This is a genomic window from Pseudomonas sp. Bc-h (assembly GCF_002080045.1).
In the GTDB taxonomy this organism is placed as follows: Bacteria; Pseudomonadota; Gammaproteobacteria; order Pseudomonadales; family Pseudomonadaceae; genus Aquipseudomonas.
This window is the reverse complement of record NZ_MUIN01000006.1, coordinates 229,130-459,815: the sequence shown is the minus strand read 5'-3', so window position 1 is coordinate 459,815 and position 230,686 is coordinate 229,130. Positions and strand designations below refer to the sequence as shown.

Annotated in this window: 211 protein-coding genes and 6 tRNA genes (2 of these 217 cut by a window edge); 86 read left to right on the top strand and 131 right to left on the bottom strand. The window is 58.7% G+C overall.

What is annotated here, in order from left to right; all coding sequences use genetic code 11:
- Positions 1-496: the final stretch of an Ig-like domain repeat protein gene (locus tag BWR59_RS12695; protein ID WP_081565970.1), read on the top strand. Its footprint begins 569 nt before the window's first position; the window shows 496 of its 1,065 coding nt (coding positions 570-1,065); the start codon falls outside the window, past its left edge; its stop codon occupies positions 494-496.
- 126 nt (positions 497-622) lie between these two features.
- On the opposite strand, the gene BWR59_RS12690 is transcribed toward BWR59_RS12695, so the two are convergent.
- The gene (locus tag BWR59_RS12690; RefSeq protein ID WP_081566038.1) at positions 623-1,585 is read right to left on the bottom strand and encodes a zinc-binding dehydrogenase; all 963 of its coding nucleotides are present in this window, start codon (positions 1,583-1,585) and stop codon (positions 623-625) included.
- A 144-nt stretch (positions 1,586-1,729) separates the two neighbouring features.
- On the opposite strand from BWR59_RS12690, the gene BWR59_RS12685 reads away from it, so the two are divergent.
- Positions 1,730-3,811 carry a carboxy terminal-processing peptidase gene (locus BWR59_RS12685; RefSeq protein WP_178111225.1) on the top strand — a complete coding sequence of 694 codons (2,082 nt, stop codon included), beginning with the start codon at positions 1,730-1,732 and terminating at the stop codon, positions 3,809-3,811.
- Between the two features lie 147 nt (positions 3,812-3,958).
- Here BWR59_RS12685 and BWR59_RS12680 read toward each other — a convergent pair whose 3' ends face one another.
- The 6 genes from BWR59_RS12680 to BWR59_RS12655 form a co-directional block, all read right to left on the bottom strand.
- Positions 3,959-4,879: a biotin-dependent carboxyltransferase family protein gene (locus tag BWR59_RS12680; protein ID WP_081565968.1), complete on the bottom strand. Its 921-nt coding sequence runs from the start codon at positions 4,877-4,879 to the stop codon at positions 3,959-3,961.
- The gene (locus BWR59_RS12675; RefSeq protein WP_081565967.1) at positions 4,876-5,580 is read right to left on the bottom strand and encodes an allophanate hydrolase subunit 1; all 705 of its coding nucleotides are present in this window, start codon (positions 5,578-5,580) and stop codon (positions 4,876-4,878) included. Before BWR59_RS12675 ends, BWR59_RS12680 begins: the two co-directional genes overlap by 4 nt.
- On the bottom strand, positions 5,577-6,329 hold the full coding sequence (locus BWR59_RS12670) for a 5-oxoprolinase subunit PxpA (protein WP_081565966.1): 753 nt from the start codon (positions 6,327-6,329) through the stop codon (positions 5,577-5,579). Before BWR59_RS12670 ends, BWR59_RS12675 begins: the two co-directional genes overlap by 4 nt.
- Before the next feature lie 97 nt (positions 6,330-6,426).
- Positions 6,427-6,951, bottom strand: a complete 525-nt coding sequence (locus BWR59_RS12665; RefSeq protein WP_081565965.1) for a DUF2937 family protein — start codon at positions 6,949-6,951, stop codon at positions 6,427-6,429.
- Between the two features lie 13 nt (positions 6,952-6,964).
- Entirely contained in the window at positions 6,965-7,738 is a 774-nt protein-coding gene (locus tag BWR59_RS12660) for a class II glutamine amidotransferase (protein ID WP_081565964.1), read from the bottom strand.
- 35 nt (positions 7,739-7,773) lie between these two features.
- Positions 7,774-8,292: an MFS transporter gene (locus BWR59_RS12655; protein ID WP_081565963.1), complete on the bottom strand. Its 519-nt coding sequence runs from the start codon at positions 8,290-8,292 to the stop codon at positions 7,774-7,776.
- 142 nt (positions 8,293-8,434) lie between these two features.
- On the opposite strand from BWR59_RS12655, the gene BWR59_RS12650 reads away from it, so the two are divergent.
- Together BWR59_RS12650 and BWR59_RS12645 are read left to right on the top strand one after the other, a co-directional pair.
- Positions 8,435-10,492 carry a S9 family peptidase gene (locus BWR59_RS12650; RefSeq protein ID WP_081565962.1) on the top strand — a complete coding sequence of 686 codons (2,058 nt, stop codon included), beginning with the start codon at positions 8,435-8,437 and terminating at the stop codon, positions 10,490-10,492.
- A gap of 120 nt (positions 10,493-10,612) precedes the next feature.
- On the top strand, positions 10,613-11,086 hold the full coding sequence (locus BWR59_RS12645; RefSeq protein ID WP_081565961.1) for a cyclic nucleotide-binding domain-containing protein: 474 nt from the start codon (positions 10,613-10,615) through the stop codon (positions 11,084-11,086).
- A 9-nt stretch (positions 11,087-11,095) separates the two neighbouring features.
- Here BWR59_RS12645 and BWR59_RS12640 read toward each other — a convergent pair whose 3' ends face one another.
- Entirely contained in the window at positions 11,096-11,383 is a 288-nt protein-coding gene (locus BWR59_RS12640; protein WP_081566037.1) for a hypothetical protein, read from the bottom strand.
- Positions 11,384-11,492: 109 nt separating this feature from the next.
- Between BWR59_RS12640 and BWR59_RS12635 the strand changes: the two genes are divergently transcribed.
- The 4 genes from BWR59_RS12635 (at position 11,493) to BWR59_RS12620 (ending at position 13,695) form a co-directional block, all read left to right on the top strand.
- Positions 11,493-12,176, top strand: a complete 684-nt coding sequence (locus tag BWR59_RS12635; protein WP_081565960.1) for an MnmC family methyltransferase — start codon at positions 11,493-11,495, stop codon at positions 12,174-12,176.
- Between the two features lie 59 nt (positions 12,177-12,235).
- A complete protein-coding gene (locus tag BWR59_RS12630) occupies positions 12,236-12,607 on the top strand; it encodes a YajD family HNH nuclease (RefSeq protein ID WP_081565959.1) in 372 nt (123 codons plus the stop codon).
- A gap of 142 nt (positions 12,608-12,749) precedes the next feature.
- A complete protein-coding gene (locus BWR59_RS12625; RefSeq protein WP_081565958.1) occupies positions 12,750-13,238 on the top strand; it encodes an RNA methyltransferase in 489 nt (162 codons plus the stop codon).
- 85 nt (positions 13,239-13,323) lie between these two features.
- Positions 13,324-13,695, top strand: a complete 372-nt coding sequence (locus BWR59_RS12620) for a DUF2892 domain-containing protein (RefSeq protein ID WP_081565957.1) — start codon at positions 13,324-13,326, stop codon at positions 13,693-13,695.
- 102 nt (positions 13,696-13,797) lie between these two features.
- On the opposite strand, the gene BWR59_RS12615 is transcribed toward BWR59_RS12620, so the two are convergent.
- Positions 13,798-15,045: a hypothetical protein gene (locus BWR59_RS12615; RefSeq protein ID WP_081565956.1), complete on the bottom strand. Its 1,248-nt coding sequence runs from the start codon at positions 15,043-15,045 to the stop codon at positions 13,798-13,800.
- Positions 15,046-15,113: 68 nt separating this feature from the next.
- Positions 15,114-15,563 carry a YcgN family cysteine cluster protein gene (locus BWR59_RS12610; protein WP_081566036.1) on the bottom strand — a complete coding sequence of 150 codons (450 nt, stop codon included), beginning with the start codon at positions 15,561-15,563 and terminating at the stop codon, positions 15,114-15,116.
- Between the two features lie 278 nt (positions 15,564-15,841).
- Between BWR59_RS12610 and BWR59_RS12605 the strand changes: the two genes are divergently transcribed.
- The gene (locus tag BWR59_RS12605; RefSeq protein ID WP_081565955.1) at positions 15,842-16,435 is read left to right on the top strand and encodes a nitroreductase family protein; all 594 of its coding nucleotides are present in this window, start codon (positions 15,842-15,844) and stop codon (positions 16,433-16,435) included.
- A 202-nt stretch (positions 16,436-16,637) separates the two neighbouring features.
- Here the strand turns inward: BWR59_RS12605 and BWR59_RS12600 are convergent, their stop codons facing one another.
- The 7 genes from BWR59_RS12600 to BWR59_RS12570 all read right to left on the bottom strand — a co-directional run bounded on the left by BWR59_RS12600 (position 16,638) and on the right by BWR59_RS12570 (position 25,408).
- The gene (locus tag BWR59_RS12600) at positions 16,638-17,570 is read right to left on the bottom strand and encodes a D-2-hydroxyacid dehydrogenase (RefSeq protein WP_081565954.1); all 933 of its coding nucleotides are present in this window, start codon (positions 17,568-17,570) and stop codon (positions 16,638-16,640) included.
- Between the two features lie 139 nt (positions 17,571-17,709).
- Complete coding sequence (locus BWR59_RS12595) at positions 17,710-18,003, bottom strand: YcgL domain-containing protein (protein ID WP_081565953.1); 294 nt, start codon at positions 18,001-18,003, stop codon at positions 17,710-17,712.
- A complete protein-coding gene (gene rnd, locus BWR59_RS12590; protein WP_081565952.1) occupies positions 18,000-19,133 on the bottom strand; it encodes a ribonuclease D in 1,134 nt (377 codons plus the stop codon). The genes BWR59_RS12595 and rnd overlap by 4 nt, the downstream gene beginning before the upstream one ends.
- A 132-nt stretch (positions 19,134-19,265) precedes the next feature.
- On the bottom strand, positions 19,266-19,931 hold the full coding sequence (locus BWR59_RS12585) for a class I SAM-dependent methyltransferase (protein WP_081565951.1): 666 nt from the start codon (positions 19,929-19,931) through the stop codon (positions 19,266-19,268).
- On the bottom strand, positions 19,924-21,573 hold the full coding sequence (locus BWR59_RS12580; protein ID WP_081565950.1) for a phosphoethanolamine--lipid A transferase: 1,650 nt from the start codon (positions 21,571-21,573) through the stop codon (positions 19,924-19,926). Before BWR59_RS12580 ends, BWR59_RS12585 begins: the two co-directional genes overlap by 8 nt.
- Positions 21,574-21,840: 267 nt before the next feature.
- On the bottom strand, positions 21,841-23,511 hold the full coding sequence (locus BWR59_RS12575) for a GMC family oxidoreductase N-terminal domain-containing protein (protein ID WP_081565949.1): 1,671 nt from the start codon (positions 23,509-23,511) through the stop codon (positions 21,841-21,843).
- 208 nt (positions 23,512-23,719) lie between these two features.
- A complete protein-coding gene (locus BWR59_RS12570; protein ID WP_081565948.1) occupies positions 23,720-25,408 on the bottom strand; it encodes an NAD-dependent malic enzyme in 1,689 nt (562 codons plus the stop codon).
- Positions 25,409-25,793: 385 nt separating this feature from the next.
- Here BWR59_RS12570 and BWR59_RS12565 point away from each other — a divergent pair, with 385 nt between their 5' ends.
- Positions 25,794-26,756, top strand: coding sequence for a 3-hydroxyacyl-CoA dehydrogenase (locus BWR59_RS12565; RefSeq protein WP_081565947.1), 963 nt, complete (start codon positions 25,794-25,796; stop codon positions 26,754-26,756).
- A gap of 41 nt (positions 26,757-26,797) precedes the next feature.
- On the opposite strand, the gene BWR59_RS12560 is transcribed toward BWR59_RS12565, so the two are convergent.
- Positions 26,798-27,580 carry an SDR family oxidoreductase gene (locus tag BWR59_RS12560; RefSeq protein ID WP_218191190.1) on the bottom strand — a complete coding sequence of 261 codons (783 nt, stop codon included), beginning with the start codon at positions 27,578-27,580 and terminating at the stop codon, positions 26,798-26,800.
- Between the two features lie 338 nt (positions 27,581-27,918).
- Here BWR59_RS12560 and BWR59_RS12555 point away from each other — a divergent pair, with 338 nt between their 5' ends.
- Both BWR59_RS12555 and BWR59_RS12550 read left to right on the top strand, forming a co-directional pair.
- On the top strand, positions 27,919-29,016 hold the full coding sequence (locus BWR59_RS12555; protein ID WP_081565946.1) for a carboxynorspermidine decarboxylase: 1,098 nt from the start codon (positions 27,919-27,921) through the stop codon (positions 29,014-29,016).
- Between the two features lie 26 nt (positions 29,017-29,042).
- Positions 29,043-30,281 (top strand): saccharopine dehydrogenase family protein, encoded by a 1,239-nt coding sequence (locus BWR59_RS12550; protein WP_081565945.1) that lies wholly within the window; start codon positions 29,043-29,045, stop codon positions 30,279-30,281.
- A 60-nt stretch (positions 30,282-30,341) separates the two neighbouring features.
- Here the strand turns inward: BWR59_RS12550 and BWR59_RS12545 are convergent, their stop codons facing one another.
- Entirely contained in the window at positions 30,342-30,758 is a 417-nt protein-coding gene (locus tag BWR59_RS12545) for a DUF86 domain-containing protein (RefSeq protein ID WP_081565944.1), read from the bottom strand.
- 216 nt (positions 30,759-30,974) lie between these two features.
- Here BWR59_RS12545 and BWR59_RS12540 point away from each other — a divergent pair, with 216 nt between their 5' ends.
- From BWR59_RS12540 to BWR59_RS12505, 8 genes are all read left to right on the top strand, one after another.
- Entirely contained in the window at positions 30,975-32,510 is a 1,536-nt protein-coding gene (locus BWR59_RS12540) for a DUF6538 domain-containing protein (protein WP_081565943.1), read from the top strand.
- Positions 32,511-32,806: 296 nt separating this feature from the next.
- Positions 32,807-33,061, top strand: a complete 255-nt coding sequence (locus tag BWR59_RS31960) for a hypothetical protein (protein ID WP_143490818.1) — start codon at positions 32,807-32,809, stop codon at positions 33,059-33,061.
- 25 nt (positions 33,062-33,086) lie between these two features.
- Positions 33,087-33,365 (top strand): hypothetical protein, encoded by a 279-nt coding sequence (locus BWR59_RS32380; RefSeq protein WP_168184481.1) that lies wholly within the window; start codon positions 33,087-33,089, stop codon positions 33,363-33,365.
- Positions 33,328-34,740, top strand: coding sequence for a hypothetical protein (locus BWR59_RS31955; RefSeq protein ID WP_143490817.1), 1,413 nt, complete (start codon positions 33,328-33,330; stop codon positions 34,738-34,740). The genes BWR59_RS32380 and BWR59_RS31955 overlap by 38 nt, the downstream gene beginning before the upstream one ends.
- 145 nt (positions 34,741-34,885) lie before the next feature.
- Positions 34,886-35,107, top strand: a complete 222-nt coding sequence (locus tag BWR59_RS12520) for a hypothetical protein (RefSeq protein ID WP_081565939.1) — start codon at positions 34,886-34,888, stop codon at positions 35,105-35,107.
- A gap of 45 nt (positions 35,108-35,152) precedes the next feature.
- On the top strand, positions 35,153-35,626 hold the full coding sequence (locus tag BWR59_RS12515; RefSeq protein ID WP_081565938.1) for a hypothetical protein: 474 nt from the start codon (positions 35,153-35,155) through the stop codon (positions 35,624-35,626).
- 510 nt (positions 35,627-36,136) lie between these two features.
- Positions 36,137-36,334, top strand: coding sequence for a hypothetical protein (locus BWR59_RS12510; protein ID WP_081565937.1), 198 nt, complete (start codon positions 36,137-36,139; stop codon positions 36,332-36,334).
- A gap of 191 nt (positions 36,335-36,525) precedes the next feature.
- The gene (locus BWR59_RS12505) at positions 36,526-37,233 is read left to right on the top strand and encodes a recombinase family protein (protein WP_081565936.1); all 708 of its coding nucleotides are present in this window, start codon (positions 36,526-36,528) and stop codon (positions 37,231-37,233) included.
- Positions 37,234-37,583: 350 nt separating this feature from the next.
- Here the strand turns inward: BWR59_RS12505 and BWR59_RS12500 are convergent.
- The 5 genes from BWR59_RS12500 to dapA form a co-directional block, all read right to left on the bottom strand.
- Positions 37,584-37,673 (bottom strand) — tRNA-Ser (locus BWR59_RS12500).
- 91 nt (positions 37,674-37,764) lie between these two features.
- On the bottom strand, positions 37,765-38,478 hold the full coding sequence (purC, locus tag BWR59_RS12495) for a phosphoribosylaminoimidazolesuccinocarboxamide synthase (protein WP_081565935.1): 714 nt from the start codon (positions 38,476-38,478) through the stop codon (positions 37,765-37,767).
- A 74-nt stretch (positions 38,479-38,552) separates the two neighbouring features.
- Positions 38,553-39,311: an MBL fold metallo-hydrolase gene (locus tag BWR59_RS12490; protein ID WP_081565934.1), complete on the bottom strand. Its 759-nt coding sequence runs from the start codon at positions 39,309-39,311 to the stop codon at positions 38,553-38,555.
- Positions 39,312-40,427, bottom strand: a complete 1,116-nt coding sequence (gene bamC, locus BWR59_RS12485) for an outer membrane protein assembly factor BamC (RefSeq protein WP_081565933.1) — start codon at positions 40,425-40,427, stop codon at positions 39,312-39,314.
- A 17-nt stretch (positions 40,428-40,444) separates the two neighbouring features.
- Complete coding sequence (gene dapA / locus BWR59_RS12480) at positions 40,445-41,323, bottom strand: 4-hydroxy-tetrahydrodipicolinate synthase (RefSeq protein ID WP_081565932.1); 879 nt, start codon at positions 41,321-41,323, stop codon at positions 40,445-40,447.
- A 314-nt stretch (positions 41,324-41,637) separates the two neighbouring features.
- Between dapA and BWR59_RS12475 the strand changes: the two genes are divergently transcribed.
- Together BWR59_RS12475 and BWR59_RS12470 are read left to right on the top strand one after the other, a co-directional pair.
- Entirely contained in the window at positions 41,638-42,201 is a 564-nt protein-coding gene (locus tag BWR59_RS12475) for a glycine cleavage system protein R (RefSeq protein WP_081565931.1), read from the top strand.
- A 10-nt stretch (positions 42,202-42,211) separates the two neighbouring features.
- Positions 42,212-42,685, top strand: a complete 474-nt coding sequence (locus BWR59_RS12470; RefSeq protein ID WP_081565930.1) for a peroxiredoxin — start codon at positions 42,212-42,214, stop codon at positions 42,683-42,685.
- A 74-nt stretch (positions 42,686-42,759) separates the two neighbouring features.
- On the opposite strand, the gene BWR59_RS12465 is transcribed toward BWR59_RS12470, so the two are convergent.
- Together BWR59_RS12465 and BWR59_RS12460 are read right to left on the bottom strand one after the other, a co-directional pair.
- Positions 42,760-43,830 carry an AI-2E family transporter gene (locus tag BWR59_RS12465; protein WP_081565929.1) on the bottom strand — a complete coding sequence of 357 codons (1,071 nt, stop codon included), beginning with the start codon at positions 43,828-43,830 and terminating at the stop codon, positions 42,760-42,762.
- A gap of 47 nt (positions 43,831-43,877) precedes the next feature.
- Complete coding sequence (locus tag BWR59_RS12460; protein WP_081565928.1) at positions 43,878-44,129, bottom strand: sulfurtransferase TusA family protein; 252 nt, start codon at positions 44,127-44,129, stop codon at positions 43,878-43,880.
- Positions 44,130-44,269: 140 nt separating this feature from the next.
- On the opposite strand from BWR59_RS12460, the gene BWR59_RS12455 reads away from it, so the two are divergent.
- A complete protein-coding gene (locus tag BWR59_RS12455; RefSeq protein ID WP_081565927.1) occupies positions 44,270-45,703 on the top strand; it encodes a M48 family metalloprotease in 1,434 nt (477 codons plus the stop codon).
- Positions 45,704-45,788: 85 nt separating this feature from the next.
- On the opposite strand, the gene nadA is transcribed toward BWR59_RS12455, so the two are convergent.
- Together nadA and BWR59_RS12445 are read right to left on the bottom strand one after the other, a co-directional pair.
- Positions 45,789-46,847, bottom strand: a complete 1,059-nt coding sequence (nadA, locus tag BWR59_RS12450) for a quinolinate synthase NadA (protein ID WP_081565926.1) — start codon at positions 46,845-46,847, stop codon at positions 45,789-45,791.
- A 256-nt stretch (positions 46,848-47,103) separates the two neighbouring features.
- Positions 47,104-47,769, bottom strand: coding sequence for an O-methyltransferase (locus BWR59_RS12445; protein ID WP_081565925.1), 666 nt, complete (start codon positions 47,767-47,769; stop codon positions 47,104-47,106).
- A gap of 92 nt (positions 47,770-47,861) precedes the next feature.
- Here BWR59_RS12445 and BWR59_RS12440 point away from each other — a divergent pair, with 92 nt between their 5' ends.
- The gene (locus tag BWR59_RS12440) at positions 47,862-48,494 is read left to right on the top strand and encodes a TetR family transcriptional regulator (RefSeq protein WP_081565924.1); all 633 of its coding nucleotides are present in this window, start codon (positions 47,862-47,864) and stop codon (positions 48,492-48,494) included.
- 71 nt (positions 48,495-48,565) lie between these two features.
- Here the strand turns inward: BWR59_RS12440 and BWR59_RS12435 are convergent.
- The 17 genes from BWR59_RS12435 to BWR59_RS12355 all read right to left on the bottom strand — a co-directional run bounded on the left by BWR59_RS12435 (position 48,566) and on the right by BWR59_RS12355 (position 62,332).
- Positions 48,566-48,641, bottom strand: a tRNA-Lys gene (locus tag BWR59_RS12435).
- 64 nt (positions 48,642-48,705) lie between these two features.
- Entirely contained in the window at positions 48,706-49,380 is a 675-nt protein-coding gene (gene queC / locus BWR59_RS12430) for a 7-cyano-7-deazaguanine synthase QueC (protein ID WP_168184480.1), read from the bottom strand.
- A gap of 16 nt (positions 49,381-49,396) precedes the next feature.
- Positions 49,397-50,044 (bottom strand): 7-carboxy-7-deazaguanine synthase QueE, encoded by a 648-nt coding sequence (gene queE / locus BWR59_RS12425; protein ID WP_081565922.1) that lies wholly within the window; start codon positions 50,042-50,044, stop codon positions 49,397-49,399.
- Positions 50,045-50,223: 179 nt separating this feature from the next.
- On the bottom strand, positions 50,224-51,045 hold the full coding sequence (ybgF, locus tag BWR59_RS12420; RefSeq protein WP_081565921.1) for a tol-pal system protein YbgF: 822 nt from the start codon (positions 51,043-51,045) through the stop codon (positions 50,224-50,226).
- A 6-nt stretch (positions 51,046-51,051) separates the two neighbouring features.
- Positions 51,052-51,552, bottom strand: coding sequence for a peptidoglycan-associated lipoprotein Pal (gene pal, locus BWR59_RS12415; protein ID WP_081565920.1), 501 nt, complete (start codon positions 51,550-51,552; stop codon positions 51,052-51,054).
- A 52-nt stretch (positions 51,553-51,604) separates the two neighbouring features.
- Positions 51,605-52,885, bottom strand: a complete 1,281-nt coding sequence (gene tolB / locus BWR59_RS12410) for a Tol-Pal system beta propeller repeat protein TolB (protein WP_230982002.1) — start codon at positions 52,883-52,885, stop codon at positions 51,605-51,607.
- 17 nt (positions 52,886-52,902) lie between these two features.
- Positions 52,903-53,973 (bottom strand): cell envelope integrity protein TolA, encoded by a 1,071-nt coding sequence (gene tolA / locus BWR59_RS12405; RefSeq protein WP_081565918.1) that lies wholly within the window; start codon positions 53,971-53,973, stop codon positions 52,903-52,905.
- Positions 53,973-54,428: a protein TolR gene (gene tolR, locus BWR59_RS12400; RefSeq protein ID WP_175500219.1), complete on the bottom strand. Its 456-nt coding sequence runs from the start codon at positions 54,426-54,428 to the stop codon at positions 53,973-53,975. The genes tolA and tolR overlap by 1 nt, the downstream gene beginning before the upstream one ends.
- Before the next feature lie 23 nt (positions 54,429-54,451).
- Positions 54,452-55,147 (bottom strand): protein TolQ, encoded by a 696-nt coding sequence (gene tolQ, locus BWR59_RS12395; RefSeq protein ID WP_081565917.1) that lies wholly within the window; start codon positions 55,145-55,147, stop codon positions 54,452-54,454.
- Positions 55,137-55,607, bottom strand: coding sequence for a tol-pal system-associated acyl-CoA thioesterase (gene ybgC, locus BWR59_RS12390; RefSeq protein ID WP_081565916.1), 471 nt, complete (start codon positions 55,605-55,607; stop codon positions 55,137-55,139). The genes tolQ and ybgC overlap by 11 nt, the downstream gene beginning before the upstream one ends.
- Before the next feature lie 139 nt (positions 55,608-55,746).
- Positions 55,747-56,802, bottom strand: a complete 1,056-nt coding sequence (ruvB, locus tag BWR59_RS12385) for a Holliday junction branch migration DNA helicase RuvB (RefSeq protein WP_081565915.1) — start codon at positions 56,800-56,802, stop codon at positions 55,747-55,749.
- Positions 56,803-57,411 carry a Holliday junction branch migration protein RuvA gene (ruvA, locus tag BWR59_RS12380; protein WP_081565914.1) on the bottom strand — a complete coding sequence of 203 codons (609 nt, stop codon included), beginning with the start codon at positions 57,409-57,411 and terminating at the stop codon, positions 56,803-56,805.
- 115 nt (positions 57,412-57,526) lie between these two features.
- Entirely contained in the window at positions 57,527-58,051 is a 525-nt protein-coding gene (gene ruvC / locus BWR59_RS12375) for a crossover junction endodeoxyribonuclease RuvC (RefSeq protein ID WP_081565913.1), read from the bottom strand.
- A gap of 126 nt (positions 58,052-58,177) precedes the next feature.
- Positions 58,178-58,924, bottom strand: a complete 747-nt coding sequence (locus BWR59_RS12370) for a YebC/PmpR family DNA-binding transcriptional regulator (protein ID WP_081565912.1) — start codon at positions 58,922-58,924, stop codon at positions 58,178-58,180.
- A 126-nt stretch (positions 58,925-59,050) separates the two neighbouring features.
- Positions 59,051-60,826 (bottom strand): aspartate--tRNA ligase, encoded by a 1,776-nt coding sequence (aspS, locus tag BWR59_RS12365; RefSeq protein WP_081565911.1) that lies wholly within the window; start codon positions 60,824-60,826, stop codon positions 59,051-59,053.
- 280 nt (positions 60,827-61,106) lie between these two features.
- A complete protein-coding gene (locus BWR59_RS12360) occupies positions 61,107-61,448 on the bottom strand; it encodes a ribbon-helix-helix domain-containing protein (protein ID WP_081565910.1) in 342 nt (113 codons plus the stop codon).
- A gap of 410 nt (positions 61,449-61,858) precedes the next feature.
- Positions 61,859-62,332 (bottom strand): Dps family protein, encoded by a 474-nt coding sequence (locus BWR59_RS12355; RefSeq protein ID WP_081565909.1) that lies wholly within the window; start codon positions 62,330-62,332, stop codon positions 61,859-61,861.
- 470 nt (positions 62,333-62,802) lie between these two features.
- Here BWR59_RS12355 and BWR59_RS33090 point away from each other — a divergent pair, with 470 nt between their 5' ends.
- Positions 62,803-63,408, top strand: coding sequence for a cold-shock protein (locus tag BWR59_RS33090; RefSeq protein ID WP_081565908.1), 606 nt, complete (start codon positions 62,803-62,805; stop codon positions 63,406-63,408).
- A 60-nt stretch (positions 63,409-63,468) separates the two neighbouring features.
- On the opposite strand, the gene BWR59_RS12345 is transcribed toward BWR59_RS33090, so the two are convergent.
- Both BWR59_RS12345 and BWR59_RS12340 read right to left on the bottom strand, forming a co-directional pair.
- Complete coding sequence (locus BWR59_RS12345) at positions 63,469-63,675, bottom strand: SlyX family protein (protein ID WP_081565907.1); 207 nt, start codon at positions 63,673-63,675, stop codon at positions 63,469-63,471.
- A complete protein-coding gene (locus BWR59_RS12340) occupies positions 63,672-64,103 on the bottom strand; it encodes an HIT domain-containing protein (RefSeq protein ID WP_081565906.1) in 432 nt (143 codons plus the stop codon). The genes BWR59_RS12345 and BWR59_RS12340 overlap by 4 nt, the downstream gene beginning before the upstream one ends.
- Before the next feature lie 986 nt (positions 64,104-65,089).
- On the opposite strand from BWR59_RS12340, the gene BWR59_RS12330 reads away from it, so the two are divergent.
- The 3 genes from BWR59_RS12330 (at position 65,090) to BWR59_RS12320 (ending at position 69,343) form a co-directional block, all read left to right on the top strand.
- Positions 65,090-66,412 carry an OprD family porin gene (locus BWR59_RS12330; protein ID WP_081565904.1) on the top strand — a complete coding sequence of 441 codons (1,323 nt, stop codon included), beginning with the start codon at positions 65,090-65,092 and terminating at the stop codon, positions 66,410-66,412.
- Positions 66,413-66,586: 174 nt separating this feature from the next.
- Positions 66,587-68,302: a proline--tRNA ligase gene (locus BWR59_RS12325; protein WP_081565903.1), complete on the top strand. Its 1,716-nt coding sequence runs from the start codon at positions 66,587-66,589 to the stop codon at positions 68,300-68,302.
- Between the two features lie 84 nt (positions 68,303-68,386).
- Positions 68,387-69,343 carry a hypothetical protein gene (locus BWR59_RS12320; protein WP_081565902.1) on the top strand — a complete coding sequence of 319 codons (957 nt, stop codon included), beginning with the start codon at positions 68,387-68,389 and terminating at the stop codon, positions 69,341-69,343.
- An 8-nt stretch (positions 69,344-69,351) separates the two neighbouring features.
- Here BWR59_RS12320 and dinB read toward each other — a convergent pair whose 3' ends face one another.
- Positions 69,352-70,410, bottom strand: a complete 1,059-nt coding sequence (gene dinB, locus BWR59_RS12315; RefSeq protein WP_081565901.1) for a DNA polymerase IV — start codon at positions 70,408-70,410, stop codon at positions 69,352-69,354.
- Positions 70,411-70,645: 235 nt separating this feature from the next.
- On the opposite strand from dinB, the gene BWR59_RS12310 reads away from it, so the two are divergent.
- The 6 genes from BWR59_RS12310 (at position 70,646) to BWR59_RS12285 (ending at position 75,522) form a co-directional block, all read left to right on the top strand.
- Positions 70,646-70,722: transfer RNA gene (locus BWR59_RS12310), tRNA-Met, on the top strand.
- A gap of 22 nt (positions 70,723-70,744) precedes the next feature.
- A tRNA-Met gene (locus BWR59_RS12305) sits at positions 70,745-70,821 on the top strand.
- Between the two features lie 248 nt (positions 70,822-71,069).
- Positions 71,070-71,146 (top strand) — tRNA-Met (locus BWR59_RS12300).
- Positions 71,147-71,170: 24 nt separating this feature from the next.
- Positions 71,171-71,247 (top strand) — tRNA-Met (locus BWR59_RS12295).
- Between the two features lie 331 nt (positions 71,248-71,578).
- Complete coding sequence (gene mprF / locus BWR59_RS12290; RefSeq protein ID WP_081565900.1) at positions 71,579-74,221, top strand: bifunctional lysylphosphatidylglycerol flippase/synthetase MprF; 2,643 nt, start codon at positions 71,579-71,581, stop codon at positions 74,219-74,221.
- A complete protein-coding gene (locus tag BWR59_RS12285) occupies positions 74,221-75,522 on the top strand; it encodes an AcvB/VirJ family lysyl-phosphatidylglycerol hydrolase (RefSeq protein ID WP_081565899.1) in 1,302 nt (433 codons plus the stop codon). The genes mprF and BWR59_RS12285 overlap by 1 nt, the downstream gene beginning before the upstream one ends.
- Positions 75,523-75,760: 238 nt before the next feature.
- Here BWR59_RS12285 and BWR59_RS12280 read toward each other — a convergent pair whose 3' ends face one another.
- The gene (locus BWR59_RS12280; RefSeq protein WP_081565898.1) at positions 75,761-77,659 is read right to left on the bottom strand and encodes a potassium transporter Kup; all 1,899 of its coding nucleotides are present in this window, start codon (positions 77,657-77,659) and stop codon (positions 75,761-75,763) included.
- Between the two features lie 271 nt (positions 77,660-77,930).
- Here BWR59_RS12280 and rimO point away from each other — a divergent pair, with 271 nt between their 5' ends.
- The 5 genes from rimO to tsaA all read left to right on the top strand — a co-directional run bounded on the left by rimO (position 77,931) and on the right by tsaA (position 82,160).
- Positions 77,931-79,268, top strand: coding sequence for a 30S ribosomal protein S12 methylthiotransferase RimO (gene rimO, locus BWR59_RS12270; RefSeq protein WP_081565897.1), 1,338 nt, complete (start codon positions 77,931-77,933; stop codon positions 79,266-79,268).
- Between the two features lie 110 nt (positions 79,269-79,378).
- Positions 79,379-79,834 (top strand): GNAT family N-acetyltransferase, encoded by a 456-nt coding sequence (locus BWR59_RS12265; RefSeq protein ID WP_081565896.1) that lies wholly within the window; start codon positions 79,379-79,381, stop codon positions 79,832-79,834.
- Between the two features lie 362 nt (positions 79,835-80,196).
- Positions 80,197-80,907 carry an rRNA pseudouridine synthase gene (locus BWR59_RS12260; RefSeq protein WP_081565895.1) on the top strand — a complete coding sequence of 237 codons (711 nt, stop codon included), beginning with the start codon at positions 80,197-80,199 and terminating at the stop codon, positions 80,905-80,907.
- Between the two features lie 69 nt (positions 80,908-80,976).
- Complete coding sequence (locus BWR59_RS12255) at positions 80,977-81,438, top strand: DUF1456 family protein (RefSeq protein ID WP_081565894.1); 462 nt, start codon at positions 80,977-80,979, stop codon at positions 81,436-81,438.
- 17 nt (positions 81,439-81,455) lie between these two features.
- Entirely contained in the window at positions 81,456-82,160 is a 705-nt protein-coding gene (tsaA, locus tag BWR59_RS12250) for a tRNA (N6-threonylcarbamoyladenosine(37)-N6)-methyltransferase TrmO (RefSeq protein ID WP_081565893.1), read from the top strand.
- 199 nt (positions 82,161-82,359) lie between these two features.
- Here tsaA and fpr read toward each other — a convergent pair whose 3' ends face one another.
- A complete protein-coding gene (fpr, locus tag BWR59_RS12245) occupies positions 82,360-83,139 on the bottom strand; it encodes a ferredoxin-NADP reductase (RefSeq protein ID WP_005616041.1) in 780 nt (259 codons plus the stop codon).
- 121 nt (positions 83,140-83,260) lie between these two features.
- Here fpr and BWR59_RS12240 point away from each other — a divergent pair, with 121 nt between their 5' ends.
- The gene (locus tag BWR59_RS12240; RefSeq protein ID WP_081565892.1) at positions 83,261-84,187 is read left to right on the top strand and encodes a LysR family transcriptional regulator; all 927 of its coding nucleotides are present in this window, start codon (positions 83,261-83,263) and stop codon (positions 84,185-84,187) included.
- Between the two features lie 27 nt (positions 84,188-84,214).
- On the opposite strand, the gene BWR59_RS12235 is transcribed toward BWR59_RS12240, so the two are convergent.
- Entirely contained in the window at positions 84,215-84,583 is a 369-nt protein-coding gene (locus BWR59_RS12235) for a diacylglycerol kinase (protein ID WP_074752694.1), read from the bottom strand.
- A gap of 107 nt (positions 84,584-84,690) precedes the next feature.
- On the bottom strand, positions 84,691-85,338 hold the full coding sequence (erdR, locus tag BWR59_RS12230) for a response regulator transcription factor ErdR (RefSeq protein WP_081565891.1): 648 nt from the start codon (positions 85,336-85,338) through the stop codon (positions 84,691-84,693).
- Positions 85,339-85,565: 227 nt separating this feature from the next.
- On the opposite strand from erdR, the gene BWR59_RS12225 reads away from it, so the two are divergent.
- The gene (locus tag BWR59_RS12225) at positions 85,566-86,456 is read left to right on the top strand and encodes a DMT family transporter (protein WP_081565890.1); all 891 of its coding nucleotides are present in this window, start codon (positions 85,566-85,568) and stop codon (positions 86,454-86,456) included.
- Between the two features lie 88 nt (positions 86,457-86,544).
- Here BWR59_RS12225 and BWR59_RS12220 read toward each other — a convergent pair whose 3' ends face one another.
- Positions 86,545-87,255, bottom strand: a complete 711-nt coding sequence (locus tag BWR59_RS12220; protein ID WP_081565889.1) for a tRNA-uridine aminocarboxypropyltransferase — start codon at positions 87,253-87,255, stop codon at positions 86,545-86,547.
- 219 nt (positions 87,256-87,474) lie between these two features.
- Between BWR59_RS12220 and BWR59_RS12215 the strand changes: the two genes are divergently transcribed.
- Complete coding sequence (locus tag BWR59_RS12215) at positions 87,475-87,900, top strand: PA3611 family quorum-sensing-regulated virulence factor (protein WP_081565888.1); 426 nt, start codon at positions 87,475-87,477, stop codon at positions 87,898-87,900.
- 8 nt (positions 87,901-87,908) lie between these two features.
- On the opposite strand, the gene BWR59_RS12210 is transcribed toward BWR59_RS12215, so the two are convergent.
- The gene (locus tag BWR59_RS12210) at positions 87,909-88,100 is read right to left on the bottom strand and encodes a hypothetical protein (protein ID WP_081565887.1); all 192 of its coding nucleotides are present in this window, start codon (positions 88,098-88,100) and stop codon (positions 87,909-87,911) included.
- 493 nt (positions 88,101-88,593) lie between these two features.
- On the opposite strand from BWR59_RS12210, the gene BWR59_RS12205 reads away from it, so the two are divergent.
- Positions 88,594-89,709 carry an LOG family protein gene (locus BWR59_RS12205; RefSeq protein ID WP_081565886.1) on the top strand — a complete coding sequence of 372 codons (1,116 nt, stop codon included), beginning with the start codon at positions 88,594-88,596 and terminating at the stop codon, positions 89,707-89,709.
- Between the two features lie 79 nt (positions 89,710-89,788).
- On the opposite strand, the gene recX is transcribed toward BWR59_RS12205, so the two are convergent.
- The 3 genes from recX to BWR59_RS12190 all read right to left on the bottom strand — a co-directional run bounded on the left by recX (position 89,789) and on the right by BWR59_RS12190 (position 91,918).
- Positions 89,789-90,259: a recombination regulator RecX gene (gene recX / locus BWR59_RS12200; protein WP_081565885.1), complete on the bottom strand. Its 471-nt coding sequence runs from the start codon at positions 90,257-90,259 to the stop codon at positions 89,789-89,791.
- Between the two features lie 8 nt (positions 90,260-90,267).
- Positions 90,268-91,332: a recombinase RecA gene (recA, locus tag BWR59_RS12195; protein ID WP_081565884.1), complete on the bottom strand. Its 1,065-nt coding sequence runs from the start codon at positions 91,330-91,332 to the stop codon at positions 90,268-90,270.
- An 85-nt stretch (positions 91,333-91,417) separates the two neighbouring features.
- Entirely contained in the window at positions 91,418-91,918 is a 501-nt protein-coding gene (locus BWR59_RS12190; RefSeq protein ID WP_081565883.1) for a CinA family protein, read from the bottom strand.
- Positions 91,919-92,437: 519 nt separating this feature from the next.
- Between BWR59_RS12190 and mutS the strand changes: the two genes are divergently transcribed.
- Complete coding sequence (gene mutS / locus BWR59_RS12185) at positions 92,438-95,005, top strand: DNA mismatch repair protein MutS (protein ID WP_168184483.1); 2,568 nt, start codon at positions 92,438-92,440, stop codon at positions 95,003-95,005.
- Positions 95,006-95,236: 231 nt separating this feature from the next.
- Positions 95,237-95,560 carry a ferredoxin FdxA gene (gene fdxA / locus BWR59_RS12180; RefSeq protein ID WP_081565881.1) on the top strand — a complete coding sequence of 108 codons (324 nt, stop codon included), beginning with the start codon at positions 95,237-95,239 and terminating at the stop codon, positions 95,558-95,560.
- Positions 95,561-96,151: 591 nt separating this feature from the next.
- On the opposite strand, the gene rpoS is transcribed toward fdxA, so the two are convergent.
- The 8 genes from rpoS to BWR59_RS12140 all read right to left on the bottom strand — a co-directional run bounded on the left by rpoS (position 96,152) and on the right by BWR59_RS12140 (position 103,455).
- Positions 96,152-97,156 (bottom strand): RNA polymerase sigma factor RpoS, encoded by a 1,005-nt coding sequence (rpoS, locus tag BWR59_RS12175; RefSeq protein WP_081565880.1) that lies wholly within the window; start codon positions 97,154-97,156, stop codon positions 96,152-96,154.
- A gap of 104 nt (positions 97,157-97,260) precedes the next feature.
- Entirely contained in the window at positions 97,261-98,157 is an 897-nt protein-coding gene (locus tag BWR59_RS12170) for a peptidoglycan DD-metalloendopeptidase family protein (RefSeq protein ID WP_081565879.1), read from the bottom strand.
- Positions 98,158-98,348: 191 nt separating this feature from the next.
- Positions 98,349-99,026 carry a protein-L-isoaspartate(D-aspartate) O-methyltransferase gene (locus BWR59_RS12165; protein ID WP_081565878.1) on the bottom strand — a complete coding sequence of 226 codons (678 nt, stop codon included), beginning with the start codon at positions 99,024-99,026 and terminating at the stop codon, positions 98,349-98,351.
- Entirely contained in the window at positions 99,026-99,775 is a 750-nt protein-coding gene (surE, locus tag BWR59_RS12160; RefSeq protein WP_081565877.1) for a 5'/3'-nucleotidase SurE, read from the bottom strand. The genes BWR59_RS12165 and surE overlap by 1 nt, the downstream gene beginning before the upstream one ends.
- Positions 99,763-100,821 (bottom strand): tRNA pseudouridine(13) synthase TruD, encoded by a 1,059-nt coding sequence (truD, locus tag BWR59_RS12155; RefSeq protein ID WP_081565876.1) that lies wholly within the window; start codon positions 100,819-100,821, stop codon positions 99,763-99,765. Before truD ends, surE begins: the two co-directional genes overlap by 13 nt.
- Positions 100,818-101,291, bottom strand: a complete 474-nt coding sequence (gene ispF / locus BWR59_RS12150; RefSeq protein WP_081565875.1) for a 2-C-methyl-D-erythritol 2,4-cyclodiphosphate synthase — start codon at positions 101,289-101,291, stop codon at positions 100,818-100,820. The genes truD and ispF overlap by 4 nt, the downstream gene beginning before the upstream one ends.
- Before the next feature lie 109 nt (positions 101,292-101,400).
- Entirely contained in the window at positions 101,401-102,246 is an 846-nt protein-coding gene (gene fghA / locus BWR59_RS12145) for an S-formylglutathione hydrolase (protein WP_081565874.1), read from the bottom strand.
- Between the two features lie 96 nt (positions 102,247-102,342).
- Positions 102,343-103,455, bottom strand: a complete 1,113-nt coding sequence (locus BWR59_RS12140) for an S-(hydroxymethyl)glutathione dehydrogenase/class III alcohol dehydrogenase (RefSeq protein WP_081565873.1) — start codon at positions 103,453-103,455, stop codon at positions 102,343-102,345.
- Positions 103,456-103,558: 103 nt separating this feature from the next.
- Here BWR59_RS12140 and BWR59_RS12135 point away from each other — a divergent pair, with 103 nt between their 5' ends.
- Positions 103,559-104,461, top strand: a complete 903-nt coding sequence (locus tag BWR59_RS12135) for a LysR substrate-binding domain-containing protein (protein ID WP_081565872.1) — start codon at positions 103,559-103,561, stop codon at positions 104,459-104,461.
- A 5-nt stretch (positions 104,462-104,466) separates the two neighbouring features.
- Here the strand turns inward: BWR59_RS12135 and BWR59_RS12130 are convergent, their stop codons facing one another.
- The 24 genes from BWR59_RS12130 to rpsB form a co-directional block, all read right to left on the bottom strand.
- On the bottom strand, positions 104,467-104,958 hold the full coding sequence (locus BWR59_RS12130) for a heme-binding protein (protein ID WP_230981997.1): 492 nt from the start codon (positions 104,956-104,958) through the stop codon (positions 104,467-104,469).
- Positions 104,959-105,076: 118 nt separating this feature from the next.
- Complete coding sequence (gene ispD / locus BWR59_RS12125; protein WP_081565871.1) at positions 105,077-105,784, bottom strand: 2-C-methyl-D-erythritol 4-phosphate cytidylyltransferase; 708 nt, start codon at positions 105,782-105,784, stop codon at positions 105,077-105,079.
- A 10-nt stretch (positions 105,785-105,794) separates the two neighbouring features.
- Positions 105,795-106,073: a cell division protein FtsB gene (gene ftsB, locus BWR59_RS12120; RefSeq protein ID WP_037014212.1), complete on the bottom strand. Its 279-nt coding sequence runs from the start codon at positions 106,071-106,073 to the stop codon at positions 105,795-105,797.
- Positions 106,074-106,231: 158 nt separating this feature from the next.
- Entirely contained in the window at positions 106,232-107,518 is a 1,287-nt protein-coding gene (gene eno, locus BWR59_RS12115) for a phosphopyruvate hydratase (RefSeq protein ID WP_081565870.1), read from the bottom strand.
- 169 nt (positions 107,519-107,687) lie between these two features.
- Entirely contained in the window at positions 107,688-108,533 is an 846-nt protein-coding gene (gene kdsA, locus BWR59_RS12110) for a 3-deoxy-8-phosphooctulonate synthase (RefSeq protein ID WP_081565869.1), read from the bottom strand.
- A 15-nt stretch (positions 108,534-108,548) separates the two neighbouring features.
- Positions 108,549-110,180, bottom strand: a complete 1,632-nt coding sequence (locus BWR59_RS12105) for a CTP synthase (protein ID WP_081565868.1) — start codon at positions 110,178-110,180, stop codon at positions 108,549-108,551.
- A gap of 268 nt (positions 110,181-110,448) precedes the next feature.
- Positions 110,449-111,783 carry a tRNA lysidine(34) synthetase TilS gene (tilS, locus tag BWR59_RS12100; RefSeq protein WP_081565867.1) on the bottom strand — a complete coding sequence of 445 codons (1,335 nt, stop codon included), beginning with the start codon at positions 111,781-111,783 and terminating at the stop codon, positions 110,449-110,451.
- Positions 111,784-111,832: 49 nt separating this feature from the next.
- Entirely contained in the window at positions 111,833-112,780 is a 948-nt protein-coding gene (gene accA, locus BWR59_RS12095) for an acetyl-CoA carboxylase carboxyl transferase subunit alpha (RefSeq protein WP_081565866.1), read from the bottom strand.
- A gap of 126 nt (positions 112,781-112,906) precedes the next feature.
- The gene (gene dnaE, locus BWR59_RS12090) at positions 112,907-116,428 is read right to left on the bottom strand and encodes a DNA polymerase III subunit alpha (RefSeq protein WP_081565865.1); all 3,522 of its coding nucleotides are present in this window, start codon (positions 116,426-116,428) and stop codon (positions 112,907-112,909) included.
- A gap of 71 nt (positions 116,429-116,499) precedes the next feature.
- Positions 116,500-117,141, bottom strand: a complete 642-nt coding sequence (gene rnhB / locus BWR59_RS12085; protein ID WP_081565864.1) for a ribonuclease HII — start codon at positions 117,139-117,141, stop codon at positions 116,500-116,502.
- 11 nt (positions 117,142-117,152) lie between these two features.
- Positions 117,153-118,289, bottom strand: a complete 1,137-nt coding sequence (lpxB, locus tag BWR59_RS12080) for a lipid-A-disaccharide synthase (protein WP_081565863.1) — start codon at positions 118,287-118,289, stop codon at positions 117,153-117,155.
- Between the two features lie 2 nt (positions 118,290-118,291).
- Positions 118,292-119,068: an acyl-ACP--UDP-N-acetylglucosamine O-acyltransferase gene (gene lpxA / locus BWR59_RS12075; protein ID WP_081565862.1), complete on the bottom strand. Its 777-nt coding sequence runs from the start codon at positions 119,066-119,068 to the stop codon at positions 118,292-118,294.
- On the bottom strand, positions 119,065-119,505 hold the full coding sequence (gene fabZ, locus BWR59_RS12070) for a 3-hydroxyacyl-ACP dehydratase FabZ (protein ID WP_081565861.1): 441 nt from the start codon (positions 119,503-119,505) through the stop codon (positions 119,065-119,067). The genes lpxA and fabZ overlap by 4 nt, the downstream gene beginning before the upstream one ends.
- A gap of 112 nt (positions 119,506-119,617) precedes the next feature.
- Entirely contained in the window at positions 119,618-120,673 is a 1,056-nt protein-coding gene (gene lpxD / locus BWR59_RS12065) for a UDP-3-O-(3-hydroxymyristoyl)glucosamine N-acyltransferase (RefSeq protein ID WP_081565860.1), read from the bottom strand.
- A 4-nt stretch (positions 120,674-120,677) separates the two neighbouring features.
- Positions 120,678-121,181 carry an OmpH family outer membrane protein gene (locus BWR59_RS12060; protein WP_062383122.1) on the bottom strand — a complete coding sequence of 168 codons (504 nt, stop codon included), beginning with the start codon at positions 121,179-121,181 and terminating at the stop codon, positions 120,678-120,680.
- Between the two features lie 45 nt (positions 121,182-121,226).
- Positions 121,227-123,602 (bottom strand): outer membrane protein assembly factor BamA, encoded by a 2,376-nt coding sequence (gene bamA, locus BWR59_RS12055; protein ID WP_081565859.1) that lies wholly within the window; start codon positions 123,600-123,602, stop codon positions 121,227-121,229.
- Positions 123,603-123,677: 75 nt separating this feature from the next.
- Positions 123,678-125,030, bottom strand: a complete 1,353-nt coding sequence (rseP, locus tag BWR59_RS12050) for a sigma E protease regulator RseP (RefSeq protein ID WP_081565858.1) — start codon at positions 125,028-125,030, stop codon at positions 123,678-123,680.
- Positions 125,031-125,123: 93 nt separating this feature from the next.
- Positions 125,124-126,314, bottom strand: a complete 1,191-nt coding sequence (ispC, locus tag BWR59_RS12045; protein WP_081565857.1) for a 1-deoxy-D-xylulose-5-phosphate reductoisomerase — start codon at positions 126,312-126,314, stop codon at positions 125,124-125,126.
- Positions 126,311-127,129 (bottom strand): phosphatidate cytidylyltransferase, encoded by an 819-nt coding sequence (locus tag BWR59_RS12040; RefSeq protein ID WP_081565856.1) that lies wholly within the window; start codon positions 127,127-127,129, stop codon positions 126,311-126,313. The genes ispC and BWR59_RS12040 overlap by 4 nt, the downstream gene beginning before the upstream one ends.
- Complete coding sequence (uppS, locus tag BWR59_RS12035; RefSeq protein WP_081565855.1) at positions 127,129-127,884, bottom strand: polyprenyl diphosphate synthase; 756 nt, start codon at positions 127,882-127,884, stop codon at positions 127,129-127,131. Before uppS ends, BWR59_RS12040 begins: the two co-directional genes overlap by 1 nt.
- Positions 127,885-127,901: 17 nt before the next feature.
- Positions 127,902-128,459 carry a ribosome recycling factor gene (gene frr / locus BWR59_RS12030; protein WP_081565854.1) on the bottom strand — a complete coding sequence of 186 codons (558 nt, stop codon included), beginning with the start codon at positions 128,457-128,459 and terminating at the stop codon, positions 127,902-127,904.
- Positions 128,456-129,199, bottom strand: coding sequence for a UMP kinase (pyrH, locus tag BWR59_RS12025; RefSeq protein ID WP_081565853.1), 744 nt, complete (start codon positions 129,197-129,199; stop codon positions 128,456-128,458). Before pyrH ends, frr begins: the two co-directional genes overlap by 4 nt.
- Before the next feature lie 199 nt (positions 129,200-129,398).
- The gene (gene tsf, locus BWR59_RS12020) at positions 129,399-130,262 is read right to left on the bottom strand and encodes a translation elongation factor Ts (RefSeq protein ID WP_081565852.1); all 864 of its coding nucleotides are present in this window, start codon (positions 130,260-130,262) and stop codon (positions 129,399-129,401) included.
- Positions 130,263-130,449: 187 nt separating this feature from the next.
- Entirely contained in the window at positions 130,450-131,190 is a 741-nt protein-coding gene (gene rpsB / locus BWR59_RS12015; RefSeq protein WP_081565851.1) for a 30S ribosomal protein S2, read from the bottom strand.
- Between the two features lie 339 nt (positions 131,191-131,529).
- Here rpsB and map point away from each other — a divergent pair, with 339 nt between their 5' ends.
- The 6 genes from map (at position 131,530) to BWR59_RS11985 (ending at position 139,230) form a co-directional block, all read left to right on the top strand.
- Positions 131,530-132,312 carry a type I methionyl aminopeptidase gene (gene map / locus BWR59_RS12010; protein WP_081565850.1) on the top strand — a complete coding sequence of 261 codons (783 nt, stop codon included), beginning with the start codon at positions 131,530-131,532 and terminating at the stop codon, positions 132,310-132,312.
- A 54-nt stretch (positions 132,313-132,366) separates the two neighbouring features.
- Positions 132,367-135,066 carry a [protein-PII] uridylyltransferase gene (locus BWR59_RS12005; protein ID WP_081565849.1) on the top strand — a complete coding sequence of 900 codons (2,700 nt, stop codon included), beginning with the start codon at positions 132,367-132,369 and terminating at the stop codon, positions 135,064-135,066.
- 82 nt (positions 135,067-135,148) lie between these two features.
- Positions 135,149-136,345: a succinyldiaminopimelate transaminase gene (gene dapC / locus BWR59_RS12000; protein ID WP_081565848.1), complete on the top strand. Its 1,197-nt coding sequence runs from the start codon at positions 135,149-135,151 to the stop codon at positions 136,343-136,345.
- 181 nt (positions 136,346-136,526) lie between these two features.
- Complete coding sequence (locus BWR59_RS11995) at positions 136,527-137,240, top strand: M12 family metallopeptidase (RefSeq protein ID WP_081565847.1); 714 nt, start codon at positions 136,527-136,529, stop codon at positions 137,238-137,240.
- Positions 137,241-137,421: 181 nt separating this feature from the next.
- Positions 137,422-138,276, top strand: coding sequence for a M12 family metallopeptidase (locus BWR59_RS11990; RefSeq protein ID WP_230981996.1), 855 nt, complete (start codon positions 137,422-137,424; stop codon positions 138,274-138,276).
- A gap of 186 nt (positions 138,277-138,462) precedes the next feature.
- A complete protein-coding gene (locus tag BWR59_RS11985; RefSeq protein ID WP_081565845.1) occupies positions 138,463-139,230 on the top strand; it encodes a hypothetical protein in 768 nt (255 codons plus the stop codon).
- Positions 139,231-139,244: 14 nt separating this feature from the next.
- Here the strand turns inward: BWR59_RS11985 and BWR59_RS11980 are convergent, their stop codons facing one another.
- Positions 139,245-140,891 carry a Na+/H+ antiporter gene (locus BWR59_RS11980; RefSeq protein WP_081565844.1) on the bottom strand — a complete coding sequence of 549 codons (1,647 nt, stop codon included), beginning with the start codon at positions 140,889-140,891 and terminating at the stop codon, positions 139,245-139,247.
- A gap of 232 nt (positions 140,892-141,123) precedes the next feature.
- Here BWR59_RS11980 and BWR59_RS11975 point away from each other — a divergent pair, with 232 nt between their 5' ends.
- The 4 genes from BWR59_RS11975 (at position 141,124) to BWR59_RS11960 (ending at position 144,226) form a co-directional block, all read left to right on the top strand.
- A complete protein-coding gene (locus tag BWR59_RS11975) occupies positions 141,124-141,480 on the top strand; it encodes an ArsC family reductase (RefSeq protein ID WP_081565843.1) in 357 nt (118 codons plus the stop codon).
- Between the two features lie 35 nt (positions 141,481-141,515).
- The gene (dapD, locus tag BWR59_RS11970) at positions 141,516-142,550 is read left to right on the top strand and encodes a 2,3,4,5-tetrahydropyridine-2,6-dicarboxylate N-succinyltransferase (protein ID WP_081565842.1); all 1,035 of its coding nucleotides are present in this window, start codon (positions 141,516-141,518) and stop codon (positions 142,548-142,550) included.
- 66 nt (positions 142,551-142,616) lie between these two features.
- Positions 142,617-143,822 carry a cysteine desulfurase gene (locus BWR59_RS11965; RefSeq protein ID WP_081565841.1) on the top strand — a complete coding sequence of 402 codons (1,206 nt, stop codon included), beginning with the start codon at positions 142,617-142,619 and terminating at the stop codon, positions 143,820-143,822.
- Positions 143,819-144,226 carry a SufE family protein gene (locus BWR59_RS11960; RefSeq protein WP_081565840.1) on the top strand — a complete coding sequence of 136 codons (408 nt, stop codon included), beginning with the start codon at positions 143,819-143,821 and terminating at the stop codon, positions 144,224-144,226. Before BWR59_RS11965 ends, BWR59_RS11960 begins: the two co-directional genes overlap by 4 nt.
- A 90-nt stretch (positions 144,227-144,316) precedes the next feature.
- Here the strand turns inward: BWR59_RS11960 and tcdA are convergent, their stop codons facing one another.
- Positions 144,317-145,141 carry a tRNA cyclic N6-threonylcarbamoyladenosine(37) synthase TcdA gene (tcdA, locus tag BWR59_RS11955; protein WP_081566032.1) on the bottom strand — a complete coding sequence of 275 codons (825 nt, stop codon included), beginning with the start codon at positions 145,139-145,141 and terminating at the stop codon, positions 144,317-144,319.
- Positions 145,142-145,434: 293 nt separating this feature from the next.
- Between tcdA and BWR59_RS11950 the strand changes: the two genes are divergently transcribed.
- The 8 genes from BWR59_RS11950 (at position 145,435) to BWR59_RS11915 (ending at position 157,321) form a co-directional block, all read left to right on the top strand.
- Positions 145,435-148,023, top strand: a complete 2,589-nt coding sequence (locus BWR59_RS11950) for a glycosyltransferase (protein WP_081565839.1) — start codon at positions 145,435-145,437, stop codon at positions 148,021-148,023.
- 187 nt (positions 148,024-148,210) lie between these two features.
- Positions 148,211-150,685: a glycosyltransferase gene (locus BWR59_RS11945; protein WP_168184479.1), complete on the top strand. Its 2,475-nt coding sequence runs from the start codon at positions 148,211-148,213 to the stop codon at positions 150,683-150,685.
- A gap of 263 nt (positions 150,686-150,948) precedes the next feature.
- Complete coding sequence (gene dapE, locus BWR59_RS11940; RefSeq protein WP_081565837.1) at positions 150,949-152,100, top strand: succinyl-diaminopimelate desuccinylase; 1,152 nt, start codon at positions 150,949-150,951, stop codon at positions 152,098-152,100.
- Positions 152,100-152,909, top strand: coding sequence for a putative RNA methyltransferase (locus BWR59_RS11935; protein ID WP_081565836.1), 810 nt, complete (start codon positions 152,100-152,102; stop codon positions 152,907-152,909). The genes dapE and BWR59_RS11935 overlap by 1 nt, the downstream gene beginning before the upstream one ends.
- Positions 152,910-152,971: 62 nt before the next feature.
- The gene (locus BWR59_RS11930) at positions 152,972-153,349 is read left to right on the top strand and encodes a hypothetical protein (RefSeq protein ID WP_081565835.1); all 378 of its coding nucleotides are present in this window, start codon (positions 152,972-152,974) and stop codon (positions 153,347-153,349) included.
- Between the two features lie 198 nt (positions 153,350-153,547).
- Positions 153,548-156,040 carry a glycerol-3-phosphate 1-O-acyltransferase PlsB gene (gene plsB / locus BWR59_RS11925; protein WP_081565834.1) on the top strand — a complete coding sequence of 831 codons (2,493 nt, stop codon included), beginning with the start codon at positions 153,548-153,550 and terminating at the stop codon, positions 156,038-156,040.
- 151 nt (positions 156,041-156,191) lie between these two features.
- Positions 156,192-156,593, top strand: a complete 402-nt coding sequence (locus BWR59_RS11920) for a YbaY family lipoprotein (protein WP_081565833.1) — start codon at positions 156,192-156,194, stop codon at positions 156,591-156,593.
- Between the two features lie 38 nt (positions 156,594-156,631).
- On the top strand, positions 156,632-157,321 hold the full coding sequence (locus tag BWR59_RS11915; RefSeq protein ID WP_081565832.1) for a DUF4197 domain-containing protein: 690 nt from the start codon (positions 156,632-156,634) through the stop codon (positions 157,319-157,321).
- A gap of 132 nt (positions 157,322-157,453) precedes the next feature.
- Here the strand turns inward: BWR59_RS11915 and BWR59_RS11910 are convergent, their stop codons facing one another.
- The 3 genes from BWR59_RS11910 to BWR59_RS11900 all read right to left on the bottom strand — a co-directional run bounded on the left by BWR59_RS11910 (position 157,454) and on the right by BWR59_RS11900 (position 163,095).
- A complete protein-coding gene (locus BWR59_RS11910; protein WP_081565831.1) occupies positions 157,454-158,821 on the bottom strand; it encodes a Fic family protein in 1,368 nt (455 codons plus the stop codon).
- 93 nt (positions 158,822-158,914) lie between these two features.
- On the bottom strand, positions 158,915-161,989 hold the full coding sequence (locus tag BWR59_RS11905) for an efflux RND transporter permease subunit (protein WP_081565830.1): 3,075 nt from the start codon (positions 161,987-161,989) through the stop codon (positions 158,915-158,917).
- 5 nt (positions 161,990-161,994) lie between these two features.
- A complete protein-coding gene (locus BWR59_RS11900) occupies positions 161,995-163,095 on the bottom strand; it encodes an efflux RND transporter periplasmic adaptor subunit (RefSeq protein WP_081565829.1) in 1,101 nt (366 codons plus the stop codon).
- A gap of 109 nt (positions 163,096-163,204) precedes the next feature.
- On the opposite strand from BWR59_RS11900, the gene BWR59_RS11895 reads away from it, so the two are divergent.
- The gene (locus BWR59_RS11895; protein WP_081565828.1) at positions 163,205-163,837 is read left to right on the top strand and encodes a TetR/AcrR family transcriptional regulator; all 633 of its coding nucleotides are present in this window, start codon (positions 163,205-163,207) and stop codon (positions 163,835-163,837) included.
- 82 nt (positions 163,838-163,919) lie between these two features.
- On the opposite strand, the gene BWR59_RS11890 is transcribed toward BWR59_RS11895, so the two are convergent.
- Entirely contained in the window at positions 163,920-164,702 is a 783-nt protein-coding gene (locus BWR59_RS11890; protein ID WP_081565827.1) for a class I SAM-dependent methyltransferase, read from the bottom strand.
- A gap of 98 nt (positions 164,703-164,800) precedes the next feature.
- On the opposite strand from BWR59_RS11890, the gene BWR59_RS11885 reads away from it, so the two are divergent.
- A complete protein-coding gene (locus tag BWR59_RS11885; RefSeq protein ID WP_081565826.1) occupies positions 164,801-165,427 on the top strand; it encodes an energy transducer TonB in 627 nt (208 codons plus the stop codon).
- Positions 165,428-165,459: 32 nt separating this feature from the next.
- Here BWR59_RS11885 and BWR59_RS11880 read toward each other — a convergent pair whose 3' ends face one another.
- The 6 genes from BWR59_RS11880 to ppc form a co-directional block, all read right to left on the bottom strand.
- Positions 165,460-166,158, bottom strand: coding sequence for an extensin family protein (locus tag BWR59_RS11880; protein WP_081565825.1), 699 nt, complete (start codon positions 166,156-166,158; stop codon positions 165,460-165,462).
- 44 nt (positions 166,159-166,202) lie between these two features.
- A complete protein-coding gene (locus BWR59_RS11875; RefSeq protein WP_081565824.1) occupies positions 166,203-167,075 on the bottom strand; it encodes a DUF72 domain-containing protein in 873 nt (290 codons plus the stop codon).
- Complete coding sequence (locus tag BWR59_RS11870) at positions 167,072-167,362, bottom strand: hypothetical protein (protein WP_081565823.1); 291 nt, start codon at positions 167,360-167,362, stop codon at positions 167,072-167,074. The genes BWR59_RS11875 and BWR59_RS11870 overlap by 4 nt, the downstream gene beginning before the upstream one ends.
- 278 nt (positions 167,363-167,640) lie before the next feature.
- Positions 167,641-168,315, bottom strand: coding sequence for a tRNA (adenosine(37)-N6)-threonylcarbamoyltransferase complex dimerization subunit type 1 TsaB (tsaB, locus tag BWR59_RS11865; protein WP_081565822.1), 675 nt, complete (start codon positions 168,313-168,315; stop codon positions 167,641-167,643).
- Between the two features lie 113 nt (positions 168,316-168,428).
- A complete protein-coding gene (adk, locus tag BWR59_RS11860) occupies positions 168,429-169,076 on the bottom strand; it encodes an adenylate kinase (protein ID WP_081565821.1) in 648 nt (215 codons plus the stop codon).
- 284 nt (positions 169,077-169,360) lie between these two features.
- A complete protein-coding gene (gene ppc, locus BWR59_RS11855) occupies positions 169,361-171,997 on the bottom strand; it encodes a phosphoenolpyruvate carboxylase (RefSeq protein WP_081565820.1) in 2,637 nt (878 codons plus the stop codon).
- Between the two features lie 234 nt (positions 171,998-172,231).
- Here ppc and BWR59_RS11850 point away from each other — a divergent pair, with 234 nt between their 5' ends.
- From BWR59_RS11850 to BWR59_RS11840, 3 genes are all read left to right on the top strand, one after another.
- Entirely contained in the window at positions 172,232-172,576 is a 345-nt protein-coding gene (locus BWR59_RS11850; RefSeq protein WP_081565819.1) for a pilin assembly protein, read from the top strand.
- A gap of 279 nt (positions 172,577-172,855) precedes the next feature.
- Entirely contained in the window at positions 172,856-173,281 is a 426-nt protein-coding gene (locus tag BWR59_RS11845) for a DUF4398 domain-containing protein (RefSeq protein WP_081565818.1), read from the top strand.
- Positions 173,282-173,329: 48 nt separating this feature from the next.
- Positions 173,330-174,112: an OmpA family protein gene (locus BWR59_RS11840; RefSeq protein ID WP_081565817.1), complete on the top strand. Its 783-nt coding sequence runs from the start codon at positions 173,330-173,332 to the stop codon at positions 174,110-174,112.
- A 707-nt stretch (positions 174,113-174,819) separates the two neighbouring features.
- Here the strand turns inward: BWR59_RS11840 and BWR59_RS11835 are convergent.
- The 7 genes from BWR59_RS11835 to prfB all read right to left on the bottom strand — a co-directional run bounded on the left by BWR59_RS11835 (position 174,820) and on the right by prfB (position 181,684).
- A complete protein-coding gene (locus BWR59_RS11835; RefSeq protein WP_081565816.1) occupies positions 174,820-175,146 on the bottom strand; it encodes a hypothetical protein in 327 nt (108 codons plus the stop codon).
- Entirely contained in the window at positions 175,143-176,081 is a 939-nt protein-coding gene (locus BWR59_RS11830) for an alpha/beta hydrolase (RefSeq protein WP_081565815.1), read from the bottom strand. The genes BWR59_RS11835 and BWR59_RS11830 overlap by 4 nt, the downstream gene beginning before the upstream one ends.
- A gap of 42 nt (positions 176,082-176,123) precedes the next feature.
- Positions 176,124-177,401: a flavohemoglobin expression-modulating QEGLA motif protein gene (locus tag BWR59_RS11825; RefSeq protein WP_081565814.1), complete on the bottom strand. Its 1,278-nt coding sequence runs from the start codon at positions 177,399-177,401 to the stop codon at positions 176,124-176,126.
- 28 nt (positions 177,402-177,429) lie between these two features.
- Complete coding sequence (locus BWR59_RS11820; protein WP_081565813.1) at positions 177,430-177,987, bottom strand: hypothetical protein; 558 nt, start codon at positions 177,985-177,987, stop codon at positions 177,430-177,432.
- A gap of 40 nt (positions 177,988-178,027) precedes the next feature.
- Positions 178,028-178,759, bottom strand: coding sequence for a TetR family transcriptional regulator (locus BWR59_RS11815; RefSeq protein WP_081566031.1), 732 nt, complete (start codon positions 178,757-178,759; stop codon positions 178,028-178,030).
- Between the two features lie 210 nt (positions 178,760-178,969).
- Positions 178,970-180,472 (bottom strand): lysine--tRNA ligase, encoded by a 1,503-nt coding sequence (gene lysS, locus BWR59_RS11810; RefSeq protein WP_081565812.1) that lies wholly within the window; start codon positions 180,470-180,472, stop codon positions 178,970-178,972.
- A gap of 116 nt (positions 180,473-180,588) precedes the next feature.
- A protein-coding gene (gene prfB, locus BWR59_RS11805) for a peptide chain release factor 2 (RefSeq protein WP_120125574.1) occupies positions 180,589-181,684 on the bottom strand; the annotation gives its coding sequence in 2 pieces (ribosomal slippage) (positions 180,589-181,611 and positions 181,613-181,684; 1,095 coding nt in all).
- A 259-nt stretch (positions 181,685-181,943) separates the two neighbouring features.
- Between prfB and BWR59_RS11800 the strand changes: the two genes are divergently transcribed.
- On the top strand, positions 181,944-184,064 hold the full coding sequence (locus BWR59_RS11800) for a hypothetical protein (protein WP_081565810.1): 2,121 nt from the start codon (positions 181,944-181,946) through the stop codon (positions 184,062-184,064).
- Positions 184,065-184,379: 315 nt separating this feature from the next.
- Positions 184,380-185,612 (top strand): hypothetical protein, encoded by a 1,233-nt coding sequence (locus tag BWR59_RS11795; protein ID WP_143490816.1) that lies wholly within the window; start codon positions 184,380-184,382, stop codon positions 185,610-185,612.
- A gap of 44 nt (positions 185,613-185,656) precedes the next feature.
- On the opposite strand, the gene BWR59_RS11790 is transcribed toward BWR59_RS11795, so the two are convergent.
- From BWR59_RS11790 to BWR59_RS11755, 8 genes are all read right to left on the bottom strand, one after another.
- Positions 185,657-186,661 (bottom strand): PleD family two-component system response regulator, encoded by a 1,005-nt coding sequence (locus tag BWR59_RS11790; RefSeq protein ID WP_081565808.1) that lies wholly within the window; start codon positions 186,659-186,661, stop codon positions 185,657-185,659.
- Positions 186,662-186,706: 45 nt separating this feature from the next.
- Positions 186,707-187,717, bottom strand: coding sequence for a chemotaxis response regulator protein-glutamate methylesterase (locus tag BWR59_RS11785; protein ID WP_081565807.1), 1,011 nt, complete (start codon positions 187,715-187,717; stop codon positions 186,707-186,709).
- Complete coding sequence (locus BWR59_RS11780) at positions 187,714-190,107, bottom strand: hybrid sensor histidine kinase/response regulator (protein ID WP_081565806.1); 2,394 nt, start codon at positions 190,105-190,107, stop codon at positions 187,714-187,716. Before BWR59_RS11780 ends, BWR59_RS11785 begins: the two co-directional genes overlap by 4 nt.
- On the bottom strand, positions 190,104-190,787 hold the full coding sequence (locus tag BWR59_RS11775) for a chemotaxis protein CheW (RefSeq protein WP_081565805.1): 684 nt from the start codon (positions 190,785-190,787) through the stop codon (positions 190,104-190,106). Before BWR59_RS11775 ends, BWR59_RS11780 begins: the two co-directional genes overlap by 4 nt.
- Positions 190,784-192,076 (bottom strand): protein-glutamate O-methyltransferase CheR, encoded by a 1,293-nt coding sequence (locus BWR59_RS11770; protein ID WP_081565804.1) that lies wholly within the window; start codon positions 192,074-192,076, stop codon positions 190,784-190,786. The genes BWR59_RS11775 and BWR59_RS11770 overlap by 4 nt, the downstream gene beginning before the upstream one ends.
- Positions 192,073-192,609 (bottom strand): chemotaxis protein CheW, encoded by a 537-nt coding sequence (locus BWR59_RS11765; protein WP_081565803.1) that lies wholly within the window; start codon positions 192,607-192,609, stop codon positions 192,073-192,075. Before BWR59_RS11765 ends, BWR59_RS11770 begins: the two co-directional genes overlap by 4 nt.
- A gap of 9 nt (positions 192,610-192,618) precedes the next feature.
- Positions 192,619-194,241 (bottom strand): methyl-accepting chemotaxis protein, encoded by a 1,623-nt coding sequence (locus tag BWR59_RS11760; protein ID WP_081565802.1) that lies wholly within the window; start codon positions 194,239-194,241, stop codon positions 192,619-192,621.
- A gap of 864 nt (positions 194,242-195,105) precedes the next feature.
- Positions 195,106-195,840, bottom strand: coding sequence for a tellurite resistance TerB family protein (locus BWR59_RS11755; protein WP_081565801.1), 735 nt, complete (start codon positions 195,838-195,840; stop codon positions 195,106-195,108).
- A gap of 175 nt (positions 195,841-196,015) precedes the next feature.
- Between BWR59_RS11755 and BWR59_RS11750 the strand changes: the two genes are divergently transcribed.
- The 11 genes from BWR59_RS11750 (at position 196,016) to BWR59_RS11700 (ending at position 209,447) form a co-directional block, all read left to right on the top strand.
- The gene (locus BWR59_RS11750; protein WP_081565800.1) at positions 196,016-196,930 is read left to right on the top strand and encodes a LysR family transcriptional regulator; all 915 of its coding nucleotides are present in this window, start codon (positions 196,016-196,018) and stop codon (positions 196,928-196,930) included.
- 143 nt (positions 196,931-197,073) lie between these two features.
- Entirely contained in the window at positions 197,074-198,537 is a 1,464-nt protein-coding gene (locus tag BWR59_RS11745) for a gamma-aminobutyraldehyde dehydrogenase (RefSeq protein WP_081565799.1), read from the top strand.
- Between the two features lie 124 nt (positions 198,538-198,661).
- Positions 198,662-199,813 (top strand): putative ABC transporter substrate-binding protein YdcS, encoded by a 1,152-nt coding sequence (gene ydcS, locus BWR59_RS11740; RefSeq protein ID WP_081565798.1) that lies wholly within the window; start codon positions 198,662-198,664, stop codon positions 199,811-199,813.
- A 299-nt stretch (positions 199,814-200,112) separates the two neighbouring features.
- Positions 200,113-201,150 carry an ABC transporter ATP-binding protein gene (locus BWR59_RS11735; protein WP_081565797.1) on the top strand — a complete coding sequence of 346 codons (1,038 nt, stop codon included), beginning with the start codon at positions 200,113-200,115 and terminating at the stop codon, positions 201,148-201,150.
- A 1-nt stretch (position 201,151) separates the two neighbouring features.
- Entirely contained in the window at positions 201,152-202,102 is a 951-nt protein-coding gene (locus BWR59_RS11730; protein WP_230981995.1) for an ABC transporter permease, read from the top strand.
- The gene (locus BWR59_RS11725; protein WP_081565796.1) at positions 202,092-202,922 is read left to right on the top strand and encodes an ABC transporter permease; all 831 of its coding nucleotides are present in this window, start codon (positions 202,092-202,094) and stop codon (positions 202,920-202,922) included. Before BWR59_RS11730 ends, BWR59_RS11725 begins: the two co-directional genes overlap by 11 nt.
- A gap of 65 nt (positions 202,923-202,987) precedes the next feature.
- Complete coding sequence (locus BWR59_RS11720) at positions 202,988-204,412, top strand: gamma-aminobutyraldehyde dehydrogenase (protein WP_081565795.1); 1,425 nt, start codon at positions 202,988-202,990, stop codon at positions 204,410-204,412.
- Positions 204,413-204,651: 239 nt separating this feature from the next.
- A complete protein-coding gene (locus BWR59_RS11715; protein WP_081565794.1) occupies positions 204,652-206,130 on the top strand; it encodes an amino acid permease in 1,479 nt (492 codons plus the stop codon).
- Between the two features lie 105 nt (positions 206,131-206,235).
- Complete coding sequence (locus BWR59_RS11710; protein WP_081565793.1) at positions 206,236-206,490, top strand: type II toxin-antitoxin system HicA family toxin; 255 nt, start codon at positions 206,236-206,238, stop codon at positions 206,488-206,490.
- Positions 206,487-206,822 (top strand): type II toxin-antitoxin system HicB family antitoxin, encoded by a 336-nt coding sequence (locus BWR59_RS11705; RefSeq protein ID WP_081565792.1) that lies wholly within the window; start codon positions 206,487-206,489, stop codon positions 206,820-206,822. The genes BWR59_RS11710 and BWR59_RS11705 overlap by 4 nt, the downstream gene beginning before the upstream one ends.
- 255 nt (positions 206,823-207,077) lie before the next feature.
- A complete protein-coding gene (locus BWR59_RS11700; protein ID WP_081566029.1) occupies positions 207,078-209,447 on the top strand; it encodes a PAS domain-containing sensor histidine kinase in 2,370 nt (789 codons plus the stop codon).
- Between the two features lie 257 nt (positions 209,448-209,704).
- On the opposite strand, the gene BWR59_RS11695 is transcribed toward BWR59_RS11700, so the two are convergent.
- The 3 genes from BWR59_RS11695 to BWR59_RS11685 all read right to left on the bottom strand — a co-directional run bounded on the left by BWR59_RS11695 (position 209,705) and on the right by BWR59_RS11685 (position 213,236).
- Positions 209,705-210,811 carry an NADH:flavin oxidoreductase/NADH oxidase gene (locus tag BWR59_RS11695; RefSeq protein ID WP_081565791.1) on the bottom strand — a complete coding sequence of 369 codons (1,107 nt, stop codon included), beginning with the start codon at positions 210,809-210,811 and terminating at the stop codon, positions 209,705-209,707.
- Positions 210,812-210,913: 102 nt separating this feature from the next.
- A complete protein-coding gene (gene recJ, locus BWR59_RS11690) occupies positions 210,914-212,629 on the bottom strand; it encodes a single-stranded-DNA-specific exonuclease RecJ (RefSeq protein WP_081565790.1) in 1,716 nt (571 codons plus the stop codon).
- 64 nt (positions 212,630-212,693) lie between these two features.
- Positions 212,694-213,236 carry a YaeQ family protein gene (locus BWR59_RS11685; protein ID WP_081565789.1) on the bottom strand — a complete coding sequence of 181 codons (543 nt, stop codon included), beginning with the start codon at positions 213,234-213,236 and terminating at the stop codon, positions 212,694-212,696.
- 296 nt (positions 213,237-213,532) lie between these two features.
- Between BWR59_RS11685 and BWR59_RS11680 the strand changes: the two genes are divergently transcribed.
- Entirely contained in the window at positions 213,533-214,426 is an 894-nt protein-coding gene (locus tag BWR59_RS11680; protein ID WP_081565788.1) for a TIGR02285 family protein, read from the top strand.
- 161 nt (positions 214,427-214,587) lie between these two features.
- Here BWR59_RS11680 and BWR59_RS11675 read toward each other — a convergent pair whose 3' ends face one another.
- The gene (locus tag BWR59_RS11675) at positions 214,588-214,878 is read right to left on the bottom strand and encodes a DUF3509 domain-containing protein (RefSeq protein ID WP_081565787.1); all 291 of its coding nucleotides are present in this window, start codon (positions 214,876-214,878) and stop codon (positions 214,588-214,590) included.
- Between the two features lie 476 nt (positions 214,879-215,354).
- Here BWR59_RS11675 and BWR59_RS11665 point away from each other — a divergent pair, with 476 nt between their 5' ends.
- The gene (locus tag BWR59_RS11665; RefSeq protein ID WP_230981994.1) at positions 215,355-216,014 is read left to right on the top strand and encodes a response regulator transcription factor; all 660 of its coding nucleotides are present in this window, start codon (positions 215,355-215,357) and stop codon (positions 216,012-216,014) included.
- On the opposite strand, the gene BWR59_RS11660 is transcribed toward BWR59_RS11665, so the two are convergent.
- The 11 genes from BWR59_RS11660 to ffh all read right to left on the bottom strand — a co-directional run bounded on the left by BWR59_RS11660 (position 215,983) and on the right by ffh (position 229,600).
- Positions 215,983-217,239 carry an EAL domain-containing response regulator gene (locus BWR59_RS11660; protein ID WP_081565785.1) on the bottom strand — a complete coding sequence of 419 codons (1,257 nt, stop codon included), beginning with the start codon at positions 217,237-217,239 and terminating at the stop codon, positions 215,983-215,985. The two genes, BWR59_RS11665 and BWR59_RS11660, sit on opposite strands and share 32 nt — an antisense overlap.
- 87 nt (positions 217,240-217,326) lie before the next feature.
- On the bottom strand, positions 217,327-220,953 hold the full coding sequence (locus BWR59_RS11655; RefSeq protein ID WP_081566027.1) for a transporter substrate-binding domain-containing protein: 3,627 nt from the start codon (positions 220,951-220,953) through the stop codon (positions 217,327-217,329).
- A gap of 120 nt (positions 220,954-221,073) precedes the next feature.
- Positions 221,074-222,483 (bottom strand): threonine synthase, encoded by a 1,410-nt coding sequence (thrC, locus tag BWR59_RS11650; RefSeq protein WP_081565784.1) that lies wholly within the window; start codon positions 222,481-222,483, stop codon positions 221,074-221,076.
- A gap of 148 nt (positions 222,484-222,631) precedes the next feature.
- The gene (locus BWR59_RS11645; protein ID WP_081565783.1) at positions 222,632-223,936 is read right to left on the bottom strand and encodes a homoserine dehydrogenase; all 1,305 of its coding nucleotides are present in this window, start codon (positions 223,934-223,936) and stop codon (positions 222,632-222,634) included.
- A gap of 75 nt (positions 223,937-224,011) precedes the next feature.
- A complete protein-coding gene (gene dsbC, locus BWR59_RS11640; RefSeq protein ID WP_081565782.1) occupies positions 224,012-224,752 on the bottom strand; it encodes a bifunctional protein-disulfide isomerase/oxidoreductase DsbC in 741 nt (246 codons plus the stop codon).
- Positions 224,753-224,919: 167 nt separating this feature from the next.
- On the bottom strand, positions 224,920-225,816 hold the full coding sequence (gene xerD / locus BWR59_RS11635; protein ID WP_081565781.1) for a site-specific tyrosine recombinase XerD: 897 nt from the start codon (positions 225,814-225,816) through the stop codon (positions 224,920-224,922).
- Between the two features lie 217 nt (positions 225,817-226,033).
- Entirely contained in the window at positions 226,034-226,384 is a 351-nt protein-coding gene (gene rplS, locus BWR59_RS11630) for a 50S ribosomal protein L19 (protein ID WP_008018567.1), read from the bottom strand.
- Positions 226,385-226,427: 43 nt separating this feature from the next.
- Positions 226,428-227,180 carry a tRNA (guanosine(37)-N1)-methyltransferase TrmD gene (trmD, locus tag BWR59_RS11625; RefSeq protein WP_081565780.1) on the bottom strand — a complete coding sequence of 251 codons (753 nt, stop codon included), beginning with the start codon at positions 227,178-227,180 and terminating at the stop codon, positions 226,428-226,430.
- Positions 227,181-227,183: 3 nt separating this feature from the next.
- Positions 227,184-227,720, bottom strand: coding sequence for a ribosome maturation factor RimM (rimM, locus tag BWR59_RS11620; RefSeq protein ID WP_081565779.1), 537 nt, complete (start codon positions 227,718-227,720; stop codon positions 227,184-227,186).
- 5 nt (positions 227,721-227,725) lie between these two features.
- On the bottom strand, positions 227,726-227,977 hold the full coding sequence (rpsP, locus tag BWR59_RS11615; RefSeq protein ID WP_081565778.1) for a 30S ribosomal protein S16: 252 nt from the start codon (positions 227,975-227,977) through the stop codon (positions 227,726-227,728).
- Between the two features lie 246 nt (positions 227,978-228,223).
- Positions 228,224-229,600: a signal recognition particle protein gene (gene ffh / locus BWR59_RS11610; protein ID WP_081565777.1), complete on the bottom strand. Its 1,377-nt coding sequence runs from the start codon at positions 229,598-229,600 to the stop codon at positions 228,224-228,226.
- 240 nt (positions 229,601-229,840) lie between these two features.
- Between ffh and ccsA the strand changes: the two genes are divergently transcribed.
- Both ccsA and BWR59_RS11600 read left to right on the top strand, forming a co-directional pair.
- Complete coding sequence (gene ccsA, locus BWR59_RS11605) at positions 229,841-230,653, top strand: cytochrome c biogenesis protein CcsA (RefSeq protein ID WP_081565776.1); 813 nt, start codon at positions 229,841-229,843, stop codon at positions 230,651-230,653.
- Positions 230,654-230,665: 12 nt separating this feature from the next.
- Positions 230,666-230,686, top strand: the 5' end (the start) of a protein-coding gene (locus BWR59_RS11600) for a transporter associated domain-containing protein (protein ID WP_081565775.1). 1,218 nt of this gene lie beyond the right edge of the window; only the first 21 of its 1,239 coding nucleotides appear in the window; its start codon is at positions 230,666-230,668; its stop codon lies beyond the right edge, outside the window.

Genomic DNA, 230,686 nt, shown 5'->3' with positions numbered 1-230,686 from the left:
GGGACGTGTGCCTACTACGCCTCCTGCCGGGAGTCACGCAACACGCAGCGCATCAGGAGGAACACCGCCTTACTCCTACTCAATCAGCAATGACCGCGCCAACATTAACGCCTCTAACGGTCAGGTCATTTCGAATGGTAATGGCAGCGCGACGGTGACTGTCAGGGACAGCGGCAGCCCGGTGCAAACGGCGAGCTATTCGGTAACTGTCTCGAATGTTTTCCAGCTTGACGGCTGGGGGGGCACACGAGGGTTTCAGGGGGCTATGGATCATGCAAACTCCCTTGGCGGACATGTCCCTTCGATGGCTGAATGGCGCGCTGTCCGCGCAAGTTATGGTGGCGACCTACAAGTCCCCAACGGGGAGGTTGAGTCATGGTCCACTGATCTTGACGGCCTCGTTACCCGGTTCACCATGATCCCGAACACGGGACAAGAAGGTAAATCGAGTCAAATTTGGGGAACGCAGGCCTGCTGGGGAATATTTGTTCGCTAGCAAGGCAACATCAATGCCCATAGCTTTTGCTTTTCCCAATGAAAGCGGGGTCTGCCTTGTCGATGGTGGTGCTCAGAGGCCGATCACCAACGACAAGGCAGACTGCGAAATATCATCGCCAGCTAGTCACTTCAGGCTTTCATCGATCACCAACACTACCTTGCCCGACACCTGATTGGTCGCAAGCTCGGCGTAGGCCTCTTCTGCTTCCAGAATCGGAAAGCTGCGGGCCAGTTGTGGCTTGAGGCGGCCTTCAGTGAACAGCGGCCAGACGTGCTGGCCCAGATCGGCAAGCAGATCTGCCTTGAACTGGTCGTCACGGCTGCGCAGCGTGGAGCCGAGGATCTGAATGCGTTTGCCCAGCACCTGAGCGAAATCCAGTTCGGCCTTGCGTCCGCCCATCAAACCGATCAACACCAGCCGCCCGTCCGTGCCCAGCACTTTCAGGTTCAGCGCGGCATAGTTGGCGCCGACCGGGTCGAGGATGACGTGAAACGGCGCGAAGTCGTTCAGCCCTTCAAGGCTTTCGTTGCGGATCACCCCGCCCTGGGCGCCGAGTTCTTCGCAGTACGCCAGACGGTCCGCCGAACCAACGCTGACCCAGCACGGATTGCCGAATGCCTTGCACAGCTGAATGGCAGCTGAACCAACTCCACTTGCACCGGCGTGCAGCAAAACTTTTTCACCGGGCTTGAGGCCCGCGAGCTGGAAGAGATTCAGCCACGCCGTTGCGTAAACCTCGGGAATCCCCGCCGCTTCATGCAGCGAGATGCCCTCCGGTACCGGTAAGACATGCCGTGCGTCGACGACCACCTCTTCTGCCATCGCCCCGCCTGCAACCAGCGCGCATACGCGGTCTCCGACGGTCCAGGCGGTACCGGAGCCGACCTCGGCAATGACGCCGGAACACTCCATGCCGAGGATTTCCGTGACTCCCGGCGGGGGCGGATAAAGCCCCGCACGTTGCAGCAAATCCGCTCTGTTGAGCCCTGCCGCCGCGACCTTGATGCGAACTTGCCCCACATCGAGCGTCGGTGATGGCTGTTCAACCCATTCCACGTGACCTTCAACGCCTTGCAATGCTTTCACGGTGCCTCCATAGTGAGTCTTGACTGAGCCAGTGTGCATCTAAGCATCCTGGCTTTCTTGCATTATGCGACCGGCGCCCCAGGGAACCGGCGATCTCAAAGACGGCCTAATATGCGTTATCAATTGTCCCCGCGTCGAATCAGCATGAAGCAAATTTTGCCCAGCACCACCCTTGCATTACTCATTGGCCTGGCTGCATTGCCAATGTCCAGCAGTTCATTCGCAGCCAACAGCTGGGATAATCTTCAACCTGATCGCGATGAGGTCATCGCCAGTCTGAATGTCGTGGAGCTCCTTAAGCGCCACCATTACAGCAAGCCGCCGCTGGACGACAAGCGCTCGGAAATCATCTATCAGAGCTACCTGAAACTGCTCGACCCTGCGCGCAGTTATTTCCTGGCCAGCGATATCGCTGAGTTCGACAAATGGCGTTTTCAGTTCGACGACTTTCTCAAGAGCGGCGATCTGAACCCGGGATTCACTATCTATAAGCGCTATCTGGACCGCATCAAGTCGCGTCTGGATTTCGCCTTGGCCCAGTTGAGCAAAGGCGTCGACAAGATCGACCTGAACACGCAGGAAACCCTGCTGGTCGATCGCAAGGACGCGCCATGGCCGAAGAACGAAGCCGAACTGGATGACCTGTGGCGCAAGCGCGTCAAGGACGAGGTTCTGCGCCTGAAGATCGCGGGCAAAGACCCGGCGAAGATTCAGGAAACCCTGACCAAGCGCTACAAGAACCAACTGGCGCGTCTGGGTCAGACCCGCAGCGAAGACATCTTCCAGGCTTACCTGAACACCTTCGCGATGTCCTACGATCCGCACACCAACTATCTGTCACCTGACAGCGCTGAAAACTTCGACATCAACATGAGTCTGTCGCTGGAAGGCATCGGTGCCGTCCTGCAAAGCGACAACGACAACGTCAAGATCGTGCGTCTGGTTCCGGCCGGCCCTGCCGCCAAGACCAAACAAGTGGCGACCGCCGACAAAATCATCGGCGTTGCCCAGGGCGACAAAGAGATGGTCGACGTGATTGGCTGGCGTCTGGACGAAGTGGTCAAGCTGATCCGCGGTCCGAAAGGCTCTGTCGTGCGTCTGGAAATCATCCCGGCCAGCAATGCGCCGAACGATCAGACCACCAAGATCGTGTCGATCACTCGCGAAGCCGTGAAGCTTGAAGAACAGGCGGCCAAGAAGTCGGTCCTGCACCTCAATCAGGATGGCAAGGACTACAAGCTGGGCGTGATCGAGATCCCTGCTTTCTACCTGGACTTCAAGGCCTACCGTGCCGGCGACCCGGAGTACAAGAGCACCACGCGCGACGTGAAGAAACTGCTGACCGAGCTGCAGTCGGAGAAAGTCGACGGCGTGGTCATCGACCTGCGTAATAACGGCGGCGGTTCGCTGCAGGAAGCCACCGAACTGACCAGCCTCTTCATCGACAAGGGCCCGACCGTTCTGGTGCGTAACGCCGACGGTAAGGTCGACGTGCTGGAAGATGAAAACAGCGGCGCGTTCTACAAGGGCCCGATGGCGTTGCTGGTCAACCGCCTGTCGGCCTCGGCTTCGGAGATTTTCGCCGGCGCCATGCAGGACTATCACCGCGCGTTGATCATCGGTGGCCAGACCTTCGGTAAAGGCACCGTGCAGACCATTCAGCCGCTGAATCATGGCGAACTGAAACTGACCCTGGCCAAGTTCTACCGGGTTTCCGGTCAGAGCACCCAGCATCAGGGCGTACTGCCGGACATCGCGTATCCGTCGATTATCGACACCAAGGAAATCGGCGAAAGCGCGCTGCCCGAGGCGATGACCTACGACACCATCAAGCCTGCGATCAAGCCGGCGGTGGATCCGTTCAAGCCATTCCTGGCCCAGTTGCAATCACGCCACGACGTGCGTTCGGCCAAAGATGCCGAGTTCGTGTTCGTCGAGCAGAAGCTGGCACTGGCCAAGAAGCTGATGAGCGAGAAGACCGTCAGCCTCAACGAGGCCGAGCGTCGCACCGAGCACGCCGACGTCGAGAGCAAGCAGTTGGTGATGGAAAACACCCGTCGCAAGGCCAAGGGCGAAGAACCGCTCAAAGAGCTGAAGAAAGAAGACGAAGACGCGCTGCCAGTGGATGACGACAAGACCAAACCGGAAGACGACGCGTACCTGTCGGAAACCGGGCGGATTCTGATCGACTATCTGGGCCTGAGTGGTTCCGTCGCAAAAAAGTAAAACAGTGATCTGCTCGTCATGAAACGTGACGAGTGGTGAACTCTTGATGAAACAAGGGGCTCGGCGCCAACGCGTCGAGCCCCTTTTTCTTGCCCCGAGATTGCCATAGCGTGACCGAAAAGCTGAGCGTGTGAGGGCAATCCTGACCTACCCCCCCAACTGGCGCCGGTATGCCATCTGCTCCTGATGTGCCATCTCCTGCACCATCGCCTTCAATCGCACCACACTCCCCGGCAGCTTCTGCGCCAGACGCGCCAGTGACAGTGGCGTCAGCGCACCGAGCCTGGGGTAGCCGCCGATGGTCTGGCGGTCGTTGAGCAGGACGATTGGCTGGCCATCGGGCGGGACCTGAATGGCGCCCAGCGGAATGCCTTCGGAGATCATCGGTTTGCCTTGATAGACCAACTCCGGCCCCAGCAGGCGCATGCCCATGCGGTCGGCACGGCTGTCGAGGGTCCAGTCGCTGTTGAAGGCGTCGAACAGACTCAAGCCGCTGAACTGGCCGATCTGTGCGCCGAGCACGACGCCCAGTGGGCGGGCGTCGTCCAGGTCCGGGATCAGATGATCGGGTAACGCCTGCAATTCGAACGAGGCGCCGGAATAGCGCAGTGGGTCGCCTTCCCCCAGCGCCTTGCCATTGCCTTCCAGGCCGCCAAGCCCTTCGCGAACCACCGTCGCTCGACTGCCCAACACTTCGACAGCATCGAACCCGCCAGGCGCTGCGAGATACGCGCGGGCGCCGGTCAACGGTTGAGTGAAGCGCAATTGCTGGCCCTTGCGCACGAAGAAGCTGCGCCAGGGGGCAAGCGAGCGGTCGTCGAGCAACGCGCCAAGATCAGCTCCGGCCAATGCCAGGCAGCAATCGGACTCGGCGATCAGGGTCAGTCCGCCCAGGGTGATTTCGATGACGGCAGCATCCAGTGGGTTGTTCAACAGTTTGTTGGCCCAGGACATCGACACCCAATCCAGCGCCCCGCCCTGTGTGACGCCCAGATGGCGCACACCGAATCGGCCAGCGTCCTGCAACAGACACAGCGGCGTACTGCTTTTTACGGTGAGTACACTCATGCCAGCGCCTCCAGCGCGGTGTCGTCGCCACCCAAACGAATGAATTCTGCATGCTCGACTGGCTCGAAGCGCACCGTATCGCCGGGCTGCATCAGGCTGTAGCCGTCGAGATCGCGGTCAAACAATTTGGCGGGGGTGCGACCGAGGATGTTCCAGCCCCCGGGAGACTCCAGCGGATACGCCGCTGTCTGCCGCTCGGCGATACCGACACTCCCGGCCGCCACGCGTTTGCGCGGGGTCTTGATGCGCGGTGCGGCGAGGACTTCTTCGACCAGCCCCATGAAAGCGAATCCGGGCGCAAAGCCCAAGGCGAACACCTGATATTCGCGTTGGCTGTGGCGACGTATGACTTCCTCCACAGGCAGCCCGCTGCGCCTGGACAGCAGCGTCAGTTCCGGGCCGACACTCAGGTCGTACCAGACCGGCAACACGTGTTGCTTGCCGCCCCTTGCTGCGTCGGGCGACAGATCAGTGAGCGCCTGGGCGATCACTTCACGGGCCTTGCGCGGGTCCAGCTCCATCAGATCGTAATGCACCATCAGCGTGGTGTAGGACGGCACCAGATCAATCAAGTGCTCACCGAAGCCCTCACGCAGACGCAGGCTGGCGGCGAGCATCCATGGCATGTTGGCTTCATCGATGGCATCGAACAGACGCACCATCAGACAATCGATCGCGACGACTTCGATGCGCACATTCATGAGGCGGACGTCTTACCCAGGGCCTGACGGATGCGCTGCACGGCCGCAATGGAGCTGGCGTTGTCGCCATGCACGCAGAGGGTGTCGGCGTTGAGCAGCAGTTCGCTGCCGTCGCTGGCAATCAAGGCCTCGCCACGGGACAGGGTCAGCGCTTGGGCAATGATGGTTTCAGGATCGTGATGCACAGCACCGGGCAGGCTGCGGGAGACCAGACGTCCGATGCTGTCGTAGGCGCGGTCGGCAAAGGCCTCGAACCACAGCGTGACGCCAAATTCGTCGCCTATGGCCTGGGCTGCGCTGTTGTCGCGCATGGCCAGCAGCATCAGCGGCAGCTCCGTGTTGTAGCGAGCGATGCCTTCGATGACCGCGCGCAGTTGAGTCGGGTTGGCCATCATGTCGTTGTACATCGCCCCATGAGGTTTGACGTAGCTGACGCGACCGCCCTGCGCTCTGGCTACACCGTCCAGGGCGCCGATCTGGTAATGCAGCAGGTCTTGAATCTCTTGAGGCGAACAGGCTATGGAGCGGCGGCCGAAACCTACCAGATCCGGGTAGGCCGGGTGCGCACCGATGGTCACGTCGTGGGACAGGGCCAACGCCACGGTCTTGCGCATGACACTGGGATCGCCCGCATGAAAGCCACAGGCGATGTTGGCGCAGTCGATGTACGGCATCACTTCAGCATCCAGACCCATGGTCCAGGCGCCGTAGCTTTCTCCGATATCACAATTCAATAACAGGCGGCCCAAGGGTGTATCTCCCGTGCGTATGAATGTTGGGGACGAGGCCTGAGTCTACGCGCGAGAAGCCTGCCTTTGCAGCGCTGAAACGAGCCCGAAAACAGCATCAACGCCAGTCGCGATTGACCTGCCGCACGTGGTGTCGGCCAACGAACACCCAGTCGATGAACAGCACGAAGCTTTCGATGACCAGCGAGAACAGCAGCGCGCACACCAGTCCCCAGGCGATGACTTCCGGCGACAGCAGTACCTGCCAGGTGTAGCCGTTCCAGGTTTCCGTGCGGATGTCCGGATCGGCGGCGGTTAACACGTGATACGCACGCATGTACCACGGGCCTTGCAGTGCCAACCATTCGCGATCGAGGGTCTGGGTGCGTGTCAGCAGGTTGTTGATGTTGTCGGCATCGGTGCGGAACACCGGATCATCACTGCTGCGGTAATGCTGGATCAGCGCCTGCACGTCGCCCTTGAAGAAACGCTGAGCAGTGTCGTTATAGCCGCCGAGGCTCTTCTGCGCCTCGATCAGATGCGCTTCGACACGCTTGCTGTAATCGCTGATGAAGCCCGGAATCTGCACGCCGATCAACAGGCCTGCCGTGAACAACACCAGTCGCAGATAGCTTCGCAGCATAGGTCCCTCTCTGTCAGGTTCGGCCTTCGGCCACACATTCGCCGCGACGCCACAGGCTCCAGTGGCCGGGCTCGTAGCGATTCCATGTTTCGTTCTCGGTCAACGGCTCGGTGGCGATGACCGTGACCACATCGTTGGGCGTGGTTTCTGCCTGGAAGTCGACGATCACGTCCACATCCTTCAACCGCGCCGGACCGAAAGGCGCGCGACGGGTGATGTGCACCAGCTTGGTGGAGCAGAAACAGAACAACCAGTCTCCGTCACTGAGCAAGCCGTTGAAGACGCCTTTGTTTCGATACTCGCTGCAGGCTTCGACCAGCGTCGGCAACAGCTGTTCGATCTCGACAGGCTCAGGAAAACCTTCGCGCACACGATTCAACAGATCGCAGAACGCAGCTTCGCTGTCGGTATCGCCCACCGGCCGGTAGAACGTGGCGCGGGGATGAAAATCCGCGAGCTGACCGTTATGGGCGAAACACCAGTTGCGCCCCCACAGCTCACGGACGAAAGGATGGGTGTTGGACAGGCAGACCTTGCCGACATTGGCCTGACGAATATGGCCGATGACCACTTCGCTCTTGATCGGATAACGCTGCACCAGCTGTGCGACTTCAGACTCGCTGCTGGCGGCAGGGTCCTGAAACAGACGCAGACCGCGACCTTCATAAAAACCGATGCCCCAACCATCACGGTGGGGGCCGGTGCGACCGCCACGCTGCATCAGCCCGGTGAAGCTGAACACGATGTCGGTCGGTACGTTGGCACTCATGCCCAGCAGTTCACACATGGTGAGGTCTCGATAATGTCAGGGCGTGCGGCGGATTACAGCTTCGGTTCGACCCGATAACGACCGCTGGTGCCACCACTGCCGCCATTGGCTGGCGCAGCAGGCTGGCTGGCATAACGGCTGGAACCTTGCGCGGCGAACGGCTCGTCGTCCTGCTCTGCCTGCTTCTGCTCGGCGGCAGCCTGTGCGGCAGCGGCGTCGGCGTGGGCCTGACGGGCTTTTCTCTTGCGCAGGAAAGGCAAGCGGATAAGCGCGAAGATGACGTACAGGCCCAGGCCGACAGCGCCATAGGTGGCCAGGTCCAGCACTGCGCGCCAGACGTTGCTGCCCACCTTGAAGGCCAGATCCAGCACGCTGATCGCCAGGGCCGGGGCGTACTTGTCCTTGACTGGGTCGATGATGGTCGGGCAGAACAGCAGGACGGCGCCGATCACCCAAAGCGGTTCGCGCAGGTAACGCCACATCCAGCCGGTCAGCTTGAACCACACCAACAGACAACCCAACGCAGCGAATGCGTAAAGGCCCCAGGCAATCAGATAGTCGTTGTCGGTCATGACGTCCGTGGTAAGGCAGGTAAAGAGGCGCTTATGATAACGACTTTTCACCAGCCAAGCTTCCCCGGCTTCAGTTATCGGTCCGCGGCGCCTCTGCACGGCGCAATGCCTGACCGAATCAGTTCATTTGAGAGAGCCCAGCATGCCGACTTCCAACAGCACCTCCAGCGCCCCCCTTGCCCGCAAGGCTGAGGGCGCCGATCCGTATGCCTGGCTGCAGAATCGCGACACCGACGAGGTGCTCGATTACCTCAAGGCCGAAAACGACTATCAGGAGCAGCAACTGGCCGATCAGCAGGCACTGCGCGAGACGTTGTTCCAGGAGATCAAGGGCCGAATCCTCGAAACCGACTTGTCGCTACCGTCGCCATGGGGCCCCTACCTGTATTACACCCGCACCACTGAGGGCGACGAGTACGCCCGGCACTACCGCTGCCCGCGTCCGGAGGATGACTCGCAAACGGTGGACGAGAGCGCCGAGGAGTTGCTGCTCGACCCTAACGTACTGGCCAATGGCGGCTTTTTCTCCCTCGGCGCCTTCAGCATCAGCCCCGACCACCAGCGCCTGGCCTACAGCCTGGATACCAGCGGCGAAGAGGTCTATCAGCTGTACGTGAAAGAGCTGAGCAGCGGCGACGTGACCAGCCTGCCGTTCGAGGACTGTGACGGCAGCATGACCTGGGCCAATGACAGCCAGACCCTGTTTTTCGGCGAACTGGACGACACCCATCGTCCGCACAAGCTCTATCGCCACACCCTGGGCAACGACTCTGCCGATCTGGTGTTCAACGAGCCCGACGGGCGTTTCTTCCTGCATTGCTACCGCACCAGCTCCGAGCGCCAACTGGTGCTGGCGCTGGACAGCAAGACCACCGGCGAGTCCTGGGTGCTGGACGCCAGCAAGCCTGAACAGGCCTTCGTCTGCATGGCGCCGCGCAGCGAAGGCCATGAATACTCCGTGGATCACGGCTTGATCGACGGCACCTGGAGCTGGCTGATTCGCAGCAACCAGACCGGGATCAACTTTGCACTGTTTCATGCCCCGGAAAAAACCAGCGGTGTGCCGGAGCGCAAGGAGTGGCAGACGCTGGTTGCCCATAGCGAGACCGTGATGCTCGATGGCTTCAGCCTCAACGCCAAGGGCCTGACGCTAAGCCTGCGTGAAGGCGGCCTGCCGATTGTCGAAGTTCACCCACAAGGCTTGCCGGCCTATCGCGTGCAATTGCCGGATGCGGCCTACAACCTGTATGTGCAGGACACCCTTGAATTCGACAGCGACAAGATCCGTCTGCGCTATCAGTCGCTGAACCGGCCGCCCCAGGTGCGTCAATTGTCGTTGGCGACCGGGGAGCAGATCGTCCTCAAGGAAACGCCGGTTCTCGGCGTATTCGACGCCGATGCCTACGTCGGTCAGCGCCTGTGGGCGACTGCGGCCGATGGCACTCAGGTGCCGATCAGCCTGGTGGTCAAGCGTGAACTGGCTGGCCAGCCGGTGCCCCTGTACCTCTATGGCTACGGCGCCTATGGCGAGAGCCTGGACCCGTGGTTTTCTCACGCGCGCTTGAGCCTGCTGGACCGTGGCGTTGCCTTCGCCATCGCCCATGTGCGCGGCGGCGGCGAACTGGGCGAGGCCTGGTATCGCAGCGGCAAACAGGAGCACAAGCAGAACACGTTCAGCGACTTCATCGCCTGTGCCGAGCACCTGATCGCGCAAAATTTCACCAGCGCCGACAAACTGGTGATAAGCGGCGGCAGTGCTGGCGGATTGCTGATCGGAGCGGTTGTGAACCAGCGGCCCGAGCTGTTCAAGGCGGCGATTGCCGAAGTGCCATTTGTCGACGTGTTGAACACCATGCTCGACCCGGATCTGCCGCTGACCGTCACCGAATACGACGAGTGGGGCAACCCGCAGGAGCCCGACGTATATGCTCGCATCAAGGCTTACGCGCCTTATGAGAACGTCAGCGCACAGGCTTATCCCGCGATGCTGGTGATCGCCGGGTATAACGACAGTCGTGTGCAGTATTGGGAAGCGGCCAAGTGGGTGGCAAAATTGCGCGACACCAAGACCGACGCCAATCTGTTGCTGCTCAAGACTGAACTCGGTGCCGGGCACGGAGGCATGAGCGGCCGTTATCAGGGATTGCGTGACGTAGCGCTCGAATACGGTTTTATCTTCAAGGTATTGCAACTGGCCTGAGGAACTCCCGGGCGGCCATTTGTCATATCAGACGGCTCCCGGACGCTATGTCATCCGGGGCCGTTTCAAGAGTCAGGCGTTTCCGTTTTTCTACTTCAAGCCATCGAACAAGAACATCACATGCCAACACCGTCATCACTGAATAACGAAATCCGCGAAATGCTGATGGACTGCGGACTGTTCCTGGCCCTGACGCCAGCGGATTTCTCCGCCGCAGCCGGTTACTTCAGCATCAGCAGCATCGACAAGAGCCAGCCCATCTTCAACGAAGGCGACGCGGGCACCTTCATGTGCATCATTCATTCGGGCACGGTGTCGGTGCAGAAGCTCAACGGCGAGGGCAAACAGGTCGAAACCGCGACCCTGCGCAGCGGCCGGGCGTTCGGCGAAATGGCCGTGCTGGACGGCGAACGCCGCTCGGCCAGTTGCATCGCCGCATCGCCCTGCTATCTGTTGAATCTGGGCAAGGATTCGCTGGACAAGATGCTCAACGACGCCCCGAAAGTGGCAGCCAAAATCATCCGCGCGATTGCCGTGGCAATGTCCAAGCGTCTGCGCATGATGGATGGACAGGTGCTGGCCCAGCAGGAATGACGGCCCGACTCAGGGATTGGGCTTGGCTGGAGGCGGCAATCCCGGCAGCGGCTCATCCTGTTTTGGCGGCCCGGGCTGGGGGATTTTCGGCAGCAAGGGTGGGTTGCCCTGCCCGCCCGCGCGCGGCACGCTCGGCGGTGTCACTTGTGGATAAGGTGTCGGCGTGGCCGTACCGGGCGAGCCGGACGTCGCGGCGATCGGTTCAGGGGTGTTGAGGACAGGTTGCAGATTCTCGGCAAAAGCCTGCGACGCACCAAACATCATCAAGGCAATCGCCGCTAGAATGGACCGCTTCATCGTTGGCCTCCACTGCCAATCTTCTACTGTGACGCTCAGGCTACTCCTGCCCGGCGCTTCGTGCGCTGACAAATTGATCTCACAGAGCCATGCCATCACCGAGTCTTCCATGAAACGTTTCGTTCTGCTCGACACTACCCCCATCCCTCACGGCGGCGCGCTGTGCCTGTTCGAGTACGGCGAAGACTTCGTGATCAAGATCCAGGGCGGCGATGGCGGCCAGCTGATGAACACGCGAATGCACGGTTCCGAAGACGCGCTGGCAGAAATCCCCTGCAAAAAGGTCGCATCACGCCTGAACCCCCGCGTACTCATCGGCGGCCTCGGCATGGGCTTCACCCTCGCCTCGGCGCTCAAGCACCTGGGCAAGAACGGCGAAGTGGTAGTCGCCGAACTGGTGCCCGGCGTGGTCGAGTGGAATCGCGGGCCATTGGGTGAGAAATCGGGTAATCCACTGCAGGATCCGCGCGCAAAAGTCGTCGTTCAGGACGTTGCACAGGTATTGAAAAGCGAGCCGCAGGGGTTCGATGCGATCATGCTCGACGTCGACAACGGCCCCGAAGGCCTGACCCAGAAAGCCAACAGCTGGCTGTATTCGTCAGGTGGTCTTGCGGCCTGTGCCCAAGCTTTGCGGCCCAAGGGCGTGCTCGCGGTCTGGTCGGCAAGCGCTGACGCCGCCTTCAGCGACAAACTGCGCAAGGCCGGTTTCAAGGCTGAAGAGGTCAAGGTCTATGCCCACGGCAACAAAGGCACGCGGCATACGATCTGGATTGCAGAAAAAGTGAAGGGCTGAGAGACGAGCAAAGCGCTAGACTTGCCCCATTGCCAACAGAACACGAAACAGGTGACACCATGAGCTCGGGAACCCCGACCAACACTTCCAAGCTGGACCGCATTCTCGCCGATGCCCAGCGTGACCGCGAAATGGGTTATCGCGACAAGGCACTGCGCATGTACCCGCACGTCTGCGGCCGTTGCGCCCGGGAATTTTCCGGCAAGCGCCTGAGTGAGCTGACCGTGCACCACCGCGATCACAACCATGACAACAACCCTCAGGACGGTTCCAACTGGGAACTGCTGTGTCTGTACTGCCACGACAACGAACACTCGCGTTACACCGATCAGCAGTACTTCTCGGACAGCTCGCTGAGTACGCCGAAAGCGGCCAAGGCAACGCACAACCCGTTTGCCGCGCTGGCCGGGTTGATGAAAAAAGACGAATGACCCTACACCTGTAGCAACGGCTTGCCGGCGGCAGCGTCTTTGAGATCGCCACCGCCGGCGAGCCGTCCTGCTGCAGGTGCACCCACAACATTGCGTAACCTCCCGTATAATCCCGCGCTTTCTCTGATGAGCACCCTCCCCCGTGGCCAACAAACGCTATGCCTGCATCGGCTTGTATAACCCCAAGTCTCCGGAAAACGTCGGCTCGGTGATGCGCGCGGCAGGCTGTTACGGCGTCGCGTCGGTGTTCTACACCGGGAAGCGCTACGAACGGGCGCGGGACTTCGTCACCGACACCAAGAAAATCCATCAGGACATTCCGCTGATCGGGATCGACGACCTGAAAAAAATCATTCCTCTGGGCTGCATCCCGGTGGCCATCGAGCTGGTGGAAGGTGCGCGCCCGTTGCCCGAGTACACCCACCCGGACCGCGCGATCTACATCTTCGGCCCCGAAGACGGCTCCCTCGACAAAGAGATTCGCGACTGGTGCGAGGACGTGGTGTACATCCCCACCACCGGCTGCATGAACCTGGCCGCGACCGTCAACGTGGTGCTTTACGACCGCATGGCCAAGGGCAACAACACGCGCTCCGGCCCGCAGTTCGGCCGCGAAACCGACCGCACCTGATCGCCTCGCCGCGACAAACTCATTGAACAGTTTGCCTTGGAGACAGTCAGCTTTAAGGACCCTATTTCTTCATGGAGAACGCATCATGAGCGATACCCCGATCCTTAAGCGCGTCGAACGCACTCTGCACGAGGCCCCAGAGCAGAACGTACAGAGCTGGGAGCGAATCGGCTCACTGGCGGGCGGCGTATTGATGATGGGCAAAGGCCTGCGCCGTGGTGGAATCTTCGGCCTCGTTCAACTGGCTATCGGCGGTGCGGTGCTGGCTCGGGGCATCACCGGGCACTGCTCGGCCAAGTCGCTGCTGGAAAAGAGCCGCAGCGACATGGACCTTGCCCGCGCCCGCATCGAACAAGCCGGCGCCGAACTGAGCAAACTCAAGACCAAGGCGGAAGTCGCCGCTGAAGAAGCTGTCGTACAAAGCATCGATGCGGTGAAAGGCCCCAAGGGCGTTTAAACAGCCGTTACTCCCATCTGCAGCAGTCCGATTTGCCGGCGGCAGCGGTATCAATGACGCCGCCGCCGGCAAGCCGAACTGCTGCCAGATATAAACGCCCAGCTACTGCAAGAGCGGCGTACTCAACACCTTCGAAGGCTCGCCGATCACTCCGGCGGCGATCTGCACGAAATCCGCGGTGCTCACCGCCCCCATGCGCATCAACCCCTGAGCCACATCATCCAGCGACTTCTGCTCGTTGGTCTGCTGGCGAATTTCCTGATCCAGCGCCGACATCAACAGCGCGGCACGAGCCGTCATGGCCGGGTCGACGTGATTGGCTCGCAACGTCGTGACCTTGCGGCCGACGCGGGTCAGGATCGATTGCCAATCCTGGAAGCGATCCTCGGTCATCCCCCCCGCCCGTCGCAGCAGTTCCACCGAGTAATACTCGGCAATCCCTGCGCGAATCCAGTCGCTGCGATCACGGTCCTGAATGCGCGCCATGACCTGCACCAGTTCCCGCAGCAAAGGGCTGGCGCCGCTTTCACTGATCAACGGACGGTTGCTGTTGAGGTAGATCGAGTCATGCCCGGCACTGGCATTGCGCGCCATCGACTCAGCCGCGCCGACCACCAGCAACTTGCCCGGCCTACGCGGGAACACCGCTTGCAGTTTGGGCCAGACGAATGTCATCAACGTCAGGGTTTCCATCCGGCGCATGCCTTGCCCTTTCGGCGCACTGACCGTCACATCGGTGTCGCCCAGATGCGCGCGGCGGTTGATCAGGTTACCGGCAAGCATCCAGCCATTGGGGCGATCAAACAGGCGCGACGAATCATCGATCCGGAAACGGTTCTTGCCGACGCGCGGCCAGGACGTTTCGACGTACTTCCAGCCCGGCGGCAGATCGACTGTCAGCCGGGTTTGCAGACGCACGCCGTCCTGCTGATCCAGACGCGCCCTGGGCACCAGATCTTCGCCACGAAACAAGGCCCAGTCCTGGGTCACGCGGCTGTCGTAGCGCGGCTTCTCCGACGCTGCCGTCACCGAAGGGCGATTGAGATGCACGCGCCAGGTCAAGGTTGCCTTGCCAGAAGCAGGCTTCCAGATGCCCCGCAGTGTGCTGTCAGCCTGCCCCGCTGTCGTAGCCCATTGCCCATCTGCGCTGAAATCAGTGAAGTAGCTCTTGTCGCCCAGATCGAGATCCAGGCTGCGTACAGCGGAGCCTTGCTCAAGGGTCAGCCGAACCTCTGCCTCACCGCTCTTTGGCAGCAAAGTGACGTGGTAATCCAGATCGACCTTTTTCGCCGCCCACGACGGCAGACTCACGGCGAGCAGAACGGCACACAGCGCCAGTTTGAAACCCACGGATAGACCACTCCTGTTGCGACAGGCTCAAGGATCGGGAGACGAACGTTGTGATGCAGCGAGTTGAATCAGCCAGCGCGAAAGATCAGATAATCTTCCCAGTCATCTTCGGCCACGTTCTTTTCACTGAGCATGCGGCCCGATTGCGAAATGCGTTGTTTGTGCACCTGCTCACGATCACCACACACCAGATGGTGCCAGAGCGGCAGGTCCTTGCCTTCGCTGACCAGACGATAACCGCAGGTCGGCGGCAGCCACTTGAATTCATCGGCCTGACCGGGCGTGAGTTGAATGCAATCGGGCACCTGGGCCTTACGATTCGGATAATCGGTGCACTGACAGGTCTCAAGATCCAGCAGCTTGCAGGCGATGCGCGTGTAGTAGACGCTGCCGTCGTCCTCATCCTCGAGCTTTTGCAGGCAGCACAGACCGCAGCCGTCGCACAACGACTCCCACTCGACCGAATCGAGTTGATCGAGGGTTTTGCGCATCCAGAACGGTTCGACTAAAGCTGCCATGATTTCGCGGGGATCGGTATCGGGTAATGAAAAGGCCGCCAGTCTAGTGGCACATCGCACGTGGGCCAAGCGCTGGCGACTGTCGGTAAGCATAGACTTGTCAGCGAACAGCCGGCGCAGTAGCTTTATGCCTTCGCGAATGCAGACCAGAGCGTCTCTCGCGCAACCCGCAACACCTTCCGTTTTCGACGATGCCTGCCGTCCACGGCCCATCTGATTGATCCCGCAGGCGCCGCACGCGGCCTGCGGTTTATCCACATCTCAGGATTCCAGTTCCCATGAGCGCCAATTCACGCGTTGCCGATTACGCCATCCACCCGCAATTCACCGATCGCTGGTCGCCTCGTGCCTTCACTGGCGAAAGCATTCCACAAGAAACCTTGCTGAGCTTCTTCGAGGCTGCCCGCTGGGCGCCTTCGGCTTACAACTCGCAGCCCTGGCGCTTTCTCTACGCGCGTCGTGATACGCCGAACTGGGAGCGGTTTCTCGGTCTGCTGAACGAATTCAACCGTGGCTGGGCGCAGCATGCCTCGGCGCTGGTGATTGTCATCTCCAAGACCACCTTCACGGCGCCAGGCGCCACCGAAGAGACGCCTGCGCTGTGGCACACCTTCGACACCGGTTCGGCGTGGGGCCATCTGGCGCTGCAAGCCAGCCTGAGCGGCTGGCACACCCACGGCATGGCCGGTTTCGACCAGGAACTGACGCGCAAGGAACTGAAGATCCCGGAAGGCTACGCACTGCATGCAGCCGTGGCGATCGGCAAGCTGGGCGACAAGGCCACCCTGGCCGAGTACCTGCAAGCCCGCGAAACCCCAAGCCCGCGTCGGCCGCTGGCGGAGTTGGCGGCTGAAGGCGATTTCAGTTTGTAAAACCGCTCTCGACCTTGGTTTAGTGCCATAGACTCGGTTCATCGAGCGATGGAAATACTTGTGGGAGGGAGCTTGCTCGCGATGCCCCCACTCAGTCACTGCAATGGTGTCTGACATGCCGCTATCGCGAGCAAGCTCCCTCCCACATGCCCCTCATTGAATGGGCTGACCCGACATTGAAGCCGTGGTTATCCCTGTCTATTTAATACCCCTTCGCGAAATCCACTTCCCCGCGCAACGCCTCGCCCGCGGCATAGGCCTTGAGGTTTTCTGCAAACAACTGCGTCATTGCCGGTGGCGAAGTCGGGGCCGAGCTGTGGCCGGTCAATAGCAGGCCCCAAGCAGTCCAGAACGGGTGGCGCTGCGGTAATGGTTCCTGACGGCAGACGTCGATGACAGCCCCCGCCAGATGGCCTTCCTTCAAGGCCGAGACCAGATCGGCATCAACCACCGCCACACCACGCCCGACGTTGATGAACAACGCCGACGGTTTGAATTGCGCAAACAGCTTTGCGTCATAGATATCGTGGGTCTGAGGGGTGTTGGGCAACAGGTTGATGACGAAGTCCACCTCCCCCACCAACCGAGGCAGGTCCTCCAGCGCGCCCACTTCAATGAACGGCGCCTGGGTGCGCGCCGTCGAGGCGATGCCATAAACCTCCACGCCAAAAGGCAGCAGGAACTGCGCAACGGTGACACCAATGTCCCCGGTGCCGACAATCAGCGCCTTGCGCCCGGCCAGGCTCTGGCCCATGCGGTCGTCCCACTTGCGCTCGACCTGGCTCACCAGCCGCGCCAGCACTTCACGCTCGTGCACCAGCATATAGGTCAGGACGAACTCGGCCATCACCTGACCGAAAATGCCCACCGCTCGGGTCAATCGATAGTCACGATTCAGACCCGGGGCGAGTAACGGCGTGATACCGGCCCAGGTCGATTGCAACCACCGTGGTTTGTGACCCTGACGCAAGAGGTTGGCCAGCAGATCCGGCTGCCCCAGCCAGATCGGCGTGTCGGCGGCCATTTTCGACAGCTCGGCGGAATCGCCGCTGCTCAATACTTCGATGTCCGGAGCCGCCTTGCGAAGCAACTCGGTATAAACAACGTAATCGTGTTCGGCGATCAGAACGCGCATGGATTCAAAACTCAAGAAAACAGGACATGCGACCGTGCGTAACCTCTGGTGCCCACTGCTTTGAAGACAGGCGGGTCAGCCCAGACGCAGACAGCGGTCCGGTATACCCCCGCGATGGATTGCGGGGTCGAAAAACAGATCAGACCGGGTCGTTGCGGCGCAGCAACTCTTCGGGCAGGTGCTCGATGTACTCGTCTTCGGCCGGCGGCATCTGCAGGTGATAACCCTGCTTCTCCAGGTTGGCCAGTACCGTGTGGATATCCTCACGGGCCAGAGCACGCTCGGGCGTGAGGACCAGATCGAAGGCGTGCTGAGGTTTGCCGAAGGCGCTGAGCAGTTCGACCGGGACGCGCTCGAGCGCATCGCTCTTGAGCACGTAAAGGTACATTTCGTTCTTGCGCGGGCTGCGATAGATGGAGCAAATACGTTTCAAGGCTGTTCTCCGGCATTGGTCAGGCTGTCGAGCAGCGTCTGACCCATCAATTCGCGGCGCCAGCCACGCAACGAATCGGGCAGTTTATAGGGACCGTCTGGGTAACCGGTCTTGAGCAGGGCTTCGAGAGTCTTCTTGCGCAGCATCAGCTCCGGCGCCATGTCCAGGCGCTCGGCGTGCTGCTGGCCAATGGCACGCAGGCTCTTCAATACATTCGAGGCTTCGATGGGCAGCGGCTCGGGCAAGGCCGGTGGCCACAGGTCCTGGGACACGCTGCCGGCTTTCTTGATCAAGTCCAGCAGAAACTCGCCGTCCTGACGCACGGTTTTGGGGTGCATGTCTTCGATTTTCGCCAATGCGGCGAGGTTGTCCGGTTGGGTCCTGGCCAGAGGCCACAGCGAATGTTCACGCAATACCCGGTTACGCGGCTGATTGCGCAGGCGCGCCTGTTGCTCGCGCCAGGCGCAGAGTTCGCGCAGTACGTTCAACTGTGCACGGGAGAGTTTCCACGCCAGTTTGGCCTCGCGGTAGACCTCGTACGGATCGGTTTCGCGACGCAGATTGGCGACAAGCTCGGCACCGTCTTCCAGCACCCAGGCATTCTTGTCATCCGACAGACGCGGGCGCAGCAGGCTGTAGACCTCGGCCAGGTGTACGGCGTCTTCTGCGGCGTAGCTGATCTGCGTCTCGGACAGCGGGCGTTGCAGCCAGTCGGAACGGGTTTCGCCCTTGGGCAGCTCGATGTTCAGCACTTCCTGCACCAGACGCGAATAGCCCATCGAAAACCCGAGGTTCAGATAGGCAGCGGCCAGTTGGGTGTCGAACAGAGGCACCGGCAGGCTGCCGGTCAGGCGCAACAGGACTTCAAGATCCTCGCTGCAGGCATGCACCACCTTGATCACGGCGGGGTTTTCCAGCAACGCAGCCAGCGGTTTCCAGTCGTCGATCAGCAGAGGGTCGATCAGGTAAGCGCGTGAGCCATCGCCGATCTGCAACAGGGCGGCAATGGGATAGAAAGTGTCGACCCGCATGAATTCGGTGTCGAGCGCGACAAACGGCAGTGTCTGCCACTGGGCGCAATGTTGGGCGAGGCTGTCGTCGTCGCGAATCCAGTGAATATCGATGGCCACACGGCTCTCCCTTGAAGAATGGCGCGCAGTATATATCGCTATAGGCGTTTACCGGGCATCCGTCCTGCAAGTCTTGAACAACTTCATCTTCGTGTTTATCGATCTGTCACTTTCTTGCGACCGTCCATCGGATCAGTCGCCCATCTTGCGCAGGACATAAACGCGCCACATTGCATAACCCGGCAGAAAATCATGATGCCGGACGATGCGGAAGCCAGCGTCCGCAAACTCCGATTCAATCTCGGCGCGGCACACCACAAAGCGGTTACGCACCACAGGCGCGCCCGCATCATCAAGACGGCTGCCCTCCTGACGCTTGCGACGCCAGGATTTGACATTGCCATCGACCCACAACGCGACAATCACGGTGTCGCGGGTTACTCGATGAAACTCTTCCAGAATCGCCCTGCGCTTCTCACTGCCGGCGACGTGATGAAAAAGCCGCATGCAAAAGATGCAGTCCACCGCGTTAGACGACAGGGCAATGGAGAACGCCGAGCTCTGGAAGGTACGAATGCGCTCGCGGACTTGCGCAGACGATTGCGCTTCGGCGATCTCCAGCATGTCAGTCGAAGGGTCCGCCGCAAGGATCACCCGATTGCTGTGTTCGGCCAACACCGGCCAGAAACGTCCGGAGCCCGCAGGCAGATCCAGCACCAGGCCAGGCTCACCTGCATCACGCAAGGCATGGCGGGCCAGTTGGGCATCCCGCCACAGACTCAAACGTCGCGCCAGGCCTTGTTCATGGCGTTGAACGTACTGCTGAACCTGACGTTTGTCGTTCGCTTGGTCACTCATTGGCCAGTACCCCGTCCGTATAAATCCCCCGACAGCCGGCGAACATGTCCAGCGCCGGGTTGTAGACGCTGGTGTGAACCTGCAGTAAGCCCAGCATGGAGTGGAACAGATTGTCCTGGCTCAACGGCGCATTGCGTTCTTTTTGCAGACAGTGCGTGTCAACAGCGAACGACTGCTGATAGTTGTCGGAGAACCAGGCAATCATCGGCACATGTTTTTGTTGGTCCGGCGCCAGCATGTAAGGGGTACCGTGCAGAAACAGATTGTATTCGCCCAACGACTCACCATGGTCGGACAAATACAACATGGCGGTGTCGACCGTGTTCTGGTTATTGCGCAAGATATCGATCAGCGACGCCAATACATGATCGGTATATAACAAAGTGTTGTCGTAGCCGTTGACGATACTTTCCCGCGAGCAATTGTTCAGCGCGTTGCTTTCACACACCGGGGTAAACTTTTCGAACGCTTTCGGATAACGCTTGAAGTATTCAGGGCCATGACTGCCCATCTGGTGGAGTACCAGGACCGTGTCCTTATCCAGGTGATCGATGAAGTTCTGCAAGCCTTGCAGCAGGATCTCGTCTCGGCATTCATTGTTGGCGCACAGCACAGGGTCCTTGAGGTTGCTGACATCCTGCAGAGTCACTCGATCACAGGTGCCTTTGCAACCTGACTGGTTATCACGCCAGATCACATCGAGGCCTGCGCGCTTGAGCACGTCGAGCATGCCTTCCTTGTTTCTGGCAGTGCTGGCGTCGTAATCCTTGCGCCCCATATTGGAGAACATGCATGGCACCGAGACAGCCGTCTCGGTCCCGCAGGAATGCACATCGGTAAAGGTCAGCAGCCCACGCTCTTTCTTCAATTGCGGCGTGGTGTCGCGGCTGTAGCCCAGGATGCCAAAGTTCTCGGCGCGGGCACTTTCACCCACCACCAGCACGGTCAAGGACTTGCGCTTGTGTTGCTGCCAGTCACTGGCCAGTGTGGCGTCCTGACCGATACTCACGAATGGCTGTTGCGCCGATTTCACCTGTTCGCTCAAATACCCCACGGAGGCACCAATGTAGTTGCTCGGCACCACCATCAGCCGCAACTCATGGTGATTGCGAAACAGCGAAGAAAGCCCTTGATAATTCAACAGCGCCACGCCGCCGATAGCAGCAGCGCATACGGCACTGACCACCACCTTGCTCAGCACTTCGCGAGGCCAGCGACGATAATTGACCGGCACCTTCCACAAAATGACCGACGGCAACACGCCCAGAAACAGCAAGTAAGCAGCCAGTTTCAATGACAGCAGATCGCGCACTTCAGTCGCATTGGTTTCCGCGAAATTACGGAACATGCCAGCATCGATCATGACGCCATATTGACTCATGAAGTAAGCAACGCCGGCGCTGATCATGAACAGCGCGATCAACACTGGCTTCAATACTTTCTTGAAGGCAAACAAAGTCAGAAAGATATTGAAGGCACAAAAGATCATCAGCGCAAAAGCACCGCGCAACAGCAGCCCCTTACCGTTGAAATCGGTAATGGCGAACAGGTGCTGCCAGAGCGTCAGGTTAAACCCGAGCAACAGGAAAACACTGGCGAGCGCGGTCACCAGCTCCGGGCGGACTGCTTTTAGGTTCGGCATGAGGGTCTGCTTGGCTGAAAAAGACAACGTCGATCAAGAGAAAATAAAAACTCTTCCGACGTCGCAAACTTTAGGCAGCTGGCCATCAATTTTTTGTGAAAAGGATGAGAACAAAAAGTCTGACAAGGGCTTATTTGAGTGTAGGAAAAATCGTTATGGCAGACGATCCTTTAATGGGAATGTGCTTGCTAACAAAAGCCAGGTCTGGGCGGCTGAGGAGCTGGCGCCTCTTTGCTGCCAGGCTCACTCAGATGACCATGCGGCATTTCAGTTGATAACTGCGGCTTGCGACACAACCGGCATACCCCATACCGCAGATGTCGAATTGACCGCTCTCGCATCCTCGATAATCATCTGCGCGGCCTTCTCGGCAATCATCACGGTGGGCGAGCAGGTGTTGCCGGAGGTGATGGTCGGCATGATCGACGCGTCCACGACGCGCAGGCCGATGACCCCATGCACCCGCAGCCGTTCATCCACTACCGCATCGCGCCCCTGCCCCATCTTGCAGGTGCCGACGGGATGGAAAATCGTGGTGCCGATGTTGCTGGCGGCCTGACGCAACTCCTCGTCCGTTTGCAGGCTCACGCCCGGCAGATACTCCACCGGTTCAAAGCTGGCGAGCGCGGGGGCGGCCGCGATGCGGCGTGTCAGGCGAATGGCGTCGGCAGCGACTTTGAGGTCGGCTTCGTGGCTCAGGTAATTGGGCTTGATAAGCGGCGCTGCGTCGGCCAGCGCCGAGCGGATCTCGACCGTTCCACGGCTTTGCGGACGCAGATCGCAGACCGATGCGGTAAACGCAGGAAAGCCATGCAGCGGCTCGCCAAAGCGTTCCAGTGACAACGGCTGCACGTGATATTCGAGATTGGCGGTGGCCTGCTCCGGGCCTGAGCGAGCAAATGCGCCCAACTGGCTTGGCGCCATTGCCAGCGGCCCGCTGCGGTTCAAGGCATAACGCAGGCCCATATTCATCTTGCCCCACAGACTGCCGGCCATCTGGTTCAAGGTATGGCCATTGCTGACCTTGTAGATTAGACGCAATTGCAAATGATCCTGCAAATTGGCGCCAACTCCTGGTAGTTCGTGACGCACTTCGATCCCGAGCTTTTCCAGCAACGGGCGCGGGCCGATCCCGGAGCGTTGCAGCACCATGGGCGAGCCGACAGAGCCGCAACACAGAATGATTTCGCGCTTGGCGCGCAGCGTTTGCTCTTGCTGCCCGACCTTGGCCAAGACGGCACTGGCACGGCCCTTTTCAAACTCGATTCGCGAGACTTCCGCGTTGGTCATTACGGTCAAATTCGGGCGATTGGAAATTGGCCGCAAAAACGCCTTCGAGGCATTCCAGCGCACGCCTCGCCGCTGATTGACCTGAAAATAGCTGCAGCCTTCATTATCGCCGCCGTTGAAGTCGGGAATAGACGCAATGCCAGTCTCGGCCGCGGCTTCTCGAAATGCATCGAGCAAGGCCCATGACAGCCGCTGTTGCTCTACCCGCCATTCGCCTTTTGCCCCGTGCAGGTCGGAGTCGCCCGCGTAATGGCTTTCAGAACGTTTGAAGACCGGCAGCACATCCTGCCAACCCCAAGCCTTGTTGCCCTGCGCCGCCCATTCATCGTAGTCGCGTGACTGGCCGCGCATGTAGATCATGCCGTTGATCGAGGAACAGCCGCCCAGTACCTTGCCGCGCGGATAGTTCAGGGCACGCCCGTTCAGCCCTGGCTCGGATTCGGTCTTGAAGCACCAGTCGGTGCGCGGATTGCCAATGCAATACAGATACCCCACTGGCACGTGAATCCAGGGGTAGTTGTCCTGCCCGCCCGCTTCGAGCAGCAGAACACGATGAGAAGGATTATGTGACAGCCGATTGGCCAGCAGGCAGCCTGCGGGGCCCGCACCAACGATCACGTAGTCATAGAGCACACTGTCCGTTTGCATGCGTCCCTCGTCGATCTTTTTTGTTTTTGTGAAGGCCCATCCTGAAGTTTTTTGCCACAAAACAAAAGACCGCCGCATGTTTCCATGGGGCGGTCTCTGGTAACGCGATGATCATCTGTAGCAGTCTGGCTTGCGGGCGGTCGGTCTTGAGAACGCTACCGCCGACAAGCCGTGCTGCGACTGAGGTCACACGGCTTTTCGGTGCGGCTTAAACGGCGCTACGACGATAGCTGCGGTAGTTCGGCATCCAGAAGTTGCGCTCGATGGCTTCCACCAGCATCTCTTCGGTGGTTTCCAGCGCCACGCCTTCTTCCTGAGCCTGTTTGGCGACAGCCAGCGCGATCTTCTTGCTTACGGTCTGAATTTCCTTCAACGGCGGCAGGACTGCGTCGCCCTTGCCGGTCACCATCGGCGAGCATTCAGCCAGTGCGTTGGAAGCGGCCATCAGCATCTTGTCGGTAATGCGCGTGGCTTTCGCCGCGATCACACCCAGGCCGATGCCCGGGAAGATGTAGGAGTTATTGCACTGGGCGATGTGGAACGTACGATCGCCCACAGTGACCGGTGCAAACGGACTACCGGTGGCCACCAGCGCGTCGCCGTTGGTCCAGGTCAGGACTTCCTGCGGCGTGACTTCGACCTTCGAGGTCGGGTTGGACAGCGGCATCACCAGCGGCTTGGCGCAGTGCTTGTGCATTTCGCGGATGATCTGCTCGGTGAACAGGCCGCGTTGGCCCGACACGCCGATCAGCACGGTCGGCTTGCCATTGCTGACCACGTCCAGCAGCTCAGGGTAACCCTCGCCACTCGACCAGCCCGCTACGTCGCCGGCCTTCTGCGCCAGGTTCTTCTGGAAGTCCAGCAGGTTGTCCATGCTGTCAGTCAGCAGGCCGAAACGATCGACCATCATCACGCGCTTGCGGGCTTCGGTTTCGCTCAGACCTTCGATCACCATCGCGGCGATGATGTGTTCGGCAATCCCGCAACCGGCGGAACCGGCGCCCAGGAACACCACGCGTTGCTGGCCCAGGGTTTCGTTCTTGGCCTTGCACGCCGCGAGCAACGTACCCACGGCCACCGAAGCGGTCCCCTGAATGTCGTCGTTGAAGCAGCACAGCTCGTCGCGGTACTTCTCCAGCAACGGCATGGCGTTGGTCTGGGCGAAGTCTTCGAACTGCAGCAGCACGTCCGGCCAGCGACGCTGAACGGCTTCGATGAACAGCGCGATGAAGTCCTCGTACTCCTTGCCGGTGACGCGCTCGTGGCGCCAGCCCATGTACATCGGGTCGTCCAGCAGTTCCTTGTTGTTGGTACCCACGTCCAGCACGATTGGCAGGGTGTAGGCCGGGCTGACGCCACCACACGCGGTGTACAGCGACAGCTTGCCAATCGGGATGCCCATGCCGCCGATGCCTTGGTCGCCCAGACCCAGAATGCGTTCGCTGTCCGTCACCACGATGATTTTGATGCGATCTTTCGTCGCGCTGCGCAGGATATCTTCGATGCGGTCGCGATCAGGATAGGAAATGAACAGGCCGCGGTGGGTGCGGTAGATCTTGGAAAATTCCTGGCACGCCTGACCCACGGTCGGGGTGTAGATGATCGGCAGCATCTCTTCCAGGTGCGAATCCAGCAGGCGGAAGAACAACGTTTCGTTGTTGTCCTGAATCGAACGCAGGTAAATGTGCTTGTCCAGATCGCTCGCGCATTGCTTGTACTGGTCGTAGACGCGAGTGACCTGCTCTTCGATGGTTTCAACGTTCTGCGGCAAGAGGCCGATCAGGTTGAAATCCACACGCTCCTGCGGAGTGAATGCACTGCCTTTGTTAAGCAGCGGCATCTCCAGCAGCGAGGGGCCGGCGTAGGAAATATATAAAGGTCGCGAGGTCTTGGTCATTTTCAGTGATCGCCTTTTCTCTGTTTGCTCTGTCAATTCGTGATCGAAAGGATGCCCCGGAGGTCGGTTTTCACGACACTCGACGCAGGATCCGTCCGAAGAAAATGGGGAGGTGAAAAATCAGGGTGCCTATCTTACTCGTCTCGAGGCGATTGCGACATTTTGTCACTGCTTTGATTGCGCAATGATGGCGGAGCGAGAAGGGGCTGCACAGTGAAAGTGTTGTCAGGAACGCCGCCGTCATCAGCGACCGTTCAGTGCCCTTGACGGACCTTGACCTTCAGGAAATCCAGCCAATAGACTCGATGCATACGCATTCATAGCCCATGATCAGCGATACATCTCAGCCAATACCGGCAGCACAATCATAAAAAGGTAAGCAACGATGCAGGATCTCCACACCCTGACCCAAGGCCGTCCCATCGCAATCGTGGGGGCGGGCCTGGTCGGTTCCGGATGGGCGCTGGTATTCGCCAGAGCCGGGCTGAACGTAAGGATCTTCGACGCCAATCCGGCGATTGCCAGTGCAGCGGTGCCACTGATCAAAGGGCAGATTGCCGACCTCACGGCCCACGGCTTGCTGAGCGAATCGGCTGACGTGATCCTGGCACGCCTGACAGTCTGCGACACACTGGCCGATGCCGTGAACGGCGCCATCTATGTTCAGGAATCGATCCTGGAACGCACCGACGTCAAACGCACCCTTATGCTGGAGCTTGAAGCTGTCGCCGCGCCTGACCTGATTATCGGCAGCTCGACATCGGGCATTCCTGCGTCGGTGTTCGCGTCTGGGCTGAGCATCACACCCAGGGTCATCATCGCTCACCCCGTGAACCCGCCCTACCTGGTGCCCGTGGTTGAAATCGTTCCCTCTCCTGAAACCGCGCCGCAGGTCGTCGAGTTCACAACAGCACTGATGGAGGCCGTGGGTCAGAGCGTGGTGCATGTGCGCAAAGAGGTCGATGGCTTCGTACTCAATCGCCTGCAAGCGGTGCTGCTGCGCGAAGCCTGGGCGTTGGTGGAAGAAGGCGTCGCCAGTTGCGAAGACATCGACAAGACCGTGCGTGACGGGCTGGGTTGGCGCTGGTCGTTCATGGGGCCGTTCGAAACCATCGACCTGAACGCAGTAGGTGGTGTGGCCGACTACGCGCAACGTCTTGGTCCGCTTTACAGAGGCATCGCCGACTCGCGTTCCCACGCACAAGAGTGGAGCCCCGAGCTGATCGCCAACGTTGAAGCGCAGCGTCGCGAATTTCTGCCGCATGATCAGCTTGAAGCGCGCCGGGCATGGCGTGATCGCGCGCTCATGGCCTTCAGCGCCCAGCGTCGCACCTTCGAGCGTGAGTGACGTTCGCAGCCACCCCTTTTGGCAGAGGGGTGGCTGTGGCCTTATTGAGCGGTCCAACCTCCGTCCACTTTCAACGATGTACCCGTGACCATCCTCGCCGAAGGCCCGGCCAGATAAAGGGCAGCGCCAACCACGTCCTCCATTTTCGCCATATGCCCCATCGGGATTTTCGAGACCAGAAACGCTTCTTTCTCAGGAGTGTCCACGATCTTGCGCACCATCGGCGTGTCGACAAACGTCGGGCAGAGGGTGTTCACCCGAATGCCCTGGTCGGCAAGTTCCACGGCCATGGCTTTGGTAAGCCCCTCCACCGCATGTTTGGTCATGCAGTACACGGTGCGATTCGGCGAGCCGACATGGCCCATCTGTGACGAGACATTGATGATCACACCCGCGTCGGTCCCGGTATTGGTCAGCATCTTGCGCACTGCCGCCTGGGCGGTCACGAAACAGGCTCTGACGTTGAGAGCGATCATTGCATCCAGATGCTCGTCGCTGACTTCAAGCATCGGCTCAGGGAAGTTGGTACCGGCGTTGTTCACCAGAATATCCAGCCTGGAGATATCGCCGATCAGCGCGCGAATTTCGGCGCTGTCCGTGACATCACAGACACGCGTCTTGACGTTGCCGCCTCTGGCGCGAATGACCTCGGCGACCTGATCCAGATTGCCCTGCGTGCGGCCAACGAGCACCACATCAGCGCCCGCGGCACTGAAGGCCAACGCCACACCGGCCCCGATTCCGGTGCCTGCGCCCGTGATCAGCGCCACCTTGCCATCCAGCCGAAACGAGGGCATCCCCAGATTTTCGTACTCGTTCGCCATCATTTCCTCCCAAGGCAGTTTATTAGCGTTATGAGTGCATACGTATTCATCCGGATCATAAAAGACAGGCCCGGCGTTGGATAGGGCGAGCGATCAGCCTTGAGCATCCGATTGCTCCCGGCCCGGGCGTACGCCAGCAAATGCAATGAAGAAGTGAGAATGTCGTGAGCGGAACCGCCCTACCGGCGCGCCAATGAGCACAAAATGTTTCAGCAGTGAGTCAATTAAGTCACGAACGTCGCATTTGCCAGCAAAAAGTCGGTTTCACTCTTTCGATCCCCTGCGAGTGAAGGCACAATCCCCGTCCTTTTTCGGCTGGCATTGCTGGAGGCCACGAAATGATCAAAACGCCGTACTACCTCATCGACAAACAAAAGCTGCTTCGCAACATGGAAAAGATCGCCTATATGCGCGAAAACTCCGGTGCGAAAGCCCTGCTGGCGCTCAAGTGTTTCGCCACCTGGTCGGTGTTCGACCTGATGCAGCAATACATGGACGGGACCACCTCCTCTTCTCTTTATGAGCTGAAACTGGGCCGCCAGAAATTCGTAGGCGAAACGCACGCGTACAGCGTCGCCTGGGCAGATGACGAGATCGAAGAGATGCTCGAAAACTGCGACAAGATCATCTTCAACTCCATCAGCCAGCTGGAGCGTCACGCCCCTGCCTGCGCGGACAAAGTGCGCGGCCTGCGCGTCAACCCGCAGGTCAGCAGCTCAGATTACCTGCTGGCCGACCCGGCGCGTCCGTTCAGCCGTCTGGGCGAGTGGGACCCGGAAAAGATCGAGAAAGTGATCGAGCAGATTTCCGGCTTCATGTTCCACAACAACTGTGAGAACGGTGATTTCAGCCTGTTCGACAAGATGCTGTCGACCATCGAAGAGCGTTTCGGCGCCCTGCTGCACAAGGTCGAGTGGGTCAGCCTCGGTGGCGGCATTCACTTCACCGGCGAAGGCTATCCACTGGACGCGTTCTGCGCTCGTCTCAAAGCCTTTTCGCAGAAATACGGCGTGCAGGTGTACCTGGAGCCGGGCGAAGCGGCAATCACCCAAAGCGCCTCGCTGGAAGTGACCGTTCTCGACACCCTCTACAACGGCAAACACCTGGCCGTGGTCGACAGCTCCATCGAAGCACACATGCTCGACCTGCTGATCTACCGCCTCGACGCCAAGCTGGCCCCCAGCGAAGGCGACCATACTTACATGGTGTGCGGTAAGTCCTGCCTGGCAGGGGATATTTTCGGGGAATACCCATTCGATCGTCCGCTGGCTATCGGCGATCGGCTGTCGTTCGTGGACGCAGCGGGCTACACCATGGTCAAGAAAAACTGGTTCAACGGCCTGAAAATGCCGTCCATCGCAGTGAAACAACTCGACGGTACAGTCGAGGTGGTTCGTGAGTTTGGTTTCGACGATTACCTGTCCAGCCTCTCGTAAGCTGGCGGAAAGGAGAGAGAAAGAAATTGAAGAAGAACGTTCTTATCATTGGTGCAGGAGGTGTCGCCAAGGTGGTGGCCCACAAGTGCGCGCAGCACAACGACGAACTCGGTCGTATTGCTATCGCGTCGCGCAACATCTCCAAGTGCCAGGCCATCATCGACAGCGTCAAAGCCAAGGGCAGCCTCAAGCAGCCTGCTGAAATCAAGGCTTTCGCGCTGAACGCACTGGATATCGAAGCGACCAAGGCGCTGATTCTGGAAACCGAATCGCAGATCGTCATCAACGTCGGTTCGTCATTCCTCAACATGTCCGTGCTGCGCGCCTGCATCGACACCGGCGTGGCTTACCTGGATACCGCTATCCACGAAGAGCCGGGCAAGGTCTGCGAAACGCCGCCCTGGTATGGCAACTACGAGTGGAAACACCTCGAGGAATGCCAGCAGAAGAACGTCACTGCCATCCTCGGCATCGGCTTCGATCCGGGCGTGGTCAACGCCTACGCGGCGCTGGCGCAACAACAGTATTTCGACCGCATTGATTCGATCGACATCCTCGACGTCAATGCCGGCTCACATGGCAAATATTTCGCCACCAATTTCGACCCGGAAATCAACTTCCGCGAATTCACCGGACAGGTGTGGAGCTGGCAGAACAGCCAGTGGACCAGCAACACCATGTTCGAAGTCAAACGCACCGACGACCTGCCAGTCGTGGGTTCGCAGGACCTCTACCTTACCGGCCACGATGAAGTGCACTCGATTTCGAAGAATCTCGACGTGCCCAACGTGCGCTTCTGGATGAGCTTCGGCGCGCACTACATCAACGTGTTCACCGTGCTGAAGAACCTCGGCCTGCTCTCCGAGCAACCGGTCAAAACCGCCGAAGGCGTCGAGATCGTGCCGCTCAAAGTGGTCAAGGCCGTACTGCCGGACCCAGCCTCGCTAGCGCCAGGCTATGTGGGCAAGACCTGCATCGGCGATCTGGTCAAAGGCACCAAAGATGGCAAGCCGCGCGAGGTGTTCATCTACAACGTCGCTGACCACGAAGAAGCCTTCGCCGAAACCGACAGCCAGGGCATCTCCTACACCGCTGGCGTACCACCGGTCGCAGCCGCCCTGCTGGTCGCCCGCGGCGAGTGGGATGTGAAGCGCATGGTCAACGTCGAGGAACTGCCTGCCCAGGCATTCCTGAAAGCACTTGATGTGATGGGCCTGCCCACGCGTATCAAGGACGAAAACGGCGACCGTCCCTGGGACGAGTAGGCCTTGATGACCGGTGCGCTCTGACGGGCGCACCTGGTTTTGATCCGATTTACGAAGATTTCAGACCGCATCCCGCGTCAGCACGAACGAACTGAAACGCAAAAAGTCGCCTAGATGCTGCGTGATGATCGCCACCGTGATCGGCAGTTGCAATGTCTGATACTCATGAACGGCGATATTCCGGAAGCCGACCATATTCTTCATGGTCGTGAGTAAGGAAGCTTCGAGCCACCCTCCCCTGCACAACAACTCAAACACATCCCGCGCGCTTTGAGGTACTCCCAGTCTTTCCCGGCGGATGAGGTGCTGACCCATGTCCAGAGCGGCGGCACAGGCTCTCAAAATATTCAGAATGGCTGCGTCTTGGCGAGTAAGGTCGGTCGCAAAGGTCGACGGGGCCTTGTCATATTCCTCTCGTGCCCTAACCACACAACGCTTGATCGATGCTGCTTTGATTATCAGTAGGTCATCTGCCATGAATCCTTCCATTAGCACTTTGGGACAACTTCAACATCGCGCTGAGTGCCCAACAAACAAAAAAGCCCCAGAAGCATAACTTCTGGGGCTTTATTTGTAATGGCGGAGAGATAGGGACTCTCTTATTTCACCGCTACAGCCCAGAAACTACGCTACCTCTTGGCTTTCAGCCCATTGAGTGGTCAAATTGAGTGGTCAAAATAGAGACCAGTCGATATGGCAACCCACCTTGTACAGAAACCCGGCGAAAGCACTTGGTATGTTCGTATGGCTGTCCCAGCAGACGTGCGTCATGCGTTCGGTGGACGTGCCAAGCTGATCAAGACTACCGGCACCAGCAACAAATCGGAAGCGATGGATAGACGCCTGCCAATCCTTGCTCAGTGGAAAGCTCAGATTGCGGCAGCGAAGGAAGAAAAGCTCATCGTGCGTGACCAGTGGCGTCCCGAACTGGCAGATAGAGGTCTGACGCTGGAGCACCAGATAGATGCACGCTTGCTAGACGCTATCAAGAATCCACCCATACGCTCAGGACTCACGAGCACTCAGTACAATCGTATGTTCAAGAGCGAACTGTCCAAGCAAGGTCTAGAGTCGGATGCTGAGCATTTGGGACAGAAAGGCAAAACCGAGCTTTTAAGACTTATGCAGGAAACTTTTGAATCAGACCCACCCACACCCATCGATGCTGTGAAGCGAACCGCATCACTCACTCGCGACATCATGGTTCTGCTCGCTGAGTACAAACATAAGCTTTCTCCTCTTGAGTTGACGGAAGCTCGTGAACTGATTCAGAACCCAACAACCTACAAACCTGTCTCACCTATTACAGACCGTCGTCTGGAACAATTCCGAGCGTACCGGGTGAAAGATGGTATCGCGGCCAAGACCATTGATCAGCAGGAAGCGAAGCTCATCAAGCTGTCTGGTTACCTCCGTGATCAAGGTACATCGCTGACCAGTGCAACCATTGCCGCGTGGCTGGAAACCCTCAACCTGTCGAGCAAAACCAAAGCTCAATACTTGTTAGCAGGTTCGACGTTCTGGCGGTGGGTAACGAAGAATGATGCGCGCTGGCAAGAGTTGTACCTGGGTCTAGACAACCCATTCAAAGGCCAAGAACTTCCCAAGGTGCGTGGTAAAGCCAAGGCAGATGCAGCCCGGAAGGCGTTCACCCCAGAGCAGATTGAAAGCCTTTACAGGGTCGCCCAAGCAGGCGGCAACCAGATGCTGTGTGACTTGATTTTGCTGGGTACCTACACCGGCTGCCGTATTGAGGAGCTGGCACAGCTTCGCGGAGAATCGGTGGTAAAGGTCGAAGGTGTTCTGAGTTTCAAAATTGACGACAGTAAGACTGCTGCTGGCATCAGAGAAATACCTGTTCATCCATCCCTGTCGACCACGGTAGAACGCCTGATTACTAATAGTACAGAAGGGTTCCTCCTACCAAGCTCAGCCGGAAACAAGTACGGGATTCGATCCGACTCCCTCAGTAAGGCATTCGGTAGATTGAAAACAGCACAGGGTTTCGGAAAACACCACGTATTTCACAGCGTGCGGAAGATGGTAGTCACCCTCCTGCTGCGGGGCGGAGTACCCGGTCCTACCGTCGCGAACATCGTTGGTCATGAAACCGGATTGGTAACGTTCGACGTTTACGACGAGGGTGCTAGCCCTAGGCAAAAGCTTGACGCACTTTCCCACCTGTCATTTAGCTTCTCAGCATCAATCTCCCAGCCCCCGACTGATTGACCTTGAGCTTGAACCTCCCGAAAATAAGTCAGCAAAATGCTTGACAAGAAAGAGAAATATAGGTCCCGGTATTGACAGAAATGCGAATCGTTTGCTATAATGGCGAACACAAGGAGAGGGAAGCCTACCACCGCCCATGTCCCCTACTGCCTAGCCTTCCTTCCTAGTCAGCAGGTGTTAGCCCTTCTCCGCCAAACTTTAGAAGCCGCACTCTCAAACCAGTGCGGTTTTTTATTGCCTGATACACAACACATACCTCAACTCTTAACACCAACTCTAAAATGGAGCGATAACTTATGCTTGTAAAACAATGCTCGACCTGTAATAAACCGCTGTCTGGTTATCGTATTGACGCTGTTTCTTGTGGCTCAACCTGTCGCGGAATCAGGTGGCGAGCAAATAAAGAAGTGGTCGTCCCTGTGAAGCTCGCTTTCAGCGTCTCCCACTTTGAAGCAATCAAAGCTGCCGCTGACAAGCACGGTGTAACAGTGGCGAGCTACATTATCAACCGTTCAACTGGTTCACATATCACCACCACTATCAGCGGTTGATCGTAACGCTAGGTAGTACGTACGCATGACTGGCAACATTGCTCAAACCCTTATTCTACGTGGCGTACAGCCACAAACAGGAGTGTCAAAAGTGAAGATTAGACTTAATCCGGAAGCAGTAGAACAGCTTATCGCAATCATGGATAAGACAGGCTACGTGAACCCGACACATACCGTGCAGGTGATGATCTCATCAACCTTCAACAAGTTATTCAAGAATGCGAACAAGAATGCAAACAACCCTAAGTCCCTAAGTGAGGATATCCATGGCAGTCAATCGAGTAAAACAGTGCGTAACATGTAAAGCAGAATTCAACACCAGTCATATCAGAGCGAAGTATTGCCCCAACTGTCGTGCAACATCCTACACCAAGGTCAAGAAAGACCGTCGTCAGACAGTTGCTGAAAATCGAGTATTGAAACTTGCACTGTCAGATGAATGGCGATGGGTTGCCAAAGAATGCAAACGAGCAGGTACAGTCGAATGTCTGCAAGGTGTAGACCTTGTTGAATTGTTCGCAGTACGTAACGCCAAGTATAAAACATACGGGTACAACAGTGAGACGAAGAAGTCTCAATACCACCTTTGTCATATATCCCCAGTAAATGGTAAAGACACAGTAGGACTGTTACATCACCTTAACCTGTTTATTGGCACTGCATTCCATAACCAAGCACACAGCAACAATAGTTACAAAGACAAAGGATTGTGCATCCCAAAGAAACAACTGAAAGCAAAGTGGAAAGTAACCGACAAAACCAGTGATCGCGTTGTCTTGGATAAAGTAGTCGGATACCTTGGTAAGGTATTGATCGACTATGCCAAAGAACACCCAGTCAACATAAGTCGGCGTTACAGTTTGGCTAAATGGGTATTCCAAAACGATCCTGATAATACATTGCCACTGAGCAAACTTGAAACAATGTCAATGTATGAGTTACAGGCAATCAAAACAAAGATAGAAGACAAACCAGTATTTACATTTGGCTATGCAACTAAGCGATCATTCATCGTAATGTTAGAAGAATGCCGCCGATTGTCAGGGCAATTGCCAGATGGTCAGCACAAAGATGACATCACATTCATGATACCAGTACTACAAGTTGCAATTGCCTTCTTGAGTCGCCAACAAGATCAAGATGGACTATCAAGTGTACTTACAAATCCATATGGTGTTCACTGGAACCCATTAGAGCTACGCATGGATACGAGCGAATCAACATTCCGTGACTTCATAGGCTTTCAAGCTTTCGACACGCTACAAGGCCAACAGGTTGACCGCAAGATGGTAAAGAATACACTGAGTAAGTATTTGAACGTAACGTCTCTCACACCGGACTACAGTGAGTCTGACAGTGCCATTCAGAACCACTATGCAGAAGACTACAGCCAGCTTGTTAAACAAGTACCTGTGATCAAGAATGCAATCATATCTCTCGGCCTAGTTGACAAGTACATGCTGGCAGATGAGATTGCAAAAGCAGAAGAAGCTGCATGTGAAGAAGCAATGTTCGCCAGCTTCAACATAGAACAGTGTGATGGTCCGTTGGACTACTCAACCACTCATTACGAAGTCGAGGATGATTACGAGCCTAACCCGAATCTTGTCACATTCCAAGAGCCAGTGTATGTACCGCCTAAACCTGTACCGGCATGGATGAGAGAGTGCGAGTTCTAACACAGAGGTAGTACGTACACTTGGATGGCTACATGCCTCAAAGGCCGATTCTATATGGGCTACAGCTTATTTGAGAGTATGAATTCTCTGTCTGATTGAGACAGAAACCACAACGTCAAAACACCACATAGAAGGATAAACATAAATGAGCACAAATAATGACGACCCTTTCATCAGACGCTTCATACGAGCAGCTGAACGACAGGCTATGCAGAAAGCACTCAAGCCAGTTGAGAAGAGCAGCTGTATCAATGAGTCAACTGTAGAGGCTGTACAGTCACCTACGGTTGAGCAAACTGATATAGAACAATACAAGTCGACCATCACACGCAAGATGATTGATTTTATTGCTAGGCGGAAAGATTAATAACAGCAACAAACATCACAACTAATTACAGAAGGAAATAATAGAATGACTATCACAATCAAGGGTGCCCCTCGGAAGTTTGACCAATCTCAATTGAAACAGCGTCAGGCAGGTTATCACCATATGTATCGGAATACAGCCCAGTGCTGCACACCAGTTCATGATGAAATTGCCTTCGGCTTTTTAACAAAGGTAATCGAATTGAATAACGCTGGCTATACCCTTTCGAGCAAGTACCCAATTAGTACATCGCCTATGTCGTATCACGCGCATATGGTCAAGCCTGATTCAGTTCAGGTAGTTGAACTAGAAGCGATTGATGAGCGAGTAAAGCAAGAGTATATTGATGAGTTGCAATCAGAACTCACAGAGTACCGCGAACTGCTTAGGCTGCAATTGCTAGAAAAGGCGGAATTGGCTGAGCAGAAGAAGATTGCAGACAAGAAAGCAAAGTTGAATGCTGAGGTGCAAAAAGAAATTGATGATGCTTTTGGCATTCAAGTTGTGGTGCCTGAGTAATCCGAAACACCACCTGCAAGCCTCTATAATCAAATCTGAGCTTGATCATAATGTTACCCAAAACATCTAAGCCCTTGCATGCCTAACAGCATTCAGGGGCTTTTCTGCATCTACAATCTTTACACTGTAGATAAAATGGTCAGAATCAAGTGATAACCATCACCATGGCCTTCATAAGTAATAAAGCAAAACAGGATTGAATCAGGTGTCTCAACACAGTCTGTATCAGGTGCATTCCTGGTCATTCATGTGACAGCCTACTGTGCAAATACCGCTAAAGGGCTGATTTTTACTGACGTCTGAGCGATTCCGGTTAAGCACAGTCGTCACTTTCTCCAAAGATTCCCTTCGGGTTAAAGCAAATACAAGCAAATGCAGCAAAAAGGTTGCATACACTTGTTATAGCTTGTTGTAAACAGCCACTCGTCGGATTAATTTGCTTCACTGCTTCCCTCCATGGAATCTTCGTTTCGTACCCACCTTGAGGTACGGCAACCAAGGAATGAAAATATGACCAATGTCGAAATGCAACTACTCCAAGCGATCTATGGTGGGCAGAAAGCCGCCAAGGGCGAGGAGTACGAAACATGCCGCCGACTTATCAGTTATGGCTTTGTTAAGGGAATCATCACTTCAAACCTCAGAGATGGTAATAGTTATGGGGCATTGGAAGTCACCGCAAATGGCCGAGAGCAGCTAATCCTCTAATCACCACCGCCCACGCAGCCCACGCCTGATCACCAAAGGCTGCTCCTATCACCAGTACATTCGTGCACATCACACTCCAATAAATAATGCAATAGGGTAAAAAGTATTTGCTGTCATGTTAACACTCCTTTGACGAGCGACAGCGATATGTTAATATGGATTCACACCAGCCAGATGCAGGACAAACCAACATGAAGATCATCGCCTACTACCGCGTCAGTACAGATGGTCAAGGTAAGAGTGGTTTGGGTCTGGAAGCACAGCGTGAATACGTGCGACTAGCTGTCGAGTCCAACAACTGGACAATCATCGGTGAGTTTGAAGACACTGCTAGTGGCACCATTGCACCGACCGAACGTGAGCAGTGCAAAGCAGCATTGGAAGCGTGTGTAAAGCACGGCGCCACGTTGGTAGTCGCTAAGCTTGATCGTTTGTCACGCGACGTTGAGCACATTGCTGGCTTGATGAAACGTGTACCTTTCAAGGTGGCGACAATGCCAACCGCTGATTCATTCCAGTTGCACATATACGCCGCACTAGCACAGCAGGAGCGTGAGTTCATTGCACAACGCACAACTGCCGCACTCGCTACTCTCAAGACCAAAGCAGACAACGGTGACAAGGAAGCCCAAGCCAAGGTGGCACGTCGTGACGCTGGTAGAGCAGCAGCACACACCAAAGGAACAACAGCAGCTACAGCAGCAGCACAGGCCGTTGCAGACATCAATGCAGAATCACTTCGTCAAGCGATCCAGTCGGGAATGTTTGAAGGTGTTACAACCTTGCTCGGCATGGCAAATTACTTGAATGTCAAAGGTGTGAAAACAGCGCGTGGTGGTAAGTTTGCACCAATGACTGTCAAGCGAATTGTGGAACGTCTTGGTCTGGCCTTTCCATAAGACTCTGCAATGCTGTGTGAGCGGTGATAGTTGTGGGTCGCTGTCATGGCGTTACAATTCAGTTAGAAGTGCGTCAGCGGCGCTTACAGGTGCTCCCATGGATTTATCGATTCTTATAGACCCCATCTATTACCCGAAGTCCGGGTCGTTAAGACAGCCAGCGAACTTTCTGGGCTTGCGAGGGATTTGGGCCCACTGAATATTCTTACTCGACTCACCACCGACTTCCAAAAATAGGGGGGAAATGGTTTTGAGTGAAAGTTAAGTGGTCAAACTGAGTGGTCAAATGCAAAACCGACCAGATACAAAAAACCCCCGCAAATCAAAGACTTGCGAGGGCTTCTATGTAATGGCGGAGAGATAGGGATTTGAACCCTAGGTACTGTCGCCAGTACAACGGATTTCGAATCCGTCCCGTTCGGCCACTCCGGCATCTCTCCAACGGCGCGCATCATAACAGCTTGGTGAAAAAACGCGAACCCTTTTTTCAAAATTTCCGCGTTCTTTCAGATGCTTGCGGCGATTTGCGCTTTAGAGCGGCACGCCCAGACGCTGGGCCACTTCTTCGTACGCTTCGATGACGTCACCGAGGCCCTGACGGAAGCGGTCCTTGTCCATTTTCTTCTTGGTGTCCTTGTCCCACAGGCGGCAGCCATCCGGGCTGAACTCGTCGCCCAGGACGATGGAGCCATCGCTGAACACGCCGAATTCGAGTTTGAAGTCGACCAGCAGCAGGCCTGCGTCGTCGAACAGCTTGCTCAGGACGTCGTTGACCTTCAGCGACAGCTCCTTCATGCGCACCAGTTGCTCGGCGGTGCCCCAGCCGAATGCCACGACGTGGGATTCGTTGATGAACGGATCGCCCTTGGCGTCGTCCTTGAGGAACAGCTCGAAGGTATATGGATTGAGCTTCATGCCCTCTTCGACGCCCAGGCGCTTGACCAGGCTGCCGGCGGCGTAGTTACGCACAACGCACTCGACCGGAATCATGTCGAGCTTCTTGACCAGCACTTCGTTGTCGGCCAGCAGTTTGTCGAACTGGGTCGGAATGCCGGCCGCTTCGAGCTTTTGCATGATGAAGGCGTTGAACTTGTTGTTCACCATACCTTTGCGGTCGAGCTGTTCGATGCGCTTGCCGTCGAACGCCGAGGTGTCGTTGCGAAACAGCAGGATCAAGCGGTCAGCGTCGTCGGTCTTGTAAACCGACTTGGCTTTGCCGCGGTAGAGTTCTTCACGTTTTTCCATGATGGGCTCCGCTTGCAAAATGTCTGGGCGAGTCGCCCGTTAAAAACCGCTGGGCTGTCGCCCCATTTGGGACGCTAGGCGATTTCGCGCCAGTCGAGCCCTGAATCTTGATCGGCCAATTGTAGCCAGTCCGGATCGCACCCGAGGGTGTCGACGAAACATTGCCGGGCCAGATGCGGCAGGTTGTTCTTGCTGCTCAGGTGGGCCAGCACCAGGTGTTGCAGGCCCTGCCATCCCAGCTCGTTCACAAGGCTTGCAGCCTGGTGATTGTTCAAGTGTCCGAATTGCCCGCCGACCCGCTGTTTCAGGAAGTACGGGTAATGTCCTCGGGCAAGCATGTCGCGGCAGTGGTTGGACTCGATCATAAGCGCGTCCAGACCACGATAGCTCTCCAGCACCGACGGACAGTACGACCCCAGATCGGTCAACAGACCAAAACGCTTGCGCCCGTCATTGAAGACGAACTGCGTCGGCTCCAGCGCATCGTGGGCCACGGAGACCACATCGATGCTCAGGTCGCCGATTTGCAACCCCTGCCCGCCTGTCAGTCTGATCCCCGCTTCGACCGGCTTGCGCATGCCGCGCAGGGTGCCGTCGCTGAGATAGACCGGCAGATCGTAGCGCCGAGACAGCAAACCCACGCCATGCACATGATCGGCATGTTCGTGGGTCACAAGAATGGCGCTCAACTGATGCCCGCTGATGCCGAGCCTGTCCAGCCGCCGCTCGGTTTCCCGCAGGGAGAAACCGCAGTCGACCAGTACGTAGGTGTCGTTGCTCGCAATCAGCGTGCCGTTACCCCGGCTGCCGCTGCCCAGATTTGCGAAACGCACTTAACCGAGGTTGTCTTGAATGACGCTCAATACGCGACGGGCGACTTCAGTCGGCGCCACGGTGTTGATGTTCTTCTCGACCGTTACCTGAACGTTGTCACCGACCTTGCTCAGGCGAACCTGATAACGCTCGGCGCGGGCTTCTTTCTGTTCTTTGGTTTCTTCACTGCCAAACATGCGAGCGAAGAAGCCAGGTTTGTTTTCCGGCTTGTCGGCTTTTTCAGCAAGGTTGATGTAGTACAGACCCAGGCTGCGGTTGATGTCTTCAACGCGCCAGTCACCCTGCCCCAGGGCGCGGCCGACACTGGACCAGGCGCGATCGAGGTCGGCACCCAAGTTCAGCACCGGGTTGCCGCTGCCGTCTTCGCTCAGCGAAACGCGGCTCGGGGTATCGAAGTCACGCGCTGCCAGCAGGGACACCGAACCGCCCTTCTCGGCAGTACGGGTCAGGCTTGCCAGCATGTCGTCGGTCAGGACCGAATCCAGGCCGACGTTGGTGCTGCGCGACGGGAAAGCGGGATCATCGCTGCTGCCGGCCGGACGCTGGACACTGACGATGTAGACTTCACTGGTGTTGCGCTGCACGCCCGGCTCGATGCGAACGCGAACGCGGGTTTCGGTGCTGGCGCTGTCGCCGGAGGCGCCCATGCGCTTGGCAACCGACGCAGACAACTCGTCCATGCGCTGCCAGGTGGTGTTGAATTCACCGGTAGCAGGACGGTCTTCGGCGATGCGGAAACCGTTGTCTTCGAAATACTGGTGAGCCACTGGCCAGACTTCGGCCGGGGCACGCTGAGCCAGGATCCAGCGGTTGTCGCCGCTCTTCTGCAGAGTGTAGTCGCCGGAGTCCTGAGCGGTGGCCAGAGGCTGCGGACGCGGTACGTTGAATTCACCCTTCTGGGTGTCATCGGCTACGTTGCGTGGAATCGGCAGCAGCGGGTCCAGGCGCTTGGCTTCCTGGACGCCTTCAGGCAATTGCATCGGTGGTTTCTGGGTGGCTTCCAGGTAATCGCTGCTGCGATCACGGAAGTAACCGTCCTGACCAAACAACCAGCTGCAACCGCTGGTGCTGGAGATAATCAAGGCTAGTGCGGAAAGTCCGGCCAGTCGCTTCATTGCGTAGTGCTTCCTCATTAAACCAATACACCGGACTGGCGCAGGGCCTGACGCAGCGGCTCGTGGCATGACTCGCTGAGCCAGGTGAGCGGCAGACGGATACCGTCCGGCATCAAACCCATCTCATGCAGGGCCCATTTCACGGGAATAGGGTTCGATTCGATGAACAGGGTTTTGTTCAGCGGCATCAGTTTTTCGTGGATGGCGCGGGCGGTGACGGCATCACCGGCCATGGCCGCCTTGCACAGGTCGGACATGTCACGCGGGGCGACGTTGGCGGTGACCGAAATATTGCCCTTGCCGCCGAGCAGAATCAGCTCGACCGCAGTGGCGTCGTCGCCGGAGTACACCAGGAAGTCGCTGCTCACGCCGGCCAGGATGTCCTTGGCGCGCTGCATGTCACCGGTGGCTTCCTTGATGGCGATGATGTTCTTGACCTTCGACAGGCGGATCACGGTCTCGGCCTGCATGTCGCAGGAGGTGCGACCCGGCACGTTGTAGAGGATCTGCGGGATGTCGACGGCTTCGGCGATGTGCTTGAAGTGCTGGTACAGGCCTTCCTGGGTCGGCTTGTTGTAGTACGGGGTCACCAGCAGGCAGGCATCGGCACCGGCGTCCTTGGCGTTGCGGGTCAGTTCGACCGCCTCGCGGGTGGAATTGGCGCCCGTGCCGGCGATCACCGGAATGCGGCCAGCAACCTGCTTGACGACGTGACGAATGACTTCGATGTGCTCGTTGACGTCAAGCGTCGCCGATTCACCTGTAGTGCCGACGGCAACAATGGCGTTGGTGCCCTCTTGCAGGTGAAAGTCCACCAGTTTGCTCAGGCTGTCCCAGTCAAGACGACCCTGCGCATCCATAGGTGTGACCAGTGCCACCATACTGCCCGCAATCATGCAAACCGCTCCTGCCGGAAAAAGAGAGCGGTAATGGTACTGGCGCCATGGTCCTTGCACAAGGCGAGCATTCCCCTGAGCGACGGTTTTCGCTACCCTTCGGTCTTTGATCGGTACTGGTCATCTGCGCAGCTCGTTCGACCGTTCGTATTCGTCGTCGCAAAACCCCGTTCCAGCCTCGTCGTCGCTTGGTGTGACTGGCTCACACAAGCCACGTGTGACAGTGGTCCGGGCCGTAGTTGCGAGTCTTTCGTTCGTTGAATCCGCCGCACAAGCCAACAATGTACCGACCGCTCATCGCTTAGGAATGCTGCATGTCGTCCATCCCCACAGTTCGCGAACAATTCCTTGTCATCAGTGCCCTTGGCGCCAACCCAATGGAGCTGACCAACGTCCTGTGCCGCGCCAGTCATGAAAACCGTTGCTCGGTGGTCAGCTCGCGCCTCACTCGTCACGGGGAATACAGTGCCTTGATTCTGCAGATATCCGGTAGCTGGGACGCCCTGGCGCGTCTTGAAACCGGCCTGCCGAACCTGTCGAAGAAACACGCGTTCACCGTCAACGTGGTGCGCAGCGCTTCGCTGGAGAGCCGTCCTGAAGCCCTGCCGTATGTGGCCTACGTCAGCTCGGCGTATCGCCCGGACATCATCAATGAGCTGTGCCAGTTCTTCATCGATCATCATGTCGAGCTGGAAAACCTGATCTGCGACACGTATCAGGCGCCACAGACTGGCGGAACGATGCTCAACGCGACGTTCACCGTGACGCTGCCCGCCGGCACCCAGATCAGCTGGTTGCGCGACCAGTTCCTGGACTTCGCCGACGCTCTCAATCTCGACGCGCTGATCGAACCATGGCGCCCGCAAGCCCCAATGTAAGGAAACCCGCATGGCTGTAGAACTGGACAAACCCGTTGCCGACTTTCAGGTACAGGCCACCAGCGATCAGGCTGTGAGCCTGTCTGCGCTGAAGGGTCAGCAAGTGGTCATTTATTTCTACCCCAAGGACAGCACCCCTGGCTGCACCACCGAAGGCCAGGGCTTTCGCGATCAGTACGCTGACTTCAAGGCAGCCAACACCGTGGTGTTCGGTGTGTCCCGCGACAGCTTGAAGTCTCACGAGAACTTCAAGGCCAAGCAGGAATTCCCGTTCGAGCTGATCTCGGACAAGGACGAGTCGCTATGCCAGCTGTTCGACGTGATCAAGCTGAAGAAGCTGTACGGCAAGGAATACCTGGGCGTGGATCGCAGCACCTTCCTGATCGACAAAGACGGCGTGCTGCGCAAGGAATGGCGTGGCGTGAAGGTCCCGGGGCATGTCGCTGCGGTGCTGGAACAGGCTCAGGCACTCGATAAAGCCTAACGGGCTGATCAATCCCACGCTGTAAGTTGATCGTTCCCACGCTCTGCGCAGGAACGATCATCAACAGACCTTCGCTACAACAACGGCGCAACCGTCGGCTCATTCCTCGGCCAGGCATCCAGCACGGCCTTGAACAGGGTCGCCAACGGGATCGCGAAGAAAATCCCCCAGAAGCCCCACAGCCCACCGAACAACAGCACCGCGCAGATGATCGCGACCGGGTGCAGGCTGACCGTCTGCGAGAACAGCAGCGGCACCAGTACGTTGCCGTCGAGCGTCTGAATGATGCCGTAGACCGCCATCAGGTAGATGAACTGATCGCTCCAGCCCCACTGGAACAGCGCGATAAAGGCCACCGGTACCGTCACCACCACCGCGCCCACATATGGCACGACCACCGAAATCCCCACCAGCATCGCCAGTAGCGCCGAGTAATTGAGGCCCATGGTGACGAAGGCGATGTAGGTCACTGCGCCACAGATGAAGATCTCGATGACTTTTCCGCGAATGTAATTCGCGATCTGCCGGTTCATTTCCTCGGCCACACGGGTGATTAACGTACGCTCGCGCGGAAGATAGCCTCTGAACCAGCGGCCAATCATCCGGCGGTCCTTGAGGAAGAAGAACACCAGGATCGGCACCAGCACCAGATAGATCATCATGTTGACCAGCAGCGGCAGGCTCGACAGGGAGAAGGTCAAGGCCCACTGGCCAAACTTGCCGACTTCGCCACGGGCAGTGTCGATGGCCTGTAGCACCTGCTCATCGGACACCAGATGCGGGTAGCGCTCCGGCAACAGCAACAACAATGACTGCCACTTGGCGAGCATCCCCGGCAGCTCGTTGAACAGCGTGATCAATTGATGCCAGAGCAGCGGCACCAGGACCAACAGGAACACCGCCAGCGCGCCCATGAACAAGGCGAAGACCAGCCCGACCGCGCCCCCTTCCGGCATCCGCAGGCGCTCCAACTGCGCGACCATGCCCTGCATCAGAAACGCCAGCACCAGCCCGGCGAGCACAGGTGCCAGCATGCCGCCCAGAGTGAGGACTATCGTGAACGCCAAAAACAGCAATACCGCCAGCACCACTGCCTCTTCATCCGAGAAGTAGCGCTGCATCCAATCGCGAAGCACTTTGAACATCAATGAACCTTTGGGGCCGAGGGTAAAAGGCGAAGCAGTGAAAAGGGTCAGGCCTTGCGTAACCAGTACAGATAAATGCCATTGGCCGATTCTTCATGCAACAGCGCATGGCCCGCGAGCCTGGCGAAAGTTCGGAAGTCTCGCTGGGAGCCGGCATCGGTGGCGGTCACCTTGAGCACCGCGCCACTGGCCAGGCGGTTGAGTTCCATTTTCGCCTTGAGCAACGGCAGCGGACAATTCAGGCCACTGGCGTCCAGCTCGGCATCGCATGTCGCGGGGCGCCCCACAGCGTCAGACATCGTTTCTCTCCGGGTAGACACATCCAATTACATAGAAACTGTAAGAAGAACATTCATACAGACTCGCCAGAATACCCCACTCTGGTCAGCAAGCCATTGAGCCAGCTACAGTAACGACTTTCTGCCTCAGAGTTTCGTGCATGAATTTTTTGCGCCCCACACTGCTGACGCTCGCATGCCTGCTGGCAGCCCCGACTTTTGCGGACGATCTGCCGTCGCTTGGCGATGCCAGTTCGTCCATCGTCTCACCACAACAGGAACATGACCTGGGCCGCGCCTGGCTGGGTCTGTTGCGCGCTCAAGTGCCGCAGTTGTCCGATCCGCAACTCAAGGACTTCGTCGAAACCTCGGTCTATCGCCTGGCCGAAACCAGTCAGGTGCAGGACCGACGTCTTGAGTTCATCCTGATCAACACCCCTGAAATCAACGCGTTCGCTGCACCCGGCGGCATCATCGGGGTCAACGGCGGTTTGTTCCTGCACGCAGAAACCGAAGGCGAATACGCAGCGGTACTCGCTCACGAACTGGCTCACTTGTCGCAACGCCACTTTGCCCGAGGCGTACAGGCGCAGCAACGCATGCAGGTCCCGGTGATGGCCGCGATGCTGGCGGGCATCGTCATGGCGGCAGCCGGTGCAGGTGACGCCGGCATTGCCGCGATCGCAGGCTCACAGGCTGCGGCCATTCAGGAACAGGCCCGCTTCTCTCGCCAGAACGAGGCTGAAGCGGACCGCATTGGCATTCTCAACCTGGAAAAAGCCGGTTACGACCCACGCAACATGCCGACCATGTTCGAACGTCTGGCGCGTCAGTATCGCTACGACGCCAAGCCGCCGGAATTCCTCATGAGCCACCCGGTGACCGAATCGCGTATTGCCGACACCCGCAACCGGGCCGAGCAGTCCAAGCCGGGCGGCAAGGAAGACAGCCTCGGGTATCAGTTGATGCGCTCGCGTGTCGTGCTGATTTACGAAGAAACCCCGGGTATGGCTGCCAAGCGTTTCCGGGCACAGCTGGCCGAGAACCCGAAGAACGATGCCGCCCGCTATGGTCTCGCTCTGGCGCAAACCAAGGCCGGCCAGTTGAACGAAGCCCGCGATGAGCTCAAGCCGCTGCTGGAAAAGGCCCCGGACAACATCACCTACAACCTGGCCGCGATCAATCTGGACATCACCAACAACCGCTTCCCCGATGCTCAGCAACGGGTCAACCGGATGCTGGACCTCTACCCGGACGATTACCCACTGAATCAGGCCAAGGTCGATATCCTGCTCAAACAGTCCAAAGCCCCTGAAGCGCTGAAGTCTCTGGAAACGCTACTGAAGAGTCGCCCGGACGATCCGGATGTCTGGAATCAGGTGGCCGACACTCGCGGGCTTTCCGGCAATACCATCGGTTCGCACCAGGCTCGCGCCGAGTATTTCGCACTGATGGGCGACTTCAAGCAGGCTGTTCAGCAACTGGAATTCGCCAAGCGCCGGGCCAACAACAACTTCCAGTTGGCTTCGCGGATAGACGCCAGACAGCAGGAGATCATCGCGCAGGAACGGGCGGTGAAAGAGTTGATGAACTAGAAGCGGGCTCAATCCTGGAGCAACACAGCTTGCCGGCGGTGGCGATCTTGAGAACGCTGCCGCCGGCGAACCGGAGCGCTACGAATCAGGCGTTACCGGAGAGTTTGAGTCGAGCAGCCTGAGTGAAATCCAGCATCCGCTGCAACGGCCGCACGGCATTCGGGATAATCGCCGGGTCGACAAAGACTTCATTGGTGCCTTCGCGCAAGCACTGTAGAGTGCGGGCCAGCGTGTTCATCGCCATCCACGGGCAATGAGCGCAGCTGCGGCATGCCGCGCCGTTACCGGCGGTGGGGGCTTCGATGAAAATCTTGTCCGGGCACAGCTGCTGCATCTTGTAGAAAATGCCGCGGTCGGTCGCCACGATGAAGGTCTTGTTCGGCAGGGTCTGCGCGGCTTTGATCAGCTGACTGGTGGAACCCACCGCATCGGCCAGATCGATCACCGACTCAGGTGACTCCGGGTGCACCAGAATCGCAGCGTCCGGGTACAGCGCTTTCATATCCTCCAGCTGCCGCGACTTGAACTCTTCGTGGACGATACAGGCGCCGTCCCACAGCAACATGTCAGCACCGGTTTCGCGCTGAATGTAGCGTCCCAGATGCTTGTCCGGCGCCCAGATGATTTTCTCGCCGTTGTCCATCAGGCTTTCGACGATTTCCAGCGCACAGCTTGACGTGACGACCCAGTCGGCACGGGCTTTGACTGCAGCGGACGTGTTGGCATAAACCACAACGGTGCGCTCGGGATGCTGGTCGCAAAAGGTCGTGAATTCATCGACGCCGCAGCCCAGATCCAGCGAGCAGGTCGCTTCCAGGGTCGGCATCAGAATGCGCTTTTCAGGGGTCAGAATCTTCGCGGTTTCGCCCATGAATCGCACACCGGCAACCAGCACTGTCCTGGCCGGATGGTTCTTGCCGAAGCGGGCCATCTCAAGGGAGTCGGATACGCAGCCGCCGGTTTCTTCCGCCAGCGCCTGGATCACTGGGTCACAGTAATAGTGAGCCACCAAGACTGCGTCCTGCGCCTTGAGCTCAGCGGCGATCAGGCGGCGGTACTCGGCTTCTTCGTCCGGAGTCAGGGGCTTTGGCTGTTTGGCGTCCAGGTGCGCTTGGACCAGCAGGCGTTCGGAAATCTGTGTCATGTTCGCAGGACCTGAGTGCGCGTATGCGCGAACGTCGAGTTTACACCTGAACAACAGGCAACAAAAAAAGCGGGAAACCCTCACGGTCATGAAGTTTCCAGCTCCGGGCATGCCTCTTGGGGCATGCATCGATAGCGATTCGCCGTGTGCTTTCCTCCCGCCACCGCTGCCACTGTGACAGCCAGAGCGGGAGGTCGCGCAAAGCGGCGGCGAATGTATCACGTAACCCGTTGAGCGATCACTTACCGCCCGCGTGTCAGCCCAGGCGCATCGACAGCTCTACGTCCTCGGCAAACGGAATGGACATATAGCCCTGCGCAGGCGAGCGCACCCGGGCCAGGTATTCAGGCGCGTAATCGGCGTTGTCAGCAATGATCAACGCACCAGGCCGCAGGCGGCTTTCCACCAGATTCAGAATCTCTGGATACAGCGCCTTCGCGCCGTCCAGCAGCACCAGATCGATGCTTTCAGGAAGATCTCTGCCTAAAGTCCGCAGCGCATCGCCCTCTCGAATCTCCACCAGATCGAGCAGACCGCCCGCCTTGAGGTTATCGCGGGCCTGAGCCACCTTGGACGACTCAAACTCGCTGGTAATCAGCAAACCGCCGCCGTTGTCGCGCAGAGCTGCGGCCAGATGCAACGTCGATATACCGAACGATGTGCCGAACTCGACAACCGTGCGTGCCCTGCAACTGCGAGCCAGCATATAAAGCAGCGCCCCGGTCTCTTTCGACACAGCGAGAGGGAAATCCTTGAGACGACCATAGAAATCGAGGTATTCAGTTTTGCTGCGCATCAAGCGCTCAAGCTCCTCTTGCGACAGCTCAGCCATGTCCGGATTCGAACGCGGTGAAAGCGCCGAAGCCTCGTCGAACAGGCGATCCAGCAAAGGAGCAACAGGGGATCTAGTCAGGGTATTCATGTATGTCTCCGGATTGAAAGATGCGCTGATCTCAACGCCGGATTAGAATCCGACGAATCCCTCACATTTAATATTCGCATTGTCGAGCCGCCATGACCGATCCCCGCAACCCCGCGATTTCTCTGCGCAAGAAGCCAAAACAGGCCCGCTCCGAAGAGTCTGTTTCGATCATTCTTCAGGCCGCTGTTCAGGTTTTGGCCAAGGAAGGCGCCAGCCGCTTCACCACCGCGCGGGTCGCCGAGAAGGCAGGCGTCAGTATTGGCTCGCTGTATCAGTACTTCCCCAACAAGGCGGCAATTCTGTTCCGCCTGCAGAGCGATGAATGGCAGCAGACCACTGCCCTGCTCACCCGCATCCTCGGCGACACCGCCGCTCCACCCTTCGACCGCTTGCGTACGCTGATCCACACTTTCATTCGTTCGGAATGCGAAGAGGCCGATATGCGCATCGCACTGGACGACGCGGCACCGCTTTATCGCAACGCTCCCGAGGCTCAGGAAGTAAAAGCGACCGGAGAGCGCGCCATACAGCGTTTCATGGAGGAGGTTTTGCCGGGTGTCGACCAGGCCACAAGGCTTCTGGCGGCCGAACTGATCACAACCACAATGGACACGGTAGGTAAGGAGTTTTCGCAGTCACCCCGGAACGAGGTGGAAATCGAGAATTACTCGGATGCGATGGCCGACATGTTCTGCGCGTACCTTGAACGGCTTGGCAGTCAATGAGCTGAGGAGAAACAGCAGACGAAAAAAAACCCGAGAATTCACACTTGCGTGGACCTCTCGGGTTTCGAAGATGGTGGGTCGTGTGGGATTCGAACCTACGACCAATTGGTTAAAAGCCAACTGCTCTACCAACTGAGCTAACGACCCGCTTCGTGGTGGCGCGTATATTACCGCTTTCTCTCAGTAATTCAACACCTTATTGAAAATAAAATTAAAAATAACGCGTTGGGTCAGTAACACCGGCGGCGGCGAAGCCTTCTGCACGCAGTCGGCAGCTGTCGCATTTGCCGCATGCGCGGCCCTGATCGTCGGCCTGATAGCAGGAAACGGTGAGCCCGTAATCGACGCCCAGACGCGTGCCCGCCTTGACGATATCGGCCTTGCTCAACATCTGCAGCGGCGCCTGAATCGTGAAGCCCTGCCCTTCTACACCGGCCTTGGTAGCCAGATTGGCCATACGCTCGAACGACTCGACGAACTCCGGACGGCAATCCGGGTAACCGGAGTAGTCGACCGCATTAACCCCGATGAAGATATCCCGTGCACCCAGTACCTCAGCCCAGCCCAATGCCAACGACAGGAAAACCGTGTTGCGGGCCGGGACGTAGGTCACCGGAATGCCTTCGCCGGGAGCTTCAGGAACTGCGATGCTGGTGTCGGTAAGTGCCGAACCGCCAATGCCGTTCAGATTGAGGCCGATCACCTTGTGCTCGACGACGCCCAGATCCTTCGCCACGCGCTCGGCGGCCTGCAGCTCTGCCCGGTGACGTTGCCCGTAGTCGAAGCTCATCGTGTAGCAACTGAAGCCATCGGCCTTGGCCATGGCGACGACCGTCGCCGAATCGAGGCCGCCTGACAGCAGGATTACCGCTCTTTTCTCAGTCATCGTTTGTTCACTCATGTCAGCGCCCCGGCTCGTCGTTCCAGAGAATTTTATGCAGCTGCAATTGCAGACGTACCGGAAGGTTGTCTGCCACGATCCAGTCAGCCAGGTCCCTCACGTTCAGATCGCGATGCACGGGCGAAAACAACACCTCGCCTGCGCGACGGTCCAGCCCGTACTGAATGATTTTCGACACAGCCCAGTCGTAGTCCTCACGCGAGCAGATCACGAACTTGACCTGATCGTTTTGAGTCAGCAGCTCAATATTCTCATATCGGTTGCGGGTGACTTCCTTCGAACCTGGTGTTTTCAGGTCCACTACACGACTGACGCGGGAATCGACCTTAGAGATGTCCAGCGCACCGCTGGTCTCCAGCGATACCTCGTATCCAGCATCGCACAGGCGCTCGAGCAGCGGGATGGCATTGGGCTGAGCCAACGGCTCGCCGCCGGTCACGCATACGTAACGCGGGCGATAGCTCGCCACCTGCTCCATGAGCGAGTCGAGGGTCTGGATAGTACCGCCGCTGAAGGCGTATTCGCTGTCACAGTAACCACAGCGCAAAGGGCAGCCGGTGAGGCGCACGAATACGGTAGGCAAGCCTGCCGTGCGCGTTTCACCCTGCAAAGAGTAAAAAACTTCGGTGATGCGTAATGTGTCTTGCATATGGGCCACGGGCGTAACGGCTAAACAGGCCATCCGCCTCCGTCAGGCACTTCCGTACACCCTGCGTTCGCAGAATCTACCGAAGCGTAATCAATACCGGAATTTCGGGTGCGAGATTCTAACGAAAAAAGCCGCGCAACGCGCGGCTTTCTTGAATCGAGGGTCAAACTGACTGGTGATCAGAGACGCTGAAGGTCTCGTTGAGCCAGCTGAGCCGCCGAGGTCCCAGGGTATTGGGCGACGACTTGCTGCAGGATGCCTTTGACCTTGTCGGTATGACCCAGACGACGTTCGACATCCGCCAGTTTATAGAGAGAGTCAGGCACCTTGGCGTGCTTGGGGTACAACTGACTCACTTTGGCGAAGGCCTGGCCGGCACCCTGGAGGTCACCTTTGGCCAGGTTCACTTCGCCCAGCCAATACTGGGCATTGCCCGCGTATTGGCTGTTCGGGTATTTGCGCAGGAATGCAGAGAACGCTTGGCTGGCCTTGTCGAAATCCTTGGCCTTGATCAGGTCGAAAGCAGCATCGTAATAGAGCTTCTCTTTCGCCGGATCACCGGGTTCGGTGCTGGTCTGCGGTGCCTGACCGGCAGCAGGTGCTACGGGTGTTCCGCCGGCATTGACGCCGCCGTCGGAAGCAGAATTATTGGCAGCTGGTGCAGCAGGTGCGCCCCCAGCTCCGATGCGGGAATCGAGGTCCTTGTAACGATCCAGCGCTTCTTGCTTCATTTGCTGGATATCGTTTTGCTGGACTTCGACGATTCCGCGCAAGCGCGAAATTTCATCCTGCATTTGTTGCAACTGCATGAACAGCTGACCTTGCGCCGAAGGTTGGGGCGTAACCCCACCTCCGGCGTAGGCGCCCGCCGTACCATAACCCGATGGCGGATAACTGCTGCCAGCAGAGCCAGAGTTGTCATCGACCACAGGAACCGCACCCATCGCTGCAAGAGGAAGGGTGAGAGCCAAAACGGTTAAAGCACGGCGGCACGTTCGCATGTCAAATTACTTACGCAGTTCGACGCGACGGTTTTGAGCCCAGGATTGCTCGTCGTTGCCGGTAGCAACTGGACGCTCTTCACCGTAGGAAACCAGTTCCAGCTGAGCTGGCGAAACGCCTTGCAGAACCAGGTAGCGTTGAACGGCTTTCGCACGACGCTCGCCCAGTGCCAGGTTGTATTCGCGAGTACCGCGTTCGTCGGTGTTACCTTCCAGAACTACGCGAGCGCCGTTGGCTTTCAGGTCCTTGGCGTGAACGTCCAGAGCGCGCATGGCTTCTGGTTTCAGGTCAGAACTGTCGTATTCGAAGTAGAAAGTGGTGATTGCGCGCAGAGCAGCTTCTTCGCTCAGGGAGCCATCAACGGCACCAGTGTTAGCGCCGTAACCAGCGTTTGGATCTACAGCAGCGCCTTCACCGGCATTGTCGCCGCCTTTGGACGAGCAACCTACAGCTACAGCCATGGCCAGAGCCAGCGCAGCAAATTTACCAAACTTCAGCATTTCCATCGTGAAACTCCTAATGAACCCCAGTGTGTTAAGTAAAACGTAAAGCGCCGCGTCAGTTCAGGTAAGGGGACCAGGAAGGTTCTCTGACTTCGCCTTGAGCGGTAGGAAGCGGGAGCCTCACGCGCCCATTAATGGACACGAGCATCAAGACTCCCCGGCCCTGCTGGCGGGTGGCGTAGATTACCATGGTGCCGTTGGGCGCAACAGTAGGCGACTCATCAAGGTTGCTATCTGTAAGGATTTTTACGCTACCGCGCTGCAAATCCTGAGCAGCCACCTTGAAGTTGGTGAAACCATCTTGACGATGGATCATGACCAGAGTCTTTTCATCAGCCGACAACTTAGGGTTGGCGTTGTAATTGCCGATGAAAGTGACTCGCTCGGCGCCGCCACCATTAATGCTCGTTTTATAGATCTGTGGTTTACCACCACGATCGGAAGTGAAGTAAATGGTCGAACCGTCTTTACCGAAGAAAGGTTCGGTATCGATGGAAGAATCATTCGTGACTCGCGAAAGCTGACGCGAAGCCAGGTTCATCACATAAATCTCGGGGTTGCCGTCTTTCGACAGAACCATCGCCAGCTTGGTGCCGTCCGGAGACCATGCCGGTGCACCGTTCAGGCCTTCGAAGTTGGTGATCTGCTCGCGGCGGCCAGTATCGATGTGCTGAACGAAGATCCGTGGACGCTTCTGTTCGAACGAAACGTAAGCGATGCGCTTGCCGTCCGGGGCGAAACGCGGCGACAGGATAGGCTCACGGGATTGCAGCAGGGTCACTGCGCGAGCACCGTCGTAGTCCGAACGCTGCAGGGTGTAACGGGTGTTGTTCGCCGCGAAACGCTCAGCCGTGACGTACAGCATGCGAGTCGAAAACGCACCTTTGATGCCGGTGAGTTTTTCGAACGACTGGTCGGCGATGTAGTGCGCCATGTCGCGGAGCTGATCAGTGGTACCCGACACGTTACCGGTCAAGACTTGCTGTTCAGTCGCCACGTTGAACAGTGCGTATTGAACCTGCAGTCGACCGCCCGATGGAGCGATGCTGCCGACCATGACGTACTGTGCACCCAGCGCTTTCCAGTCGCGGAAAATGACTTCGCTGGCCTGGCTAGGCTGGCTGATCATGTTTTCCTTTGGAATCGGCGAGTAGTAGCCCGAGTTCAGCATGTCATTGCTGATGATCGAAGCCATGTCTTCCGGCAATACACTGCCGCCTTGCAGGCCAAACGGCACGATTGCAATCGGCGTCGCGCGGTCACTGCCACTTGTGACCAGAATGTTCTTTTCGTCGGCAGCGGCGAAACCTGCTGCGCAACAAAGAACGACAAGCAGTCCTCGAAGAAGGTTAATCACAAGGCTAGATCCTCAGGTGTGAATGTCATCTTGAATGAACGGTAAGGTGCGAAATCCGAAGGTTTCATACCCTGCATCTCTGTCAAACGACCAATATTCTTGACCGCTGCTACTGCCGAACTGTCGAAAGGTCCGTCGCCGCTGGACTTGGCCACGGTCACCGAAGAAACCGTACCATCCGGCAACATGCCGATCTGCAACACAACTGTCATGCCTTTGCGCGCTGAAGGTGGACGTGCCCAGCCTTCCGCAGCCCGCGAGCGAATCAAGTCATCGAAGCTGCCCGCAACCTCGTCACCCTTCTCATCGGCCAGCGCCTGTTGGCGTTCCGGCTTGTCGGAAAGCAGGTCAGCCAATGCTTGCGCCTTCTTGTCTTCCGCCGATTTACGGGCAGCGTCCTGGGCCTTCTTCTTGGCGTCGTCAGCAGCCTTTTTCTTGGCATCCTCGAACGCTTTTTTCTTCGCGTCTTCGGCGGCCTTTTTCTTCGCGTCGTCAGCAGCCTGCTTCTTCGCATCCTCGGCAGCCTGTTTCTTGGCTTCTTCCGCGGCCGCGCGCTTGGCGTCTTCCTCTGCTTTCTTCTTCGCGTCGTCTTCGGCTTTCTTCTTGGCTATATCAGCCAATTGTTTCTCTTCTGCGGCTTTCTTGGCGTCGTCCGCTTTCTTGGCTTCGGCTTTCTTCGCGTCATCGGCCTTTTTGGCGTCATCGGCTTTCTTCGCTTCCTCGGCCTTTTGTTCTTCGGCCTTTTGAGCGGCATCGGCTTTCTTTTGTTCCGCCGCCTTTATCGCCTCTTGCTCAACTTTTTTCTGCTCCATCTGCTCGACTTCGGTTTGTCGCGCAGCGGATTTTTTCGCCTCGCCAGCAAGCTTCTGGTTGGTCTGGGTCGTCGCCTGGCTTTTCGACTTCAACTGATAAAGCGTCGCCTGAACGATTGGCTTGGACTCAGGCAGCTCCGGCGTCATCGCGAAGCTGACGAACAACAGGCCAAAAATCAGGACGTGCAGTGCCACAGCCCAGACTGAGGGCCAGAAGTAGCTTTCCGAGGCTGACGGCTCTCGAATCGGCTGCATCAGGGCGCCTCGGTAATCAAACCAACGTTCCCGACTCCGGCCTTCTGCAACCCGCCCATGGTGCCCATGACGGCGCCATAGTCGACGGTTTTGTCGCCACGGATGAACACTTGGGTCTGCTTGCCCGCCTCACGACCGGCCGCAATGATCTTGGTCACGGCGCTGGTCAGTTGCGGCAAGGTCATCGCCTTGTCCATCTGCTTGTCGGTATCGACTTCGCTGCCAAGGTTCCAGTAATAGGTCTTGTCAGCCTTGATCGAAATGGTCAGAACCTGATTGTTGTTGTCCTGCGGCAAGGCCTCGCTGGAGACCTTGGGCAGATCGACTTTCACGCCCTGGTTGATCATAGGAGCCGTCACCATGAAGATGACCAGCAGTACCAACATCACGTCGATGTAAGGCACCACGTTCATTTCGGCGACCGGCTTGCGTTTGCTGCGTCGGCCGCGAGCGATTAAAGCCATTGGGAAATACCTGCTTAGTCTTCGCTGGTGTGCACTTTACGGTGCAGGATGGCCTGGAATTCGTCGGCGAATGTGTAGTAACGGCCAATCAGGTTCTCGCCACGAGCGGCGAAACGGTTGTAGGCGATTACTGCAGGGATTGCAGCGAACAGGCCGATGGCGGTCGCGATCAGTGCTTCGGCGATACCCGGTGCTACGGTCGCCAGTGTGGCCTGCTGTGCAGTGGCCAGACCACGGAAGGAGTTCATGATCCCCCAGACGGTACCGAATAGACCCACATACGGGCTGGTTGAACCTACGGTCGCGAGGAACGGCAGACTCTGCTCAAGCTTCTCTTCTTCACGGGAAATGGCGACCCGCATGGCACGTGCGACACCTTCCATGACGGCGTCCGGATCGACACCCGGTTGTTGGCGCAGACGCGAGAACTCTTTGAAGCCGGCGCGGAAGATCTGCTCCACGCCCGAGTCCGGATCAGGGTTGCTACCAGCCTGACGGTACAACTTGGACAGGTCGATACCCGACCAGAAACGCTCTTCGAAGCTGTCCAGCGCACGGCGCCCGGCACGCAGCATGGAGCTGCGTTGAAAAATCATGATCCACGAAGTGACCGATGCGGCCACCAGGATCAGCATCACCAACTGAACGACCACGCTGGCATTGCTGACCAAACTCCACATGGAGGAATGGTCGACGACGTTAGCTTCCACGCTGTATCTCCTGCTCTGAATGTGTACCCGCGCCGCCCTGGCTGGCAAAGGCCGTGCGCAGAGCTTCGGGAATGGCCCGGGGTTTCAAACTATCGGCGCGCACACACGCCACCAAAAACTGCCCCTCACAGAGCAGCACATTATCCACAGCCCGCCTGACTTCTTGCTGAAAGCGCAGGCTGACGCGGTTCAATTCGATCACTTCGGCGCTGACCAGCAGCTCATCGTCCAGACGCGCCGGCTTGTGGTACCGCGCTTCGCTGGAATGCACGACAAACAACAGGTTCTCGTCCCCGGCCATGGCGGATTGAGCGAAGCCCAACTCCCGCAGCCGCTCGGTCCGAGCCCGTTCCATGAATTTCAGGTAATTGACGTAGTAGACGATGCCGCCAGCATCGGTGTCCTCGTAATAAACGCGACAGCGATGTGCGAACGACTGAGCCCCGTTTTGCGCGCGCATACTCTAGTGCTTACTCCTCAGGTTGCCAATCCAGCCAGGCAACTGTTTTTCATCGATTTTCGTCGCCAGGCAAACGGCCATAGTGCCTCGACTGCCCGTCTGACCATGAAACGGCCGAATAAATCGGTCACGACTGTTTTTATTCATCGGCATCGTCGACCGGTTCATCGGGAATCGACCGATCCCCCATCCGCGACGGGATGTTCAGACCGAAGTGCAGATAAGCATGCCGCGTGACCATGCGTCCGCGAGGCGTGCGCATCATATAGCCTTGCTGGATCAAATAGGGCTCCAGCACGTCCTCGATGGTATGTCGCTCTTCACTGATGGCAGCCGCAAGGTTATCGACACCCACCGGCCCACCGTCGAACTTCTCGATCATGGTCAACAGCAAACGCCGATCCTGATGATCGAAACCGCGTTCATCCACATCCAGCAGGTTCAGCGCCAGATCTGCAATCGCCTTGGTGATCTGCCCCTGAGCTCGCACCTCGGCGAAGTCACGCACGCGGCGCAACAGACGGTTGGCGATCCGGGGCGTGCCCCTGGCACGGCGGGCGATTTCAAACGCGCCCTCATCTTCGATATGCAAACCGAGAATACCCGCCGACCGCGAGACGATCGTTGCGAGGTCGGCGGTGCTGTAGAACTCAAGACGCTGCACGATACCGAAGCGGTCACGCAGCGGGTTGGTGAGCATCCCCGCCCGAGTGGTAGCGCCCACCAGGGTAAACGGCGGAAGGTCCAGCTTGATGGAACGTGCAGCAGGACCCTCGCCGATCATGATATCCAGCTGAAAATCTTCCATCGCCGGGTAGAGGACCTCTTCCACGATGGGCGATAGACGGTGGATTTCGTCGATGAACAGCACGTCATGGGGTTCAAGATTGGTAAGGATTGCCGCCAGATCACCCGGCCGCTCGAGCACGGGGCCCGACGTGCTCTTGATCGAGACCGACATTTCCTGGGCGATGATGTTGGCGAGAGTGGTTTTACCGAGCCCCGGTGGGCCGAAGATAAGTGTGTGATCCAGTGCCTCGTTACGCCCGCGAGCGGCCTGGATGAACAGCTCCATCTGCTCGCGCACAGTGGGCTGACCTATATAGTCGGCCAGACTCAGCGGCCGGATGGCACGATCAAGTTGCTCGTCTCGGTCGCGGCCGGTCGCGGCGATCAGGCGGTCTGCTTCGATCACTTACAGCATCCCCTTGAGTGCGCGGCGAATCAGGTCTTCACTGCTCAGGTTCTTGTCTTTGATTGCCGTAATCGCCTTGCTGGCTTCCTGCGGCTTGTAACCCAGCGATACCAGCGCACTGATGGCGTCGGACTCGGCGGTAGCGACCTGCACAGGAGCCCCTGGACCTTCGGACACCAACGCAAATGTGCCCGGCAGAGCATCCCAAGCCTTGAAACGATCCTTGAGTTCGACCAGCAACCGTTCTGCGGTCTTTTTGCCGACACCGGGTACGCGGGTCAACGCCGAGGTGTCCTGCGCCTGAACACAGCGCACCAGCTCATCGACTTCCAGCGTGGACATCAGGGCCAGCGCCAACTTGGGGCCGACGCCATTCAGGCGGATCAGCTCCCGAAACATCTCGCGATCCCGCTTTTCGTAAAACCCGAACAGCAGGTGCGCGTCTTCACGAACCACAAGATGGGTGTGCAGCGTCACCGTCTCGCCCAGATGCGGCAGACGATAAAGCGTGGTCATCGGGACTTCGATCTCATAGCCCACACCGTTGACATCGAGCACCAGATGCGGCGGCTGTTTTTCTACCAACGCCCCGCGTAAACGTCCAATCACGAATCAGATCCTTTCCAGTAGCCCGCCACCGAGGCGGACCGGGCCAAAACCCTGGTCGCCATGTTTGCAGGACTCACGTCAGCTGCAAGTGAAAATTTATGAGCGAATGATGCTATCAGAGACGCAGGCGGCCACCACGACTGCGTGCGGTATTCAGGCCATGAGGGATGAGACTGGACCGCGTATGAGCATGGCACATCGCAATCGCCAGGGCATCGGAGGCGTCGATCTGCGGCTTCTTGGTCAGTTTCAGCAAATGCATCACCATCATCATCACCTGATCCTTGTTAGCCCCGCCCGTCCCCGCGACAGCCTGCTTGACCTGCGTGGCCGTGTATTCGGCGATTTCCAGGCTCTCTTCCGCAGCTGCCACAATCGCAGCGCCTCGCGCCTGGCCCAGCTTGAGTGCCGAATCGGCGTTTTTTGCCATGAAAACCTTTTCGATCCCCATGGTCACGGGCCCGTAGGTCTGAATGACCTCGCGCACCCCGCGGTAAACGATCTGCAGCCGCTCGTGCAGCAGACCACTGCCAGTGCGAATACAGCCTGAGGCCACGTATTCGCAGCCACGGCCCGTGTCACGTACCACGCCAAAGCCGGTGATTCGCGAACCGGGGTCGATACCTAGAATGAGAGTCATAACGCCTGCAGCTTGAGAAGTGACGCGCACGATTGAACGCAGCATAAAGGCAGAAGCCGGAGGCCGATAGCGATGATCGAATCAACGCTTCGTGCCTCCGGCCTCAGGTCCCGACGAAGGATGTGATCAGCCAAGCTGCTCCATCACCTCATCCGGAATTTCTGCATTGGAATAAACGTTTTGCACGTCATCCAGATCCTCGAGCATGTCGATCAGCTTGAGCACCTTTTCCGCCATTTCGAGATCCAGCACGGCGCTGGTGGTCGGCTGCATCACGATCTCCGCATCAGCAGCCTTGAAGCCTGCGGCTTCCAGCGCATTTCGCACCGCATAGAAACCGGCAAACGAGGTGAACACGTCGATGGAGCCATCTTCGTGGGTCACGACATCATCGGCATCCGCTTCCATCGCCGCTTCCATCAGCGCGTCTTCATCGACGCCTGGAGCAAAGGAAATCTGCCCCTTGCGCTCGAACAGATACGCTACAGAACCGTCAGTGCCCAGATTGCCGCCGCACTTGCTGAACGCGTGACGCACGGCAGCAGCAGTACGATTGCGGTTATCGGTCATGGTTTCGACCATGACCGCCACACCGCCAGGACCGTAACCTTCATAGCCCAGCTCGACCATGTCGTCGGCATCGGCGGCGCCAGCACCGCGGGCAATCGCACGATCAATGATGTCGCGACTCATGTTCGCGCCGAGCGCCTTGTCCTGAGCCAGACGCAGACGCGGGTTCGAGGCCGGATCGCCGCCACCCTGACGGGCAGCGACAGTCAGCTCACGGATCCACTTGGTGAAGATCTTGCCTTTTTTGGCATCCTGACGCTCTTTGCGGTGCTTGATGTTCGCCCACTTGGAATGACCAGCCATAACACGCTCCAAACCTTGAAACACTCACGCCACCGTTCATGGCTCGAACGAGGACGCTTTACTCGAATTCTTGCCCGACCATGGCGCAGGAGTCAGGGCGAATTCACGATTCGCCCTGCCCTTTCATCACTCGGCCTTCGGCGTTTCGCGCAGGCGGATGTGCAGTTCGCGCAGTTGTTTGGCATCGACCAGACCAGGGGCCTGAGTCATGACGTCTGCAGCACTCTGGGTTTTCGGGAAGGCGATGACTTCACGAATCGACTGGGCGCCGGTCATCAGCATGACCAGACGATCCAGACCGAATGCCAGACCACCGTGCGGTGGAGCACCATACTTCAGCGCATCCAGCAGGAAGCCGAACTTCTCTTGCTGCTCGTCTTCGGAAATACCCAGCAGACGGAACACCGCTTGCTGCATTTCCTTGCGATGGATACGGATCGAGCCGCCACCCAGTTCGGTGCCGTTGAGCACCATGTCGTAGGCACGGGACAGCGCGGTGGCCGGGTTGGCCTCAAGCTCGGCAGGCGAGCACTTCGGTGCGGTGAACGGGTGGTGCAGCGCGGTAAAGCTGCCGTCGTCGTTCTCTTCGAACATCGGGAAGTCGACAACCCACATCGGCGCCCACTCGCAAGTGAGCAGGTTGAGGTCGTGGCCCAGCTTGATCCGCAATGCGCCCAGCGCTTCGCTGACGACTTTGAACTTGTCTGCACCGAAGAACACGATGTCGCCGTCAACCGCGCCTACGCGATCCAGGATCACGTTCAGGTTGGCTTCCGGGATGTTCTTGACGATCGGAGACTGCAGACCTTCAACACCTTTGGCGCGCTCGTTGACCTTGATGTACGCCAGGCCTCTGGCACCGTAGATGCCGACGAACTTGGTGTAATCGTCGATCTTGCTGCGCGGCATGCTCGCGCCGCCCGGAACGCGCAGTGCAGTCACGCGGCACTTCGGATCGTTGGCAGGGCCGCTGAACACCTTGAACTCAACGTCTTTCAGTTGATCGGCAACGTCTACCAGTTCCAGCGGGTTACGCAGATCAGGCTTGTCGGAACCGTAACGGCGCATGGCTTCTTCGAAGGTCATGTGCGGGAAGTCGCCAAATTCCAGATCCAGGACTTCCTTGAACAGCTTGCGAATCATGCTCTCGGTGAGACCCATGATGTCTGCTTCATTCAGGAAGCTGGTCTCGATGTCGATCTGAGTGAACTCAGGCTGACGGTCGGCACGCAGGTCTTCGTCCCGGAAGCATTTGGCGATCTGGTAGTAACGGTCGAAGCCGGCGACCATCAGCAGTTGCTTGAATAGCTGAGGTGATTGCGGCAGGGCGAAGAAGCTGCCGGCGTGAGTACGGCTCGGTACCAGATAGTCGCGAGCCCCTTCAGGTGTGGCGCGGGTCAGGATCGGCGTCTCGACGTCCAGGAAACCGTTGCCGTCGAGGAAACCACGGATGCTGGAGGTGATGCGGGAACGCAGACGCAGCTTTTCAGCCATCTCCGGGCGACGCAGGTCGATGAAGCGGTAGCGCAGGCGGGTTTCTTCGCCGACGTCGGAGTACTCGTTCAGCGGGAACGGAGGGGTTTCCGATTCGTTGAGAACCTCCAGCTCGTAACCCAGAACTTCGATGGCACCAGACGCCATGTTCGGGTTGACCGCTCCGGCCGGACGGGCGCGAACCTTGCCGGTCAGCTTGACGACGTATTCGCTGCGAACGCGATCGGCGATAGCGAATGTGTCTGCGCGATCAGGATCGAAGACCACCTGGGCCAGACCTTCACGATCGCGGATGTCGAGGAAAATCACCCCCCCGTGGTCGCGACGGCGGTGGACCCATCCGCAAAGGGTAATTTCCTGACCTTCCAGGCTTTCGTTCAGTTGGCCGCAATAATGGCTGCGCATCATGATCGTGTGTTCACTTCTCGTAATTCGGAATTCGGTGGAGCTCTCGCCCGTCGCCAGTGCGCAATGGTGCAGGAGCCATGGCATGCAGTTCAACCCGACGGTCAGTGCCTGCCTTCCATAGTAAGGCGGGGGATTATATAGGGTTAATCAAGGCTGTGCAGCCGCGCTGGCTGATACAGCTAAAGAAGTCGCCCGGAACGGACCTTGCCGGCTCCGGACGACTGTCACCGAATGCAGGCCCGCCATGGGCGCACCTGCCAGAATTGGGGTCTTGCCAGGATCAGGCCGGGGACAGCTGGAAGCCCTCGGCCTTCAGCAGATGCGCCACACACACGACGCGGATCAGGCCGCTGAAGTTCTTCACGCCGCCGTAGCGCAAATGCACTTCCCGGTCGATATAGGACAAGACGGCGTTGATCGAGCAAGCATTGCAGCGCGCGATCTCAGACAAAATATTCCAGTACACCTCCTCCAGACGCAGGCACGTTGCCAGCCCATTTAATCGTACCGAGCGCGACTGTGGCTGCGCCAGGTCCATATTGAAAGTTTCTACAAAAGGATCATTCTGAATTTTAAGACATCGATGTACATCCTTGACTTCTCGTGCAGTATTTTGAGCCATGAAATTCCCCTTGACGCAGTTACCAGATTCAATACTGGAAACATTTGAAATTAAATAAACAGCACGTCTATCAAGCCCTATTCGCCGGGGCTTAGCCAGTGGAATCAGTACTCTTGAGGTGTAGGACATCACCACAATCACAGGGCGAATTTCGAGAGCTCAGGCTTCAAAAAACCTGAACGAAATAAGGGTATTAAATATATATTTTTTTTAACAAAACTTGCCTGACAACAAAAACGAGATTAACTACTCAGGATGACAATATTCTGATAGTTAACCGTTTCAGCTTAAGCCAGTATTTGGTCGCGACACAAAAAGATGTCATCCGTTGAACAGGCCAGTCACGCAGATAGCGGAAAAGGCGGGGGATAAAGCCATGTGAGCGGCACCGCGTGCCGCTCACAATGACATTACTCGCCTTCGAGCATCGCACGAAGCATCCAGGCGGTTTTTTCATGAACCTGCATGCGTTGAGTCAGCAGATCAGCGGTCGGCTCGTCGCTGACCTTGTCCAGCAACGGGAAGATCCCGCGAGCGGTGCGAGTCACCGCTTCCTGCCCATGGACCAGTGAACGAATCATGTCTTCAGCTGCCGGTACGCCCTCCTCCTCTTTAATGGAAGACAGACGCGCATAGGTCGAATAGGTACCTGGGGCGGGGAAGCCCAAGGCGCGAATACGCTCTGCGATCAAGTCGACGGCCAGTGCCAGTTCGTTGTATTGCTCCTCGAACATGAGGTGCAAGGTTCGAAACATTGGCCCCGTGACGTTCCAGTGAAAGTTGTGGGTTTTCAGATACAGCACGTAGGTATCTGCCAGCAGGCGGGAAAGACCGTCCACGATGGACTTGCGATCTTCTTCGCTGATGCCGATATCGATAGCCATGTTTCGTCCTCTTTATATGATGGTTTTTTTCCTAACAGCTGCCAGCACTTTATCAAGGCAGGAGAAGCGGCGCAGCCACCTATAGGTGTTACCCGGTGTTTGCCACCGCCCAAACGCATGCACAAGATGCCCGTCTGGCAGGTGCCCGGAGATATCGAACCCCACTCTAAAAGTCCGACCACGGCGGAAAAACTGCGCACACTGCTTCGATGGCTCTGGAACAAGCCTCTGCCTAAAGCGCGAAAACACGAGACAAATTGCCAGCATCACCCGCGATTGCCCTCGCTAAGCGCTTGATTTGAGTAGCTCTCGGCTTTGCTGTTAAATACAGATGTGTCGCTACTGACGTGCCATCAGGCTGTAGCGCATAGGCTGATCCAACGATCGTGCATCACGCCTCATTTTTTCAGAAGCGTACCGGCCGTCATCAGCTATTTCCTTGCGATCCATCTTAAATGTGAGTCTTCAAAATGTTGAAAATAGTCCACCTGCTAACGGGCGCAGCTGCCCTGCTGCTGTCATTCATACCCAGCCTGCGTAGTGAAGCCCTGTCTTCTTACCTGTCTCAACCCGATGCGCTGTATCTGGCCTTCTTCGGTCTCATCAACCTTGTACTTGCGCCAGTTATCCCTTACTGGAACAAGGGCCCGCGTCATCAACTGCAAAACCTGGTCAGCGCTTTGCTGGTACTGGCCGTCGTTCTGCAGATCCTGACCCTCCTGGTCCCCCTGGAAACCATCGCCGGCCAACCCGCCGTTCTGGCCAGCCTGCTGGCGGTTGTGGTCGCGGTCGCGCTGCATCTCGCTGTCAGCTTTTACCGGTCCTCCCCATCGCCAGCCGCGCAGCCTCATGAACTGGGGCAGCGTGATACCGGCACCGTGAAGTGGTTCAACACCTCCAAGGGCTTCGGTTTTATCTCGCGCGATTCTGGCGACGATATTTTTGTACACTTTCGCGCGATCCGCGGTGAAGGGCACCGTGTTCTGGTCGAAGGCCAACGCGTCGAGTTTTCCGTCATGAATCGCGACAAGGGCCTGCAGGCCGAGGACGTGATCGCAGCGCTTCCACGCCGCTAAGCGTTAAACATAAAAAAACCGCGCTCTCAGGCGCGGTTTTTTTATCCCTCTGTTTATCCCTCAATAATGAGGCGGAGGGGCTTCCTCTTCCTGTGTTTCGAATTGCCCACCCATTTCCTCCTGGCGCTTGAGCAAAGCCGCCATCTGCAACTGCAAGCGGTCCAGGCTTCGCTGCTGAGCGACCAGAACATCGTTGAGCGCCTGAATGGTGTCGTCCTGAAACGCCTGACGACTTTCCAGCTCCACTACCCGCTCCTCCAGGTTCATACCTGCCCCTCGTGGAAAGTGAAACCTTCGGTCAACACGGTTTTGAGCCGCGCAAAGATGACCGCCGACTCATCGGTAGAATAAGGCACTGCCGGATGCTTGCCCCAGACCGGCGCTGGCCACGCGGCGTCACCTTTGCGACGAACAATGACATGCATGTGCAACTGACTGACCACATTCCCCAGCGCTGCCACATTCATCTTGTCGGCATTGAATAACTGCTGGAGGGTTTTCGACAGCAACGTCGTTTCACTCCACAACTGTGTCTGTTCGGCGTCCGACAGCTGGAAAATCTCGCTTATATCCGCCCTGCGCGGCACCAGAATGAACCAGGGGTATTGCGAATCATTGGACAGCAGTAGTCGGCACAGGGGAAAGTCCCCGACTGGCACAGTGTCCTGTAACAAGCGCGAATCCAAAACGAACACTCGATAACTCCTGAATGCGGGTTTAGTTTTTTCAACTTTTTCTGTCGTCGTCAAACATACATCAATGCCCGCAGGATACGCGGGAAAGCGGGAGGAATCACCTTGCGGAAGCCGCAGAGGGCAGTTTGCGTAAAAGCTGTTGCTTGCGGGACAGCGGCCCGTGCACCAGCAACGTCCTGATTTGCAGCATGCGCACTGACATGACGCAGAAAAAACCGCGAGGCACCGCCAGCGAAACAAACCGAAATGTCTGCTCGGAACCTTTTCATTCAATTGCTTAGACGGCACACACGCGCATATCTGCTGACTTCAGAGTCAGGCTCCTGCCCCACTCAGGAACGCTCGTCCCAATTTCAGGCAAGAACAGACGCCCGCGCACCAAAACGACTCACTCCATGATCGACATGGGCAGCAGTTATCCGCCATTTACCCACTTCCCGACGGTAACAGGTAACGTCAGTGACATTTTCAGGCGGTAACCTCAGTCAGACAGCCACTGCAAATGGATTTTTTATTTTTTTTTAATCGTTTAAAAACAATGGATTAGGGTTGCACATACAAGTATTTACGTGACATTCAACATTTTTTTCACAGCAGTGGGAACTTTGTGCACGGTTGTTGCTTTGTCACACACAGGATCGAAATGCTCGGGTCGCGGACCTGAGTGGCGATCAAGAAGAAAAAATGGCGGGCAAGCTCCTGGGGGCGTTCGGAATGGCTGGATTCACATCACTGCGGATAGGAATTCAGGCCTTCGAAAAGTACTGCGGTAGTTATACGTCTGAAGAAATGGAGCTGTTCAGTAGCGACATGGACAGAGCTGATTTGCGACATGGCCGTAAAGAAATTGAAAGGATAGGTTCGTAACTATCGCCAATAATGTCAGCGTGCTATAAGTTTCGCCGACACCAAAAAGAAAGAGCCGCCCAGATAAAAAAACAGGTGGACGGCAGTACTCTTCTTAAAACCAAAGGAGCAAAGTCACGATGAGAGTGATGAAGTGGAGCGCAATCGCCCTGGCAGTTACTGCGGCCAGTACCCAATTGGCATCGGCTGCGGCATTCGTAAGCGATCAGTCCGAAGCAACTGGTTTTGTTGAAGGTAGCAAGCTGGACGTCAAGGCCCGCAACTACTACTACAACCGTGACAAGAAGAACGGTGGCGTAGACGACAAGGACTGGACTCAAGGTTTCTGGGCTAACTATAGCTCCGGTTACACGCAGGGTCTGATCGGTGTCGGCGTTGATGCTTTCGGCTATGCCGGTTTCAAGCTTGACGGCTCCGACAAGTATTCCGGCTCGGGCAACCTGGTTACCGACAGCGAAGGCAAAAACGAAGACAGCTTCGGCAAAGCCGGTGGCGCTGTTAAGTTCCGCGTATCGAAAACCGAACTGAAAATCGGTGACATGCAGCCGCAAAACCCGGTGTTCGCAGTCGGCGGTTCCCGCCTGTTGCCACAAACTGCTACCGGCGTGACTTTACAGAGCAGCGAGATCAAAGGTCTGGACGTTGAAGCAGGTCGCTTCACTTCCGGTACCAGCCAGGACGAAACCAACCGTAACGGCGACATCTGGGCGACTTACGCCGGCGTGACGTCGAACTCGGCCACCTACGGTGGCGGCAAGTACTCGATCACCGACAACCTGGGTGTTGCGTTCTACTACAACAAACTGGAAGACGTGTGGAACCAGTACTACGGCAACGTGAACTACGCACTGCCGTTGACCGATGACCAGTCTCTGGCTTTTGACGTCAACTACTACAACACCCAGGACACTGGCAGCAAGAAAGCAGGCGACATCAGCAACAACGCCTTCTCCCTGTCTGCAGCGTACTCGTTCCTGGCCGCACATACCGTGACCCTGGCCTTCCAGAAAGTTAACGGTGATACACCGTTCGACTATATCGGTATCGGCGACAACAACCGCGGTGGCGACTCGATCTTCCTGGCGAACTCGATTCAATACTCCGACTTCAACGCCCCGGGTGAAAAATCCTGGCAAGCTCGCTACGACCTGAACATGGCTCCTTATGGTGTTCCTGGCCTGAGCTTCATGGCGCGTTATGTCAGCGGTACCGACATCGACGGCACCCACACTCCATCGAACAGCACCTACACCGGTCTGTACGGTGCTGACGGTAGCCACCACGAGACCAACGTTGAAGCTAAATACGTGGTTCAGACTGGCCCGGCAAAAGACCTGTCGTTCCGCATCCGTCAAGCGTTCCACCGTGCCAACACGGACGAGGGCGAAGGCGACGTGAACGAGTTCCGTCTGATCGTCGACTACCCGATTTCGGTTCTGTAATCGCGCTGCGGTTATCTACCGAAAACGAAAAGCCCGGCCCTGTGCCGGGCTTTTTCATTCCCGTGAAACTGCCTGTTCTGGCCCCCACACACCCCGCGCGCCCTGTACTCGACCGGATCACCACCGTACAATGCCAGGTCATTTCCCAGTCACAGCAACCGACAACGGCCGACCATGCGTACCAGTCAATATTTGCTCGCCACACAAAAAGAAACGCCAAACGATGCGGTCGTGATCAGCCATCAGCTGATGCTTCGTGCCGGCATGATTCGCAAGCTTGCCTCGGGCCTCTACACCTGGCTGCCCATGGGCCTGCGTGTTCTGCGCAAGGTCGAAACCGTCGTTCGTGAAGAAATGAACGCCGCGGGTGCGCTGGAAGTATTGATGCCGGGTATTCAGCCAGCGGAACTGTGGCAGGAATCCGGTCGCTGGGAGCAGTACGGCCCTGAGCTGCTGCGCCTCAAAGACCGTCATGATCGTGACTTCTGCGCAGGCCCGACCCACGAAGAAGTCATCACTGATCTGGCGCGCAACGAATTGAGCAGCTATAAACAGCTGCCGCTCAACATGTACCAGATCCAGACAAAATTCCGTGATGAGATCCGTCCGCGCTTCGGCTTGATGCGCGGTCGCGAATTCATCATGAAAGACGCCTACTCCTTCCATGCGACCCAGGATTCCCTGCAAGAAACCTACGACCGCATGCACCAGGCTTACTGCAATGTGTTCACTCGCCTTGGCCTGAACTTCCGCCCTGTGGTGGCAGATAACGGCTCGATCGGTGGCGCGGGCTCCCACGAGTTCCACGTACTGGCCGAGTCGGGCGAAGACGACATCGTGTTTAGCGACACGTCCGATTACGCCGCCAACATTGAAAAGGCCGAAGCGATTCCACGCGAGACGTCCCGTGGCGCTGCTACCGAAGAGCTGCGCCTGGTCGACACGCCGAACGCGAAGACCATCGCCGCGCTGGTCGAGCAGTTTGGTCTGGCGATCGAAAAAACCGTCAAGACGTTGGTGGTCCATGCCGCTGAAGAAGGCAAACTGATCGCGCTGATCATTCGTGGCGACCACGAGCTCAACGAGATCAAGGCATCCAACCACCCGCTGGTTGCGAGCCCCCTGGTCATGGCCAGCGAAGCCGAGCTGCGCGCAGCCATTGGCGCGGGTGCCGGTTCTCTTGGCCCGCTGAACCTGCCGCTGCCTTGCATCATCGACCGTTCGGTCGAGCTGATGAGCGATTTCGGCATCGGCGCCAACATCGACGACAAGCACTACTTCGGCGTGAATTGGGAGCGAGACTTGCCCGTTCCGGAAGTCGCCGACCTGCGCAACGTCGTCGCAGGTGATCCTAGCCCGGACGGTCAGGGCAAGGTGATCATCAAGCGCGGCATTGAAGTCGGTCACATCTTCCAGCTGGGCACCAAATACAGCGACGCGATGAAGTGCCAGGTTCTGGGCGAGAACGGCAAGCCAGTCACCCTGACAATGGGTTGCTACGGTATCGGTGTATCGCGCGTAGTCGCTGCTGCCATCGAGCAGAACAACGACGACAACGGCATCATCTGGAGCGATGCGCTGGCTCCGTTCCAGATCGCGCTGGTACCGCTGCGCTATGAAACCGAGGCTGTCCGCGAAGCGACCGACAAGCTGTACGCCGAACTGACGGCTGCCGGCTTCGAGGTGCTGCTGGATGATCGCGACAAGAAAACCAGCCCGGGCATCAAGTTCGCGGACATGGAGCTGATCGGCATTCCGCATCGCATCGTGGTCAGCGATCGTGGCCTGGCCGAAGGCAACCTGGAGTACAAGAGCCGTACCGAGTCTGAAGCTCAGGCCTTGCCGGTTGCCGATGTGCTGTCTTTCATCAAGGGCCGAATCAAGCGCTGAGTCGATGGCGCATCCGCTTATGGCGGGTGCGCCTGTTGCGACCTGCATTGCCTGAGTCAGACCTTATCTGCACCAAGAGATCTCATGTTCAAGCGAAGTTCCTCAAGCCTCGCAGGTGCCGTGTTGTGCGGCAGCCTGTTCGTCAGTGGTTGCGCCAATCATCTGTCTCAACGCAGCGAACACGAAGAGCGAATCGATCGCAAACTGCTCGATCACAGCTTTCAAATCGACGTCGGCGAACCCAAGACCCTTGAGTTGCCGCAGCGCCGTGTCCGGATCCACGAGCTGAGAACCTTCGACATCACCGAATACGATGTCACTCGGCACTATGATCGCTATACCCCCTATCAACCCTGGCGTGAAATCTACGAAATCCCTCTCGGAGCCGTAGCGATCGTCGCGGGCGTCGGCGCCAACGTTGTTAACGTCCTGACCTTTGGCAGCCTGCCAGACAGCGTGACCAAGGACTGGCTCAATTACGGAATCGCCGGCATCAATCCGTTCATGAACGCGCCATCCCATGGCCGCGCCCAGCAAAACCTGGCCGGTATTGACGAGGTTCAACGCGACCACCGGATTGAGCATACGAGCCTGCCGTGGAGCGAAAGTCCGGTCGAAATCAAGGCTGGCAAAGACACCAATGAGCTGACCACCGACCGCAATGGGATTCTGCGCCTCAATTTGCTGGACAGCCCGTTCGCCGAACAAGACCTCAGCCGCGTCACCCAACTGAGCCTTAAGGTAGAGGACGAGCAGACCAATGTTCAGGCCAACGCCAGCTTGCCGCTGAGCAAGTCCTTGCGGGGCAAGCTGATCGAGGCTCACGACCTGATTTACGACGATCTTGAGGATGACGAAGTGAGCCAGTGGGTCCACCGGGTCAAACGTCTGTCGGAGCTTGGGCTGGAAGAACAAGCCAGTGATCTGGAACAGTCGCTGATCGAAATGACCCGCAACGATCCACAGCTACAGCATGAATTCTTGCGTTCGCTGGCCAAGGATGCTGGTCGCCTGGTGGCTGTTCCTGCCGGCAGTGAATAAACGGTTTCTCAGTTGAACAACTGAAGCTGTTCGTGGGTGGCACGCAGATCATGCAGCCTCACGCCAATCCCCAGCAATCGCACCGGTTTGTCGCCACGTGCGAATGCCTGGGTCAGCAATTGCTCGTAACTGCCCAGGTCCCTCCCCGCCCCTGCCTGCTCCAGCGTGGTCTGCGTAAAGTCATGAAATTTGACCTTCACGAAAGGCTTGCCGGGCCGGTACAGCATATCGATGCGGGCGATGCGGCCATTAAGGGTTTCGAGAAGCGCTGGCAATTTTTCGAGGCAACTCGCCAGATCGGGCAGATCAGTGTCGTAGGTGTTTTCCACACTTACCGACTGCCGGCGGCTGTCGTTCTGCACCGGACGCTCGTCGATACCGTGAGCAAGATTCCATAGCCGCTCGCCAAAGGATCCGAACTCGCGCACCAGCGACAACTTGCTCCAGCCTCGCAGGTCGGCACAGGTGATGATGCCCAGGCGCCCCAGTTTATCGGCCGTCACCTTGCCCACACCGTGCAGCTTGGAGACAGGAAGCTCGGCGACAAAGCCTTCTATCTGATCCGGCGTGATCACGAACAGGCCGTTGGGTTTTCTCCAGTCGCTGGCGATCTTCGCCAGAAACTTGTTGGGAGCGACGCCCGCCGAGACAGTGATGTGCAACTGATTGGAGACGCGCCTGCGGATGTCCTGTGCGATGCGTGTGGCGCTGCCCGCAAAATGGCTGCATTCGGACACATCGAGATAAGCCTCATCCAGTGACAGCGGCTCGATGAGATCGGTGTAGTCACGAAAGATCGTGTGGATCTCTTTCGATGCTTCTTTATAAGCGTCCATCCGGGGTTTGACGATGGTCAGGTCCGGGCAGAGTGATAAGGCATGCCGCGACGACATCGCCGATCGCACGCCATAGGCGCGAGCCTCGTAATTGCAGGTCGCGATAACCCCACGCCGATCAGCCGAGCCACCCACCGCCAACGGCTTGCCGGCCAGACGCGGGTCGTCGCGCATTTCGATGGCGGCGTAGAAGCAGTCACAGTCGATGTGGATGATTTTGCGCTGCGGCATAACGGGCGTCGTAGGAAATCGGTTGTGCAGTATCTCATTCGAGCAACCGTCTGACACTCACCACACCGATGACCTATGACGAATACACTCACGAATCACCCTGTCAGGCCCACGTGGCAAGCCCTGGCGCAGAGTTCACGGTACTTGCGAACTGCTAACCATTTGAAGAAAAAGCACTTTTTTCCAGCAGATGCTTGACAGCCTGCCGTTCCTCTGTAGAATGCCGCCACACAGACGCGGGATGGAGCAGTCTGGTAGCTCGTCGGGCTCATAACCCGAAGGTCGTCGGTTCAAATCCGGCTCCCGCAACCAANGTAGAATGCCGCCACACAGACGCGGGATGGAGCAGTCTGGTAGCTCGTCGGGCTCATAACCCGAAGGTCGTCGGTTCAAATCCGGCTCCCGCAACCAAACATCAAAAAAGGCTACTCGAAAGAGTGGCCTTTTTTGTGCGCGCCTGTTTTGCAGCCCCCCTTTCTTTAATACAACTGCAACATCCCCCGTCGATCATGGCCACCTGCCAAACCGTGTCAGTCGCGATAAAAGCCTTGTCAGACCGCTACTTAGGCGAACCAGTACTACGAATGCGGTTTTTTTGTCGAACCTGAGCATTAAAGGTTGACACCTCGTCGTTCGACTGTAGAATGCCGCCACACAGACGCGGGATGGAGCAGTCTGGTAGCTCGTCGGGCTCATAACCCGAAGGTCGTCGGTTCAAATCCGGCTCCCGCAACCAANCTGTAGAATGCCGCCACACAGACGCGGGATGGAGCAGTCTGGTAGCTCGTCGGGCTCATAACCCGAAGGTCGTCGGTTCAAATCCGGCTCCCGCAACCAACATCAAAAAGGCTACTCGAAAGAGTGGCCTTTTTTTTGCCCTGACGAAAGGCGCCCCGAACAGCGTGGACAAACGCTTGTCACATTTCGTTGTCGGGACGGTTTTATCCAGGGGCGGTTGTTACTGTATGTTGCCGGGCACGACAGTTTTTACACAGCGTGCCGATACGCTGGCCAGTAACTGAACCTAGACTGAATGGTCACGGAAACGTATCTGCCGTATTCGCCCGTTAGACGTTGAAGCGCTAACATCCTGAATTATTTTTTGCGTAGGGATTGGTAACTTGGCTGTATACCCCCATCCTGTCGCGCACGATCCAAGGAGTGATTGATGCGCGCCAACCCATCCGACACAAATGAAGCAGTTCCGGAGCATCCTCCGGTCCCTCCTGCCCGACTGCGCGTACGCGAATTGGTGAGCAAGTATCGTCAATCCATTGGGCTGGCCATCACTATTATTCTGTTCGCTCTGGCGCTGATCGCCTGTCGGCATATGCTCACCGAACTGGACATCTACGCCCTGCAGGACTCCCTGCTCAGCGTTCCGCTACCGTCACTGGGTGGCGCGGTGCTCGCCACCGTCATCGGCTTCACCATTTTGCTCGGTTACGAGTGGTCTGCGAGCCGTTACGCCAACGTCGAGCTGCCCCCAAAAAGCCTGATCATGGGTGGTTTCTGTGCGTTCGCCATTGGTAACGCCGTAGGTCTGTCGATGCTTTCAGGCGGCTCGGTTCGCTACCGACTGTATTCGCGCCTGGGTCTTGGGGCTGGCGAAGTCGCCCACATGACGCTGTTCGCCAGTCTCTCTCTGGGTTGTGCCCTACCCCCGCTCGCCGCACTGGCAACGCTCAGCGATCTACCTGCAGCCTCTCTCGCGCTGCACCTGTCTGTTCCGGTACTCGCCACCATTGCCGTCGCGGTACTGGCTATCAGCTTGATTATTGGCGTTGCGGTCTATCGTCGGCGACTGCCCGAACAGACCATCGCGCATAACCTGCTGGTTCGCGCTGGCCGCCGCACTCTGCGTCTGCCAGGCCTGCGTCTGACTCTGATGCAACTGGTGATCACTGCGCTGGACGTCGCGGCAGCCGCTGCCGTGCTTTACCTGTTGCTGCCGTCCGCCCCGCCTTTCGGTGCATTTCTGCTGGTGTATCTGCTGGCACTGGCGGCCGGTGTACTCAGTCATGTTCCAGGCGGGGTGGGCGTATTCGAAGCCATTTTGCTGACCGCCTTCGCCGACGAACTCGGTGCTGCACCGCTGGCTGCGGCCCTGTTGTTGTACCGTTTGATCTACGTCGTGCTGCCACTGCTCATTGCGTGTCTGGTGCTGCTGGCCAGCGAGGCCAAACGCTTCCTGTTCGCCCGTCAGGCCATGCGTGTGGCATCCGGACTGGGTGCGCCGATTCTGGCGCTGCTGGTGTTCCTCTCGGGCGTGGTACTGCTGTTTTCCGGTGCGACGCCTGAGATCGATACGCGTCTGGAAAGCCTTGGTTTCTTGATCCCCCATCGCTTGATCGACGCCTCACACTTTGGCGCCAGCCTGATTGGCGTGCTGTGCCTGTTGCTGGCTCAAGGCCTGCGCCGGCGACTCTCAGCCGCATGGATGCTGACCACGATTCTGTTGTTCGTAGGCTCCATCCTTTCGATCCTCAAGGGTTTCGACTGGGAAGAGGCCAGCCTTCTACTGCTGACCGCGTGCCTGCTGGCGATCTTCCGTCGTTCGTTCTATCGGCCAAGCCGTCTTCTGGAACTGCCGTTTTCCCCTCTCTATCTGGTCGCCAGCATTTGTGTGTTGGGCGCATCGTTCTGGCTGCTGCTATTCGCCTATCAGGACGTCCCTTACAGCCATCAACTCTGGTGGCAATTCACCCTGGACGCTGACGCCCCCCGCGGCCTGCGCTCGGCATTGGGCAGCGCTGTTTTGCTGGTGATTGTTTCGCTGACCTGGCTGCTACGTACCGCACGCCCGCAGATCGATCTGCCGGACGAAGCCCAACTGGCCAAGGCTGCAGAAATCATCAAGGCATCCAATCAGCCCGATGGCGGCCTGGTGCTGACCGGTGATAAAGCTGTGTTGCTGCACCCGGACGGTAATGCCTTTCTGATGTACGCCCATCGCGGTCGCAGCCTCGTGGCGTTGTACGACCCGATCGGCCCGACCCAGCAGCGCGCCGAACTCATCTGGCAATTCCGCGACCTGTGCGACGTTCACCACGCCCGCCCGGTGTTCTATCAGGTGCGTGCCGAGAACCTGCCGTTCTACATGGACATCGGCCTGACCGCGATCAAGCTGGGGGAAGAGGCCCGCGTCGACTTGCTCAAGTTCGACATCGAGGCCAAGGGCAAGGAAATGAAGGACCTGCGATACACCTGGAACCGGGGTGGCCGCGACGGTCTTTCGCTGGAGATCTACGAAGTCGGTCAGGCGCCGATGGATGAGCTGAAAGTGATTTCCGACGCCTGGCTCACTGGCAAGAATGTGCGCGAAAAAGGCTTCTCGCTGGGCCGTTTCAGTCTGGATTACCTCAAGCATTTCCGCATCGCAATCGTTCACTTCGAAGGCAAACCGGTGGCGTTTTCCAATTTGCTCGAGACTTCGCGCCATGATCTGGCGAGCCTCGATCTGATGCGTTCGCACCCGGAAGCGCCGAAGCTGACCATGGAATTCATGATGGTCGGCCTGATACTGCATTACAAAAAGGAAGGTTACGCACGCTTCAGCCTGGGCATGGTGCCGTTGTCAGGTCTGCAACCACGGCGTGGCGCGCCATTGACCCAGCGCTTGGGTTCGATGGTGTTCAGTCGCGGTGAGCAGCTCTACAACTTCCAGGGCCTGCGCCGCTTCAAAGACAAATTCCAGCCTGACTGGGAACCTCGATATATGGCCGTGCCCGCAGGACTCGATCCGCTGGTGGCACTGGCAGATACCGCCGCCCTGATCGCGGGCGGCCTGACTGGATTGGTGAAACGCTGATGATTCAACGCTACTGGCGCTTTTTGCTCGCAGCCCTGGTAATTCTGGTGGTGGCATTGGGTTTCTGGCTGTGGAACCGCCCCGCTGCACAACCGACACTTGAACGCATGACGCTGGACGATGGTTCGGCGCTGATCCGCGCCACCCCGTCGACCAAGATCAAGACACGCGTGGCCCTGGCCGTGACCACCGAAGACTCGCTGACCGAGAAGCAGGTCCTCGCGCTGAGCTATGACGCCTCTGCACAGGTCATTCAGGTCGTGCTGCCGAAGGACGACTGCCAGCTGCAGGAAAAGGCTTTCACCGCCGCGCTGCAAAAGCTCGATGGCACGCCGGATGTGGTCGCAGGCATCAGTGCGGGCGGCTCGGTCGCCTGGGACTGGCTGGCCAGCCAGAACAACGACAAGGCCGAGGCCATCTCGGTCAACTTCGTGCTCAATCAGCCGGACTGTAAGGTCCCGGCGCCGAAAGCCGCCGCCCATGGCAAATGGACCGTGGCCTGGAACGACGGCCCGGACGACGACACAGCGGTGTTCGTACGCGACACGCCCAACGCCGAAACCAAGATCAGCGACTACGACATCAAATACCCGCAGATTCTGAACAACGAGGTGCGTCATCTGCTGATTGCCGACGATTCCAGCGGTGGCCTTAACATTCCCGTCGTGGAAGTGCCGTCGAGCCAGCCATCGGACACCGTCACGCTGTTCCTCTCTGGCGATGGCGGCTGGCGCGACCTGGACAAGGACGTCGCTGGCGACATGGCGAAATCCGGCGGCTATCCGGTGGTAGGGATCGACACCCTGCGCTACTACTGGGAACACAAATCGCCCGAACAGACCGCAACCGACCTCAGCGAACTAATGGCCCACTATCGTCAGAAATGGGGCGCGAAGCACTTCGTACTGGCCGGATACTCGTTCGGTGCCGACGTGCTGCCTGCCATCTACAACCGCTTGCCTGAAGAAGACAAGGCGCGGGTAGACGGCATCATTCTGCTGGCCTTCGCGCGCAGCGGCAGCTTTGAAATCGCCGTTGAAGGCTGGCTGGGTGCGTCGGGCAAAGAAGCCGCTACAGGCCCGGAAATGGCCAAGCTGCCAGGTGACAAGGTGTTCTGCGTCTATGGCGTGGAAGAGAAGGACGAAAGCGGCTGCACCGAAGCCACGGCCCCTGGCCAGAAGCAACAGCTGCCAGGCGGTCATCACTTTGACGAAGACTACCCCGCTCTGGCCAAACGCCTGATCGCGGTCATCGACAAGTGGAAGGGCAAGGAAGCGCCCGAAGCTGCCAGCGCCGAGTAAATCCGGAGCATAAAAAAATCCCCGCACTCTCACGACTGCGGGGATTTTTTTGGCGTTGGAAATGGGCTGTAGCAGTCTTGCAACGCATCAAGGAATAGCCCGCACGCCTCGGTAACTGTGGGAGCTGCAGGAGGTTACGACGGTGGCGAATGCGATGCATCAGTCGACGTCGCAACGCCTGGGCCTACCCAATCGCGAGCAAACTCCCTCCCACATGACCACATGAAATCTGCGCTGCTTACATCTCCACCTGAGTACCCAACTCGATCACCCGGTTGAACGGCAGCTTGAAGAAACGCAGGTTGCCGTTGGCGTTCTTCAACATGAAGGCGAACAGCCCTTCGCGCCAGCGCGCCATGCCTACCAGCTTGGACGACACCACGGTCTCGCGGCTGAGGAAGTAGGTGGTGCGCATCGGGCTGAAATCCAGCTCAGCCAGGTGACACAGTTTCAACGCTGCGGGCACGTCCGGCTCGTCGATGAAACCGAAGTGCAGGATCACCCGGAAGAACCCTTCGCCATACGCTTCGACCTCGAAACGCTGGGCAGCGGGGACCCGTGGGGTGTCCTCGTAAACGACGGTCAGCAGCACCACCTGCTCATGCAGCACCTGGTTGTGCAGCAGGTTATGCAAGAGTGCATGAGGCACGGCGTCCGGACGCGCGGTCAGAAAAACCGCGGTGCCCTGCACCCGATGCGGCGGCTGCACGCGAATACTGCTGATAAAGATCGGCAGCGGCAGCCCCCCCTCATCGATGCGCTCGACAAGCAGCTGTTTACCGCGCTTCCAGGTCGTCATGAGGATGAACAGCGCGATACCGGCGAGGAACGGGAACGCACCGCCCTGCACTACTTTCGGCACGTTGGCGGCGAAGAACATGCCGTCCACGAACAGGCAGCCCAGCAGGATCGGAACGGCGATGATCGGAGGCCATTTCCACGCCAGCAACATGACCGACGCCACCAGAATGGTGGTGCAGAGCATGGTGCCGGTCACCGCAACGCCGTAAGCGGAAGCCAGAGCGCCGGACGATTCGAAACCCAGCACCAGCAGGATAACGCCCACCATCAGCGCCCAGTTAACGGCACCAATATAGATCTGGCCCTGCGCGTCACTGGAGGTGTGCTGAATGTACATGCGTGGAATGTAGCCTAGCTGGATCGCTTGCAACGTCATCGAGAACGCACCGGAGATCACCGCCTGGGAGGCAATAATGGTCGCCAGCGTCGAGAGGCCGATCAGCGGCAGCAGCCCCCAGCTTGGCGCCAGCAGATAAAACGGGTTGCGCACCGCTTCCGGATCTTCGATGACCAGCGCGCCCTGACCGAAATAATTGAGCACCAGCGCTGGCAATACCAGCCCGAACCAGGCGCGCGAGATCGGCTTGCGACCGAAGTGCCCCATGTCGGCGTACAACGCTTCGGCACCGGTCAACGCCAGCACCACGGCACCCAGCACTGCGACGCCGATTCCCGGATGATCGATAAAGAAACGCACTGCCCAGACCGGGTTCACCGCGTGCAGAACTTCCGGCTGGCGGACGATACCGTGGATGCCCAGAACGCCCAGGGTCACGAACCACAGCACCATGATCGGGCCGAACATCACGCCGATGCGTGCGGTGCCGTGACGTTGAATCAGGAACAGCGCCACCAGCACGATCAGGGCGATCGGCACCACCCAGTGATCAAGGCCATCGAACGCCAGCTCCATCCCCTCAACCGCCGAGAGTACCGAGATGGCCGGGGTGATCATGCTGTCGCCGTAAAACAGTGCTGCGCCGAACAGGCCGAAGACGATCATCGTCGCCTGGAGCTTCGGAAACTTCGCCGAAGCACGCCGCGCCAGCGCAGTCAGGGCCATGATGCCCCCCTCGCCGTCGTTGTCGGCACGCAGGACCAGGGCCATGTACTTGAACGACACCACCCAGACCAGCGACCAGAAAATCAGCGACAGGATGCCCAGCACCGCATCGTGGCCGGCCTGTACGCCATAGCCTCCGACGAACACTTCCTTGATTGTGTACAGCGGGCTGGTGCCGATATCGCCGTACGCCACCCCCACCGCCCCCACCAGCAGACTCAATGGTTTCGCCGGATGATGACCGGCTTCGGCCTGACTAGTTGCGTGACCCATTTACCACTCCTGAAACCATGACTCGAGCACAACGGTACGGTGCTGTCAGGTGGACCTGCACCGCACCGGTAAATTCCGATGCACCCGGTCGACAAGGGCCGCCGGGCTCACGGCGCGAAGCATAGCGCAGCACTCGTCGTAATTCTCGGTATAACACTGGTCAATCGTTCGACTGATCGCTAGAATTGCGCACTTTTTGATCAGAGGCGCACCAAGCGCCCAGTCAATGCCTTGGCCAGTCGCCCAGGCATACCTACGCCGAGGTTAGTCAATGTCCACCGTCACCACGTCTGCCGCCCCAAAGGTCGGCTTTGTCAGCCTCGGTTGCCCGAAGGCTCTGGTCGATTCCGAACGCATCCTTACCCAGCTGCGCATGGAAGGCTATGAGGTCGTGCCGACCTACGAAGACGCTGACGTCGTGGTGGTCAACACCTGCGGTTTCATCGACAGCGCCAAGGCCGAGTCCCTGGACACAATCGGTGAGGCCATCGCCGAAAACGGCAAAGTGATCGTCACCGGCTGCATGGGCGTGGACGAAAGCGTTATCCGCAACGTACACCCAAGCGTGCTGGCCGTGACCGGTCCGCAGCAGTACGAGCAAGTGGTCAACGCCGTCCACGACGCTGCGCCACCAAAACTCGATCACAACCCGCTGATCGATCTGGTGCCGCCACAAGGCATCAAGCTGACCCCGCGTCACTACGCTTATCTGAAGATTTCCGAAGGCTGCAACCACAGCTGCAGTTTCTGCATCATCCCGTCGATGCGTGGCAAGCTGGTCAGCCGCCCGGTGGGTGACGTGCTCGACGAAGCCCAGCGCCTCGTCAAAGCCGGCGTCAAAGAGCTGCTGGTGATCTCCCAGGACACCAGCGCCTACGGTGTCGACATCAAATACCGCACCGGTTTCTGGAACGGTCAGCCGGTCAAGACCCGCATGACCGAACTCTGCGTGGCCTTGAGCTCGCTGGGCGTCTGGGTGCGCATGCACTACGTCTACCCGTACCCGCACGTCGACGAAATCATCCCGCTGATGGCCGAGGGCAAGATCCTGCCGTACCTGGACATCCCGTTCCAGCACGCAAGCCCCAAGATCCTCAAGCTGATGAAGCGTCCGGCCTTCGAAGACAAGACCCTGGCGCGCATCAAGAAGTGGCGCGAGCAGTGCCCGGACCTGATCATCCGTTCGACCTTCATCGTCGGCTTCCCGGGCGAAACCGAAGAAGACTTCCAGTACCTGCTGGACTGGCTGACCGAGGCACAGTTGGACCGCGTCGGTTGCTTCCAGTACTCGCCAGTCGAAGGCGCGCCGGCCAACCTGCTGGACGCTCCGATCGTGCCTGACGACATCAAGCAGGATCGCTGGGACCGCTTCATGGCGCACCAGCAGGCCATCAGCGCCGCACGCCTGCAGATGAAGATCGGCAAGGAAATCGAAGTGCTGATCGACGAAGTGGACGAGCAAGGTTTCGTTGGCCGCTCGTTCTTCGATGCTCCGGAAATCGACGGCAATGTCTTCGTCGAGAGCGATCGCGATCTGAAGCCGGGCGACAAGGTCATGTGCCGCGTTGTCGACGCCGACGAATACGACCTGTGGGCAGAGCCCGTCTAAGGGCCAATCCGGTCAAGCTCCATGACAACCCCGCCCTTCAAACGGCGGGGTTTGTTTTTTCTGGCTATCGTCTCCACATCAGGACAACCCGTAAAAGGAGAAGAGGCAACATGGCCCATCATTCGGTCATTTACCTGCCCAAAAAGCATGATTACGCCGAACTGACCCGTGTGTGGGAGGCCTCGGTTCGCGCGACTCATGACTTCCTGCCGGAAAACTACATCACGCTGCTCAGGAACCTTCTGGAAACGCAGTACCTGGATGCCGTGAATCTGTTCTGCACCCGCGACTCGCACTTGAACATCACAGGCTTCGGCGGCACCACGCCGGGCAAGCTGGAAATGCTGTTCATTGCCCCGGATTACCGAGGCATGGGGCTGGGCAAGAAACTGCTGAACTACGCGATAGAGAACTACCGGGTGACCGAACTGGATGTAAACGAACAGAACCCGCAAGCCTTGGGGTTCTACGAAAAACAGGGGTTCGAAACAGTGGGCAGGTCCGAGGTGGACGGGCTTGGCAGGCCGTATCCGATGTTACGGATGCGGTTAAAGGCTCAAAGATGAACCTGTAGCAATCCGGCTTGCCGGCGGTGCCGCCCTTTGAACCACCACCGCTGGCAAGCCGGACTGCGGAACTGGGCAACGCGGTCGCCAAACGTATTGCGCAGGCAACGCTGGTCGAGTTCGCAGCGCCTTGGTGTTCTGCGCCAGCTGTTCAAAGGAATATTGATAATCCGCAGGCATATAGGTAGCGATTTGGTCCTGAAAACGCTCCAGATGAAGTGGGATTCAAGAGCAGACCAACGCCGCTCCCGGAAAAATCCTCCGAATGGAGTCTGATTCGAGAAGCATTTTCAATGTTGCGGCGATTAACGGTGCTTGCACGGGTACAATAGGCGCCTTTCCCTTCTGTTACGGCTTTTCTCATGACTGACCCCATTCGCCTCTCCAAACGCCTTATCGAGCTGGTCGGCTGCTCGCGCCGCGAAGCCGAACTGTTCATCGAAGGCGGCTGGGTAACGGTGGACGGCGTTGTCGTCGACGAGCCGCAATTCAAGGTCGAAAACCAGACCGTCGCTTTGAGCCCGGATGCCAAGGCTGTGACCCCGGAAGCGGTCACCGTTCTGTTCAACGTGCCAGCTGGCATGAGCCCTGAACAGGCCCTGCCGTTGATCACGCCTGAGTCGTTGTCGGCGGAACACAGCTTCAGCAAACGTCCACTCAAGGGCCACTTCCTGCGTCTGGAGGCAATTTCTACGCTGCAGGCCAACGCCAGCGGGTTGATGGTGTTCAGCCAGGACTGGAAAATCCTGCGCAAGCTGACCGACGACCGCAGCAAGATCGAGCAGGAATACGTGGTCGAAATCGATGGCGAAATGGTCGCGCACGGCCTCAATCGCCTGAACCATGGCCTGATGTACAAAGGCAAGGAACTGCCCAAGGTCAAAGCGAGCTGGCAGAACGAAACCCGCCTGCGCTTTGCGATGAAAAATCCGCAGCCAGGGGTCATTGCGCAGCTGTGCGAAGCGGTCGGCCTGAAGGTCGTATCGATCCGCCGAATCCGGGTCGGTGGGGTTTCCATCGGCAAGGTGCCGGAAGGCCAATGGCGCTACATGACCGACAAAGAAAAGTTCTGACCCCCTTTACCTCAGCGCCGCGCCCCATGTTGCGCGCGCTTACACCCGATTGATCAGGAAACACGCATCATGATGAACAACGACGTACTGCGTAGCGTCCGCTACATGCTCGATATCAGCGACACCAAGGTGGTGGATATCATCAAGCTGGGCGGCTTCGATGTGACCAAGGCGCAGGTCATGGCCTTCATGAAGAAGGACGAAGAAGAAGGTTTCGAACCGTGCAGCGACGAGGTCATGGCGCACTTCCTAGACGGTCTGGTGTTCTTCAAGCGCGGCAAGGACGAAAGCCGTCCCCAGCTGGCGATCGAATTGCCTATCACCAACAACATCGTGCTGAAAAAGTTGCGCGTCGCCTTCGAACTCAAGGAAGACGACATGCACGAGATCCTGAAGGCCGCCGAGTTCCCGGTCTCAAAGCCTGAACTGAGCGCTCTGTTCCGCAAGGCTGGTCACAACAACTATCGTCCGTGCGGCGACCAGTTGCTGCGCAACTTCTTGCGTGGCCTGACCTTGCGCGTTCGCGGCTGAATGCTGTCGGTCATTCGATGAATCAAGGCTACAGCGTCTCCCCAATCGGCTTCGTGCGCTCCTGCTTCAAGGAGAAGTTCGCCATACCGCGCCAGCCGCAATTGGCGCCTGCTGCCCGAGGCGTGCTGGAGCTGGTGGCGCCGTTCGATCAGGGCGATGCCGTGCAGGGGCTGGAGCAGGTCAGTCATGTCTGGCTGCTGTTTCTGTTTCATCAGGCGCTGGAAGACAAGCCGCGTCTGAAGGTGCGCCCTCCTCGCCTGGGCGGCAATCAGTCGATGGGGGTCTTCGCTACCCGCGCCACGCATCGCCCGAACGGCATAGGCCAGTCAGTGGTCAAGCTTGAAAAGGTCGAAGCCGGAAGGCTCTGGCTATCTGGCATCGACTTGCTGGATGGTACGCCTGTGCTGGACGTCAAACCCTACGTACCTTATGCCGACGTGATTGCCGATGCCAGCAACAGCATGGCTGCCGCTGCCCCTGAGCTGATTCCCGTGCAATGGGAAGATACCGCCCTGTTGCAGGCGCGCGAGCATGCATTGCGCCTCGGTGAGCCACTGATTGAGCTGATCGAACAGTGCCTGGCCCAGGATCCGCGCCCGGCGTATCAGGTGCCAGCGCCAGAGCGTCGTTACGGTGTGCAGTTCTGGGATCTGGATGTGCGCTGGCACTACCCGCAAGCAGGGCTGATTCGGGTGCTTGAGGTCGTTCCGACTGCCGTTTGATCATCGCTGAGCATGGGGCAAACCGCTGCCCACAAAAAAACCGCCTGGTCCGTGACCTCCAGGCGGTTTTTTTCAGACCCCAAGTGACTGGTGCCTGTACTGACTTGGTCGCGGACAAGTCCGGTGTCACAACATCTGTGACAACGGCTCATCCACGACTGGGTCTGATTCGGTCTGTCTCAAAAACAGGGCAATACAGTTACTTCTCGACGAATGCTCGCTCGATCAGGTAGTCGCCTGGCTCACGCATACGCGGCGAAACTGTCAGACCGAAGCTGTTCAGCACTTCACTGGTCTCGTCGAGCATGCTTGGACTGCCACACAGCATCGCGCGGTCGTCCTGCGGATTGATCGGTGGCAGGCCGATATCGCTGAACAGTTTGCCACTGCGCATGAGGTCGGTGAGGCGGCCTTCGTTTTCGAACGGCTCGCGGGTAACGGTCGGGTAGTAGATCAGCTTGTCGCGCAACGATTCGCCGAAGAATTCGTTCTGCGGCAAATGCTCGGTGATGAACTCGCGGTAGGCGACTTCGTTCACGTAACGCACGCCATGGCACAGGATGACCTTCTCGAAACGCTCATAGGTTTCAGGGTCCTGAATCACGCTCATGAACGGCGCGAGGCCAGTACCGGTGCTGAGCAGATACAAATGCTTGCCTGGCTTCAAGTCATCCAGCACCAGCGTGCCCGTAGGCTTCTTGCTGATGATGATCTCGTCGCCTTCCTTCAAATGTTGCAGCTGGGAAGTCAGCGGGCCGTCCGGCACCTTGATGCTGAAGAACTCCAGATGCTCTTCCCAGTTGGGGCTGGCGATGGAGTAGGCACGCATGAGCGGGCGCCCGTTTGGCTGCTGCAGACCGATCATGACGAACTGACCGTTCTCGAAGCGCAGACCTGGATCACGGGTGCACTTGAAACTGAAGAGGGTGTCGTTCCAGTGATGAACGCTGAGGACACGCTCGTGATTCATGTTGCTCATGGTACGTGGGAACTCCTGAAATTTGCGCGCGCCAGTGAAAGCGCCATTGCGCGATATTCTAGTGGCAGACACAATATCTGTTAACTGAATTATCAAGATATGGGTTATCGGTTATATAGATATGCGATTTACTCTCCGTCAGCTGCAAGTCTTCGTCGCCGTAGCCCAGCAGGAAAGCGTTTCCCGCGCTGCCGTGCAGCTGTCTTTATCGCAATCGGCCGCCAGTACATCCATCACCGAACTTGAGCGGCAGTCCAGTTGCCAGCTGTTCGATCGCGCGGGCAAGCGGCTTAGCCTGAACGCCACCGGCCGACAGTTGCTACCCCAGGCCGTAGCGTTGCTCGACCAGGCCAAGGAAATCGAAGACCTACTCAACGGTAAGTCCGGTTTTGGTTCGCTGGCGGTCGGCGCCACGTTGACCATCGGCAATTATCTGGCGACGTTGCTGATCGGCAGCTTCATGCAGCGCCATCCCGAGAGCCAGGTAAAGCTGCATGTGCAGAACACCGCGAATATAGTGCAGCAAGTCGCGCATTACGAAATCGACCTGGGCCTGATCGAAGGCGACTGCAGCCATCCCGATATCGAGGTTCAAACCTGGGTCGAGGACGAACTGGTGGTGTTCTGTGCGCCGCAGCATCCACTGGCCAAACGTGGTCATGCAACGCTGGCGGAGCTGACTCAAGAGGCGTGGATTTTGCGCGAACAGGGCTCAGGCACACGCTTGACCTTCGATCAGTCGATGCGTCATCACCTCAATAGCCTGAATATACGTCTGGAGCTTGAACACACCGAGGCGATCAAGCGTGCCGTGGAATCGGGACTGGGAATTGGCTGTATCTCCCGGCTGGCGCTGCGCGATGCCTTTCGCCGGGGTAGCCTGGTGGCAGTGGAAACGCCTGAACTGGATCTGGTGCGCCAGTTCTACTTCATCTGGCACAAGCAGAAATACCAGACCTCGGCCATCCGCGAATTTCTGGACCTTTGCCGCTCGTTCACTGCTGGGGTTCGTCGCAGCGACGAGATCGTGTTGCCCAGCATTGCGTGACACGACTCCCGGCTCACAAACGCCAGATCAGCCCAGCAGAATCAGCGCCCAGACCACTGCAATCATACTCAGCGCAACGAACTGCGCCGCACTGCCCATGTCTTTGGCGTTTTTCGACAGTGGGTGGCGGTCCAGGGAGATCCGGTCAATGGCGGCTTCGATGGCCGAGTTCAGCAATTCGACAATAAGCGCCAGGAGGCAGACAGCGATAAGAATCGCTCGCTCGCCACGGCTGACATGAAACAGGAACGACACCGGAATCAGAATGACGTTGAGCAATACCAACTGACGGAAAGCCGCTTCGCCCTTGAATGCGGCGATCAGGCCGTCTAGAGAATAGCCGGAAGCATTGAGGATACGTTTAAGGCCGGTTTGGCCTTTGAAAGGCGACGTCATAGAAAAAACTACTGATAAATGAAGACGGTAGAGGCTAGTTCAGCGGGGGTCAAAAAAGTGTGAAGAACGACCGCTGAACGTCCGGGGAAAGCGCCGAAACAAGCGCATTAGTTAGGCGAAATCGATTCCAGTTGTTGCAGCAACAAAGCCGCCTGCGTACGGGTGCGCACATTCAGCTTGCGGAAAATCGCCGTCACGTGGGCTTTGATAGTGGCTTCCGAGACGCTAAGCTCGTAGGCGATCTGCTTGTTGAGCAGGCCTTCACAGACCATCGTCAGCACCCTGAACTGTTGGGGTGTCAGGCTGGCGAGGCCTTCGCTGGCAGCCCTGGCTTCGGCAGAGACGCTGACGTTCTCATTGACCTGCGGCGGCCACCACACCTCCCCGTCGAGCACTTTGCGCACCGCCTGCTGGATGACTTCCAGCGAGCTGGACTTGGGAATGAAACCGCTGGCGCCGAATTCCTTCGACTTGACCACCACTGCTGCCTCTTCCTGCGCCGAGACCATCACAACCGGCACCTGCGGATATTGGCCGCGCAACAGCACCAGCCCCGAAAACCCATAAGCGCCGGGCATGTTGAGGTCCAACAGCACCAGGTCCCAATCGGATTTCTCGGTCAGGCGCGCTTCCAGATCGGCGATGCTTTCCGCTTCGACCAAGCGGGCATCGGGACCAAGGCCCAAGGTCAAGGCTTGATGCAAGGCACTGCGGAACAGGGGGTGGTCATCGGCGATCAGGATTTCGTAGGTCATTTCATGATCCTGTTTATAAGTGAGCGCCGACGGATTCGACCCTCACGATGGCATCTAAAAATGCCAACCTTTATAAGCTGCGCCAACGGGGCGCAATCAACGCCAAGAGCAGACAGATAACGGCGTTCAAGCATTCATGCGGCGCCAAGGATGCCCAGCGAAGCCGGGGTGGTCAAGCGTGGCGCTTTACGGCACAGTCTGCGCCCCTGAATCCAGCGAGTGCCATCATGCAAAAACACGCCCTGCGAGCGGACCTGCTCATGCTTCTGACAGCCATGATCTGGGGGTCAGGCTTCGTTGCGCAGACAGCCGGCATGGATCACATCGGGCCTTATCTGTACTCGGGATTGCGTTTTGCCTTGGGCTCCATCTGCCTGTTGCCACTGGTGTTGCGCCGGCCTGCGAAGGGTCCTGCGCCAGAACCGCTACTGACCCGCGGGCTGCTGCAAGGCGGCGTGATCATGGGCCTCGCGCTGGCATTGGGTATCAATCTGCAGCAGGTAGGCCTTCTGTTTACCAGCGTCACCAACTCGGGCTTCATCACCGGGCTTTATGTGATTGTAGTTCCGCTTCTGGGCCTGCTCCTCGGCCACAAAACCGGGTTGGGGACGTGGCTGGGCTGCATTCTGGCGGTCATCGGCATGTTTTTGCTGAGCGTCGGCGACAACTTTCATGTGGCGTCTGGCGACTGGCTGCAGTTGATCGGCGCGTTTGTCTGGGGCGGGCATGTAATTCTGGTGGGGCTGTTCGCCAGCCGTCACGACCCGATCCGCCTGGCATTCTTGCAGTTCGTGACGTGTTCGGTGGTGAGCCTGATTCTGGCGTTGGTATTTGAACCGATTGCGATGGACGCCATCATCGGCGCCGGCCCGGCCCTGCTTTATGGCGGCCTGGTGGCAGTTGGTATCGGTTACACCTTGCAGGTGGTCGCACAGAAACACGCCATCGCCTCCCATGCTGCGATCATCCTGTCGCTAGAAGCGGTGTTCGCGGCGATTGCCGGAGCCTGGCTGTTGGGTGAGGCTTTGCAGCCCCGCGGCTACGTGGGCTGCGCGCTGATGCTGGCAGGAATGCTGCTGGCGCAGCTGTGGCCGCGCAGGGCAGAAACAGCACATTGATCTGTCTGTAGCAGTCCGGCTTGCCGGCGGAGGCGATCCAGAGGGCGCGGCCGTCGCCGCGCGGACGGCTACGGCGTTTAAAACTCGCTCAGATAAAGGCTTTGAGATAACTGTGCGGGGCATCGTCAGGATCGATCGGCAGCTGGAACTTCGCGCCCAGATAATGGGCACTGAACACATCTAGATAAGCATCCAGTACGCCACGCGCCTGTTGATCGTCCGCCAGTTCCAGACACAGCGCCGCCACTTCGGCAGTGCAGAAATGGTCATCGCGCTTCGAGCGACGCAGGCGATAACGCGACATCTGCTCCGGCTCCAGACTCAGCACCGGCAAATGGTCCAGATAGGGGCTCTTGCGGAACATCTTGCGCGCTTCCGGCCAGGTGGCGTCCAGCAGGATGAAGAGCGGACGCTTGCCCTCCTCCAGCTTTACCTCGGTAACCACGCGCTCCGCTGCCACGAACTCACCGGGAAAAACGATATAAGGCTGCCACTGCGGGTCGTTCAGCAGGGCCGGCAGTTTTTCGTCCACATCGGTGCGCGACCAGCTGAACGCCTCGGTGTCCTTGATCACGTCGGCGATCAGCCAGCCAGTATTGGTGGGTTTCAGCGGCTCGGTGTCATACATCAACAGGCAAACGCCCGACTTCGCCTGAACAGTCGGTTTCCAGGCGCACAGGCAATAACTTTCTATGACTCGACACCCTGCGCAACGAGGCGCACGGGAACCTCGAGCGATGAAGGGTCTGGTGCTACGGGCCAGGCGTTCGGAGCGCAGACGTGAGACGGCATGGCTCATGGGACGAACCACCCACGTAACGGCGATGGGCGGCAAAAAGGCAGCGACACGATGGGCATCCGGCAGGAAAAAGTCGTTGCAGTCTATCAGAGCGACCCGGTTCTCTGGTGTCCGCCGAGGCGACTCCCCTATACTTGCCGGCCTTGAAAGCCCCACGTCACCAGTGAACGCCGGCGCCTGTCGCCGGTCCAACGACGTTCACTGCCCCAGGAGAATCCAATGCTGCGCCTCATCGCCCCCGCCCTCACGCTTTTGCTCGTCGCTCCGCTGTGCGCCAACGCGGCGTCCAAACAGGATTACGAACTGAACAAAGAGCTGGAACAAGTCGCGGCGAAAAGCAACGTCGGCAAGCCAAACGCGATCAGTGAAGACATCCTCGATCAGGGCTACACCGTCGATGGGAAAATCCTGATCGATCATCTGAGCGTGCAGGCAGGTCAGGCACAGCAAATGCGCGAGAACCCGGAGCTGGTGGGCCGTCAACTGGGGACGAGCGTCTGCCGTAACCCTGGATATCGTCAACTGATGGCCAAGGGCGCGATCCTGCGTTACGAGTTCACGGAATACAAAACCAATCGCCCGATCACCACGCAGCAGATCACCGCAGCGGACTGCTCTGCCAAGCCACCCGCCAAGAAGAAGTAACCGCCCGCCTAGTGCGCCGCGCGCCGTTGCTGATCATCGGCGCGCAACTCGGGGACCAGCGCTTGAAGATAAAAGGAACGCCTGCCGTTCTGCTTCAGGCGCTTCACGCATTCCTGCTCCAGGGTCGAATGATTGCTACGTGCGGCCTCGGTCAGTGAACGGAGCAGATCCTGATCGACTTCCAGCCTGATGATTTCCATTTCATCCCTCCATGGCTCGTCCACACCCCCAAAAGCAGTGTGGGCAAAACCTCGATGACTTCCGGCCGACGCGGCTGAGCATACGATGCGTCGACGCTATCCAGGTTGCGATGGCGTTGACCTTGCCATGTCCTTCAGTAAATCAGAGGGGTCACACCTGTCCTGACTGGCCGACGAGCGGAGAAAACAGTCAACGACTGCCGTAAAGAGTCGTTGCCAGCCCTGACGTTCAGGCACATCATCAAGCCATCGGTATTCACGAAGAGTCATATTTTGGTCACGCTATCGAGGCAAAAGGGGGTTGCCTTTCGCTGTCGCTATCCTCAATGTTTTTCTTTTCAACCCAAGGACATAGGCAGAATCAGTGTGGCGCTACCTGTCGCCATTCATAACTGACCGCCGCCAAAGGTGGACTAGCAGCAGCGACGCATGAGGCGTCGTGATCATGTCGCGACAGACAGGATCGATGATTCTGCACAAGGAGAAAGTCTGAATGCCTTACGTACCCAATGACTTGCTGTCTCGTCACTTCCAGAGCAACGGTATTGACCTCACCAGCAAGGTCGACGAACAACTCAATGTGGTTGCTCCCAACAGCCCCAACCTTGCGCTGTACCGCGACATGATACTGACCGTCCTGCGCATGGCTCAGGACGATCGCAACCGCTGGAATGCCAAGATCACGTTGCAGGCATTGCGCGAACTGGACAACGCCTTCCGCGTGCTCGAGCAATTCAGGGGCCGTCGCAAGGTCACGGTTTTCAGCTCCGCGCGTACTCCCATCGAACATCCCATGTATGCCCTGGCTCGAGAACTGGGCGCGAAGCTTGCGGCTTCCGACCTGATGGTCATCACAGGCGCCGGTGGCGGGATCATGGCCGCTGCCCACGAAGGCGCCGGGCTGGATTACAGCCTTGGGTTCAACATCACGCTGCCCTTCGAACAACATGCCAATGCCACGGTCGACGGCACCGGTAATCTGCTGCCGTTCCACTTCTTCTTCACCCGCAAGCTGTTCTTCGTCAAGGAGGCGGACGCCCTTGTGCTGTGCCCAGGAGGCTTCGGCACCCTGGACGAAGCGCTGGAGGTCTTGACGCTGATTCAAACCGGTAAAAGCCCACTGGTTCCGATAGTGCTGCTGGATGCGCCAGGCGGCACCTTCTGGGAGGGCGCTCTTAACTTCATCAAGAACGAACTGGAAGCCAACCGGTACATCCTTGCAACCGACATGAACCTATTGAAGCTGGTGTACAGCGCAGATGAGGCCGTCGCAGAGATTAACCAGTTCTACAGCAACTTCCACTCGAGTCGCTGGCTGAAAAACACCTTCGTGATTCGCATGCACCATGCGCTGAGTGATAAAGCCCTGGCACATATGGAACAGGCATTCGCCGACCTGCGTCTGAGTGACGATTTCCATCAGCATGGTTATCAGGAAGAACACGATGAAGAGCAGTTCAGCCACCTGACCCGCCTGGCATTCAAGTTCAACGGCCGGAATCATGGACGGCTGCGAGCGCTGGTGGACTACATCAACGTGAGCGAGAACTGGGCCAAACCCGTACAGCCTCAGCAAGCCCGAGGCAGGGAACCTTTGCAGGCGACGTAATGGAACGCAGATAGTCGGTCATCGTTCCCACGCTCTGCGTGGGAATGTCCTTCGAGGCGCGGCGGCTCAACACCCGGAACTAATAATCATCGCCGCCCTTCCCGCTCAGCAAACGACTGATGAGCTCAGGCGGATACCCCCGATAACTCAGAAAACGCATCTGTTGCCCTCGTTCTCGAGCGTCTTTGGGGAGTTCCCCGGCAAACTTGCGTCGCCAGGATTCTTCCAGCTTTTCTCGCCAGTCAATTCCGCTCTCACGCAGAGCCTGCTCAATATCTGAACGTTGCAAGCCTCGCTGCCCAAGCTCTTCGCGAATTCGCAAAGGGCCGTATCCAGAGCGGGCACGGTAGGAGACAAAGCTTTCAAGGTAACGGGATTCGGACAGCAGTCCCTCTTCCGTCAGGCGGTCGAGGGCAGCTTCGATCAATTCAGGCGGGGCGCCGCGCTGACGCAGTTTACGCGTCAGCTCGACTCGACCATGCTCGCGACGTGCGAGCAGGTCCATTGCGGTACGCCGTACGGCGACGGGCGTATCAAGCTCTAACGGCATGGCTGCAATCAGAGATCGGCGTCAGCTTCAACTTCAGCCATAGTGTCTTCGGCAACCCGAGACGACTGAGCTTTGACATCAGGTGCTGCGGTCAGCAGCTTTTCACGGATTTGTTTCTCCAGAGTCGCGCCGATTTCCGGGTTGTCCTGCAGGAACTTGGCCGAGTTGGCTTTACCTTGACCGATCTTGTTGCCCTGATAGCTGTACCAGGCACCGGATTTCTCCAGCAGACCGTGGAGCACGCCCAAGTCGATGATTTCACCGTTACGGTAGATACCCTTGCCGTACAGTATCTGGAATTCAGCCTGACGGAATGGCGGAGCTACCTTGTTCTTCACGACCTTGACGCGGGTTTCGCTACCGATCACTTCGTCGCCGTCTTTCACCGCGCCAGTACGGCGGATGTCCAGACGAACCGATGCGTAGAACTTCAGCGCGTTACCACCGGTGGTGGTTTCCGGGCTGCCGAACATGACACCGATTTTCATACGGATCTGGTTGATGAAGATGACCAGGCAGTTGGCGTTCTTGATGTTACCGGTGATTTTACGCAGCGCCTGGGACATCAGACGAGCTTGAAGGCCGACGTGCATGTCGCCCATTTCGCCTTCGATTTCAGCCTTTGGTACCAGAGCGGCAACGGAGTCGACAACGATCACGTCGATGGCGTTGGAGCGCACCAACATGTCGGTAATTTCCAGCGCCTGCTCACCGGTGTCCGGCTGCGAGACCAGCAGGTCGTCGACATTGACGCCCAGCTTGCCGGCATATTCAGGATCAAGAGCGTGCTCGGCGTCGACGAACGCACAAGTGGCGCCCATCTTCTGCGCTTCGGCAATGACCGACAGGGTCATGGTGGTTTTACCGGAAGACTCAGGGCCGTAGATTTCAACGATCCGGCCTTTTGGCAGACCGCCGATACCAAGTGCGATATCGAGGCCCAGCGAGCCGGTGGAGATAGCAGGAATAGCCTGGCGGTCGTGGTCGCCCATGCGCATCACGGCGCCTTTGCCGAACTGACGCTCGATTTGACCCAAGGCCGCAGCCAAGGCTTTCTTCTTGTTGTCGTCCATTGAAGTCCTCTCGTAATCGGTTAGGCCTGATGGCCGATATAACTGTATAAGTAGCCAGTATTATTCCACAGGGTTGAGCGCGCGCCTACCCCCGATTTTGTATTTCTCCGACAGTGAGCCGGATCAGCCCCTCTAGAGCGGCCTTCACCGTTTGTCGGCGTACCGAATCGCGGTCTCCGTCGAACTGAAAGCGCTCAGCGATCAACTGCTCTGCCGCCCCCCAGCAAATCCAGACAGTGCCGACCGGCTTCTCTGGCGAGCCGCCATCGGGCCCGGCCACACCACTGACAGCAACGGAGAATCGCGCCGTACTGTTGGTCTGGGCTCCGCGCGCCATGGCCTCGACCACTTCCCGACTGACGGCACCCACGCGGCCGAGCAATGCTTGCGGAACGCCCAACTGTTGCGTTTTCTGGTGATTGGAGTAAGTGACATAACCGGCTTCAAACCACGCCGAGCTGCCTGGAATACGAGTGATGGCCTCGGCGATACCGCCGCCGGTACAGGATTCAGCCGTGCTGACCTGCGCCCCCGCCTCAAGCAGACGCTGACCCAGCGTGGCCGCCAATTGGGTGATGTGATCCACAGAACTTCTCCGTATCGATCGAACAATGAGCACACGCTACACGAGCGTCACTCATTGGCAAGGCAGGACGCGGCCATAAGCACCGCCGCGCCTGCTGTTTTATCTAGGCAGGCTCCTGCTGCCTTGCCGTTTCCTGCTTCTTTTCCGGGCAGGGTTTCCTGACCGTTTCAACGATAGTTTCCCGAGGCCGTTGTCGCGCTTCCTCAAGGGTGATGAAGCGTCCGTTGGTTGAATCCCTTCCACGTTTACGTCGCATATAAGGTCCTTTTCTTAAATGACGTGCCCGGAATCGGGCAGCAACCACGACAGCCTAGACAGCTCAAGGCGACTCATGTGGATTCAGAAACGAGCCGTCACGAATAACCGGAGCCTGCGGCCCGCGAACGTGCGTGGTAACCTTGCGCCCATCGCAAAAGCAATCGGATCTGACGTCGGCCCACGTAGGTGGTGTTCCACGCGACGCTCCTTATTTGCCTCAATCTCCCAACGAATTTGCCTAAATAACTGATGAATAAAGCAATTTCCGACCTCTCTTCGCACACCCCCATGATGCAGCAATACTGGAGGCTGAAGAATCAGCATCCGGACCAGTTGATGTTCTATCGCATGGGCGACTTCTACGAGATCTTCTACGAAGACGCGAAGAAGGCGGCCAAGTTGCTGGACATCACCCTGACCGCCCGCGGGCAATCGGCCGGGCAGAGCATCCCGATGTGCGGCATTCCGTACCACGCCGCCGAAGGCTATCTGGCCAAACTGGTAAAGCTGGGCGAATCGGTGGTGATCTGCGAACAGATCGGCGATCCGGCGACCAGCAAGGGGCCGGTCGAGCGCCAGGTGGTCCGCATCATTACCCCAGGCACCGTGAGCGACGAGGCGCTGCTTGATGAGCGTCGCGATAACCTGATCGCCGCCGTACTGGGTGATGAACGTCTGTTCGGCCTGGCCGTTCTGGACATCACCAGTGGCAATTTTACCGTTCAGGAAATCAAGGGCTGGGAAAACCTGCTGGCGGAACTTGAACGCATCAATCCAGTTGAGCTGCTGATTCCGGATGATTGGCCACAAGGCTTGCCTGCCGAGAAGCGTCGCGGCGCTCGTCGCCGTGCCCCTTGGGATTTCGAACGCGACTCGGCACATAAAAGCCTGTGCCAGCAGTTTTCGACCCAGGACCTCAAAGGGTTCGGCTGCGAGATGCTGACCCTGGCCATCGGCGCCGCCGGTTGCCTGCTAGGCTACGCTAAGGAAACCCAGCGCACCGCCCTGCCGCACCTGCGTAGCCTGCGCCATGAGCGCATGGACGACACGGTCATCCTTGACGGCGCCAGCCGCCGCAATCTGGAACTCGATACCAACCTGGCAGGCGGGCGCGACAACACGCTGCAGTCGGTCATGGACCGTTGCCAGACCGCCATGGCGACACGCCTGCTCACCCGCTGGCTGAATCGTCCGCTGCGGGACCTGAAAGTGCTGGAAGCTCGTCAGGAGTCGATCAGCTGTTTCCTGGAGCGCTACCGGTTCGAGAATCTGCAGCCACAGTTGAAAGAGATCGGCGACATCGAGCGGATTCTCGCGCGTATCGGCCTGCGCAACGCTCGTCCCCGAGACCTGGCGCGCCTGCGTGACGCGCTCGGTGCCCTGCCGGAGTTGCAACTGGCTCTGACCGAACTCGAAGCACCGCACATTCAGCAACTGGCTAAGAGTGCCAGCACTTACCCCGAATTGGCCGACCTGCTGCAACGAGCCATCATCGATAACCCGCCCGCCGTCATCCGTGACGGTGGCGTGCTCAAGACGGGTTACGACGCAGAACTCGACGAATTGCTGTCCCTGAGCGAGAACGCAGGTCAATTTCTGATCGACCTGGAAACCCGGGAGAAAGCCCGTACCGGCCTTGCCAATCTCAAGGTCGGTTACAACCGCGTGCATGGCTACTTCATCGAACTGCCGAGCAAGCAGGCCGAGCAGGCGCCGGCTGACTACATCCGCCGCCAGACTCTCAAGGGCGCCGAGCGCTTTATTACGCCCGAGCTGAAAGAGTTCGAAGACAAGGCGCTGTCGGCGAAGAGCCGTGCGCTGGCTCGCGAAAAAATGCTCTACGAGGCGCTACTGGAAGACCTGATCGGTCATCTGGCACCCCTGCAGGACACCGCCGCTGCTTTGGCCGAACTGGATGTGCTGAGCAATCTCGCCGAGCGCGCCCTGAATCTGGATCTGAACCGCCCGCGCTTCACCGACGAGCCATGCATGCGCATCGAGCAAGGTCGTCATCCGGTGGTTGAACAAGTGCTATCATCGCCGTTCGTGGCCAACGATCTCGACCTGAACGACAACACCCGCATGCTGGTGATCACCGGCCCGAACATGGGCGGTAAATCCACCTACATGCGTCAGACCGCCCTGATCGTGCTGCTGGCCCACATCGGCAGCTTCGTTCCGGCCGCCAGTTGCGAGCTATCGCTGGTCGATCGCATTTTCACCCGTATCGGCTCCAGCGATGACCTGGCCGGTGGTCGCTCGACGTTCATGGTGGAGATGAGCGAAACCGCGAACATCCTGCACAACGCCACGGACAAGAGCCTGGTATTGATGGACGAAGTAGGTCGCGGCACCAGCACCTTCGACGGTCTCTCGCTGGCCTGGGCTGCGGCAGAATGTCTCGCCCAACTGCGTGCCTATACGCTGTTCGCCACTCACTATTTCGAGCTGACGGTATTGCCGGAAAGCGAACCGCTGGTGGCCAATGTCCATCTCAACGCCACCGAGCACAACGAACGTATCGTGTTCCTGCATCGCGTGCTGCCAGGGCCGGCGAGCCAGAGCTACGGTTTGGCGGTGGCTCAGTTGGCGGGGGTTCCAGGCAAGGTGATCAGTCGCGCCAAGGAACATTTGCAGCGTCTGGAAACCACCAGCCTGCCCCATGAACAGCCCAGGTCGAAGCCAGGCAAACCTCCGGTACCCATGCAAAGCGACATGTTCGCCAGCCTGCCGCACCCGGTGCTCGATGAATTGTCGAAACTGAAAATAGACGACATGACGCCACGCCAAGCTATCGAATGGTTATATGGACTGCAAAACCGGATCTAACGGTATCCGTAACAAGCTGTTAGAATCCCGCGCGGTTTGGGAACGGTACAGCCTCTAGCCGGGCCGTAAGAGATCCGAGCCGCGTTCGAACGCAGCGAACCAGAGCCTTGCTCACATGCCCCGTGGCCGTGAAGCCGGGTTGACTGCGTTCTGAATGGCCCGGGAACGTTCCCAACCGAGCAACCCTACCGTGAAGGGCTCTGCTGCCGCCGCCTGAGGAGAGAATTAGAAATGACCTTCGTCGTCACCGACAACTGCATCAAGTGCAAGTACACCGACTGCGTAGAAGTCTGTCCGGTGGACTGCTTCTACGAAGGCCCGAACTTCCTGGTGATTCACCCGGATGAGTGCATCGACTGCGCTCTGTGCGAGCCTGAATGCCCGGCCACTGCGATTTTCTCGGAAGACGAAATTCCGGCTGGCATGGAAAACTTCATTGAGCTGAACGCCGAGCTGGCTGACGTCTGGCCCAACATCACCGAGCGTAAAGATGCGCTGCCGGATGCTGAGGAATGGGATGGCAAACCTGGCAAGATCGCCGATCTGGAGCGCTAAGCTTCCAGCGATACCGCAAAAGGCCCTTCGGGGCCTTTTTGCATTTTCGGGAGCGATGACCTGAACGCCCCACTTTTCTGCAGACAAAAAAAGGGGCGGTTTGACCCGCCCACATTTTTTCCATAATCCCTTTAATCCATGTTCATCGTCCTGATGAATCGCCTCCTGCGATGTCCTGTGAAGCAGTCTTCCTTGACCGCCTGTGCCAATCCCTCGGCACAGTTCTGATCTTAGTGATTTACCGATTCAGAGCAACACCCCGGACTTTGCAAAAAAATTCAGCACCGTCGACGTTAGTGAAATAAACATGAGTTAAATCATGGGGATGAATTATTTCACTCGTCCACCAAAGACTTAGCCCCTCAACAAATAGCGTTATCTCTCACGTCACACGTACGAAATGACTTACAACTAATGCAAGAGCCACCTACGGGCATCGCTCATATTAAAATCGACATACATGTAGGCAGGCTTAATCAATTATTCATCATATGCACTTGATACCGTAATAACAAAAAAAGCCCTGAACAGGTCAGGGCTTTTTATATGATGCTACTTAGCTACCAACACGTTGACGTTGAAATCCCCTGATCACTGAAACAGGGACTCGCTCGACAAGCCATTTTTTTCAAGGATCTCACGCAGGCGCTTGAGCCCCTCTACCTGGATCTGCCGTACACGTTCACGGGTCAGACCGATCTCCAGGCCCACGTCTTCCAGTGTGCTGCTCTCGTGGCCACGCAAGCCGAAGCGGCGCACAACCACCTCACGTTGCTTGTCGGTCAGTTCGGACAGCCACTGGTCGATGCTTTGGGACAAGTCGTCGTCCTGCAGCAGCTCGCAAGGGTCGGTAGGTCGATCATCAGTGAGGGTATCAAGTAGCGTCTTGTCCGAATCTGGCCCCAGGGACACATCGACGGAAGACACACGCTCGTTGAGGCCCAGCATGCGCTTGACCTCGCCCACCGGTTTTTCGAGCAGGTTGGCGATCTCTTCGGGTGAAGGTTCGTGGTCGAGCTTCTGGGTCAACTCGCGTGCAGCACGCAGGTAGACGTTCAGCTCCTTGACCACATGAATCGGCAGGCGGATGGTCCGCGTCTGATTCATGATCGCGCGCTCGATGGTCTGACGGATCCACCAGGTTGCATAGGTGGAGAAGCGGAAACCGCGCTCTGGATCGAATTTTTCGACCGCTCGAATCAGCCCAAGATTGCCTTCTTCGATGAGGTCCAGCAATGACAGGCCACGATTGACGTAGCGTCTGGCGATTTTGACCACCAGGCGCAGATTGCTCTCAATCATGCGTTTGCGTCCGGCCGGATCACCGCTCTGCGACAAGCGCGCAAAGTGGACTTCCTCTTCCGGGGACAGCAGGGGGGAGAAGCCGATCTCGTTGAGATACAGCTGCGTGGCATCCAGTGCCCGCGTGTAGTCGATGTATTTGTGCTGCTTGAGTGCTGCGGAGTTTTTGGTCTTCGCACGAACAGAAGGTGTAGCTGGCTTCTCATCCGTTGCAGAATCCAGGACGATCCCGTGCTCCATAAGGAGAACTTCGTCGTCTATGTCAAACTCCGGCACTTCTTTGTTGAGAGCCATTGTTATAGTCCTTTGGTGAGTTCGACCTCAAGCTCCAGTGGCGCCTTTTTCCGTGGCATCACTTGAGCCTGTCCCCTCTATGTCAGGAACAGGCTGGAAACCGATCAACGACGCGGCAAAAATTCCAGTGGATCTACCGGTTTACCCTGACGGCGAATCTCGAAATGCAGTTTCACCCGGTCAGTCCCCGTGGACCCCATCTCGGCAATCGTCTGCCCTGCCTTGACCTGTTGCCCCTCCCGAACCAACAGCCTACGGTTGTGACCGTAAGCACTGACATAGGTATCGCTGTGTTTGATGATTACTAACTCGCCGTAGCCCCTTAATCCACTTCCGGCGTAAACCACTGAACCATCAGACGCGGCTAAAACAGGCTGTCCCAAATCACCGGCGATATCAATTCCTTTATTCAAACTACCGTTTGAAGAAAATTTGCCGATCAAAATACCGTTAGTTGGCCACGCCCAGCCACTCGCAGAACGCGCTCCCGCAACTACGGGTGTATTAACCGGAGTGGTGACCGGGGTAGTGGCAGGCGGCGCCGTACTACCTGAAGTTGCACCGACAGGCCGTGTAATAACAGTGGTCTTGAGTGAACCGGATGGCGAATTCGAGCTGCTGGTTGTAGTTTGCGGGACCACGACCGGCGCGGCCGCTACAACAGCAGAGGTAGAGTTTGAACGTCCGTCGAAGCGAATCGCCTGACCGACATGAATGGTGTAGGGCTCTGGGATGTTGTTGCGGGCGGCCAGCGCCTTCCAGTCCCAACCGTAACGGAAAGCAATGGAGAAAAGCGTGTCGCCCCGCTTGACCACGTACTGACCAGTGGTGACAGGCTGGCGAACGGGAGCTGCGGATTTGCCGCCATTTCGATCGACGACACGCACTCCGCCCGAGGGCGTACTGGAGCAGCCGACCAGAAGGACACTCAGGGCAATGCCAATCACCAGACGTTGAAAACTTGTTGAAGACGTACGCTGCCGAATGACTGTGAGACTCACCCGCCACTCCTTTACTGGTGACTGAATTAAAGCTGCCTATTGTGTCGTGGTGATGACGGGCAGCCATGGAAAAACCGGTTACAAAACGTGTTCAGGACGACATAGAGCGGACGGGTAACGACCTCATCGCAAATCGCCAGCCTGTAGACAGGCGGCGCCTCGTGGAATTCATTGCAGCTGCAAAAGAGCGGTTACGCCAGCGGACCGTTGAGCAAAGGCACGAAACGCACCGCACCCAGCACATGCCGTGAAAAGCCATTCTCTTCACGGATGATCAGCATCAATTGCTGCACTTCACCCGAGCCTACCGGAATCACCAGACGCCCCCCTGGCGCGAGTTGGTCCAGCAACGCCTGCGGCACGTCGGTTGCGACAGCGGTAACGATAATGCCGTTGTAGGGCGCAAGGGCTGGCCAGCCTTCCCAGCCATCGCCCCAGCGAAACACCATATTGCGCAGATTGAGCTCAACCAGGCGCTCCTTGGCGCGGTCCTGCAGCACCTTGATGCGCTCTACCGAGAACACCCGCTCCACCAGCTGCGCCAAGACTGCGGTCTGATAGCCCGAGCCAGTGCCGATCTCCAGCACCTTGTCCAGCGGCCCCGCCGCCAGCAGCAGTTCGCTCATGCGGGCGACCATGTACGGCTGAGAGATGGTCTGGTTGTTGCCGATCGGCAGCGCGGTGTCTTCATAAGCGCGATGGGCCAGCGCCTCATCAACGAACAGATGCCGAGGCGTCTTGCGAATGACGTCGAGCACCTGAGTGTTAGCGATGCCCTCTTCATACAACCGCTGGATCAACCGCTCACGGGTACGCTGCGAGGTGAAACCCACGCCACGACGTAACAGATCATCATGCTCACGCGACATCAGGCCATTCCCTCCAGCCATGCGTTCAGGCTGTTGAAACCGTCCTGATAGGTCCGATCCAGCTGTAAAGGTGTAATCGACACATAACCCTGCATCACGGCATGAAAATCGGTGCCCGGCCCGCCGTCCTCGGCGTCGCCTGCGGCGGCAATCCAGTAACCGGCCTTGCCACGCGGATCGACTACCCGCACCGGCGCAGCAGCGCGAGTACGGTGGCCCAGGCGGGTCAGCTGAATGCCGCGCACGTGATCCAGCGGCAAGTTTGGAATATTCACATTCAACACGGTACGCGGTGGCAGATCGAGCTGTTCGTGAGCCTCGACCAGAAGCCGTGCGTAATGCGCGGCAGTTGCCAGGTTATCGACCTGACGCGACAGAAATGAAAAGGCAAACGACGGACGTTGCAAAAAACGTCCTTCCAGCGCTGCAGCGACGGTGCCGGAATACAGCACGTCGTCCCCCAGATTGGCGCCCAGATTGATGCCGGAAACCACCATGTCCGGTTCCTGTTCCAGCAAACCGTGGATACCCAGATGCACGCAGTCGGTGGGGGTGCCGTTAAGACTGATGAAGCCATTGTCCAGCAGGTGTGGGTGCAGAGGCCGATCAAGGGTCAGCGAGCTGCTGGCACCACTTCTGTCTTGATCGGGAGCGATGACCGCGCACTCGGCATAACCCGCCAGCGCTCCGTGGAGCGCAGCAAGTCCGGGTGCCGAGACCCCATCATCATTCGAAATCAGAATACGCATGAGCTGTCCGTCTGTCCCACAGGCGCCAGATCCACGAGTTCACGCACCAATGCGGTGGCGAAGCATCCGGCCGGCAGGACGAATTCCAGTTGCAGAATGTCAGGCTCGGGATAATGCCACGTCAACCGCCCGATGGGCAGTCGCAGGATGCGACGTTCTTGTTCCATTCCCGCTTTTATCAACCAGTTACAAAGCGACGACTCACGCAGCGCGACGCTGTTTTCCACTTCTCCAGTGACCCCAGTGGCCGGGGAAGGACCTTCGCCCCATTGGGGGCCTGTAGGGTGCAGATCGAGAATCGCTAGACGCGGATCGCTGCACTCCGCTTCACCCGCCGGGAAAAAGCTGCGACTGTCAGTGAATGCCAACAGATCGCCCACCTGAGCCTTATCCCAGGTCCCGTTGGCAACACGGGCCGCCAGCACCTGATTGAACAAATAACTGCGGGCAGTGGAAAGTAGACGGGAGCGTACATTTCGTTGTTCGGGCAAGGCCTGGCGCTCAGCGTAATGCCGGGCTTCGCCGACGTTACCGCCCTCGTAGCCGAAACGCTGGGCACCGAAATAATTGGGAATGCCGCCGAGCTTGATCGCTTCAAGGCGCGCATCCAGAGCAGCCTTGTCACCCTGCAACCCGGTCAGGCGCAGGGTGAAGCCGTTGGCAGCATGGGCTCCACGCTGCAATTTGCGCTTGTGGCGCTTGCTGTCGAGAATTTTCAGCGTGTCGTTCTCGGCACTCGACATGTCCGGATCGGCCTTGCCCGGCAACTGTATGCTGAACCACTGCCGGGTCAGCGCCTGACGATCTTTCAAACCCGCGTAAGCCACGGTCCGCAACGGCACGCCAGCGGCCTTGGCCAGACGTCGTGCCGCTTCTTCGGTGTTCAAGCCGCGTTTTTCGACCCACAGCCACAGGTGTTCGCCATCGCCGGACAGGGGGATGTCCAGCACTTCATCGACCTGAAAGTCTTCAGCGGTTGCCTTGAGCACCGCAATGCCCAATGCATCGCCATAGGCCCGTGGGCCCAAGAGTTCGAATTCGGTCATGCTGCGATCAACAGCGCAACGGCGTGAACCGCGATGCCTTCTTCACGGCCGGTGAAACCCAGCTTTTCAGTGGTGGTGGCCTTGACGTTGACCTGATCCAGTTCGACCTGCAGGTCTTCGGCGATCAGCGCCCGCATGGTGTCGATGTGCGGGGCCATCTTGGGAGCCTGGGCAACGATGGTGGCGTCGATATTGCCGACTTTCCAGCCTTTGGCTTGCACCTGTTTAAGTACATGACGCAGCAGTACGCGGCTGTCGGCGCCCTTGAACTGCGGATCGGTATCGGGGAAATGCTTGCCGATGTCGCCCAGCGCTGCCGCGCCCAGCAAGGCATCGCTCAATGCGTGCAACAGCACATCGCCATCGGAATGCGCAAGCAAACCGAACTTGTGCGCGATCCGTACCCCGCCCAAGGTAATAAAATCGCCTTCAGCGAAACGGTGCACATCATAGCCGTGGCCAATACGCATAAAAAAACGCCCTGAAAAAGTCAGGGCGTGATTCTACCTACTTTGTCGGACATTAGGGCCTGGTGGCACTCAATTGCAGGACAGCTTGTCGCGATTGAATGCCATTTCTTCAGCCCTCCAATGCCTGTGCGTGATGGCGCAGGTGGTCTTCGATGAAGCTGGCGATGAAATAATAGCTATGGTCATAGCCAGGTTGCATTCTCAGTTCCAGCGGATGACCGACCGCCCTGGTTGCCTGCACCAGCGCTTCGGGCTTGAGCTGATTGGCGAGGAAATCATCACGATCACCTTGATCCACCAGCAGCGGCAGACGCTCGGTGGCGTCGGCAATCAATAAGCTGGCATCCCATTCACGCCAGCGCGACCGGTCTTCGCCCAGATAGCGGGAAAAGGCTTTCTGCCCCCATGGGCAATCCATCGGGTTGCTGATCGGCGAGAACGCCGACACCGATTTGTAACGGCCGGGATTGCGCAATGCACACACCAGCGCGCCATGACCGCCCATCGAATGGCCACTGATGCTGCGTTTATCCGAAGCCGGGAAATGCGCTTCGATCAACGCAGGCAACTCACTGACCACGTAATCGTACATGCGGTAATGGCGAGCCCAGGGTTGCTGCGTGGCGTTCAGATAGAACCCCGCCCCCAGGCCGAAATCGTAGGCGTTGTCCGGATCGCCCGGAACATCGGCGCCACGAGGACTGGTGTCCGGCGCAACGATGATCAAGCCCAGTTCGGCCGCAATGCGCTGCGCACCCGCCTTCTGCATGAAGTTTTCATCGGTGCAGGTCAGCCCCGACAGCCAATACACCACCGGCAGCTTGGCACCCTGCTCCGCCTGGGGCGGCAGATAGACAGCAAATACCATGTCGCAGCCAAGCACATCGGAGTGATGTTTGTAGCGTTTATGCCAGCCGCCGAAGCTTTTCTGGCACGAGATGTTTTCCAGACTCAAGGTCGTTCCTCCCAGCCGCAAGCTTCAAGCCGTCGGCTGCAAGTCGGCACAGCGGCGCGCCTTCTTGCAGCTTGCAGCTCGTGCTTGTCGCTGCTCTTAGAAATGGATGACCGAACGAATGCTTTTGCCTTCGTGCATCAGGTCGAACGCTTCGTTGATCTTGTCCAGACCCATGGTGTGGGTGATGAACGTGTCCAGCGGGATTTCGCCGGTCTGTGATTTCTCGACGTAGCTTGGCAGCTCGGTGCGACCTTTGACGCCGCCGAACGCCGAGCCGCGCCAGACGCGACCAGTGACGAGCTGGAACGGACGAGTGGCGATTTCCTGACCCGATGGCGCCACACCGATGATGATCGATTCGCCCCAACCCTTGTGGCAGCATTCCAGGGCCGCGCGCATCAACTGTACGTTGCCGATACATTCGAAGCTGTAGTCGACGCCGCCATCGGTCAGTTCAACGATGACATCCTGAATCAGCTTGGTGTGCTCTTTCGGGTTGATGAAATCGGTGGCGCCCAGCTCACGGGCCACATCGAACTTGGCCGGGTTGATGTCGATCGCGATGATGCGCGAGGCCTTGGCCATTTTCGCGCCGATGATCGCCGCAAGACCAATGCCGCCCAGACCGAAGATGGCGACGGTAGCGCCCTCTTCCACCTTGGCAGTATTCAGGACCGCGCCGATGCCGGTAGTCACGCCGCAACCCAGCAGACAGACCTTTTCCAGCGGCGCTTCCTTGGGGATTTTTGCCAGGGAAATTTCCGGCACCACGGTGTACTCGGAGAAGGTCGAGCAGCCCATGTAGTGATAAACCGGCTCGCCGTTGTAGCTGAAACGGGTGGTGCCGTCGGGCATCAGGCCCTTGCCCTGCGTGGCGCGGACTTTCTGGCAAAGGTTGGTCTTGCCGGACTTGCAGAATTTGCACTCGCGGCACTCGGCCGTGTAGAGCGGGATCACATGGTCGCCGACTGCCAGCGAGGTCACGCCTTCGCCGATCGCTTCAACGATACCACCACCTTCGTGACCCAGAATGCAGGGGAACACGCCTTCGGAGTCAGCGCCAGACAAGGTGTAGGCATCGGTATGGCATACGCCGGAAGCGACGGTACGGATCAGCACCTCACCCGCTTTCGGCGCCTCGACGTCCACTTCGACGATTTGCAGTGGTTGGTTGGGCGCGAAGGCAACGGCGGCACGAGACTTGATCATCATGATCTCCAGCGAAGTAAAAACGAGCTGGGAGTGTAAAGCAGTGCTGTTTGATTAATAATCCATGCAAAAGCAAAACATTAATGCTGTGCAGGGATAATCGATGTACACCAATCGTTGGGAAGGCCTCGATGAATTCGTCGCTGTCGCCGAATGCGGACAATTCACTGCCGCTGCAGAGCGGCTGGGCGTTTCTTCCTCACATATCAGTCGCCAGATCGCACGACTTGAAGAGCGTCTGCAGACACGCCTGCTCTACCGGAGCACGCGAAAAGTTGCGCTGACCGAAGCCGGCCAGACCTTTCTGCATCATTGCCAGCGTTTGCAGGACGGTCGTGAAGAGGCACTGCGCGCGGTGGGTGATCTGACCAGCGAACCGAAGGGGCTGCTGCGCATGACCTGTGCAGTGGCCTATGGCGAGCGGTTCATCGCGCCACTGGTGACACGCTTCATGGATGAATATCCGCAGTTGCGCGTGGATATCGAACTGAGCAACAGCACGCTGGATCTGGTGCACGAAGGGATGGACCTGGCAATACGCCTCGGCCGTTTACAGGAATCACGTCTTGTTGCGACTCGCCTGGCGCCGCGCCGAATGTATCTGTGCGCATCGCCCTCTTATGTGGAGCGATATGGCCGTCCCCACAGCCTGTCGGAACTGAATCGGCATAACTGCCTGATAGGCAGCTCCGACAGTTGGCTGCTGCAACAGAATGGCAAGGAGTTTTCCCAGCGTGTCCACGGAAACTGGCGTTGCAACAGTGGCCAGGCGGTGCTGGACGCCGCGCTCCAAGGCGTAGGGCTGTGTCAGTTGCCGGACTATTACGTGCTTGAACATCTGAAGAGCGGTGCACTCATCTCGTTACTGGATGCCCACCAGCCACCCAACACCGCCGTCTGGGCGCTGTATCCGCAGCAAAGGCATTTGTCGCCGAAGGTCAGGAAGCTGGTGGACTATTTGAAAGCGGGATTGGCGTTACGCGATGAGTACCTCACTCCCTTATGAGCGACTTATTCGGCGAGCTGTGAAGAAAAGCTGTCGGCACCGGCCAAGGCGCAGACCTCGTCCAGATCCGGCGATGCCCCGCTCACGCCAATGCTGCCAACGTGACGTCCGGTCCGGTCAAACACCGGCACACCGCCTGCCAGCAGAACGAAGCCCGGTATCGATGCATAAGGATTGTTCGGCGAGGCGCTGCTGCGTGTCGCCAGTTCCCGGGTCGAGAGCGGAAAGCTGGCCGAAGTCAGGCCCTTGAGCTGGGAGACCTGAATACTGCCGACACTGGTGCCATCCATGCGGCGAAAATACCGGAGTTGCCCGTGCTGGTCGAAAATACTGATGACCAGCCGAAGATCGCGCTCTTCGGCCGCCTTCTGCACCGCGTCAGCCATCTGCTGTGCAGCGTGAAGGCTGATCGAGGCTGAGGAGATTCCAGCATTGCTGGCGAACGCAAACCCGGGGAAACACATACAAAGAAACACGACTATCCACTGTCGGATCATTACCGCCTCCTGCGCGCATGAACGGATGAAGGTGCACCTTATAGAGAGCATCCGCAGGTCGTCGAGGTAGCAATTGTGACGCTATATGAAGAGCCCCCTGGAGCCACGCCCGATATGATCAGCTGCGCTTGATGCCACGCTGTCGCAACCACTCAAGATCTTCAGGCCGGGTGACCTTGATGTTGTCCGCCCGGCCTTCGATCAATCGCGGCGACTGCCCAGCCCATTCGATGGCCGAAGCTTCGTCAGTGATCGAAACGTTCGACACCAGGCTGTCCGCCAGCGCCCGATGCAACGCGCCCAGACGAAACATCTGCGGTGTGTACGCCTGCCAGATCAGGCTGCGATCAACCGTTTCCACCACTCGCCCGCTGGCATCGGCGCGCTTCAAGGTGTCCTTGGCGGGAACAGCCAACAGCCCCCCGACCGGGTCGTCTTTGAGCTCACAGAGCAGATTGTCCAGATCCGAACGTGCCAGATTGGGTCGCGCGGCATCGTGAACCAGCACCCAATCGTTATCATCAGCGCCATTGGCGTGCAGGTGCAGCAGCGCATTGAGCACCGAGTCCGCACGCTCTTTGCCGCCCGCGACCTGCTGAATGCGGGAATCCAGCGCGCAAGGCAACGTAGGCCAATAGGGGTCGTCCACAGCCAGACTGATCACCAGGCCCTTGAGCCGCGGATGATCGAGAAAACAAAGCAGGCTGTGTTCAAGAATCGTGAGTCCGCCCAGTTGCAGGTACTGCTTGGGACGGTCTGCCGCCATGCGAGCACCAACGCCCGCTGCGGGAATCACTGCCCAGAAGGCAGGAAGGGATTGTGTCATTACGCCAACGTCACTGTGCCAACTGATAGAGGGTCTCGCCGTCCTTGACCATGCCCAATTCGTGGCGGGCACGTTCTTCAACGGTCTCCAGACCTTTCTTCAGCTCCAGCACTTCCGCATCCAGAACACGGTTACGCTCCAGCAAAGCATCGTTTTCGGCATGTTGATCGGCGATTTGCTGGGTCAGACTGGCCACCTGCGCGAGACTGCCGTTACCTACCCATAGGCGATACTGCAAGCCAGCGAGCATCAAAAGCAGAACGAGGAACAACCAGTTAGGACTGCGCATTGTGAATATCTGTTACCCGGTGGAGAAAGACAGCAAAACCGACCATTTCAAATGCCCAAGAGCCCGGTGGTCACCGGGCTCATGGATCAGGACGTCAGGATAAATCGCTTCTCAGCGAAATGTCCTACAGCGCCTGCTGCCTTTTTACCATCTTGCAATCAGCCGCGAAACTCGCCGCGACCACGGTAAACAGCTTTGGCGCCCAATTGCTCTTCGATACGCAGCAGTTGGTTGTACTTGGAGATGCGATCCGAACGGCTCAGAGAACCGGTCTTGATCTGACCAGCGGACGTGCCCACTGCCAGATCGGCGATGGTCGAGTCCTCGGTTTCACCGGAACGGTGGGAGATCACGGCGGTGTAACCGGCTGCCTTGGCCATCTGGATGGCTTCCAGGGTCTCGGTCAGGGTGCCGATCTGGTTGAACTTGATCAGAATGGAGTTACCGATTTTTTTCTCGATACCTTCTTTCAAAATCTTGGTGTTGGTCACGAACAGGTCGTCGCCCACCAGCTGGATCTTGTCGCCGATCTTGTCGGTCAGAACCTTCCAGCCGTCCCAGTCGGACTCGTCCAGACCGTCTTCGATGGAGATGATCGGGTGCTTGCTCACCAGGTCGGCCAGGTAGTCGGCAAAACCGGCTGAGTCGTACTCGCCTTCTTCGCTCAACACGTACTTGCCGTTCTTGTAGAACTCGCTCGCCGCGCAGTCCAATGCCAGGGTCACGTCGGTGCCCAGCTTGTAACCGGCGTTCTTGACCGCTTCAGCAATGGCGTCCAGCGCTTCGGCGTTGGAGTTCAGGTTCGGTGCGAAACCGCCTTCGTCACCCACGGCAGTGTTCAGGCCCCGGGCCTTCAGCACAGCTTTGAGGTGATGGAAAATCTCGGTGCCCCAGCGCAGGCCTTCGGAGAAGGTCTTGGCGCCAACCGGCTGAACCATGAATTCCTGGATATCGATGTTGTTATCGGCGTGCTCGCCACCGTTGATGATGTTCATCATCGGGACTGGCATCGAGTAGACGCCTGGAGTGCCGTTAAGGTTGGCGATGTGCGCGTACAGCGGCAGGTCCTGGTCCTGTGCGGCAGCCTTGGCAGCGGCCAGGGACACAGCGAGAATTGCGTTGGCGCCCAGGCTGGCTTTGTTTTCGGTGCCGTCGAGCTCGATCATCGCGTGATCCAGCGCTTTCTGGTCAACCGGGTCCTTGCCCAGCAGCAGATCGCGGATCGGGCCATTGATATTGGCCACAGCCTTCAGAACGCCCTTGCCCATGTAACGGCTCTTGTCGCCATCACGCAGCTCAAGTGCTTCACGCGAGCCGGTGGAAGCACCGGACGGCGCGCAGGCACTGCCGATGATGCCGTTGTCGAGGAGCACATCTGCTTCCACGGTGGGATTGCCACGGGAGTCGAGAACTTCACGACCTTTGATGTCGACGATTTTTGCCATTGTTGTTAACACTCCAAGATTGACGAAAACGACGCAGCTGGGAAAACGACTGACGCCCCGAGGCACTCAGACAGCGGGCAGGCCCGAGACGACAAAAATTCCCGACCCATTGGTCGGGAAAGAAACGCACGGCACTGTACCGGAGGCTCCAGTGCCGGAGAAGCGGGTTTTATGCCGTTTCGATGGTCGGGAAGCTCTTGACCAGATCATCGAGCGCCTTGAGCTGAGTCAGGAATGGCTCAAGCTTGTTCAGGCGCAGTGCGCAAGGACCGTCGCATTTGGCGTTGTCCGGATCCGGATGCGCCTCGAGGAACAGGCCCGCGAGCCCCTGGCTGATACCGGCCTTGGCCAGGTCCGTGACCTGGGCGCGACGACCACCGGCTGAATCCGAACGACCGCCCGGCATCTGCAGCGCATGAGTGACATCGAAGAACACAGGGTATTCGAACGCCTTCATGATGCCGAAACCGAGCATGTCCACCACAAGGTTGTTGTAGCCGAAGCTCGAACCGCGCTCGCACAGGATCAACTGGTCATTACCCGCTTCTTCACACTTGCTCAGGATGTGTTTCATTTCCTGAGGCGCGAGGAACTGGGCTTTCTTGATGTTGATCACGGCACCGGTTTTCGCCATCGCAACGACCAGATCGGTCTGACGCGACAGGAAAGCCGGCAGCTGGATGATGTCGCAGACTTCAGCGACAGTCGCAGCCTGATGCGGCTCGTGCACGTCGGTGATCACAGGAACGCCAAAGGTGCTCTTGATCTCTTCGAAGATGCGCATGCCCGCTTCCAGGCCCGGACCGCGATACGACGTCACGGAAGAACGGTTGGCTTTGTCGAAGCTGGCCTTGAACACGTAAGGGATGCCGAGTTTTTCGGTCACCCGTACGTACTCTTCGCAGACCTGCATGGCCATGTCCCGCGATTCCAGGACATTCATGCCGCCGAACAAGACCATTGGCTTGTCGTTGGCGATGTCGATGGAACCGACGCGGATGATTTTAGATGCCATGTAATGAATTCCCTATCAGGCGTTTTTCTGGTGTTGAGCGAGCGCTGCCTTGACGAAGCCACTGAACAGCGGGTGGCCGTCACGAGGCGTTGAAGTGAACTCAGGGTGGAACTGGCACGCCACGAACCATGGATGATCCTTGGACTCGACCACTTCGACCAGCGCGCCATCACCCGAACGACCGGAAACCTTCAGGCCGGCTTCGATCAGTTGCGGCAGCAGCTTGTTGTTCACTTCGTAGCGATGACGGTGACGCTCGACGATCACGTCGTTGGCGTAGCAGTCATGGACCAACGAGCCTGGCTCCAGCTGACATTCCTGCGCGCCCAGACGCATGGTGCCGCCCAGATCGGAGGTTTCAGTGCGGGTTTCGACCGCGCCGGTGGCGTCTTCCCACTCGGTGATCAGACCGACCACAGGGTGCGGGCTGGTACGATCGAATTCGGTGGAGTTGGCGTCTTTCCAGCCCAGCACGTTACGTGCGAACTCGATGACCGCCACCTGCATGCCCAGGCAGATACCCAGGTAAGGCACCTTGTTCTCGCGAGCGAACTGGACAGCTGTGATCTTGCCTTCCACACCACGCAGACCGAAACCGCCCGGAACCAGAATCGCATCCACGCCTTCCAGCAGGCCGGTGCCCTGATTCTCGATGTCTTCCGAGTCGATGTAGCGCAGGTTGACCTTGGTGCGGTTGGTGATGCCGGCATGACTCATCGCTTCGATCAGCGACTTGTACGCATCCAGCAGCTCCATGTATTTACCGACCATGGCGATGGTGACTTCATGCTCGGGATTGAGCTTGGCGTCGACCACGGCTTCCCACTCGGACAGATCGGCGCTGCCGCATTGCAGGCCGAAGCGCTCGACGACGAAATCGTCCAGACCTTGTGAGTGCAGGATGCCAGGAATCTTGTAGATGGTATCGGCGTCTTCCAGCGCGATGACTGCACGCTCTTCGACGTTGGTGAATTGCGCGATCTTGCGACGCGACGAAACGTCGATCGGGTGATCGGAGCGGCACACCAGTACGTCAGGTTGCAGACCGATCGAGCGCAGTTCCTTGACGGAGTGCTGAGTCGGTTTGGTCTTGGTCTCGCCAGCGGTAGCGATGTAAGGCACGAGCGTCAGGTGCATCAGCATCGCGCGTTTGGCGCCGACTTCGAAACGCAACTGGCGAATGGCTTCCAGAAACGGCTGGGACTCGATGTCACCCACGGTGCCACCGATTTCGACCAAGGCCACGTCGGCATCGCCGGCGCCCTTGATGATGCGACGCTTGATTTCGTCGGTGATGTGCGGGATCACCTGAATGGTCGCGCCCAGATAATCACCACGGCGCTCTTTGCGCAGGACGTGTTCGTACACACGGCCGGTGGTGAAGTTGTTGTTCTGGGTCATGGTGGTGCGAATGAAACGCTCGTAGTGACCCAGGTCCAGGTCGGTCTCGGCGCCGTCGTGGGTGACGAACACTTCACCGTGCTGGAACGGGCTCATGGTGCCCGGGTCGACGTTGATGTAGGGGTCCAGCTTGAGCATGGTGACCTTAAGTCCCCTCGCCTCCAGGATGGCCGCCAATGAAGCCGAGGCAATGCCTTTCCCCAATGAAGAAACAACACCGCCCGTGACGAAGATGTAGCGCGTCATGAAAAACCCTAGAAGTCTGCGTTAAAGCGGTCAGAGCCGCCGGGGAAAGCGAAGGAAGGCCGAAGCCCCCGATGACCTGCAAATCTTTCGATGCAGTTCCGAAATTGCCGCGCTGAAAGTGACTGGCCGAAACCGGACCTGTCCATTGCTCGCCACATTTTGAGAATCGCCCAGTAAAGACTGGCTGGTAATCGGCAACTTGCGTCGTTCCAGAAGGATCGACATAAGCTGTATCAAGAAGGGAGCGTAGTCTACCGGAAACAGCCTCTCATCTCAAACTGTGGTCATTCGTCGGTGGCTGCCAGTGCAATCGCCAGTCGCCACGGGGGTCAGCGTCCAGTCCCGGGAGGTTGGCGACCGCCAGCAACTGTTCGCCGCGATACAGCAGCGGCAATCGGCCGCGCAAAAATACCGGCACGCCCTTTTCGTTGAGCAGGCGCTTGAGATCCCGACGCCCGCGATCCGGCACATCCAGCACTTCGCCACCCTGTCGATAATGAACGTGCAGGCCGCCGCGCGGGATCTCACCGAGAATCTGCAGCATGCCATTGCCTGGCAAATGCAGTGGCTGGGAGGCCGGCGACCAGTGCTGCGACCCGGCTACATCCTTGAGCCAGATGCCCGACAGCCACCAGATGCGCCCTTCTGCACGATGCAGCTGGCCGTCGGTCAGACGCCAGATCGGCCGCCCGTCGGGGCCCGCGTCGCGCAGCGAATCCCAACCCGCCCAGTGATCGCTGTCCGGCAAGCGCGTCAGCGATCCAAGCCAGTGCCGCACGGCGTTCCGCTGGCGCGCGGCAGACAACGCCTCCAGGGGTGCCAGTTCCAGTGACGGCAGTTTGAGCCATGGCCAAGGGCAAGGTGTGTCGGCCTGCGCCAGATCCTGAACTGCCAGCTCATCCAGTAAACCCTGAGCTTCAGCCAGGTGCGCGGCGCTGCGGGTCATGTTTGCCACAGCGTGGGGCCAGCGCGCGGTCAGCGAAGGCAGCACGTTGTTGCGCAGGTAATTGCGGGAGAAACGACAGTCCTTGTTGCTCGGATCCTCGATCCAGCTCAGCCCCTGCTCCGTCGCATAAGCCTCGAGCAGTGCGCGGGGCTCGTCCAGCAAAGGGCGGAACAAATGCCCCTTGCCCACAACCCGTTGTGAAGGCATCGCAGCCAGACCTCTCACCCCCGCGCCGCGCAGCAAACGAAATATTAGGGTTTCCGCCTGATCATCCCGATGCTGGGCCGTTAGCAGCACCTCTCCCGCTTGCAGCACTTGATCGAAGGCGGCGTAACGTGCATCCCGCGCCGCCTGCTCCAGGCTCGCTCCCGGCAGGACCTGAACGTCGACGACCTGTAACGGCACACCCAGAATCTGACACATCTGACGACAATGTCCCGGCCACGACGCAGCAACGGCTTGCAGACCGTGGTGAATGTGCACAGCACTCAGGGGAGGAAGGGTTTGGTGGCGCGACAGCTCGGCCAGCAGGTGCAACAGAACGGTGGAATCCAGACCACCGGAGAAGGCAATGCGCCAACCGGCTGCGTCGCGCCAGGGAGACAGGCGCGACAACAGTCGCTTGGATAACTCTTGCTTGATGCCCGGCCTGGTCATGCTGGTTTAACCCTGCGTTGCGCTGGCCGGACCTCGAAGACCGCTTCGATTAAACGCCGTAACTCATCAGGCGCTCATAACGGCGAGCCAGCAGTTCGTCGTTGTTGAACTTCTTGAGCATGGCCAACTGGCTGCTCAGCTCTTCGCGAATCGACGCTGCGGCAGCGGCTGGATCACGATGCGCGCCGCCCAATGGCTCACCGATGACCTTGTCGACAATGCCCAGACCCTTGAGGCGCTCGGCAGTGATGCCCATCGCTTCGGCAGCGTCCGGTGCCTTCTCGGCGGTTTTCCACAGAATCGATGCGCAACCTTCCGGCGAGATCACCGCATAGGTCGAATATTGCAGCATGTTCAGTTGATCGCAGACACCGATGGCCAGCGCACCGCCCGAACCACCCTCACCGATGACGGTGGCAATGATCGGAGTTTTCAGGCGCGCCATGACACGAAGGTTCCAGGCGATCGCTTCGCTCTGGTTGCGCTCTTCAGCGTCGATACCCGGGTAGGCGCCAGGGGTGTCGATGAAGGTCAGGATCGGCATCTTGAAGCGTTCGGCCATTTCCATCAAACGGCACGCCTTGCGATAGCCTTCAGGACGCGGCATGCCGAAGTTGCGACGAACCTTTTCGCGCACTTCGCGGCCCTTCTGGTGACCAATCACCATCACCGGCTGATCGTCCAGACGGGCGATACCGCCGACGATCGCGGCGTCATCGGAGAAGTGACGATCGCCATGCAGCTCATCGAATTCGGTGAAGATGTGTTGGATGTAATCCAGCGTGTACGGACGGCGCGGATGACGCGCCATACGCGCGATCTGCCAACTGGTCAGGTTGCCGAAAATGCTTTCGGTGAGCGTATTGCTCTTCTCTTGCAGTCGAGAGATTTCGTCGCCGATGTTCAGCGAGTTGTCATTGCCTACCAGACGCAGCTCTTCAATCTTGGCTTGCAGGTCAGCAATCGGCTGTTCGAAATCCAGAAAATTCGGGTTCATAGGCATCCGTCTTGGGTCGACGGCCAAGAGGCCGGCCGGTTGATCCGTAAGCGCCATACCTTAAAGGATCTGGCGCGTAGGGGTCGAGTTTATAAGTGTCGAGCTCAAAAATTCAGAGAGCAGCGTTTAACGATACTGCAGAAAGACGTTCTCTCGTCCGAACTGGTCACGCAACGCCTGAATCAGGCTGTCCGCGGGATCGATTCGCCAGGCTTCGCCGAACTGCAGCAACGCGCGGGCTTCCTGCCCTGTGTAATCGAGCGTGATCGGACACGCTCCCCGGTGCTTCCTGCACAGGTCACCCAGCCAGCGTAGACGATCGCCCTTGAGCGCCTCGCTACGCACGGTCAGACGTAAACTTTCAGCCAGACCGGTCCGCGCCTCCTCCAGGCTCATGACCCGTTTGGCGCGCAAACGCAGGCCACCGGAGAAGTCGTCGGAACTGACCTCCCCTTCCACGACCACCATCGCGTCCGTCTGCAACAGCGACTGGGCTGCCTGGAACGAATCGGCGAACAGCGACGCTTCAATGCGCCCGGAGCGGTCGTCGAGGGTGATGAAACCCATCTTGTCGCCCTTTTTGTTCTTCATTACCCGCAGCGCGATGATCAGGCCGGCAACGGTCTGGGTATCACGCGCGGGCTTGAGATCGACGATCCGCTGACGGGCGAACCGGCGGATCTCGCCTTCGTATTCATCGATCGGGTGACCGGTCAGGTACAACCCGAGCGTCTCCTTCTCACCGCGCAACCGCTCCTTGAGAGTGACCTCTTTGGCAGTGCGATGGTTCGCATAAACATCGGCATCGGCTTCGACGAACAGGCCGCCAAACAGGTCGGCATGGCCGCTGTCATGACTGCGCGCGGTCTGCTCCGCGGCTTGTATCGCCTCTTCCAGAGCGGCCAGCAACACGCCTCGGTTACGGTCGATGTTGGCTTGGTACTGTTTGGGCTCTTCGAAGAAAAACGGGCCCAGACGATCCAGTGCGCCGCTGCTGATCAGCCCGCCAAGGGTCCGCTTGTTGACCCGCTTAAGGTCGATGCGCGCGCAGAAGTCGAACAGATCCTTGAACGGACCGGCCTGACGCGCTTCGGTAATCGCTTCCACCGGGCCTTCGCCGACGCCTTTGATTGCGCCGAGACCATACACGATGCGGCCCTCGTCGTTCACCGTGAACTTGAATTCGGAGTTGTTCACATCCGGCGCATCGAGGCGCAGCTTCATGGTGCGCACTTCCTCGATCAAGGTCACGACCTTGTCGGTGTTGTGCATGTCTGCCGACAGCACCGCCGCCATGAATGGCGCCGGGTAGTGTTTCTTGAGCCACGCGGTCTGGTACGACACCAGCCCATAGGCAGCGGAGTGGGATTTGTTGAAGCCGTAACCGGCGAATTTCTCCACCAGGTCGAAAATGTTACCAGCCAGATCCGGGTCGATATTGTTGCTCTTGCAGCCATCGATGAAACCGCCGCGTTGCTTGGCCATCTCCTCGGGCTTTTTCTTACCCATGGCGCGACGCAGCATGTCCGCACCACCAAGGGTGTAACCGGCCATCACCTGGGCGATCTGCATCACCTGCTCCTGATACAGGATGATGCCGTAGGTTGGCGCGAGTACCGGCTTGAGCCCCTCGTACTGATAGTCGACGTGGGGGTACGACAGCTCCGCGCGACCGTGCTTGCGGTTGATGAAGTCGTCCACCATGCCCGATTGCAGTGGGCCCGGACGGAACAGGGCCACCAGTGCGATCAAATCTTCCAGGCAGTCGGGCTTGAGCTTTTTGATCAGCTCTTTCATGCCCCGGGATTCAAGCTGGAACACCGCCGTGGTTTCGGCCTTCTGCAACAGGTCGTAAGTCGGGGCATCGTCCAGCGGAATGAATGCGATATCCAGCGGCTCTTCGCCAACCTTGGCGCGGTCGCGATTGATCGTCTTCATCGCCCAGTCGATGATCGTCAGCGTCCGCAAGCCCAGGAAGTCGAACTTCACAAGGCCAGCCGCTTCAACGTCGTCCTTGTCGTACTGGGTTACCAGACCGCCGCCTTCCTCATCGCAATAGATCGCCGCGAAATCAGTCAGCTTGGTCGGTGCGATCACCACACCACCAGCGTGCTTGCCGACGTTACGCACGACGCCTTCAAGCTTGCGCGCCATCTCCCAGATTTCGGCGCCTTCCTCGTCGGTCTTGAGGAAGTCGCGCAGAATCTCTTCCTGCTCGTAGGCTTTTTCCAGGGTCATGCCGACTTCAAACGGGATCATCTTCGACAGACGATCGGCCAGGCCGTAGGACTTGCCCTGCACCCGCGCCACGTCACGCACCACAGCCTTCGCGGCCATGGAACCGAAGGTGATGATCTGGCTCACCGCATTACGGCCGTATTTTTCGGCCACGTATTCGATAACGCGGTCGCGCCCATCCATGCAGAAGTCGACGTCGAAGTCGGGCATCGAAACCCGTTCCGGGTTAAGGAAACGTTCGAACAGCAGGTCGTACTGCAGCGGATCGAGGTCGGTGATCTTCTGCACGTAAGCCACGAGCGAACCGGCGCCCGACCCACGACCCGGGCCTACCGGAACGCCGTTACTCTTGGCCCACTGGATGAAGTCCATAACGATCAGAAAGTAGCCGGGGAATCCCATCTGGATGATGATATCCAGCTCGAAATTCAGCCGGTCCACATAGACCTGACGTTTTTCCTCGTAGTTCGGCGTAGTCTCTTTCGGCCATAGAACAGCCAGACGCTCTTCAAGACCTTCGAACGATACCTTGCGGAAGTACTCGTCGATGGTCAGCCCATCGGGAATCGGGAAGTTGGGCAGGAAGTGCGTGCCCAGCTTGACCTCGATGTTGCAGCGTTTGGCGATCTCTACCGTGTTGGCCAGCGCATCGGGCAGGTCGCTGAACAGCTCTGCCATTTCCTCGGCGCTTTTGAGGTACTGCTGATCGCTGTAGTTGTGCGAGCGGCGCGGATCGTCCAGCGCTCGGCCTTCACCGATGCAGACGCGGGTTTCGTGCGCTTCGAAATCTTCCTGCTTGATGAAGCGCACATCGTTGGTGGCCACCAACGGTACGCCATGGCGTTCAGCCAGCGCGACGGCTGCGTGCAGATGCTCTTCATCGTTGATGCGATTGGTGCGCTGGACTTCGACATAGAACCGGTCCGGGAACACCGACATCCACTCTTTCAGCAGTTCATCGGCCTCGGCAGGATTACCGCCGAGCAACGCCATGCCGATCTCGCCCTCTTTCGCCGCCGACAGGGCGATCAGCCCTTCGTTGGCCTCAGCTACCCACTCGCGGTCGATGATCACAACCCCGTTACGCTGGCCGTGCATGAAGCCGCGGGAAATCAGCTCTGTGAGGTTGAGATAGCCTTTGGGATTCATCACCAACAGGCTCAAGCGGCTGAGTGGCGCATCGCGATCACGCCCGGCCAGCCAGATGTCGGCGCCGCAGATCGGCTTGATACCAGCGCCCATGGAGGCTTTATAGAATTTGACCAGCGAACACAGGTTGTTCTGATCGGTCACCGCAACCGCTGGCATGTTCATGCCGGTCAGCGCTTTTACCAGCGGCTTGACCCGGACCAGACCGTCAACCAGAGAGTATTCGGTGTGCAGGCGTAGATGAACGAAAGAAGCCGGCATGGGTGATCCTATAGCGCACAGAAAACGAAGGCCGGATTGTACCGGCCTCTCACGAAAACATCAGCCCGCGATCAATTGAGCGGCAACGACGTGAAGCCGGTGGAAATCATCACCTCCCGAGCCTCGTAGGCCGCACGAACGGGCGCAAAGGAACGGCGATGGATCGGCGTAGGACCCAATCGCGCCAGCGCTTCCAGATGTACCGGCGTTGGATAGCCTTTGTGCCCACCGATGCCATAGCCTGGGTAAATCATTTCCATGGCGGCCATTTCGCGATCCCGGCTGACCTTTGCCAGAATCGACGCCGCAGCGATGGCGGGCACCTGTGCGTCGCCCTGAATCACCGGCGCGCTGGGCACCGACAACTGCGGGCAGCGATTGCCATCGATCAACGCCAGTTTCGGCGTAATCAGCAGGCCCTCGACAGCACGTTTCATGGCCAGCATGGTGGCGTGCAGGATGTTCAGCTCGTCGATCTCTTCGACCTCGGCCCGCGCGATGTGCCAGCAAAGGGCCTTCTCGCAGATCTCGTCGAACAGCTTTTCGCGCTTGGCCTCGGTGAGCTTTTTCGAATCGTTCAGCCCCAGAATCGGGCGATTCGGGTCAAGTATGACCGCAGCGGTCACGACGGCGCCGCACAGCGGGCCACGACCCACTTCATCGACACCGGCGACCAGATCCTCGACCAGGTTGAAATCCAGACCCATTTGCATTGATTGCGAACTCATCGTGATGGCGACGGGCCGATCAGGCTCAATACCGCTTCGGCGGCCTGATTGGACGCATCGCGACGCAAGGTACGGTGAATTTCATCGAAGCCGGCAGTCTGCTCCGCGCCGTTGTCGAGCAACGGCAGCACAGTATCGGCCAGGGCATCGGCGGTCGCAGCGTCCTGCAGAAGCTCAGGCACCAGCAAACGCTGGGCCAACAGGTTCGGCAACGACACATACGGACTCTTCACCATCCGCTTGAGTATCCAGTAGGTCAGCGGCGCCAGACGATAGGCAACCACCATCGGTCGTTTGTACAGCAAGGCTTCCAGGGTGGCGGTGCCGGAGGCGATCAACACCGCATCGCAGGCTGCAAGTGCCACGTGGGAGCGCCCGTCGAGGAGCGTCAGCGGCAGGTCGCGACCTTCAAGCAACTGCTCGATCTGCACACGACGTTGCGGACTGGCGCAGGGCAGTACGAAACGAATGTTCGGCCGTTGGGCCAGCAGACGTTCGGCAGCATCGAAGAACAACCCACCCAGGCGCCCGACTTCACCGCCACGACTGCCCGGCATCAACGCAACGACGGGGCCGCCATCCAATCCCAACTCAGCGCGCGCAGCGTCCCGGTCGGCTTCGAGCGGGATAGTATCGGCCAGCGGATGCCCGACAAAGCGAACTGGCACACCCTTCTCTTCATAAAACCGTGCCTCGAAAGGCAGCAGCGTGAGCATCAGATCACAGCCTTCGCGGATCTTCAGCACCCGCTTCTGGCGCCAGGCCCACACTGAAGGACTGACGTAGTGAACGGTCTTGATGCCGGTCTGACGCAGTTTGAGTTCGATATTGAGGGTGAAGTCCGGAGCGTCGATGCCGATGAACACATCGGGCTTTTCATCGATCAGGGTCTGGATCAGCAGTTTGCGTCGTGCCAGCAGTTCCTTGAGACGCCCAAGTACTTCCACCAGGCCCATGACCGACAGTCGCTCCATCGGGAAGTAGGACCTCATGCCCTCGGCTTCCATGAGCGGGCCGCCGACGCCAATGAACTGTGCATCGGGATGGCGCGCCTTGATAGCGCGCATCAGACCAGAACCCAGGATGTCGCCAGAGGCTTCTCCGGCGACAAGCGCTATACGCAGGGCACTCATGGTTAGCGGGTGATGCCGCGAGTCGAGTTCTGGATGGACTCAAGGAACAGCGCGACTTCCGGAAACTGGGAAGCGGGCGCGGCAAGCTCGACAACAGCCTGTTCGACGGTCAGCCCCTGCCGGTAGACAGTCTTGTAGGCACGGCGCAGCGCGTGAATCGCATCATCCGAAAAACCACGACGGCGCATGCCCTCGAAGTTCATGCTGCGGGCTTCGGCAGGGTTGCCAAACACCGTCACGAACGCCGGAACATCCTTACCGATAGCCGTACCCATACCCGAGAAGCTGTGGGCACCGATATGACAGTACTGATGGACGAGGGTGAAACCGGACAGGATCGCCCAGTCAGCCACATGGACATGGCCTGCCAGGGCGGTGTTGTTCACCAGAATGCAGTGATTGCCAATGACGCTGTCATGCCCGATGTGTGCATAGGCCATGATCAGGTTGTGATCGCCGATCGTGGTCTCGGCACGATCCTGAACAGTCCCACGGTGAATCGTCACGCCTTCGCGGATCACGTTGTGATCACCGATGACCAGACGCGTCGCCTCACCTTTGTATTTCAGGTCAGGCGTGTCCTCACCTACCGAGGAAAACTGGTAGATGTGGTTGTTCTTGCCGATCCTGGTCGGGCCACGCAGGATCACGTGCGGACCGATGACCGTACCCTCGCCAATTTCCACACCGGGTCCGACGATCGACCACGGGCCGACCTCCACATTGTCAGCCAGAATGGCTGTCGGATCGATGATTGCGCGAGAGTCAATCAAACTCATAGTTTACGTTCCGCACAGATGATTTCAGCGGAGCAGACCGGCTTGCCGTCCACCGACGCCTGGCATTCGAACTTCCAGATCTGGCGCTTGCAGCTGAGAAACTTCGCTTCAAGGATCAGTTGGTCGCCCGGCAGCACCGGCTGGCGGAAGCGCAGCTTGTCGGAGCCCACGAAGTAATACAGAGTGCCGTCGGCAGGCTTCACGTCAAGCATTTTGAAGCCCAGGATGCCAGCAGCTTGCGCCATGGCTTCAATGATCAGCACGCCCGGCATGATTGGATGCGCAGGAAAATGGCCATTGAAGAAAGGCTCATTGATGCTGACATTCTTGTAGGCACGAATGCTTTTATTCTCAACATCCAGCTCCACTACACGGTCCACGAGCAGGAACGGGTAACGGTGGGGCAGATATTCGCGAATTTCGTTGATGTCCATCATTTCGAGAGGAAGCCTGTAGTAAAGATTGGGAGTGCGCGACGAATGCGCAGCACTCCTCTAGCAAATCAAGGAGGCAGTTTATCGGCTTTGCACACTTGATAAGAAAAAAGTATCAGCCATCAGATGACGCTTTACCGCCTGAGGTCACTGCCTCGACAATCTTTTCCAGTTGTTGCAGCCGACGCGCCATGTCATCGAGCTGGCGAATACGCGCTGCACTCTTGCGCCACTCCGCAGCCGGCTGCATCGCCGTCCCCGAAGAATAGGATCCTGGCTCGGTAATCGAGCGGGTCACCATGGTCATGCCGGTGATGAAAACGCCGTCGCAAATCTCGATGTGCCCGACCAGCCCGACGCCGCCCGCAAGCATGCAATGCTTGCCAATCTTCGCGCTGCCGGAAATTCCGACACAGGCTGCCATCGCGGTGTGATCGCCCACTTGAACGTTATGTGCGATCTGAATCTGGTTATCCAGCTTCACGCCGTTGCCGATACGGGTGTCGTCCATGGCACCGCGGTCAATGGCGGTATTCACGCCGATCTCCACATCGTCGCCGATGGTCACCCCGCCGATCTGGGCGATCTTCTGCCATACGCCTTTCTGGTTGGCGAAGCCGAAGCCCTCACCACCCAGCACGGCGCCGGACTGAATCACCACGCGCTGACCGATACGTACGTCGTGATACAGGGTCACGCGGGGTGCAAGCCAGCCGCCTTCGCCAATCACGCTGCGCGCTCCGATGAAGCAGTGCGCACCGATGGTTACACCCGCGGCAATCTGCGCCCCACTTTCGATAACCGCATACGCACCAACGCTGGCGGCAGCATCGACCACCGCATCGTCAGCAATCACGGCAGTCGGATGAATACCCGGGGCAGCCTTAGGCTTTGGATCGAAGAGGTGAGAAATGCGGGCGTAGGCCAGATAGGGATCAGCGATAAGCAGCGCATCCCCCGCGTAGCCTTCGGCGTCTGCAGGCTTGAGCAGCACGGCAGCGGCGTGGGTGGTAGCGAGAAATTTTCGATACTGGGGATTGGCCAGGAAGCTGACCTGACCTGGACCCGCTTCCTGCAAGGTAGCGAGCCCGGTGATTTGCTTGTCCTCAGGGCCACGTAGCGTGGCGCCGAGGAACTCGGCCAATTGGCCGAGCGTGATAGTCGCGGTCATGAATTTACTTCAGCTGGTTCATGCGCTCGATGACCTGGCGAGTAACGTCATATTGTGGTTTGACGTCAATCACGGCACCGCGCTCGAAGACCAGGTCGTAGCCGCCTTTCTTGATCACTTCTTCAACAGCCGAATCCAGCTTTGGCTTGAGCTGCTTGAGCATTTCGCGGTCAGCAACGGCTTTGGCTTCGTTCAGCTCCTTGGACTGGAACTGGAAGTCACGGGCTTTCTGCTTGAAGTCGAGCTCCAGTTTCTCGCGCTCAGGCTGGGCCATTTTGTCGCCACCCGCTACCAGACGATCCTGAATACCCTTGGCGCTGCTTTCCAGAGCCTTGAGTTTGGTCAGCTGAGGGCCGAATTTCTTTTCTGCGTCGACTGCGTACTTTTTCGCAGCGTCCGATTCCAGCAGCGCCATCTGATAGTTCAGAACGGCGATTTTCATGTCAGCAAATGCCGGGCCTGCGATCAGAACCGTTGCCAGCAATGCCAATTGGGTCAACTTACGCACAATGTAACTCCTGCAAATCCGTTGTCGTTATCAGTGACCAGACCCTTAGAAGGTCTGACCGAGAGAGAATTGGAAGACCTGGGTTTCGGTGCTGTCGTCCGGTTTCTTGACCGGCATTGCCAGAGCGAAGCTCAATGGACCCAGTGCCGTGATCCAGGTCACGCCGACACCGACCGAGCTCGCCAGGCCCGACAGCTCAGGGCCGTTGCACTCGACTTTTTCGCCGGTGGTAGTGGTTTTCTGCGAGCCACAGTTGGTGTTGAAAACGTTACCGACATCCCAGAACAAGGAAGTGCGCAGCGAGCGCTGATCCTTGATGAATGGCAGCGGGAACAGAAACTCGGCACCACCGGTGATCAACACGTTACCACCGAACGGTAGCGGGTCCTGATCCGGGTCAGCGATGGTACCCGACTTCGTACCGCTACTTGGCGTACTGCGAGGCCCGAGCGTACTGTCCTTGAAGCCACGAACCGAGTTGAAGCCACCGGCGTAGTAGTTCTCGTAGAACGGCAGACCCGAGGTCGAACCGTAGCCATCACCGTAACCCAGCTCGGAGTGCAGACGCAGGGTGGTGTTGGTGGTGATCGGGTGGAACAGCTGGCCGCGGTAGTCGAGTTTGTAGAACGACAGGTCGCTGCCAGGAATAGTGGTTTCCAGGGTCAGGCTCTGGGAATGACCACGGGTCGGCAGCGTACCTTTGTTCAGGGTCGACTCGGACCAGCCGACGGACGCCTTGAAGTTGGTGAAGCTGTCGCCTTCCTTCTCGATGAAGTCGAAGATCTCGTCAACGGTGTAGGTACCGGTGCTCAGTTCGTCTTTCTGTACCGACAGGCCGAAGTTAAGGCGCGAGGTCTCACTGATCGGGTAGCCCATGTTGATACCGGCACCCAGGCTGTCCACCGAGTAGCTGGCCACGTCGACGTCGAGGTCGTCATAGTCAGTCTTGCGGTAGAAAGCGCTGTAACCAAGGCTCACACCGTCTGGCGTGAAGTACGGATCGACATAGCTGAAGTTGTAGCGGGTCTGGTATTCACTTTTGGTCAGGCCGATGCTGACCTTGTTACCGGTACCCAGGAAGTTGTTCTGGCTGATGGAGCCACCCAGGATCAGACCGGCACTCTGTGCAAAACCGACGCTGGCGGTGATCGAGCCGGATGCCTGTTCTTCCACGGCGTAGTTCACGTCAACCTGATCGTCGGTGCCCGGCACCGCAGGTGTTTCAACGTTCACTTCCTTGAAGAAGCCCAGACGGTCCAGACGGGTCTTGGACTGGTCGATCAGGTAGGTAGAAGCCCAACCGCCTTCCATCTGGCGCATTTCACGACGCAGTACTTCGTCCGCGGTTTTGGTGTTGCCACGGAAGTTGATGCGGTTGACGTAGGCACGTTTGCCCGGATCGACGGCGAACAGGATGTCCACGGTGTGATCTTCGTCATTCGGGGTAGGCACGCCGTTGACGTTGGCGAAGGTATAGCCTTCGTTACCCAGACGACGGGTGATCAGCTCGGAAGTGGTGGTCATGACCTTGCGCGAGAAGACCTGGCCCGGCTTGACCAGCAGCAGCGACTTGACCTGATCTTCAGGAACCTTGAGGTCGCCTGTCAGCTTGACCGACTTGACGCTGTACTTCTCGCCTTCATGGATGTTGACGGTGATGTACACGCTTTTCTTGTCGGGCGTGATGGATACCTGAGTCGAGGCGATATCCATGTTGATATAGCCGCGGTCGAGGTAATAGGAACGCAGACGTTCCAGATCGCCGGAGAGCTTCTCACGGGCGTACTTGTCGTCGTTCTTGAAGAAGGAAAGCCAGTTGGTGGTCTTGAGTTCGAACAGGTCTACCAGATCCTGCTCCGGGAACACCGAGTTACCCACCACGTTGATGTGCTGGATCGCGGCGACCGCGCCTTCATTGATGTTGATCTTCAGACCGACGCGGTTGCGTGGCTGAGGGACGACTTCAGTGGCGACTTCTGCCGAGTAGCGGCCTTGAGCGACGTACTGACGCTGCAGTTCGTTACGAACGCCTTCCAGGGTTGCGCGCTGGAAGATCTCGCCTTCTGCCAGACCGGACTGTTTGAGGCCTTTCATCAGGTCTTCGGTGGTGATCGCCTTGTTGCCTTCGATCTCGATGCTCGAAACAGATGGGCGCTCGACCACGGTGATGACCAGAACGTTGCCGTCACGACCCAGCTGGATGTCCTGGAAGAATCCGGTTTTGAACAGTGCGCGAGTGGCGTCGACAAGACGCGAGTCATCGGCCTGTTCACCCACGTTCAACGGCAGCGCACCAAAGACGCTGCCAGCGGACACCCGCTGCAGCCCGTTGACACGGATATCGGAGATAGTGAAGGACTCGGCGTGAACTTCGGCGATCATCAGTACGGCAAGAACCGCAGTTAGCAGCAGACGTTTCATGAAGTCCTTTCTTATTCCAACTGGCAATAAACAAACTGCCGCAAAATGCGGCAGATTCACAATTCGGCGTAGCTTTTACAGTCGTCCCAGATCGTTGACCAGTGCGAGCAACATGACTCCGACCACCAGACTTATCCCGATCTGAACCCCCCAACCCTGTACCTTTTCCGACAGTGGACGACCACGCGCCCACTCGATCAGATAAAACAGCAAGTGCCCCCCGTCCAACACTGGAATGGGCAGCAAATTGAGAACCCCCAGGCTTATGCTCAGATAAGCAAGGAAATTCAAGAAGTCACCTACACCTGACTGGGCCGAAGCGCCCGCCACTTTAGCAATGGTTATCGGTCCGCTCAAGTTTTTTACCGAGAGCTCGCCGAACAACATTTTCTTCAGTGAATCCAAGGTCAGCACGCTCATGGTCCAGGTGCGTCTCGCGCCCTCTGCCACGGCGGCCAGTGGGCCGTAACTGACTTCACGGAGCATTTCCGGTGGCCAGTCGACACCTTTTACACCAGCACCCAGATACCCGGTGGCAGCCTTTCCTTCACCATGGGTCGCCAGCGTCACGGGTACGTCGATCTTCGCACCATCACGCTCGACAGTCAGGGAAATCCTGGTATCAGGACGGACACGAACCGAATCCACCACCTGCTGCCAATCGTTGAGCGGCTGGCCATCCAGCGCCAAGAGACGATCGCCTGTTTTCAGGCCGGCGCCCTGCGCAGGCCCTTTGGGATCCAGCTCAGCCAGTACCGGAGGCAACGCAGGTCGCCACGGACGGATACCCAGCGAGCGAATGGGATCGGGTTCATCCGCGCCCTTGAGCCAGTCATTCAGAGCCAGCGAGCGCGGCGTGTCTACTTCGGAGCCCTGATCACGAACCTTCAGCGCGATGCTGCCTGTTTCACCCAGACGACGAACCAGTTGAAGATTGACCGCAGCCCAGCCCGAAGTGGCCTCGCCATCGACTGAAACAATTTCCTGACCGGAAGTCAGGCCTGCCTTTTCAGCGATACTGCCCGCCTCTACGCCGCCGATGACCGGGCGCACCTGCTGGCTGCCCAACATGGCCAGTACCCAGAAAAACACAATGGCCAACAAGAAGTTGGCGACGGGCCCTGCGATGACAATGGCGATGCGCTGATAGACAGACTTGCGGTTGAACGACTGATCGACCAACTCGGCCGGCACCTCGCCTTCTCGCTCGTCGAGCATCTTCACATAGCCACCCAGAGGAATGGCAGCCAGGACGTATTCTGTGCCTTTACGGTCATGCCAGCGCAGAAGCGGCATGCCGAACCCGACCGAAAAACGCAAAACCTTGACACCACAACGCCGAGCCACCCAAAAGTGGCCAAACTCGTGAAAGGTCACCAGCACGCCCAAGGCAATCAGGGTGCCGACAATCATATAAAGCGCGCTCATCGCTGTTCTCCGGGTACCGGTTTAGCGTTGCGGGCGGACGCTGATCGCGTGCCTGCCCACCCCGATGGACCTGCGCCTGCCGACATGTGCGGTTTACCGGCCATTTCGGCTAAGCCACTGCTCGGCCAGCGTACGAGCCCTGGCATCGACTTCGAATACCGTTTCCAGCTCATTCACCGCGACGACAGGCTCCAGGTTCAGGACTTCGTCGATCATACTCGCGATTTCCGGATAACGAATGCGTCGATCCAGAAACGCAGCAACAGCCACCTCGTTGGCAGCATTGAGCACCGCTGGAGCGCTGTCGCCGGTTTCCGCAGCTTGCCGCGCCAGACGCAGGCAAGGGAAGCGCAATTCGTCCGGGGCCTGGAAATCCAGCCGCGCAATGCTGAAAAGGTCCAGCGGTGCAACACCCGAATCGATTCGCTCGGGCCATGCCAATGCGTGGGCGATCGGTGTGCGCATGTCCGGATTGCCCAATTGGGCCAACACCGAACCGTCGACATAATCGACCATTGAGTGGATGACGCTCTGCGGATGAATCACCACTTCGATGCGAGCCGGTGCGGTATCGAACAACCAGCAGGCCTCGATCAATTCAAGCCCCTTATTCATCATGCTGGCCGAATCCACGGAAATCTTGCGCCCCATTGACCAGTTCGGATGCGCGCAGGCCTGCTCTGGGGAAACGTGTTCGAGATCTTCCAACGGCGTTTCGCGGAACGGCCCCCCGGAGGCTGTCAGCAGGATGCGACGCACACCGACCTCATTCAAGCCACTGGCATAGTTGCCAGGCAAGCACTGAAAGATCGCGTTGTGTTCACTGTCCAGCGGAAGAAGCACCGTACCGCTGCGACGCACCGCCTGCATGAACAAGGCGCCCGACATGACCAGGGCCTCCTTGTTGGCCAGCAGTACCTTCTTGCCTGCCTCCACCGCAGCCAGCGTAGGCCGCAAGCCTGCGGCGCCGACGATGGCGGCCAGGACCGTATCGACCTGCGGATGAGCAGAGACCTCACAAAGGCCGCCCTCCCCCACCAGAACGCGGGTATCTAGACCGGCCGCCCGCACATCTTCCTGTAACTGACGAGCAGCGACAGCGGTTGGCACCACCGCGAACTGCGGAGTGTGGCGCACACAGAGCGCCAGCAATTCGGCGAGACGAGTGAACCCGGTAAGGGCGAAGACCCGATAGCGCGACGGATGACGGGCAATGACATCCAGGGTGCTCAAACCCACCGAGCCGGTAGCGCCCAGCACGGTAATCTGTTGAGGGTTGTTCACATCACGCCCCAGTCTTTGGCGGCCCACAGCAGCAATGCGAATACCGGAATGGCTGCAGTCAGGCTGTCGATGCGATCAAGCACGCCGCCATGACCGGGCAACAGGTTGCTACTGTCCTTGACCCCGGATTTACGCTTGAACATGCTTTCAGTGAGATCACCCACGACCGAAATCAGCACCACGATCGCAGCACAGACCAGCGCGAAGAGGATTTCGCCAAAAGACCAGCCGCGGGAAACACCCACCACCGCCGTAATGATCAGACACGCAGCCAGACCACCGTAAAGCCCTTCCCAGCTCTTACCCGGACTGACTTTCGGTGCGAGCTTGCGCTTGCCGAACGCCTTGCCAGAGAAGTACGCGCCAATGTCCGCGCCCCACACCAGCACCATCACCGCGAGGATCAGCCAGTTGCCGGATGGCGACAGCTTGATCAAGACGAGTCCCTGCCAGGCCGGGAGCAGAATCAACAGACCGATCGCCAGCTTGTAGATGACGCTGGACCAATGCTCGCTAGATTCAGGATATGTCAGCACGAGCCACGTCGCCGCCAACCACCAGATCAGCGCGGCAACCAGAATCCACGGCGCAAGCCCCGGCAGCAGGTAAAGCAGGAACAGCAGCACTGCGACCACGACAGCGTAAAGCACGCGTACAGACTGGGTTTCGAGCCCCGCCAGACGAGCCCACTCCCAGGCTCCCAACGCGACGACCGCCCCAATGAACAGCGCGAAGCTGCCACCCTCGAGCAGAAAAAAACCGCAAAGGGCCAGAGGCGCGAGGATAAGCGCTGTAATGATTCGTTGTTTGAGCATTAAGCACGGGCTCCAGCTTCTACCTGCTCGCTGGTTTTCCCGAAGCGGCGTTGGCGCGAAGCGAAATCGGCCAGCGCATGGCGCATGGCATCGTGTTTGAAGTCCGGCCAGAACAGGTCGGAGAAATACAGCTCGGCGTAAGCCAGCTGCCACAGCAGGAAATTGCTGATGCGATGCTCGCCGCCAGTACGGATGCACAGGTCAGGCAGTGGCAGATCGCCGGTTGCAAGACAAGTCTGCAACAGTTCCGGCGTGATGTCGTCCGGACGCAGATGCCCGGCCTGCACCTCACGCGCCAGACGCTGCGCAGCCTGGGCGATATCCCATTGGCCACCGTAGTTGGCGGCGATTTGCAGAACAAAGCGGCTATTGCCCGCGGTCTGTGCTTCAGCCTCGCGGATGGCAGCCTGAAGCTCCGGATGAAATCGCGAACGATCACCAATGATGCGCAGGCTGATGCCGTTCTCGTTCAGACGCTTGGTCTCGCGACGCAAGGCAGTGAAGAACAGCTCCATCAGCGCACCGACCTCTTCGGCGGGGCGCTGCCAGTTCTCGCTGGAAAAAGCGAACAACGTCAGCACCTCGACCTTGGCCTCGGCGCACACTTCAATCACCGCCCGCACAGCGTCCACGCCAGCCTTGTGACCCGCCACACCCGGCAACAGGCGCTTTTTGGCCCAGCGATTGTTCCCATCCATGATGATCGCGACATGACGCGGCACCGATGACGGCACAGCCAGCTTTGTCTTATCCATGAAAGCTTCCTGACCCCTTATACGGCCATCAGGTCTTTTTCTTTTTCTTCCGTGGCCTTGGTGATCTGGGCCTCGAATTCCTTGGTCAGCTTATCGATGTCAGCGGTGCCACGACGCTCTTCGTCTTCGCTGATTTCTTTGTCCTTGACCAGCTTCTTGAGGTCACCCAGTGCATCGCGGCGAATATTGCGCACCGCAACGCGAGCGTCCTCAGCTGCGCTACGCGCCTGCTTGGTGAAGCCCTTGCGAGTTTCTTCGGTCAACGCCGGCATGGAGATCAGCAGCATTTCGCCGAGGTTGGTCGGGTTCAGATTCAGACCCGCACTCTGGATGGCCTTGTCGACCGCGCCAAGCATGTTGCGCTCAAACGCGACGACCTGCAGGGTGCGCGAGTCTTTAACGGTGATGTTGGCTACCTGGGTGATGGAAGTATCCGCGCCGTAGTACGGCACCATCACGCTGCCCAGAATGCTGGGGTGGGCCTTACCGGTACGAATCTGACCGAACGCATGGTTCAGGGATTCGATGGATTTCTGCATGCGCTCTTGAGCGTCTTTCTTGATTTCATTGATCATTGTGCACCTTCCTCGATCAAGGTTCCTTCAGCCCCGCCATGCACGATGTTCAGCAGTGCGCCGGGCTTGTTCATATTAAAGACACGCAGCGGCATCTTGTGGTCACGGCACAGGCAAATGGCCGTCAGATCCATTACTCCCAGCTTGCGATCCAGCACTTCATCGTAAGTCAGATGATCGAACTTCTCGGCATGCGGGTCCTTGAATGGATCGGCAGTGTACACACCATCGACCTTGGTTGCCTTCAGCACGACGTCCGCGTCGATCTCGATCGCACGCAGACAGGCTGCCGAGTCCGTGGTGAAGAACGGATTGCCGGTACCTGCCGCGAAGATAACGACCTCTTTGGCGTTCAGGTGACGCATGGCCTTGCGACGATCATAGTGATCGGTGACCCCGACCATGGAAATCGCCGACATCACGATGGCCGAGATATTGGCACGCTCCAGCGCGTCGCGCATGGCCAGGGCGTTCATCACAGTGGCCAGCATGCCCATGTGGTCGCCCGTCACCCGATCCATGCCGGCGGCACTCAACGCTGCACCACGAAACAGGTTGCCACCGCCGATGACCAGACCGACCTGAACGCCGATTCCAACCAGCTGACCCACCTCAAGCGCCATGCGATCCAGCACTTTGGGGTCGATACCGAACTCTTCCGACCCCATCAGGGCCTCGCCGCTAAGCTTGAGTAGAATGCGTTTATAGCGAGCTTGATAACCACTGCCCTGCTGAGCCATTGCGAATCTCTCCTGCGGCATTTAAAAAAAACATCTGAGCTGCGAGCCGTTTCCAGCCTGCGCTAACTCTAGGCTACTCGCTCCGGGATTTGCAGCCTTGTGAGCCACATCCGGAAAAACAAATTCCAACCGCCGCTTTGACAAAGAGGCTGCGCGCGTGAGCGGGCAGCCTCTTTGGGTCGACAGTTGGAGGACCGTCTTATTGCTTGCTGGCAGCTACTTGAGCAGCGACTTCTTCAGCGAAGTTGTCGACTGGCTTCTCGATGCCGTCGCCTACTTTGAAGTAGGTGAACGAAACGATTTCAGCGCCTGCTTTCTTCGCCAGATCACCGACTTTGACTTCCGGGTTCTTGACGAAAGGCTGATCAACCAGGCTCGCTTCAGCTTTGAATTTGCTGATACGACCTTCAACCATTTTCTCGACGATCTCGGCCGGCTTGCCTTTGATCTTGTCTTCGTTCAGTTGCAGGAAAACGCCTTTTTCGCGTTCGATTGCTTCTGGCGAAATCTCGGACGAGTGCAGGAACTCAGGGTTGGTTGCAGCTACGTGCATGGCGATTTCTTTGGCCAGCTCGGAGTCTCCACCCTTGAGAGCCACAACGACGCCGATCTTGTTGCCGTGCAGGTACGAACCCAGCACGTCACCTTCGATGCGCTTCAGACGACGGATGTTGACGTTCTCGCCAACCTTGCCGACCAGCACCAGGCGTGCAGCTTCCTGAGCTTCGATCAGCGGAGCGGCATCGGTCAGCTTGTCAGCGAACGCTTTTTCGACGCTGGCTGCAACAAATGCCTTGAAGTCGTCCTGCAGAGCCAGGAAGTCGGTCTGCGAGTTGACTTCGATGATGACAGCCGCTTTACCGTCGTCCTTGATGGCGATGGCGCCTTCAGCGGCGACGTTGCCTGCTTTCTTGGCGGCCTTGATTGCGCCCGAGGCACGCATATCGTCGATGGCTTTTTCGATGTCGCCGCCAGCCTTGGTCAAGGCCTTTTTGCAGTCCATCATGCCTTCGCCAGTACGCTCGCGCAGTTCTTTGACCAACGCTGCAGTAATCTCTGCCATTTCAAAATCCTCTTGGATAGGTCTTCAACCATTCCACCCGCCGGGCGGGCGTTCAAATTCTTGAAAATCCATGGTGACAGCTGCACATGACAACAAGATCGATGGCAACGCCAAATGGTTTTCGAGGTGGCAAAAAGGGGGCCAAGCCCCCTTTTTGCGTACTGAGTAAACGCTAGGCGTTTGCTACTCAGCCTTCAACCGATGCCGCTGGAGCTTCTTCAACGTAAACGTCGGTGCCGCCAGCAACATTGTTGCGACCACGGATAACAGCGTCAGCCATCGAACCCATGTACAGCTGAATGGCGCGAATGGCGTCATCGTTACCTGGGATGATGTAGTCAACGCCTTCCGGGCTGCTGTTGGTATCGACTACGCCGATAACCGGGATACCCAGCTTGTTGGCTTCGGTGATCGCGATGCGCTCGTGATCAACGTCGATAACGAACAGTGCGTCTGGCAGACCGCCCATGTCCTTGATACCACCCAGGCTACGATCCAGCTTTTCCAGATCGCGAGTGCGCATCAGCGCCTCTTTCTTGGTCAGCTTGGTGAAAGTACCGTCTTCTGCCTGAACTTCAAGCTCACGCAGACGCTTGATGGAAGCGCGGATGGTTTTGAAGTTGGTCAGCATGCCGCCCAACCAGCGGTGATCGACGTACGGCGAACCGCAACGTGCTGCTTCTTCAGCAACGATCTTGCCAGCGGAACGCTTGGTGCCGACGAACAGAATCTTGTTCTTGCCCTGAGCCAGGCGCTCAACGAAAGTCAGAGCTTCGTTGAACATAGGCAGGGTTTTTTCAAGGTTGATGATGTGAATCTTGTTACGCGCGCCGAAAATGTACTTACCCATTTTCGGATTCCAGTAACGGGTTTGGTGACCGAAGTGCACACCGGCCTTCAGCATATCGCGCATGTTGACTTGGGACATGATAGTTCCTTGATAAGTCGGGTTAGGCCTCCACGTATCCCAATGACCAACCAACGGCTTGAGCCGAGGGCACCCAGGTCATCGTGTCGACACGTGTGTGGGTTTGGGCTTTCGGGGCATACCCCGTAAAGCGGCGCATTTTATATCACAAAAGTCTGCATAACGGAACCCGAAATAAGATCCTGTTTTTCCGAGGCTTTTGCCGGTTCTGGCACGCCTTGGGATGCAGCCTGCCAGCTTGCCATATAAGGAAGCGATGATAACCCGCCCGGCGGCGGTCTGATAGAATCGCGTTTTTCCGTGTTTAGCTGCGGCCCTGCCGCGCCGAGAGAGCCTTGTATGACCGTTACCATCAAAACCCCTGAAGACATCGAAAAGATGCGTATCGCCGGCCGTCTGGCCGCAGAAGTACTTGAAATGATCGGGGCATACGTCAAGCCGGGCGTGACGACCGATGAGCTTGACCGTATCTGCCACGACTACATCGTCAACGAGCAGAAAGCCATTCCGGCCCCTCTGAACTACAAGGGCTTTCCGAAGTCCATCTGCACCTCGATCAACCACGTGGTCTGCCACGGCATCCCGAACGAGAAGCCGCTGAAGGAAGGCGACGTGCTGAACATCGACGTGACCGTTATCAAGGACGGTTACCACGGCGATACCAGCAAGATGTTCCACGTCGGCAAAGTACCCGAGTGGGCCGAGCGCCTGTCGAAGATCACCCAGGAGTGCATGTATAAAGGCATCGAGCTGGTCAAGCCGGGCGCACATCTGGGCGATATCGGCGAAGTGATTCAGAAGCACGCAGAGAAAAACGGTTTCTCGGTGGTCAAGGAATACTGCGGCCATGGCATCGGCAAGGTGTTTCATGAAGAACCGCAGGTCTTGCACTACGGCAAGGCGGGCGACGGCATGGAACTCAAAGAAGGCATGACCTTCACCATTGAGCCGATGATCAATCAGGGCAAGGCTGACACTCGCCTGCTGGGCGACGGCTGGACCGCCATCACCAAGGACCGCAAGCTGTCGGCGCAGTGGGAACACACCATCCTGGTCACCGCCACCGGCTACGAGATCTTCACCCTGCGTAGCGACGACACCATCGCGCGCACCTCGGCCTGATCACCAGGTCGTCAGGCGCAACCTGGCCGATATAGATAGAAGGAAAGCAGTTCGATGCCCCAGGTGGACCCAGATTTGTTTGATCGTGGCCAGTTTCAGGCCGAACTGGCACTGAAGGCGAGCCCCATCGCCGCCTTCAAGAAAGCCATTCGTCAGGCTCGCGAGGTGCTGGACGAGCGTTTCAAATCGGGTCGTGAGATCCGTCGCCTGATCGAGGATCGCGCCTGGTTCGTCGATAATATCCTGCAACAGGCCTGGGAGCAGTTCGACTGGAGCGAAGACGCCGATATCGCCCTGCTGGCAGTTGGCGGGTACGGCCGCGGCGAGCTGCACCCCTATTCCGACATCGACCTGCTGATTTTGCTGGACAGTGCAGACCACGAAGTTTTCCGCGATTCGATTGAGCGTTTTCTGACGCTGCTGTGGGACATCGGACTTGAGGTGGGGCAGAGCGTTCGCTCGGTCGACGAGTGCGCCACCGAGGCACGTGCTGATCTGACCGTCATCACCAACCTCATGGAAAGCCGCACCATCGCCGGCCCCGAACACCTGCGCCAGCGCATGCTGGAAGTCACCAGCACTCGCCAGATGTGGCCGAGCAAGGAGTTTTTTCTCGCCAAACGTGCCGAGCAGAAAACCCGTCACCACAAGTATTTCGACACCGAGTACAACCTCGAACCCAATGTCAAAGGCTCCCCCGGCGGGTTGCGAGACATCCAGACCATCCTCTGGGTCGCACGACGCCAGTACGGCACGCTGAATCTGCACGCCCTCGCCGATCAGGGCTTCCTGCTGGAAAGCGAAAACGCGTTGCTCGCGTCGTCCCAGGAATTTCTGTGGAAGGTTCGCTATGCGCTGCACATGCTGGCGGGCCGCTCCGAAGACCGCCTGTTATTCGATTATCAGACCAGCATCGCACGCCTGCTGGGCTATCAGGACAGTGACGCGAAACTGGCCATCGAACGCTTCATGCAGAAGTACTATCGCGTGGTCATGAGCATCGCCCAGTTGAGCGACCTGATCATTCAGCACTTCGAGGAAGTGATTCTTTCCAACGACCAGAACACCGTCACCGAATCGATCAACTCACGCTTTCAGCTGCATGACGGCTACATCGAAGCCACAAACCCCAACGTCTTCAAACGCACGCCTTTCGCGATGCTCGAAATATTCGTGCTGATGGCGCAGCATCCGGAAATCAAGGGAGTGCGCGCAGATACGATTCGGCTGCTGCGTGAACACCGGCACCTCATCAACGACGATTTCCGCAACGATATTCGTAACACCAGCCTGTTCATCGAGCTGTTCAAATGCGAAATCGGCATCCACCGCAACCTGCGTCGGATGAACCGTTACGGCATTCTTGGCCTGTACTTGCCGGAGTTCGGTCATATCGTCGGGCAGATGCAACATGACCTGTTCCACATCTATACGGTCGATGCCCACACCCTGAACCTGATCAAGCATCTACGTAAGCTGCAGTACACGCAGGTGTCCGAAAAATTCCCGCTGGCCAGCAAGCTCATGGCCAAGCTACCCAAGCCCGAGCTGATTTATCTGGCAGGCCTGTACCACGACATTGGCAAAGGTCGTGGCGGCGATCATTCGGAACTGGGGGCAGTCGATGCCGAAGCCTTCGGTATACGCCACCACCTCCCTCAGTGGGATACCCAACTCATTGTCTGGCTGGTGCAGAACCATCTGGTGATGTCCACAACAGCCCAGCGCAAGGACCTGTCCGACCCGCAGGTCATCCACGATTTCGCCCAGTTCGTCGGCGACGAAGTACATCTTGATTACCTGTATGTGCTGACCATCGCCGACATCAATGCCACCAACCCCACGCTCTGGAACTCCTGGCGCGCGAGCCTGTTGCGCCAGCTATACACCGAGACCAAACGCGCGCTGAAACGTGGGTTGGAAAACCCGGTTGATCGCAAAGAACAGATCCGCAGCACGCAGAGCGCCGCCCTGGATATTCTGGTGCGCAGCGGCACCGACCCGGACGACGTCGAACAGCTGTGGTCGCAACTGGGCGACGACTATTTCCTGCGGCACACGGCAGGCGACGTGGCGTGGCACAGCGATGCGATCCTGCAGCAACCGGCTGATGGCGGCCCGCTGGTGTTGATCAAGGAAACCACCCAACGCGAGTTCGAAGGCGGCACGCAGATTTTCATCTACGCACCGGACCAGCACGATTTCTTTGCGGTGACGGTTGCCGCAATGGACCAACTGAACCTGAACATTCATGACGCCCGGGTCATTACCTCTACCAGCCAGTTCACCCTCGACACCTATATCGTGCTGGACAACGATGGTGGCTCGATTGGCGACAACCCTGAACGGATCAAAGCGATTCGCGATGGGCTGACCGAGGCGCTGAGAAACCCTGACGACTATCCGACGATCATCAAGCGTCGAGTACCACGTCAGCTGAAACACTTTGCCTTTGCGCCGGTAGTGACAATTTCCAACGATGCGCAGCGCCCGGTGACCGTTCTGGAGCTGAGCGCTCCTGACCGCCCCGGCCTGCTGGCGCGAGTCGGCAAGATTTTCCTGGAGTTCGACCTGTCATTGCAGAACGCCAAGATCGCGACCCTCGGCGAGCGCGTAGAGGACGTGTTTTTCCTCACTGACGAAAACAACCAGCCGCTGTCGGATCCGCAGCTGTGTAGCCGTTTGCGAGACGCGATTGTCCAGCAGCTCAGCGTCAATCCGGAGCCGAGCAGCGAACTGCGAATCAGCATCTGATACCCGATCAAACGACCTGAACATTCGATTCAAGGCGCCAGCCCCAAGGGACGGCGCCCCCGTTTCTTGAGACCGATTGCCCATGAACAACGCCCTGCAACAGCTTCAGCCCTACCCGTTCGAAAAACTTCGAGCCCTGCTCGGCAGCGTCACGCCGAACCCGGACAAGCGCCCGATCGCCCTTTCCATCGGCGAGCCCAAGCACAAGTCTCCGGAGTTCGTCGCCAAAGCACTGGCCGACAACCTCGACCAGATGGCGGTCTACCCGACCACGGCGGGCATTCCTGCCCTGCGCGAAGCCATCGCCAAATGGTGCGAGCGTCGGTTCAGTGTTCCTGAAGGCTGGCTGGATGCGAGCAAACACGTGCTGCCGGTCAATGGCACCCGGGAGGCGCTTTTCGCTTTCACCCAAACGGTGGTCAACCGCAGCGACGACGGCTTGGTCATCAGCCCGAATCCGTTCTATCAGATCTACGAAGGCGCGGCATTCCTTGCCGGGGCCAAGCCGCACTACCTGCCGTGCCTTGCAGAACATGGTTTCAATCCGGATTTCGATGCAGTGCCTGCCGACATCTGGAAGCGTTGCCAGATTCTGTTTCTGTGCTCGCCGGGCAACCCGACCGGGGCGCTGATCCCGGTCGAAACCCTGAAGAAGCTCATCGCGCTGGCAGACGAGCACGACTTCGTCATCGCTGCCGACGAGTGCTACAGCGAGCTGTACTTCGACGAGGACACTCCGCCACCAGGCCTGCTCAGCGCCTGCGCCGAACTGGGCCGCAAAGACTTCAAACGCTGCGTGGTCTTCCACAGCCTGTCCAAGCGCTCCAATTTGCCGGGCCTGCGCTCGGGCTTCGTCGCGGGCGACGCCGAGATCCTCAAGGCATTCCTGCTCTACCGCACCTACCACGGTTGCGCGATGCCGATTCAAACTCAACTGGCGAGTATCGCGGCCTGGAACGACGAGGAACACGTGCGCGCCAACCGTGACCTGTACCGTGAGAAATTCGACGCTGTGCTGGACATTCTTTCTCCAGTGATGGACATACAGCACCCTGATGGCGGTTTCTATCTGTGGCCGAACGTCGGTTGCGACGATGCGCAGTTCTGCCGCGACCTGTTCGTGGCCGAGCACGTAACGGTCGTACCGGGTTCCTACCTGTCCCGCGACGTAGACGGTTTCAACCCTGGCGCAGGACGTGTGCGCATGGCGCTGGTCGCGCCATTGGCTGAGTGCATCGAGGCCGCAGAGCGGATCAGGGATTTCGTGAAACACCATTGACCGTTTCGGTCTGTTTGCTGCACCCGAAAGGCTGCCTGGAAGTTCAGGCGGCCTTTTTTATTGAAGATCGCTCAGCTCGAATAATTATTTACACACATCGTCCTCACCAGAACCGGGAAACTGCAAACCGACCCTCAGAGGTCTTCAAATTTTTAGCCCTTAGTGGCAAGGAAGCTCGGACATGGACAGTCTATTGACACGAAACTCACTGCGACTCGCCGCCAAAGCCGCAGGTATCAGCCCGTCAGCAACGACTACTCGAACCAAACGCTCTGTCGGCTATCCCCCAAAGTTCTGGCCGAACGCAACCACCCTGCTCATCGCCTTCATTGACGAATTGGAGCAACAGCATAAAGAAAAGATTGTCGAGGCAATCAATCAATGGCAGCCGTATGTGAATCTGCGGTTTGAGTTTGTGGATGGAAGAGAAGGCCACCCTGGCTATCTCAAAGGAGACATACGAATCCTGACAAACTTCAGCCAGAACTACTCTGTATTCGGAACCGATGCCAAACAAAACGACCCATGGGATGCCACCATGGTCCTGGGCATCAAGCCGTCCGATCCGAAATTCGTCAGCACGGTACTCCACGAGTTCGGTCACGCCTTGGGCGCCGAGCACGAGCATCAGCACCCTGAAGCAGACATACCGTGGGACCTGCCCAAGGTCTACGAATACTACACAGCCAAGGGGCATTCCAAAGACGTTATCGACGAAAGCGTGCTACGCAGGGTTTCAGCCGACGCCGTACTCATGCTGCCTTACGACCGCCACTCAATCATGCATTACCCCGTCGACAACGCGCTGACGATCGGCGACTGGGCAGTAGGCGACAATCTTACGTTGAGCGATAAGGACAAGGAATTCATGCGCAGGGCGTACCCTCGGGAATGAGGGACTCATCACGCCAACCCACAAAGCGCCAATCAGCCTGAATCCCGTCGCGGAATAAACTGCCCTTAGCGGAACGAGCAATATTTAATTACCGCTTCTCTCACAAACGGTCCAGATAACCTTCGTGGCTTAAAGGCACCCCATGATTTCATGGGGCGCTCACACGAAAAGGATATCGACTGTGAAAACCTCGCTTCACTCCTGCAACGCCAGCCATCACCCTGACCTGCAAGCAGCATTCGACGCAGCTATCAAGGAAAATCCCGCCAACGCAGCGATAACGCCCAGCTATTTGACTGAGCATCAAGAGCCGTCCGACCGCGCTCCGCGCATCGTCACCTCGTTCACCAAATACTGGGCCCGCGGACGAAGGCTGAGGATACGTTTCATCACCCCGACTCCCCCCTATCTACAGCAGATCTTCTTTGACACCGCCTGTGGCTGGCTCGCCCATGCCAACCTGAAGTTCGAACTGGTCACTAGCGGTGATGCCGAGATTCGCATCACCCTCAACCAGACATTCCACTGGAGCGCGGTGGGCACAGACATTCTGCTGGCCTACAACCACCAGAACCTGCCGACCATGGGCTTTGACCTCACTCGCCTGATCGACACCCAGAAGCTGGTCAAGCAGCAGGGACGATCCCTCGCATCATTCAATCTACGCGACTTCCTGGCACCCGACTTCGAACGCATCGTGCTGCATGAGTTTGGTCATGCCCTTGGCGCTGAGCACGAGCACCAACATCCGCATGCGAACATTCCGTGGAACGAACAGAAGGTAATCAAGGAGTATGCGGCAGGCGGCCAAAGCGAGGCGTTTGTGCGCCAGAACATTCTCAACCGTTATGAGGCTGCGGATTACTCATATTCCGAGTACGACCCGGACTCGGTCATGCACTACAACGTGCCTCAGAAGCTCACTGTCGGCGACTTCAAGATAGACAACACAGGGAAAACTCTTAGCACCAAGGACAAGGAGTTCATGGGCACGATCTATGGCGACCGTCCGAACTCGCGCAAGCCGTTTGGTTGATCGAGCAACTGCGCCGCCCGGTTTTCTTGCGCAGCCAGGTCATTCCCGGAAAGCTATGACCTTCACATTGCACAACGTCACCATGCGAGTGCAGTAGATATCTAGTGCACATGATCGAAGCGCCCCACTTAGCATGAAGCCTCATAGGGCATATTCCTTGCCCGGTTCACAGACAGGAAAACAATCATGGACGATTTCTTCTGCAATATCGGACTTGGAAAAAAGCGGTCGAATGACCCGACGCGCAAAAAGCGCAGCCTGGTGGATACCTCGGCTCTCTGGAGGCAAGGTCAGACTTTGAAAATCGCTTTCATTGAGGAGGACATCGATCCACAACTCAAGCAGGGAATCATTGACGGGATTATGGATTGGCAGCCCTACATCAATTTGCGGCTTGTCATCGTCGATTTCGCGAACGACCCAGGACATATCCGAATAAGCACAGTAATCGACAACCTAGGAAAGGGCTGGTCTGCCCTAGGAACGGATGCTTTAGAGATTGAGCCCACCAACGCGACGCTGAACATTGGAGTTGCACTTGAACACGAAGACTTTCTGCGAGCTGTCAGACATGAGTTTGGTCACGCTCTAGGTCTGGAGCATGAGCACCAACACCCCCTAGCTAACATCCCATGGGACGAGCCAAAGGTCTACGATCACTACAGGCCGAAATTTGCAGGCTTTCGCGACGAACTTAGAAAAGACAATCTTACCGAAGAAGAAATCGATCAATATATCGAAGAAATGATATATGAGTCCGTGCTGGCTAAAATGCCTTATGAGGGATACGCGGGAAACCGTTATGACAGAGAGTCCGTCATGCATTACGATTTTCCGAACGAACTGACAATTGGCGACTGGAAGATCGGCAAAAATACGGAAATAAGCGAAGGGGATAAAGAAATGATCCGCCTGCTATACCCAAACGTACTGCCGAGCCCATCTCGAAGCTGAAGCACTGAACGCTCTTACTTCACCACGCCCAGATTGGCCTCGTTGAGATCCAGCTCTGCCAACACGATTCTCAGCACGTCATCGCCGATCAGGCGGTGACGATGTAGGCTGTACAGCTCAAGCCGCTGGGCACGAAGGGCGTTGATGCGCATGCGCTTCTCCAGTTGATCCATCTGAAACGCCAGCGCCTGGGCTTCGGCGGTATCGTTGAAGATCTCCAGGCGGTGGCGGTACTCGGACATGATCCGCGACTTCACTTCGGTGGCGAGGACTGCCTGGGCTGCATCGGCTTCGCCTGTAGCGCCTGGTATTTGCTCGTTCTCCAGCGTCTGAATCGCTGCCTGAGCCGTACGTTTCCAGGCATCCCGGACTTCGCGTTTCAGGCGCAGGTCTGGCTCGCTGACCAGCCCGCGCAACAACAGCGGCAGGCAGACGCTCGCCGACACCAGCGACAGCAAAATCACACCGGCAGCAATGAAGATCAGCAGATCACGCTCGGGAAATTCGACCCCTGCGGCAATCAACATCGGCACCGACAAGGTACCTGCCAGCGTGACCGCTCCGCGCACGCCCCCTACGGTCAGCAGCAGCGAGGAACGCGCCGACAACTCAAGCGAGCCATCACCCCGACCGCGCCAGCGTCGCACCTGCACCATCAAACGCCAGACGCTGCGCACCCAGACATAACGCAGCACCGCCAACACGACGAAAATTGCCAGCACATCGAGGCAACGCCAGAGCAAGGTCGGCCAAAGCGTCACTTCATGATGAGTGACAGCGGTAATGATGTCGGGGAGTTGCAAACCCAGCAGGAGAAAGATCAGCCCGTTGAAGGCGAATTCCAGCAGCGTCCAGACACTTCGATTGAGCAATCGAGTACTGGTCTGGCGCGGCAGCAGATCCACCCAACTCTGCATCATCCCCGCCGCCACCGCCGAAAGAATGCCCGAAACTTCCAGCCGTTCCGCCAGAACGTAGGCCGCAAACGGCAGGAGCAGCATGAACACCACATGCGTCGCCGGGTCGTCCCAGCCGCGAGTGATCATCCAGCTGCGAAAGCGGCCTACCAACCAGCTCAGGACAACGCCCACAGCCAAGCCACCACAAGCGACCAGAACAAACGTCAGGCTGGCGTCCGTCAGCGAGAACACACCGGTAATCGCAGCCGCCAGGGCAAATTTGAAGGTCACCAGACCGGAAGCGTCGTTCATCAAAGCTTCGCCCTGAAGCATGCGCATGATCGGCGCAGGCAGGCGGTCTTGCGCGATAGCTGAAACCGCCACGGCGTCCGTAGGAGAAAGAACTGCCGCGAGGGCGAAGGCTACGGGCAAAGGGATGGAGGGCAGCAACCAGTGGATGAAATAACCCGCGCCGATGACCGTGAAGATCACCAGCCCCACTGCCATGGTCAGGATCGGCCCGCGATAACGCCAGAGGTCGCGCTTGGGCATGCGCCAGCCATCGGAGAACAGCAAAGGAGGCAAAAACAGGAAGAGAAACAGCTCGGGGTCCAGCGCCACATGAAGCCCCAGAGTTGGCCATGCGAGCAAGGCGCCAGCGGCGATCTGTACCAGGGGCAGCGGTAACGGGATCAGCCGGGCCAGCAAACGCGAGACACCTACCAGCGTCAACAAGATAAGGACGGTATAGGCTGTCTGCATTGCGTATTTCCCCGAGCGAGCGACGTGTGACTGACACCTGGAGCAGACCCGGGCGCAGCGTCGAAGTGCCATATTAGCGGTTTAAGCTATCGCCTCGTGGTAATACATAGGTCTTACCCGACGCGAAACACCTGCAAAGACTGACAAAGCATCGGCAGGCCGCGCCCTAGCAGTTTGTACGTGGCATAATCCGTCACCGTTTTTCCAAGCATCTCCAAAAGGGGGCAAGCTCATGGCAGATAAAAAGTTGCACCTGTACGGGATCAAGGCGTGCGACACCATGAAAAAGGCTCGCACCTGGCTCGATGAAAAACCGGCGAGCTACGATTTCCACGACTATAAAACCCAGGGCATCGACCGCGAACACCTGACCCAGTGGTGCAACGAGCACGGCTGGCAGACAGTGTTGAATCGCGCCGGCACGACCTTTCGCAAGCTGGACGAGGCGCAGAAAGCCGACCTCGACCAGGACAAGGCAATCGAACTGATGCTCGCCCAACCGTCGATGATCAAGCGCCCCGTGCTGGATCTTGGCGGCAAAACCCTGATTGGCTTCAAACCCGAACTGTACGCAGCGGCTATCGCCTGATTGAGATAGCCATTTAAAGTTAAAGAGGTATTAGCATGTCCACTTCCCTGTTCAGCCTGGCCTTCGGCGTCGGCACTCAAAACCGTCAAGGCACCTGGCTGGAAGTTTTCTACGCCCTGCCATTGCTCAACCCCTGCGCTGAAATCGTCGCCGCCGTCGCGCCGATCCTGGGTTATACCGAGGGCAATCAGGCCATCGCCTTCAATACCGATCTGGCCTCGAAACTGGCAGAAGCGTTGAAGTCGGTCGACGCTGCACAAGCCGCCCTGCTGACCCGTCTGGCCGAGAGCCACAAGCCTCTGGTCGCCACTGTGTTGGCCGAAGACGCTGCATTGACCTCTACGCCTGAGGCCTACCTCAAGCTGCACCTGCTGTCCCATCGTCTGGTCAAGCCGCACGGCCTGAGCCTGGCGGGTGTGTTCCCGCTGCTGCCGAACGTGGCGTGGACCAGCCAGGGCGCGATCGACCTGGGCGAACTGGCCCAGCGTCAACTGGAAGCGCGCCTCAAAGGCGAGCTGCTGGAAGTCTTCTCGGTCGACAAATTCCCGAAAATGACCGACTACGTGGTACCGGCTGGCGTGCGTATTGCCGATACCTCTCGCGTACGTCTGGGCGCTTACATCGGCGAAGGCACCACCGTGATGCACGAAGGTTTCGTCAACTTCAACGGCGGCACCGAAGGCCCGGGCATGATCGAAGGCCGTGTATCGGCGGGCGTATTCGTCGGCAAGGGTTCTGACCTGGGCGGCGGCTGCTCGACCATGGGCACCCTGTCGGGCGGCGGCAACATCGTGATCAGCGTCGGCGAAGGCTGCCTGATCGGCGCGAACGCCGGTATCGGCTTTCCGCTGGGCGACCGCAATACTGTCGAAGCCGGCCTGTACATCACCGCAGGCACCAAGGTCGCACTGCTGGATGACAAGAACGAACTGGTCAAGGTCCTCAAGGCCCGCGATCTGGCGGGCCAGCCAGACCTGCTGTTCCGTCGCAACTCGCAGACCGGCGCAGTGGAGTGCAAATCCCACAAGTCGGCCATCGAGCTGAACGAAGCGCTGCACGCTCACAATTGATCGATGCCGCGTAAGGATTCGGGCCCCTCTCATGGGGCTCGAACCCTCTTCACAGAGCCCTGACGTATGTCCCTCATTTCTCCCTGGCGCGCTGACTTCCCTGCCCTCGACGCCCTTGAACGGCAAGGCCAGATCTATCTGGACAGCGCCGCCACCGCACAAAAACCTCAAGCCCTGATCGACGCTCTGGCGCATTACTACGCCAATGGCGCCGCCAATGTGCATCGTGCCCAGCACCTGCCCGGCGCCATGGCCACGCAGGCATTCGAAGACACCCGCCATAAAGTGGCCGAATGGCTCCACGCGGACTCTTGCGGACAGGTCGTGTTCACACACGGCGCGACTTCGGCGTTCAACCTGTTGGCGTACGGGCTTGAACATCTGTTCCAGCCGGGCGACGAGATTGTCATCAGCGCACTGGAACATCACGCCAATCTGTTGCCATGGCAGCAACTGGCAGCCCGTCGCTACCTCAAACTGGTTGTACTTGCGCTGACCCCGGACGGCGTTATCGACGTTGACGCCGCGGCCCACTTGATCACCGCCCGCACGCGCCTACTAGCGGTCAGCCAGCTGTCCAACGTACTCGGCACCTGGCAGCCGGTGGGTCAACTGGTCGCGCTGGCAAAAGCTCAGGGCGCATTGACCGTCATTGATGGCGCCCAGGGTGTGGTCCACGGCCGTCACGACGTGCAGGCGCTGGGTTGTGACTTTTACGTGTTCTCCAGCCACAAGCTGTACGGCCCCGATGGCGTCGGCGTGGTGTTCGGCCGCCATCAGGCGCTCGCACAACTGCGGCATTGGCAGTTCGGCGGCGAGATGGTGCTTCAGGCTGGCTATCACGAGGCAACGTTTCGCCCGGCCCCCTTGGGTTTCGAAGCCGGTACGCCGCCAGTTTCAGGGGTGATCGGCCTGGGCGCGACGCTCGACTACCTGAACGATGTCAATCAGGTCGCGGCTGCTGAACACGAAGCCCGCTTGCACGAATTGCTGTGTGCCGGGCTGATGCTGCGCGAAGGCGTGCAACTGGTCGGCAGGCCGCAGGTAGCCCTGGCGAGTTTCGTCGTCGAGGGCGTGCATAACGCGGACCTTGCGCACCTGCTGACCGAACAGGGGATCGCCGTTCGCGCAGGCCATCACTGTGCGATTCCACTGATCAGCAGCCTGGGCTTGTCTGGCGCCATTCGCGTATCGCTAGGCCTCTACAACGATTCCGAGGATTTGCAGCGTTTTTTCAACGCGCTGGATCAGGCATTGGAGTTGCTGCGATGAGCCTGCCAAGCGACGCACAAACCGCCTTGGACACGTTCGATGCCTCGCTTGGCTGGGAACAACGGGCCCGCCTGCTGATGCAGTGGGGCGAGCGCCTGCCATCGGTGGCCGACGACGAAAAGGTCGACGAACATTTGGTGGACGGCTGCGAAAGCAAGGTCTGGTTGCTGGGCAATCTGGAGGAAGGGCGCTGGCAGTTTCGAGCGGCCAGTGATGCTCGCTTGATTCGTGGCCTGGTGGCGCTGCTGCTGGCACGGGTCAACGGTTTGTCGACCCAGGAGCTACAACAGGTCGACCTGCCGGATTGGTTCAATCAACTGGGATTGAGTCGCCAGCTCTCGCCTTCGCGCAGCAACGGGCTGAATGCCGTGCTGCAGAAGATGCGCGGTATGGCAGACAGCTGAATTCCATGTAGCAGTCTTGCTGACCGGCGGCAGGAATCCTGAATAATCCTCGCCGGCAAGCTGGACTGATACAGAGTCAGCAACACCGAATCAGGGTTGCACGGGCTCTTTGGCCTTGGCCTTGTCCGAAGGGCGACGCATGCCGGCAACGATCTTGTCCACCGCCTTGGTGGCAGCGACCATGCCGAATGTCGCAGTCACCATCATCACCGCGCCAAACCCGCCGGCACAGTCGAGTTTCACGCCATCACCCACGAAGCTTTTCTGCAGGCAGATGCTTCCGTCCGGTTTCGGGTAGCGCAGTTGCTCGGTGGAGAACACACACGGCACGCTGTAGTGACGGGTAACGGTGCGGGAGAATCCGTAATCGCGGCGCAAGGTCGAACGTACTTTTGAGGCCAGCGGGTCGTTGTATGTACGGTTGAGATCACAGACCTGAATCAGCGTCGGGTCGATCTGCCCTCCCGCTCCGCCGGTGGTGATGATCTGGATTTTGCGGCGCTTGCACCAGGCGATCAGCGCCGCTTTGGCGTTTACGCTGTCGATGCAGTCGAGCACACAGTCGATGTCAGGGATGATGTATTCGGCCATGGTTTCGCGGGTGACGAAATCGGCGACGGCATGGACCACGCAATCCGGGTTGATCTCCCGCAGACGATCAGCCATGACGTCGACCTTCGAGCGACCGACGGTGCTGGTCAGCGCATGCAACTGACGATTGCTGTTGCTGACGCAGACGTCGTCCAGATCGAACAGCGAAATTTCGCCCACGCCGCAACGGGCCATGGCCTCCGCCGCCCAAGAACCCACGCCGCCGATACCGACCACCGCCACATGGGCCGCGCGCAGCCGCTGCAGGCCTTCGATGCCATACAGCCGGGCGACGCCAGCAAACCGCGGATCTTCTGTGCTCATGACCATTACCCCAAAAAACCGGCGCGCATTATAGGCCGTGCCTGAGTTTGGGACAGCAGTTGGTTGCAGGTGTTTGGTCAGAAATCCCGGCGACCCGATGTTCACATGCGCACGCCCCGTAGTACTCCGGCTTGCCGACGGTAAAATCTTACAGAGGTCCTTGCTCACGGATTACGGCGAAACGGACTACATTTTTTTCGGAATAGAACTTCAATCTTTGTAGGTTGCCAAAGCTCGTGCTGGCTGACGTCTGTCAGCTTCTCCCCGTTCCCCGCTTGGAACCTGAAGTACCTATGCCATCGCGTAAATTTGGACTCAACCTGGTTGTCGTCGTGGCAATTGCCGCGCTGTTCACCGGCTTCTGGGCGCTGATCAACCGTCCAGTCACCACTCCCAACTGGCCCGAACAAATCTCTGGATTTTCCTACTCCCCTTTCCGCCTGGGCCAAAACCCACAGAAGGACCAGTACCCGTCCGACGACGAAATGCGTCAGGACCTGGAGCTGATGAGCAAGGAAACTGACAACATCCGCATCTACTCGGTGGATGGCAGCCTCAAAGACATCCCCAAACTGGCCGAGGAATTCGGCTTGCGCGTCACGCTCGGCATCTGGATCAGCCCGGACCTTGAGCGTAACGAGCGGGAAATCAACACCGCCATCGAGTTGGCAAACACAACGCGCAGCGTGGTTCGCGTCGTAGTGGGTAACGAGGCGCTGTTTCGTGAAGAGATCAAACCCAAGGATTTGATCGCCATTCTTGATCGCGTCCGCGCCGCGGTGAAAGTGCCGGTGACCACTTCCGAGCAATGGCACATTTGGGAGAAATACCCCGAACTGGGCAAACACGTCGACCTAATTGCCGCGCACATCCTGCCCTACTGGGAACACATCCCGATGGACAAGGCCGGGCAGTTCGTCTTCGACCGAGCGCGGGAACTGAAACGCATGTTCCCGAAAAAGCCGCTGCTGTTGTCGGAGGTAGGCTGGCCGAGCAACGGCCACATGCGCGGTGGTGCCGATGCGACCCAGGCGGATCAGGCGATCTACCTGCGCACGCTGGTCAACAAGCTTAATCGCCAGGGCTTCAACTATTTTGTGATCGAGGCCTTCGACCAGCCGTGGAAGGCCAGTGACGAAGGCTCAGTGGGCGCGTATTGGGGCGTGTTCAACGCCGCCCGGCAGCAGAAATTCAATTTCGAAGGGCCCGTTGTCGCGATTCCGCAATGGCGCGTGCTGGCCATTGGCTCTGCGGTATTGGCGATGCTCGCCCTTGCCCTGCTGCTGATCGACGGCTCGGCCCTGCGTCAACGTGGGCGTACCTTTCTGACCTTCATCGCGTTTCTTTGCGGTTCGGTGCTGGTGTGGATCGGCTACGACTACAGCCAGCAATACAGCACCTGGTTCAGCCTGCTCGTAGGATTTTTGCTGGCATTGGGTGCCTTCGGGGTATTTATCGTACTGCTGACTGAGGCCCATGAACTCGCCGAAGCGGTCTGGACTCACAAGCGGCGTCGTGAATTCCTGCCGGTTGAAGCAGACACTGCCTACCGACCGAAAGTCTCGGTGCATGTGCCCTGCTACAACGAGCCACCGGAGATGGTCAAACAGACCCTCAACGCGCTGGCCGCACTGGATTACCCGGACTTCGAAGTGTTGCTGATCGACAACAACACCAAGGACCCGGCCGTGTGGGAACCGGTCAAGGCCCACTGTGAAACGCTCGGCGAACGCTTCAAGTTCTTCCACGTCGCGCCATTGGCGGGCTTCAAGGGTGGCGCGCTGAATTATCTGATTCCGCACACTGCGCCGGACGCCGAGGTCATTGCGGTGATCGACTCGGATTACTGCGTAGACCGCAACTGGCTCAAGCACATGGTCCCGCACTTCGCCGACCCGAAAATCGCAGTGGTGCAATCGCCGCAGGACTATCGCGACCAACAGGAAAGCGCGTTCAAGAAGCTCTGCTACTCCGAATACAAAGGCTTCTTCCACATCGGTATGGTCACCCGCAACGACCGCGACGCGATCATTCAGCACGGCACCATGACCATGACCCGCCGCTCGGTTCTGGAGGAACTCGGCTGGGCCGACTGGTGCATCTGTGAGGACGCCGAGCTGGGTCTGCGGGTGTTCGAGAAAGGCTATTCCGCCGCCTACGCCCATAACAGCTTCGGCAAGGGCTTGATGCCCGATACGTTCATCGACTTCAAAAAGCAGCGTTTCCGCTGGGCCTATGGTGCGATTCAAATTATCAAGCGGCATGCCGCCAGCCTGTTGCGCGGCAAGGACACCGAACTGACCCGCGGCCAGCGTTACCACTTCCTCGCGGGCTGGTTGCCGTGGGTGGCCGACGGCATGAACATCTTCTTCACCTTCGGCGCCTTGCTCTGGTCGTCGGCGATGATCATCGTGCCCAACCGGGTCGATCCGCCGCTGCTGATCTTCGCGATCCCGCCGCTTGCGCTGTTCTTCTTCAAAGTGGGCAAGATCATCTTCCTTTACCGCCGCGCTGTAGGCGTGAACCTCAAGGACGCGTTCTATGCCGCACTGGCGGGACTGGCGCTGTCGCACACCATCGCTAAAGCTGTGCTGTACGGTTTTTTCACCAGCAGCATCCCGTTCTTCCGCACACCTAAAAACGCCGACAGCCATGGCCTGCTGGTGGCGATTTCCGAGGCTCGCGAAGAGCTGTTCATCATGCTGCTGTTGTGGGGCGCCGCGCTGGGGATCTGCCTGGTACAAGGCTTGCCGAGCAATGACATGCGCTTCTGGGTGACCATGCTGCTGGTGCAGTCGCTGCCGTATCTGGCCGCGCTGATCATGGCGTTTCTGTCGTCGCTGCCCAAGCCGAATCTGGCTGAACAGGAAGCTACCGCCTGACCCGCCACACCCTCACCGGCATGCCGTGCCGGTGAGGGTGTCACTCATTCATTCGCGATAACAGTGCGCCTTTTGGCTTCGAACAAATATGGCGAACCCTCCACGACCGCAGGCCCATGTCGCTAGGCTTCAGTAATCGAACTTCGCCATGAAAAGGCAGTTGTTCCTACCGACATGGAGTCCAGTCATGAAGCTGCGCCACCTGCAGAACCAGACATTCGCCCCACTGCCAAAAAAACTTTCAGGTCTTTGTTATAGCCCGTTCCGCGAAGGCCAGTCCCCTGCGTCACGCAACTATCCTTCTGCCAGGCAAATCAGCGAAGATCTGGCTCTGATCAGCCAGTACACCGACAGCATCAGAACCTATTCAGTGCATCGCACGCTGGGACTCATCCCCGGACTGGCTGCCCAGTTCGGTCTTGACGTAGTGCTAGGCATCTGGATTGGGCCTGATGAAGAAAAAAATGAAGTGGAGATACAACGCGCGATTGCCATTGCCAATGAGCATGACAACGTCAGTGCGATCCTGGTTGGCAACGAGACCCTGTTCCGCCATGACGTATCCATCGATCAGCTCAAACACTATCTCACTAGAGTCCGAGCGGCGACTGCACTACCGGTTTCATGCTCAGAACAATGGCACATATGGCAAAGCGATCCGGATCTTGCAGCGCATGTCGATCTGATCGCGGTACATATCCTGCCCTTCTGGGAGCCTGTCCCTCAGCGGCACGTTCAGGAAGTCTTGTTGGCTCGGCTTACTGTGCTGAACGAGTTGTTTCCGGACATGCTTATCGTGGTATCGGAAATGGGATGGCCCAGTGGCGGACGCCGCAGTAACACCATCCAATCGACCACCCGACAACAAAGGCATTACCTGCTCCACAGCATCCATTTGATGAAACAGCGTCATTGCCGTTTCTACATCATTGAGGCATTCGACCAGCCGTGGAAAACCGAAGAAGGCGCTGTCGGCGCGCAGTGGGGCATCATGGACGCAGCGCGCCGTCCGAAGTTCTCATTCGACACATCACTACTGGAAAATTTGTCCAGTCACTCTTTCGCCCATGATCTGATTGACGGGTCTGCGCTGCAACACAGATCCAGACTCATCCTGCCACTGCTCGCGTGCACCTGGATCGCCTTGGTACTCGCCATCAGTATGATCTCGAGTAGTGAGTACTCCACCGCTGTAATGATCGGTGCCTCATCGCTCGTACTCCTGAACCTGACAGCGGGGCTTTTCACCGAGATCCATGAGTGGCTGGAAGCGGCCTGGACATCCCGTTCCCGGCGGATGTTCCTGCCTGTACTGGCTCGCGATGCCATCCGCCCCACAGTGTCGATTCACCTGCCATGCTGCAACGAACCACCCGACATGGTCATCAGTACCCTCAATGCTCTTGCAGCAATGGACTACCCCGATTTCGAGGTTATCGTCGTTGATAACAACACGCACGACCCCGCTATCTGGACGCCTGTCCAACAGCATTGCCAACGACTTGGCCCGCAGTTCCGTTTCTTCCACCTCGACAGCCTGGATGGTTTCAAGGCGGGCGCCCTGAACTATGCGTTAGTAAAAACGGCAGCCAATGCACAGGTCATTGGGGTGGTGGACTCTGACTACTGCGTCAGTCGCCATTGGCTGAAAATGATGGTGCCGCACTTCAGCAACCCTGCAATCGCGCTGGTGCAATGCCCTCAAGATTACAGTGACGGTAAGCACAGCTTATTCAAACGGAGCTGCTTTGCTGAATACAAGGGCTTTTTCAGTATTGGTATGGTCATTCGCAATGACCACAATGCGATTATTCAACACGGCACCATGACACTGGTCAGGCGCGGTGTACTCGAAGAACTGGGATGGGCCAACTGGTGCATTTGCGAAGACGCCGAACTGGGCCTGCGGATTCTGCAAAAAGGCCATCTCACCGCTTACTCTCTTCAGAGCTGCGGCAGAGGCCTGACGCCGGACACTTTCATCGACTTCAAGAAACAGCGATCACGGTGGGCCTATGGGGCGGTCCAGATCCTCAAGCGCCACCGCAAATCTTTGTTTCGCGGCACATGCGATTCGCTCAATGGAGCGCAACGCTATTACTTCATTGCGGGTTGGTTGCCCTGGATAAACGAAGGTATCGCGTTTCTGTTCACGCTCTTCTCTCTGCTGTGGACGCTGCTGATGCTGCTGCCCGACCTGCAGCTACATGCGCCACCGGTCGTTCTGCCGTTGTCGCTCATCACGATATACCTAGTGAAGATCAGCAAGACTTTGCATCTGTATCAGCGGCTAGTCGGCTTGGATCTCCGTGATGCCATGGCGGCCGTGGTTGCAGGACTGGCGCTCTACCACACCATTGCCAGAGCTGTCATGTCCGGCCTTTTCACTCGCAACATGCCATTCTTCCGGACCCCAAAAAATGCCGACAGCCATGGCCTGCTGGTGGCCATCTCGGAAGTCCGCGAAGAGCTGTTCATCATGCTGCTGTTGTGGGGTGCCGCGCTGGGGATCTGCCTGGTACAAGGCTTGCCGAGCAACGACATGCGTTTCTGGGTAACCATGCTGCTGGTGCAGTCGCTGCCGTATCTGGCCGCGCTGATCATGGCGTTTCTGTCGTCGCTGCCCAAACCCAAGGCGTCGACCGAGCCCGCCACGGCCTGAAACAATTGTGCGCTGTACTAAACGGCGGCCTTCGGGTCGCCGTTTTGCTTTAAGATAACCCCCTTTTTTGCATTGCGAGAACCTGGCGCGCAGCCCGATCTGGAACGCAATCCTTGTGGGAGGGAGCTTGCTCGCGAAGAGGCCGGTACTGTGGATGTCGATTCGGCGCCTGGCAGGCATTCTTCGCGAGCAAGCTCCCCCCACAGGATTACCATCCCGTTCAGGCCCGCCACGGTGACGCAGACACAACCTACGGACCTTTCATGACAGCCCCAGCCGACCTTTCGCCCACTTTGCAACTCGCCTGCGACCTGATCCGTCGCCCATCGGTCACACCGCTCGATGCCGACTGTCAGGCCGTGATGATGAAACGCCTGGGCGATGCCGGTTTCACGCTGGAGCCAATGCGCATCGAGGATGTGGATAACTTCTGGGCCACCCACGGCACCGATGACGGTCCTGTGCTGTGTTTCGCCGGCCACACCGACGTGGTCCCGACCGGTCCGGTGAAGGCCTGGCAGAACGATCCGTTCAACGCGCTGATCGATGAGCACGGCATGCTCTGCGGCCGTGGCGCTGCCGACATGAAAGGCAGCCTGGCGTCGATGATCATCGCCACCGAGCGTTTCGTCGCCGACCACCCGAACCACAAGGGCAAGGTCGCCTACCTGATCACCAGCGATGAAGAAGGCCCGGCGCATCACGGCACCAAGGCAGTGGTCGAGCGCCTGGCCGCCCGCAAAGAGCGTCTGGACTGGTGCATCGTCGGCGAACCGTCGAGCACTACCCTGGTCGGTGACGTGGTCAAGAACGGGCGCCGTGGCTCTCTCGGCGCCACCCTGACCGTCAAGGGTGTCCAGGGCCATGTCGCTTACCCGCATCTGGCGAAGAACCCGATTCACCTGGCCTCCCCAGCGCTGGCCGAACTGGCCGCCGAGCATTGGGACGAAGGCAATGCGTTCTTCCCGCCCACCAGCTTCCAGATTTCCAACCTGAACTCCGGCACCGGCGCCACCAACGTGATTCCGGGTGACCTGACGGCGGTGTTCAACTTTCGCTTCTCTACCGAATCCACGGTGGAAGGCCTGCAGAAGCGCGTCGCCGATATCCTCGACAAGCACGATCTGGACTGGCACGTCGAATGGGCGCTGTCGGGCCTGCCGTTCCTCACCGAGCCCGGCGCATTGCTGGACGCGGTGTCGGCCAGCATCAGGACTGTCACCGGCCGTGAAACCAAGGCCTCTACCAGCGGCGGTACGTCGGATGGCCGTTTCATCGCGACCCTGGGTACGCAAGTGGTCGAGTTGGGCCCGGTGAACGCCACGATCCATCAGGTCAACGAACGCATCCTGGCCAGCGATCTCGACGTGCTGACCGAGATCTACTACCAGACCCTGGTCAAGTTGCTCGCCTGATGCTGACCTGCCCAATCTGTTCAGGCCCGCTCGACGCAGCGGACAACGGCGTGGTGTGTCCGGTGGGCCACCGCTTCGACCGCGCTCGTCAGGGCTACTTGAACCTGCTGCCGGTGCAGCACAAGAACAGCCGTGACCCTGGCGACAATCAGGCGATGGTCGAGGCACGCCGCGACTTTCTCAATGCCGGGCATTACGCTCCGGTGGCGAAACGTCTGGCCGAACTTGCGGCCGAACGCAATCCTGCGCACTGGCTGGACATCGGTTGTGGCGAGGGGTACTACACCGCGCAGATTGCCGATGCCCTGCCCGGTGCGGATGGCTATGCGTTGGATATCTCGCGGGAAGCGGTCAAACGCGCCTGCAAGCGTAATCCAGACCTGAGCTGGTTGATCGCCAGCATGGCCCGTGTGCCGTTGCCGGATGCCAGTATTCAGTTCATCGCCAGCGTGTTCAGCCCGCTGGACTGGGCCGAAGCCAAGCGTTTGCTGTCCCCCGGTGGCGGCCTGATGCGGGTCGGACCGACCAGCGAGCACCTGATGGAACTGCGTCAGCGTCTGTACGACGAAGTCCGTGACTACGCGGATGACAAGCACCTGGCGCTGGTGCCCAAAGGCATGAGCCTGCAACACAGCGAAACCCTGCAGTTCAAGCTGACGCTGGTGGAGGGCCAGGCTCGCGCCAACCTGTTGGCCATGACGCCCCACGGCTGGCGCGCGAGTGCAGAGCGTCGGGCCGGTGTCATCGATCAGGCCGAGCCGTTCGAGACCACGGTGTCGATGCGCTACGATTATTTCGTTCTGCAGTGACCGCTCAGACTTACAACGACTGAATCCGCGAATGGATTTTCCAGAACAATCACGAGGCATCCATGCGCCAACCCGATATCGAGATTTACCTGAAAGACGCTGACGTCGACCACAAGGCCATCACCGCCTGGCTGACCGCGGACGTCGGCCCGTGCAGCGAGTGGGTCCAGAAAGGCCAGACCTGGAAGTGCACCGCCGGGAACATTCCGGTCACCTGGATTCCCAAAGCCGTGGGCAAGTGGAACAGCCTGTGCCTGGACAGCGACCAGACACCGTGGGAAGACGACATCGCCTGCGCCCGCGCAGCGTTTGCCGCCATGAACGTTGAAGTGCGCTGCGCACCGGGGACCTGGGTCGAGGAAGAAAGCGAAGAGGATGCCGATCGCTGGATTCGCATCAGCACCGACGGTGAGGAAGAGATCACCTGGCGGACTTCGTAAATCGGGCAACACGCATTGATCGGTAGCAGTCCGGCTTGCCGGCGGTTGCGAACTTGAAAAAGTCACCGCCGGCAAGCCGGACTGCTATAGCAAATAGGTCGCGCTCATCAAAGCTACCCCCTCCCCGCTTTGCCCATCCCCGCCATATCCGGCAAACTGGCCGCTTCGTGGGCGTTGGCCCCCTAGCGCAGAATTCGTATGACCCGTTCCCCGTTTCGCCGTCTCGTGTTCGGCACCCTGCGGCGCCTCCTCTACCTGTGGGTGCGCTCGGAGACGATCAATCAGTCGTCGTTCACCCTTAATCTGGATCGCAGCCGCCCGGTGTTCTATGCGCTGCAGAATCCCTCTCTGAGCGATCTCGCCGTACTCGATACCGAATGCCGCAAGGCTGGCCTGCCACGCCCGGTGCTGCCCGTGGCGGTCGGCAACCTGACCGAGCCTGCCGCGTTCTTTTACCTGACCCCGGAGCCGGACTGGCTTGGCCGTCAAGACAAACGCGGCGCGCCGCCAACGCTTGAACGGCTGGTCAGCGCAGTCAGCCACAACGCCGCCGAAGACGCGCAGATCATCCCGGTCAGCGTGTTCTGGGGTCAGTCGCCCGACAAGGAAGACAGCCCCTGGAAGCTGCTGTTCGCCGACAGTTGGGCAGTCACCGGCCGTCTGCGCCGCTTCGTCACCATCCTGATTCTTGGCCGCAAGACCCGCGTGCAGTTCTCCGCCCCTGTGCATTTGCGTGAACTGGTCGATGAGAACAAAGGCTACGAGCGCACGGTACGCATGGCCCAACGCCTGCTTCGTGTACATTTCCGCAATCTGAAAACCGCGACCATCGGGCCTGACCTGTCTCACCGTCGTAATCTGGTCAAGGGCCTGGTCGCCGATCCGCTGGTGAAACAGGCGATTCTCGACGAAGCCGCCCGGGAGAAAATCCCCGAAGCCAAGGCGCGGGAAAAAGCCCTGCATTACGGCAACGAAATCGCCTCGGATTACACCTACACCGCGATCCGTTTTCTGGAAGTGGTGTTGAGCTGGTTCTGGAACAAGATCTACGACGGCATCAAGGTCAGTCATCTGGAAGGCGTGCAGAACGTCGCCCAAGGCAACGAAATCATCTATGTGCCGTGCCATCGCAGCCACATCGACTATCTGCTGCTGTCCTACCTGCTGTTCCGCAACGGCCTGACGCCGCCGCACATTGCCGCGGGCATCAACCTCAACATGCCGGTGATCGGCAGCCTGCTGCGTCGTGGCGGGGCGTTTTTCATGCGTCGCACCTTCAAGGGCAACCCGCTGTACACCGCCGTGTTCAACGAATACCTGCATACCCTGTTCACCAAGGGTTTTCCGGTGGAGTATTTCGTCGAAGGCGGCCGCTCGCGCACCGGCCGCATGCTGCAACCCAAGACCGGCATGCTCGCCATCACGCTGCGCAGCTTCCTGCGCAACTCCCGCACGCCCATCGTTTTCGTGCCGGTGTACATCGGTTATGAGCGGGTGCTGGAAGGTCGTACCTATCTGGGCGAACTGCGCGGTGCGGCGAAGAAGAAAGAATCGATCTTCGACATCTTCAAGGTCATCGGCGCGCTCAAGCAGCGCTTCGGCCAGGTCTCGGTCAACTTCGGAGAGCCAATCAAACTGGCGGATTTTCTCGACCATGAGCAGCCTGACTGGCGCACTCAGGAGCTGGGGCCAGTGTTCAAACCAGCATGGTTGAACGAGACCACCAGCCGTCTCGGCGAATGTGTCGCACGGCATCTGAACGAAGCAGCCGCGATCAATCCGGTGAATCTGGTGGCGCTGGCCTTGCTGTCGACGCAGAGACACGCGCTGGACGATCAGGCCCTTGGGCGCGTGCTCGATCTCTACCTGACCCTGCTGCGCAGCGTGCCCTATTCGCCGCACACCTCCTTGCCGGAAGGCGATGGCCGCGCGCTTATCGAGCATGTGAAAGGCATGGACCTGCTGTCGGAGCAGAAAGACGCGTTGGGCAAGATTCTCTATCTGGACGAGCAGAACGCCGTCCTGATGACCTACTACCGCAACAACGTCCTGCACATCTTCGCTCTGCCCTCGCTGCTGGCCAGTTTCTTCCAGAGTTCGTCGCGCATGAGCCGCGAGCAGGTCCTGCGTTATGCCCGCGCGCTTTACCCGTACCTGCAATCGGAGCTGTTCATCCGCTGGTCGCTGGACGAGCTGGATGGGGTGATAGATCAGTGGCTGGCGGCATTTGTCGAGCAGGGTCTGCTGCGCTTCGAGAATGACGTCTACCTGCGTCCGGCGCCTAGCTCGCGGCATTTCGTGTTGCTGACCGTGCTCTCTCGGGCCATTGCCCAGACCTTGCAGCGTTTTTACATGTCGATCTCGCTGCTGCTCAACAGTGGTCAGCACACGCTGACGGCCGAAGAACTGGAGGACCTGTGCACGATCATGGCTCAGCGCCTGTCGATCCTGCACGGCCTCAATGCCCCGGAATTCTTCGACAAGAGTCTGTTCCGCCACTTCATTCAGACGTTGCTGGATCAGGATGTCCTGCGCAAGAACGAGAACGGCAAGCTGGGTTATCACGAACTGCTGGGCGAATTGGCCGAAGGTGCCGCCAAAAGGGTTTTACCTGCCGAAATACGTTTATCGATTCGCCAGGTCGCACTGCATCGCAATGAAGAGGTCCTAGAACCAGGCCCGAATGCCTGATTCGATGTTGTGGGAGGAAGCATGCCGGCGATGCAATATGACCGGCACTGTTATGTTGACGGGTATACCGCCGTCGCAAGCAAGCTCCCTCCTACGGAGAACTTCATATGACCTCGCGAGCGAGTACCGACGCGACAAGGAGATCCACCCGATGAAACATATCCTGCTGACCCTGATGGCGACTTTCCTGGCAGCCTGCGCCGGTCACTCCCCGGACAACACGCCCGGCACGGTCGATGGCGAGGTGTTTTACCTGCAACGCATGGCCCTACCGCCAACCGCAGTCCTGGAAGTTTCCCTCCAGGACGTATCGCTCGCCGACGCTCCGGCACAGACACTCTCTAGCCAAAAAGGCCCGATCAAAGGCCAGGTTCCGCTGCCGTTTCACCTGACCTACGACCAGAAACAGGTCAAGCCGGGCCACACCTATTCGGTCAGTGCGCGAATCGAAGTCGATGGCGAACTGCTGATGATCAGCACCGAACGCTACACCGTAGACCTGACGCTGGAAGAAAAACCCCCAGTCAAGATTCGTTTGAACCCGGCGCGCTAGCCCCTGATTTTCCCGTTTTTGCATAAGGATGCTTACCCATGCTGCTTCGCTCTCTCTCGTTCACCGGCTTGTGTGCTGGCCTGCTGCTGTCGGCCAGTGCGTTCGCCTTGTCGCTGAACGACTTGTCACAATCGGACGCCACGGGAGGCCTCAAAGATGCCCTGACCCAAGGCGCGCAGATCGCGGTCAAGCAACTGGGCGTGCCTGGCGGCTTCAGCAACAACAAGGACGTGCGCATCGAGCTGCCGGGCAAACTCGGTAAGGTCGCGAGCAAGATGAAGCAGTTCGGCATGGGCGCGCAGGTCGACCAGTTGGAAACCAGCATGAACCAGGCGGCCGAAGCGGCGGTGCCTCAGGCGCAGGCGTTGCTGGTCGACGCCGTGAAGAAGATGAGCGTGTCGGACGCCAAGGGCATTCTCAGAGGCGGCAAGGATTCGGCCACCGAATACCTGAATAAATCCAGCCGCGAACAGATCCGCGCCAAGTTCCTGCCCATCGTCAAACAGGCCACCGACAAGGTTGGCCTCGCGCAGAAATACAATGCGTTCGCAGGGCAAGCCGCAACTCTGGGTGTAGTCGATGCGAAGGATGCCAATGTCGAAGGTTACGTGACCGAGAAGGCCCTCGACGGCCTGTTCGAAATGATCGCCAAACAGGAAGAAAGCATCCGCGCCAACCCGGCCGCTGCGGCGACAAGCCTGGCGAAGAAGGTGTTTGGGGCGCTGTAATCCATCGCCGTTCACCTGAAACGAAAAAACCCCGGCGCTGTTAGGCGTCGGGGCTTTTTTTCAGGGCCATGGCCTGGGAGTCAGATGTGCAGCCAGGCCATGAGGCCAGGCAACACTGGCAACCAACCCCGCCTATTGCTCATGGAACATCTGACGAAGTGTCAGCCGGTCGCGCAGTGTGAACACCCACTCTCGGCCTACCTTGTTTTTTTCAAAGGCACCCTGCGCCGCCAGACCATTCAACGCAGCTGACGCCGTGTTGTAAGAGCACTCAAGGTTCTCCTTGACGTTGACCGCAGTGAACTCCTTGTCAATGCCGTTGAGCGCGACCTGGAATATGGCTTTCTGTTTATCGGTAAGCTTTTCGAACATCGTTGACTGTTCTAGCCAACGATCAAAACTCAACGCGTCGGACACCGTCTGTTTGTAGGTGGTCAGGAAATCGCTGACCGCCCTCAGGACAATTGAACACTGATAGTCGATGAAGTAGGTCAGATCCATTTCGTCCATCTCACTGTGCAGATACGACCTTCCATATTTGATTGGCGCGTTACGCAACAGAACGCTTATCGCGATGTAGCGAAAGGCAGAGAAGCCATGACGGAACAAATGCCAGTAGAAAAGCGCACGTGCGACTCGGCCGTTGCCATCTCGAAACGGGTGCTCGTACCCCACCGCGAAATGCAGACCGATGGCCTTGATCAGCGGGTGAAGATAGTCAGCGTGCTCCAGGTCATGATGCGGCGTGTTGATCCAGTCAGCCAGCCGCTGCAACCGGTCCTTCAGGCCCACGGCCGGAGGCGGTACATGAACCGTGTTGCCGTCACCGTCCTGCACCACTACGTCATCGTTCAGCCGGAAAATGCCGGGGGAGTACTTGCTGTCATCAATCCCGCCGACACCTACGGCGTGCAGTTCAGCAATGAGTTCGACACTCAGTGGCTCCGTGCGCTTTTCCCACGCGAATTGCATCAGTCTGAAATTGCCTATGATCATCCGCTCGTCAGGTGTGCGCGGCTGGCGATTGCGCTTGAGCATGTCCTTGGCGACTTTGGTCGTCGTCGCAGCGCCCTCCAACTGGCTGCTGCTGATGGCTTCGTCTTCGATCAGGTCATTGAGCAAATAGTGAAAATGGGCGTTCTCGCCGATGTGGCTGCTGATGTGCTCCAGGGCGGCCATGGTCGTGTGACGGTCAACGCACGTAATCGCTCGCTGCGCCAGAGGCGTCAGCAGATAGGTGCAGCGGAACGTCGGGCCCTTTGCAATCAGAATCGTCGACTGTTGAGCCGAACGCGCCGACTTGACCAGACTCCAGCAGATGCGCGGATCGAGTTCAGGTGGCCAGCGGTGGCGCAGTTGGTCGTAAGGGAGATAGCGCCCGTGCTCATCCAGCGGCGTATGCAGCGCCAGATAGCGCGCGGGGTCTTGCCAGAAACGGTTATCCGCAGACTGACGGAACAAGTCGCATGGCGGCACGGGCCGCGGTGGTGGTTTGATCATGCCTGTCTCAGTTTTGTTGATTACTGAGACACCAATACACCAGCGGACGAGCCATGTCTCAATATTATCCAATTTTGAGATATGGCTCGAAACCTACAGCGCCTCCTCTTTCTTCACCTTGAACCACGCCGCATAGAGCGCCGGCAAAAACAGCAACGTCAGTGCCGTGGCGACGATGAGGCCGCCCATGATCGCTACGGCCATCGGGCCGAAGAACACGCTGCGCGATAGCGGGATCATCGCCAGCACCGCGGCCAGTGCAGTCAGCACGATGGGGCGGAAGCGGCGTACGGTGGCTTCGATGATGGCCTGCCAGCGGTCCAGACCTGCGGCGATGTCCTGTTCGATCTGGTCGACCAGAATTACCGAGTTACGCATGATCATCCCGGACAGCGCGATGGTGCCGAGCATGGCCACGAAGCCGAACGGCTGGCCGAATAAAAGCAGGAACAGAGTCACGCCGATCAGGCCCAGAGGCGCGGTCAGAAACACCATGAAGGTGCGTGAGAAACTGCGCAGCTGGATCATCAGCAAGGTCAGCACCACGACGATGAACAGCGGCACACCGGCGTTGACCGAGTTCTGGCCTCGGGTTGAATCCTCCACGGTACCGCCGACTTCAAGGAGGTAGCCATCCGGCAATTGAGCGCGTACCGCTTCAAGCGTCGGCAGGATTTGGTTGACCAGGGTTGCTGGTTGTTCCTTGCCATAAATGTCGGCGCGGATGGTCACGTTGGGCAGGCGATTGCGGTGCCAGATGATGCCCTCTTCAAAGCCGTATTCCAGAGTTGCCACCTGAGACAACGCGACACTGCTGCCATTTTCCGTGGGGATTGAAAGACTGGCCAGACCACCCAGTTCATGGCGCTCCTGCTCGGTGCCGCGCAGCAGGATTTCAATCAGTTCGTCGTCTTCGCGATACTGGCTGACGCTGGAGCCGGTGAGCTGGCTTTGCAGGAAGCGCGACAGATCGGCCGTGGTCACACCAAGGGCCCTCGCACGGTCCTGATCAACATTGAGATACACGACCTTGCTGGGTTCCTCCCAGTCCAGATGCACGTTCACCACATGGGGGTTTTCCCGAACCTTGGCCGCCACTTTGCGGGCCAGCGCACGCACCTCGTCGATGTGCTCGCCAGTAATTCTGAACTGCACCGGATAGCCCACGGGCGGGCCGTTTTCCAGACGTGTTACCCGCGGCCGCAGCATCGGGAATTGTTCGTCGAGCGTCTGAATCAACCAGGTTCGTAACGCTTCGCGGTCCTCGATGGTTTTGGCCAGGACCACGAACTGCGCGAAGCTTGCGGCCGGCAATTGCTGATCCAGCGGCAGATAGAAACGTGGCGAACCGGTCCCGACATACGCCACGTAATTCTCGACGCCAGCGTGGTCCTTGATCATCGCCTCAAGCCGTTTGACCTGCTCGGTGGTGTTGCTCAATGAAGCACCTTCGGCGAGCTTCAGATCGACCATCAGTTCGAGCCGCCCCGAGGCCGGGAAGAACTGCTGCGGGACGAAGCGGAAACTGAAAATCGACAGCACGAAAAGCGCGATGGTCAGGACGATGACGGTCTTGCGCCGCCGCACGCACCAGCCGACCAAGGCCCGAACGCGCTTGTAGAACGGTGTGCCATAAGGGTCCGGCGCGTTTGGCCCCGAGCCGTGTTTCGCAGCGTGGATTTTCGCCAGATCCGGCAATAGCCGCTCACCCAGATAAGGCACGAAAACCACTGCAGCCACCCACGACGCCAGCAAGGCGATGGTCACGACCTGAAAGATCGAACGGGTGTATTCCCCGGTGCTCGACTGCGCCGTGGCAATCGGCAGAAAGCCCGCCGCGGTAATCAAGGTGCCGGTCAGCATCGGGAAGGCGGTGCTGGTCCAGGCGAAACTCGCCGCCTTCAACCGGTCGTAGCCCTGCTCCATTTTGATCGCCATCATCTCCACGGCGATGATCGCGTCGTCCACCAGCAGCCCCAACGCGAGAACCAACGCGCCGAGGGAAATCTTGTGCAAGCCGATCCCCAGGTAATACATGCAGGCGAAAGTCATCGCGAGCACCACCGGTATCGCCAGCGCCACCACCATGCCGGTGCGTACGCCCAGCGAGAAAAAGCTCACCAGCAGCACAATGCCCAGCGCTTCGGCCAATACCTGAACGAACTCGCCGACACTGGTTTTTACCGCTGCGGGTTGATCCGAAACCTTGCGCAACTGCATGCCCGCCGGGAGGTTGTTCTGCAAGCGCGCGAACTCGCCTTCCAGCGCCTTGCCCAGCACGAGAATGTCGCCACCGTCCTTCATCGCCACGGCCAGACCGATCGCATCCTCACTCATGAAACGCATGCGCGGCGCGGGTGGATCGTTGAAACCCCGGCGCACATCGGCCAGATCACTGATGCGAAACGTGCGATCACCGACGCGAATCGGGAAGTCGCGAATCTCGTCGACAGTCTGAAAACGCCCTGTAACGCGAAGCTGAACACGCTCGCTCGGCGTTTCGAAGAAGCTCGCAGCGACCACTGCGTTCTGCGCTTCCAGCGCCTGCTGTACGGCCTGCAACGGAAGCCCCAGGGTGGCGAGTTTGACGTTGGACAGTTCGATCCAGATCTTCTCGTCCTGCAACCCCAGCAATTCCACCTTGCCGACATCCTTGACCCGTTGCAGCTGGATCTGGATTCGGTCGGCGTAGTCCTTCAGGACGGCGTAGTCGAAGCCTTCACCCGTCAGCGCATAAATATTGCCGAAGGTAGTGCCGAATTCATCATTGAAGAACGGGCCCTGCACGCCGGCTGGAAGCGTCTGACGGATGTCACCGATCTTCTTGCGGATCTGGTACCAGAGCTCCGGCAGTTTCGCCGAGACCAGCGAGTCCCGCGCCACGAAGGTCACCTGAGATTCACCGGGGCGCGAGAACGAGACGATGCGCTCGTAATCACCGGTTTCCATCAGCTTTTTTTCGATGCGATCAGTGACCTGGCGCGATACTTCCTCGGCACTGGCGCCCGGCCACAGCGTGCGAATGACCATGGCCTTGAAGGTAAAAGGCGGGTCTTCGCTTTGTCCCAGCTTGGTGTAGGACAGTGCACCAACCACAGCCAGCAGAATCATCAGGTACAGGACCATCTGCCGGTTGCGCAGGGCCCATTCGGAGAGGTTGAAACGCATCCGTGCTACTCCTTCGCTGCCAGTTTCACCGCGCGATTGCTGCGGTCGACCGGGCGAATCTGCTCGCCCTCGTGCAGCACATGAACACCGGCAGCCACCACCCAGTCGCTGGCCTCAAGGCCGCTCAACACGGGCACCGATTCCTGGCCGTAGGCGCCGACCTGCACCGGGGTGCGCTTGAGGGTGTTATCGCTTTGCAGACGCCAGACGTAAGTGGCGCCGTTCTCTGCGGTCACAGCCGACAGCGGCACCGACAACGGCACGCTGTGCTCGGACTGAATGAACACGCGGGCGCTTTGGCCAAGTTCCGCGGGCACCTTGCCGCCCGCAAAGGCGATGCGCGCCGCGAACGTGCGCGAGCGTGGATCGGCAGCCGGGGAAAGCTCACGAATGCGGCCGGGGAAACGCTGCTCGCGTTGCGTCCACAGTTCGACCGAAACCGGGTCACCGATCTTGAACCGCCCGTAGTTCTGTTCCGGCAGGCTGATCGACACTTCGCGCTCGCCATCGGCGGCGAGGGTGAAAACCGTTTGCCCGGCGGCGACCACTTGGCCGACCTCTACCAGACGCTTGGCGACGACGCCATCCTGTGACGCACGAAGCACGGCGTAACTGGTCTGATTGTCGGCAACGGTGAGTTCGGCCTTCAGCTGTCTAAGGCGGGCATCACCTGCGCGATAGAGGTTTTCGGTGTTGTCATACTGGGACTTGCTGACCATCTGCCGGTCCATCAGCGTCTTGTAACGGTCCCGCTCGGAGCGGACCATCTGCAGGTTGGCTTCGGCGGCGGCGACCTGCGCGCGAGTGGCGTCCAGTTGCAGACGTACGTCCTGGGCATCCAGTTCGGCCAGAGCTTGATTGGCCTTGACGCGCTCGCCCTCTTCCACCAGACGCTTGCTGACTTTGCCTGGAATCCGGAATGCGAGATCCGGCTCGAATCGCGCACGGACTTCGCCGGGGTAGCTGTCCATGGATTGGGATGACGGCACAGGTTGCACTACCATGGCCGGACGCACGGTGGCCGGAATTGACACTTCCTGGCCACAGCCCGCCAGCAAGGACACCAGACTGATGGGCACGACAAGAAACAAGGCATCGCGAAACATGGTGAGGCACCTTGGCAAAAGAGCGCTTTGAATAATTGTACTGGCGAGTATATTAAGAATTACCGAACTGAACAGTCCACTAATAAAATCGAATATGCCTGAAGGATCCATGACCGACTCGACATCCAACACAGGCCCAGGCCGCCCGAAAGACCTGGCCAAGCGCCAAGCCATCCTCGACGCGGCGAAAACCCTGTTCGTGCGCAACGGATATGCGAGCACCAGCATGGATGCGGTTGCCACGGAGGCCGGGGTTTCCAAACTCACGGTCTATAGCCACTTCAATGACAAGGAAACACTGTTTTCAGCGGCCGTGGTGGCGCGTTGCGAAGAACAATTGCCGGAGCTGTTCGTCGACATGCCGCCAAATGCGCCGGTTGAGAAAGTGTTGCTAGGTATTGCAAGAGGCTTTCAGACGCTGATCAACAGCCCTGAATCGCTGGAACTGCATCGCCTGATGATTGCCCTTGGCACGCAGGACTCGAAGCTGTCCGAGGTGTTTTTCGAGGCGGGGCCGCAACGCATCCTGCATGAAATGGAGCGTTTTCTGACCCGCGTGAACGACACCGAAGGCTTGCACTTCGACTCGCCCATGAGCGCGGCCGGGCACTTTCTGAGCCTGATCAAAGGCGTATGCAATTTCCGACTGCTGATCGGCAATGGTGAGTTGCCGAATGAGCAGGCCGCAGAGCAGCACGTTCAGGAGGTTGTGGCGTTGTTCTTGAAGGCTTACAAGGCCTGAGAGTCAACGCTAGACCTTGTGGGAGGGAGCTCCCTGCCAATTCCTGAGTTTCGCGGTGCCGGCAAGCAACCCCTGCGACCATTTACGCCTTCAACGCCTTCTTCGGATAGATGTCATAGCGGCTGGATTTGCCATCCAGCGCGTAGCTGGGCTTGGCGCCTTCGATGCACGGCGCCTTGCGCGGGCGCTTGACCACGACCCGGTGGGTCGCCAGCGCCAGTGCGGCCTCAAGCAGCGCCGGGGCGTCCATATCGTCGCCCACCAGCGGCCGGAACAGGCGCATTTCCTTCTTCACCAGCGCGGTTTTCTCGCGATGGGGAAACATCGGGTCGAGGTAGATAACCTGCGGCGGCTCACCCTCCCAATTGCGCAGCAGCTCGATGGAGTTACCTGTGAGCAACCGCATTTGCCCGATGATCCCGCCGACATCCAGATCCTGAGCCCCGCGCGCCAGACCATCCTCCAACAGCGCGGCAATGATCGGCTGACGTTCGATCAGGCTCATTTCACAACCCAGGCTGGCCAGTACGAACGCATCCTTACCCAAGCCTGCCGTCGCATCGAGCACACGCGGACGCACGCCGGGCTGAATACCGACCGCCTTGGCGATCATCTGCCCGCTGCCGCCGCCGAAAAGACGCCGATGCGCGGCCTTGCCTTCAACGAAGTCAACCCGCACAGGGCCCGGCACATCGTCGCCCAACTGCTGCAGCTGCAGCCCTTCGTCACTCACTTGCAAGGCAAAATCCGCCTCGGCATCCTCCAGCGGCAGGCCCAGACGCTCGGCCCAATCTGCGGCTTTCTGCTGGCCGTCGGCGGTCAAGGTTTCGACCCGGATGCGGCTGCCCGTCTGTTGCTCGTTCATCGTTTCTACACGCTCAAATTTTCTTAATGATTGGCAACATCTGCCGATAACGAAAGTATCCGGCATTTTGCCAGACCCACGGCATGTACTGAGCGCTTATGTCAGACATTCAGCAAACATCCTCGATAGGTTATTTGACGTACGCAGGCGACTACAGCGTACGCAATACCGAAACCCTGAGCGGCGTCACGCAGCTCTGGCAGGATGCGTTTGCCCGTGCGATGGCCCAGCAGGTCGACGACAACGCCGGCACCACCCCACACTACAGCGCAGTGGTTGCGACGGACAGCATGACTGGCGAGCCCATCGCTGGCGCCAAGACCCTGAGCAAGATCGTCGAACAACGCGAATGCCCCGTACAAGACACGGAAATCGCACCGCCTGAACCCCTGTTTCTGCCGATTGCCGAGTTCGAATGGGACCTGGCCAAACCCGCCGAGCCGTTCAGCGCCGCCGAGATGATCGAGCAGCAGCGCAACCTGGAAATCGACAGCAGTTGGGTACGCCCAACCGTGCTCAACCCTTACGACGACAGCGTCGATCCGGGCCCTGGCCCTCAGCCGCGCCCCCTGTTCCTGCCAATCGCCGAATTCGAATGGGATCTGGCCGACAAACCCGCCACGCCTTACAGCGCCGAAGAGATGACCGAACAACAGCGCCATCTGGAATTCGACAACGGCTGGGCGCGGCCTATCGTGTTGCAGAACCTGCGCATCGCCGCCTGATAATTAGCTACGTCTTTAGATACCGCTCCTGCTCACCGGCACACCCGCCAATGCCCCATGTCCACATGAAAATGGTTCCGATGGGCAGCGTTGTAATCCGGTCCTAAGACCGTGTTGAAATGCTTGCAGGCACCATCCCTGACCAGCCTCAGAAATTTCCCGTCATCGCCGTCGTCGTTCCAATCTTTGAGTACTGAAACCCTCCGCCCGTCTGCAAGACGAAAACCTGCGATGTCCAGCGCATTGGCCGACGCATGCTGACTGAGGCGACCTTCCGTGCGGTTATAAACGTTGCGGCAGGCAAAACTGCCCAGATGATCGACCTGAGTGACCCTTTGCCCAAACACCGCCTGCGCAGCCGGTTGCAGCGCGTGGATGTCGAACAGCGCATAAGCCACTGCCAAGGGGCAACTGGAGAGAAAGCTGCTGCTCAACGCGACATCGCCGCCTTGAATGCGAAGCGTGTTGGTGAGAGGACATCTGGCGTCCGGGGCACTGTCAGCCTGATGGCCGTAGCGCAGGGTCGAGGTTTGCAGGGCTTGATCGCAAAGCGTCGGATCATCCTGCAGGCGCCAGAGTTTGTAGGTGGTCAGTAGGTTCGGCTGTTGGCGTACATCCAGCGGCGCCCAGGGGTTCCAGCGATTCGGGACTTCGAGCCAACCGCGCCATACCGAAATGGCGACTCCCGCGCAGATCAACAACAACACAAGGAACAGGGTCGAACCGCGCATGGGCAAGGTTTCCGCGAAGTGAAGAAGACGTCCCCCTATCGACCTCACAACAACCCGAGTTGCTCCACCTGCGGCCCACGATCGAGCTCTGGCAATGCTGGCAGGCCTGGAAGCAACTTCATCAATTGCAGATGGAAACGTCGGGCAAGATCCGGGGCTTGAAGATTGTCAGGCGTGTGCAGGAATACATAGGGCGTGCGTCCTTCCTCGATCCAGCCCGCGACCTTCTGTGCCCACTGTTCGACGAAACTGTGGTTGGCGTCCAGCTCCGGATGCCCAATGAACCGCACCTGCGGAAACTGGGTGAGGGCGGCAGGACGTGGCGGGACTTTGGGTTTCTTCGACTGCGCGTGCAGAACCGCAGGATCCCTGGAAATGCAGCTGAACAATGGTCGCGAATCCAGACAGATGCGCTCCACACCGCGATCCAGCAACAGGCGATTGAGCATGCGCTCTTCCTCACCCTTGTTGAAGAACGCCATGTTGCGCACTTCTACCGCCAGCGCCCTACCCTCCAGCGCATCGATGAAAGTGCCCAGTTCGGCAAGGCGATTGGGCGTGAAGGTCGCAGGCAGTTGCAGCCACAACGGCTGGACCCGGGAGCCCAATGGAGCCAGCAGTTGGAGGAAGCTTTCGGCGGCAGTCAGATGCTCGCGCAGGTCGCCCGCATGAGTGATGTCACCAGGAAACTTGGCGGTGAACCGAAAATGCTCGGGCAGAACCTGCGCCCAGCGCTGCACGGTCGTTTCCTTGGGGCTGGCATAAAACGTGGTGTTGCCTTCGACGGCATTGAAGACTTGAGCGTAGAGCTCGAGAAAATCGCTAGAGCGGGCGTCGGGCGGGTACAGCGACTCGCGCCAGGCGTTTTCACTCCAGGACGGGCAACCGACAAAATAGGGAGGGTTGGAGACGTTCAAACGTGAAGATCGAGCCCCGAGACTTCAAGATCCCAGTCGACAAAGGTGGACGTCGTCAGATAGCTGCTCAGCGCGTGAGCGACACGCGTGCTCACGGCGCGAGGGAAGATGATGTCTTGCTGGCGCGCAGGCACGTTCGCCGTGGTGCCGGTCTGGCGCCGCGACGACTGCGGGATGACTTCGACGTCATCGATCACTTCTTCGGAAGCGTTGTCGATCGTCGCAGAGCCTTTGCGTGGCTTGCGCTTTATCGGGTACGAACGTTGTGAAGGACCATTAATCCGCATCGATGCTTACTCGGCGTCTTGTAGTGGCAATTTAATCTCACGATAAGCAGTTAAGCAAACTCGCGAACGATAACTAGACCACAGTTATTACAAAACGTTTAAAGCCACCGGGCAGAAAATGTGCATTTGTCGCCGAACGGTAGTCACAGGTGTGACTTTGGTCGCAGAACGGGCGTGTTTGAAGCATCGGCAGGCGTACGCTGGATACGCTAATGCTTCATGCCTGTGACCTCCGGCGTCTCCCACAAGGTAATGAGGTATGCGGAGTAGGTGTCCGTTCAGCGCGCTTTCGGCGTGGCTACTTTGTCGCGTAGATAAACCGGCTGCGCATCGTCAGCAACAATGGCTTCGCCGCGATGCCACGCAAAGGTGCCGAGAGTCAGCAGATCCCGGGCGTGGGGTAGCATGCTGGCGTCATGGCCGGACAACTTCACCGGGATACGCTCGGCATAACCCCAGCCGGTGCCAGCACCGAACCAGTCACCGGACGCATCTGCAGGCAACGCAGCCTGCTCAGGCGGCATTACGGCCTCGGTTCCCACCAGTCTCATCTCACCGTTCGCCTCGCGATAGCAGCCCCAGTAGACCTCGTCCATACGTGCATCGATGGCAGCGGCCACCTGCCTGACACCCTGCTCACGAAACGCACGCTGCGCGAGTACGGCAAGGTTGGAGACCGGGAGCACTGGACGATCCAGGCCGAACGCCAACCCCTGAACCACCCCAATGGCGATGCGAACGCCGGTGAACGCACCCGGCCCGCGGCCAAAGGCGATGGCGTCCAGCGCAGACAGGCCAATGCCCGCCTCGGCCAGCAGGTCCTTGATCATCGGCAGGAGTTTCTGCGCATGCAGGCGCGGGATCACCTCGTAGTGAGTCAGCACCTTGCCGTCGTGCAGCAAGGCGACTGAGCAGGCTTCAGTGGCGGTGTCCAGGGCCAGCAAGGTCGTCATCGGGGGTTCCATGGTTGCAAAGAGGATGTACTGGAGAGTCGTACGCAAAAGTGCCGCATTATAAACAACAACAGCCCGCAAGCGGGCTGTTGTTCACTGCGCTGATCGAAGGATCAGTCCAGTGCTGCGTTCACCTTGGCGGTGATGTCTTCAACGGAGCCGACGCCTGCAATGCTGCTGAACTTTGGCGTGCCGTCTTTGGCTTGCAGTTCCTGGTAGAACTTGACCAGAGGCTCGGTCTGCGCGTGATAGACCGACAGGCGATGACGAACGGTTTCTTCAACATCGTCCTTGCGCTGGACGAGGTCTTCACCGGTTTCGTTGTCCTTGCCTTCAACCTTCGGCGGGTTGAATACGGTGTGATAAACGCGGCCCGAACCTTCGTGCACTCGACGGCCGGAAATGCGCTTGACGATTTCTTCGTCGTCGACTTTGATCTCGACCACGTGATCGATCGCCAGGCCGGCATTCTTCAGGGCTTCAGCCTGAGGAATGGTGCGCGGGAAGCCGTCGAACAGGCAACCGTTGGCGCAGTCTGGCTGCGACAGTCGATCCTTGATCAGGCCAATGATCAGGTCATCGGAAACCAGACCGCCGCTGTCCATGACGCTTTTGGCCTTCAGGCCCAGCTCGGTGCCCGCCTTGACTGCTGCGCGCAGCATGTCACCGGTGGAGATTTGTGGAATGCCGAATTTCTTGGTGATGAACGTTGCCTGAGTACCTTTACCGGCCCCGGGAGCTCCCAGCAGAATCACGCGCATTGTTGTGCTCCTCAATTTTTTATAGAGATTTCGTCGGATTCGCCTAAATGGGGCCAATCGCTAAAAATTTAACTGACCCAACGGCCAAAGGCTGATCAAGATACACAGCCGATTCATGCCGCACAAGACGCCAAAAGTCGCAGCAACCCGCGAAAAACCAGTAGCTTGCCAACGATCAATACTTTGGCAGGACCCGGTGCAACTTTGTGGGGATGCGCCATTGCCGATCACCCGCGCGCCGCAAGATGAAGGCTTGCGCCCTCATCCGCGTAGGAAACTTCACATCAGCCGGTGTTGCGCAAACCGGCGGCAATCCCTGCGACAGACACCAGCAACGCCTGTACCAAAGGACTGTCCAGGCTGACTTCCTGACTGCGTGATCGGGCCAGCAATTCGGCCTGCAATAGATGAAGAGGATCAAGGTAGGTATTGCGCAGGCTGATGAATTCCAGGGTTTCCGGGCTGTGGGCCAACAGCTGCGACTGGCCGGTCAGCCCGAGGACCACATTGCACGCCTGCGACAATAGGTCGCGCAAATGCGCCCCCAAATGCTGCAACCCCGGCTCCACCAGACGTTCGTCGTAGAGCTGCGCGATATCGCTGTCGGCTTTGGCCAGAACCATCTCCAGCATGTCGATACGGGTGCGGAAGAACGGCCATTGCTCGCGCATCTGCCCCAGCAAATCACCCTGCCCGCGTTCCAGCGCCTTGCTCAGTGCATCTTCCCAACCGAGCCAGGCGGGTAACATCAGCCGGGTCTGGGTCCAGGCGAAAATCCACGGGATCGCCCGCAGACTCTCGACGCCCCCCTCGCGGCGCTTGGCAGGACGACTGCCCAACGGCAAGCGACCCAGCTCCTGCTCTGGCGTCGCCTGGCGGAAGTAGTCGACGAACTCGGGGTTTTCCCGCACCACCGCGCGGTAGGCGCTGACGCCATCTGCCGCCAGTTCATCCATCATTTGCCGCCAGGCCGGCTCAGGCATCGGCGGCGGTTGCAGCGTGGCTTCCAGCACGGCAGCCAGATAAAGGTTGAGGTTCTGCTCGGCGATGTCCGGCAGACCGAACTTGAAGCGGATCATCTCGCCCTGCTCAGTGGTGCGGAAACGTCCAGCGACCGAGCCCGGCGGTTGCGACAGAATGGCCGCGTGCGCAGGGCCGCCACCACGACCGACCGTGCCGCCGCGACCATGGAACAGCAGCAATTCGACCTGTTGCGCCCGGCAAATCTCTACCAATTTTTCCTGCGCGCGATACTGCGCCCACGCAGCCGCGGTGGTGCCCGCATCCTTGGCAGAGTCGGAATACCCGATCATGACTTCCTGCGGGCCATGCAGACGCAGGCGATAACCCGGCAGGCTGAGCAGGTGCCCGATCACCGGCCCGGCGTTATCCAGATCCGCGAGGGTCTCGAACAACGGCACCACCCGCATTGGGCGCTGCAGCCCTGCTTCTTTAAGCAACAACTGCACAGCCAACACGTCGGAAGCTGCCCCCGCCATGGAAATCACGTAGGAACCCAGGGATGCAGCAGGTGCGGCCGCGACTTCTCGACAGGTCGCCAGCACTTCGGCAGTGTCGGCAGCCGGCTTGAAATGCGCGGGCAGCAGAGGTCGTTTGTTGCCCAACTCCTTGAGCAAGAACTCGATGCGTGTCTCTTCGTCCCACTCCTCGTAACGTCCGAGCCCGAGGTAATCGGTGATCTCGGTCATTGCCGAACTGTGCCGCGTGGAATCCTGACGCACATCGAGCTTGACCAGAAACAGGCCGAAAGTGACGGCGCGGCGCAGGCAATCTAGCAATGGGCCGTCGGCGATCACGCCCATGCCGCATTCATGCAGCGACTGGAAACACAGCTGCAACGGGTCGAGCAGATCGCGGTTGTTGTGCAGCACGCCCTCGGGAGCAAGTTGCGTTACGCTCAGCGACGCATGTGCCCAATTGCGCGTGGCTCGCAACCGTTCGCGGAGTTTTTTCAGCACGTTGCGATAGGGTTCGGCGCTGTCTCCGGCAACCGCCATCAACGCCGGGCTGGCCCGCTGCATCGACAATTCCGCCGCCAGTTGATCGACGTCGCGCAGGTAGAGATCCGCCGCCATCCAGCGTGCCAGCAACAACACCTCTCGTGTCACGGCAGCAGTCACATTCGGATTGCCGTCGCGGTCGCCGCCCATCCAGGAGGCAAAGCGGATCGGCGCGGCCTCCAGTGGCAAATGCAGACCGGTCGCGTCTTGCAGCGCTTTGTCGGCCTTGCGCAGATAGTTGGGAATCGCCTGCCAGAGTGAGTTTTCGATGACCGCAAAACCCCACTTGGCTTCATCCACCGGGGTCGGCCGGATGCGCCGAATCTCCTCGGTGTGCCAGGCCTCGGCGATCAACCGCTGCAGGCGCTCGGTGATTTGCTCGCGCTCGTGACGATTGAGGTCGCGATGATCAAGGGCAGCCAGCTGTGCGGCAATCGCATCGTATTTCTGAATCAAGGTCCGCCGCGCCACTTCGGTCGGGTGCGCGGTCAGCACCAGTTCGATTTCCAGCTTGCCAAGCTGACGAGCCAGCGCCTCGGAGGATTGGCCGGACTGCTTCAGACGCTCGAGCAGTTCTGGCAATACGCGGGACTCGAACGGTTGTGGCTTGCTGTCGTCGCGTCGGTGAATCAGCTGATATTGCTCGGCGATGTTGGCGAGGTTGAGAAACTGGTTGAAGGCCCGCGCCACCGGCAGCAATTCGTCTTCACCGAGGCTCTCCAGATTGGAACTCAGCTGCTCGGTGCTTTGCGTAGTGCCATGGCGACCGGCCTTGGCACTCTTGCGAATACGCTCGATCTTCTCGAGAAAATCAGCCCCGTGCTGATCACGAATGGTGTTACCCAACAGCTCACCCAACAGGTGAACGTCCTCGCGCAATCGTGCATCGATATCAGCCATCCAGCGTTCTCCTTCAGCGTTTTTTTTGTTCTGCCTTGAGCCAGTTCGATCACTCGAAACTGAACGCCCTTGTAAGTTTTGCCTCTATCTCTGTGTATAGAGCGATAAATTGATGCACATACGCAACCCTTTGCCTCACATCTGCCGGGAGCAAGCTAGTCTCAACAACGATCCCCACGAGGGTTCGAAAATTCGCCTGAACCCGCCATCACGCGGGTGTACGAAGAGGTCTTTATGAAAATCCGTGAGCTCGCGAAACAATGGGAACAGACCGCCAAAGGTCGTCTGACCAAGACCGGCTATGCGGTTCATCTGGATGTCGAAGCCGCTGCCCGCCTGGCGGCGCTCGCCGAAATGTACCCCAAGCGCTCGCCGGAAGAATTGCTGGGCGAGCTGATCGGCGCGGCTCTGGAAGAGCTGGAGGCAAGCTTTCCCTATATTCAGGGACAGCATGTAGTCGCCACCGACGAGGAAGGCGATCCGCTTTACGAAGATGTGGGGCCGACACCTCGTTTCCTCGCCTTGTCACGCCGTTATCTGCAGGATTTGTCCGAGCAGCAGGACAGTCAGCAGCACTGATAACGACGCCGTTTTCAGAACATCGTAAGTGTCGCGACGCCCCTTCTATACGGGGCGTTGCGTCTTTTTTTACGCCAATTTAAAAGCGTCAATTTTACAACGCGTAACAAACCATCCACTCAGGTGGACAAAAAACGCTGAACTATTCAAAAACCGCGCGGGTCCGAGCAGTTAGCCATTACAGAAAAAGCCGACAGATGGCAGCGTAATGACCTCAGTCATCTAAGCGCCAGGCCCAAGACTGCAATGGAAAAAAATCAAGTTTTCAGGAGTTTCAAAATGGAGTTGACCACCATGAACACCAGCACTGCCAAAACCACGTTCAATGGCCTGCGCGGGCTGAAACTGGCCGCGCTGGCCCTGGGTACCAGCTTCCTTCTCGCCGGTTGCGCGGGCAATCCTCCTAGTGAGCAATACGCCGTGACTCAATCTGCCGTGAACGCGGCGGTGACCGCTGGCGGTACCGAGTACGCAGCGGTCGAGATGAAGTCGGCTCAGGACAAGTTCAAACAGGCCGAGCTTGCGATGCAGGAAAAGAATTACGACGAAGCCCGCAAATACGCCGAGCAAGCTGAATGGGACGCTCGTGTAGCCGAGCGCAAGGCTCAAGCGGCGAAAGCACAGAAAGCGGTGCAAGACGCTCGTCAGGGCGTCAATGAACTGCGTGAAGAAGGCATGCGCCACGCCCAGCCGGCTGGCCAATAACACTTCGCACTTCATGCATTGCCATTGGATTTAAAGGACGAAACTATTATGCGTAAACAAGTACTTATCCCTGCCCTGTTGGCCCTGAGCGTCGGTCTGGCTGCCTGCTCTTCACAACCGAACGTGAACCTGGAACAAGCCCGCACCAATTACTCGGCGCTGCAAAGCAATCCAAAGGCCACCGAACTGGCGGCACTGGAAACCAAGGACGCGAGCGAATGGCTGGACAAGGCCGATGCGGCCTATCGCAACAATGACAACGAGAAGAAAGTCGATCAGTTGGCGTATCTGACCAACCAGCGTGTAGAGCTGGCCAAGCAGACGATCAATCTGAAGACTGCTGAGAACGATCTGAAAAACGCTTCAGCCCAACGTGCCCAGGCACGTCTGGATGCCCGCGACGCGCAGATCAAGGCGCTGCAGAACAGCCTGAACGCCAAGCAGACCGAGCGCGGGACGCTGGTGACTTTCGGCGACGTGCTGTTTGACCTGAACAAGGCTGAGCTGAAGTCCAGCGGTCTGGTCAACGTCAACAAGCTGGCCCAGTTCCTGTCCGAGAACCCAGATCGCAAGGTGATCGTGGAGGGCTACACCGACAGCACCGGTTCGGCGAGCTATAACCAGTCGCTGTCAGAGCGTCGCGCCAACTCCGTGCGCATGGCGCTGGTGAAAATGGGCGTCAGCATGGACCGCGTTGTCTCGCAGGGTTATGGCAAGGAATACCCGGTCGCTGACAACGCCAGCGCTTCGGGCCGTGCCATGAACCGTCGTGTGGAAGTGACCATTTCCAACGACAACCAACCGGTCGCGCCGCGTTCTTCGATGCAGTGATCGGGTATTAGCGGTGAGGTGATATGCCCGCCGCGTCGAATCAAAAGCCCTGTCTGTTTAATCAGATGGGGCTTTTTTGTGGGTGGGGTTTTTGGGGGAATGGATTGGATTGGAATGGAATGGAATGGGTTGGGGTTGGGTTTTGGCTCTGGCTAACGCCAGAGCCGTATCTGCAGCGCCGCTATTACGTGGCGTATCCAGATTTCCAGCTGTACACCGAACCCTGTGGGAGACGCTGAAGTTGTGCGACGGCAGCGAAGCGGTGGGTCAGATGGCTCATCTGCAACTGACCCACCGCCATCGTCCGAATCGCGGCCCGTACCGTCGTGACCTCCGGCGTCTCCCACAGGAATTGCGTAAAAATCGAAGGCTGCGTTCGCTTCTGATTTTGCTTCTAAGCGCGCGTCAGTTCAGACGACACCAATCGCGACTTGGATGCAGGCTGAACGCAGGTGACGTGGAGTGGGTTGAGCGGCATGGATGCCGCGAGAGCGCCGCTAGGACATGGATGTCCGTTCGGCGCGGGCCCACGGAGCGTCGCCGGAGTGAGGGAACGACGACGAAGGAGTCGCCAAGCCAGGAGCTAGGACACTTGGTTACTTGGTGTCTTTTCAAGTAACTCGCCGAAGGCGAAACAGGTCTGGCGTTAGCCAGAACAAAAACCCGACAGAATGGATGTACGCGCAACATACAGCGCCCAAAGAAGCTCACTGCACCTGTTGAGGCGTCTCCTGCCCCATGCACCTCACCGCCTGCTTGCGATCATTGACCAACACCCCGGTCAGCCCCTTCTGCTCGGTATCGAACAACACCATCACCCCCTCGACACACTGCGCCACCTGCGGCGCCGGCTCCAGCGCCACCTTGTAATCCTCCCCCGGAACCGTCTTGAGCATCGTGAACTGACTCAACTGCAACGCATCTTCCGGCTTGGCAAAATGCAGATACCCGTAGTACCACAACGTCCCCACGGTCAGAAAAATACAGCCGATACCCGTCAGAATCTGCGGAATAACATTACGTTCATCACTCATTGCGGGCTCTCTGCCGGTGGGTTTTCCGATGGTGCAGAGGAAGGCTTCTTGCTCGCATCAGGATCAGGGTAATTGGGAATTTCAGCCAGACGCCGCAGACCGTTGAAATGCTGCGGATCGTCAAGATAACGCACCATGACCTCACGCCAGGTCGGGTCTTCGAAGGTTTGCACATGGGGCCCGCGCGTCAGCTGCAACACCCGAGGCGGTGGCGCTGCCTGATACAGGCTGATGCCGTTGTGCAGGGGGATTTGCGTGTCGTCCATGCTCTGGAACAGGAGTATCGGCGTGCCTTTGAGTTGCGCCATGCCGTTGATGGCGCTGTCGCCGTCAGGGATCACCCACGACAACGGTCGTTTGAAAGGCCAGGTCAGCCAGGACGTGCCAAGGGTATAACGCGCAACTTCGCGATAGCTCGCCGGCACGCCATCGAGCACCAGCGCCTTGAGCCGCGAGCGTTGCTGCGGGTGCTGGGCGAGGTAATGCACACCCAACGCCCCTCCGATGCTCTGGCCCAATACCACCAAGGGTTTGCCCTGTACTTGCGGCGCCTTGTTCAGCCAATCGAAGGCGGCGTCGATGTCCTGATAGATCGCGGGCAGGCTGGGATCGCCCTCGGAATGGCCATAACCACGATAGTCCAGCAGCAGCACTTGATAGCCCTGCTCCGGAAGCCAATAGCTGCCGCTAAGATGCCAGGCCATGTTGCCGCCGTTGCCATGCAGATGCAGCACGGTGCCCTTGACCGGTACGCCCGCTTTCGCCGGAAGAAACCAGGCATTGAGCCGGGTGCCGTCGGCTGCGGTCAGGGTGACGTCGCGCCAGGCCAGATGTGCTTTTTCCGGCGTCAACGGCACCTCGCGCTCAGGGTAGAACAGCAGTTCGCTGCAACCAGTGAGGCACATCAACAGGACCAGCGAGGTGAGCAGCTTCAAACGCAAAATCCTTGTTCTTGTTCGAATGAAAGAGCATCCCGATCACAGGATGTTGGAGTAATCCGCCTCGATCCGGTCCAGGCTCAAATGATTGAGGAAGTTGGAGAAGCACATCCAGGCCGACAACGCGTTCATGTCACGAAACTGGTCGGGCAGGTATTTGGGCGGCACCACCAGCCCCTCATCCACCAGTTGCCGCAGCGTGCGCATGTCTTCCAGCGTGGTTTTGCCGCAGAACAGCAACGGCACCTGCTCCAGCTTGCCTTTCCTCACGGCCAACTGAATGTAGTTGTAAACCATGATGAAACCCTTGAGGTAGGACAGATCCTTGGTGAACGGCAGACCATTAGGCACCGAGCCACGGAAAACACGGCTGGCGTTGCCATAGCTTTCCGGCATCCCAAAGCCTTGCTCGCGATAAAACTCGAACACCTGCAGGAAGTCAGCGCCCTCCTCGGCCATGTGGATGGCGCGGGTGCGGTTGGTTAGCTTGCGCAGGCGACTCGGATACGACGCGAAGCCGATGACTTCCATCAGAATCGCCAGGCCTTCCTGAGTCACGGTCGACGAAGGCGGGCCTTTGGCGAGGAAGGTGCAGATCGGCTGGTTCTGACCATTGAGTGTGGTGCCGACATGCACCAGCCCTTCGTGGACTTCCAGGGCGCGGACATCGCGCTCGTTGAACATCGCGTCGCTGCGAATCTTGATGTAGTCCGCGCCCGCCGCTGCGTCGGCAACGATACCGTCGGACTCGAACACGCGAATGGTTTCCTCGGCCTCGCCAAAGGTGCGGTTCAGGCGGCTTTGCAGCATGGCCACGGCATCTTTGGCGTTGAGGGTCTTGGGCTCGTCCTTGAGGTCGCCACGGCCGGCAATGTTGTTGAGGTAATCGGAGAGCATCAGGCCGAGATCGGCCAGCGTCGGGTCACCGGCATGAAACGCATCGGATGCGGCGCCATACAGTTCCTGGGAAATCAGCCCGAAATCCGGCGTGCCACGCGCTTCGAGCATGCGGATCACCATGCGGTATTCCTTGCACATGCGGCGCATGATCTGCCCGACCGGGTTGAACTGCCCCAGTTGCCGGGTGATGTCGCGCTCGATGTTCTGGAATTCCAGTTTCAAGGCACCCGAGTCGAAACCCAGCGGGCGGTTTTCGTAATAGGCGCGATCCACTTCAGGCAGTTTCTTGCCCTTGGCAGAGAGAAAGTCCTTGCGAATGCTGTCGTCCCACTTCACGGCGTCGAGTACGCGGATCGGCGTCTGTGCAAACACGATACGATCGGACAGCGTGCGAATGGTCTGCTGGTAATCGTCCACCCGTTACCCCTTTGATTAAGCCGCAGCGCTACTTGGTCATGCGCTGATATTGAGCCGCCTTGAGAAAGACGTCGGAATTGGCGGTGTCGTCCAGATAGGCGAACACCTTGTCCATGGAAGTGGTGATCAGCACGCCGTCACCTTTCTCGGTTTCGACCGGCTGGCCTTCGAAAGTCTTCTGTTCGACCAGTTGTTGTACCCGTTCCAGATCCAGGTCATAGACATCGAGTTCATCGGCAGCATTGTCGTTGTCGACCAGATCGAATCCGGCGATCACGTAATTGCCGCCGTACTTTTCAGGCAAGGCCGCTGACAGGTACCAACGGCTGCCGTGGCGAGACACAGTGAAGGTGTACTCATCGCGGTTCTTGCGATCGCCTTTACGATAACTGACCGCCTTGTACTGATTGGCACCGGCGCGGCTGATTTCCAGTTCAAGTGGTTCGCCCCAGGCGTTCTTGCTGCTCCAGGTACCGAGCAGTTTTGGCGGCGCGGTATCGCTGGTAGGGATCGGATCCTTGAAAGTCACCAGGCATCCGCTCAACAACGCGAACGACAAGGCGAGCAAGACGCTCCAGACTTTCATCGCTTCTCCTGAACATGAGCCCTGAAACCAAGCCCTGAAATTATGCGTTGCAGCCAGCCACCGGCTTGGCGGTACCCAGCACCAGATGCATCTGGCGAGTAAGAATAGCGAGCATTTCTTCGTCTGCGTCAGGGCGCGGGCCCTCCAGCAGCCCCTGATATTCCATCCGGCCGATTATCCCCGTCAATACTTGAGCATCCAGTTGCGGTTGGGTCGAGCCCATCACCTCGAGAAACTGGGCACTTCCTTGCAGCAGAATCTCTTGATGCGCGCTCACCAACGGGGCCAGACGCGGATTGATCAGCGCCTCAAGACGGAACGCATGTTCGGCTATCAGCTGATCGCGGCGGGTCTGCAACTGGTGACGCACGTATTCCATGGTCATGCGCGCGATTTCATCGGCCAGTCGCGCACGGGCGTCGGCGCTGCCATCGTTGCGCGCGACCAATTCGCGCAGCATGGTTTCGGTGTTGGTCCACAGCTTGGCCATGTAGGCGGCGCTACGTTCGACGTATTGAGCGAAGGCATCGGTGAGCAGATCATCGATGTCTTTGAAGTAGTAGGTGGTGGCCGACAACGGGACTTGCGCCTCGGCCGCCACGGCACGATGACGCACGGCACGCACGCCGTCACGAATGAGGATGCGCATGGCCGCATCAAGGATCTGTTGCCTGCGCTGTTCGCTTCCCTGTCGACTTGCCTTGCGGCCTTGGTACTGAACACTCTGTGCGACTGCCGTGGCAAGGCCAGCGGCTCCCTTTTGAGCGATCATGCGATTCACGACAGGTTTTTCCTTTTTCAGTCAGTGCATGTAACGAAGCGATGGTATCTGAATCACGCCTCTGTAGCACACGGCTTGCCGGCGGTGGTATTTCAAGACCGCTACCGCCGGCGAGCCGGACTGCTAAAGGGCCAGCGGCACCGGCGAGCAAATGCCAGGCAAAAAAAAGCCGCCCTGCTCAGGCGGCTTGTTTTACATCATTTACGCTTGCGGCCGCATGTGCGGGAACAGGATGACATCGCGGATCGACGGCGAGTTGGTCAGCAGCATCACCAGACGGTCGATACCGATACCCTCACCCGCTGTCGGCGGCATGCCGTATTCCAGCGCACGGACGAAGTCAGCGTCGTAGTGCATGGCTTCATCGTCGCCCGCGTCCTTGTCGGCCACCTGAGCCATGAATCGCTCGGCTTGGTCTTCCGCGTCATTCAGCTCGGAGTAAGCGTTGGCGATTTCACGACCACCGATGAACAGCTCGAAACGGTCGGTGACGTTCGGGTTGTCGTCGTTGCGGCGGGCCAGCGGCGACACTTCGAACGGGTACTGAGTAATGAAGTGCGGCTGCTCCAGCTTGTGCTCGACCAGTTCTTCGAAAATCATCACCTGCAGCTTGCCCAGACCTTCGAAACCCAGCACCTTGGCGCCGGCTTTCTTGGCAATGGCGCGAGCCTTGTCGATGTCGTTCAGGTCATCGGCAGTCAGCTCAGGGTTGTACTTGAGGATCGAGTCGAACACCGACAGACGCGCGAACGGCTCGCCGAAGTGGAACACCTTGTCGCCGTACGGCACGTCGGTGCTGCCCAGAACCAGCTGAGCCAGTTCGCGGAACAGCTCTTCGGTCAGGTCCATGTTGTCTTCGTAGTCGGCGTAAGCCTGGTAGAACTCCAACATGGTGAATTCAGGGTTGTGACGTGTCGAGACGCCTTCGTTACGGAAGTTGCGGTTGATCTCGAACACCTTTTCGAAGCCGCCCACCACCAGACGCTTGAGGTACAGCTCAGGCGCGATACGCAGGAACATTTCCAGATCCAGCGCGTTGTGGTGGGTTTCGAACGGCTTGGCTGCCGCGCCGCCAGGAATGGTCTGCAGCATCGGCGTTTCGACTTCGAGGAAGTCACGCTTCATCAGGAAGCTGCGAATGTGCGCGATCACCTGGGAACGAACACGGAAGGTCTGACGCACGTCTTCGTTGACGATCAGGTCGACGTAGCGCTGACGATAACGCTGTTCGGTGTCGGTCAGGCCGTGGTGTTTGTCCGGCAGCGGACGCAGCGACTTGGTCAGCAGGCGAACGCTGGTCATCTCGACGTACAGGTCGCCCTTGCCGGAACGGGCCAGAGTACCTTCGGCTGCGATGATGTCGCCCATGTCCCAGGTTTTGACCGCGGCCAGGGTATCTTCGGACAGGGTCTTGCGGTTGACGTAGACCTGGATGCGACCGGTCATGTCCTGGATCACCATGAACGAGCCACGGTTGAGCATGATGCGACCGGCAACCTTGACCGGAATCGCCGCCTCGGCCAGCTCTTCCTTGGTCTTGTCCGCATACTGCTTCTGCAGGTCGTTGCAGTAGTTTTCGCGGCGGAAGTCGTTCGGGAAGGCATTACCCTTGGCGCGCTCGGCAGCAAGCTTTTCCTTGCGCAGGGCGATCAGGGCGTTTTCTTCCTGTTGCTGGGCTTGCGGGTCGAGTTGTTGGTCGCTCATGTCTTTAGATTTTCCATCACAGGTTCGTTACCCCCGCCCGGCCTGAATCAGGCGACGGGGGATCGCGGGCCGGCCACGCAACAATGACGCGCCGGCCCGCAACAGTGGTGTCGCGATTACAGCCCTTGTTTCAGGCTGGCGATCAGGTATTCGTCGAGGTCGCCGTCGAGCACCTTGTCGCAGTCGCTGCGTTCTACGCTGGTGCGCAGGTCCTTGATGCGTGAGGCATCGAGGACGTACGAGCGGATCTGGTGACCCCAGCCGATATCCGACTTGGTGTCTTCCAGCGCTTGCGAAGCCGCATTGCGCTTCTGGACTTCCTGCTCGTACAAACGCGCCCGCAGCATTTTCATCGCGGTGTCTTTGTTCGCATGCTGGGAACGTTCGTTCTGGCAGCTGACCACGGTGTTGGTCGGAACGTGGGTAATACGAACCGCCGAGTCGGTGGTGTTTACGTGCTGACCACCGGCACCGGATGAACGATATGTGTCAATGCGCAGGTCTGCCGGATTGATATCGATTTCGATGTTGTCATCGATTTCCGGAGAGACGAATACCGCCGAGAACGAGGTATGGCGACGGTTGCCGGAGTCGAACGGGCTCTTGCGCACCAGACGGTGCACGCCTATTTCGGTCCGCAACCAGCCAAAAGCGTATTCGCCCTTGATGTGCACGGTAGCGCCCTTGATACCGGCGACTTCACCGGCCGACAGTTCCATGATGGTCGCGTCGAAACCGCGTTTGTCGGCCCAGCGCAGGTACATGCGCAGCAGGATGTTGGCCCAGTCCTGAGCCTCGGTGCCGCCGGAACCGGCCTGGATATCGAGGTAGGCGTTGTTCTGGTCCATTTCACCGCTGAACATGCGGCGGAATTCGAGTTTTTCCAGCGACTCGCGCAGGCGGTCGACTTCAGTGACGACATCGGCGACAGCGCCTTCGTCATCCTCTTCGACGGCCATGTCCAGCAAGTCTCTGGCGTCAGCCAGGCCGGAACTCATCTCATCGAGGGTGTCGACGATTTGCGCCAGCAGGGAGCGTTCACGGCCCAGTTCCTGGGCATAAGAAGGGTTGTTCCAGACAGCCGGATCTTCGAGCTCGCGGTTAACTTCGGTCAGACGATCATGTTTGTGATCGTAGTCAAAGATACCCCCGAATGGCTTCGGAGCGCTCGGACAGGTCCTTGATGCTGTTTAGGATCGGGTTGATTTCCATGGTGGGCAGCACTCGCAGGCGAAATTTTCAAAGCCGGCGAGTATACCCCAGCCATAGCGTCTGTGGCAGTCCGTTGGGCAGCGCTGGCCTGATCAGTTCACGGCCAGCCATCGGGGCAAGCGCCGCGCCTAGGGCGACTTCAGGCATAGCGAATCGCGATTGACCCAATCGCGAATCAATCTAGGACGTTACCACTGCGTTCCCATACTGAATCAAGGAGTCATTACCCACACATAACTACCGACGACATGGAGGTCACATGACACGTTTAGCCACGCTGGTCCTTGCCGCACTGGTAGCCCTGAGCGCCATCTCTGCCGCCCAGGCCGATACGAAAACCTGCACATGCACCTGCCAATGCGCCACGCCCACTGGCAAGGGAAGCGTCCGCGCCATACCAAAACCTGACCCACCCAAAGTGCTCGAGGCAATCAATGGCGAGCTGGACGTCAGCGCGTTGAACGGTGCCGACGCCACTGTCCAGCTTACGTATCCGGAAATTGCCGATGGACACACGGTCGGAATGCGCTGGACGGGTATTCCTCCGGCATTCGACGTGGCTCATCAAACGGTTGGCGACGGTGCGAAGACAGTAACGTTCAAAATTCCCAACAGTGTGGTTCAGAAAGACCTTGGGCAGTCCGTGGTGTTGACTGGCAGCGTGGGTGTCGGCGATGAATCGCTTGTGATCTCGCAGCCACTCACGATCAAGGTTGTCGACGCCATACCGCCAGGGCAATACCCCAAGCCCACCTTACCGGGCTCACCGGACAATCAAGTGGATGTCGGCGCACTTACCGGAGATCTGATCGTCCGCGTGCATTACCCCAGCATGGCTCAGGGGCAAATCGTCAAGGTCTTGTGGAGGGGCGCGACCTCATACGACACGCCGATGCGAGTCACACCCGACGGCGAACCGCTCGAGTTCACCATTACGAAAGCGACTGTCATTGCCAGCCTGGGCAAACCAGTTGCACTGAGCTACGAAGTGGCACTGGACGGCCAACCTGGTGAACTGTCTGATCCTGCCAGACTCAATATCACCCTCGCCACCTTGCCGGACCCTCCGGTGGTACCTGCTGCAGTGCAAGGTCAGGTCAACCTGCGCGACCTGCTCGGCAAAGACCTCAAAGTGACTTTCACTTACCCCGGTATCTCGGCCGGCCACACTGTAGGCATTCGGTGGACAGGCACGCCCCCTTTCGACACCCCTCACCCCGTGATCGGTGATACACCCCGACCACTGGAGTTCACCATTCCTTACGAGAAGGTCCGGCTGGAAAGGGACAAGACGGTCACGCTCACCGCCAGCGTCGGCTTGGGGGACGGGAAGCTGGTGATGTCGCCTGAACTGTCCTTGAAGATCATCGATACCCGGCCGAAAGGCGAAGAGGTGGCTGCCGATCTGAATGCCCGTTACAACGATACCGCTGCGACCTGCGGCGACCTGCCATCGTATTATTGCAACGGTGTCACTACTCGCGGGACAACCAACGGCAATTTTGACCCGTGGGATCCCAGCATAACTCAACAACGAAAAGGCTCGATATCCTTCTCCCACATTCGTAAAGACGCAAAAATCACATATTTGTGGCGAGACAGCGGCTACATCCTTTTTTCTCAGAATGAAGCCGTAAATCAAAAGAAAATTCATGAATATCTGTGCGCCTTCCCCCACGATGGAGCAACCGATCTATCAAGGGGAGCTTATGGTTGCGGATTTCAGGTCACGCGTGGGACACCTGGCAAATCAGCCAACCAGCTAATGCAGATCGCGATCAGGAACCCGGAGTTGCCGACTCTTTTCAAGCAAAACGAACAAGTGGTGGATCGGCTGGCGAACGGCAAGGATGCCAGTGATCTGCTACAAGCGGATCCAAAATTTGCAGCTTTGGTTCGCAAAGAGCCAGAGCTGGGACGACTCTTGCAAGAAAGCCTGGCAGAAGTCGAGGCATCTAACAAAACCGGCGTTCAAGAGGACTCGAGCACCTGCGCTCAAAAAAATGCGCAAACCCTGAACGGCTGGTTTGATTTCACCAAAGCTTTAACCAATCGCGTTTATCAATGCTCGTTGAGCACTCAAGATCCAGCGCAATTTGCGGTCAGTCTGAACGCGCGGCAATACGATGTTCCGACCGAGGTGTACAGCACTTGGAACGAAGTGCTGATCAAAGTATGGGCTGCAGGGATACCAGAGCAGTTACCACTGCAGGCGTTTTACTACCAAAACGCGACCGGCCTGCCTGAGGCCAAGGAGTATCAGCGCAAATACATAGCCAGAACCGCAGGACAGTGGTTGCCAGTCATCAAGCTTGACCCGACAAAATTCAATGGCAATCCCTTCAGCTACAACGAAGCCGATCAAGCAGTGCAACAATAAAACAACCCGTGGGCCGGATGCTTGTCCGGCCTACTCCCTCACCTGCAAATCTCCAGAGCCATAACGTCGGTGACAATCCGTCGAGCACCGCCCGCGGGGCTCTATCGTCTACACCAAGTCGAACCAGGTCGTCGAGCCGCACCGAAACGTATCGCGAATCGCGATAAACCCCATTGCGAATGAATCTAGGTCATCGCCCTGGACCTACGATACTGAACATAGGTCCCGCAGCCGTTCAGCACGACCCAAGACGCGTCACACGTCCAGTATTACCAGTCATCGCACTTCTACTACAGCGTTGAGAGAGATTGAGACATGAAAAGGATTTCCTGCACTGCTCTTGTTGTAATCATGCTCACCCTTTGGGGCTGCCAGTCGTCCGATCCGAACCAAGCGTCTGGTGAGGGAACTCTAATCTCCACAGTCGCCACTACTCCGCCACAAATCGTACCTCCCCCAGTGCTCCCTCAGGCTGTCGGCGGGCAACTGGATCTGAGAACACTGGCGGGCACCGGTGCCATTGTCCAAATGACCTATCCCACTATCACCAATGGCGACAATGTGCGCGTGAGCTGGATTGGCAGCAGCTACTACGAGTCGCCGCTACAGACTGTGGGGGTAACTCGCCCGGTGACCTTCATCATCCCGTATTCAATTGTCGCTGCGAGCAAGGGCGAGGATGTTCAAGTGAAGGCAAATTATGTCTTCCCCGGAAGAAACTATCTAACCTCCATTCCGTTCAAGGTCACCGTGGTCGAAACCTCGCCCCCCGCCAATTCTGGTGAACAGGTCGCCTACGAACTGAACACTCGGTACGCCAATACAAGTTTGACGTGCACGGGTAATACACCGGCCTATTATTGCAACGGTGTAATCATTCGCTCGACCCAGAGCGGCAGCTATGATCCTTGGAACCCTAGCCCCGCGGCGGACACGCTTGGTGGAGTGTCATTTTCATACATGAGAAGAGACGCATATGTCACAAGTCTGTATCACGCAAGCGGGTTCACGTTCCTACCACAAGAGCAAGCCAACGCCCAGGGCAAGATCGCAGAATATCTCTGCATCTACGCCTACGACGCAGGAACACTAGTCGGGCCACGTGGTGAAAAGGGCTGTGGTCTCAAACCACGTTCGGCACCACGAGCAGATGTCAGCTCCTGCGCAAGCGTCAACGTGCGAACCGTGGCCCAATGGTATGCCTACACAAAAACGATCCAGAATAGAGATTACCAATGCTCACTGAGTACCGCAGACGCCACGCAGTTCGCAGCAAGCTTTCAGGTCAGGGCAAATCGACCGCCAAACATGGACGCGCTATGGAATGAAATGATGGTCAAAACATGGGCGCAAAATATCCCGACCAGCTTGCCACTGGAGTCATTTTTTTACGTGTCGACCGCAGGACTTGCTGAAGCCAAAACCTATCAAACGAAATACCGCGAGCGAACTGCAGGTAAGTGGTTACCCATCATCAAACTTGACCTGACGAAGTTGAACGGCAACCCCTTCAGCTATAACTCCTCCGACCAGGCAATCCAACCGTAACCCCCCGGATAAGCGTACCCATCGGGCCGGATGCTTGTCCGGCCTTACCCCACCACCACCTGATTGCGGCCGTTGTGCTTGGCGGCGTACAGGCCCTGATCGGCACTCTGGATCAACTGGCGGCTATGGCTGCCGACCGGTGGAACGATGGTCGCCAGGCCAATGCTTACCGTCAAGCTGGAACCTTCGCTTGGGGCGATGTGCGGGATGCTCATGCTGGCGACGGTCTGGCGCAGTTTCTCCGCCAGCAGGCGCGCACCGCCGGGGGAGGTGTTCGGCAAGACCAATGCGAACTCCTCGCCGCCGTAACGCGCCGGCAGATCGGAAGGCCGGCTGCTGCTGGCGCGAATGGCCTTGGCCACCTGACGCAGGGCTTCGTCGCCCTCCAGATGGCCAAAATTGTCGTTGTAGGCCTTGAAATAGTCGACATCAATCATCATCAGCGACAGCTGCGTCTGCTCACGAATCGCCCGGCGCCATTCCAGCTCCAGGTACTCGTCGAAGTGCCGGCGGTTGGACAGCCCCGTCAGGCCATCGGAGTTCATCAGGCGTTGCAGTACCAGGTTGGTATCGAGCAACTGCTGCTGGCTGACCCGCAATGCCCGATAGGCTTCGTCGCGTTGCAGCAGGGTCATGTAGGAGCGCGAGTGATACCGGATGCGCGCCACCAGCTCGATGTTGTCCGGCAGTTTCACCAGATAATCGTTGGCCCCTGCCGCGAACGCCGCGCTCTTGATCAGCGGGTCTTCCTTGGTCGAAAGCACGATGATCGGGATATCGCGGGTGATCGGATTGTTGCGGTATTCGCGCACCAGCGTAAGACCGTCCAGACCCGGCATGACCAGGTCCTGCAGAATCACCGTCGGTTTGATCTGGATCGCCTGGGCAATGGCCTGATGCGGGTCGGCGCAGAAGTGGAAATCGATGTTCTCCTCGTTCGCCAGCCCGCGCCGGACTGCCTCGCCGATCATCGCCTGATCGTCGACCAGCAACACCATGGCAGCGTTTTCGTCCGTGGCGTTTGAATCGTCCAGCTGCAAATCATGCATTCAGGGTCTCCTGGTCACAGGCGGGCTGTGAAATCACCTGGAAATTCATTGGGTGAAAACCTCTTTCAAGCGAGGTGCAATGGTGTCCAGCGCGCGAATTTCCATCGCCGCGTCGATGGCGGCTGCCGCCTTGGGCATGCCATACACCGCGCAGCTTTGCTGGTTCTGGGCGATGGTGAGAAACCCGCGCTGACGCATCAGCTTGAGCCCCTGCGCCCCATCGCGCCCCATCCCCGTCAACAGAACACCCACTGCATCACCGTTCCAATAGCTGGCCACGCTCTCGAAGAACACGTCGATCGAGGGCCTGTAGATTTCGTTCACCGGCTCGGCGGTATAAGCCAGCGTGCCGTTCTTCAACAGACGAATATGGTGGTTGGTACCCGCCAACAGCACGGCGCCACTTTGAGGCGGCTCGCCGTCACGGGCCAGACGCACGTCCAGCCCCGAAGAGCTGCTCAACCACTGCGCCATCCCGGCGGCAAATACTTGATCCACATGCTGCACCAGCACGATGGCGGCCGGAAAATTCTTCGGCAGCGCCTTGAGCAGCACTTCCAGCGCTGCCGGGCCGCCCGCGGATGAACCGATAGCGACCAGTCCCTGACGCTGCGCGGCCTCGCGCACCGGGGGCGGCGATGGGCGAACGCGGCTGTCACGCTGGCCAATGAGCCAGCCTATATTAAGAATCTTGCGTAACAAAGGTGCGGCAGCATCCTTGGGATTACCCGCCCCGATTGCCGGTGTGTCGACGACGTCCAGAGCACCGTGGCCCATGGCTTCGAACACACGGTGGACGTTCTGCTCGCGGTCCACCGTCACAATCACGATGGCGCACGGCGTGGCCGCCATGATACGTCGAGTGGCCTCCACTCCATCCATCACCGGCATGATCAGGTCCATCAGGATCAGATCCGGCGTCAGTTCGGCGCAATGCTCCACCGCCTCGGCGCCATTGCTCGCCACCCACACCACCTGGTGCGCAGGCTCGAAAGCCAACGCCCGCCGCAGCGCTTCGACTGCCATGGGCATGTCGTTGACGATGGCGATCTTCATCCTTGCGCATCTCCTATCAACTCAACGACCGCGTCGAGCAACGCATCGTCATGGAAACTGGCCTTGGCCAGATAATAGTCGGCGCCAGCGTCCAGCCCCCGGCGACGGTCTTCTTCGCGATCCTTGTACGACACCACCATCACTGGCAACGATTGCAAACGGCTGTCGCGACGCAACAGGGTCACCAGTTCGATGCCATCCATGCGCGGCATGTCGATGTCAGTGATCAGCAGATCGAAGTCCTCGGCCCGCAAGGCGTTCCAGCCGTCCATACCGTCTACCGCTACCGCCACTTCATAGCCACGAGAGAGCAGCAACTTGCGCTCCAGTTCGCGCACGGTCAGCGAGTCATCGACCACCAATACGCGTTTGCGCACCTGGTTGTCCAACTGACGATTGCGCCGGTCGATACGTTCCAGGCGCCCGGTATTGAGCAGCTTCTCCACGGAACGCAGCATGTCTTCGACGTCGATGATCAACACAGCTGAACCATCGTCGAGCAGCGCGCCCGCGGAAATATCCTGAACCTTGCCCAGACGCGGGTCCAGCGGCAGCACCACCAGTGTGCGTTCACCGATGAAGCGCTCCACCGCAACGCCATAGACCGCATCGCGCTCGCGGATCACCACGACCTTGAGTACGTCTTCATTGTTCTGGCCGGCCGGGCGATTGAGCAACTGACTCGCCGCCACCAGACCGACGTGCCGTTCTTCGTGCCAGAAATGCTGACGCCCTTCCAGTTGCACGATTTCGTCGGCCTGCACGTCGCGCATGCGTTCGATATGGGCCAGTGGGAAGGCATAGGCTTCACCACCGACTTCCACCACCAGACTGCGCACCACCGACAGGGTCAACGGCACTTCGACGTGGAAGCGACTGCCCTGCCCGGCCCGCTGCACCAACTCGACACCACCGCGCAACTGGCGAACCATGTGCTGCACGGCATCCAGCCCGACGCCACGGCCCGAAACCTCGGTCACCTTGTCGCGCATGCTGAATCCCGGAAGGAACAGGAAGCTGAGCAGTTCTTCCTCGCTCAACTGCGCCGCCGTTTCTTCCGGGGACAATTTGCGCTGGATGATGCTGCGACGCAGGCGCTCGAGATCGACCCCGGCGCCGTCGTCGATCAGTTCGACCACCAGCAATCCCGCCTGATGCGAGGCCCTGAGCTGAATCAGCCCTTCAGCGGGTTTACCCGCAGCAATGCGCTGCTCGGGGGCCTCGATGCCATGATCGACGGCGTTGCGCAGCAGATGCGTCAACGGCGCTTCGAGCTTTTCCAGCACATCGCGATCAACTTGGGTTTTCTCGCCTTCGATTTCCAGTCGCACCTGTTTGCCCAGCGAGCGCCCGAGGTCCCGCACCATGCGCGCCTGCCCCGCCAACACATCGGCGAAGGGACGCATGCGGCAGGCCAATGCGGTGTCGTAGAGCAACTGCGCGCGCTGGCTGGCCTGCCAGCCGAACTCGTCCAGATCCGACGTCTGCTGAATCAACAGATGTTGCGCCTCGCCCAACAGCCGGCGGGCCTCTTCGAGTGCCTTCTGCGCGTCAGGGTCGACATTGGCATCCAGCAATGCTTCCAGATTGTCCAGCGCGCGACTCGCCCCGCTCTGGGAGCGCTTGACCCGCTGCATGGCGGTCAGATAAGGCTTCAGGCGCTGGGTCTCGACCAGCGATTTGCTCGACAGATCCAGCAAGTTATTCAAGCGCTCTGCGGTGACCCGCAACACCCGCTCGCCACCCTCGGCCACGCGCCGTTCAAGACGACCTCCGGATTTTGGCCCTGGCGGTTCATCTTCGGTTTCGTTTACCGCCGCGGGCGCCGGCGGCACGGGTAACAGTAGATCCGCCGGCAACGGCTGCCCGGTCAGCGGCGCACCGAACGCAGCCGGACCGAGCGCGGACTGCACCGATTCCACCAGCGATTGTGCGTTGGCCAGAAGCAGGTCTTCCATGGACGGCGCCAGGTTCGGCGCGGCGGCGGCAGGACGGGCGCCAGGCTTGATCAGGTCGTTCATCAACGCGACATAACCGTCCACGTCGCTCTGACCCACGCTGCTCTCTCCCGGCGTGGCGATGCGCATGAGCATGTCGGTGCCCATCAGCAGCGCGTCGATGTGTTCGGGCTTGAGATGCAGCCGCCCCTCCTGGGCCTCGACCAGGCAATCTTCCATCACATGGGAGACGCTGACGCCCGCGTCGACTCCGACGATCCGCGCCGCGCCCTTGAGCGAGTGCGCGGCGCGCATGCAGGCTTCCAGTTGATCGGCCTGGGTCGGATTGCGTTCAAGCGCCAGCAGGCCTGCGCTCAATACCTGGGTCTGGGCTTCAGCCTCAAGGGTGAAAAGTTCGAACAGCGAGGCGTCGCGCATCTGATCGGGCGTCATGTCAGGCTCCGGTTCACTGCCGACAACAGTTGTTCTTCATTCAGCAGGCGCAGGCTGCGGTTTTTCCATTGCATGACACCTCGGGTGAACCGGGCGTTAGTATTCTGAGCAGGCGCGGACGCGGCATCCAGCAAACGCGCTTCAATGGCGTGAATGCCGTCGACCTCATCCACCGGCACCACCACCGGGCCGCCGTCGGCCGAGACGATCAACATGCGCGGCATGATGCGTGCGGCGCTGACCGGCGCGACAGTGGTGTCCAGCCCCAGCAGTTCAACCAGCGACAGACAGGCCACCAGTGCGCCACGCACGTTGGCAACGCCAAGCAGCGCCCGGGAACGTTGATGGGGTAGCGAATGAATGGTCTGCACTGGTGAGACTTCAACCAGGCAGCGCGTCGGCAATCCCAGCCACTCTTCGCCCAGACGGAAGACCACGATCGAACGGGTCTGAACGTCGCTGGCCAGTTCCTCGCCGTGCATCGACACGCGATGCTCCTGCGCCAGCGCGTAACGGTCGAGCAATCGCGTGGCCGCGGCGGAGTACACCGAGCAGTTGCGGCAATGAATGTGCTCGACCAGCAGAGGGCAGGATCGATCGCCGTGAATGCCGATGCGGTTCCAGCAATCGTCGATGGCCTGGGCGTCGCTGCTCACCAGTTCACTGTGTACGCCGGTCATCGATTACGTCCTTCTTTGTTCACACCACGCGCAGCACGCTCGTGCAGGCGGCGCGCCCCGGCACTGTCGCCCTGCGCGGACAGCAACGCCGCCAACTGTGCCAGCGCTTCGGGATGCTGCGGCTGAAGGTACAGGGCCTTGCGGTAAAAGCCTTGCGCGCCCAGTGCGTCGCCCTCGACTTCGGCCAGCAGGCCGAGCCAGTAGAACACCGGCGCCACGGGCTCATAACGTTTGAGGTATTGCTCGCAGGCCATCTTGGCCTCGGCGCTTTTGCCTTCGTTGCCCAGACGCCTGATGCTGTCCAGCAACGTCGCCGCCTCACCCGCTGCCGGTGACGGCGGCATGGCAGGACGAGGCACAGGCTGCACCGGCGCGAAGGAGCGAACACTGACCTTGGGACGAAGGCTGGTGGTTGGCGTAGGTCTGGGCTCAATCGGCAACGGCGGCGTCATGGGCGTTGCGGGCGGCGCCGAAAGCGGTTCGGCGGGCGCTTCGGCGCGGTGCCGAAAGGCGAACGACTGCGCGATACCGATAGACGCCATGCCCATGCGCCCCAGCAAACTGCCTTCGGCCGGGCCGATGAACAGCACGCCGTCATCCCGAGTCATGCGCTTGAGCGCTTCGAAACCGCGCTTCTGGGTCTCGACGTCGAAGTAGATCAGCAGGTTGCGGCAGAACACGAAATCGTACGCGGACTGCGCCACCGGCAACGTCGGATCGAGAAGATTACCGGCTTGAAAACTGACTCGGTCGCGGACTTTTTCATCCAGCAGATAGCCCTCTTCGGCCTGACTGAAATAGCGTTCGCGATAGCCCAGATCGCTGCCACGGAACGAGTTTCTGCCGAAGATGCCACGTCGCGCACGCTGGATCGACAATGGGCTGATGTCCACCGCCTCGACCTTGAACTGCTGGGGTTGCAGCCCGGCATCGAACAAGGCCATGGCGATCGAATAAGGTTCTTCGCCCGTCGAGCACGGCAGGCTGAGAATACGCAGCGGTCGTACACCACCCAGCTGTGCCAGACGCGCAGCGGCCAGTTTGCCGAGGGTGCCAAAGGATTCCGGGTAACGGAAAAACCAGGTCTCGGGCACGATCACCGCTTCGATCAACGCCTGCTGTTCTTCCGGCGAGCCCAACAGCAATTGCCAATAGACATCGTGGTCGGCGGCTTTGGAAAGCGTGCAGCGCTGGCGCACGGCGCGCTCGATGATCGCCTCTCCCACGGACGCAACGTCCAGGCCGATGCGGCTCTTGAGAAAGGCGAAGAAACGCGCATCGTCGCTCATGGCGTCGCCTCGAGCGCATCAAGCGCGAAGGGCTGCTGCGGAAACAGCAGTTCGCGCACCGAGTCGTTGAGCAGATCCTGCACCCGAATCCACTGAAGCAAACCCAGTTCGTCTTCCCGCACCGGCCCAAGGTAAGGCGCCTCGCGGTTATTCAGACCGTAGTCCTTGAACTCCTCAGGACCGCAACGCAAGGTATCGGTGGCCTGTTCGAGAATCAGCCCCAGCCTCTGCGCCGGCCGTTGCGCATCCACCCGGTAATGCACCAGCACCAGACGCGTGCTGGTGCGTGCCTGCGCGGGCTCGCCGAAGGTCAAAGCGCTGAGGTCAATGACCGGCACCACCGCGCCGCGATGAGCGAAGACGCCAGCTACCCAATGGGGCGCCTGAGCGATAGGCTTGAGCACCAGACGCGGTAGCACCTCGGCGACTTCCGTCGCTTCCAGCGCGTAGCGCTCCGCCCCGATGCGGAACAGCAGGAACAGCTTGTTCTTGGGCACCACCGCGCCGCTGCGTTTGGCTGAATGCTCGATCATGGCCTCGACTCAGACCTTGAAGCGCGATACGCCGCTGCGCAACCCGACGGCCACCTGGCTCAATTCGTCGATGGCGAAGCTGGCCTGACGCAGTGACTCCACCGTCTGGCTGCTGGCATCGCCCAATTGCACCAGCGCCTGATTGATCTGCTCGGCACCGGTGGCCTGGGCCTGCATGCCCTCGTTGACCATCAACACCCGCGGCGCCAGCGCCTGGACCTGATGAATGATCTGCGAAAGCTGCTCGCCGACCTGGGTCACTTCGAACATGCCGCGCCGCACTTCTTCCGAGAACTTGTCCATGCCCATGACACCCGCCGACACCGCCGACTGGATCTCGCGCACCATTTGCTCGATGTCGTAGGTGGCCACGGCGGTCTGATCGGCCAGACGGCGCACTTCGGTAGCGACCACGGCAAAACCACGGCCGTATTCACCGGCCTTTTCGGCTTCGATGGCTGCGTTCAGGGACAGCAGGTTGGTCTGGTCGGCGACCTTGACAATGGTCACCACCACCTGATTGATATTGCCGGCTTTCTCGTTGAGGATCGCCAGCTTGGAGTTGACCAGATCGGCCGCGCCCATCACCGAATGCATGGTGTCTTCCATGCGCGCCAGGCCTTGCTGACCGGAACCGGCGAGAATAGAAGCCTGATCGGCTGCCGATGTCACTTCGGTCATTGTCCGCACCAGATCCCGGGACGTTGCGGCAATTTCGCGGGAAGTTGCGCCGATTTCAGTGGTCGTGGCGGCGGTTTCGGTCGCGGTGGCCTGCTGCTGTTTGGAGGTCGCGGCGATTTCGGTCACGGACGTGGTGACCTGCACCGACGAACGCTGCGCCTGGGACACCAGTTGTGCAAGCTCCGTGACCATGTCGTTGAAGCCGGTCTGCACCGAGCCGAATTCGTCATTGCGATCCAGATTCAGTCGGCTGCTCAGATCGCCGGTGCGCATGGTTTCGAGGATTCGCACGATGCGGTTCATCGGCGCCAGGATCGAGCGCATCAAAAGCAACCCGCAGACAGCGGCCACCAACACGGCCACCAGCAGCGAAATGCCCAAGGTGATCTTCGCGCTGGAAACTGCGGACAGGATGGCGTCGGAGGCTTTATCGGCAATGACTTTGTTCTTGGTGCCCAAGGCATTGAGCGTCTTGCGACCTTCGAACCACAGCGGCGTCACCTGCTCGGCGAAAATTCGTTTGGCGAGCGGAAAGTTGTCGCCTTGGTAGGCTGCCAGTACGCCGTTGAGCACCAGTTGATAGCGCTCACGCAGTTGCAGGAACTGGGCGAAGTCCTGGCGATCGGACTCCTCGAAAATACTTTTCTCGTAGTTGGCGATCTGCGCCTGCAGTCGATCTTCGAAGTCCTTGTACTGGTCTTCTTCGGCGTTGGTCAGGCTGCGTCCTTCACCCTCGGCAAGCAGTTGCTGGGTGCGCAGATAGGTTTCGACCCACGCCGCTCTCACGGTGCTGCTGTAATAAACACCTGGTAATGCATCGAGCCGGACTTCGTCGCCGCTGCTCTCGATGACCAGCAGCCGATTGAAAGCCACCACAACCATCAAAAGCATGATGGCGATGATGACAGCGAAGCTCGCCAAAATACGTTGACGCAACGTCCAGTTCTTCACAGTCAGCCCTCAAGAGTTCAACACCGGTGAGACCGGGTTCAAGAAGCGGACCGCCAGACGGCCCGAAGCGAGCGGAGTATAGCCTAGTGCCTTACCAATTAATTGGGCTGTTTCCGACACAAGTGCAGCGATAACGTACAGATACTTTAGAGATATCTGACACGTTATCGGCATTATCGAAGGTTGCTTGATGGCGAGGACTTGGGCAATTTCGGAGCAGTGCTTTGATCGGGCGCACATCGGACCTGTGGGAGACGCCGGAGGTCACGACGGCAGCGATGGCGGAGTGTCAGACGCCTCATCTACAACTGAACCACCGCGTTCGCTGCCGTCGTGACCTCCGGCGTCTCCCACAGAAGATACGGTGTCAGTTACGGCTGTACCTGTCGCACCTGCTTCTCCAGCCCCTGTTTGAGTCTTGGCTCCAGCTGCAACAGTATCGCGACGGACCTGATTCTCCAGCGCCTGCTTGAGCCTTGGTTCCAGCTTCAACTGTATTGCGCCTCGACCAGCCCTCACTCGGACCTGTGGGAGACGCCGGAGGTTACGACGGCAGCGATGGCGGAGTGTCAGACACCCCATCTGCAACTGAACCACCGCGTTCGCTGCCGTCGTGACCTCCGGCGTCTCCCACAGAAGATACGGTGTCAGTTCGGCTGTACCTGTCGCACCTGCTTCTCCAGCGCCTGCTTGAGTCTTGGCTCCAGCTTCAACCACCTCGGTCAGCCTCACTCAGACCTGTGGGAGACGCCGGAGGTCACGACGGCAGCGATGGCGGAGTGTCAGACACCCCATCTATAACTGGACCACCGCGTTCGCTGCGGTCGTGACCTCCGCCGTCTCCCACAGAAGATACGGTGTCAGTTACGGCTGAACTTGCCGCACCTGATTCTCCAACTCCTGTTTAAAGCCGGGCTCCAGCTTCAGCTGTTTCGCCAGTTCATCCAGATAAGCACGCTCCATGAAGTGCTCTTCATCGACCATCATCACACTGGCCAGGTACATCTCGGCGGCGATTTCCGGGGTGCGTGCGGATCGGGCGACTTCCGCGGGGTCCAGCGGCTTGTTCAATTCGATGTGCAGCCATTGCTGCAGGTCCTGATCCCCGGTAATGCGAGTAAATTCGCCCTCGATCAACTGACGCTCGTTGGCATCGACGTGACCATCCGCCTTGGCTGCCGCGACCAGCGCACGCAGGATGGCCTCGCTGTGCTGCTCGACTTGGGCGGGAGGAACCCGGTCCACAGTCTGCGGTTCCGACTGTGGCGCCTGCCCCTGATACGCCTGCCAGTTGCCGTAGGCCTTGTAAGCCAGCACGCCCAAGGCTGCCAGCCCGCCATACGTCAGCGCCTTGCCGCCGATCTTGCGTGCGCTCTTGTTGCCCAACAGCAAACCCATGGCGCCAGCTGCCAACGCCCCACCTCCGGCACCCGAGAGAAAACCCCCAAGGTTGCCGCCGCCCACCTTGCCCAACAAGTCGTTGAGCCCGCCCTGCGCGCCTTTATTTTGAGTACCTGATTGTCCAGCCCCGCCCGCCTTGCTCTGCAGCAGGTCCTGACCGGATTTCAACAGTTGATCGAGTAAGCCACGGGTATTCATGAAAACCTCCTGAGAACGGTTAAGCGATCCGACCCGCAGGGTAAGTCGAAGTCTCGGCAGCCAGATTTCAGGTGTGCTTCCAGATGTTACCGGTCAAAACCACGAGCCTCGCCGACCCTCAGGAAAAACGATATACACTCGCCCTATTCTAAAAAACCAAGCGAGTCGCCGCCTGATGATGACGTTACGCCAGATTCGCCACTTCATCGCCGTAGCCGAAACCGGGTCGATATCAGCGGCCGCCCAAGCGGTGTTCATTTCCCAGTCGACGTTGACCCTGGCCATCCAGCAACTCGAAGAAGAGATCGGCGTGAGCCTGTTCAGCCGCCACGCCAAGGGCATGACGCTGACCCACCAGGGCCATCAGTTCCTGCGTCAGGCCCATGTGATTCTCGCTACTGTGGAGAACGCCAAGCGCAGCCTGCAACAAGGCGCCGATCAAGTCGCCGGGCAGTTGATCATCGGCGTGACCAGTCTGGTGGCAGGCTACTATCTGGCCGACCTGCTGATACGCTTTCAGCGTGCTTATCCAAATGTCGACATCCGGGTGATGGAAGACGAGCGGCCCTATATCGAGCATTTGTTGGTCAGTGGGGAAATCGATGTCGGCGTGCTGATTCTGTCGAACCTCGAAGACCGGCATGCCTTGCAGACTGAAGTCCTGACCCACTCGCCGCACCGACTCTGGCTGCCCGCGCAGCATCCTTTGCTTGAACACGACAGCATCAACCTGGCCGACGTGGCGCGTGAGCCGTTGATTCAACTCAATGTCGATGAGATGGGCATGAATGCCCAGCGGGTATGGGCTCGCGCCGGACTGCAGCCCAAGGTCACGCTGCGTACAGCGTCGACCGAAGCGGTTCGTAGCCTGGTAGCAGCGGGGCTGGGGGTATCGATCCAGCCAGACATGACTTACCGGCCGTGGTCACTGGAAGGCGACATCATCGAAGCACGACCCATTGCTGACCTGACCCAGACCCTGGACGTCGGCCTGGCCTGGCGCCGCGGCACTGCCCGCCCCTCTCTCGTTGACCCGTTTCTCAGCGTGGCACGCGAACAACCGCATCCCGGACGCAGGCCATCGATTTAATCGAACGCTGCGTTCAGTATTAAGAATTTGTCGAGATCTGGGTGTGGCACTAGGCTTTGAGGCTTGGAAACTGAGTTGTTTCAGAATATTTGACTCGATCACAGATCAGCGAATAACAAACTCGATACAAGGAAGCTCGAACAATGGCTGGTGCAACAACCCCTCAACTGTTCACCTCACTGCTGATCGACGGTGAACTGGTCGCAGGCCAGGGGGTTGTCGAACCGATCCTCAATCCCGCTACTGGCGAGGTATTGACCCGCATCGCCGAAGCCAGCACCGAGCAGGTCGAGAACGCGATCCTCGCCGCCAACCGAGCCTTCACCGGTTGGTCGCGCACCACTCCGCAACAACGCTCCAACATTCTCTTGAGCATCGCCGATGCCATCGAAAAGAACGCCGATCACCTTGCCCGTCTGGAATCGCTGAACTGCGGCAAGCCCCTGCATCTGGCGCGTCAGGATGATCTGAGCGCCACGGTCGATGTGTTCCGCTTCTTCGCCGGCGCCGTGCGCTGCCAGACCGGGCAACTGTCAGGCGAATACGTGCCGGGCTATACCAGCATGGTGCGCCGCGATCCGATTGGCGTGGTGGCGTCGATTGCGCCGTGGAACTACCCGATCATGATGGCGGCCTGGAAGATCGCCCCGGCACTGGCAGCGGGTAATACGCTAGTGTTCAAGCCTTCGGAGCACACCCCATTGTCGATCCTCGCTCTGGCGCCGGTATTCGCCGACCTGTTGCCCAACGGCGTAATCAACATCGTTTGCGGCGGTGGCGAAGGCGTCGGCAGCCATCTGGTCAGCCACCCAAAAGTACGCATGGTCTCGCTGACCGGCGATATCGTCACCGGGCAAAAAATCCTCCAGGCCGCCGCCAAAACCCTGAAGCGCACCCACCTGGAACTGGGCGGCAAGGCGCCGGTGATCGTCTGCAACGACGCCGACATCGCGGCCGTGGTCGAGGGCGTGCGCACTTACGGCTACTACAACGCAGGCCAGGACTGCACCGCCGCCTGCCGCATCTACGCTCAGGCCGGGATTCACGACAAGCTGGTCGCTGAACTCGGCGCTGCCGTCAGCAGTTTGCGATTTGCCGGCAAGCGTGATGCCGATAATGAGATCGGGCCGTTGATCAGCGTTCGCCAGCGCGACCGGGTGGCCAGTTTTGTCGAACGCGCATTGAGCCAGCCGCACATCGAACGCATCACCGGCGCGGCCGTGCATTCGGGCCCCGGCTTCTTCTATCAGCCGACGTTGCTCGCCGGCTGCAAACAGGGCGATGAAATCGTCCAGCGCGAAGTGTTCGGCCCCGTGGTGACGGTTACGCGCTTCGACGAGCTATCCCAAGCCGTGGACTGGGCCAACGACTCCGAATACGGCCTGGCGTCGTCGATCTGGACCCAGAATATGGACAAGGCCATGCAAGTCGCCGCGCGCCTGCAGTACGGCTGCACCTGGATCAACAGCCATTTCATGCTGGTCAGCGAAATGCCCCATGGCGGTTTGAAACGCTCGGGTTACGGCAAAGACCTGTCCACCGATTCGCTTCAGGACTACAGCGTGGTGCGCCACATCATGGCCCGACACGGCAACGACCTGACCTGAGAGGCAGAGCAACTTCAGCTTTACCGAACATCGCTACGCTAATAAGAGCTTGAAACAAGCACGCTTCACCGGATCACCGTTCAAAACTGCCCCGACCATAATTTGAAAAAGAGGGAACCCCACCATGTCAGTACATAAGACTGCGCTCCTGAGCGCCGTGATCACCGCGTTGTTCGCCAGCGGCGCCCTGCAGGCGGCCGAAACGCTCAAGGCTGTCGGCAATGGCGAAGGCCAGCTGGATATCGTGGCATGGCCGGGTTACATCGAACGGGGCGAAAGCGACAAGGCCTATGACTGGGTCACCGGTTTCGAGAAGGAGACCGGGTGCAAGGTCAATGTGAAGACCGCCGCGACCTCCGACGAGATGGTCAGCCTGATGACCAAGGGCGGCTATGACCTGGTGACTGCCTCCGGCGATGCATCGTTGCGCCTGGTGGCCGGCAAGCGGGTGCAGCCGATCAACACCGATCTGATCCCCAACTGGAAATCCCTCGACCCACGCCTCAAAGACGGCCCGTGGTACACCGTCAACAAGCAAACCTATGGCACGCCTTATCAGTGGGGCCCGAACGTGCTGATGTACAACACCAACGTGTTCAAGACGCCGCCGGTGAGCTGGAGCGTGGTGTTCGAGCCGCAGGATCTGCCTGACGGCAAGCCGAACAAGGGCCGCGTACAGGCCTATGACGGCCCGATCTACATCGCCGACGCGGCGTTGTATCTGAAGACCAAAAATCCTGAGCTGAAAATCGAAGACCCGTACCAACTGACTGAAACCCAGTACAAGGCCGTGCTTGATCTGTTGCGCGCCCAGCACCCGCTGGTGCACCGCTACTGGCATGACGCAACCGTGCAGATGAGCGACGTGAAAAACGAAGGCGTCGCTGCATCCAGTTCGTGGGGTTACATGGTCAACGGTCTGGTGGCCGACAAACAGCCGGTGGCTTCGACCATCCCCCAGGAAGGCGCCACCGGTTGGGCCGACACCACCATGCTGCACGCCGACGCCAAGCACCCGAACTGCGCCTACAAGTGGATGGACTGGTCGCTGCAACCGAAAGTCCAGGGCGACGTCGCCGCCTGGTTCGGCTCGCTGCCGGTGGTGCCTGCGGCGTGCAAGGGCAGTGAACTGCTGGGCGCCGAAGGCTGTGCTACCAACGGCTTCGACCTGTTCGACAAGATCGCCTTCTGGAAAACCCCACAGGCCGAGGGCGGCAAGTACGTGCCGTACAGCCGCTGGACCCAGGATTACATCGCGATCATGGGTGGGCGTTAACCCCTTCCGGGGTGCCATTGATCGTTCCCACGGTCCGCGTGGGAACGCAGCCCATGACGCTCTGCGTCAACCCGGCACAGACGCAGAGCATCCGAAGATGCATTCCCACGCTGAGCGTGGGAACGATCATGAAGGAAGGCATTGCTCCGCCCTGTAGCGGTCCGGCTTGCCGGCGGCTGCGATCTTGCGGCCGTCACCGCCGGCAAGCCGTGCTGCTACAGAGCGTTCGCTTCCCCTGCATTTCAGCTTCACCTGGCGAACCCGCTGCGACGGCGTTCGCTTTCAATTGAGGTTTCACCATGACCCTTGCAGTCCAGTTCACCCACGTTTCCCGTCAGTTCGGCGAAGTGAAAGCCGTTGACCGGGTTTCCATCGACATCAAGGACGGCGAGTTCTTTTCCATGCTCGGCCCATCGGGTTCGGGCAAGACCACATGTCTGCGCCTGATTGCAGGCTTCGAACAACCCAGCGCTGGCTCCATCCGCATTCATGGCGAAGAAGCCGCCGGGCTGCCGCCGTATCAGCGCGATGTGAACACCGTATTCCAGGACTACGCGCTGTTCCCGCACATGAACGTTCGCGACAATGTCGCCTACGGCCTGAAGGTCAAAGGCGTGGGCAAAAGCGAGCGTCTGGCCCGAGCCGAAGAAGCCCTGAGCATGGTTGCGCTGGGCGGCTACGGCGATCGCAAACCGGTGCAACTCTCGGGTGGGCAACGTCAGCGTGTGGCCTTGGCTCGCGCACTGGTCAACCGCCCCCGCGTGCTATTGCTGGACGAACCCCTCGGCGCCCTCGACCTCAAACTGCGTGAACAGATGCAGAGCGAGCTGAAAAAGCTTCAGCGCCAACTGGGTATCACCTTCATTTTCGTCACCCATGATCAGACCGAAGCGCTGTCGATGTCGGATCGCGTAGCTGTGTTCAACAAGGGTCGCATCGAGCAGGTCGACACCCCGCGCAACCTGTACATGAAACCGGCCACCACCTTCGTCGCAGAATTCGTCGGTACCTCCAACGTGCTGCGTGGCGAACTGGCCGAACAGCTGAATGGCAATCCGAGCGCGTTCTCGATTCGTCCGGAGCACATACGCTTCGCTGAAGGCCCCGTCGGCAGTCACGAAATCGAAGTCAGCGGCCTGCTGCACGACATCCAATACCAGGGCAGCGCCACCCGCTACGAGCTGAAACTGGACAACGGCCAGACCCTCAGCGTCAGCCAGGCCAATACGCAATGGCTGGACACCAGCGCGCAGCATCAGACCGGCCAGCGCCTCACTGCACGCTGGGCGCGCGAGGCGATGATTCCACTGGCTGACACCGTAGCCGAGGCCCATTGAGATGAGCCAGACACTCGCCCATTCAGCGCCGATGCCAGGGCAATCGCCCCTGCGGCGCTTCTCCAATCTGCTGTATCGACGGCCGAACCTGTACCTGTCGCTGTTGTTGATTCCACCCCTCCTGTGGTTCGGCGCGATCTACCTTGGCTCGCTCCTGACGCTGTTGTGGCAAGGGTTCTACACCTTCGACGACTTCAGCATGACGGTCACGCCGGACCTGACCCTCGCCAACTTCGGCGCGTTGTTCAATCCAGCCAACTTCGACGTGATTCAACGCACGCTGAGCATGGCCATCGTCGTCTCCATCGCCAGCGCCATCGTCGCCTTTCCCATCGCCTACTACATGGCGCGCTACACCACGGGCAAGACCAAGGCGTTCTTCTACATCGCGGTGATGATGCCGATGTGGGCCAGTTACATCGTCAAGGCCTACGCCTGGACCCTGCTGCTGGCCAAAGGCGGGGTAGCGCAGTGGTTCGTTCAACATCTTGGGCTGGAGCCGGTTTTGCAGTTGATTCTGGGGATACCCGGCATTGGTGGCAGCACCTTGTCGACCTCGCACCTGGGGCGATTCCTGGTCTTCGTCTACATCTGGCTGCCCTTCATGATTCTGCCGATTCAGGCTTCGCTGGAACGTCTGCCACCGTCGCTGCTGCAAGCGTCGGCCGATCTCGGCGCCAAGCCACGGCAAACCTTCATGCAGGTGATCCTGCCACTCTCGGTGCCGGGCATCGCCGCCGGTTCGATCTTCACCTTTTCGCTGACCTTGGGCGACTTCATCGTGCCGCAGCTGATCGGCCCACCGGGCTACTTCATCGGCAGCATGGTCTACGCCCAGCAAGGCGCCATCGGCAACATGCCGATGGCCGCGGCATTTACGCTGGTGCCGATCGTGCTGATCGCCATTTACCTGTCCATCGTCAAACGACTGGGGGCCTTCGATGCGCTCTGAGCCTTCCATAAAACAGGGTGATCAGGCCTCCTGGGGTCTCAAGATTGCCGCGTGGGGCGGGCTGGTGTTTTTGCACTTCCCGATCCTGATCATCTTCATGTACGCCTTCAATACCGAAGACGCGGCGTTCAGTTTCCCCCCTCAGGGCTTCACTCTGAAGTGGTTCAGCGTGGCGTTTTCACGGCCTGACGTACTGGAGTCGATCACTTTGTCGCTGCAGATCGCCTGCGTTGCCACGCTGATCGCAATCGTGCTCGGGACCTTGGCGTCTGCGGCGTTGTATCGGCGGGACTTCTTTGGCAAAGACGGCATTTCGCTGATGCTGATCCTGCCCATCGCCCTGCCTGGCATCATCACGGGTCTGGCCCTGCTGTCGGCGTTCAAGACGCTGGGCATCGAACCGGGGATGTTCACCATCATCGTCGGCCACGCGACGTTCTGTGTGGTGATCGTCTACAACAACGTCATCGCCCGCCTGCGGCGCACGTCCCACAGCCTGATCGAAGCCTCGATGGACCTCGGCGCCGACGGCTGGCAGACCTTCCGCTACATCATCATGCCCAATCTTGGCTCGGCGCTGCTGGCTGGCGGCATGCTCGCATTCGCGTTGTCGTTCGACGAAATCATCGTCACCACCTTTACCGCAGGTCACGAACGCACGCTGCCGATCTGGCTGCTTAACCAACTCAGTCGCCCACGGGATGTACCAGTGACCAACGTCGTCGCGATGCTGGTGATGATCGTGACCATGCTGCCGATTCTCGGCGCCTATTACCTGACGCGTGGCGGTGAAAGCGTCGCCGGCAGTGGCGGCAAATGATGAATCTTATAACGACCGGACGCTCCCACCGTATTTCCGAACGCTTCAAGACGAGGACAACAACAATGCAAACCAAACTGCTGATCAACGGCCAACTGGTCGCCGGTGAAGGTCCCGCGCAGCCTGTGTTCAACCCTGCATTGGGCCGGGTGCTGGTAGAAATCGCCGAGGCCACCGAGGCGCAGGTCGACACTGCCGTGCGCGCCGCCGATGCCGCCTTTGAAAGCTGGTCGCAGACCGCGCCGAAAGACCGTTCGCTGCTGCTGTTGAAACTGGCCGACGCCATCGATGAAAACGCCGAAGAACTGGCGAAACTTGAATCGGACAACTGCGGCAAGCCTTACCACGCAGCGTTGAACGACGAGCTTCCGGCGATTGCCGACGTGTTCCGTTTCTTCGCGGGGGCCAGCCGCTGCATGAGCGGCTCGGCCGCCGGTGAATATCTGCCAGGCCACACCTCAATGATTCGTCGCGATCCGGTAGGCGTGATCGCCTCGATTGCGCCGTGGAACTACCCATTGATGATGGTCGCCTGGAAGATCGCCCCGGCGCTGGCCGCAGGCAACACCGTGGTGCTCAAGCCTTCTGAGCAAACGCCACTGACCGCGCTGCGTCTGGTTGAACTGGCCAACGATATCTTCCCCGCCGGCGTACTGAACCTGGTGTTCGGTCGCGGCCAGACGGTCGGCAATCCGCTGGTGACTCATCCCAAGGTGCGCATGGTCTCGCTGACCGGCTCCATCGCGACTGGTTCGCACATCATTTCCAGCACCGCCGACAGCGTTAAACGCATGCATATGGAGCTGGGCGGCAAGGCGCCGGTGATCATCTTCGACGACGCCGACATCGACGCCGCCGTCGAAGGCATTCGCACCTTCGGCTTCTACAACGCCGGCCAAGACTGCACCGCCGCATGTCGTATCTATGCGCAGAAAGGTATCTACGAGAAGTTCGTGCAGAAGCTTGGCGAAGCGGTGAGCAGCATCAAGGTCGGGCAGCAGGACGATCCTGAAACCGAGCTGGGGCCATTGATCACCGCGCAACATCGCGACCGCGTGACGGGCTTCGTCGAACGCGCCGTTGCCCAGTCGCACATTCGTCTGATCACGGGTGGCAAGGCCATCGAAGGCAATGGTTTCTTCTTCCAGCCAACAGTGATTGCCGACGCGCAACAGGATGACGAAATCGTCCGTCGCGAGGTGTTCGGGCCAGTGGTGTCGGTGACTCAATTCGAAGATGAAGCGCAGGTCTTGGGTTGGGCCAACGACTCGGATTACGGCCTGGCCTCGTCGGTCTGGACTCATGACGTGGGCCGCGCTCATCGCATGTCTGCACGCCTGCAATACGGCTGCACCTGGGTGAACACGCACTTCATGCTGGTCAGCGAAATGCCCCACGGCGGGCAGAAGTTGTCCGGCTACGGCAAGGACATGTCCATGTACGGGCTGGAGGATTACACCACTGTTCGGCATGTGATGTTCAAGCACTGATCTGAACCTGATCGTTCCTACGCCCGCGTGGGAATGCAGCCGGTGACGCTCTGCGTCACACCGTGGACGCGGAGCGTCCTGGGAGGCGTTACCACGCAGAGCGTGGTAACGATCAGCCAACTCAACAAAGCTTTCACCCGCAACTGCTTTTAAAACAATAACCACCGACCGGGTTGTGCTCCGCTGCACAGCCACGGGCTCGGCCATCCGAAATCTGCCGATTTCCTGGAGAAACATCCATGAGCAGCATCCCCGTTCCACCGGCCGCCGACAGCGACGCCGAACAACTGAGAAAGCTGGGCTACACCTCCAACTTCAACCGCAGCATGAGCCTGTGGGAAAACTTCGCCCTGGGCTTCACCTACCTCTCGCCCGTGGTAGGCGTTTACACCCTGTTCGGCCTGTGCCTGGCCGCTGGCGGCCCGCCGATGTTCTGGGCATATTTGCTGGTCGGCATCGGGCAGATGCTGGTGTGCCTGATATTCGGTGAGGTGGTCTCGCAGTTCCCGATTTCCGGTGGCGTCTATCCATGGGCGCGCCGTCTGGTGGGCAAACGCTGGGCGTGGATGGTCGGCTGGGTCTATTCCATCGCCCTGTGTGTAACCATCGCCGCCGTCGCGGTCGGCGCCGGTCCATATCTGGCGGCCATGCTGGGCTTTGACCCTAGCGCCAACACCAATATCGTCATCGCGCTGGTGCTGACGCTGTTCGCCACTATCGTCAACCTGAGCGGCACCAAAGTGCTGTCGCGCATCGCCATGTTCGGCTTTCTCTGCGAGCTGATCGGCGCGGTACTGGTCGGCGGTTATCTGCTGATCTTCGAACGTCATCAGCCGCTGAGCGTGTTCTTCAACACCTTCGATATTCGCATTGACGGCTCTTACCTGCCCGCTTTCCTCACCGCGTCGCTGGCGGGGATGTTCCTGTATTACGGCTTCGAGGCCTGCGGTGACGTTGCCGAAGAGACGCCGAACCCGAGCAAGCAGATTCCCCGTGCCATGCGCATGACCATCTGGATCGGTGGCGCTGCGGCAATGTTCGCCTGCCTGGCGCTGATCCTCGCCGTACCGGACATGAACGCCGTGATCAACGGCACGGACAAGGACCCGGTCACCACCATCCTGAGCATGGCGTTCGGCGTGACCGGTTCCAAAGTGGTGATGGGCATCGTGATGGTCTCGTTCATCTCCTGCGTCATCAGCCTGCAAGCCGCCGCCAGCCGTCTGCTGTACGCCTATGCACGAGACGAAATGATCGTTGGCAGCGACCTGCTCAAACGCATCTCGCCCAACACCCAGGTCCCGGTCGCCGCGCTGTTCGTGTCCGGCGTATTGCCCGCGATCATCATCTGTCTGGGTTTCGTGCTGCAAGACGCCGTCGCCACCATCGTCAGCTTCGCCGCCATCGGCATTTACCTCGCCTTCCAGATGATCGTCCTCGCAGCCCTGTTCGCACGCACCAAGGGATGGATCCCGAGCGGCCAGTTCAGCCTGGGTAAATGGGGCTGGCCGGTGAACATCGGCGCGCTGGTCTACGGCGTGCTGGCCATCATCAACATGGCTTGGCCACGCACACCCCACGCCGCCTGGTACATCAACTACTCGATGGTCCTGACCACCGTGATCGTTATCGGCCTGGGGCTGGTGTACATGTGGATCGGCAAACCGTACGACCACGGCACTGCGCCGGCTGGGGATGCGTGGAAGACGGGGATGTAGCCTGACGTCGGGCTGTGGAAGATTCAGAAGTTGGAGCACGCACCAGTCTCTCTTTCCTACAGCCCGCCCGTTGGCTATGATCGCGCGGTATCATATTTTGATACCATGAACAGCCGACAACACAGCACCTTAAAAATGATCTATTCCAGGCAAGTACCTACCAGTCTGGAATGGAGCCGAATTGAATCGATATTCCTCGCGCTGGGTGCCAGGACTATTGAGGGAAACGGGTCTCGAGTTCGGTTTGAACTCAATGGTGTGGTGGCAACATTCCACCGCCCGCACCCAGAGAAGGAGGCCAAGCCATATCAGGTTCGCGATGCGCGGGCATTCCTCCAGCAAGCAGGAGTTACCCCATGAACATCATGCATTACAAGGGCTATTCAGCCCGCATCAATTACAGCGACGAAGACAGTCTCTTCGTCGGCCATGTCGCGGGGATACGCGATGTCATCGGCTTTCACGGTGAATCAGTCAAAGAACTGCGTGCAGCATTCGAGGAGGCTGTCGACGACTACCTCCAGACCTGCTCTCGTCTCGGTCGTGAGCCACAGAAAACCTATTCAGGGAAATTGAGCCTGCGCTTGGAGCCTGCCCTGCACGCGTCAATCGCCTGCAAAGCCGAACTTGCTCACAAGAGCATCAACCAGTGGGTCAGCGACCTGATCTGCCATGCCGCACAAGCTGATTAGAATTTGATATCACCACGCAACCCCTGCGCATTTCGATGGTCAATCCATTTGACGCGGCTTCGAAATCGCAGAGGGGTTTTGCTATTCGTATGAATTGGCATAATCTTACAAGACGATTTGATAACCCTTCATTTGGATATTAAGGGTGAGGATTTCCTTTCCGGCTCCGTACACTGTTTCCCTCTGACTGGAGCTGTCCCGTTGACCAGATATCCGCGCTTTCCCGCAGGTGACAGTGAGGCAGGTCGCGCCATCATGGGAATCGACTGGAGCACGTCGACGCTGGGGCCAATGGAGCAATGGCCAGCGGCGCTGAAGATTCATCTGAACCTGATCCTCAATTCTCCTGAGTCGATGTACCTGATCTGGGGCCCGGATCTGCTGTTTTTTCACAACGATGCCTATGCCCCGATTCTCGGCCCACGCATAGAGAAAGCCATGGGCGCGCGCATGCAGGAGCTGTGGTCGGACGTGTGGGACCAAGTCCAGCCCTACGCCGAGAACGCATTGCGCGGCATCCCCTACGAGTGCGAAGACCTGCCGCTGACAATGGCGCGCTACGGCGAAATCGAGCGTACCTGGTGGTCATTCACGTTCTCGCCGATGATCGATGAGCACAATGAAGTGGTGGGCATGTTCTGCGTGACCAACGAGACCACGCGACGTGTGCTCGACCAGCGCGCGTTGAAGGCCAGCGAACAGCGTCGGCTGGATCTGATCGCTGACCTCGAACGGCAGGTGATCGAGCGTGCTCACGAACGCGGCCTGACGTGGCAGGTAAGCCCGGACCTGTTGTCGGTGATGAGCGCGGATCTGCACTTCGAAACGACCAACCCGGCCTGGCGACTGGCGCTTGGCTGGTCGGATGAGGAGCTGTCAGGATTTGCCTTTGCCGACCTGCTTCACCCTGATGACGTCTCCCGTAGCCAACACGCGTTGGCTGCGCTGGCAAAAAATCATCCGGTCCTGAACCTGGAAAACCGTTACCGACGCAAGGATGGCAGCTATCGCTGGCTGTCCTGGGTCGCGGTTCCGGAAGGCGGCAAGATGTATTGCAGCGCCCGGGACATCACCAGCGAGAAGCAGCAGGCCGAGGAACTGGCGACCAAGACCGCCGAGCTGAACTGCCTCTGGGACATATCTCCCGATTTGTTGACGATGGTGGATTTCAACGGGATCTTTCTGCAGATCAACCCGGCGTGGTCAGCCGTGCTGGGCTATCAGCCCGCCGACCTGATCGGCAAGCATGTGATGGACCTGGCCCATCCCGATGACCTCAAGGCCACCGAAGCCGCCCTGGGCCAGGCCCTCGACGACACGCTCCCGCTGTTCGAAAACCGCTATCGCCACAAGGACGGCAGCTACCGCTGGATCGGCTGGACAGCCGCATCCGACAACGGCGTGATCTTCGCCCTCGGCAAGCACATGACCGCTGAAAAGGAGCGTTCCGAAGCGCTGCGTACGGCAGAGGAAGCGCTGCGTCAGGCGCAGAAAATGGAAGCGGTCGGGCAGCTCACCGGCGGCCTGGCGCATGACTTCAACAATCTGCTGATGGGGGTCAGCGGCAACATCGAATTGCTGAAGAATCGTGTCGCCAAAGGTCGCACTGAAGACCTGGGGCGCTATATCAACGCCTCGCTCGAAGGTCTGCGCAGGGCCGCCGCGTTGACCCACCGCCTGCTGGCATTTTCACGCAGGCAAACCCTCGATCCAAAGCCCACCGATGTCGACCGACTCGTTGAAGGTATGGCCGAGCTGATCCGCCGCACGGTCGGTCCGTCGATTGCCATGGATGTGATCGCCACCCGAGAGTTGTGGCCGACGCTGGTCGACCCGCATCAACTCGAAAACTCGCTGCTCAATCTCTGCCTCAATGCCCGGGATGCGATGCCCGATGGCGGGCAATTGTTGATCGAGAGCAGCAACAGGGATCTCGAGCTGGATGAAGCTCGAGAGCTCGAACTCCCCGCTGGGCAATACGTGGCGCTGTGCGTCAGCGACAACGGTAGCGGTATGACCAGCGAGGTGGTCAAGCGTGCCTTCGATCCATTCTTCACGACCAAACCCATCGGCATGGGGACCGGCCTGGGCCTGTCGATGATTTACGGGTTTGCTCGCCAGTCGGGCGGCGGCGTACACATCCATTCCACCCCCGGACGAGGCTCGCAGGTTTGCATTTATCTGCCCGCCTTCACGGAGACCGTCGCGCCATCGACCGACGAGCCGAGCCAACATGAGCCGCTTGCTCATGTGGCCGGAGGCGAGACGGTGCTGGTCGTCGATGACGAACCGTCCGTGCGTGCGCTGATGGCAGAAGTGCTGAGCGATCAAGGCTATCGCGTGCTGGAAGCCGATACCGGCGCGGTGGCTTTGCAGATTCTGCAGACGCGGCAAACCATTGATTTGCTGGTCTCGGATGTTGGGCTACCGGGGGGCATGAACGGCCGACAACTGGCCGACGCCGCCCGCTCGCTGCGACCGGATCTCAAGGTGCTGTTCGTCACCGGTTACGCGGAAAACGCGGCACTGGGCAATGGCCGGCTGGCCCCGGGCATGCACGTGCTGACCAAGCCGTTTTCGATTCCGGCGCTTAGTGAGCGGGTCAAGGGGTTGTTGGAGGGGTGAGTTCGCGCAGGATGTCGCATTGCCTGCGCTGGCATTTTCGCGAGCAAGCTCCCTCCCCCGGCCTTCGGCCAGAATCTCGTCCGGTGGGATTGCAGCTGCGTTTACCCCGACGGCGCAACATGCCTGGCACAAAACCTGTGGGAGGAAGCTTGCTCGCGAAGGCACAGATCAGTCATCAAAATGATGATTGATTCACCGCATCCGCCAGCACGCCGCCTCCCAAGCTTGGGGCAAAACAGCGATCGTGACGAGCGCTCTTAATCCCGTAAGTCCGACTCATGAATCGGCTGATCCCGATGGGTTGCCCGTTGATACTGCGCTGGCCATACCGCCTTGCGTCCGCCCAGATCATCATCGGCGTGCAGTGGCCAGTACGGATCACGCAGCAGCTCGCGCGCCAGCAAGATAAGGTCGGCCTGACCGGTGCGCAGAATGGTGTCGGCCTGGAACGGCTCGGTGATCATGCCCACCGTCCCGGTGGCGATTCCGGACTCACTACGCACGCGGCCGGCGAACTCAGTCTGATAACCCGGCCCGACCGGAATTTCGGCATTGGCCGCAGTCCCGCCGGACGACACATCGATCAGGTCCACACCCAGTGCCTTCAAGCGTTTGGCCAGCTCGACCGTTTCATCAGGATTCCAGCCATCTTCCACCCAGTCAGTCGCCGAAACGCGCACGAACAGCGGCAGCTCTTCAGGCCACACAGCGCGCACAGCCTCGGTCACCTCAAGTGTCAGACGAATGCGGTTTTCGAACGAGCCGCCGTATTGGTCACGGCGCTGGTTGCTCAGTGGCGACAGAAACTGATGCAGCAGATAACCATGGGCGGCGTGGATTTCCACTACCTTGAAACCCGCCGTCAGCGCGCGTTTGGCCGCATCGACGAAGGCCTGGATGACCTTCTGAATCTGAGCTTCTTCCAGCGGTGTCGGCGGCGTGTGCTGCGGGTCAAAGGCGATCTTCGAAGGGCCCCACGGAATCCAGCCGCCGTCGTCCGGCTTGATGCTGCCGTGCTTGCCCAGCCATGGGCGCCAGGTGCTGGCCTTGCGACCGGCGTGGGCCAGTTGAATCCCGGCTATCGCACCCTGAGCGGTGATGAATCGGGTAATGCGTTGCAGCGGCTCGATCTGCTCGTCGTTCCAGATGCCGAGGTCTTCCGGGGTGATGCGGCCGTCCTGAGTCACAGCCGCCGCTTCGGTGAAAATCAGCCCGGCACCGCCCACGGCCCGGCTGCCCAGGTGGACCAGATGCCAGTCATTGGCCAGACCGTCGACGCAGCAGTACTGACACATCGGGGATACCGCGATGCGGTTGAGAAAGGTCAATTGGCGAAGGGTGTAAGGTTCAAGCAGCAGGCTCATGGTCACCTCTGAAGTCGACGTGAAGGTTCCTTTGTTCTGAACCTTGAGCCTAGTCGACAACCCATGAGAAGTGACAGTTCCTGCTGCCATGCATCGGGCCGGTCAGCGCGGTGAAATATGCGCCACCATCAACTGCACGGTTTCATTGCCACGAAACTCGTTCAGATCCAGCTTGTACGCCAGCTCGACCCAGCGAATGCCCGGATTGGGCCAGACGTCGCGATCGATGCTGAACGCGATGCCATCGAGCTTGACGGTGCCGCATTCGGTCTTGAGCACCATCTTCAGATGCCGCTCGCCGACGATACGCTGCTCCACCAACTGGAACACGCCATGAAACAGTGGCTCCGGAAAATGCTGGCCCCAGGGCCCGGCGTTGCGCAGCGCGCGTGCCAGCTCCAGGTGAAACTCCTCGACCGCCAGCGTGCCGTCCGACAGCAGACGACCGGTCAAATCCTCTTCCTTGAGCTGCCGGCGCACTTCGTCATCGAAGGCTTCGGCGAACGCGGGGAAATTCGCTTGCGGCAACGAAAGCCCCGCCGCCATGGCGTGGCCGCCGAACTTGCTGATCAACTCAGGATGCCTGGCTGCCACGGCATCCAGCGCATCGCGAATGTGAAAACCCGGAACGGAACGCGCCGAGCCTTTCAACACACCTTCTCCCGCACTGGCAAAGGCGATGGTCGGGCGGTGATAGCGTTCTTTCAGCCGTGAAGCGAGGATGCCGATTACCCCCTGGTGCCATTCGGCTTCGAACAAGCAAAGGCCGAACGGCATCGATTCAACCGGCAAATCCTTGAGCTGGGCGAGTGCTTCACGCTGCATCCCCTGCTCGATGGATTTGCGGTCCTGATTGAGCTCATCAAGCTGCACGGCCATTTCCCGCGCCAGCGTTTCGTCGTCGCAGAGCAGGCATTCGATACCCAGGCTCATGTCGTCCAGACGACCCGCCGCGTTCAGGCGAGGACCCAGGATGAAACCCAGATCGGTGGAGGTGATGCGCGAAGGTTCACGACGTGCGACTTCCAGAATCGCCCGCAGGCCCGGCCGCGCACGACCGGCCCGGATACGCATCAGGCCCTGGTGCACGAGGATGCGGTTGTTGGCGTCCAGCGGCACGACGTCTGCCACGCTGCCCAAGGCCACCAGATCGAGCAACTCGCCGAGGTTCGGCTGGGCACGGCCATTGGCCTCGAACCAGCCGATGTCACGCAAACGCGCGCGCAGGGCCATCAGGACGTAGAACATCACGCCCACTCCGGCCAATGCCTTGCTCGGGAACGTACAGCCAGGCTGATTGGGATTGACGATAGCGTCGGCGGCGGGCAACTCGTGGCCGGGCAAATGGTGGTCGGTGACCAGCACCTGCAAGCCAGCGGCCTTGGCAGCGGCGACGCCCTCTACGCTGGAAATGCCGTTATCCACGGTCATCAACAGCTCAGGCTGACGCTCAAGGGCGACCTGGACGATTTCCGGGGTCAGGCCGTAGCCGTACTCGAACCGGTTCGGCACCAGATAATCGACGTGGGCGGCACCCAGAAGACGCAAACCGAGCACGCCGACTGTACTGGCCGTCGCACCGTCGGCATCGAAATCGCCAACGATCAGGATGCGCTGGCGTTGCTGCAAAGCCGTCACCAGCAGGTCCACCGCCGCGTCGATACCCTTGAGTTGTTGATAGGGAATCAACCGCGCCAGCCCCTTGTCCAGCTCATCTTGCGACACCACACCGCGAGCGGCGTACAAACGGGTCAGCAAGGGCGGCAGATCGCCGAGAAAAGGCAGGGTGTCGGGCAACTGGCGTGGTTCGATGCGCATGCGGGTTCCGCTGATGTTCTTCGGTTGGAGCAGGTAAAGGTGTCGGAAGGAAAGAACCCGGCGATCAGCCGCGCTCGCCTGCCAGCCACTGCAATTGCACTTCGTGCTGGCCGCGATCGTCGGTGATGAAGATCGTGCCTTCGCTGATCATCACGTCCCACTTGATCACCCGTGGCATGTCCTTGGCCAGCGTCTCCAGTACTTCCTGAGGCACGGCGGCAATGTTCACATTCTTCAGGTTCTTGATCGCCGGCACGACCTTGCCCTCCCACACACGCAGGCTGCCGTAAGCCAGCAGACTGGTGCGCTCGGTGCGACGCGAGCACCAGGTCAGACGGTCAGCGTCCGGCTGGCCGACCTCGATCCAGTGCAGCACCCGATCATCCAGACTCTTTTCCCACAGGGCCGGCTCGTCCACATCGGACAGGCCACGGCCGAACGACAACTGCTCGCTGTACCAGAACGCGTAGGCCAGCAGACGCACGGTCATGCGCTCTTCGGTCTCCGAAGGATGACGGGCGATGGTTTGTTTGACGTTTTCGTAAACCCCGCGATCGAGGTCGGTGAGGTTCAGTTCGAATTTGTAGGTCGTGGACGGCTGGGCCATGAACGGGCTTCTAAAGACAGGAAAGGCGCCAAGTCTAACCGAAGCCGGACCTTTGAACGACCGAAGCCGATGATTGATCGGCCGACCCATGAAAATGAATACGCCGGACTTTCGCCCCGGTGCTTTACTCATCCGTGGGTAACGAGTGTTAAACAAATGATCCACAACGCCGATATGTTACTGCGAGACCCTCTAGCATGAAGTACACAGAGCGGCCCGTTGCGAATTCAGGCCACAGTGGTCGTGGTTGTGCGGGCTTGCGCCCCAGTCAGTTTTTTCGGGATTTACATCGACGGATGGTCAATCGTTACCCGCTTTCCGGCAAGGCCGGGCTTTTTGTGCTGCTTGTCACATCGATATTCAGCGCGGCCCCCGGCACTGCGCAAGCCAAGGAAACCCTGACCTGGGTCTTGCGTGATTTTCCGCCACTGACGATCTTCACAGGCCCGCAAACCGGCCAGGGTGCCATCGACAAGCTGATGCCTGAACTGATCGCGCGGATGCCCGAATACAATCACCAGATCATGCACGTCAACCGCGCTCGCGGCACACAAATGCTGCAAGACCCCGACGTATTCGCCTGCGATCCGACACTGCTGTGGACCCCGGAACGGGACAAGACCATCCTGTTTTCCATTCCCACTTACGCGACACCGGGCAATGGCATCACCATCGAGCGCAGCAACCATGAGCAGTTCGCACCGTTTCTGACTGCAGATGGTCATCTGGATCTGGCGGCCCTGCTAGCCAGTAACACCGTAAAGGTCGGCATCGTCGCCGAGCGCAGTTATGGGCCGGTGATCGACAAAATCATCCGCGGGGCCGTCCAGCAGGACAGCCTGATCCTGCATTACGGCAACGCCGCCGTGGGCAGCATGTTGCAGATGGAACGCATGGATCGTTTCCAGGCCATCATCAGTTACTGGCCCGAAGCGCGCTATCACGCGCAACAGCAAGGCATCCCGCTGGCAGAACTTGAATTCTTTGCGGTCAAGGATGCGCCGAAATATCAATTCGCCCACATCGGCTGCTCGAAGAACGACAAGGGACGCGCAGCCATGGAAATCATCAACCGGGAAATGCGCGTGCTGCGCACCACCAAACTGATTGGCTTCTATGCGCAGTGGATGGTCAAGAAAGAAGAATACCTGCGAGACGCGCAGACGTTTTTCGATGAGCCGGAAAACTGAAAGCGACAGGCAAAAAGAAACCCCGAGTAGCGGGGAGACTACTCGGGGTCAACCGTGGTCCTTCTTGGACCCGTACGGCAGGCAACAAAAACACCGGAGCACAATGCCTGCACCTGCCGTAATGGATAGGAGCCTACTCAACCGATAAGGTTCCCCAGGGCTCAGACAAATGCCCGACCGACGGTATCGACTTGTGACGCATTACGCATTGCCGCGATGACGCAAGGCTCGATGCGACCTTCAGCGACCATCAGGTCACGATGAAGGCCGTCGACGACGTCGGTCAGCTGGCGTTTGTCGCACAACTGGGCAGCGGAATAGACACGTTCGATCACGATCGCACCGGCTGCATTTCTCAGCGTCACCAGACGCTCACCATTAACACCGGCAGCCCCCAGGCTTGCCTGATAAGGTGCCAGTGCTTCGCTTAGCAGAAAGCTGATATTTTCCATCTGGATCACCACTCAACAGTTTGAATGCAAAGGTGCTTATCAATGACCACCGGCAGAAGCGGAAAGTTCTTTTTCACTTCAAGCGTTTACCGTAGCCGGGTGGTTGCCGCAGCCTGATCACTGGAGCATGCCTGCTGAATGTGACAGATAGAATTCTCCACTATTAAGCGCCGCAGTTGAGCTTTCGCCTTATCCGAGGGCCGTTACAATCGCAGCGTACGAGTCGGTTTCCTCGTCGCTCTGGATCTCTCGGTAGAGATCAATGGCCTGACGAACCGAATAGCGGCAAGGCGTGATCCGCGCCACATTAGCGGTACTCAGCGCTGTAGAAGCGCCGTGTTGTTCCCGACAACCTCTGTGTTCCTTGCAAGTCTGCATCGCTGACTCCAGTTTCAAGACGATTGGCCGTGAGTCTGGGCCAGCGCCGTATCAAGGTATTTAGGACGCGTCCGAAACTCATTTGAAGGAGCGGCGAAATGCCAGCCGACAACAAGCCGATGCGCGTGATCCTGGCCGATGACCATCCGATTTTCCTCATCGGCCTGAAAGTTGTAATCGAGCAAGGCCATCGCGCGCAGGTGATTGCCGAGGCGAGGGCCCCGGACGAACTGCTGGAAAAACTGCGAGAGCACCCGTGCGATCTGCTGATCACGGATTTCATGATGCCGGTGGAAGATCAGAACGACGGGCTGCGCCTGCTGGAGCGTATTCGTCGGGAGCATCCGACGTTGCCGATCATTGTCGTGACCATGCTCAACAACGCCGGGCTGTTTCGCTCGATGCTGGCGCTGGACATTCAGGGTTTGCTGAGCAAAGCCAGCATGGCCAACGAATTGCCCGCGGCCATCGACAGCGTCAGTCGCGGCAAACCGTTCATTGCCGACTCGGTGCAACAAAGCCTGCGAGAAGCAGCCGATTATGGCTCGGACACACTGGTCGCCCTGCAGGACCTCTCACCGCGCGAGCTGGAAGTCATCCGCCTGTTCGCCACGGGAATTTCGGTCGGCGCCATCGCGGCACAACTCAATCGCAGCAAGCAGACGGTCAGCGCCCAAAAAGTCAGCGCCATGCGCAAACTTGGCCTGGCGAATGACGCTGCGCTGTTCATATACCTGCAGGAGCATGGTCTGGTCTGATCGACTCCAGGGGCAATACACGCTCAGGGTAATGCTCCAGCGTGTGAAGCCACTTCAACAAGTCCGCTTCGGCCATGGGCCTGGCAATGAAATAGCCCTGAATTACCGGACTTCCCAACATCTGCAAGGCCTCGAAGTCGTCGATGGTTTCAACGCCTTCGACCACCACATCCAGCGCCATTTTCTGCGCCATGAACAACGCCCCGCCTACCACAGCGGTTTTGCGTCTGTCGTCGGCGAGGCCGCGCACGAATTCCGCCGGTATTTTCAACTCGCTGAAAGGCAGCTCAAGCAGCCTCTGAATGTTCGACGCGCCAGTACCGAAATCATCGACGGATAACCGGCAGCCTGCCATACGCAGCCTCAGCAGGTTTTCGAACTGCACAACGGCCATCTGCCGCGCCGATTGCTCGACCACTTCCAGGGTCAGCATTTGTGGTCGCACGGGAAAACGCTCAAGCAAGACCAACAAACGCGGCACGAAATCAGGTTCATCGAGCATCACGGGCGGGATGTTCACCGCCACCGGTAGTGCACGCCCGCGCGACACCAGCTGTTGATAAGACAGGTTGAGTGCCATCTCTAGCATGTGCCAGGTCAGTGCTGCCATTTGCCCGGCTTGCTCCACCAGAGGCAAAAAGCGGCCCGGCATCAGCAAACCATGCTCTGGATGTTCCCATCGGGCCAGCAACTCCACGCCAGCCAGTTCGCCATCCAGCCCGACCTTGGGCTGAAAATGCGCGATCCACTGGGAGGAGTAATCCCGATCGGCGTCGAGAGGCGCGAGTTTTTTCGGATCGGCATCACTCGACGGCTCAGGCTCATCTGCCGTTCCGGATTTGATCCGCAGCCATTTGCTCAGCAATGCACCAATAGCGGCAACCGACGCGGGCTTGCGCATGACACCCAGCACATCAATGCCCTGCTGGCGCGCCAGTTGTGCAGCACCGTCGAGCACCGACTGTTCAGCGCTGCTGAGGATAATCACGGATCGGGCAAGGCCGGTGGCTGCCAGGTGTCCGATCAGCGACAGGCCGTCGCGACCGTCCATTTGCAGGTCACAAATGGCGACGTCGACCGGACCTCGACGATCGAGCGACCCCATCGCCGCCTCGACGTTGTCCGCCGTGAGAACGTCGAACACCTGATTGGCGTTGAGCATCTGATGCAGCGCCATCATCTGGAAAGGATTGTCTTCGAGTATCAGAACCTTGAGCGAACGCACGAGCGGGACCCTCTGCAAACGAAGCCTGTTTCGGCTACGGAATCTGCACTCTAAAGATCTTGCAAACTGCACCCCATAGGACACGTCCTAAAGTGCAGGCAGCTCGGTCAAATGCTCCTCAATGTCCTCGACCAGTTCATCAATTGCGTTATCCAGCTCGCGCCACGATTCATCGACTCTGGCTACGTCCTGCTCATGAACGTCGCCACTCAATTGCGCACACGCCTTGGCCAGAGGTAAGGCGTCGATCAGACACGCCACGCCTTTAAGTCGATGAACGCTGGCGCCCAGCGCCTTCCAGTTGCGCTCGGTGATCGCAGGCCCAAGAGCTTCCCGTTCCTGGCGCAGGTTCTTCCACAGTTCGGCAAGCATGCGCTGGATCTGCACTTCATTGGCCTGCGTCATGCGATGCAGAGCATGAATATCGAAGGGTCCCTGCACCGCATCAACAGGCAGTACCACCTCATCCAGTTTGTCGGCCAGCTGTAGCAGTGAAACCGGCTTGACCAGCAGCGCATCCATGCCGGCCGCTTCACAGCGAACCCGCTCCTCCTCCATGGCGTTGGCGGTGCACCCGATCACAGGGGTGGGGTGACGCTGCTCTTGCTCTTCGATGGCGCGAAGGGTTCGCGTCAGCGCGTAGCCGTCCATTCCGGGCATGTTGCAGTCGGTAATCAGTGCATCAAAATGCCCATCGCGCCACGCTCTCAACGCCGCTTCGCCGCCATCGACGGCAATGACTTCATGCCCGAGCAGTTCCAGTTGCCCCACAAGCACCAGGCGGTTGGCGGACAGATCGTCGGCTACCAGAATACGCAGACGCCGTTCGGCGCTCGGCAATCGATCAGGCGGCTGAGGAGACTCGTCAACGTTCTCAGCGGCGATCAACGGCAGCTCGATTTCAATACGAGTTCCCTGCCCTTCGGCACTGACCAGCGTAACCTCGCCCCCCATCAGATCCACCAGTTGTTTGCAGATACTCAAGCCCAGACCGCTGCTGCCATATTCGCCCGTAACCTGCTCGTCTCCCTGACTGAACGGCTGAAACAGACGCGCTTGCTGCTCGGCGCTGATCCCGATTCCTGTATCGGCGATCTCGATGCGCAATCCGGTCTGGGCAGAACCGGCATGCCGCCCCGTGGCCTTGATCGACACCGAACCTTCAGAGGTGAACTTGAGCGCATTGCCGATCAGGTTATGCAGGATTTGCCGCAGCCGCAGCGGGTCAATCCAGTACGCCTGCTCGACCTCAGGGGCGATTTCGAGGGTCAATAACAGGCCTTTTTCCTGCGCCCGCGCCAGAAACAGCCGATGGACATCCTCAACGAAGGGTCTTATCGGGGTTGCCACGGTGGACAGCTGCAGCTTGCCGGACTCGATTTTTGCCAGATCCAGCCCCTCACCAATCAGTTCCACTAACTCCCGAGCGGCCCGGTGAGCGACTTCCAGACCTTCGGACGGTTCTTCACCGCGCTGGCGGGCCCGTTCGCGCTCCAGCTCAAGCAGCCCGATGATCGCGCCCATGGGCGTTCGAATGTCGTGGCTCATGTTGGCGAGAAAGGTGCTCTTGGCCCTGTTTGCCTGGTCGGCCCGCTGTTGGGCAACCGTCAATTCACGTTCGAGCCGCTTGCGTTCGGTGATGTCGATCCAGCCGCCCAACAGTCCCTGCAACTGACCGTCCGAGCGATAAAACGGTACGGTCCATTGCCAGGCATCAATGTGCTGACCGTTGAGCACCATGCTGCGGTCGGCAAACACCGGCTCTTCGGTTTCCAGCAAGGTCATGTAGTCGGCGTGCATCTGTTCGGCACTGGGGCGGGGAATCAGATCCACGTCAATCAGACGCCGACCGTTCATCTGCTCGTAGCTGATGCCAAAACTCTCTTCATAACTGCGATTGCAGGAAATCAGCCTGCCGTTGAGGTCGCGAACGTAGATCGGGTTGGGAATACCGTCGAGCAACGCGCGCTGGAAAGCCAGCTGATCGTTCAGTTTCTCTTCGGCGCGCAAGCGTTGGCGGATCTGAAACTTGAGCCGGCTGCTCCAGGTGAGGGACACCAGTCCCAGCAGCAACGCCACGGCCAGCGCCCAGAAAACCCAGTTGGGAATGCGCTGCCACAATGACGGTTGAGAAATAACCGCCCCCAGCCACTTCATCCGGATGGCGCGCATCTCGGCGACCGGAAACTCATCGAGCGCCTTGTTCAGAATGCTCAATAGCTCGGGCTCGGTCTTGATCACCGAAAAACGATCCGGGGACCATCTGCCCTCGACGCTGCGCCCCACTTTCAACCGCCCCGGCGGGTACAGCCAGGCCCCCGCCTCATTCTGAATGGTCGCGTAGGCCTGACCAGTTTCAACAAGTTGGCGGGCATCATCGTAGGTCGGTACCAGGCGCAGCTGAATATCGGGGTGGTTGGCCTGGATGAACTCCTGAAGCGCGTGTCGGGCAGGTAATGCGAGCGTCTTGCCCGCCATCTGTGCCAGGCTGATCTGCGTTGAGTGATCCGAGCGGACCACGAACACCCAGCTATTTCCCCCGAAGGCGTAGGTGAAGTCCAGCAACGCCCTGCGCTCAGGGGTCTCCGCAAGCGTGGTGTTCATGTCTGCCGAGCCTGCGGCCAGAGCCTCCAACGCTGCCTGGGTGGAAGGCATGACCTGATGCACGAACTTGAGCCCCGTCATACGCGAAATACGGTTGAGCACGTCGATGTTCAAACCGATCCAGCGCTCGCTGGAGTCTTTGAAGATATAGGGGGGTTGCTGAGTGGAGGCCACGATGACGCGGGAGTGCTTGCGAATCCACTGCTGCTCGGCCGCGCTGAGGTGAATACGCTGGCTGGCCACATCGGCGCCCAACCCAACGGTCCAGCGTCCCAGAATTTCCCGCTCCGTGGACTCGTCGAGACTCGCCAGTGACCGATTGAACAATGACATCAGCCTTGAATCATCCTTGCGCAGGCCGAACGAAAATCCTGTTGGGGGCAAAAGGCTGTCGAACTTGATCTGCAGCCCTAGAAAAGGTTTCAGCGCGATGTAGGAACGTACAATGACTTCGTTGCCGATAAACACGTCGACATCGCCTTGCGCGAGCGCCTCCATCGCGCTGAACAGCGTGGGCGCCAGAACGATGTCACTGTCGGGGTATACGCGGTGCAAAGTATCGGCATCGGCGTAGCCATCCAGCAAGGCAACGCGCTTGCCTGTCAGCGATGCCGAGAGACTCAAATCGTTACCGCGCCCCACCACCACGCCCCGATCCGGCAGGTAGTCACGAGTGAACGCCAGCCCCTTCACGCCACGCTCATAGCCATTGGCACTGGTCAGAAGATCAATCTCACCCGCTAGAAGGGCCGCCACGCCCTGCTCACGCTTGGCGAAGCCTGAGACCCTCACGGGAATCCCGAGTTTGGCACTGATCAGGCTCAGATAGTCGGCGCTCAGCCCCTGGTAGCGATTGCGGTCGCTGGTGATGTCGATGGGTTCGTAATCGGCTATCGCAATGCCCACCCGCAGCACCTTGTGCTCATCCAGCCACTGACGATCGGCCGTATCGAGTGCCAGCGGCTGCTGGCTGAGAAACGGAGCGCTCAAGGCGAACGGCAGTGACTCGGCTGCCTCGCCTGGTCGGCTCCAGATACACACCAGCAGCAGTGCTGCACACAGCGCATATCGAAGAATTCTGGTCTGGATGCGTACGCGTTGAGCGTGCATGGTCATTGGTATTACGGCCACTGAGTTATCCGCGAAATTCAAAATACCTCGCAAGTGTGGCACGCAAAAACAAGAAGGCCCGCTGGAGAGCGGGCCTGAAGTTGTTACACGGCGAGACCGTTACAGCGGTTTGCCACGGTTGCCATGCTGGCTGACAAAGGCCTGCATGGCTTTGAGGTCATTTGGCAGAACGGTGCAGCGCTCGTCACGCTCAAACAAATCAGACAAATGTGCAGGCAGCTCAAGCGCTTTTCCTACACCAGCTTTTTGCACAGCTTCCGGGAATTTGACCGGATGCGCAGTGCCCAGAATGACCATCGGCGTATCGAGGCTGCGACGGCAATCACGGGCGGCCTTCACACCGATGGCAGTGTGCGGATCCAGCAGCTCGCCGGTGCTGGCGAACACTTCAGCGATGGTTTCGCAGGTCTGCTCATCGCTCACCGCGAGCGAATCGAACAATTTGCGGGTTTCGGTCCAGCGGTCCTCTTCGACGCTGAAACCACCGCCCTGCTTGAAGCTGTCCATCAACGCCGCGATGGCGGAACCGTTGCGACCGTGCATGTCGAACAGCAGACGTTCGAAGTTCGACGAAACCATAATGTCCATGGAGGGCGACAAGGTCGCGTGCAGGGTTTCCTTGACGTACTGATTGCCGCTCATGAAGCGGTGCAGGATGTCGTTGCGGTTGGTGGCGACGATCAGTTGGCTGATCGGCAGGCCCATGTTGCGAGCCAGGTAGCCGGCGAAGATGTCACCGAAGTTGCCCGTTGGTACCGAGAACGCCACCGAGCGTGCAGGACCGCCCAATTGCAGGGCCGCGTGGAAGTAGTAGACGATCTGGGCCATGATTCGCGCCCAGTTGATCGAGTTGACCGCTACCAGTCGCGTGCCTTTGAGGAAGCTCTGGTCAGCGAAGCTATTCTTGACCATTTCCTGGCAATCATCGAAGTTGCCTTCGATGGCGATGTTGTGGATGTTGTCGCCGAAGATAGTTGTCATCTGGCGGCGCTGAACATCCGATACACGATTGTTCGGGTGCAGGATAAAGATGTCGACGTTGTCGCAACGGCGGCAACCTTCAATCGCAGCCGAGCCGGTATCACCAGAAGTCGCACCGATGATGACCACGCGCTCACCGCGTTTTTCCAGCACGTAATCCAGCAACCGACCCAGCAGTTGCAGAGCGAAATCCTTGAAGGCCAGGGTCGGGCCGTGAAACAGCTCCATCACCCATTCATTGCCATTGAGCTGGCGCAGCGGCGCCACTGCGCTGTGGGCGAACACACCATAGGTTTCTTCAAGGATCTTCTTGAAATCGGCGTCCGGAATGCTGCCGGTAACGAACGGACGCATCACGCGGAATGCGAGTTCGTGGTATGGCAGACCTGCCCAGGAAGCGATCTCTTCCTGAGTGAAACGTGGCAGGTTTTCAGGCACGTACAAGCCGCCATCGCTGGCGAGGCCTGCAAGCAGCACGTCTTCGAAATTCAGGGCCGGTGCCTGGCCACGGGTACTGATATAGCGCATGTCTTCAAACCTTCGGTTTGAGCTGCAAGCCTCAGTCTGCAAGCTACCGGTAAAGCTAACCCACCTTTACCTGACGCCCGCCGCGTGAAGCTCGCTGCTGTGTGATTTTGCGAGCGGCTTGTAGCTTGAAGCTTGCCGCTGCCTCAATTTAGTTAAGGTGCTCAACGCGGATGCGAACAACCGGGCCAGCCACGTCCTGCAACGCTTCCAGAGCCTGGATGGCATCATTCATGCGTTGCTCGACCACGCGATGGGTCAGCAGGATCATCGGCACCAGACCGTCCTGCTCTTCGACTTCTTTCTGCATGATCGATTCGATGTTGATGCCGCGCTCGGACAGGATGCTGGCGACTTGGGCCAGAACACCCGGGTGATCCTTGGCCTGAATGCGCAGGTAGTAGGCGCTTTCACAGGCTTCGATCGGCAGGATCGGGTGGGCCGACAACGAATCCGGCTGGAAGGCCAGGTGCGGCACACGGTTCTCCGGGTCGGTGGTCAGGGCACGCACCACGTCGACCAGATCGGCGACGACGGACGAAGCGGTTGGCTCCATGCCAGCACCGGCGCCGTAGAACAGGGTCGAGCCAGCAGCGTCACCATTGACCATCACAGCGTTCATCACACCGTTGACGTTGGCGATCAGGCGATCGGCCGGGATCAGGGTCGGGTGCACACGCAACTCGATGCCCGATGGCGTGCTGCGAGCGACGCCCAGATGCTTGATGCGATAGCCCAGTGCTTCGGCGTAATTCACGTCAGCGGTGGTCAGCTTGGTGATGCCTTCGGTGTAGGCCTTGTCGAACTGCAGTGGAATTCCGAACGCAATCGAGGCAAGGATGGTCAGCTTGTGGGCTGCGTCGATGCCTTCGACGTCGAAGGTCGGATCGGCTTCGGCATAACCCAGCGCCTGGGCTTCGGCCAGAACGTCCGGGAAGGTACGGCCCTTCTCGCGCATTTCGGTCAGGATGAAGTTGCCGGTACCGTTGATGATGCCGGCGACCCAGTTGATGCGGTTGGCCGACAAGCCCTCACGGATCGCCTTGATCACCGGGATGCCGCCAGCGACTGCGGCTTCGAATGCGACGATCACGCCCTTCTCACGGGCCTTGGCGAAGATTTCGTTACCGTGAACAGCGATCAGCGCCTTGTTGGCGGTGACGACGTGCTTGCCGTTCTCGATGGCCTTGAGCACCAGCTCGCGGGCGATGGTGTAGCCACCGATCAACTCGATGACGATCTCGATTTCAGGGTTGGTCGCCACGTCGAAAACGTCGGTCGTGGTCGGGGTACCGGTAATCTGGCAATTGGGGTTTGGCGTACGCACGGCAATTTGCGCGACTTCGATTCCACGCCCGGCACGGCGGGCAATTTCTTCGGCATTACGCTTTAGCACATTGAAGGTACCGCCACCGACAGTACCCAGCCCACAGATGCCTACTTTGACCGGTTTCACTATGAACTCCCCATAAAACGGCCGACGCGAGGCCGGCCGTGAAAACAACCGCAGTGAATTGCGGCTCGCTGTTGATTACTTGGCGCTGAGTGCCAGTTTGGCGACTTGCGGTGCCGGCTGGTAGCCCGGAATCACCTGACCGTCTGCCAGAACGATGGCCGGTGTGCCGTTCACACCGATGGACTGACCGATCTCGAACTGTCTGGTGACCGGGTTATCGCATTTTGGCGCCTGAATATTCTTGCCATCGACCATGCGGTCCATCGCCCCGCGGCGATCCTTGGAGCACCACACGGCCTGCAGTTGTTCGTCACCTGGCGAGCCCAGGCCCTGACGCGGGAACGCGACATAACGCACTTCGATGCCGCGCTTGTTCAGCTCAGGCACTTCGCCGTGCAGTTTGTGGCAGTACGGGCAAGTGGTGTCGGTGAAAACGGTAATGTGGGACTTGGTCTCGCCAACGGCCGGATACACGACCATCTCTGCAGTCGGGATACCATTGATGGTCTTGGAGATCGCCTGACGCTCGACCTTCTCGGTCAGGTTGACCGGTTTGCCGCCCTGGATCTGGTACAGATTGCCCTGCATCACGAACTGGCCGTCGGCGCTGGCGTAGAGTACGCGGCCGCCCTTCAGGTTGACTTCGTACAGGCCATTGAGCGGGCTGCTGGAAATGCTTTCGACGGGAATCTCCAGGTTCAGCGATTCAAGGGTCTTGCGGATAGCCTTGTCAGACGCCTCGTCGGCGTGGGCGAACAGGCTGAAAGTGCTGGCCAGCGCTACAACGGCAGCACCGATAATACGAGTCACGCGCATGAAAACTCCTCGAGCGGTGGGCAGACGGGCTGGATTGAAAACGGCGGACGCTGGCGTACCGGGGAGTTTTCGAAGCTCCAATCTGCGAAACCGGCAAAGCCTATCACATAAGGCCCGCAACACCGACGCCGACTGATGTAAGACACGTCGTAAATTACCGATGCTTTTTATCCGCGCGGATGGTGCTTGGCGTGCAGATCCTGCAACCGGGCGCGAGCGACGTGGGTATAGATCTGGGTAGTGGACAGATCGCTGTGGCCCAGCAGCATTTGCACCACCCGCAGATCGGCGCCATGGTTGAGCAGATGAGTGGCGAAAGCATGCCTCAGGGTGTGCGGCGACAGGGATTTGCCGATCCCTGCAACCTTGGCTTGAAGCTTTATGCGGTGCCAGAACGTCTGGCGGGTCATCTGTTCGCCACGCAGGCTTGGGAACAGCACATCGCTCGGGCGGCCGCCAAGTATTTCCTGACGCGCATCCCGCACGTAGCGCTCAACCCAGACGATGGCCTCCTCCCCCATGGGCACCAGCCGCTCTTTGCTGCCTTTACCCATGATCCGCAACACGCCCTGACGCAGATTCACCTGCTCCAGCGTGAGACTGACCAGTTCGGTAACTCGCAGGCCGCAGGCGTAAAGCACTTCAAGCATGGCGCGGTCCCGCTGACCGATGGCCTCGCTCAAGTCGGGGGCGGCGAGCAATGCCTCCACGTCCGCTTCCGATAGGGATTTAGGTAGCGGCTTGCCCAACTGCGGCATGTCGACCTGCAACGTGGGATCGACCGGGATCAGCTTTTCCCGCAACAGGTAACGATAAAAACCACGCACGCCAGAAAGGAAGCGCGCACTGGACCGGGCTTTGTAGCCGTTATCCACACGCCACGCCAGGTGATCGAATATCGCCCCGCGGCCGACGCTCATCAGGTCAATACCCCGCTCCTGCAACCAGCCGTTGAACAATGCCAGATCGCTGCGGTAGGCATCACGGGTGTTATCAGCCAACCCTTTCTCCAGCCAAAGGGCGTCGAGGAAGCGGTCGATCATCGGGTGGTCGAGAGCGGGCATGTGAACCTGTGTTCCTTAGCGGATTGAATACGATGCACATCTTACAGCTCGGGCTATGTTCCTCTGTAGCAATCCGGCTTGCCGGCGGTGGCGACTTTTTGCACGCCTGCGCCAGCAAGCCGGACTGCGACTGGCTTTGAACATGGGCCATTGCCCAAATCGCACGCATAAAAAAAGCAGCCCGTAGGCTGCTTCTTTCTGCATCGGAAGACTGGGATTAAACCAGTTTTTCCTTGATGCGAGCTGCTTTACCGGACAGGTCACGCAGGTAGTACAGTTTGGCCTTGCGAACGTCACCACGACGTTTCACAGCCATGCTGTCGATTTGCGGGCTGTAGGTCTGGAAAGTACGCTCTACGCCAACACCGTTGGAGATTTTACGAACAGTGAAAGCACTGTTCACACCACGGTTACGCTTGGCGATGACAACGCCTTCGAACGCTTGCAGACGCGAACGGTCGCCTTCCTTCACTTTCACCTGAACGACAATGGTGTCGCCCGGGGCAAAGGGAGGGATCTCTTTGGTCATCTGCTCTGCTTCGAGTGCAAGAATGATTTTGTTAGTCATGCTGTGCTCCTAAGGTAAACCAATCGGATTTACCATCGATACGTTAACTATCGTCCCGCTCGCGGAGGTATTCCGCCAGCAGCTTCTTCTCTTCTCCAGAAAGCGAGCGGCTTTCCAGAAGATCGGCGCGTCGTTCATAGGTCCGCCCAAGGGACTGCTGTAAACGCCAACGCCGGATGTGTGCGTGATTGCCACTTAGCAACACGTCGGGAACACGCTGATCCGCATACACCTCCGGTCGGGTGTAGTGCGGGCAATCCAGCAGACCATCCGTGAAGGAATCTTCCTCCGCGGAATCCACATGCCCTAAAGCTCCAGGCAGCAGTCGCGTAACCGCATCTATCAGGACCATGGCCGGCAGCTCGCCGCCAGACAACACATAGTCTCCAATCGACCACTCTTCATCGACATGAGCATCAATAAAACGCTCGTCAATGCCTTCATAACGACCGGCAATCAGGATAAGTGCTTCTTCCTGCGCCAACTCGCGTACCGCAGACTGATCCAGCTTGCGGCCTTGTGGCGAGAGGTAAATAACCTTCGCCGCATCCCCGGCAGCTTGCCTGGCCTCAACCAGAGCGTCTTCCAGAGGCTTGATCTTCATCACCATGCCAGGGCCACCGCCAAACGGGCGATCGTCCACAGTGTGATGCCGATCCGTGGTGTAGTCCCGCGGATTCCAACAAGTGAGCTGCAACAGCCCCTGTTTCACCGCACGGCTGGTAATGCCGTATTCGCTGATGGCGGAAAACATCTCGGGAAACAGACTGATGACTTCTATGCGCAGGCTAGCCATTGCTTAGAAATCCGCGTCCCAATCCACCTTCATCTCGCCTGCAACCAGGTCGACTGCCAACACGCATTGCTCCGTATAGGGCAACAGGCGTTCGCGATCATCCAGACTGCCTGCGCAGGGCTTGACCACCATTACATCGTTCGAGCCGGTTTCCAGAAGATGATCGATCTTCCCGAGCAATTGCCCAAGGTGGTCGATGACCTTCAAACCCACGAGCTGGTACCAGTAGTACTCGCCGTCGGTCAGTTCAGGGAACAGATTGCGCGGCACGCAGATCTCATAACCGGCCAGAAGACGAGCTTCTTCACGATCATCAAGACCCTTGAGCTTCGCGACCAGGAACTTGTCGCTCCCGCGTCCGCTGACCAGCTCAACCTGCTTCACACTACCTTCGCGCTTGAGCGTCCAGGTCTTGTACTGCAACAGGTTTTCAGTCGGATCAGTAAAGGAATACACCTTCACTTCGCCGCGAACGCCATGAACAGAATAGATTTTGCCAATAACGATCAAATCATCGGCAACAACTGGCGTCGCGTTCATATTGCTCAGGCCGCAGCCTTAGCAGATTCCTTCAACAGCGAAGCAACACGCTCAGAAGGTTGTGCACCAACGCTCAGCCAGTGGGCCAGACGCTCTTGGTTCACGGACAGACGGATTTCCTGACCACGGGCAACCGGGTTGAAGAAACCGATTTGTTCCTTGTGCGAACCGTCGCGTGGGTTACGGCTGTCGGTCACAGTCAGGTGGTAGAACGGGCGCTTTTTGGAGCCGCCAAGGGCAAGACGGATTGTTAGCATTGAACAATTTCCTGTAGTCGGAGCTGCAAATCTAAGATGCATCGCGGGCACGGGTGCCCGAAAGGCCGCATATTCTAAGGAATATCCGGACGTTTGCAAATGACTTTTTCCGGCGCACGCCGTCAGGCCATCAAGATTTGCCATGGAGCCGTCATCAAAAACGGCACATAAGCGCCTGCGTGAGCAGGCCAGTGGGACGTTTATCCCAAAGAAGGTCGCGCGCAAGGCATGCCCGCGCGCTGCAAATCACATTCTCGGCATGCCGCCGCCGGGCAGCATTCCGCCCATGCCGCGCATCATTTTGGCCATGCCACCCTTGGCAGAAAACTTCTTCATCATCTTCTGCATCTGCTTGTGTTGCTTGATCAGACGCCCGATGTCCTGCACCTGGGTGCCGGAGCCCATGGCGATGCGGCGCTTGCGTGAACCGCTGATCAGGTCAGGGTCGCGACGCTCGGCCGGGGTCATCGAGTTGATGATGGCTTCCATTTGCTTGAACTGTTTCTCGGCCACGGTCTGGGCATTGCCCATCTGCGACAGGTTCACGCCACCCATGGTCGGCAGTTTGTCCATGAGCCCGCCAAGGCCGCCCATGCTCTTCATCTGTTGCAGCTGATCGCGGAAGTCTTCGAGGTCGAAGCCCTTGCCCTTCTTCAGCTTCTTGGCCAGTTTGTCGGCCTTATCCTTGTCGAGGGTCTGTTCGGCCTGCTCGATCAGGCTGAGCACGTCGCCCATGCCAAGGATGCGCGACGCGATACGGTCCGGGTGGAACGGCTCCAGAGCTTCGCTCTTCTCGCCCATACCGATGAATTTGATCGGCTTGCCGGTGATGGCGCGGACCGACAGCGCGGCACCGCCACGGGCGTCGCCGTCGACCTTGGTCAGGATCACACCCGTCAGCGGCAGTGCATCGCCAAACGCCTTGGCTGTATTAGCGGCGTCCTGACCGGTCATGGCGTCGACCACGAACAGCGTTTCAGCCGGTTTGACCGCAGCGTGCAGCGCCTGGATCTCGCCCATCATCTCGGCGTCGATGTGCAGACGACCGGCGGTGTCGAGAATCACGACGTCGATGAACTTGAGCTTCGCTTCCTTGATGGCCGCTTCAGCGATAGCCACCGGCTTCTGGCTGATGTCGGACGGGAAGAAGGTCACGCCGATGTCGTTGGCCAGGGTTTCAAGCTGTTTGATCGCAGCAGGACGATAGACGTCCGCGGAGACCACCATCACGGTTTTCTTTTTGCGTTCTTTAAGGAATTTTGCCAGCTTGCCCGCAGTGGTGGTCTTGCCCGCACCCTGCAGACCTGCCATCAGAATGACCGCCGGTGGCGTGACGTTGAGGGTCAGCTCTTCATTGGCGGCCCCCATCATCTCTTCCAGTTCGGCCTGGACGATCTTCACGAACGCCTGACCCGGGGTCAGGCTGCGTGACACCTCGGTGCCGACGGCGCGTTCCTTGATACGGTTGACGAAGTCTTTGACAACCGGCAAGGCGACGTCGGCTTCGAGCAGCGCCATACGCACTTCACGCAAAGTGTCCTTGATGTTGTCCTCGGTCAGCTTGGCTTTGCCGGTGACCTGGCGCAGCGTCTGCGAGAGACGATCTGTCAGATTTTCAAACATGCGTGATCCTTTGAGTTCGTCATGAACCCCAGTTTATGCGGCTCCGGTCCCTCAGCAGCGCTCGAACGCGATGCATATGTATAGAAGGAACGGCGCTCGGCGAGCCTGTGGCTTGAGCAGGTCGCGGATTATAGCGAAGAGTCCGGCGCACGGACACCATGACGTCTGCTTCTGTGGTCTTTCGTGAAATGTCGGTTCTATGCCAAACTCAGCGGCTTTCGGGCTCGCCCTTCAGGATCTATGTTCCCCTTGTCACCGAGTTTGCTATTCAGCCTCGCCGCCGCCGTTCTCTACGCCGCTGCGACTCTCTATCAAGGCATCCGCCTGCGTCAGGGCAAAAAGGCCGACAAATGGCTGCTGTGCCTGATCGGCACCCTTGCTGTCGCCTGCCAGGCCAGTGCGCTTTTCGGTCAACTGGTGCGCCCTATCGGGCTGGGCCTGGACTTCTTCAGCGCCGCCAGCCTGATCGCCGTGGCGGTGATCATCGTGACCATGCTCGCGTGCATCCGGATTCCGGTGGAAATCCTGCTGATCCTGCTGTTCCCACTGGGGATCCTGACGACTTTGATGGCACAGTTCGCCCCCGCCGGTACGCTGCAGCCGATTGCCGCCGAACAAGGCCTGATCGGGCATATCCTGCTGTCGATCCTGGCCTACGGCATGTTCACCATCGCTGTGTTCCAGGCGCTATTGCTGCTATTGCAGAACCACCAGCTGAAAAACAAGCATCCCTCCGGCCTGATCCGCAACTTCCCGCCGCTGCAAACCATGGAAAGCCTGCTGTTCGGCTTCCTCTGGGCGGGCTGGACGCTGCTGTCGATGTCGCTCATTTCCGGCTGGTTGTTTGTCGAGAATCTGTTCGCGCAGCATCTGGTGCACAAAACCCTGCTGTCGATCCTCGCCTGGATCGTATTCAGCGTGCTGCTATGGGGCCGAACCCGTCTGGGCTGGCGCGGCCACAAGGCTATCCGCTGGACGCTGGGCGGCTTCCTGCTACTGATGCTGGCGTATTTCGGCAGCAAACTCGTACGCGAATATATCCTGCACATCTGACGGGCGCTGACCATGGATAACCTGCCCACCGGC

Bases quoted from the DNA above. Each gene is read 5' to 3' on its own strand.
- BWR59_RS12685 (WP_178111225.1), top strand. From the start codon at position 1,730: ATGAAGCAAATTTTGCCCAGCACCACCCTTGCATTACTCATTGGCCTG.
- BWR59_RS12680 (WP_081565968.1), bottom strand. From the start codon at position 4,879: ATGAGTGTACTCACCGTAAAAAGCAGTACGCCGCTGTGTCTGTTGCAG.
- BWR59_RS12675 (WP_081565967.1), bottom strand. From the start codon at position 5,580: ATGAATGTGCGCATCGAAGTCGTCGCGATCGATTGTCTGATGGTGCGT.
- BWR59_RS12665 (WP_081565965.1), bottom strand. From the start codon at position 6,951: ATGCTGCGAAGCTATCTGCGACTGGTGTTGTTCACGGCAGGCCTGTTG.
- BWR59_RS12660 (WP_081565964.1), bottom strand. From the start codon at position 7,738: ATGTGTGAACTGCTGGGCATGAGTGCCAACGTACCGACCGACATCGTG.
- BWR59_RS12655 (WP_081565963.1), bottom strand. From the start codon at position 8,292: ATGACCGACAACGACTATCTGATTGCCTGGGGCCTTTACGCATTCGCT.
- BWR59_RS12650 (WP_081565962.1), top strand. From the start codon at position 8,435: ATGCCGACTTCCAACAGCACCTCCAGCGCCCCCCTTGCCCGCAAGGCT.
- BWR59_RS12645 (WP_081565961.1), top strand. From the start codon at position 10,613: ATGCCAACACCGTCATCACTGAATAACGAAATCCGCGAAATGCTGATG.
- BWR59_RS12640 (WP_081566037.1), bottom strand. From the start codon at position 11,383: ATGAAGCGGTCCATTCTAGCGGCGATTGCCTTGATGATGTTTGGTGCG.
- BWR59_RS12635 (WP_081565960.1), top strand. From the start codon at position 11,493: ATGAAACGTTTCGTTCTGCTCGACACTACCCCCATCCCTCACGGCGGC.
- BWR59_RS12630 (WP_081565959.1), top strand. From the start codon at position 12,236: ATGAGCTCGGGAACCCCGACCAACACTTCCAAGCTGGACCGCATTCTC.
- BWR59_RS12620 (WP_081565957.1), top strand. From the start codon at position 13,324: ATGAGCGATACCCCGATCCTTAAGCGCGTCGAACGCACTCTGCACGAG.
- BWR59_RS12610 (WP_081566036.1), bottom strand. From the start codon at position 15,563: ATGGCAGCTTTAGTCGAACCGTTCTGGATGCGCAAAACCCTCGATCAA.
- BWR59_RS12605 (WP_081565955.1), top strand. From the start codon at position 15,842: ATGAGCGCCAATTCACGCGTTGCCGATTACGCCATCCACCCGCAATTC.
- BWR59_RS12600 (WP_081565954.1), bottom strand. From the start codon at position 17,570: ATGCGCGTTCTGATCGCCGAACACGATTACGTTGTTTATACCGAGTTG.
- BWR59_RS12585 (WP_081565951.1), bottom strand. From the start codon at position 19,931: ATGAGTGACCAAGCGAACGACAAACGTCAGGTTCAGCAGTACGTTCAA.
- BWR59_RS12580 (WP_081565950.1), bottom strand. From the start codon at position 21,573: ATGCCGAACCTAAAAGCAGTCCGCCCGGAGCTGGTGACCGCGCTCGCC.
- BWR59_RS12575 (WP_081565949.1), bottom strand. From the start codon at position 23,511: ATGCAAACGGACAGTGTGCTCTATGACTACGTGATCGTTGGTGCGGGC.
- BWR59_RS12570 (WP_081565948.1), bottom strand. From the start codon at position 25,408: ATGACCAAGACCTCGCGACCTTTATATATTTCCTACGCCGGCCCCTCG.
- BWR59_RS12565 (WP_081565947.1), top strand. From the start codon at position 25,794: ATGCAGGATCTCCACACCCTGACCCAAGGCCGTCCCATCGCAATCGTG.
- BWR59_RS12560 (WP_218191190.1), bottom strand. From the start codon at position 27,580: ATGGCGAACGAGTACGAAAATCTGGGGATGCCCTCGTTTCGGCTGGAT.
- BWR59_RS12555 (WP_081565946.1), top strand. From the start codon at position 27,919: ATGATCAAAACGCCGTACTACCTCATCGACAAACAAAAGCTGCTTCGC.
- BWR59_RS12545 (WP_081565944.1), bottom strand. From the start codon at position 30,758: ATGGCAGATGACCTACTGATAATCAAAGCAGCATCGATCAAGCGTTGT.
- BWR59_RS12540 (WP_081565943.1), top strand. From the start codon at position 30,975: ATGGCAACCCACCTTGTACAGAAACCCGGCGAAAGCACTTGGTATGTT.
- BWR59_RS31960 (WP_143490818.1), top strand. From the start codon at position 32,807: ATGCTTGTAAAACAATGCTCGACCTGTAATAAACCGCTGTCTGGTTAT.
- BWR59_RS32380 (WP_168184481.1), top strand. From the start codon at position 33,087: ATGACTGGCAACATTGCTCAAACCCTTATTCTACGTGGCGTACAGCCA.
- BWR59_RS31955 (WP_143490817.1), top strand. From the start codon at position 33,328: ATGGCAGTCAATCGAGTAAAACAGTGCGTAACATGTAAAGCAGAATTC.
- BWR59_RS12520 (WP_081565939.1), top strand. From the start codon at position 34,886: ATGAGCACAAATAATGACGACCCTTTCATCAGACGCTTCATACGAGCA.
- BWR59_RS12515 (WP_081565938.1), top strand. From the start codon at position 35,153: ATGACTATCACAATCAAGGGTGCCCCTCGGAAGTTTGACCAATCTCAA.
- BWR59_RS12510 (WP_081565937.1), top strand. From the start codon at position 36,137: ATGACCAATGTCGAAATGCAACTACTCCAAGCGATCTATGGTGGGCAG.
- BWR59_RS12505 (WP_081565936.1), top strand. From the start codon at position 36,526: ATGAAGATCATCGCCTACTACCGCGTCAGTACAGATGGTCAAGGTAAG.
- purC (WP_081565935.1), bottom strand. From the start codon at position 38,478: ATGGAAAAACGTGAAGAACTCTACCGCGGCAAAGCCAAGTCGGTTTAC.
- bamC (WP_081565933.1), bottom strand. From the start codon at position 40,427: ATGAAGCGACTGGCCGGACTTTCCGCACTAGCCTTGATTATCTCCAGC.
- dapA (WP_081565932.1), bottom strand. From the start codon at position 41,323: ATGATTGCGGGCAGTATGGTGGCACTGGTCACACCTATGGATGCGCAG.
- BWR59_RS12475 (WP_081565931.1), top strand. From the start codon at position 41,638: ATGTCGTCCATCCCCACAGTTCGCGAACAATTCCTTGTCATCAGTGCC.
- BWR59_RS12470 (WP_081565930.1), top strand. From the start codon at position 42,212: ATGGCTGTAGAACTGGACAAACCCGTTGCCGACTTTCAGGTACAGGCC.
- BWR59_RS12465 (WP_081565929.1), bottom strand. From the start codon at position 43,830: ATGTTCAAAGTGCTTCGCGATTGGATGCAGCGCTACTTCTCGGATGAA.
- BWR59_RS12460 (WP_081565928.1), bottom strand. From the start codon at position 44,129: ATGTCTGACGCTGTGGGGCGCCCCGCGACATGCGATGCCGAGCTGGAC.
- BWR59_RS12455 (WP_081565927.1), top strand. From the start codon at position 44,270: ATGAATTTTTTGCGCCCCACACTGCTGACGCTCGCATGCCTGCTGGCA.
- nadA (WP_081565926.1), bottom strand. From the start codon at position 46,847: ATGACACAGATTTCCGAACGCCTGCTGGTCCAAGCGCACCTGGACGCC.
- BWR59_RS12445 (WP_081565925.1), bottom strand. From the start codon at position 47,769: ATGAATACCCTGACTAGATCCCCTGTTGCTCCTTTGCTGGATCGCCTG.
- BWR59_RS12440 (WP_081565924.1), top strand. From the start codon at position 47,862: ATGACCGATCCCCGCAACCCCGCGATTTCTCTGCGCAAGAAGCCAAAA.
- queC (WP_168184480.1), bottom strand. From the start codon at position 49,380: ATGACTGAGAAAAGAGCGGTAATCCTGCTGTCAGGCGGCCTCGATTCG.
- queE (WP_081565922.1), bottom strand. From the start codon at position 50,044: ATGCAAGACACATTACGCATCACCGAAGTTTTTTACTCTTTGCAGGGT.
- ybgF (WP_081565921.1), bottom strand. From the start codon at position 51,045: ATGCGAACGTGCCGCCGTGCTTTAACCGTTTTGGCTCTCACCCTTCCT.
- pal (WP_081565920.1), bottom strand. From the start codon at position 51,552: ATGGAAATGCTGAAGTTTGGTAAATTTGCTGCGCTGGCTCTGGCCATG.
- tolA (WP_081565918.1), bottom strand. From the start codon at position 53,973: ATGCAGCCGATTCGAGAGCCGTCAGCCTCGGAAAGCTACTTCTGGCCC.
- ybgC (WP_081565916.1), bottom strand. From the start codon at position 55,607: ATGCGCGCGCAAAACGGGGCTCAGTCGTTCGCACATCGCTGTCGCGTT.
- ruvC (WP_081565913.1), bottom strand. From the start codon at position 58,051: ATGACTCTCATTCTAGGTATCGACCCCGGTTCGCGAATCACCGGCTTT.
- BWR59_RS12370 (WP_081565912.1), bottom strand. From the start codon at position 58,924: ATGGCTGGTCATTCCAAGTGGGCGAACATCAAGCACCGCAAAGAGCGT.
- aspS (WP_081565911.1), bottom strand. From the start codon at position 60,826: ATGATGCGCAGCCATTATTGCGGCCAACTGAACGAAAGCCTGGAAGGT.
- BWR59_RS12360 (WP_081565910.1), bottom strand. From the start codon at position 61,448: ATGGCTCAAAATACTGCACGAGAAGTCAAGGATGTACATCGATGTCTT.
- BWR59_RS12355 (WP_081565909.1), bottom strand. From the start codon at position 62,332: ATGGCTATCGATATCGGCATCAGCGAAGAAGATCGCAAGTCCATCGTG.
- BWR59_RS33090 (WP_081565908.1), top strand. From the start codon at position 62,803: ATGTTGAAAATAGTCCACCTGCTAACGGGCGCAGCTGCCCTGCTGCTG.
- BWR59_RS12345 (WP_081565907.1), bottom strand. From the start codon at position 63,675: ATGAACCTGGAGGAGCGGGTAGTGGAGCTGGAAAGTCGTCAGGCGTTT.
- BWR59_RS12330 (WP_081565904.1), top strand. From the start codon at position 65,090: ATGAGAGTGATGAAGTGGAGCGCAATCGCCCTGGCAGTTACTGCGGCC.
- BWR59_RS12325 (WP_081565903.1), top strand. From the start codon at position 66,587: ATGCGTACCAGTCAATATTTGCTCGCCACACAAAAAGAAACGCCAAAC.
- BWR59_RS12320 (WP_081565902.1), top strand. From the start codon at position 68,387: ATGTTCAAGCGAAGTTCCTCAAGCCTCGCAGGTGCCGTGTTGTGCGGC.
- dinB (WP_081565901.1), bottom strand. From the start codon at position 70,410: ATGCCGCAGCGCAAAATCATCCACATCGACTGTGACTGCTTCTACGCC.
- mprF (WP_081565900.1), top strand. From the start codon at position 71,579: ATGCGCGCCAACCCATCCGACACAAATGAAGCAGTTCCGGAGCATCCT.
- BWR59_RS12285 (WP_081565899.1), top strand. From the start codon at position 74,221: ATGATTCAACGCTACTGGCGCTTTTTGCTCGCAGCCCTGGTAATTCTG.
- BWR59_RS12280 (WP_081565898.1), bottom strand. From the start codon at position 77,659: ATGGGTCACGCAACTAGTCAGGCCGAAGCCGGTCATCATCCGGCGAAA.
- rimO (WP_081565897.1), top strand. From the start codon at position 77,931: ATGTCCACCGTCACCACGTCTGCCGCCCCAAAGGTCGGCTTTGTCAGC.
- BWR59_RS12265 (WP_081565896.1), top strand. From the start codon at position 79,379: ATGGCCCATCATTCGGTCATTTACCTGCCCAAAAAGCATGATTACGCC.
- BWR59_RS12260 (WP_081565895.1), top strand. From the start codon at position 80,197: ATGACTGACCCCATTCGCCTCTCCAAACGCCTTATCGAGCTGGTCGGC.
- BWR59_RS12255 (WP_081565894.1), top strand. From the start codon at position 80,977: ATGATGAACAACGACGTACTGCGTAGCGTCCGCTACATGCTCGATATC.
- tsaA (WP_081565893.1), top strand. From the start codon at position 81,456: ATGAATCAAGGCTACAGCGTCTCCCCAATCGGCTTCGTGCGCTCCTGC.
- fpr (WP_005616041.1), bottom strand. From the start codon at position 83,139: ATGAGCAACATGAATCACGAGCGTGTCCTCAGCGTTCATCACTGGAAC.
- BWR59_RS12240 (WP_081565892.1), top strand. From the start codon at position 83,261: ATGCGATTTACTCTCCGTCAGCTGCAAGTCTTCGTCGCCGTAGCCCAG.
- BWR59_RS12235 (WP_074752694.1), bottom strand. From the start codon at position 84,583: ATGACGTCGCCTTTCAAAGGCCAAACCGGCCTTAAACGTATCCTCAAT.
- erdR (WP_081565891.1), bottom strand. From the start codon at position 85,338: ATGACCTACGAAATCCTGATCGCCGATGACCACCCCCTGTTCCGCAGT.
- BWR59_RS12225 (WP_081565890.1), top strand. From the start codon at position 85,566: ATGCAAAAACACGCCCTGCGAGCGGACCTGCTCATGCTTCTGACAGCC.
- BWR59_RS12220 (WP_081565889.1), bottom strand. From the start codon at position 87,255: ATGAGCCATGCCGTCTCACGTCTGCGCTCCGAACGCCTGGCCCGTAGC.
- BWR59_RS12215 (WP_081565888.1), top strand. From the start codon at position 87,475: ATGCTGCGCCTCATCGCCCCCGCCCTCACGCTTTTGCTCGTCGCTCCG.
- BWR59_RS12210 (WP_081565887.1), bottom strand. From the start codon at position 88,100: ATGGAAATCATCAGGCTGGAAGTCGATCAGGATCTGCTCCGTTCACTG.
- BWR59_RS12205 (WP_081565886.1), top strand. From the start codon at position 88,594: ATGCCTTACGTACCCAATGACTTGCTGTCTCGTCACTTCCAGAGCAAC.
- recX (WP_081565885.1), bottom strand. From the start codon at position 90,259: ATGCCGTTAGAGCTTGATACGCCCGTCGCCGTACGGCGTACCGCAATG.
- recA (WP_081565884.1), bottom strand. From the start codon at position 91,332: ATGGACGACAACAAGAAGAAAGCCTTGGCTGCGGCCTTGGGTCAAATC.
- fdxA (WP_081565881.1), top strand. From the start codon at position 95,237: ATGACCTTCGTCGTCACCGACAACTGCATCAAGTGCAAGTACACCGAC.
- rpoS (WP_081565880.1), bottom strand. From the start codon at position 97,156: ATGGCTCTCAACAAAGAAGTGCCGGAGTTTGACATAGACGACGAAGTT.
- BWR59_RS12165 (WP_081565878.1), bottom strand. From the start codon at position 99,026: ATGTCGCGTGAGCATGATGATCTGTTACGTCGTGGCGTGGGTTTCACC.
- surE (WP_081565877.1), bottom strand. From the start codon at position 99,775: ATGCGTATTCTGATTTCGAATGATGATGGGGTCTCGGCACCCGGACTT.
- truD (WP_081565876.1), bottom strand. From the start codon at position 100,821: ATGACCGAATTCGAACTCTTGGGCCCACGGGCCTATGGCGATGCATTG.
- ispF (WP_081565875.1), bottom strand. From the start codon at position 101,291: ATGCGTATTGGCCACGGCTATGATGTGCACCGTTTCGCTGAAGGCGAT.
- BWR59_RS12140 (WP_081565873.1), bottom strand. From the start codon at position 103,455: ATGATCAAGTCTCGTGCCGCCGTTGCCTTCGCGCCCAACCAACCACTG.
- BWR59_RS12135 (WP_081565872.1), top strand. From the start codon at position 103,559: ATGTACACCAATCGTTGGGAAGGCCTCGATGAATTCGTCGCTGTCGCC.
- BWR59_RS12130 (WP_230981997.1), bottom strand. From the start codon at position 104,958: ATGATCCGACAGTGGATAGTCGTGTTTCTTTGTATGTGTTTCCCCGGG.
- ispD (WP_081565871.1), bottom strand. From the start codon at position 105,784: ATGACACAATCCCTTCCTGCCTTCTGGGCAGTGATTCCCGCAGCGGGC.
- ftsB (WP_037014212.1), bottom strand. From the start codon at position 106,073: ATGCGCAGTCCTAACTGGTTGTTCCTCGTTCTGCTTTTGATGCTCGCT.
- eno (WP_081565870.1), bottom strand. From the start codon at position 107,518: ATGGCAAAAATCGTCGACATCAAAGGTCGTGAAGTTCTCGACTCCCGT.
- kdsA (WP_081565869.1), bottom strand. From the start codon at position 108,533: ATGGCATCTAAAATCATCCGCGTCGGTTCCATCGACATCGCCAACGAC.
- BWR59_RS12105 (WP_081565868.1), bottom strand. From the start codon at position 110,180: ATGACGCGCTACATCTTCGTCACGGGCGGTGTTGTTTCTTCATTGGGG.
- tilS (WP_081565867.1), bottom strand. From the start codon at position 111,783: ATGACCAGGCCGGGCATCAAGCAAGAGTTATCCAAGCGACTGTTGTCG.
- accA (WP_081565866.1), bottom strand. From the start codon at position 112,780: ATGAACCCGAATTTTCTGGATTTCGAACAGCCGATTGCTGACCTGCAA.
- dnaE (WP_081565865.1), bottom strand. From the start codon at position 116,428: ATGCCGGCTTCTTTCGTTCATCTACGCCTGCACACCGAATACTCTCTG.
- rnhB (WP_081565864.1), bottom strand. From the start codon at position 117,141: ATGCAAATGGGTCTGGATTTCAACCTGGTCGAGGATCTGGTCGCCGGT.
- lpxB (WP_081565863.1), bottom strand. From the start codon at position 118,289: ATGAGTGCCCTGCGTATAGCGCTTGTCGCCGGAGAAGCCTCTGGCGAC.
- lpxA (WP_081565862.1), bottom strand. From the start codon at position 119,068: ATGAGTTTGATTGACTCTCGCGCAATCATCGATCCGACAGCCATTCTG.
- fabZ (WP_081565861.1), bottom strand. From the start codon at position 119,505: ATGATGGACATCAACGAAATTCGCGAATATCTGCCCCACCGTTACCCG.
- lpxD (WP_081565860.1), bottom strand. From the start codon at position 120,673: ATGACCGCGACTATCACGCTCGGCCAATTGGCCGAGTTCCTCGGCGCC.
- bamA (WP_081565859.1), bottom strand. From the start codon at position 123,602: ATGAAACGTCTGCTGCTAACTGCGGTTCTTGCCGTACTGATGATCGCC.
- rseP (WP_081565858.1), bottom strand. From the start codon at position 125,030: ATGAGCGCGCTTTATATGATTGTCGGCACCCTGATTGCCTTGGGCGTG.
- BWR59_RS12040 (WP_081565856.1), bottom strand. From the start codon at position 127,129: ATGCTCAAACAACGAATCATTACAGCGCTTATCCTCGCGCCTCTGGCC.
- uppS (WP_081565855.1), bottom strand. From the start codon at position 127,884: ATGGATAAGACAAAGCTGGCTGTGCCGTCATCGGTGCCGCGTCATGTC.
- frr (WP_081565854.1), bottom strand. From the start codon at position 128,459: ATGATCAATGAAATCAAGAAAGACGCTCAAGAGCGCATGCAGAAATCC.
- pyrH (WP_081565853.1), bottom strand. From the start codon at position 129,199: ATGGCTCAGCAGGGCAGTGGTTATCAAGCTCGCTATAAACGCATTCTA.
- tsf (WP_081565852.1), bottom strand. From the start codon at position 130,262: ATGGCAGAGATTACTGCAGCGTTGGTCAAAGAACTGCGCGAGCGTACT.
- rpsB (WP_081565851.1), bottom strand. From the start codon at position 131,190: ATGTCCCAAGTCAACATGCGCGATATGCTGAAGGCCGGTGTGCACTTC.
- map (WP_081565850.1), top strand. From the start codon at position 131,530: ATGACCGTTACCATCAAAACCCCTGAAGACATCGAAAAGATGCGTATC.
- BWR59_RS12005 (WP_081565849.1), top strand. From the start codon at position 132,367: ATGCCCCAGGTGGACCCAGATTTGTTTGATCGTGGCCAGTTTCAGGCC.
- dapC (WP_081565848.1), top strand. From the start codon at position 135,149: ATGAACAACGCCCTGCAACAGCTTCAGCCCTACCCGTTCGAAAAACTT.
- BWR59_RS11995 (WP_081565847.1), top strand. From the start codon at position 136,527: ATGGACAGTCTATTGACACGAAACTCACTGCGACTCGCCGCCAAAGCC.
- BWR59_RS11985 (WP_081565845.1), top strand. From the start codon at position 138,463: ATGGACGATTTCTTCTGCAATATCGGACTTGGAAAAAAGCGGTCGAAT.
- BWR59_RS11980 (WP_081565844.1), bottom strand. From the start codon at position 140,891: ATGCAGACAGCCTATACCGTCCTTATCTTGTTGACGCTGGTAGGTGTC.
- BWR59_RS11975 (WP_081565843.1), top strand. From the start codon at position 141,124: ATGGCAGATAAAAAGTTGCACCTGTACGGGATCAAGGCGTGCGACACC.
- dapD (WP_081565842.1), top strand. From the start codon at position 141,516: ATGTCCACTTCCCTGTTCAGCCTGGCCTTCGGCGTCGGCACTCAAAAC.
- BWR59_RS11965 (WP_081565841.1), top strand. From the start codon at position 142,617: ATGTCCCTCATTTCTCCCTGGCGCGCTGACTTCCCTGCCCTCGACGCC.
- BWR59_RS11960 (WP_081565840.1), top strand. From the start codon at position 143,819: ATGAGCCTGCCAAGCGACGCACAAACCGCCTTGGACACGTTCGATGCC.
- tcdA (WP_081566032.1), bottom strand. From the start codon at position 145,141: ATGAGCACAGAAGATCCGCGGTTTGCTGGCGTCGCCCGGCTGTATGGC.
- BWR59_RS11950 (WP_081565839.1), top strand. From the start codon at position 145,435: ATGCCATCGCGTAAATTTGGACTCAACCTGGTTGTCGTCGTGGCAATT.
- BWR59_RS11945 (WP_168184479.1), top strand. From the start codon at position 148,211: ATGAAGCTGCGCCACCTGCAGAACCAGACATTCGCCCCACTGCCAAAA.
- dapE (WP_081565837.1), top strand. From the start codon at position 150,949: ATGACAGCCCCAGCCGACCTTTCGCCCACTTTGCAACTCGCCTGCGAC.
- BWR59_RS11935 (WP_081565836.1), top strand. From the start codon at position 152,100: ATGCTGACCTGCCCAATCTGTTCAGGCCCGCTCGACGCAGCGGACAAC.
- BWR59_RS11930 (WP_081565835.1), top strand. From the start codon at position 152,972: ATGCGCCAACCCGATATCGAGATTTACCTGAAAGACGCTGACGTCGAC.
- plsB (WP_081565834.1), top strand. From the start codon at position 153,548: ATGACCCGTTCCCCGTTTCGCCGTCTCGTGTTCGGCACCCTGCGGCGC.
- BWR59_RS11920 (WP_081565833.1), top strand. From the start codon at position 156,192: ATGAAACATATCCTGCTGACCCTGATGGCGACTTTCCTGGCAGCCTGC.
- BWR59_RS11915 (WP_081565832.1), top strand. From the start codon at position 156,632: ATGCTGCTTCGCTCTCTCTCGTTCACCGGCTTGTGTGCTGGCCTGCTG.
- BWR59_RS11910 (WP_081565831.1), bottom strand. From the start codon at position 158,821: ATGATCAAACCACCACCGCGGCCCGTGCCGCCATGCGACTTGTTCCGT.
- BWR59_RS11905 (WP_081565830.1), bottom strand. From the start codon at position 161,989: ATGCGTTTCAACCTCTCCGAATGGGCCCTGCGCAACCGGCAGATGGTC.
- BWR59_RS11900 (WP_081565829.1), bottom strand. From the start codon at position 163,095: ATGTTTCGCGATGCCTTGTTTCTTGTCGTGCCCATCAGTCTGGTGTCC.
- BWR59_RS11895 (WP_081565828.1), top strand. From the start codon at position 163,205: ATGACCGACTCGACATCCAACACAGGCCCAGGCCGCCCGAAAGACCTG.
- BWR59_RS11890 (WP_081565827.1), bottom strand. From the start codon at position 164,702: ATGAACGAGCAACAGACGGGCAGCCGCATCCGGGTCGAAACCTTGACC.
- BWR59_RS11885 (WP_081565826.1), top strand. From the start codon at position 164,801: ATGTCAGACATTCAGCAAACATCCTCGATAGGTTATTTGACGTACGCA.
- BWR59_RS11880 (WP_081565825.1), bottom strand. From the start codon at position 166,158: ATGCGCGGTTCGACCCTGTTCCTTGTGTTGTTGTTGATCTGCGCGGGA.
- BWR59_RS11870 (WP_081565823.1), bottom strand. From the start codon at position 167,362: ATGCGGATTAATGGTCCTTCACAACGTTCGTACCCGATAAAGCGCAAG.
- tsaB (WP_081565822.1), bottom strand. From the start codon at position 168,315: ATGACGACCTTGCTGGCCCTGGACACCGCCACTGAAGCCTGCTCAGTC.
- adk (WP_081565821.1), bottom strand. From the start codon at position 169,076: ATGCGCGTGATTCTGCTGGGAGCTCCCGGGGCCGGTAAAGGTACTCAG.
- ppc (WP_081565820.1), bottom strand. From the start codon at position 171,997: ATGGCTGATATCGATGCACGATTGCGCGAGGACGTTCACCTGTTGGGT.
- BWR59_RS11850 (WP_081565819.1), top strand. From the start codon at position 172,232: ATGAAAATCCGTGAGCTCGCGAAACAATGGGAACAGACCGCCAAAGGT.
- BWR59_RS11845 (WP_081565818.1), top strand. From the start codon at position 172,856: ATGGAGTTGACCACCATGAACACCAGCACTGCCAAAACCACGTTCAAT.
- BWR59_RS11840 (WP_081565817.1), top strand. From the start codon at position 173,330: ATGCGTAAACAAGTACTTATCCCTGCCCTGTTGGCCCTGAGCGTCGGT.
- BWR59_RS11835 (WP_081565816.1), bottom strand. From the start codon at position 175,146: ATGAGTGATGAACGTAATGTTATTCCGCAGATTCTGACGGGTATCGGC.
- BWR59_RS11820 (WP_081565813.1), bottom strand. From the start codon at position 177,987: ATGAAAGTCTGGAGCGTCTTGCTCGCCTTGTCGTTCGCGTTGTTGAGC.
- BWR59_RS11815 (WP_081566031.1), bottom strand. From the start codon at position 178,759: ATGATCGCTCAAAAGGGAGCCGCTGGCCTTGCCACGGCAGTCGCACAG.
- lysS (WP_081565812.1), bottom strand. From the start codon at position 180,472: ATGAGCGACCAACAACTCGACCCGCAAGCCCAGCAACAGGAAGAAAAC.
- BWR59_RS11800 (WP_081565810.1), top strand. From the start codon at position 181,944: ATGACACGTTTAGCCACGCTGGTCCTTGCCGCACTGGTAGCCCTGAGC.
- BWR59_RS11795 (WP_143490816.1), top strand. From the start codon at position 184,380: ATGAAAAGGATTTCCTGCACTGCTCTTGTTGTAATCATGCTCACCCTT.
- BWR59_RS11790 (WP_081565808.1), bottom strand. From the start codon at position 186,661: ATGCATGATTTGCAGCTGGACGATTCAAACGCCACGGACGAAAACGCT.
- BWR59_RS11785 (WP_081565807.1), bottom strand. From the start codon at position 187,717: ATGAAGATCGCCATCGTCAACGACATGCCCATGGCAGTCGAAGCGCTG.
- BWR59_RS11780 (WP_081565806.1), bottom strand. From the start codon at position 190,107: ATGACGCCCGATCAGATGCGCGACGCCTCGCTGTTCGAACTTTTCACC.
- BWR59_RS11775 (WP_081565805.1), bottom strand. From the start codon at position 190,787: ATGACCGGCGTACACAGTGAACTGGTGAGCAGCGACGCCCAGGCCATC.
- BWR59_RS11770 (WP_081565804.1), bottom strand. From the start codon at position 192,076: ATGAGCGACGATGCGCGTTTCTTCGCCTTTCTCAAGAGCCGCATCGGC.
- BWR59_RS11765 (WP_081565803.1), bottom strand. From the start codon at position 192,609: ATGATCGAGCATTCAGCCAAACGCAGCGGCGCGGTGGTGCCCAAGAAC.
- BWR59_RS11755 (WP_081565801.1), bottom strand. From the start codon at position 195,840: ATGAATACCCGTGGCTTACTCGATCAACTGTTGAAATCCGGTCAGGAC.
- BWR59_RS11750 (WP_081565800.1), top strand. From the start codon at position 196,016: ATGATGACGTTACGCCAGATTCGCCACTTCATCGCCGTAGCCGAAACC.
- BWR59_RS11745 (WP_081565799.1), top strand. From the start codon at position 197,074: ATGGCTGGTGCAACAACCCCTCAACTGTTCACCTCACTGCTGATCGAC.
- ydcS (WP_081565798.1), top strand. From the start codon at position 198,662: ATGTCAGTACATAAGACTGCGCTCCTGAGCGCCGTGATCACCGCGTTG.
- BWR59_RS11735 (WP_081565797.1), top strand. From the start codon at position 200,113: ATGACCCTTGCAGTCCAGTTCACCCACGTTTCCCGTCAGTTCGGCGAA.
- BWR59_RS11730 (WP_230981995.1), top strand. From the start codon at position 201,152: ATGAGCCAGACACTCGCCCATTCAGCGCCGATGCCAGGGCAATCGCCC.
- BWR59_RS11725 (WP_081565796.1), top strand. From the start codon at position 202,092: ATGCGCTCTGAGCCTTCCATAAAACAGGGTGATCAGGCCTCCTGGGGT.
- BWR59_RS11720 (WP_081565795.1), top strand. From the start codon at position 202,988: ATGCAAACCAAACTGCTGATCAACGGCCAACTGGTCGCCGGTGAAGGT.
- BWR59_RS11715 (WP_081565794.1), top strand. From the start codon at position 204,652: ATGAGCAGCATCCCCGTTCCACCGGCCGCCGACAGCGACGCCGAACAA.
- BWR59_RS11710 (WP_081565793.1), top strand. From the start codon at position 206,236: ATGAACAGCCGACAACACAGCACCTTAAAAATGATCTATTCCAGGCAA.
- BWR59_RS11705 (WP_081565792.1), top strand. From the start codon at position 206,487: ATGAACATCATGCATTACAAGGGCTATTCAGCCCGCATCAATTACAGC.
- BWR59_RS11700 (WP_081566029.1), top strand. From the start codon at position 207,078: ATGGGAATCGACTGGAGCACGTCGACGCTGGGGCCAATGGAGCAATGG.
- BWR59_RS11695 (WP_081565791.1), bottom strand. From the start codon at position 210,811: ATGAGCCTGCTGCTTGAACCTTACACCCTTCGCCAATTGACCTTTCTC.
- recJ (WP_081565790.1), bottom strand. From the start codon at position 212,629: ATGCGCATCGAACCACGCCAGTTGCCCGACACCCTGCCTTTTCTCGGC.
- BWR59_RS11685 (WP_081565789.1), bottom strand. From the start codon at position 213,236: ATGGCCCAGCCGTCCACGACCTACAAATTCGAACTGAACCTCACCGAC.
- BWR59_RS11680 (WP_081565788.1), top strand. From the start codon at position 213,533: ATGGTCAATCGTTACCCGCTTTCCGGCAAGGCCGGGCTTTTTGTGCTG.
- BWR59_RS11675 (WP_081565787.1), bottom strand. From the start codon at position 214,878: ATGGAAAATATCAGCTTTCTGCTAAGCGAAGCACTGGCACCTTATCAG.
- BWR59_RS11665 (WP_230981994.1), top strand. From the start codon at position 215,355: ATGCCAGCCGACAACAAGCCGATGCGCGTGATCCTGGCCGATGACCAT.
- BWR59_RS11655 (WP_081566027.1), bottom strand. From the start codon at position 220,953: ATGCACGCTCAACGCGTACGCATCCAGACCAGAATTCTTCGATATGCG.
- thrC (WP_081565784.1), bottom strand. From the start codon at position 222,483: ATGCGCTATATCAGTACCCGTGGCCAGGCACCGGCCCTGAATTTCGAA.
- dsbC (WP_081565782.1), bottom strand. From the start codon at position 224,752: ATGCGCGTGACTCGTATTATCGGTGCTGCCGTTGTAGCGCTGGCCAGC.
- xerD (WP_081565781.1), bottom strand. From the start codon at position 225,816: ATGCCCGCTCTCGACCACCCGATGATCGACCGCTTCCTCGACGCCCTT.
- rplS (WP_008018567.1), bottom strand. From the start codon at position 226,384: ATGACTAACAAAATCATTCTTGCACTCGAAGCAGAGCAGATGACCAAA.
- trmD (WP_081565780.1), bottom strand. From the start codon at position 227,180: ATGGCTAGCCTGCGCATAGAAGTCATCAGTCTGTTTCCCGAGATGTTT.
- rimM (WP_081565779.1), bottom strand. From the start codon at position 227,720: ATGAACGCGACGCCAGTTGTTGCCGATGATTTGATCGTTATTGGCAAA.
- rpsP (WP_081565778.1), bottom strand. From the start codon at position 227,977: ATGCTAACAATCCGTCTTGCCCTTGGCGGCTCCAAAAAGCGCCCGTTC.
- ffh (WP_081565777.1), bottom strand. From the start codon at position 229,600: ATGTTTGAAAATCTGACAGATCGTCTCTCGCAGACGCTGCGCCAGGTC.
- ccsA (WP_081565776.1), top strand. From the start codon at position 229,841: ATGTTCCCCTTGTCACCGAGTTTGCTATTCAGCCTCGCCGCCGCCGTT.